Raw genomic sequence first — 218,125 nt, forward strand, 5'->3', positions numbered from 1 at the left:
ATGCGGTAATCATGGAAGTTGCTCTGCCGGATAGCCCCTTTTTCGATCGTTATTTCACCAAACAATGCGGCGGTAAGGCCGTAAATGATCCCGCCTTCCATCTGAGCCCTGACGCCGTCCGGGTTCACCGCCAGCCCGCACGCGATGGCGCACACCACACGATGAACTTTCAGATTTCCATTCGAATACGATATTTCGACGACCTGCGCCACCACGCTGCCCATGGCCTCGTGGACGGCCACGCCTTGGAAATGTCCGGACGGAAGCGCATTGCGCCAGCCAGCCTTTTCGGCAGCGGTTGTCAATGCGGCGAGGTGCCGTAGGTGGCGGCCAAGCAATTTTTTGCGGTATTCGACCGGATCGTTTCCCGCCGCGAAAGCCAACTCGTCGATAACCGTTTCCATTACGAATGCCGTATGCGTATTACCCACGGAGCGCCAGGCCAGAACGGGAATATTGTTGGTAGTTGTGTGCAGCATCACGGTATGGTCGGGACAATGCGCAATGTAGGGCGAGCCGTTCACGCCGTCGACCGTGCTGTAATCGAGTCCATTGGGAGCAATGTCTTTTTCAAGGACCGTATTGGCAAAAAGCGATTGGCCCACCACATCGTGCTTCCAGGCAACGGGCATTCCCGCCGCATCCGTACCTACTTTGACCTTATGCAAATACACGGGCCGGTAATAGCCCCCACGAATGTCATCCTCCCGCGTCCAGATGAGCTTGATCGCCTCGCCGCTGGCCTGCGCAATATGTACCGCTTCCATCACCCAGTCGTTCCCGAACGAACCCCGCCGTCCGAAACTGCCGCCCATGGAAGGGGTGTAGAGCATAACCTGTTCGTCGCGGAAGCCCAGAAAGCGGATGACCTCCTCGCGGTGCAGGGAATTCGATTGCGTGGCTGTCCATATTTCACATTGGTCGGCAGATAGTTTTACCGTACAATTGAGGGTTTCCATCGGTGCATGCGCAAGATTGGGGAAATGAAATTCCTGCTCATAAACGGCATTCGCACGCGGCCAGGCGCTTTCTGAATTTCCTTTGTTTTGCACAGAAATGCCCTGCTGGCCAACCACTTCCCTGTATTGTGTGAATAGTTGCGAAGTATCGGGGTTGCTGATGCCCCGGGCATCCCATTCCACACGCAATGCTTTTCGTCCCTGCAAAGCTGCCCAGGTGTGATCGGCCACTATGGCTACGCCCATGGGCACTTGCACCACTTTGCGGACGCCCGGAACGCGCAATGCTTCCGAAGCATCGAAGGATTTCACCGCCCCTCCGAACACCGGACAGCGTTCGAGCACAGCGACAAGCAGTCCGGGAAACTGAATATCGATGCCGTATTTCGCTTTTCCATTCACCTTATCCGGCACATCCAGCTTCCGGGGCGAGTGTTTGAGAAGCTTCCATTCGTCCCGTTCGCGCAGCTTTACCTGGGGGACAGGAAGCCGGGCGGCGTCGGCAGCCAGCGAGCCGTAGCTCAGGCGGGTCGAGCCCGCCTGTACGAAACCGCCTTTCGTAACGCATTGCCCGGGCGCGATGCCCAGGCGTTGCGCGGCCGCCTGCACGAGCATCGTACGCGCAATGGCGCCCGTCGTGCGGTAGCGGTCGAATTCGGATTTGATCGTATCGGAGCCGCCGGTAGAAAGTACCCACATGCTTTCCACCGTGCGCGGACCTCCGATCACCCGGTGCTCCACGCGGATGCGGGTCCAGTCGCAATCCAGTTCCTCGGCGATCAGCATGGCGAGGGTCGTCCATATTCCCTGGCCCATTTCTACTTTGTTGAGGATGATCCGGATGGTGTCGTCGGTACCGATCCGCAGCAATGCATTGGGCGAAAAGTCCTGCGCGGGTAATGCCACCGCCATGGATTTGGAGGGAACAAAGAAGGAAAGGAGAAGCCCACCGGTTGCCAGCGTGGCCGTTTGCATAAAATCACGACGGTTCATAGGGGTATGCCAAAGTTCGTGCTGTAAAAGAATGGGGTGGAAAGTCCACGGGAAAATCGGTTTGACAAGTGGTACGTGAAAACGGATCAAATGCAGCATATGCCTCCAATGCAGGAAATGGCGAACGCGGCTGGTTTGATTTTTGATGTAACCGGAATTTTCAAATTCATCACAAACACTGAAACGCTAAATCATGGCACATATCATTCTGGGCGCGTCGGGCCGGGTAGGCTCCGCGGTCGTGGAAAAGCTTCTGGAACTGGATGAACCGGTGAAAGGAATTGTAAGAAATGAAGAGAAGGCCGAAGCGCTGAAAACACGCGGGGCGGACGCGGCTATTGCCGATGCGCATAACTTGCCGGCGCTGAAAGTGGCCCTTCGCGACGGCGATACGCTTTTTGCGCTGACTCCCGAGACCGGCAAAGAAGAAAATGTCCTCGGCGATACCAACGATATCCTCACCAATTACCGCGCAGCACTGGCCGCAGGCGGTATTCAAAAAGTGGTAGGGTTGTCGTCGATGGGCGCGCAGCACCGCGAGGGGACGGGTAACCTGGTAATGTCCTACATGCTCGAACATGCATTCGACGGCATGGGTATATCGCGGGTGTTCATCCGGCCGGCGTACTATTTCAGCAACTGGCTTGGTTACGTCGAATCGGCGAAGGAAAGCGGCGTGTTGCCCACTTTCTTTCCGGTCGATCTTAAAATCCCGATGATATGCCCGACGGATGTGGGCCATTTCGCCGCAGAAGTGTTGACCAATGGCGACAGCGACAGGACGATCTACGAGCTCTACGGCCCGGGAGCATACAGCTCGGCCGACGTTGCAAAAGCATTCAGCGAAGTATTGGGCAAAGAAATCACAGCACAGCAAATTCCCCGAAAGGATTGGGAGAAAACGCTGGATTCGATCGGGTTCTCTTCCGATGGCGTCCGCAATTTTGTCGAAATGACGGAGGCGGTTGTCAGCGGAAAATCGGGCCCCGACGGTAAGGGAACGATCCGGGCGCAGGGGAAAACGACGTTGGAAGAATTTTTGGAAGCAGCGGTTGAGCAGCCCTGACCGTTTTCAGGTGGCACTGATATCCGACAATATGCGTATCCCGCTGCGCTTCATCAATTCGCTGGCGTTAAAATCGGTGCAAATGCCCGGTGTAAGGCGGTAGTCGAACGAAATCTGCCCGTCGCTGATGACGCTGTTGAAACTGAAATTTTCGATGGTAAGGTCCTTTGTCAGTTTAGCCAGGTCGAGGTCGTGGGTGGAGATCATGCCGAATGCATTGAGCTCGCCCAACTGGCGGATGAGCGATACGCCGCCCCGGAAACGGTCCTGCGAATTGGTACCTTTGAACATCTCGTCGAGCAGGAAGAAAATAGGCTCGCCTTCGCCCACCAACCTGAGCAGTTGCTCGATCCGTTGCAATTCCGCGTAAAACGACGAGACCGATTCTTCGAGGTTGTCCTGCGTGCGCATGCTCGTGAATACGCGCAGGGGCGATACGCGTGCGTGCGACGCGCAGCAGGGCGCACCCGTGAATGCGAGCACAAGGTTGATGCCCACCGTTCTCAGAAAAGTGCTTTTACCAGCCATATTGGAACCGGTGATCATCGTAGTTGCACCACGACCTTGCATGGTGAAGTTGTTGCTGACCCGTTTCTTCTGCTTTAACAAAGGGTGTCCAACTGTCCGGAAATCAATCAGATATTGCTCGGTAGATATTTCGGGAAAGGTGTAGCCGGGATTGGAATAGGCGAAACCGGCAATACTCGCGAGTGCTTCCATTTCGCTCACCGCCGAGATCCACGGCCGGATATGGTCGCGGTTGCGCGATTTCCAGTCCTCGGTTTTCAGGATCAGGTGAACGTCGAGCAGCCACAGGTTATTCATCATACCATAAAATGCATTCTTGCCGATGGTATTGCGTGTTCCTTTTTGTTGGAACATTTCCAATATCCTTTTCAATGCACTGATTTCCGACGCAGCCGAACTTCCCGCATGTTTCAGTACAGCATGCAAATCGCGCAGTTTCTTCGCTCCAAACGATTGTTTTTCAACTGTTTCAATCAATGACTGGTATGCTCCCAGGATGCCGATATTGCGCTGGGTACTCAGTATAATGTGCTCTGAGGCCTGACTGAATTTCCGCAGGTAAACGGAGTTGACGACCAGCATCAACACCAACGGCAGCAAATGAATGCCGGAGAGCTCACGGAGGTGGAACAGGAGATAATAGAGGAAATAGGCCAGCGCAACGGTTGATACAATGCCTAACAGTACGCTGGTCGTCAGCAACTTTTTGCGCGAAGACAAGAACTGAACCGGTTCTTCCACCCATTTCAAAAGCAGTTCGTAGTCGCTTTTGGTGGATTCGAACTGCATACCCGAAACCTGGAACTCCTGCCGCCAATCAACTTTTGCGGCCAGTTCGCGCACGGCCACCTGGCGGTCGGTAATGGTTTCGTGCAGGGCGGCCGGGGCGGAGAGCCAGTGTGCCAGAAGTCGCGCGCCGGATTCGGTGGTGGTTCTGTTGAGCAGTTGAAACAGCGAGTGATGCCCGAAAACATCGAGGTCAGCGGCATAGTCGTGGTCGCGTTGCAGCCATTCGCTGCCGGTCGGAAAGCCAGAAAGGTCATTATCCATCCGCCGGAGCTCGGCTTCATTGATTTGGATGAAAAACCCCGCCCGCTTTTTCTCAGCGGTAATGCGGTTGTAGCTGCGCAACGTCACGGCGAACCAAACGGTACCGGCAATGGCCGTAATGGCGACGGGAACGATCCAGCCGCTGGCGGCGAACAGCATGATCAAAATGCCGGTGATGAGGAAGGCGGCCAGCCTCGTGAAGGAAAGCCTGCCGAGCTCGGGTACAAAACTGGCCGCCGCGCTTTTATATCCCTGTACTTTGTCCTGATATATTTCTTTCATTAAAAATCAATGTCAATTGGCCGGTCACTTCCGCGGCGCCGACACAATGTACGCAATCGGTATCCCCACGGCTAGAATCACGATCGCAATGCCTGTCAACGCGGCGCCGGGATCGGGGAGGGGCATGCCTTTGAATACGATCGGCAGCACACCGAGGTTCATTACCAGCCAGATGAAAATGCCATAGAGAATGCCGCTGAGCAGCTTTCTCCGGCGCAGGATGGGTAGACCCGGGTAAATGAGGTAATAAAAAGTGGAAAAAATAAAAGCGATCAGGAAATGCAGCAGCAAGCCGGTAATGATCATCGGCGTGCCCCCGGAATAGGCCGCTTTGCCGAAAACGCCGCTGGCAATCGACATGAGTATGCGTGCCGGGCTGGTTTTCTCCAATATCACGGCATACACCAGAAATGCCGCCAGGATGTCCAGCGTGCCTGCTACCAAAGTGGCGGATAAGATGGTATTCCGGCCTGATCTTCCGATTTTTAAAACACGCATAAACGATTCCGATAAGGTTGAACAGTGCTCTTACTTTATAAAGACAGAGCCTGCCGGAATCTGCTCGGCTTTCGCGAATGCACGTTCATATTTTGCCCTGATACCCGCCAGTTGCTTCGTTTTTCGCTGTGCTTTAAGGCTTTGCGATAACCCTACCAGCGACCAGCCATTGGACGGGTTGTAGATCAGGTCGTCGCGGTAAACTTTTTCGGCCAATGCCGGTTTCCCCGATTTCAGCAGGTATGCGCCCAGAAATTGGCGGGAAGGAAGCGGCCAGTCTTTTGGTTCGGTATAAATGAGTTTGTCTTCCAGTTTCACGGCTTCTTCCAATGCCGCGATGCCTTTTGCCTGCTCGTTGCGCGAAATGGCGACCACCCCTTCCAGTATCTTTTCAGCAATGGCCGCTATTTCAACCGGTGCATTGAACGGGATTCTCCGTTTGGTCAAAACCGGGTCCTGTCCTTTGATTTTCAATGCTGCAAGCCGGGCGGCGGCCGAATCCGGGCGGCCGGTGTTGGCGAACGCGACGCCTTTCGCAAAATCCGAAAGCAGGCTCGCGTAGGTCCATTTCGGATCGGGCGTGATGGAATCGGCGAGGATCTGCTGCCATTTGCCCATCCTTACCTGCGCCATTACCGGTAGCATGTACAGGTATTGGTCATAAGTAGTTTCGGGTTTGGGCGTCACACTCCGACGGACGCGTTGGGCGTAACGCATCGCGTCCGTGTACATGCCCGCGGTGAGCGCGCAGTAGGTTTGTACGGCAAAGTAATGCGGGGAATGCTTGCTAAGGGACAGGTTTTTGGCCAGCATATCGTAGTTCAGCAACGCGTCGTCGGCGAGGTTGTTCACTTCCACGCCTTCCGCGTACAGGCCATTGCGCTCGTATTCGTGGCTGGCCATATGCACCATGTGCGCAACGCCCGGAAGCAGGTCGCGCAGCGCCTCCGCGCTCGCGAGGGCCACTTCGGGGTGTTTAGATGCCTCGGTAAGGTGAATATGGTAATGCAATGCGGCCGGATGTTTCGGGGCCACTTTCAGCGCTTTTTCGCACAATGCTACCAGCTCGGGTGTCCAGGGTTTGGCAGTACCATCCTTTTTCCAGAAATCCCAGGCATGCATGAGCATTTGCGAGTCGATATAAAGCAGTTTGAACTCGTTTTCGTCGGGATAATCGGCTACGAGCTTTTTCAATTTGTCGGAATAAGCCTGGTTGAGTTCCGACCGTTTCGCGTCGGCGGGGTCGTCGGAATACCGGACATTCATCGCGTCGATCAGCAATTTTTCCTTTCCCGTGGCGTGGGCTGTGAGGCTATTCATTTTGTCCAGCGCCTGAGCTACTTCGGCAGGTTTGGTGTACAAATGGGCTGCATTATAATACGGCCCCATAGCCAGCGCCTGGCCCCAGAATGCCATCGCATTGGTAGAGTCGATCCGGCCTGCTTCCCGGAACGAGGCCAGGGCTTCCTTGAAGTGATAACCATAATACATATTCAGCCCCTGGTCGAAGTAAAACTGCGAGCTGTCGGAGCTGGTCGATACCTTGTATGAAAAGTCGCCCCATCCCGGCAACGCCACCACATATTTGCCGTTGAGCAGCGGCGCCTGCATACCTGGGTACGACGGCCCGCACACGGCGATCTCGCCGGAAGCAGCCGGGTAAGGTATCGTCTCCGGCGATCGGCGTTCGAATGCGACAAGGCCCGCCAGCAGCGACAGGGCGGCAATAGGTAGAATCGTTTTCATGAGAATATTTAAGGCTTCAATCCCAATATAGTGATTAAATTGCCTCTTTTCGTTGAAAATATCTTTAAATTGTACGAATAATGAGGTTAAGGACCGTGGGGAATTTTATGTCGACGTTTATTAAATATCGTTAGGGAAACTGTGCATCAGGTCATTTGGCCGAGAAACGATATGATCAACCACTATCTGAGTCAGGTATTCAAGTATCTACCCGCGCCAAGTATGGTGGTGCTGCCCGACGCGCCCAAATTCACGATCACCGACGTCAACGACGCGTATCTCGATATGGTACGTTTGGGGCGTAATGAGCTCGTTGGCAAGGGGTTTTACGAGGCGTATCCGAATAATCCATATAACCTCGTATCCCCATGGAACAACCTGCTCGAAAAGCTGGTAAAGGATGGATTGCCCAACCAGTCGCCTGCGGCCAAGTACATTCTGCCGCCGGACGACCGTGGCTGGCAGGACGTCAAATACCTGCTGGCGACAAATACCCCGGTCCGGAATGAGGCCGGTGAAATTGTGTGTATCGTGCGTACCGTGACGGATGTGACCGAACTAACGCTCGCGCGGCAGACGCACAGCCCGTTCACTTCCGAAAAATTTCTGAACGAAACGCTCCGCATTGCTCGCGTGGGTAGTTGGGAGGCCGATCTGATCAACCAGGTGATCACCTGGTCGGATGTGGTGAAGGAAATTCACGAGGTACCCGCCGATTACCAGCCCGGTTACCTGACGGCGATCGAGTTCTATCGTGCGGGAGCGCACCGCGATGCTTTCATGGAAGCCGTGCAGAACACGATCGTGACGGGTAAACTGCTCGATCTCGAACTGATCATCACTACCTGGACCGGCCGGGAGAAATGGGTGCGGGTAACCGGTAAGGCGGATATTGTGGAAGGCGTATGTACACGCATTTACGGGGTCATTCACGATATTCATGAGCGTAAAATGGTTGAGCAGGAGCTCGTACAGTCGCACCGGCAGTTTGAATCGCTCGTACAGACGGTCGACGGGATCGTGTGGGAAGCCGATGCGGAAAATTTTCAATTCAATTTTATCAGCGACCAGGTACAGCATATTCTGGGTTATACCCCGGAAGAGTGGCTCGCCGACCCCGCCTTCTGGCAAAACCATATTCACCCCGAAGACCGCGAACAGGCCGTGCGTTACTGCCATCGCGAGACGCAGGGCTTGCGGAACCATATTTTCGACTACCGCATGATCAAGGCCGACGGAAGCCTCGTGTGGATCAAGGACGTGGTGTCGGTGATCCGGGAAGGCGGAAAGGCGGTCCTGCTGCGGGGCTTGATGGTCGACATTTCCGAAGCCAAACGACTCGAAACCCTCGAACACCTCGAAAAAGTCGTCTTGGAAATGAATTCGGTAAAAGGCACACCGCTGAGCAGCGTCCTGGATCGGTATGTGAGAGGGGTGGAAGCGATGTTCCCCCATTCCAGGTGCTCGTTGTTGGGTGTAAAAAATAAAAGATTGCACAGCCTGGCATCGCCTTCGCTGCCACTGGAATATGTAGAATCCATTAACGGCCTGTCCATAGGAGAACAGGCGGGCTCCTGCGGAACGGCGGCTTTCCTGAAACAGCAGGTAATCGTGAGCGATATCGCCACCGATCCGCGCTGGGAATGCTACCGGCATCTCGCATTGCCCCACGACCTGCTTGCCTGCTGGTCGTATCCGATCATACTCAACGACGAAGTGGTAGCGACCTTCGCAGTGTATTACGACCGCATCGCAGAGCCGGGAGAAGACGAGCTGAAAGTAATCGAGCGGATCGCCGCCATTTTGAAGGTGATTTTTGAAAACAGGCAGAATTCGGAACTCGTGCAGGACGTCAACGAGCGGTACGAGTATGTGAACATGGCCACCAACGACGCCATTTACGACTGGGACCTCATGCGCGACCATATCGAATGGGGCGACGGCTTTTTCCGGATTTTCGGCAACGAGCCGGACAAAAAGCATTACCCGCTGTCGCGCTGGGCGGAGCGGGTACATCCGGCCGACCGCGAGCTTATCGGGAAGAGCCTGGAAGTACAACTCGCCGACCCGCAGCAGTACAAATGGGCGGTCGAGTACCGTTTCAGGAAATCCGACGGACAGTACGCCTTCGTAGAGGAAATAGGTTATTTCCGGCGCAACCGGGCAGGAAAAGCCATTCGTATGATCGGGGTGCTGAGGGATGTTACCAAGGCCCGGGAGGAGGCGCACGAACTGAAATTGCTGGTGTCGGTGATTACCAACACCAACGACGCCGTGCTCATTGCGGAATCCGACCCGCATGATATTTCGGGGCTGAAAATCCTGTACGTCAATGCCGCTTTCACCCGCATTACGGGCTATTTGCCCGATGAAGTAGTAGGCAAAAGTCCCGCTTTGCTGAGAGGTTTCAGCCCTGCGCGGAACGATTTCGACCGCCTGCAAGACGCTATTTTCAACATCGAAGCGCTCAAAGGCGCCACGCTGCGTTACGCCCGCGACGGCGAGGAGTTCTTCATTAACCTCGCACTTCTGCCCGTGGCGAATGCCCGCGGCGTGCATACCCACTGGATCGCGATCGGCCACGACGTAACCGACCGCCTGCGGTATATCAGCGAAATCGAGGAACGGAACCACAAGTTACAGGAGATCGCCTGGATGCAGTCGCACGTGATACGCGCGCCGCTCGCGAGGCTGATGGGTCTGATCGACCTGATCCGCAACTACCAGCATTCGGATACCGAGCGAAACGAGTTGCTCGATCACGTCCTGACGTCGGCCTATTCCCTGGACGAAATCATCCGCGACATTTCCTCGAAAACTGAGCGCATTTAATCGAAACCATATTTGACGCCGATTGAAAGGCTTACGATGTCGTGCAGTTTCAGAAAACCTTTGTTTTGTATGTAGCTGATCATTAGCAAGTCGTAAGTACCCAGCTCGTAATAAAGTTCAAGCGACCGCCTGTGGTTGTTCAGCACCACATTTCGTCCTGCTTTGCCGCCGATGTACGCGCCCGGCCTGATCGACGTAGCCCACCAGTAATAGCCAGCCGGGTAGTAGGAAGGCCATTTGCTATCGAACTGCGGCCCGAAGGTGTAGCTCAGGTAAGCGCCGATCGAGAATGGCCGGATGTAATAATTATTCCGCAAACCGATGCGCCAGGGCGAATAAGTCGTTTTGAGGGTAGTCGTTACCAGCGCGTCGCCACCGAATTTTTGGGGCAAAAACCCAAAAAGGAGGTCCGTTTCCAGCGTCTGGTTGCGCGAGGCATAACCCGGCCCACCGGAAAGAAAGCCGATATTGCCGGCAAACTGTAATTTCAGGTGATCGGGCAGGAACCATTTGCGGCGGGCATTAAGACCCACTTCCTGCGCCTGCGAATGGAGGCTTACTAACAAAAATAGCGATAGGAAATACTTTTTCATGGCTTTCAAAATTCGACCCGTTCAACTTTATAACCGCCTTTCCAGGTCGTAATAACCATGTAACCACGCGCACCCATGGAGGTGGTGAGATGGTAATTCACGCCGTCGTCGTAAAACTGGCCCTCATAAAACCGGTGCTGGTGGCCGTAGAGCGTGAACTTCACGTTCGGGTCGCCGGCTAGCGCTTCGGTGTAGGGTTTTTCGAGGTTTTTGTCAAAATCCGCGTCGAATGGCGGTACATGACCTACCACAATGGTATTCAGCTTCGCGGGATTGTCGGCCAGCTGCGATTTCAGCCAGGCAATGTCCGGCACGGAGCCGTCGAACGCATATTCGCGGGAATTGGTATTGATAAAAATGAACCTGTCGTGCCCGAAACCGAAGGAATAGTTGAGCGGGCCGAACATTTTGCGGTAGGTGGCCGAGCCGTTGGCGACGATATCGTGGTTACCGATCACGGTTACGTACGGGTATTTCAGGCGGGTCATGATCTCGTTCACCCATTTGAATTCCTGGGTGAGCCCGAAATCGGAAATGTCGCCGGCGTGCAGTACGAACGAAATGTCCTTTTGCTGGTTGGCGCTTTTAACAAACTCCTCGCATTCATCGTACCAGCGCTGAGAGTCGCCCATGAGGATGAACCGCGTGGTATCGGAAACGGATAGCTGCGTGATCCTTTCAATGTTCTTGGCGGTGAGGTTCCTTTCCTTTTCGAGTAGCGTTTCCTCATTCGGATTGTATTGGAAAAGGTCGTCGCAGGAGGTGAGGAGGGAAGTCATTGCCAGGCAGAGACCGAGGCCGGTCCGGCGTAGAATGTATTTCAATTTTGTTGATGATTTAGTAAACAAGAGTGACACACGCCCCGGGGAGCGCATTTCAATAACCCCGAAAATCATTGTTTGATTCCGGGTAGAACATTATATTTAGCGGTACTCCCGGGCACAGTTTTTGCGTAGGGTAGGTTAGTATCGTTTTATTTAAATCAATACCATTATGAAAATCAAGGACATAATAGGCGTATTGGGACTATTGCTGATCACATGGTCGGCATCTGCCCAGGTGGTGTCCAAAGACTCTATCAACATGCTGAAAGACCAGAAACAGGTAATCGAACTCAGCAAACGGCTGAATGAACGAAAGCTTGAACTGGCCAAACTGGAAAATCAGGTTCCTCAAAAAACCGAAGAAGTGGCGAATACCGCCGAAAACGCGCAGAAATCTGCCGAGGAGAATAAAAAAGCCGCCGAGAAGCTGGGCGATGATCCGCAGGATAAAAAACATGCGCGCCGGGCAAGCAAAAGCGCCGGTTCAGCGCACCGCGATGCGAAGCGTGCGCGCCGGGCGCAGCAGAACCTCGAAAAGCTGAACAAGAATATCGAATCGCTGAAAAAGAAAATCGCCGACGACGAATCCAAGCTTGCCTCGCTGCAGGGTTCATGAAGCGGTAACTAAAGCATGTGACCGGGCTTGGAGAAATTTGTACTTTTTAACTAATAAACGGAGGTGCACCAAGTGCTATGAAGCTGTCGCCCTGATCCGGTCTGTCACGCTGAGCGCAGTCGAAGCGCGGTTCTGTACCGCGCTTCGACTGCGCTCAGCGTGACATTTTTTGCCCTTCCATTGATTTTAACGATTCGCTGAGTTACTTTTACCTCCGTGAGAAGGCTACTGCGAAATATCATTTTATTTATAGTTATCCTGGATACCACTTCGCTGTGCCAGGTGTACAAAGCGCCTTTGCTACTCAAACATTTCGCCGAGCACCAGTTGCTCAACAGCGAAATCACTTTCTCCGACTTCCTTTCCATGCATTACCTCGGAAAGGACCTCGACGACAATGACGACGACAAAGACATGCAGCTGCCTTTCAAGAAAGTGGAAGCGCATACGTCCAGCTTCATTTTCGTTCCTAATACCCCCGTATTTACATTTAAAAGGGTTTACCTCCCTATCAAAGCCGAGTATGGCCCTGCCACTTCGCAGGTCGATTACAGCACCGTGCTGGGCTCGCTCTTCCGTCCGCCACGGGCATAAATACACCAGATCACAGGGCTAACCATGCCCGAAATGTCCGTGCATGCCATTCGAATGGTCGTGCGCGCATCCGTGTATTTATTTTTCGACCAATATGCTGAACAGAATCATCAGGTTCTCCGTGGAGAACAAGCTGGTGATCGGGATATTCATGCTGCTGTGGGTTGCCTTCGGTAGTTATGAACTGACCCGTTTGCCCATCGATGCCGTTCCCGACATCACCAATAACCAGGTGCAGATCATCACCACCGCGCCGTCGCTCGGTACCGAGGACGTAGAACGGCTCATTACCTTCCCGATCGAACATGCCACGGCCAATATTCCCGGTCTGAAAGAAAGCCGGAGCATGTCGCGCTTCGGGCTTTCGCTCGTTTCCATCGTTTTCGACGACGATTCCGACATTTACTGGGCGCGCCAGCAGGTGACCGAACGTCTTTCACAGGTTGAAATGCCCGAGACCGCCGGTAAGCCCGAGCTGGCGCCCGTCACCACCGGCCTCGGGGAGATTTATCAATATGTGGTGAAGCCCAAAAAGGGTTTTGAGCAAAAATACTCCCTCTCCGACCTCCGTACCACGCAGGACTGGCTTATCCGCAGGCAATTGCTCGGCACCCCCGGGGTGGCCGACGTTTCCACATTCGGAGGCGAACTGAAACAATACGAAGTGGCCGTAGACCCGTCCGGCCTGAAAGCGATGGGGCTCACTATTACCGACGTGCTCACCGCATTGAGCCGCAACAACCAGAACACCGGCGGCGCCTACATCGAAAAAGGCCCGACGGTGCTGTACATCCGCAGCCTCGGCCTGGCCGGTTCGATCGACGACATCAATCAGATTGTGGTCGCCAACCGCGCGGGTGTTCCCGTGCTCGTGAGCCACGTGGCGCAGGTACGCTTCGCATCCGCGATCCGCTATGGCGCACTCACGATGGCCGGTTATGGCGAAGTGGCCGGTGGGATCGTGATGATGCTCAAAGGCGGAAACTCGTCGGAAGTGATCGGGAATGTGAAGGCGCGAATCGACGAGATCAGTAAGACCTTGCCCGAAGGCCTGGAAATAGAGCCTTTTCTCGATCGTACCAAAATGGTGAACAATGCGATTGGCACCGTGGAGCACAACCTGCTCGAAGGCGCGGTGATCGTCGTAATCGTGCTCGTGTTGTTTTTGGGTAACCTGAGGGCCGGGTTTATCGTGGCGTCGGTGATCCCGCTATCGATGCTTTTTGCGGTGGCGATGATGAACATTTTCGGGGTAAGCGGCAACCTGATGAGCCTCGGGGCGCTGGATTTCGGACTCATAGTCGATGGCGCGGTGATCATCGTCGAGGCGATCCTGCATCATTTGCATACCTCCCCGAAATACGCGGGCGTAAGCCGCCTCACGCAGCGGGAAATGAACGAAGAGGTGTCCGGCTCGGCCAGCCGGATGATGAATGCGGCTGTTTTCGGGCAGATTATCATCCTCATTGTATATTTGCCGATACTTTCGCTGTCGGGTATTGAAGGCAAGATGTTCAAACCCATGGCGCAGACGGTCGCATTCGCGATCCTCGGTGCATTCATATTGTCGCTTACTTATGTGCCGATGATCAGTTCGCTGCTGATCGGCAAGACGATCAGCCAGGAGGGGAACTGGTCCGACAGGATCATGGAAAAGATCGAGCGCGTGTACGAGCGGGTACTCGCACGTGCATTGCGCTTCAAGCGCGCGATGGTGGCCGGGGCGTTTGTGCTTTTTGGCGCGGCGGTGCTGCTGTTCAGCCAAATGGGTGGCGAATTTATCCCGCAGCTCGAAGAAGGCGATTTCGCCACGGAAACGCGCCTTTTGGTTGGTACCAATCTCAGTACGACGATCGAGGCGATCAACCGCATTTCCGACCGGCTCAAAAGGGATTATCCGGAGGTGATCAAAGTGGTATCCCGCATCGGCAGCGCCGAAATCCCAACCGATCCCATGCCGATCGAAGGCGGGGATATGATCATCGTTTTGAAAGACAAATCCGAATGGACGAATGCCAGAACCTTTCCCGAACTGGCCACCAAAATGGCCGCTACGGCGCAGGAAGTAGTTCCCGGCGTGACGACCGGCTTTCAATACCCCGTTCAAATGCGTTTCAACGAGCTCATGACCGGCGCCAAGCAGGATGTGGTTTGCAAGATATTCGGAGAAGACCTGAATAAACTCGCCGACTATGCGAACCAGCTCGGCCAGATCGCCCGGCGCGTGGACGGCACCGCCGACTGGTACGTCGAGGAGGTAACCGGCATGCCGCAGATCGTGATCGACTTCAACCGCGCCGAAATCGCGAAATACGGCCTGAATATCGACGACCTAAACAAAACCATCAACGCCGCTTTCGCAGGCGCCGCCGCCGGGCAGATTTACGAAGGCGAGAAACGCTTCGACCTCGTGGTGCGCGTAGGTGCAGAGGGCCGTAAAAGCATTGCGGATGTGCAAAACCTGCTGGTATCGACGCCCAATGGCCTGCAAATACCCCTTAGCCAGGTAGCCACGGTGCGCGAGATCGAGGGGCCGAACCAGATCCAGCGCGAGGACACGCGCCGTCGCATTATCGTCGGGTTCAACGTGCGCGGCCGCGATGTGCAGTCGATCGTGGAGGAGCTGCAAAAGAAGGTCGACGCGAAGATCAAATTCGAGAGCGGCTATTCTATTACTTACGGCGGGGCATTCGAAAACCTGCAACAGGCCAAATCGCGGTTGGGTATTGCAGTGCCGGTAGCGCTTTTGCTGATTTTCATGATGCTGTATTTCACATTCTCGTCGGTAAAGGACGGCGCGCTCATTTACACGGCGATCCCGCTGTCGGCCATTGGCGGGGTGTTCGCACTGGTGCTACGCGGCATGCCATTTAGCATTTCGGCTGGCGTGGGTTTCATCGCCTTGTTCGGTGTGGCAGTGTTGAATGGCATCGTACTGATCTCAGAATTCAACCGCATCAAAAAGGAAGGCCGGATCACCGATGCATTACAGCTGGTGATGACCGGCACGCGCAACCGCCTGCGCCCGGTACTCATGACCGCCGCCGTGGCATCGCTCGGTTTCCTGCCTATGGCCGTCAGCAATGGCGCCGGGGCGGAAGTACAGCGGCCGCTGGCTACGGTGGTGATCGGCGGGTTGGTGACGGCTACATTGCTGACGCTCTTTGTATTACCAGCTTTGTATTTGTTGTTTAATTCAAAAAATAAACCGGAAATGCAGCCACGCAGTGTCGCCACTGTAATAGGCGTATTGCTGGTATTTGCAACTTCGGTACAAGCGCAAAACGCGCCCGTTAAGCTCGACGAAGCGGTGCAAAAGGCATTGGTACATAACCGCCATGTGAAGGGAAGCCGGCTGGGTGAGCAGGCGGCCGAAAAGCTGAGGGGTAGCGCGTTTGATATGGCCAAAACGGGTATCAGCGCCGATTATGGCAAGTTCAACAGCCCTAACAACGACACCCGCATCGGCATTTCGCAGACGATCGCATTCCCGTCTGTGTACACCCACCAGCGTAAGTTCCGAGAAGCCGATTACCTCGCGGCGCGGGCGCGTACGAGGCTGAGCGAGCAGGAAGTTCGTACGGGTGTACGGCAACTTTTCTACGAATATGCCGTGCTGAAAGAGCGCGAAAAGCTGCTGATCTATGCCGACAGCATTTTCACTGGTTTTGAAAATAAATCCAACCTCCGTTTCGAACGCGGCGCTTCCAATATCCTCGAAAAAACGGCCGCCAGCTCGCAGAAACAGCAGATCGCCAACCAGCTTAACCTCGTGCGGAACGATATCGGCATTGTGCTCGAACGGTTCAATTTCTGGTTGCAGGATTCATTGGCATACACCCCGCAATGGACCGTACCGCGCATGGCAGCGCCGAATGCTACCGACACGGTTTCCACGGACTTGCCCCTGCTCGAAATCAGTGAACACCTTACGCAATCGGCCTATTTCCGTTACCGAACAGAGAAATCGAAAATGCTGCCGGAATTTACCGCTGCGTACAACAACCTCAGTTTCCGGGGAACACAGTTATTGAACGGCCAGGAAGTGAACCTTACCGGTAAAGATCGCTTCGGTTACTACGGTCTCGGTATCAACATCCCGATCTTTTTCAAGGCGCACACCGCGCAGATCGCCGCGGCGCGGATCGAATGGCTGCGCGCACAAAACGACGCCGAGCTGACCGGCCAGCGCTTGCGTTCGGATGCGCGGAATGCACGGGAGCAGGTCCGGAAATACGCCGAAAACCTGCGCTATTATGAACAGCAGGGCCTTCCCAATGCGGAAACGATCATGACCGTGGCCGACCGCCAGTTCGTCGCCGGGGAAATCGACTACCTGCAATGGGTGATCCTGGCGGGACAATCCATCGCCATCCGAAGCGAATATGTGAATGCATTGGGCAGCTACAACGAGGCGGTCATCCAGTTACTCCATTTGAACAATCAATAAGTCATTATGAAAACATCCATTTTAATATCCATTCTACTCTGGGTCTGCCTTTCGTGCAATACGGCCAGCCGCCATGAACATGCGGGTGAGCCGGTTGAAAAACAGCCGGATACCATTGCAGCTGCGGGTGCCGGAAGCGCAGCAACGATGAAACTTGTGTCATTCGATCCGCAACAGATCCGCAATGTGGGGATCGAGGTCGGCAACCCGGTTTTGAAAAACGTATCCGGAACGCTTACGCTGCAAGGCAAGATCGACGTACCGCCGCAAAGTACGATCAGTCTGAGCTTCCCGCTCGGCGGCTACCTTAAATCGACGAAAATGCTGCCGGGTATGCGCGTCAGGAAAGGCCAGGTGCTGGCGGAATTGGAGGATATGCAGTTTATCCAGCTCCAACAGGATTACCTCACGGCCCGCGCCAAATTCGAGCTGGCCGAAAGCGAATATGCCCGCCAGAAGGACCTGAACCAGAGCAAAGCAGCCAGCGATAAGGTTTTCCAGCAGGCCAAAGCGGAAATGGAAACACAACGGATACTGATGAATGCCCTCGCGCGGAAACTCGAAGTGATCGGGATAGCGCCCAAAAAGCTGACGCCTGATAATATTTCCAAAACTGTCCCTATTCTTTCCCCCATCGACGGTTTTGTTTCCAAAGTGAATGTAAACGTGGGTAAATACACCGCGCCTACCGACATGCTTTTCGAGCTCGTCGACCCGAAAGACATCCATCTGGCCCTGAATGTGTTTGAAAAGGATTTGAATGCATTGGTCGTCGGTCAGCGGGTTACGGCCTACGCCAATGCCGATCCTTCGAAACGATTCACCGCTGAAATCATCCTCATAGGAAAAAGCCTTACCGATGACAGGATGGCGGAAGTGCATTGCCATTTCGACCGGTACAGCGCCGCGCTCGTACCGGGCATGTTCATGAACGGGGAGGTCTCGGTTGAAACCCGAAGGGCATTGACGGTCCCGGAAAGTGCCGTGGTCCGCTGGGAGAATAAATCGTTTGTATTCGTCGAGCGCGATTCAGGTAACTTTGAAATGGTTGAAATCGTCCCTGGGACCATCAGCGAGGGCATTCAACAGATCGGCGGACCGGGCGTCGGTGCCGGATCAAGAGTGGTTATCCGCAATGCCTATTCGCTGTTGATGAAGATGAAGAACACCGAAGGCGAGGGTTAGGAGGCCGTTTGATAAGAAATTGTAGGAGATTTGGTGATGCAGGCATTATATTTTGATGTGCAATAAACGTACACGTTGTTGTACACGTTGAGTAAAGCTAAAACACCTCCCGGGGCTTCCTGGGGGGTGTTTTGTTATTGAAGCGCTACTTCATCCGGAAATGGCACCGGCTTGCCCGTAGCCTTGAATGCAGGCCATTGCGCGTCCCAGGCTTTGAGTTGCTTTGTCAGAAGCGCAGCCAGTTCTTTTACTTTTGCCGGATTCGTCGCTGCCAGATCATGCTCCTCACCGATGTCGTTGCGTAAATTATAGAGTTCCAGCTTCGCTTGCCGGTAATCGTAGACCAGTTTCCAGTCGCCCTGCCTGAACGCGCTCGCATAGTGGATATTGGGCCCTTCGGCGGCAATCCAGCGGTTGGGGTGGTGCCATACCAGTCCGCGCTTGCCGTCTTTATATGCCGGATTTTTCAGGATGGGCAAAAATGTCTTTCCATCCACTTTTTGAACGGTTTTGGCGGTTTTCACACCTGCAATATCCAGGATGGTGGGAAAAAAATCTTCGATAATCACATATTGATCGGCTACGGCGCCCGCTTTTACTACCCCCGGCCATTTCACCAGCATAGGTTCGCGGATACCGCCTTCATATACGGACCCTTTTCCGGCTTTCAAGGGCAGGTTGTGCGTCCAGGCTTTTCCGCCACGCGCGGGCGAAAGGCTCAGGCCGCCATTGTCCGACATGAAAAGTACCACGGTATTGTCGGCAATTTTCTTGTCGTCTAGGTATTTCAGTACATCGCCCAGGCTCTTGTCCATTCCTTCGATCAGCGCGGCGTATTTGGCTTCCGTACTGTCGAGCCCTGCCCCGAGATATTTATTCAAAAAACGCGGATCGGCCGTCAGCGGTACATGCACTGCATAATGCGCGAGATAGAGAAAGAACGGTTTTTTGTCGGTTACCGGCTTTTCGATGGCTTTCAGGGCCTCGATTGTAATGGCGTCGCTCAGAAACGTATCGGTGCCGTGGTAGGCTTCCAATCCCGGCACTGCATTGCGATTGGGCTTTCCGTTGGCCGGATTGTCGTAATTGGCCTTGCCGGAATAGCTTGCGGGATGCCCGATTGAGCTGCCGGCGATATTCACCTCAAACCCGACATTCAGCGGATCGGAGCCTGGCGTGCCCGTGGAACCAAAATGCGCCTTCCCGCTGTGTACGGTGTAGTAGCCGTTCTGGCGCAGCACCTCCGGCAACGCCGTTCCATGAAATGTATGCTCCACGCCGGCGACGGGGCTGAAACCGTTGATATTCCAGTCGACAGCATTGAGTGCCGCGTCGGCGAAATCGGTATTCTTGTCTTTGTCGGGCGAGGTCCAGTGTGTCACACGGGTGCGCGCCGCATTCACGCCCGTGATCAGGCTCACGCGGGTGGGCGTACACACGGGCATCGCGTACGCGTTCGTGAACTTCATGCCCTCGCGGGCGAGGCGTTCCATATTCGGCGTGTGGTAGCGGCGGTTGAAATCGGTAGGCTTGTTCCAGAAGGGCACCGACGTGTCCTGCCAGCCCATATCATCGACCAGAAAGACGATGATGTTGGGTTTGCTTTTGGACGCGGGCTGCGCCTGGACAGGGGAGTTCAGGAGCAGCACGACCAGCATTATCGCATACGACAGGCATGCTTTAAAATGGGTATTCATGTTCAGTGGGCGGTTCGGGTAAGGAAATGTGAATGTGCCAAGATCGTGAAAATTGGTATGGAAAACCAAATGTTTCACGGCTGAAAGTAACTTTTGCAGCCCAGGTTTTGAACATTGATATTTTTAACTTTACTTTGTCTATAAAATAAGTAGACTAATATATTCCGCATTAAACCACCTGGATGCTGGAATGGAATTTTTGAGGCGAGGAGCATCAACTCCTGTTAACTGGAAACCGTCATGATATTAGAAAAGACATTTCATCTGAGCGTGGGCCGGGAGGCCAAGATCGTGGTAAGAGGGCAGGTGGCCCGCAACCGCGGCGAAATCGTCATCGATTACGAATTTCTCATCCGCGAAAAACACGACACCGACTTCCGCGAACCCATCGGGCCAAACCATCCGCAATACTGGAAACTGAAAAAATCCACCGCGGAAAGAGCACAATTACTCCAACTCGAATACAGCGGTATCTCGCGTAAGCAAATCAAGGAAGCTACCCGCGAATTCAAGCGCGCCGTCGGCCCGGGCTACACATTCCGCTATCAAAACGAAATAGAGGAACGTACGAAATATTTGAAAGGCATCCGCGTGAGCGCGTTGAGCAGGCGGATGCTTTCGGTGGCGTAACCTTCTGCTCATTTCTCAATTATCCAGCGGATAACGCGCTAATTTAGGTTGCACGGGCTTTCCGGAATTGTTATTTTGGGGAAAAGCAATTCCAGAAAGCTATGCAACACACATTTCATTTAAAGGCCGGGAGTATGACACCCGGTTTTCTGCACATGATCAAAAATCTCTTTGGAGATAAAGAAATCAAGATCGTAGTAGAAGATGTCCAATCTTCCGACGTCTCCCGAGCCGAATTGTACCAATCAACATTGGAATTAATAGACCTCTTCAACGACGCGAAGATCGATCCGAACATTAATATTTCGGAGATAGCAAATGAAGTGAATCTATGACATACTTCGACACCGATGTATTGATTCATTTGCTTGTCCCGCAAGATGATGTAAAACATAAGCTTGCAAGAATGTATTTGATGATGCTTTGGATGCCAGGAAGGTGTTGATATCGTTTCTTACATTGCAGGAGGCGATCTTTGTCTTAGAGCGACTGGGTCAACCGGCTCAGAAAATAGAAAAAGCAGTATTTAAATTTCTGGAATACCATCCGGTAGGTTATGATGTGATCGAAATGCAAAGGGCTATTGTATTGGGAAAGCAACTGGGCTTCCAGCACATCAACTACTGCCTCCATACCGCCATCGCAGAACGGCATTGCGATAAGCTGTATACTTTTAATAAATCCGATTTCAAGAGGATTGCAAAACTTTCGAAATTGAAGGTGGTTGTTTTGGAATAATAAACGAGCCACAAAAAGCCGCACCACCATCGGCAGTGCGGCTTTCATTTTGTCCAATCACCATTTACTTTACAGGATGTTCAATTACGCTGGTGCCGAAGGACGGCGTGGCGGTTATGAGGCCTCTTGTGAAGACCGTGTATATTTTCCCGGCCTCCAATGGGAGGCTGGCGGAGCCTACTTTGGCGGAGTTTGCGGCGTTGATGTAATCGACGTTGAGCGTTCCCGCGTCGACGGTTTCGAAGGGGCCGAGCGACCAGGCGCTTAATGCTTCGCCGGATAATGCGGAGTTGGCGGCGCGGCCGTAGGCTACCTGATTGAAGAGCGTTTTGCCGTTTTGAACTACATTCAATGTGCCCGCGCCGGGCGATAGGTTGATGAACCGGAGCTTGGCTTTACCGGAGGCCGGGGCTTTGAGGTCGTCGTAGAACAGGATCAGCGAATCGGCTTTGTTGTTGGCGGTTCGCGCGGCCACTACGGTGTGGTAGAAGGTCGCGATGGGACCGTTGGGGCGGCCGGTGGCTGTAAATGTGGCCGAGTTGCCGAACTGGTAGGACGCCTTGTAGCTCGTGTTGGTGCCTTCCGTGAAGTTGATCTGCACGTTTCCGAAGACGGTCGGCAGGTATTCCGAGGCCTTGTTGATGGCCACGGGCGTGGGCGTCACTTTGTCGGTAAATGTCCAGAATGACAGCCCGGCGTCGATCGGGCGGGCATTTACGAAGCTGATGTATGCGCTCAGCGGAGGCCGGTCGGCGGCGTCGATATCGAGGTAGCCGGCGTCTTTGCAACCGGAAGCGAGGAAAATGGCCGGGATAATGCCCAGTTGCCGGACCAGTCGCTTGAATGTGTTCATGTTCATGTTTGGATTAGAGTTTTGCGGTAACACGGATGAATGGCTGGATACCGGCGCTGCCGTTCTGGATGCCGATCACCGATGGATTATTCAAAGCGCTCAGTTTGGGGTCTGAATAGTCGCCCAGCTCATTGAAGAGGTTATTTACGCCCAGTGCGGCCTGAATGGATTTGGTTAACGTATAAGCCACCGACACATCCGCCACCCAGATCGGTTTCAGCTTTTGGTAGAAGTAATCGGGTTTTGGAAACGTCGCATTCAAGGCCGATGCATTGGTAACCGATCCGAAATACACGGCGCGCGCGAGGTAGGTGAGCCGGTTTTTCTTGAAAATACCTTGCAATGTGATCTTCTGACCGGGGATCTGGGAGGTTACCCGCGCTTTTTCGCCATCGTTGAAGATAATGTAACGGTAGGCTTCCAGTCCTTTCGGGGTATTGACGCTTGTGACCCCGTTTTTAACAAAGTTGGCGCCCAAAAGCAGGCTCAATGTACCATTACGGAACGGCGTGCGGTAGCTTCCCGTAACTTCCAACCCCTTGGTGCGAGTGCTGAACGAATTATAGAAGAATTTGGCCTGGGTAGTGCCGGTTTGCACGAATAGCGTGCGGACCTCGGTCGGCAGATTGACATCGGTAGCCGAGAAGTTACCCGTATTCCCCACACGGTTGTCGACATCCACGAGGTAGGCATCGGCCGTGAGCTCGAAGTTGCGGAATGGCTGCGACGTAAAGCCGACCGTGTACCCTTTGGATTTCTCGGGTGTGAGCGTGGGTATGCCCAGTGCGCGGGTCGCGGCGCTCTGGTTGGAGGCGGTTACCTGATCGATGGCGCGGCCCTGCTGGAAGCTAGTAGAAGTTTCGGTATAGTAGTATTGGGCCAGGTCGGGCGCGCGGAAACCGGTATTGTGCGATGCACGGACGCCCAGCCAATCGGTAATGCTGTACCGGGTCGCGACTTTGTAGGTCGTTACGTTTTGTAGCTGTGAGAAGCTTTCGAGCCGCACGGCGCCGGACAGCAGCCATTTGTTGGTAATATTTGCCTCGATATCGGCATATCCCGCGAGGATCGAACGGTTTACGCTCACCTCGTTTTCGGGGCGGAAACCGGCGTGGATCTGCGAGCCCGGTGAAAGGCCGTTCAGGCCGATGCTACCGTCTTTGGTTTCGTAAATAATGCCGTTGGCGGTCGTATCAAGTCCGTAAATAGCCCTTAAATCGGCTTTGGAGTAAGATGCTTCCTCACCTGCAATGATCTGGTAAGTTTCCACGCGATATTGTGCTCCAAACGCCACGTTAATACCTTTCAGCACCTTTGGAAAGTAACGGCTGATATCGATGCTGCCGGTATTCTGGCTCGCATTGTAGCTGCCCGCGTCGAAGGTGGTCGGCGTTTTCAGGCCCAGACTCGCATTCAACGAGTTGGTAATCACATTCCCGAAATCGTTTTTACCATATACATTGGAAATATCGACGTCCCAGTCACGGATCTTGCCTTTGATACCGACGGCGAATGATTTATCGGTAATGATGTTCTCCATCGCGGGCAGGAAACCGTCGGGGTAGAGGAAAGCATTGTTGCGCTCGGTCCATCCCGGTAGCCGGTATACGGCGGTGAACTGCGAGTTACGGTGGCTGATGCCACCGAATGCGTACAGCTCGGCATTCTGACGGATGGGGACGGCGGCGTTGAAGAACAGCAACGCGTCCTTGGCCTTGTTGGAACCGCCGCCGCGACGGTCGAAATGGTGGCGGTCGATGCCCCGGGATGCGAGAATGGCCTCGTCGATTTCCTTCGTATAGATGGCATCGTAGTTGCGCGTGTTGGCGCCGCCGCCATAGATCGGGCCAAGATAGAGACCGGCGTTGTCGTTGCCTGGCAAGATGGAAATGGCTTGGGTTGCAAATTCAGCGGTGGTATTCAAATATCCGCCGGTTTTACCCAATGCAAAACCATAGTTGGCATTGGTGCGGGTGGTCGTGCCATCGCCCCGGCGTCGGGTGCTGGCCGTGGAGCTCAATGAAAGCTGGTCGACGCTCTTGTTGAGCACGATATTGATCACGCCCGCAATGGCGTCGGAACCATATTGCGCCGCCGCTCCGTCGCGCAGGATCTCTACACGCTCGATGGCGGCCGTCGGGATCGCATTGAGGTCGTAGCCCGTCGCGCCATTACCCAGCCCGCCCCAGTTGATGTTGGCGCTTTTGTGGCGGCGTTTGCCGTTGACGAGTACCAGCACTTGATCCACGCCTAACCCGCGCAATTGCGAAAGGTTCAGCGCGGAGCCCGCATCGCCCGCATTGGTACCGTTCACAGAGTGGAAAGAGGGCGAGACATATTGCAATAGCTGCGTAATGCTGACCTGCGGCGCCGATTCCAGCAACGGTTTCAAATCGATGACATCCACCGGCACCGGCGAATCGATCTTCGTGCGATTGGCATTCCGCGACCCTACCACCTGCACCTCTCCCAGCGTATGCGTGCTGGCGAGCAACGTTACATTGTATTCGTTAGAAGCGGTAATGGGCAATTCCTTTGCTGTAAAGCCGATAAACGAGAATACCAGGGTTTCTCCTTTGACAAGAGAAAGGGTGAAACGGCCGTCGGTGTCGGTAATCGTGCCCTGGCGCGTGTTTTTGATCGCCACGTTCACGCCCGGGAGGGGCGCGCCGTCTTCTGCGTGCACTACGCCTGTAAGCGTGCGCTGCTGGGCGAGCAGGGGAGTAGATATTAAAAGTATAAAAAGTAATAAATGTTTCATAAGTATTATTTAAAACGACGAACTTGAAACCGATGGAAAAACCTGATCCGGCGATGGCGGAAATGGGTTGCGCCCGGCGTGTACCGGACCAACGCCCGGCGTCCCAACGGAGAGCCTGCAGTCCCGTCGGTAGCCATTCCGCACACCGTCGGATCAAGTATTATTATATTTAATCTACGGATTTTATAGACTAAACATATTTTAAAAAAAGCAGTTAACTCCGCCAGGCATCGGCCGGACAACAACGGTAGTGCGTACAGGTACTTTTGAGCACGGAATGCTTTGAATGAACAGGTTTTGACATGACTCGTAAGTTTATGGTTTCCGAAAAAGACGGCGGCTGGTCGGCAGTTGGGAAGTAATTGTAAGACGGCACAAAGGTAATGGGGCAGGGGCCGGTTTATCAAAATTCTGAAAATACAAATCGGGCACGTTGCCACCAGATGTACGCTCCGCATTATAGGTACGTGCGTAGGAGTTTGGTGGTACGAAAAACGAGTTTATTCTACTTAGTCTACGAAAATTGTAGATAATTAAAACCGACGTTTTATATTTGCTCCATGATTCAACGGCCGGTCACAAACCACCACCGACCTGCCGAATGATCCGGGCCAATCCTGCAAAATGCCTCGGATCGAACAAGAAGCACTTTCAGCGTGCCGGCAAAATGCGGGCGATCCATGCAGCCAGCGGGCTGTACATCGCAATCGTCATCAGTCAGGCCCGCTCAGGCTTAATGCATTTCATTTTTTCAAAAACCTAAAAATTTCCAGTTGTATGAAAATCAGCAACCAGATGAAAGCCGTGGCATTGGCAGGGGCCACATTGTTCGGTAATGCAGCATTTGCGGACGGTCCGGATGCCAAAGCGCCCAGGCAGGGCGTATGGCGGGGCGAGTTCGTGATCAGCGAAACACACATTCCATTTAATTTCGAATACAATGCCAAAGACAAGGATCACCCGATCCTGACTTTGCTGAACGGCTCGCGTCGCGATGATTTCAAAGTGACCAGGCTAGGCGGGGATTCGATTTTTGTGAAAATGAATACTTACGACGCCGCGCTCGAGGCGAAAGTGGAGACCGACGGCAAGATTTCCGGCGAGTACCGCAGTCTGGTGCCAGGTTTCCGCGGCAACGCGCTGCCATTCTCCGCCGAATACGGTAAGGACTATCGTTTCGTGGAAAAAGGAAAAGAGCAGCCGACCAAACATAACCTTTCGGGCAAATGGGATTTGCAGGTTTTCAGTAAAGCCAAAATGCCTGATAATGTGGCGCTTTTGAAACAGGAAGGCAATAAGCTGACGGGCGTGGTGATGTCCACGGTAGGGGATAGCCGCGAGCTGGAAGGCGTGGTACAGGGCGACGAGTTCGTACTCTCGCACTTCTCGGGCCCGAACCCGCGCGTGTACAAGGGCAAAATCAATGAGGACGGCAGCATTACCGGCGTCATCAGCTCGGGTATTTACGATAACACCAAATTTGAAGGCAGCAGGAACGACAAAGCCGAACTGCCGGACCCTTATAAACTCACCTTCCTGAAAGAAGGCTACAAAAAGCTCGATTTTACGTTGCCCGACCTCGACGGTAAGCAGGTTTCGCTCAGCGACGACAAATACAAAGGTAAAGTGGTGATCGTGGAGATCATCGGTACCTGGTGCCCCAACTGTACCGATCAGACATCCTTCCTGGCGCCCTGGTACCGCGCCAACAAGGCCCGCGGCGTAGAAGCGATCGCGATTGGTTTCGAGCAGAAAGACGACCTCGAATATGCTAAATACACGCTCGGTACATTGAAAAAGAAATACGGCATTGAATACGACATCCTTTTCGGAGGTATCGCCGATAAAAAAGTGGCTTCCGACAAACTCCCGGCGCTGAACCGCATGATGGCGTTCCCGACGACAATCCTCATCGACCGCAAGGGGGAAGTACGTCAGATCCACACCGGCTACACCGGCGAGATTACCGGCAAATATTTCGAGGATTACGTGGCGAAGTGGAACAAAGACCTCAACGAGCTCATCTCGGAGCCGGTCCCTGCGGGCGTTAGTTCGGCCGCGGTTGGCACGACCAAGAGCTCGAAGTAAGAGGTTCGGCACGCAGAGGTTGTTGTTACATCCCTACGGGATTTGGGAATATCGCGGGAGGCCATTTTTCTACCTATGTTACGAGCCTGACGGCACTGGCCGGTAAGGCGCCAAATCGCGAGGGGATTTGGGAGTATCGCGAGAGCCCATATTTTCTCCAATGTTACGTGCCTGACGGCACTGGTCGGTAAGGCGCCAAATCGCGTTAGCGATGTAAGATTGGTAGCCAAATCAAACCGCTAACGTTCGGTAAATGCCGTCAGGCATGTAACAACAATGCTATTGAATGGCGCATCGCCGCGTTCACACACAAGACAAAAATACTTGGACTAAATCGTGAGTTCAACAAACTAGGTACGTGGTGATTTGAGACAACTGCAAGGCGCCGCCGATAAGGCGTAACATGCTTTGCAGTTGTTTAATGTATTTCAATTCAAAACAGTATTCCCATGATTTACAGAGTGATAATGCTCGTGCTATGCTGTGCGGGCAGTGTATTTGCGCAGGATTTGAAGGATATTTCCCGCTGGAAAGTGAGCTTTTCGAAAAGCGATGCCAAACCCGGCGAGCAGGTGGAAGTGGTATTTTCCGCTGATATTAATAAGCACTGGAAGCTCTATTCGTCCGATTTCAAAGGGGATATCGGCCCGCTTCCCACCGAATTTGCATTCAACCAGAATAATGCCTACCAGCTTGTGGGCGAGATACGGGCCGTGAAACCGCTCAAAGCCGTCGACCCGAGCTGGGACAAGGCTTACACCTATTTTACCGACAAGGCCGAGTTCCGGCAGACGATTAAAGTCGCCAAGGCCGGTGGAAAGGTTTCAGGGACGATCAAGGGACTTTTGTGTTCCAACGAGGATGGCCTTTGCGTGCCTTTCAAGGAGTCTTTTGAAGTGCATTGATTTAAATCCGTAGTGTCAAATGGGTATTACAAAATGGCTGGCGGCTGCGCTTTGCAGTGGTTCGCTGGCATTGGTGTCGCTGCAATCCAACGAAGCTTCGGTGGAGGTAAATACGAAAGAAGAGCTTGGCGAGAAGCTGTTTTCGGACCCGATCCTCTCGCGCGGACGCGCGATCAGTTGCGCGTCGTGCCACATTCCGCAATTTGCATTTGCGGATACTGCCGCTTTCAGCTTCGGCGATAAGGGTACGCGGCTCACGCGTAACAGTCCGGCTTTGACGAACCTTTCGGGGCGCACGGATTTCTTCTGGGACGGTCGCGCCGGCTCGCTGGAAGAGCAGGTATTGGGGCCGCTTTCGGCGCATGATGAAATGGATTTGCCGGTAGACCAGGCCGTGGAGCGCCTGAAAAAGGACGATTTTTACAGTGCGGCATTTCAGAAAGTATTTAAATCGGAAGTGAATAATAAGAACCTGCTCAGCGCCATTGCGGCATTCGAGCGTACGCTGGAAACCACCGATACGCCTTATGACCGCTACCTGGACGGGGATGAAAAAGCTCTTTCGGCAGCGGCCGTGCGCGGCAGAATGCTTTTCATAGGCAAGGCCAATTGCGCTACTTGCCATTCCGGCGAAGATTTCACTGCCGACCGTTTTAAAAGTATCGGCCTTTTTAATGGCAGGGAACTGAATGATCCCGGTCGCTTCAAAATCACCGAGGACAGCTCGCATATCGGCCTTTTCAAAGTACCCGGCTTGCGTAATGTCGCGGTTACTGCTCCCTACATGCATAATGCGATGTTCAAAACGCTGCGCGAGGTGGTTCAATACTACAACACACCAGACAAATTTGTCCAAAATCCCATCAACCGCGACCTGTCGCTCGGCAGCGCGCTGAACCTTTCCGATAGCGAGGTCGACGATATCGTGGCGTTCCTCGAAGCGCTTACCGACGACCGTTTCAAACAAAAATAGCTTTGCCTTCGCATTCTTCTCCCGCTCACAGGTAGAATTTCGCCATTCCTAACTTATTTTGGTAAACAATTTGCATTTACTAAACAGTGTTTATTATATTCACATTGTAATTACAAAAGCATGGCGATTAAGGAAAGAAAAGAGCGGGAAAAGCAGGAAATGAGGAACCTGATTATCGAATCGGCTACTCAGCTGTTTTTGAAGCAAGGCTACGATAAGACGTCGATTCGTAGCATTGCCGACGATATTGAATATAGTCCGGCTACTATCTATCTGTATTTCAAGGATAAGGATGAAATTTTTTATGTAATCCACGAAAATGCATTCGACTTGCTGGACAAGGAGCTTAGGAAACACGATGCGATAGCCGATCCGTTTGAAAGGCTGGGGGCGATCGGCAGGACTTACATCAGGTTCGGGCTGGAAAACCCGGATTACTATGACCTCATGTTCATCATGCGTGCGCCGATGGAGCAGATCAAGAATGAGGAGAAGTGGAAAGCGGGTGAATGTGCATTCGGCTATTTGCTTACCACACTCTCGGAATGCCTCGAACAAAAGAAAATCCGGCCGGCGGATTTGCACGTAACGGCGATTATGGTCTGGTCGTTTGTCCATGGACTAGTTTCGCTTTACGTACGCGAGCGCATGTGCATTCTCATGATGCCCGATGACGCAACGCGCGGAGTATTGTACAATTCATTCGATCTTTTTATGGCCAATCTGAAAACTTAAAAAATTTTGCCATTCACTAAACACTGTTTATAAACTAAACATTACTTAAAATGATGCGATTATTGAAACCCATGCCCCGGCATTGGCAGTACCTTCTTGTGCCTTTGCTGAGCCTTTTCGCACCCGTTCGAGGGCAGGATGCGCATTTGCAAGGTTACATCGACCACGGCTTACGGAACAATCAAGGCCTTAAACAACAGCGCTTTATCCTCGAAAGGAACCTGTTTGCGTTGAAAGAAGCGAGGACATTCTTTTATCCCGAAGTCAATTTCAGTACTTCTTATCTCGACTCGCGCGGCGGACGAAAGATCAGCATTCCGATCGGCGATTTGCTGAACCCGGTGTATAACTCGCTCAATGAACTGACCAACTCGTCGGCCTTTCCGAAAGTGGAAAATGTGAGCCAGACGTTCAATCCACGCAACTATTACGACGCCAAGTTCCGGACTTCGCTGCCGCTTTACAATGCGGAAATCGCTTACAATACGAAGATCCGCAAGGAACAAATCCATTTACAGCAAGCGGAGGTTGACGTTTACAGGCGAGAGTTAGTGAAGGAAATCAAGCTGGCCTACTACGCTTGCCAGCAATCCGACGAGGCGATCCGCATTCTGGAAAGCGCCGTTTCGCTGGCAAAAGATAACCTGCGGTTCAACCAGGCATTGGTGAAGAACGACAAGGCGATCCGTACCGTGGTGAGCCGCTCGGAAAACGAGCTGATAGGGCTGGAAGCGAGGCTGGTCGATGCACGGAACCAGTCGATCAATGCGAAGGCTTACTTTAACTTTTTGTTGAATAATCCGCTGGAAACGAGCCTGGAAGTCGGTGCGCCGACGGAATCGGAAGTGCTGACGGACACGGCCGCTGCGGGTAGGAGAGAGGAACTGGCGAAACTGGAATCGCTTTCGAAAATCAATACATTATCCGGTCAGCTGGCCCGCGCTGGCGCATTGCCGAAGCTTTCTACATTCATCGACCTCGGTTCGCAGGGTGATTTTGTGAATTTTAACAGGGATACCCGCTATTACCTTTTCGGTGTGACGCTCGACTGGCGTGTTTTCGCCAACAATCGTACGCAATACAAAGTGAAACAGGCCGAATTGGAACAGAAGGCGACGGGCGAGCAGATTAGTCAGGTAGAACAACAGCTTCAACTACAAAATAAAACCGCAGCCAACACCTTTCAATCGGCGGTGCTGACTTACCGGGCTACGAAAAGCCAGACTGCATTGTCGCAGCAATATTACCAGGACCAGCAGAAACTCTATCGCGAAGGCCAGTTGCTCTATATCGAACTGCTCGATGCCCAGAACCGGCTCATCAACGACCAGTTGCAACAAAGTATATCCTATTTGAATGTCCAGACCCGCGCCGCAGAACTGGAACGGGCCCGGGCGAGCTACCTATTCTCAAACTAAAAATGATATGAAAGCTACAACACATCCACTCATATACGCCTGCGTGTTCGCGACCGCGCTCCTGACCGCCGCGTGCAAGGAAGAAAAGAAACCGGAAAAGACCGACGACACGATCCCGGTAAAAGTCATCAGCTCCGCCGCATTGACGCAGGCCCAGGCTGTGGAAACATCGGGTTTGCTCGGTTCTGAAAATGAGGCAAGATTGTCATTCAAGATCGGCGGCATTGTCAGGGATATTCTCGTAAAAGAAGGCGACAAAGTACGCAAAGGCCAGCTTTTGGCGACGCTGAATACCACCGAAATAGCTGCACAAATGGCCCAGGCGGAGGAAAACTTCCTGAAAGCGCAACGCGATGCCCGTCGTGTCCAGAACCTGTACCGCGATAGCGTAGCCACGAAAGAGCAGTTGGAAAACACCCAGACAGCATTGATACTCGCTGAAAAACAGGTGGATATCGTCAGATTTAATTTATCTCAAACCAAAATATTCTCGACTGCCGACGGCGTCGTGATGCAGAAATTGCAGAATGCCGGCGAGCAAGTGCAGGGCGGAGCGCCCGTGCTCCACATCAGCAGCACCAGCAGCAGCGACTGGGTCGTAAAATGCGGCCTTACCGACAAGGACTGGGCAAGGCTGAAAGGCGGCGAGAAAGCGGAAATCAACTTCGACGCCTATCCACAGACGTTTACAGGCAATGTAAAAACCCTCGCACAGGTGAGCGACCCGGTTTCCGGACTTTACCAGGCCGAAATCACACTCGATAAACCCGCTACCAAGCTCGCCAGCGGCCTTTTTGCCAAAGTGCACATTTATCCGAAAGAAAAGACCAGCATGGTTTCGATCCCCGTCGACGCATTGATCGAAGGCGAGAACGACAGTGCATTCGTGTTCGTGGCGGATGGGAACAAGGCGCAAAAGAAGCGCGTGAAGATCGCGTTTCTCGATGGAGATAAGGCATTCATCCTCGCGGGGATAGACGCAGGCGCGCGTGTCATACGCGAGGGTTCGGCTTACCTGGCCGAAGGATCGGTGATTAAAGTCGTTCAGTAACCCATTTTAACCGAAAAGACCATGAAATTACCTGAATTCGCAGTCAAGAATTACCAGTTTACGCTGGTGATATTTCTGGGCGTGCTGGCGCTGGGGCTGTACTCGCTTTTCACCATGCCCCGCAGTGAGGACCCCGATATTCACCCGCCGCAGTTTACCGTGGTGGTGGTGTACCCAGGTGCCAATCCGAAAGATATGGAGCAGCTGGTGGTGGACCCCATGGAGAAGAAAATCAACGAACTCGACGATATGAAGCACGTGATCACCGATATCCGCGACGGTCTCGCGGTCATGCAGGTGATTTACAAATACAGCTCCAATCCGGACGATAAATACCAGGAAATAGTCCGGGAGATCAACGCATTGCGGTCGCAACTCCCGGCCGACATTGCCGACATCCGGATCAACAAGCAGATCCCATCTGACGTAAGCATTTACCAATACGCGCTCATCAGCGAAAACGCGACTTACACGCAGTTGAAGAAGTATTCGAAGGATTTTAAAGAGCGGCTGGAAAAGATCAAAACCCTTAAAAAAGTAGAATACTCGGGCATTCCCGAGCCTCAGGTGAAAGTGAGTCTGAATTTGCAAAAAATCGCGCAGCAGAAACTCACCCAGGACCAGATCGTGGGCGCATTGCAGAGCGAGGGCGTGAATATCCCCGGCGGGAGCATCAGCATGGCTACCAAAAAGCTGAATATTAAAACCAGCGGCAGCTACCGCACGCTCGATGAAGTGGCGAATACCGTCGTGTCACGGTCGAATGGCAAGATCGTATATCTCAAAGACGTGGCCGACGTCAAAATGGGTTACGAGGACGAAACGCACATTACCCGCCTGAACGGCTTCCGGTGCAGCTTTGTGAATGTGAGCCAAAAAGAAGGCGAAAACATTATTGCCGTCCGCGACCAGGTGGAACCGGTTGTCGCGGCGTTTCAAAAAGATTTGCCTTCGAATATCGAAATGATCAAAGTCTTCGATCAGGCGAGTAGCGTGGATACCCGCTTGTCGCATTTCGCCCGGGATTTTGGAATAGCCATATTGCTGGTACTGCTCACATTGCTGCCGCTGGGTACGCGGGCGTCGCTCGTGGTAATGATTTCCATCCCGCTTTCGCTGGCGATCGGGCTTACGATAATGAACTTGCTCGGGTACAATATCAACCAGCTCAGCATTGTTGGGATGATCGTGGCGCTGGGTATCCTGGTGGATGACAGTATCGTGGTCGTCGAGAATATCGAGCGGTACTTGCGGATGGGCTATGGCAAGATCGAGGCGGCCATTAAGGCATCGTCGCAGATCGGATTGGCGGTTGTGGGGTGTACGATCTTGCTGATCTTCGCATTCCTTCCGCTCGTATTCCTGCCCGAGGGTGCGGGCGACTTTATCCGCAGCTTGCCGATGTCGGTAATTACGACGGTATTTGCCTCCATGCTCGTTTCGCTCACCGTGGTGCCGTTCCTGTCGAGCGTGATATTGAAACCTCATGCTTCGGAAGACGGAAACTGGTTGTTACGCGGTATGAAAAAAGGTATTCACAAAACTTACGGCAGCGTGCTCGACCGCGCATTGCATTGGCCTAAGACCACATTGGCGATCGCCGGTATGATATTCGTCGGCTCGCTGGCATTGGTACCGCTCATCGGCAACAGCCTTTTTCCGAAATCGGAGAAGCCGATGTTCCTGATCGACATTGAAACACCGCAGGGTACCAACCTCAAAAAGACCAACGAGGTTGCGCGGTATGTGGAGGGTATTCTGAAACAGGAACCGCTCATTACTTCCTTTTCGACCAATGTAGGCAAGGGTAACCCGCGGGTCTATTATAATGTAGTGCAACGGAATGAGAGCGAAAATTTTGCCGAGATTTTCGTGCAGGTGGAAGGACTTGAAACAGAAGAAAAGGTGGAGGTGATCGAAAAGTTGCGCAAAAAACTGGAACGTTACCCGGGTGCTGAGATCAAAGTAAAGGATTTCGAACAGGGACCATTGATCGAAGCACCGCTGGCTTACCGCATTTATGGCGAAAACCTGGAAGATCTTCGCAAAACCGCTTTCGGGGTCGCCGATTTGCTTACCAAAACAGAAGGTACCATTTATGTGAACAACCCGTTGCTGGTACAGCCGACCGATTTACGCATCAACATCAATAAGCAGAAAGCCGGAACGCTGGGCATTTCCTCGGCCGACATCGACCGTACGGTGCGGCTGGGGGCTGCCGGGCTCAATGTGGCCACCTTCCGCGAGGATGTGGGCAAGGCCGATAGCTACAATATCAATGTATCGGTGCCGCGTCATGCAGCTATTCAGGATTACAGTGTTTTTGATAAACTGTATGTCACCTCCGCTACGGGTGCGAGCATTCCGTTGAAAAATATTGCGACCATTGAAATGGAGAGTTCGCCGAACCAGATCCGGCATTACGACAAGGACCGCTATGTGACCGTGTCCGCATTCACGAAGCCGGGCTATAATGTTCAGAAAATGAACGAGGACATTACCGCGAAGCTTAACCGGTTTAAATTCGAAAAAGATCAGCATTTCACGGTGGCCGGAGAAAAAGAAAGCCAGGAAGAAAGTTTCGGCGGACTGGGACTCATTATTTTGATCACCGTATTCGGTTTCCTCGGTGTATTGATACTGGAATTCAAAACCTTCAAAAGCATTCTCATTGTACTCTCGGTCATTCCGCTGGGTATCGTGGGGGGGCTCGCAATGCTTTTCCTCACAGGCGAAACGCTCTCATTCACGGCCACGATCGGTTTCATCGCATTGGTGGGTATTGAAGTGAAAAATTCGCTTTTGGTGGTTGATTTTACGAACCAGCTTCGCGAACAAGGGAAGGGCATCGAAGAAGCCATTATCGAAGCCGGCGAAATCCGTTTTGTACCGATATTGCTCACCTCGATGACGGCGATCGGCGGATTGCTGCCGCTGGTGATCGAATATAGCGCGCTGTATTCGCCGCTGGCACTGGTGCTGATCGGCGGGCTGATCAGCTCCACATTACTATCGCGCCTGGTGACGCCGGTGATGTACAAGCTGTTACCGCCGAAAGTGGAGCAACGGCAGGTGGTCGAAGAAGCCGAGCTGGAAGTAGTTTATTGATAATTTGCGGAAAACAGGCGTATTGTTACGCAGAAGCGGCCCGGCGGCCCGGCGACCGGCGACCCGGCGGCCGGCGACCCGGGCCGCTTCTGCGTGACAGCACTCACAAATTGACGAGCACCCGCTTGCCGGAATTGTTTCGGTTGACACCCGAGCGCGTTACCTTATTGAGTGCCCGGCCAATACCTTTTGTGAAGCCTTCCCCGATTTCCGCATAGGCCAGGTCCGTGTTTTCGACGATCAGTTTATGCGCGAATTCGTCGTAGCTCCATTTCATATTGACCATTTTCCCGTCGTTGGTGGAGGTTTTTGCCGTGGTGGCGTCGGCATTGGGATGGGTGGCCGCGCTTACGCCGGTGTGCAATTTCCAGAGGATGATGGCGGCCACGACGGCCGCGACGAAAATGGCTTGTCGTTGCCCCTTGTGATTTTGGAGCCGGGCGAATACCGCTGAGGTTGCGTTGGTGGTAGATTTTAAGAGCATGGCTAACGGATTTAAATGCAATTGAATGTTTGCACCCGCGCAGGGGCGGAAGCTATTTTGTCTGACAAATTTGTACCGTAAATCGTTGAAATGGGTACGGAAAATGTCTGACATGGACTTTTTATTATTTAAAGCGTGCATTTCAAAAGGTGAACCGTATCCGGTGGTTACCCCATTTTGGTGACAAACGCCTTGATATTGTCGCGGTAACCACGGGTCCATTTCACTTTTTCACCGGTGGATAAATGAATGATGTACTCGCCATTGAAATAGGTTTCGAGCTCGGAAATGAAATTCATGTTCACGATGTTCGAACGGCCCACGCGGATCATCACCGACGGGTCTAGACGGCTTTCGAGGCTGCTCAGGCTTTCGTACACCGTGTAAACCTTCTTTTGCGCGGTATAAACGGATATGTAGTTGCCGTCCGCCGAGAAATGCGTGATATCGTCCGTTTTGACCAGGTACATTTTCCCCGCTTCCTTCACCAGCAGTCGTTGTAAATAATTTTCCTCCTTTTCCTTCTGGTCGCGCAAGAGGCTGTTGACCAGCTCTTCGATCCGCGGCTGCGACTTCTGGCTAAGCCGTTCCTTCAATCGTCCGAGCGATTGGTGGAATCGGATCTCGTCGAATGGTTTGAGCAAATAATCGATCGCATTCACCTCGAATGCCCGCAATGCGTACTGATCGAATGCGGTCGTAAAGACGACGAATGGCTGGTGATGCGGCCACACTTCGCGCAGTACCTCGAAACCGTCGAGTTCCGGCATTTGGATGTCGAGAAAAATCACATCGGGCCGGTGCTGCAATATTTTTACCACCGCCTCGGAGCCATTGGCGGCTTCGTCGGTGATTTCAATAGAATGGTCATGCTGTACAAATGTCCTGATTACGTCCCTGGCCAGCACTTCATCATCGATGATCAGGCAGCGGTGTTTCATGGTTTTTCGGGGTTATTGGTGTTTGTTGGGTTGATGGTCCATCGTCCATTTCTTCTATCGCCCGTCAAAATGCAGCGTTACGGACGTACCGCCGGAACCCGGTTGCTCAAATTCGAGCCGGGCGTTGGTTCCGTACGCCTGTTGCAGCCGCAGCGACGTATTTTGCAATCCCAGCCCCATACCTTTCGAAGCTTTCCGTGACGCAGCGCCGAGGCCGTTGTCGAAAACCGTCACCTGCATGCCCGTCGCGCTCACGGTGCTCGTGATGCGTATGAGCGCGTTGGTGGTCATATCGGAAATGCCGTGGGTAATGGAGTTTTCGACGATCGGTTGCAGGATGAGCTGGGGAACCGGGTAAAGTTCCGAGGCCGGATCGATGTGGTATTCGACTTTCAAACGGTCCTGGAAACGGATTTGTTGGATGTCGAGGTATTGCCGGGTAAGTTTGAGCTCTTCTTGTAAGGGAATGAAATCGGCCGACTGGTTCACAAGCACCGCCCGCAACAGGTCGCTGAGGGTCGTAATCATCAGCGTCGCTTTCCGGATGTCGTTTTTGACCATCAGACTCACGACACTGTGCAGCGTATTGAAAAGAAAATGCGGGTTGAGTTGCATTTTGAGCGATTGCAGCTGTGCGTTTGCAAGTTGTCCGCGAAGTTGCTCGTTGTTCAGCTCGGTTTCGAAATGCTGCTGTTTGAGTTCCTGATAACGGTAAATGTAGGATACTTTATTAAAACCCACCACCAGCAGCAGATATTGACCAAAACTGGCAGTATAGGCAATGAAAAAGGAGAACAGGTAGTTTTCCAACGGCACGGATTTGCCTACTGCGCGGTACATCAGCGGATTGGTAATATAATAGTGTAATATATTAATGAAAATGTTCAGAAAAGTGACGATCGCCAGGTGCACGAGGATCGGTTTGAGAATCGAACTCTGCCGGACCTTGAACGCGATCGGGACCTTGATAGATGCGTACAATACCAGCGGACTGGTAGACCACCAGAAGAGGCCGTCGAGCAACCACACGAACATCTCGTGCGGCTGCATTACCACTCCTTCTTTCAAAAGCCACAGCATCATAAGCTGACCGAACGTTATTACCGCGAAAATGCTCCAATAGCAGAAGGAATACCACCAGAACTGCCTGACCGTGAGCGGCAGCCCGGATTGTTCCAGCATACGTTTGATAAATGTCATGACAGGATGGATGATCGGAAACCATAAGGAGGATTTCAGGCCAAATCTAACGTCCAAAAACGATGAAGTAACTCATTATTTACGCAAACCGGGCGAACCATTATTTGAAATACAGCCTGGCCCTTCAATGCGTTAAAACCACTCAAAAGATGATATGTGTTTATTTTTAGAAAAAATGTAAAAATATTTGCTTCTAAATTTTGTTGTTTAATCGATTAAATCTACATTTGGTCACAATATTTCCTTGCTGATTTCCTCCTCCGGCCCGATAAAGTCCCGGTAAGCCGTTTTTAAGTACCCGATACCATCACAGAGCAACCTGACTAAGACATTTCAATGCAACATTTAGCTTTGATAGAATGCTTAATCGTTTAAATTAAAAATAGATAATTAAACATAGCCGGTATTCGGTGCCGCCAGGACATTTACCGCTTCCGACGTTGACCGTTGGATAGCGGAGCAGGGTTTTTGTGGCTGCGTATATGTATAATCGTTCGGCCTCTGAGGCCGTGCACAGTGTTTTTTTGCCCTTATTATTCTTCGCCCTCGTGTCCGTAAGCGATTACGGTTATTGTGTACGTTTTGCATTGCCCTATTCACCCTGACCCAATTAAGAAGTGATGAAGAAATGTTTTACGATCATCGTGCTGCTCGCCATGCTTTGCGGTAGCGCGGTTTTTGCCCAGACCGGCCGAATCAGCGGCACCGTTACCGGCGAAAATAAGGAACCATTACCCGGCGTAAATATCCTGATCAGCGGCTCCTCGCAAGGTACCGTTACCGACTCGGAAGGTAAATATGCCCTCGACGCCCCGGCCAATGCGACGCTTGTTTTCTCTTTTATAGGTTATGTGAGCCAGACTATCGCGGCAGGCGCGCGGTCGGCGATCGATGTGCAGCTGACGCAAGAATCGAAGAACCTGACGGAGGTGGTGGTAACGGCCCTGGGTATCAAACGCGAGGCCAAAACACTGGGCTATGCCACGGCGACGGTCAATGCAGACCAGATTTCTACCAACCGTACGCCCAACGTTGTCAGCTCTTTACAGGGTAAAATGGCGGGTGTGAATATCTCGTCGTTATCGACAGGCCCCGGTGGAACGGCGAAGATCCGTATCCGCGGGCAGTCGTCGTTTGCAGGCCAGAACAACCCGCTCATTGTCGTGAACGGTGTACCGATCGATAATTCCAATTTCGCCGGTGGCGGCGATTATGCGCAACGTTCGGCCAACAATTCCGATGGCGGCGATGGTTTGTCGAGCATCAACCCGGACGATATCGAGTCGATGACCGTGCTCAAAGGCGCCACGGCCGCGGCACTTTACGGCTCGCGTGCGAAGGACGGCGTGGTGATGATCACCACCAAAACCCGCGGGACCGGCAAAGGCATCGGCCTGGATTACAATATCAACTTTACGACCGATACGCCGCTGGATTTCACTGATTTTCAATACGAATACGGCCAGGGCGAGGGTGGCAAACGGCCCACGTCAGCCAATCCGACATCGGGTGTGTGGAGCTTCGGGGAGAAGTTCGAGCCCGGCATGACGCAAACGCTTTTCGACAATGAAATCTGGCCCTACGAGCCTGTCCGCGGGCGCGTGAAGCAATTTTACCGCACCGGAACGAATATGACCAACACCATTACCGTATCCAATAATGGCCCGAATGGTGGTTTCAGCTTGTCGCTGGCCAACAGCGATAACCGCGGGATCGTCGAGAATAACAAATTCAACCGGAAAGTAGTGAACCTGGGTTTTACACAGAATATTTCGAAACGGCTGACGGCTTTTGGTAATGTCAATTATTCGAAAGAAAAGAATACCAATCCGCCGCAGATCGATGCCCAGGATTTTGCAACTTCTACGGTGATTTTTACGCTTGCCAATTCCATGCCTTTCGACGCATTGAAACAAAACCAGACCATGCCGAACGGCGACGAGTTTGTGTTCTCGCGGTTTTTGGTGAGAAATAATCCTTACTATTCGCTCAGTCACCATTTCGAGAACATTTCCCGCGACCGCCTTTTTGGGAATGTGGCATTGAAATACCAGTTTACCGACTGGCTCTATCTGCAAGTTCGCGCCGCGCAGGACTTCTACGTGCGCAACCAGGATTATAACATACCGAACGGCTACGCACCCATCGCCAAAGCGCCGACGGGTTACGTAAATGGCTCATTTACACAAGACATTCGCCGCAATACCGAGCGTAACCTGGACTTTATTCTGGGAGGTAATCACAATTTCGGCAACATCGGCCTGGACGTGACCCTCGGTGGCAACCAGCGCTACGCCCGGATGGATTACAACAGTGTGACTGTGCAGGACTTCATTCAGCCCGACCTTTACACGGTTATGAACGGACGTGTTAAAAACCCGCTTTACCAGCTTTCGGAGAAGAAAATCAACTCCCTTTACGGCGCGGCGACTATTTCGTGGAAAGAATTCCTTTACTTGAACGTAACCGCCCGAAACGACTGGTTCTCAACGCTCGCACCGCAGAACCGCAGCATCCTTTATCCATCGGTAACGGGTAGCTTCATCTTCTCGCAAGCCTTCCCGAACCTGCCGTCCTGGATCACCTTCGGCAAGTTGCGTGCGGCCTACGCGCAGGTCGGTTCCGACAATGTGAACCCGTATTCGAATGCATTGTATTACGCGGTGGATAACAACTCGTTCCCTAACCCGACGGGCCAGCTGGTGCCGGTGGGTGGTATCAATGCGTCGACGGTGCCTAACAAGAATTTACGCCCGTTGCGTATTAAGGAAGCCGAGGCCGGTCTGGAAATGAAGTTGTTCAACAATCTGCTCGGTTTTGATTTAACATACTATCACAAAACGACTGATGATCAGATCCTTGCGGCGCAGATTTCCGACGCGTCTTCCTACACCGCGCAGTTGATCAACGTCGGCCGCAGCATGAACCAGGGGATCGAGCTGTTGCTCACCGGCTCACCCGTGAAAACGAAAGATTTTACCTGGGATGTGAGTTTCAACGTGTCCTATAACACTTCGAAAGTGCTGAAACTCGGTCTGGCTGAGAAAGATACGGTGATTACCGTAGGCGGCGGCGGTGGCCGGACGCTCAATATGGTGGTCGGCAAGCCGTTGGGCCAGCTCTACACGTTCATGTACGCGCGGGATGCGCAGGGACGGCAGGTGTTCGATAAAAACAGTGGTATGCCTTTGAGAAACAATACTTTAAGGAACGTAGGCAATGCATTGCCCAGGTATTTTGGGGGTATTACCAATACTTTCAATTACAAAGGCATTATGCTCTCGGCGCTGGTGGATTTCAAACTCGGGCATAAGATGATTACCGGACGGAATATCAACTATTTGCGCCACGGATTGTCGAAACGCACATTACCCGGCCGGGCCGAAGGCTTTGTGATCGGAAATGGGGTGAACCCGGATGGCGAGGTGAATCAGACGAAGGCTGCGGTGCAGCCCTTCTACGAGTCGGTCAACCCACTGGGAGTCAATGAAGATTTTGTTCAGAATGCGGGTTTCTGGAAGTTGCGCCAGCTTACGTTGGGATACGACCTGGGCAAATTGCTGCCTGAAAAGTCGTTCGTGAAAGGCCTGCGCCTGAGCGCGGTCGCGAACAACGTGCTCGTGATCAAGAAATGGACGGAGAATATGGACCCGGAAGAGGTGCTCAACTCGTCGGATAATGCCACAGGCCTCGATTTCTGGCCCGGCCTGCCGCCGACCCGCAGCATTGGTTTCAACCTCAATGTTAAATTCTAAACGTCGATCCCATGAAAGCTACATTCAAATATATACTCGCGCTTTTCCTGTCGCTGACGTTCATCACGGCCTGTGACGAAGGATTCGACGAGATCAATACCAACAAAGTCGATCCGACTTCGCTGGCGCCTTCGCTGATCCTGAACAAGGCGATCATAGCAACTACCTACCTGGACGGCGTGTCGACGCTCGGTATGCTTTGCTACAACTTCGGCATTGTTCAACAGGTGATTACGCCTTACGGAAGTTCATTGTCGGGCGGTAACTACAACCAGCTGAACAACGCCAACTCGCCGCTGGTATGGGTTAATTTTTACAGGAATGTGATCAAACAGCTGGTGGCCGTTACCGAGCAAACGAAGGATGATCCTTTAAGTAAAAACATTTACCACGCGGCCCGCATCTGGAAAGCCTACGCATTCATGATATTGACCGATACGTACGGCGATGTACCTTATTTCGATGCTGGAAAAGGCTATATCAGCGAGGAAATCCGCCCGAAATACGACCCGCAGGAGGCTATTTACAAGGATATTCTCAAAGAACTGGAAGAGGCATCCGCGGCGTTGGACGCGGCCCAACCGGCTGTAACGACCGATATTCTCTACGGTGGCGACGTGGCCCGCTGGAAAAAGCTCGGCTATTCGCTCATGTTGCGTGCCGGGATGCGGCTTACCAAGGTGGATGCGACGACGGCCAAATCCTATGTCGCAAAAGCAGTAGCGGGAGGCGTTTTCGCAAGTAATGCGGATAATTCGGTCATTCGCCACACTTCGCTTTATAATAATTTCATTGCCAATCACTTAGCGGCTCGCGAGAAGACCAACTTCTACCTGGCAGCCCCATTTGTGAATTACCTCAAAGACAACAACGACCCCCGCTTACCTGTGTTCGCGGTTCGGTATGTGGGCGCGAAGGGTGGTCCGGAACAATCGGGCGATCGCGCCTCATCCGATCCGAAAGTGCAGATCGGGATGCCGATGGGTTATAATGACGTGACCATCAACAGTGTATTGGCCGAAAACGGGGTCGTGAGCCTCTGGGATTTTACGCAGATCAACCTGACGACGGTTTTGAAGCTCGACGCGCCGGAATTCCACATCACCTACGCGCAGGTGCAGCTCCTGCTCGCGGAGGCGGCCGTACGCGGCTGGGTGACGGGCGAAGCGGCCGATTATTATGCCAAAGGTATCCGGGCCAATCTCGAACAAATGTCGCTGTATGATCCGAAGGCGACCATAAAAGAGGATGCGATTCTCGCGTACCTGAAAGTGCACCCGCTCGAAACGGCCAAAGCATTGGAGCAGATCAATACCCAATACTGGGTAGCGACGTTCCTGGACGGCAACGAGTCCTGGGCCAATTTCCGCAGAAGCGGTTTCCCGGCATTGAAAAAGAACCCTTATCCCGGCTCGGAGATCAAGGAAGATTTCATCCGCCGCATGCCTTACCCGGATAGCGAGATCGTCGTGAACTTGCAGAATGTGAACGACGCCAATACGCGCCAGGGTCCTAACGACCTGAATACGAGGATTTGGTGGGATAAAAAGTAATATCAGCAATTCTTAAACCTTTAACCTGAAAGAAATGAAAGAGACCGGAATGAATCGTCGCGACACGATGAAAGCATTGGGACTGGGTGGTTCCGCGGGAATCCTGGGGCTGTTCGGAGGTATTCCCGCGGCCCGCGCGGCCCGTGCCGACTATGAAACGCCGCAGTATGCCAAAGCCATGAAGCCGCTGACGATCAAAAGCGTTCGCGCGATTGCCACGGCGCCGCAGGGCTCCAACCTGATTGTGGTGAAAGTGGAAACCTCCGAGCCGGGATTGTACGGCCTCGGTTGCGCGACATTCACGCAGCGGGCGGAAGTGGTGCTGGTGGCGATCAATACCTATCTCAACGAGTTTTGCGTCGGAAGGGACGTCGATAATATCGAGGATATGTGGCACGCCGCCTATGTGAGTTCCTACTGGCGCAACGGCCCGGTATTGAACAATGCATTGAGCGGGCTCGACCAGGCGCTTTGGGATATCAAAGGTAAGCGGGCAGGAATGCCGTTGTACCAGCTGTTGGGCGGCAAAGTGCGGTTCGCGGTGCCGTGTTACACGCACGCGAACGGGCGCACACCCGAGGAAACCGTGGAGAGCGTGAAGAAGATCCAGGAGCAGGGTTACCGCTACATCCGCATTCAGCAGGGCGGTTACGGGGCTGTTGGCAGCACTACCAAAAAGCCGGATTTCAAAGAAGCGGGCTTCGGCGGGGCTACGGACAACTATATGGACGAAAATGCCTACCTGAAAGCCATTCCGATCCTCTTCGAAACCGTGCGCAAGCAATGCGGCGAGGAGGTGGAACTGCTGCATGATATTCACGAACGCGTGCAGCCGATGAACGCGATCAATATGATTAAAAAGCTCGAAGAATTCCGTCCGTTCTTCATCGAAGACCCGTTTTCTCCCGAGAATATGAAGTGGTTCAAACTGTTACGCCAGAGTACGACAGTGCCGCTGGCGATGGGCGAGCTTTTTAATAATATCAATGAGTTTTTGGAACCGATGGCTAACCAGTGGTTCGACTACATCCGCATTCACGTGTCGCAGATCGGGGGCGTTACACCGGCCATGAAAGTGGCGCGGTTGGGGGAATGGTTCAATGTCAAAACAGCCTGGCACGGCCCCGGCGACGTGTCGCCCGTCGGCCATTCGGCACATGCGCACATCGACCTGGCCGTCTGGAACTTCGGTATCCAGGAGGCGGTGCAGTTCAACGACAAGACGTTGGAAGTATTCTCGGGGTGCCCGACGATGAAAAATGGCTATATGTCGGTGAACGAAGTGCCGGGTATAGGCGTGGACATTGACGAAAAAGCCGCCGCCAAATTCCCGATCAGCACAAAATCGAACTGGCAAGTAAGAAAATTCGACGGTACGCTTATACGTCCATGAAAAAAGCATCGCTCAAAGATATTGCACAGCAAGCGGGCGTCTCCACGGCCCTGGTTTCCTACGTCCTCAACGGCAAAGAAAAGGAAACCAGGGTGGGGGAGGCCATTGCGCAGAAAATCAGGCTGATAGCCAAGGAATTGAACTATCAGCCCAATCACCTGGCCAAGAGCCTCAGAAGCGGCAAGACGCATACGATAGGCCTGATCATCGCCGATATTTCCAACCCGTTTTTCGCCAACATCGCGCGTGTGGTGGAAGATGAAGCCAAAAAGAACGGCTACACGGTCATTATCGGCAGCTGCGACGAGCACGCCGAGAAATCGTGGGATTTGCTGAATGTGCTGATCAACCGCCAGGTCGACGGCTTCATCATCGTGTCCTGCGAAGGCTCCGAAAACCAGGTGCATTATCTCAAAGAGCGGAACATTCCATTCGTATTGCTCGACCGCCATTTTCCTGAAATCCAGACCGATTTTGTAGCGACCAACAATTACAAAGCCTCTTACGACGCCGGTATTCACCTCATCAAAAGCGGCTATTCGAAGATCGGTATCATGGCCTACAAATCGAATATGTACCACATGGAAGAACGTGTACGCGGGTACAAGCACGCCTTGCGCGATAACCACATCGAGTTCCACGATGCATGGCTGAAAGAAGTGCATTTCGAAACGATGGATAGCGAGGTAAGGACGGCCATCGACGAGATACTGGCCTCCGAACAGCGCTTGGACGCAATGATTTTCGCGACCTACGGTTTGGCTATCAATGCATTAAAATACATCAACGAGCTGCGTCTCAAAGTACCGTCCGACATGGCAATCGTCAGTTTCGGCCAGGCGGAGGTTTTCGACCTCTACTATTGCCCGATCACCTACGTGCGGCAACCTTTGGAAATGCTCGGCAAAACGTCCGTCGAATTTTTATTGAAAAAACTGAAAAACCCTGAGGAAGGCATGAAGCAAATACTGATGGAAGCCAAGCTCATCGCCCGCGAGTCGTCAAAGGCGAAAGCGGTGGCGGCGGGTTAGGTGTTGTCGGAAGTGGTCAGGTGTTGTCAGGTGTGGTCAGGTGTTGTCAGGTGTTGTCAAGTATTGTCAGGTGTGGTGGATGTGGTTAGGTATTGTCAAGTGTTGTCAAGTGTTGTCAGGTGTGGTCAAGTGTTGTCAGGTTTCGTGCTTTTTGGGTAATGGGTCGGATGTAATTGGCGAGGCGGACGATACCAAGGAGACTCCTCCGGAGTCGACGAAAATGGGATATTGTTTGTGTTTCTATAAACAGAATGCCCCGCTGGGGCAACGGGAACGGTGGTACCCAAGCGGGTAATTGACGTTACTAGGGCCCGCTCCGGAGGAGCACCCTGTTTATAGAAATGAATATCGAATACGTAATCCCGGCTCCGGAAGAGCACCCTGTTTATAGAAGGGAATATTGAATACATCATCCCGGCTCCGGAGGAGCACCCTGTTTATAGAAATGAGTATCGAATACATCATCCCGGCTCCGGAGGAGCACCCTGTTTATAGAAATGAATATCGAATACATGATCACGGCTCCGGAGGAGCACCTTGTTTATAGAAAGGAATGTCGAATACGTCATCCCGGCTCCGGAGGAGCACCCTGTTTATAGAAATGAGTATCGAATACATCATCCCGGCTCCGGAGGAGCACCCTGTTTATAGAAATGAATATCGAATACATCATCCCGGCTCCGGAGGAGCGCCCTGTTTATAGAAACGAATATCGAATACGTCATCCCGGCTCCGGAGGAGCACCCTGTTTTTAGAAATGAATATCGAATACGTCATCCCGGCTCCGGCGGAGCACCCTGTTCATAGAAACGAATATCGAATACGTCATCCCGGCTCCGGCGGAGCACCCTGTTTATAGAAATGAGTATCGAATACGTCATCCCGGCTCTGGAGGAGCCTCCTGTTTTTAGAAATGAATGTCGAATAAGTCATCCCGGCTCCGGAGGAGCATCCTGTTTATAGAAATGAATATCGAATACATCATCCCGGCTTCGGCGGAGCACCCTGTTTATAGAAATGAATATCGAATACGTAATCCCGGCTCGGGAAGAGCCTCCTTTTTATAAAATGTACAACACTAAACGCGCTTAAAAAACAATAACCTGTAATACATAACCACAAACCCCCAATAGCTGACCACACCTGACAACACTTAACCACACCCGACTACACTTGACCACACCTGACCACACCTGACTACACTTGACAATACCTGACCACACCCGACCACTGACAAAATCCGACTAACCCTTACCCATTACTATTACCATTACCATTATGCAAAGAAGAAACTTTATAAAAACAGCGTTCCTGGGCACCGCGGCCGTTGCGACCGGTTTTCCGTTTGTGCAAGCGCATGCGGCGTCCAAAATGAAGATTACGAAGATCCGGTACTACGCCGCGCCGGGGTATAACAAACCGCTTTTCAACCAGGCGCGCGGGATTGTAGAGATCGAGACCGACGGCGGCATTATCGGCATTGGCGAGGGCGGTTCGAGGGATATGATCGAGCAATGCGCGCAAATGATGATCGGCGAGGACCCGTTCCGCATCGAACACATCTGGCAGAACGTGTACCGCGGGATGTTCTACCCGCCGGGACGCGAGAAGCTGCACGCGTTGGGCGCTTTGGAAATGGCACTTTGGGATATCAAAGGCAAGGCGCTGAATGTGCCGGTGTACGAGCTGCTGGGCGGAGCGACGCGCGAGTACGTGGAATGCTACGCGACCGGTTTCCGTGCGTCGAAGGCCAAGACGGAAGAGGAGCGGGCCAGGGATTGCATCGAGGCAGGTTTGCGGTCCTACCGCATCGGGCCGACTGGCGGTAATGGCGACCAGCCGTTTGATTTTTATGAGAACGTGAAAAAGACGATCGATTTCTGCAAGCGGATCGACGAGGCCGTAGGCGGAGGCGGCAAGTGGGCCATCGACCTGCATACCCGCTTCGATATGACCGACGGCTTGAAGATCTGTACCGCGCTGGAATCGCTCGAACCGTACTTCGTGGAGGACATTATCCGTTCAGAGAATCCGTCGGTGTACAAAACTGTGCGTTCGATGACCAAGGTGCCTATTGCCGTGGGCGAGCAGTTCGGCGACCGCTGGGATTGTAACGAATTTATCGAAAACCGGTGGATCGATTACACCCGGTTCACACTGCCGAACACCGGCGGCATCAGCGAGTTCAAAAAGCTGGCTTCGATGTGCGAAACGCATTATGTGGGCATGATACCGCATTTCACGGGCCCGCTGGCGACGGCGACGCTGGTGCATGTGCTCGGTTCGAGCAGCCCGGCACGTGCGCTCATGGAGCTTGGCGGGGGCGAGCCGGAGCGGCCTCCGTATTTCAACGAGGATTTTATCAATTTCAAAAACGGTAAGCTGTATCTCAACGACGCGCCCGGGCTGGGGGTAAAATTTGATCCTAAAAAGGCGACTTTCATTATGGAGGTCAAAGAGAAAACCAAATTCCCGCACCCGATCCTGAAAAGTCCGGACGGCTCTATCCATAACTGGTAATGCTATGAAATCTAAACCTAAATCATTTTCCCGTCGTGCAGCCATTCAGTCGGTACTCGGCATCGCGGCAACGGGCACGATGCTACTGCCTAAAACATCGTATGCAACTAATCCAACGCCTTTTCAGGCGTATGGAAAGGTCAAGATCACGAAGTTGGAAACGTTCCTGGTAAAGCCGCGCTGGATTTTCCTCAAAATCCACACCGACGCCGGCGTCGTGGGCCTCGGTGAGCCACTGCTCGAAGGCCGCGCGCTGACCATTCAGACGGCCATCAAAGAAGTAGAGCCCTACCTGGTCGGCAAAGATCCGCGCGCAGTGGTACACCATTGGCAAGCCATTTACCGTCACGCATTTTATCGGGGCGGGCCGCTCCTCACGAGTGCTTTGAGTGGTATCGACCAGGCATTGTGGGACATTAAAGGCAAGCTCCTGGGCGTACCCGTGCACGAGCTCCTGGGCGGGCCCACCCGCGACCGCGTACGTATATATGGGCGCGCGTCCAACGCGGAGGACATGAAAAAGCGCAAAGCCGAAGGTTACACGATTATTAAAACCGGCGTGGCCAAAAAGAACCCGGCGAATATCGTCGAGAACATGGCCTTCATTAAATATGCGTCCGACAATTTTGCCTCGCTACGGGAAGCCGGCGGGCCGGAAATGGATATTGCTATTGACTTCCACGGAGCCGTTCCGCAGCAAACATCTAAGGTTTTGATCAAGGAATTGGAACAATACCAGCCGTTTTTCGTGGAAGAACCCTGCCAGGCGCAGAATGTGGACACACTTGTAGACATTGCGAGGGGGACCCACATTCCCATTGCGACCGGCGAGCGGATTTTTACCAAATGGGGCTTCCGCGAAATCCTCGAAAAAGGTGCTGCCAGCATTATCCAGCCGGATTTGTGCCACGCCGGCGGCATTACCGAAGGCAGGCTCATCGCCGGAATGGCCGAGGCCTATTACATTCCCATCGCCCCGCACAACCCGATGGGCCCTATCTCACTCGCTACCGGCCTGCAACTGGCTGCCAGCGTCCCGAATTTCCTCGTTCAGGAGCAGGTAACGCTGGGTGAAGGCTATCTCAAAGAACCATTCAAACTTCAAAAAGACGGAACCGTAATGGTACCTACCAAACCCGGCCTGGGCGTGGAACTTGACGAAGACGCGCTGAAAGACAAGATCGGGCACGACTGGAAGAATCCGGAGAGCTATAATGCGCTCGATGGGTCGGTCGTCGATTGGTAGGGTTCGACGGCTGACGGCCGATCGCATTAGGTAGCAGCACGACGCAATCGCGGTCGGCGGTCAGCCGTCGATCTGGGATCGTTGCATCCATACCTCAATAAAAACAGTATTTTAAAGCGTTTAACTATAAATTTTCCATGAAAAAAATTCTGAGTTTATGCATGGTCTTACTCGGCCTGGGCGGCGGCGGTTTGCTTGCCCAGAATGCCAGGGTGACCGGAAAAGTGACGGACCAGGACAATGCGGCGCTGCCCGGCGTGAGCATCCTGATCAGCGGGACCTCACAGGGTACCGTGACCGACGGTGAGGGCAATTACGCCATCCAGGCGCCGGGAAATGGCACGCTGGTGTTTTCGTTTATCGGCTATGAAAGTCAGACGGTGGAGATCGGCAACCGGTCGGTGGTCGACATTAAACTGGCGCAGGGCTCGCGGAGTTTGAACGAGGTCGTGGTAGTAGGTTATGGTACGCAAAGAAAAACCGACGTCACCGGCGCATTGTCGGTCGTATCGACGCGGGAATTTTCACAACAACCCATTACCCGCCTCGACCAGGTGTTGCAGGGGCGTGCGGCCGGCGTGCAGGTAACGCAATCCAACGGTGCGCCGGGCGGGGATTCGAAAGTACGGGTCCGTGGTGCGAATTCGGTGCTTGGTAACAACGACCCGTTGTATGTGATCGACGGTTTTGTGGGTGCCAATTACAATTTGCTGAACCCCAATGATATCGAATCGCTGCAAGTGCTGAAAGATGCTGCTTCGACCTCGATCTACGGTAGTCGCGGCGCGAACGGCGTGATTATCATTACCACTAAAAAGGGTACCAAAGGCATTAAGGTAAGTTATGAAGGCCAGGGAAGCGTTTCGAATGTGATCAAGCGGTTCGATATCCTGCCGGCGGGCGAGTTTGCGGAGATCGTGAATGCACGTGCCACCGCTACGGGTTCGAATGCACCGTTCACGCAGGCGCAGATCGACGATTTCAAAAAGAATGGCGGTACCGACTGGCAGGACCTCGTTTACCGTAAGGGAAGCGGCCAGCAGCATCAGGTAACGGTTTCGGGAGGAAATGAAAAGACTTCGTTCCTCATTTCGGGTAACTATGTGAACCAGAAAGGGATCGTGAACAATAGCGGGTTCAAGCGCTATGTTTTAAGAACTAATCTGAGTACTCAAATCAATAAAAACCTGGCATTGCGGCTCAATTTGTCGGGTGCGAAGACGGCCAACCACAATACGGACGGCGGCGGTGCGCTGATCGAGGCATTGCAATGGGCGCCTACCACGCCTGCGTACGGTACCGACGGCCAGCCGACTTTCGCAGATCCGATCGGCTCCGTTTCGAGAAGCCCGCTGGATAATTTGTACGACAAATCCATCGACACCGAACGGATGAATATCAATGCGATTGGCGGGCTCACGTACCAATTGCCGATCACCGGCCTTTCGCTCGATTTGCAATATGCGATCAACTACCTCGATGCGCAGAACAAGAACTTCAACGGCAAGCGCCTTTCGAACAACAACCCGAATGCGACCCGCTACTCGGCCGACCAGGTTACCTTGCAGAATACCAATGCATTGAACTACAACCGCACATTCGGCAACCATTCCATTACAGCGGTAGCCGTTTTGGAAACGCAGCAGTTTACCGACAAAAACTTCACCGCAACTGCCAACGGGCTCCGTTTCCCGCAATTGGGCTACGACAATATCGGCGGCAACTCGGCTGCGACGGTGAACTCGGGTTTCTCCAAATGGACGTTGCTTTCATTGCTGGGACGTGTGAACTATGCATTTAAGGACAAATACCTCATCACGGCCGCCATTCGCCGGGATGGTTCTTCGAAATTCAGTAAGGATAACCGGAACAGCGTTTTCCCGTCGGTGGCATTGGGCTGGCGGCTTTCTGAGGAGGAGTTTATCAAAAACCTGAATGTATTCTCGAACCTGAAATTGCGCGGAAGCTGGGGTAAAACCGGTAGCCAGGCGATTAGCCCGTATGCGACATTATCGCCCTACAACTCTACGCAGGTCGGTTTCAATAACACGGCTGTAACGGCGGGCGTGATCCAGGGCAACCAGGGCAACAAAAACCTGAAATGGGAAACGACCACTCAAACCGACGTCGGTATTGAAGTGGAAATCCTCAAAGGCCGTCTGCATTTCGAAGCCGATTATTTCAACAAAAGCACGACCGACCTGCTGCTGAATGTGCAGTTGCCCAACTACGCGGGCGGGGGTACGCAGCCGCGTAACGTGGGAGAGATCCGGAACCGTGGTTTTGAGTTCGCTATCGGTGGTACGCCGATCGAAAAAGGGAAATTCAGCTGGGAAACAAACCTGAACCTGTCGACGCTGAAAAACGAAGTGGTAAGCCTCGGCGGATTGCCACGGCTCGGGACCGGAACCGGCGCGGGCGGGGGTATGTCCATTACCAACGAGTTTATGCTCATGCCCGGCCAGCCGCTGGGCTCGTATTGGGGCCTCAAATACCTCGGTACTTTCAAACCCGATGAGGCCGATATCGCCGCCAAGCAGGGCCGCGTTCCCGGCGATCCGCATTATGAAGACGTGAATGGCGACAATGCGATCACCACCGATGACTTCCAGATTGTCGGCCACGCGTTCCCTAAACTGACCGGCGGTTGGAATAACACCTTTACGTATAGTGGTTTTACCCTCAATGTATTCTTCCAGGGCGCATTCGGGGTCGATAAACTAAACTATACCCGTGCGGGTGCCATGTCGGGATCGGGTGAAGCGCGGCAGTTCCTGCTGACCGAAATCCGTGACTACTACCGTCCAGGCAATGAAGATTCGGATATTCCGGCATTTACCAAAACCTATCAGCCATTCACGCAGTCGAGCCGGTTTGTCGAAAACGGAAGTTTTGTGCGATTGAAAAACGTGAGCCTGGCTTACAATGTGCCATCGTCGGTTTTCAAGGATAAAGCCAATATCCGCATTTTCGCCAGTGCTACCAACCTGTTTACTATCACCAAATACAGCGGTCCGGACCCGGAAACGAGCAACGTAGGTTCCAGCACGGACACGGCGATCGGTATCGACCGTGGTTCGTATCCGAATGCGAAGGTGTATACGGTAGGTCTCACACTTGGGTTTTAAACCATTTCAAAAAACAGACATGAAAAAAATAACCATACTTCTTTTAAGCGGCCTGCTTCTGACGGGAGCCGGTTGCAGCGATTACCTCGATGAGGATACGACCGGACTTTTGTACGGGCCTAATGTGCTTTCGACACAGGACGGGCTGGAATCGGCGCTGACCGGTGCTTACAAGGGCCTGGCGAACCAATGGACTTACGGGTTCTTGCACCCGTCGGCCAATGCGGCAGTACTTGGCGCGGACGATGTTACCACCCACCCGGCGAGTAACAAGGCCGACTGGCGGGAGTTTGATCAGTTCAATGTGTCGACGACCAACCAGCGTTCGAATGCGGTTTACAATGGTTGCTACAAAGCCATTCAGGGCGCGAACAATGTGATTAACAACTATGAAAAAACAGTGGGTACGAAAGCGACGATCGACATTATTGTCGGCGAGACATATTTCATCCGCGCGTTTTCCTACTACTGGCTGACCCGTTTCTGGGGCAATATTCCGTTGATCCTCGCCGGGGAATATTCCGATGAATTGCTGACCGTCAAAAAGTCGACGCCACAGGAAATTTATGACCTGATCGTGGCCGATCTGAAAGTGGCTGAAACGAATCTGCCGAATGCGAAACGTGATCCGGGCCGCCCGAACAAAGGCTCTGCGAAAGCATTCCTCGCGGACGTGTACCTCACCATGGCAGGCTGGCCGCTGAAACAAACCGATAAATACGACCTCGCCGCGGCAAAAGCCAAGGAAGTGATCGACAATGCGGCTACCTACGGCTTCGAGTTGCTGCCGACCTTCGCGGCTGTTTTTGAAAACGATCCCGCATCGCCGGGGACCAAGGAGGCAGTGTTCCAGATTAGCGGCTATCTCGGCGGCAGCGGTACCGCGAATGCGACTTACGGCAATACGACCATGCCTGGTGAAGAAGGTGGATGGGACGATATGTTTGCGGAGCTTAATTTCTTCCGCGATTTTCCCGCAGGACCCCGCAAGGACGCTACTTTCCGTACTGAATTCGGGTTAGGCGCTACTAAAATTCCCTGGCAAAGCAGTTTGACCAAACATCCTTACTACCAGAAATGGTATATCAAAGGCAACATCGTGACGTCCAGCATTTCGCTGCCTTCGGTGATGATGCGTTACCCGCACGTGCTGACGATCTACGCAGAAGCCAAAGCACGCGGCACCGGCGGTCCCGATCAGGCGGCTTACGATGCATTGAACAAAGTTCGCCTGCGTGGCCGCGCGACCGGTACCAAGGCATTGACGCCGGGTGACGGCCTTACCGCAGCACAGTTTGCCGACGAAGTCGTGCAGGAACGCGCGTGGGAGTTCGCCTGCGAGCGCACGCGCTGGTTCGACCTCGTGCGCCTGGAAAGGGTGGAAGAAGCTAACTCGAAAAGGAGTGCCGACGATTTGCAGCCGATCAAGCCGATCGTGAAAGCGAATTACTGGTTCCCGCTGCCTTACACGGATACGTCCATTAATCCAAATTTGAATCAATAGCGGTTCGCCTGTGCCTTTGACTTCGCTGGCTGACAAGAGCAGTGTCAGCCAGAGCGGAGTCGAAGGCGGGCGAAAACCCCGATTTATTTGTTAGATGCCCACATTTTAAATGATATGATGCTCCGCTTCCCGATCATATTCTCTTTATTGCTAGCCACATTTTGTGCATTGGCGGCAGCTGTTTACAACGACGGCGACAGCCACTTCCTGGACGACCGTGTCCCGGACGACCGTTTCACGGACGAGCGCGTCCCGGACGATCCCAAAAACGCCGACTGGCCGGTGTATGGCGGCAACAGTGCCGGCAACCGCTATTCTTCGTTGACCCAGATCAATAAGGATAATGTGAAAAACCTGCAACCGGCCTGGACGTACGACACGGGCGAAAACAACAAGCCCGGGGAGCGCGGCATGGATATGCAATGCCAGCCGATCGTGATCGACGGTATTATGTACGGCACGACGCCGCGGTTGAAAGTATTTGCCGTCGAAGCGGCGACGGGCAGGGAGCTATGGAAGTTTGACCCATTCGAAGGAAAACGACCGCGGTTCCATCCGATGCGGGGCGTGGTGTATTGGTCGGAGGGGAGCGATAAGCGCATTCTGTTCACGGCCGGGGCATCATTGTTTGCATTGAATGCGGAAACCGGAAAGCTGGTGGAAAGTTTTGGTAAAAGCGGCGAGGTTGATTTTCACGACGGCCTCGGCGATGAGGCGACTTACGGTTATGATCCATCCCAGTTTAATATTCGGAACACTACGCCGGGCGTGGTTTACAAAAACCTGCTCATTACCGGTTCGTCGGTTTCGGAAGGAGGTGATGCATTGCCGGGACACATCCGGGCATTCGACGTGCGTACGGGCAAGGTCGCCTGGGTGTTCCGCACGATTCCGCTGCCGGGAGAATACGGGTATGATACGTGGGCAAAAGATTCCTACAAAAAACTCGGCGGCGCCAATTGCTGGGCCGGAATGGTAATTGATGAAAAACGGGGGACGGTATTTCTGGGTACCGGCTCGCCATCTGTGGATTTTTATGGAGGGGCAAGAAAGGGAAGTAACCTCTTCGCGAATTGCGTGATCGCGCTCAACGCGCAGACAGGCAAGCGGATCTGGCATTTTCAGACCGTTCACCACGACCTTTGGGACAGGGACATTCCTTGCCCGCCGAATTTGATTCGGGTGAAGAGAAATGGCAAAATGGTGGATGCCGTAGCACAGGCGACCAAGGATGGCTACGTATTCCTGTTCGACCGGGATACGGGTAAACCGCTCTTTCCCGTAAAAGAAATACCGGTCCCCAAGGCGAAACCCTTGCCCGGTGACCAGCCCTGGCCGACGCAGCCGGTACCAGTCAAACCGGTCCCATTTGCCAACCAGACATTAACCGAAGCCGATATTACCACCCGCACCCCCGAGGCGCACGCCTACGTGCTCGACCGCTTCCGCAGCAGCAACAAAGGCCCGAAAAACCAGCCACCCGATTTGGACGGAGGTTTGTTATACGGCATCGGAGGAGGCGCCGAATGGGGCGGTACAGCGGCCGATCCGGAAGGTATTATCTATGTGAATGGTAATAATATGCTCTGGTGGCTCAAAATGCGGGACGCGAAGGAGACACAGAAGGGTGAGGTATTATCAAGAGGTCAGGTTTTGTTCAACACGAATTGTGCGGCTTGCCACGCTACCGATTCGAAGAATGTGACGGCTTCGGCTTCCGCACAGGCTTATCCGGTTTTGAAAGACATCGGCCAGCGCCTGAACCGCGAGCAGATCGGCGCATTGCTGGAAACCGGTAGGGGAAGGATGCCTTCGTTCCAGCATATTTCAAAAGACGACCGTGCGGCGATCATCGATTTCCTGCTAAAAACAGAACCTAAGCCCACTGCGAACGACATCCACGCACAAACAGCGACCACGTCGTCCAAAAGCAATGCCGTTTTCCCACACCAGCCGCCCTATGTGAACAACGGCAATGTCCAGTTCCGCGATCAGGACAATTACCCGGCCATAAAGCCACCCTGGGGTACGCTGAACGCTATTAACATGAACACCGGCGAATACCTCTGGAAAGTTACGCTCGGCGAATATCCCGAATTGACGAAACAAGGTATTCCGCCTACCGGTACCGAAAACCACGGCGGCCCGCTCGTGACGGCAGGCGGTCTGCTCTTTATCGCAGCGACCTATGACGAAAAGCTCCGTGCATTCGACACCAAAACCGGCAAAGTCGTTTGGGAATACAAATTACCGGCAGGCGGTTTTGCAACGCCTATTACCTATATGGTCGATGGAAAGCAATATATTGCAATCGCAGCCGGCGGCACGAGATACGGCCTGAAGCCCGGCGGCAATTACATCGCATTCGCGTTGCCGTAATGGCATTGGGGGCCGTCGATTAAAATCGACGGAAATGGAAATAGGCGAATTCGCATTTGTGGTGCCGTGGTGTATCGTTTGCCGTCGATTAAAATCGACGGGAATGGAAATAGGCGAATTCGCATTTGTGGTGTTGTCATGCATCGTTTGCCGTCGATTAAAATCGACGGGAATGGGAAATAAGCGAATTCGCATTTGGGTGCCGTGGCGTATCGTTTTCCGTCGATTAAAATCGACGGGAATGGAAATAGGCGAATCGCAATTATGGTACCGTGATGTATCGTTTCCCGTCGACTAAAGTCGACGGAAATGGAGAAATGCGAATTCGCATTTGTAGTGCCGTAACGCATCTTTTACCGTCGACTTAAGTCGACGGAGGAAAAGCTAAACAAGTGCCGTAGGCACAAACATTTACTAACCCGGGATTTCAATCCCGGTACCTAACAAAAAAGAAACCATGAGTAAACACCTGCTAAGTTGTGACTGGGGAACGTCCTCGTTCCGGTTGAGGCTGGTCAATGTGAAGGATCACGATGTGGTAGGAGAGGTGACGTCTGCCAACGGGATCGGGGCCGTTTACAACGCCTGGCGGGAAGCCCACAGTACCGGTAATGTCCCGCGTGGCGAATATTTCCGTTCGATTATCGCCACACAGATCACCGCATTGAACAAGCAAACCGGGATAAACCTCTCCGGTGTGCCGATTGTTCTGTCCGGCATGGCTTCTTCCTCGATCGGGATGGAGGAGCTGGCTTACGCGCGGTTGCCATTTGCATTGGATGGGGCGCACCTCGGTATGCGGCATTATGAAGAGCAACCGGATTTTCCGCACGAAATCACGTTGATCTCCGGTGTGCGGAGCGATCACGACGTGATGCGCGGCGAAGAGACCCAGCTCATTGGCCTCGGCGCCGCAATGGACCTTTCGGGCCGGGACGCGATATTCATTTTCCCGGGCACGCATTCGAAGCATATGTTCGTGCGCGACGGCCGGTTGATTGATTTCAAGACTTTTATGACGGGAGAAATCTTTCATTTAATGGCTAATCAAAGTATTCTCAAAGACTCCATCCACCATTATCACCAGCCGGATTTCGACGAAGAAGCGGTAGCCGCATTCCGTGCGGGCATACGCGAGTCGGGTACGGGAAATATTTTAAATGCATTATTTACAGTAAGAACCAACCAGCTTTTTGATTTATTAAATAAGCGGGAAAACGGAATGTTCCTGAGCGGGTTACTGATCGGCTACGAGATACGCGACCTGACGAAGGAAACCAGCGCACACCTCGTGCTTTGCGGCGGCAATAACCTGTACCAATTGTACAAAACCGCGATCGAGACATTGAGCCTGGCGGGTAGGGCGACCATTATCCCGTCCGAAATCGTCGACCGTGCAGCAACCACCGGGCATATCCGGATTTTTGAGAACCAACATTTAACATTGAATAAAACTAATTTATGAGTGAGCGTACATTTTCGTGGGAATTGTTCAACAAGGCGCCGTTGGTCGGCATTATCCGCAACGTATCGCCGGAGGACGTCAAGCGCATCCTGCCCATCTACCGCGAGGCGGGTTTGACGACCGTCGAAATCACGATGAACACGCCCGGTGCGACGGACATGATCCGTTATGCACTGGAAAACGAGCATTACGGCCTGAATATCGGTGCGGGAACGGTTTGTACCAAGGAGGATCTGGATTTGGCGCTGGACGCGGGAGCGCAGTTTATTGTGACACCGGTTTTAAGTAAAAAGGTGGTTAAATCCTGTGTCAAAAAGGGCGTTCCGGTATTTCCCGGCGCTTATACACCCACTGAAATCTTTAATGCCTGGTCGCTGGGCGCGTCGATGGTAAAGATATATCCTGCGACCGCATTGGGGCCGGGCTATATCAAAGACCTCAAAGCGCCGATGAACGAGCTGAAACTCCTGCCGACCGGCGGCGTGAGCCTCGAAAACATGGAGGCCTTCCTGAAAGCGGGCGCCAATGGGCTGGGTATAGGCGGGCAATTATTTGACAAAAAGCTGATCCAGGACAAAGACTGGGACGGACTGAAAGCACATTTCCTTCAATTCGCAAAAAAACTCGCTTAACCAATGGGTAAAATCAGGAATTACCGCTGGATCATTGTGGTCCTGCTCTTTCTCGCTACGACCATCAATTACCTCGACAGGCAGATCATCGGTCTCCTGAAACCCATTCTGGAAAAAGAATTCGTCTGGACCGAAACAGACTTTGCCCGCATTGTCATGGCCTTTACCGCCGCCTACGCCATCGGTTTGCTCGTTTTTGGCTGGCTGATCGATAAAATCGGCACCAAAGCCGGGTACTCGTTTACCATCATCTTTTGGAGTATCGCAGGTATGCTGCACGCGGTTGCACGCAGCGCATTCGGGTTCGGGGTTGCGCGTGTGGGCCTGGGCCTGGGAGAGGCTGGTAATTATCCAGCGGCAGTGAAAACCGTCGCAGAATGGTTCCCGAAAAAGGAAAGGGCTTTGGCCACGGGCCTTTTCAATGCCGGTACCAGTATTGGGGTGGTAGTAGCGCTGATACTCGTTCCCTGGATATTGAGCCATTATGGTTGGCAGGAAGTATTCTGGATCACGGGCGCACTGGGTTTTGTGTGGCTGATTTTCTGGTGGATATTTTACGATATTCCCGTAAAACAGAAGCGATTGAGCTCCGAGGAACTCCATTACATTCTCAGCGGGCAGGATCAGGACGAAAACGAAGCCGAAAAGCAGCCGGTGAAATGGATCAAACTATTCACTTTCCCGCAGACCTGGGCCTACATTACCGGCAAAGGGCTCATCGACCCCATTTACTGGTTCTTCCTGTTTTGGCTGCCTTCCTATTTTGCGTCGACATACCATCTCGACCTTAAAAGGCCGAGTCTGGAGTTGATGCTTATTTACACTGCGACGACCGTGGGCAGTATTGCAGGCGGTTACCTGTCGTCCTGGTTGATCAAACGGGGCTGGCCGACGCTCAAAGCACGTAAAACGGTTCTGCTGGGTCTGGCATTCTGTGAATTGTCCGTGATACTGATCCAGTTTTCGAGCGGCGTCTGGATGGCCGTCGGGCTGATCAGCGTGGCCGTGGCATTGCACCAGGCCTGGGCAACGAACGTATTCACATTACCATCGGACCTTTTCCCTAAACAAGCGGTAAGCTCAGTTGTAGGCATCGGTGGGATGGCCGGAGCGGTCGGTGGTATCCTTTTCCCGATGCTGATCGGCAGCTTACTCGACAGCTACAAGGCAGCCGGGAACATCCAGGCGGGATATAACATCATTTTTACAATCTGCGGTTTTACTTATCTTGTGGCGTGGCTGATTATCCATTGGCTCACCCGAACGCCCAAAGTGGTAGAACTCGAAGAATTGCAATGATCATTTTAAGAAGAACCGACTCCGACGATCCCGATTTCCAGGCATTGGTAAAACTGTTGGACGCCGACCTCGCTATCCGCGACGGTGCCGACCACAGTTTTTATTCTCAATTCAATAAAATCGACAAAATCCGCCACACCGTAGTCTGCTATGAATATGGGCAGCCCATCGGCTGCGGTGCCATCAAAGCATTCAGCGACGAGGCCATGGAAGTAAAGAGGATGTATGTCTCACCCGAAGGTCGCAACAAAGGTGTCGCCTCCCGCATCCTCGCGGACCTGGAAGCCTGGGCGTTCGAACTGGGCTACCTCCGATGCGTTCTCGAAACCGGCAAACGCCAGCCCGAAGCCATCGCGCTCTATGAAAAAAACGGCTACCGGCGGACGGAAAATTACGGGCAGTATGTGGGGGTGGAGAATAGTGTTTGTTTTGCGAAGGGGTTGGCAAGCTAGACTACCATGGAGGCATTAAATTAATTCAATTTGCAGTTTGACATTAGCTTGCAGGGCGCTGAAAACACGGAGCAGGGTGTCAAGCGTAACATTTCCGGCATTGTTTTCCAGCCTTGAAATTTGCGCTTTTTGAACGCCTATTAATTCGCCCAGTGCTTCCTGAGTGATCTTTCTTTTCTTGCGTGTTTGTTTAATGGCCGCTCCGACCAACTCCAATTGTAGCTCATATTCATAACGATCACGCTCTGGTGTCCCAGTTTTACCGATGATCTCGTCTTCAAGTTCATCAAGGGTGTATGTTTTCATAAGTTTGATTTTTTATCGAGAAAGTATTTAGTCCTAAGGTTTTGAGCCTTTAATATTTCATAATCTGACACCTTACTTTGCTTTTTAAGAAAGCCGTGAGTCGAAATGACCAGGGTATTCAAATTATCTGTTTTATCCCAGAAGGCCAACATTCGATACTGTATCCCATCGTAGTGTGTTCGGAATTCCCAAATATCCGCGTTCAGCTTTTTGAATAGGGCAGAATCCATGCGAGATTGGGATCTTCTGATGTTTGCCATTATTTTCGCGGCTGCTTTTTTATCCAACGATTTCAAAAAGCTGGTTGCTTGATCAAGGAAGACTACATTAAAAAACCTGTCGATCATCGAGATAAATAAAGATAGTAAAAGTTTCGTTATGAGGAAACTTTTGGGTTGCGACGATGAAAATAAATGCAACTATCCAGACTCATCAAGATTAAAGAGCAGGGAGTATTAACCAGTTACCAATCGGCTGGAATCGGATGGCGGTTACCCGAAGCCATCGCGCTGTATGAGAAAAGCGGCTACCGCCGGACGGAGAATTACGGGCAGTATGTGGGGGTGGAGAATAGTGTTTGTTTTGCGAAGGGGTTGGGGGACTAGTCTTTTTTGATCGCCGTAATTTCAATGGAAGGAAATACAATCATAGATGTCGGCCCGAAGAAGCATTCCTTTTTGAGATTTCCGCTGATGGTGTAGTCTGGAATGCCGTTGTTCTCGCTTTTCGCCCAGAGCGAATCTACATCGCATGCCCACGCCGAGGTCTTGCTAAGCGTGATTGGGTGGGTGAATGTAAATAATCCGGCACTTTCATGAACAGCGCGGGTGTTTTTAAGAACCAGCAAGGTGGGGCCTTCGCAACCACAATCGGGTTGTGGATCATCTTTCGAGCATGACAGGATAATGGAGGTTGCACAAACGGCGAAGAGAACGAATAATTTTTTCATGTCGACAGACGCGTTAGGTTGCTTTAAAATGGATTTTAAGCAAGATTAAATACCGGTTACTTTGGTTGGAATTTAAAAATTGTCTGAAAATCAATCTTTTACTTATTTGCTTCACACCACTCCACAATCGCCGGATACAAATCCGCCACAGTCTGCCCTTTTTTCCGCGCTTTGTAAATTTTAACCAAAAACTGGTCAAATTCCTTAAAGCGCCGGAAGCCCCTGAAATTGACCATCATATCCTCGTTGGAGGCGATGAGTTTTTCCTGCTCGGCGGGCGGCGCGTAGTCGATATAACGGAGGCTTACGAGGGCCCAATTCATGTATTCGTCGAAGGATGATTCAGGCGTGTTGTAGTAGCGGGCTGGCTTGCTGTTGTCGTTCCAGATGGAGAGGTCGGAGAATGCTTTTTGAATGCGGGCGTGGTAGGCGGTTTTTTGGCCTTCGGGGCCGATGAAACTGTGGTTGAATTCCGTAAAAACGATGTTACCGTCCATCACGAACCGGGCTTTTTCCGACCATTCGGAAGGTACTCCGGCTTTATGAAACGGAAAATTGACGTGTGCCTGCGCTTCGCGGAAACCATCGAGGTCGAAGAAGCTGGCCGATTGATTGGCGCTTACCAGTGGCGAGAAGATGATTTTGAACGCGTCGTAACGGGTCGAAGGGAAGTTCCGGGCAAGCCAGCGCTGCATTTCCGGCACGCCGATCGAGTCGCGGTAGGCCTGGATCAGGCGGTCGTAGTAGGAGCGGTGCGCATTGTAAAATTCCTCAAAACGGCTTGCCTTTCCGAAATTTTCCAGATCGGGAAGATAGTAGCGGAAATTATTGGTGTATGAATTGCCAATGCGGTCGTACACAGGGCCCTGGGTGATTTTACCGTCCGCCGCCAGTTCGAATGGGTAGGCATCCATTTTGATCGCATGAATACCCCCGTCGACGCCAAGTCCTGTGTTCACCTTTTTGACAACCTCATGACTGGTATATGGCTCAAACCACTCCATAACCTCACGATAGTAGTCCGTGTCACGGTTGACCAGCCCATTAATGTTCCGGCCACGGTCTGTTAATGCAAATACAATGTTGATCAGCTCGTATACCTTGGGGATCTCGACAATGGTTTTACCTCGGTGCGCAGCCTGGTACTCCTTCGAAAACTGTGCGCGGGGTACGAACTGAATGCCTTTAAATTCCGTAAATGCGCTGTCTTTTCCGTTGAGCAGAACCACGAACGGATAGCTTTTGCCGGGTTCGAGTTCGAAAACAACGGAGTCGCGGTTGGTGATAAAGGCGAAACGTTTGCTTTTTCCCTCGATGTATGCATCGTAAACATCCGGCCGGATTTGCGGCGAAATATTCCAGTTTCCTGTAACCAGCTGGTCGCCCTCGCGTATGTCCGCACGGACGCTATCCGCTTGTACGACAGGCATATGTTGCCCGCGCACGTGCGTGGCTGCGTATAAGGATATCAGTGTCAGTAAAATGCAGTTCGTAGCAATGTTCGTACAAATTCTCAAAGTCCGGCGGTTATGATGTTGTAACCGTGAATATAACGTTTGTATAATTTCCTGAAAAAGTTGTAACCGATAATTTCGTAACTATTTTTTCATCATGCCGTTCCTGAACTGAAAACTTGCTGCCTGATACCAGGAAATGGCTTCGTTAACCAGAGATCTGTTCTGTGAAGTTTGACGCGCGGACCCGTCTTTGAAGTCGGGGATGAATGTGGAGGCAATTCGTTGGGGTTTCAATATCACCAATGAGTCGTGTTTAATGTAACCCAGACTTTGATAAGTGCTGACAAATGCCCGCTCACGACCCGGTTCCAGCTGGAAAATATCGTAGCCGAAAAATTGGCTGCGGTAGGAAAAATTGAGAAGGCCCAGAACAGTCGGGCCGATGTCGATCTGGCTCATGAGCCTTGGCATAATACCGGGCGGTATGAAGCCCGGCGCGTAAATCAGTAAAGGTATCTTGTACCGGTTGACGGGCAAATCGGTCTTGCCCGCGCTGGATGCACAGTGGTCGGCCACAATGACGAACAACGTGTTTTTGAACCAGGGCTTGTTCCGGGCACTGCGGATAAACTGCCCGATGGCAAAGTCGGTATATTTTACCGCACCATCGCGGCCGGAATGCGAAGGAATATCGATCCTTCCTTCGGGATAGGTATAGGGCCGATGGTTGGATGTGGTCATGATATGAGCAAAAACGGGTTTGCCGTTTTTTGCATCCGAGTCGATCTCGCGGACTGCCAGTTCGAAAAGGTTTTCGTCCGCTACCCCCCAGATGTTCTCATAGTCGATATCCTTTTTCGAAAGGGCGGTCCGGTCGACGACCCCGTAGCCATTATGGCCGAAGAAATAACCCATATTGTCGAAATAGCCATAGCCGCCGTATATGAACCGGGCCTGGTATCCTTTGCTTCGCAGGACGCTGCCCATCGAGAAAAGGTCTTCGTTATGCGGTCGGCGGACAATGGACTGGCCCGGCGTTGGTGGGGCACATATGGATAATGCTTCCAAACCGCGGACCGTGCGTGTGCCGGTGGCGTACAGGTTTGTGAAAAGAAGGCTCCGGCTGGCGAGCGAGTCGAGGAAGGGCGTAATTCCCTGGGTATTGCCAAAGCTTCCGAGAAAGTCGGCGCTAAGGCTTTCGACGCTGATGAGGATAATATTTTTGTGCAGTTCGGTGCCGGTATTGACGATATCCCTTTCAATAGAGAACCGCTTGTCGTCGACAAAACGGCTTTCCGGTGTTTTCACAAGCGAACGTATCGTCGCCGATGCACGGCGTTCATCCATTTTGGCGTAGAACTGGTTGTAATCCAGTTCGTTGTTGCGATAGGCTGCAAACAGCTCATACATTCCGTTGCCGGCGAGCTCATTGACAAAGATATTATTGCTGAACTGCCTGAGTTTGTTATCGAATGTCAAGAAAACCGTCGCAAGTACCGCGAAATACGCAACGGCAACGAGCGATCGTCGGCCGAAACGCATTTCAATCCATGCAAACCGGGTGGAGAACCGGGATACCAGCACTGTCAACACGACTGCCAGCACGAGCAGTATGCACACGATCACTTCCACCGGGTAGGATTGGCGGATGTTGCCGACGACTTCCTGCGTGTAGACCAGGTAATCGACGGCAATGAAATTGAACCGCGAACCAAATTCGTCCCAGAATACCCATTCGGAAACGGCGTTGAGCAGGAGAAGAAAAATGAGGATGAAAGTCAGGACATTCGCTGCTATTTTAAATGTTTTTTTGCCAGCGTACCGGGACGGCATCACCCAGCCGAAGAGCATTATCGGAAGGATGAAATACAATGCATTGAGGATGTCGTAAAACAATCCTATGCCGAAGATACCGAGGAGGCTGGTCGGGCTATAATCCAGGTCGTTGCCGGCCTTCCACATCAATGCAATGCGGGTGAGCATGGAGATGCCGGTGAGCAGCAGGGCTATCAGCGTAGGCCGCGAAAGAAAATCGGATTTTAAACGTAACGGGCTTGTTCTTTCGATTCGCTGGACGGCGATTTCCATTTCTCGCAAAATTTGGTGGTGTCAGGCGGCATTGATATGCCATCAGGCGCTGAACCTACCATTGAATTCTGAATTCTTTTTGAATTTGCGAGACCGAGCCTGCACAGGTAACTGGAAGCGTTAGCTTGGTAATCTGTTTGATTGTTAATTCTCCTGAATGTACTTTTTATGCTCCTTGCCCCATTCGATCATCGCGAGAATGATGTTTCCGAACGTCTTGCAATAGGGCGTGGATTCATATTCGACCAGTACGGGCGAATCGGGGTAAACGGTCCGTTTGATCAGCTTATTCATTTCCATTTCCTTTAATTCACGGGAAAGCATCCGTGTGGTAATGCCCGGAATGCTCCTTTCAATTTCCCGGAAGCGCTTGTTGCCGTTGCATATCGAGTTGATAATGGGCAACTTCCATTTGCCGCCGATGACATAGATCGTGTCTTGAAGGGCCTTCACTTCTTCTGCCTGATTTCTCACTAATGTCGCTTGTTTCATGACCGTAGTTGGTATACTCTGTGATACTGATTACAAAGTTATACCAATGCGCGTTAGTTTTGTAGCATCAATTAAAAATTAATTCAAAATGAACGGTCAAAAAACCATTTTCATAACAGGGACCAGCAGCGGGCTGGGTAAATTAACCGCGAAATATTTCGCGGAAAACGGCTGGAATGTGGCCGCAACCATGCGTACGCCGGAAAAGGAAACCGAGCTGACAGCCTACGACAACATCCGGATTTTCAAACTGGACGTAACCGATACGACTCAGGTAAAAATAGCTGCCGAACAGGCCATCGAAGCATTCGGGAAGATCGACGTGGTAGTGAACAATGCGGGTATGGGCACGTATGGTGCGCTCGAACTGGCGAAGGAGGAGGATATCGACTGGCAGTTTGCCGTGAACACCAGGGGGCCGATCAATGTGATCCGTGGATTTCTGCCGCATTTCCGCGCGAATGGTGGCGGGATGTTCATCAATATCAGCTCATTTATGGGCATTACCACGGCGGTTCCGCTGGGCTCGCTTTACAATATGTCCAAATTCGCGCTGGAAGGTCTGATCGAAGGGCTGTATTACGAATTGAAGCCGCTGAATATCGAATTGCGACTGATCGAACAAGGCGGTTCGAAAGGGAACAGTTTCAGGGAAAGTATTGTCTGGAACGAACATCCGGAAATTACCGCTTACGACGAACTGACGAACAAGCTGCAATCCATTATGGCCGGCGCGGACGAAAGCCAGCTGGACGATCCGATGGAGATCGTAAACGTTATCCACGGCCTCGCGACCGGCGAAAACAAAAGCTTCCGTAATGTGATAGGTGCTACGGGAAACCAGCTGATGGAAATGCGTAAATCAATGCCCATTGAAGACTACATGTCGGCAATGCAAAGCTTTTTCTGAGAACACGAGGGCTTGATGAAGGGCGGCGAAACATGTTTTGCCGCCTTCTTTATTTACTGATCATTGGGTGTTGTAAATAAATGATAATCAGGTTCAGGAAAAGAAATGGAAGCTCGATGGCTACGCCTTTCAGGTCCTTTTCGAGAAGGTGAAAACAAATGATCATTAAAATGGTAGCGGCCATCAGGAAGTTGCCCCAAACAAATGTCTTCGGAAATAGAATGAGTAATGCGCTGATGATCGTGATGACCCCGTTAACCATTACGCCGGTCTTTGTAAAACCCCATTTGCCGAACATTTCAAGCATTTCAGGCTTGCCGCTGGTCATTGCCCAGCCCTGTTTAAGGCCCATGAATACGGCAATCAATATCAGTATTCCGTTGATTATTTTTATAACCATTTTATAAAATAGTTGGAGGTGAATCGGGTCAATTTAAGTCAATTTGCCGATTTTATTTGTTGGTAACCGCAGTTATATTATTTTGGTAAAAATATAACAACCGAAAGGAGGTAACTGCCTAAACTATGAGCACAGTTTTATCCGCAATCCTGTTATTTATGGGCCTCGGAGGCTTGGAAGTAATGTTTCTATTTATTCTATTGCCACTTGCTATCACCATTTGGGCATTAGTCGATGCTATCAAGAGCGATTTCAAGAAGGATATTAACAAACTCGTTTGGATCATTGTGATCATTTGCTTTCCTTTTTTTGGCGGGATACTCTATTTACTTTTGGGAAAGAATCAGAAGGTCGGTTTTTAAGAGGGGGTGTAGATATTATGTCGGTTATTACAATGCCCGGGTGTAACCGTCCGACTTCTGCTTTTCCAGCAGCACTTTCAGCTCCTTCACAATTTCAGGTTGCTTTCAAACAGATTGGTTGTTTCCTGCGGATCATTTTCTATGTCATAAAGCTGTCCGTCGGGATCGGAGGCTTCGCCTTTGGACGACCAGCCGCCACTTCCTTTGCCATCGATGAATTTCCATTTGCCGCGTCGGATCGCGAACATGCCGTCGATCGAATGATGGATAATGCTTGATCTCACGGGGGCTGGGCTGCCCGCCGCATGATCATTTGCATTTCGCAATAATGGCGCGAAGCTGAAACTATCCTGACCGGCATTCCGGTCGAGCTTCTGGCCGGTGATGGAAGCCAGCGTCGCCATAATGTCTGTCAGGCAGATGGTCTGACTCGTTTTCGCACCTTTCCTTACAACCGCAGGCCAGCGCAGAATGAACGGAACACGGTGGCCGCCTTCCCAGATGTCCGATTTTTCACCGCGGTAAATGTAGTTCGCGTGGTGTGCCGGGTAGATTTCCTTATCACCGGGTTTCCAATCGGCGCCATTGTCGGATGTGAAAATGACGAGCGTATTGTCGGTAATGCCCAGGCTGTCGAGCGTGTGCATCACCGCGCCCACCACGGCATCGGTATGATGCACAAAGTCACCATATATTCCGGCCTTTGAGCTGCCTTTGTGTGCTTCGGACGGCAGCCACGGCGTATGTGGACTGGATAATGGCAGGTACAAAAAGAAGGGCTTGGATTGGTTTCGGGTGGCGCCGACAATAAAATTCTTCGCTTCCTGACCAAAAACGTCCAGCGTTTTTTGCAAATCAAAATTTTGCGAACCCTTACCGTCGCGCCAGAACACGCCGCGCGGTGTTTTGTTGCCGGCAATATCCGTTATGCGCGGGTCGGCGGGCTTGCCATTTTGGAGGTAAATGTAAGGGGCAATGTCGAGCGAGGCCGGGATAATGTAGCTGTAATCGAAGCCCAGGTCGTTGGGGCCGGCGGTAATGCCTTTTTCGAGCGCGAGGTTTTCGCTTCTAGTCCAATCCACATCGAGTTCGGCCTGGTTCACGGCTTTGGCGGCATCGGCTTTCACCCAGTCCAGGCCAAGGTGCCATTTGCCGATCACGCCCGTACGGTAGCCGGCTTTTTTCATCAGATCCGCTACCGTAAAGCGGTCTTTTTCGATGAGCATCGGCGAATAGCCTCCCAAAACGCCCTTTTTGAGCCGCGAACGGAACGCGTAACGACCGGTGAGAATCCCGTAACGCGTAGGCGTACACACGGCCGAGCCCGAGTGCGCATCCGTGAACACGAGGCCGTTCGAAGCAAGTTTATCCAGGTTGGGTGTGTTGATCTGGGAATCGGGGTTAAGGCGGGAGAGGTCGCCCGAGCCAAGGTCGTCGGCCAGTATATAGATGACGTTCGGTTGACGTGCATTTCCTTCTGCAAGGCTTTTTTTGCGGAAAATCACCAGCGCAGACGACGCCAGCAGGAGCATCAGAATGGTGTAGTTCAGGTTAGGGTGTTTTCGGAACATATTCGATCGGCTTCCCTTGTTATTAGGGTGGTTCAGGGAGTATTCTACCAGATTGGTAGACAAATAAAGGCAATGGCGGAGAGATTTACAAAGGGTGCAGCACAAAAAAAGGCGGCTTGATTCAGCCGCCTGCAACCCACAACAAAGAGTGGCACAGTATTAATCTGCGATTACATATTTGTAGTCCGTGACTAATCTTGGGCTCTTGCAAGCCCGTATTTGTGGTCAGTTATCACATTAACTCATGGAAAACAGCAATTGAATTGCTTGCCGCTCGTTCGTTGATCCGATCGGCGCCGGAAATAGGGTTGCCCCCATGCCCTGTTCCTGTAATGTGATAAAAGAGGTTGCGACAGCGAAAGTAACACATTCATTTCTTCCCGCAAAACCTTATCGGATTGATAGGTCCACTCACTTTTTGATAGAGTCTGCCAGATCAGCCAAATGGGAGTATACGCCGCATTTGTTGCACCGAAAGAGGGATTTCGGCCTTCGCGGCATTTTTTGGCATGGCTTTTGAAGGCGTTTCAGCGTATTATGGAAAGTTTATCTCAGTCAGTCAACACGGGAAGGCTCATCATAGTCGCATACCGGTTACCGTTCAAGGTTGTCCGCGATGGTGATGTCTCCCGACTATTTCAAAATTCCGGCGGGCTCGTTTCAGCGGTGCTTTCGCTGGTAAAAGATCAACAAAACGAAGCTTTCGATGCCCACCAGAAAATCCAGTGGATCGGTTTTTCGGAGAACACACCCGAGGAGCTCGAAGGGCAATCGATGGAGAACGAGAACTTCCGGGCGCACCCGGTTTTCATCCCCGACGAGCTCAATGAAAATTACTATGAAGGCTTCTGTAACAACCTGATATGGCCGCTCTGCCATTACTTTCCGTCGTTGGCGCAGTTCCATGATGTGTATTTCAATGCCTATCGCGAAGCACATGAATTGTTCTTCCAAAAAGTAAAGGAAGTGATCCGTCCGGGCGATGTCGTGTGGGTGCAGGATTACCAGCTGATGCTGCTCCCGCAAATGATCCGGAATGCGTTCCCTGAAAACAAGATCGGCTTCTTTTTTCACATTCCTTTTCCGTCTTTCGAGATATTCAGGCTGCTGCCGGTAACCTGGCGAAAGGCTATTGTGGATGGCATTCTCGGTGCCGATGTGGTGGGTTTTCATACCAACGATTATGTGGAGTATTTCCTGAAAGCGGCGCGTCTTGTCTCCGAACTGGGGAATAAATTGCATTACATCAACCTTGGAAACCGTATTGTGAAGGTCGATTCATTCCCGATCAGTATCGACTTCGATAAGTTCAACGATGCCTACGACGACCCGGACGTGACCGCTGCTCGCGCCGACGCCCGGCAGTCGCTCAAAGAAAAGATCATATTCTCGGTCGACCGCCTCGATTATTCCAAAGGCATTATTCACCGCCTGCATGGTTACCAGCGCTTTCTCGAACTCAACCCCGGTTGGCACGAAAAGGTATCGTTGGTGATGGTGGTGGTGCCTTCTCGCGACACGATCGAGCAGTACCAGCAAATGAAATCGGATATCGACCAGACGGTAGGGAAGATTAACGCCGATTTTGGGACCATATCGTGGCAACCCATTATATATCAGTACCGTTCAATGCCTTACAGCGAAATGGTAGGCATGTACACCGCGAGCGACGTCGCGCTCATTACACCCGTGCGCGACGGAATGAACCTCGTTTGCAAAGAGTATGTGGCAAGCCGGCAGGATGGCCAGGGTGTATTGATTCTGAGTGAAATGGCAGGTGCCGCGGCCGAGTTGGGCGAGGCCCTGATCATCAACCCGCTCGACCGGCAGGATATTGCGGATGCGATCAAAACCGCATTCGAAATGCCCGAGGAAGAGCAGCATAAACGAATGGAGGCCATGCGCGAAAGGATACGCGATTACGATGTGTTCGCATGGACCAGTGATTTTTTTACCCAAATGACAATGCTTGAATTAGAACACGACCGGTTGCGCCAGGTTTTCCTGACCAATAAGGGCATAGACGCGATCCGGCACGCTTACCAGTTATCCAACAACCGAATCCTCTTCTTCGACTACGATGGTACCCTCGCGCCGATCGTGCCGGACCCGGCCAAAGCGATTATGAGCGAGGATGTTAAGAAGTTGCTGAATGATATTGCCAAACGCGATACGGTCGTGATCGTGAGTGGCCGCGACCGCTATTTCCTCGATAAACTTTTCAGCGACCTTCCCGTCCATATGATCGCCGAACACGGCGCGTTGATCAAAGCCAAAGACTCGGGAGAATGGCAGCTGAATGAAGGTTATGAAGAAAATTGGAAAGACGGAATTCGTCCGATGATGCAGATTTATGCCAAACGCTGTCCGGGCGCATTCGTGGAGGAAAAGGAAACCGCGTTGGCGTGGCATTACCGCACCGCCGATGACAAGGAATATGCTACCCGCCGCGCACAGGAGCTGCTCTGGCAACTCAAAAACTACATTCAACCCGAGCTGAATTTGCAGGTGATCGATGGCAATAAGGTGGTGGAAGTGAAGAAAACAGCATTTAATAAGGGAACCGCCACACGCACTTTTGTGGAAACGGGCGATTTCGATTTCATCCTGGCTATCGGAGATGATACCACCGATGAAGATATGTTCGAAGCATTGCCGGACACTTCATTCACAATCAAAATCGGCGATGATCTTTCGGCCGCGCGCAACCATATCCGCAGCCAGGACGAAGTTTTCCATTTCCTGCATTTTATGGTTTCGCCGGTAGGCGAGTAGGAGGGGCTTTTGTATTTTAGCGGTTCTATGGAGGAACCGCTAAAATTGCTTCATTCGGTCGTTCAGGCCATTCATCCGCTGGATAGCGCCGATTGGGAGGCGTTGTCGCGAATTTGGAAGCCGTTCAGTGCGCGCAGGAAGGAGATTATCACTTCCGCAGGTGAAACCGAGCGGTACCTCTATTTCGTGACCGACGGCGTGCAGCGCATTTACTATCTCGACGATCAGAGCCGCGAGGCGACCATTGCATTCACTTACCGGCCGTCGTTCGGCGGCATTATCGATTCGGTATTGATGGAAGTGCCCTCGCGGTACTACTACGAAACACTCACACCTTCGAGCTTTATCCGAACGCCTTACAGCGAGTTCAAGGCGGTCGCGTACGAGCGCCCGGCCGTGGAGCGCATGCTGCGGGCGGGGATGACGCAGACGCTTTCCGGCATTCTCGAACGGCTCGTGGAGGTGCAATGCTTTTCTTCGGAGGATAAATTCCGTAACCTGCTCAAACGCAGCCCGCATATCCTGCAATTGGTGCCACATAAATACCTCGCCAATTACCTTGGTATCGATCCGACGAATTTCAGCAAGCTTGTGAATAAGGTACGGATTTGAAAATGTTGGTTTTTACCAAATATTTCGAAATTCCTGGTGAGCAACTTTGCAATATCAAAGTACTGAAAGCCCATGGAAACCATTAACAAGAAAGAATTACTGCAAAAGCTCGACGACGTGGTCGAACAGCACATCGCAGATGCGGTGGCATTTTTTCAGAACAGGGACGACGAATTCCTGAACCGGCCGTCGGCAACCTGCGGTTGGAGCATCGCGCAATGCCTGGACCACCTGAACAGCTATGGCCATTACTACCTGCCCAGAATGATTAAAGAACTCCGGGCCGCGCCGCAAGCCGAAAAGGAAGGCTTCACGAGCACCTGGATGGGCGCGTATTTTACCAAAATGATGGACCCTGAAACAGGCAAACGCAAATTCAAAGCGTTCAAAGGCCATATTCCACCTTCGCAACTCGACTCGTCTGCGGTAGTGAGCGAATTCATCCGGCAACAGGAGGATTTACTGTACCTCTTGCGCGACGGAAAGCAAAAGGACCTCGACGCGATCCGCATACCCGTATCGATCCTCCCAATTATCCGCATGAAAATCGGGGACGTGTTGCAGTTCATCATCGCGCATAACGAGCGCCATATGCAACAGGCGAAGCGGAATTTGGTACCCCAAAGCATTTATTAGCCATCCCATAAAATAGTTAAGGCCGGCGCGGGAATCGTGCTCCGGCTTTTTGTGCATAAAAAAAACAGCCATCCAAAATGGATGACTGCCTGGAAAAGGGATAGCCGTTAAACGTCAGTATACTATGCAAGGGAAAGGCTGTTGGCGTCCAACCGGCCTTCGTTCATGTTTTCGAGTTTGATAAAGTGGCAGACATAACCCGCCGATCGCAGGGCGAGCTGGATACGTGAAAAATCGGATAGTTCGGAGGTCAGGGTCAGCAAGAACTCCTGAAAATCGTAGGCCCAGTGTTTTACATTCAGTTGTTTGAGGCAATCGTGCAGTTTTTGCAGCGATTTGTTCGCCTGAATATGTGTACGGAAGAAAATCTTATATGTATTGGCCATTGTTTGTTACGTGAAATTAGTGGTCGGGATGTTACCGTTCAATTCAGATTGTTGATTTGATGCTTCGAAATTACTTCTTATTTAAAATGATTCCAAATAAATACAAGCGTTTATTTTCGTGTAGAAATAAAAAAGCTTCGCAACCATGATACCAAGTTGCGAAGCTTTTTTGAAAACTCCTTTTAGTGCTATATTAAGAATTTATTAGATTTTATAAATTCTTCTAAAATGGTAGGCTAATGCCGTCAGGCCCAGTTCCTTTCCAGGAAACCGACCCAGTTGCGCCACATGATGTGCTCGATATCCGTCTCCGAATAACCGCGCGCGGCGAGTAGGGAAGGGATCGTTTGCAAGTCTGCGATGGAATCGAGGTCGCCGGGCGACTGTTCCTTACCATAGGCGCCATCGAGGTCGGAACCGATACCCACATGCAATGCATTACCGGCAATCTGGCAGATATGGTCGATATGCTGCACGACGTGCTCGATTTTCAGCCCCGTGTTTTCCGGCGTCGATTTACCGCGTACCCAGCCGGGAATCATCATCCAGGCATCAAACGCCATCCCGATGACGGCGCCGCGTTCGAGCAGTACTTTAATCATTTCATCGGAAAACTGGCGGTTATGCGGCGTAATGGCGCGAACGAGGTTGTGGCTTGCCCAAACCGGGCCTTTATACAAATCCATCGCTTCCCAGAATGCCGTGTCGCACAAATGCGTAGCGTCGAGGATCATATCGAGCTGGTCCATTTCGCGGAGGAGGTCTTTGCCTTTCTCGGTGAGCGGGGCATCGGAGTCCGTCCCGTACGCATACACGCCCGGGCCATAATGCGCCGGCCCGATCGCACGAAGGCCGTAGCCATACGCGGTTTCGAGGTTTTTGAGGCTTACGAATGAATCGGCGCCTTCGAGGCTGAGAATGTAGCCGATGGGCAAACCTTCCGTTGATTCGGCATTTTGCCACATTTCCAGATGGCTGCGCAAGCCGGCCAGTCCGGTGATCTGCACCATTTCACCAACTTCTTCCATGGCCTTGTACCAGGCTACCTGCGCCTGCGTGATGGCCCATGCCTGCGCCTGTGAATGCCAGCCGGGGATTTTGCTGTCGGGTTTAATATAGCGGCCGATCTGCGTAGCCACACAGAGCCCGATATTGCCTTTGCGCATTTCCGGGAAGCTCACGACACCTTTGCCGCGGTCGGGCTTGTCGGTGAGGCTCTTTTCACGGTCGCGGATCGCATACAGATCCTGGGTAAGGTCCCGGTTCCATTCCACAGCATTCATGGATAGGTCAAGGTGTGCGTCGAAGAGGAACATAGACGTAATGAGTGAATGAGTTAATGAGTGAATGAGTTAATGAGTGAATGAGTGAATGAATGCGAATAAATATTCACTCATTCACTCATTCGCTCATTCAAAATTAAATAGTAATGCGCCTGCTCCGTGCCATGATGCGCCATTCTCCGATCACATTGCCGTCTTCGACGACGGTCGCGAAATCATGGAGCGCCACGGTGGGGCAAATGTGGTAGGGTAGTGCGTAATAGACGTCGCCGATCTGGATCGATTCCCAGGCGTCGGTGCCTACTTGCAGCACGCCGTGCTCTTCGCTTTGTCCGACTAAGGTATACTCTGCCAGGTTGAGCAGACGGAGCCGGTTTTCAATCGGGTTTTCGGCGGCAATGGCTTTGTGGCCGAGGTCTATTGTTACAATGCCGGGAGCGGGTTTCGAGATTACCCGGGTGATGATCAGCGCAGCATGTTCGAATGGCTGACCGTCGAAACGGTCGCCGTAGCCCCAATCCCAGAGCACATTTGTGCCGGGACTGAGATAAACATCCGGCCGCAGCGTGTGAACGGTAAATGAGGGCGATCCTCCGACGATGATCATCGGTTCGTAGCCACATTCGGTTTCAATGCGGTCGAGCAATGGGAGTACTTTTTCGTAGGCTTCATCGGCAGCCGCCTTGCGTTCCGAGAATTCCGGGTTGCGGATGTGGCCGTCGTAAATGTGTACGCCGCCAAATGCAAGGCCATCCAGGCTGCTCACATAACGGTAGAGCGAAAGCAGGCTCTCGTCGGTGGCATGGCCGGTGCGGTTCATACCATTGTTCACATCCAGGAATACGGCTGATCGCAGTCCCTGCGAAATAGAAGCCTCGTTCAGCAACGACGCGGTTTGCTCATTATCGACGAGCGACGCGAAGGTCGTGCTCGGAAATTTAGCACCTAACGCGAAAAGCCGCTCGATGTTCGGTCCGACGAGCTGGTAGGCGATCAACACCCATGGCGCACCTGCCGTCGCCACCATTTCCGCCTCGGCAATGGTAGCGCATTTGAACTTGGAAATACCCGCAGATAACTGTATTTCAACAATTTCCTGGCATTTGTGGGTCTTAACATGCGGTACCAGCCTCTCGGCTGACCGCTGCCCGGCCGAGCCGGCAATGTTGACCATACTCCGGATATTGCTTTCGATCCGGTCTTTGTAGAATAGGAGCGACGGAGAAATTACTTCCCCGGGATTGCTTAGCTGGTACCAGGACATTGGATTAATGGTGAATGAGTGAATGATTGAATGATTGAATGACTGAATGATTGAATAAAATTTTTTATTCAATCATTCAAAATTACTTCTCTTCAAGTTCAAACATCGCCTCGATTTCCACCGGGATGTTGTCAGGCAATGTGCCCATCCCTACGGCGCTTCTTACACCGATACCGTTTTCTTCACCCCAAACTTTCGCGAAGAGCTCGCTGCATCCGTTGATGATGAATGGGTGTTTTTCAAAATCGGTGGTACAGTTTACCATACCAAGGACTTTAATTACTCTCTTGACGCGGTTAAGGCTGCCGAGATTGGCTTTGAGCGTGGATAAAATAGCCAGGCCTACCTGACGTGCAGCGAGTTTGCCCTGGTCAGGGTCCAGGTCCTTTCCGATGCGTCCTTTGATCAGAGTGCCGTCGTCCTGCACGGTACCATGACCGGACACGTAAACCCAGCGTTTATCGACGATCAATAGGGGTTTATATACACCCAACGGTTTTGGGGCAGGAGGAAGGTTAAGGCCAAGGGCGGCGAAATTCGATTCGGGTGTATTGTCCATTTTAATGAGTGAATGAGTGAATGAATTAAAAAGTATCTATTACCGTCCGTTTTAACGGACGGAGGAAGCTAACCCGGGAAGCCGCGGAAGGGACGGTTATACGAACAAATTTAGCACTAAAACGCCCAGTAAACCCATTATTGACACAATTGTTTCCATAACCGACCAGGTGAGGATTGTGTCTTTGATGCTTAGATTGAAGTATTCCTTGAAGAGCCAGAAGCCGCCGTCGTTGAGGTGGGAGAACATCAAACTGCCTGATCCAATGGCCAGTACCAGAAGCTCCGCGGGTACGCCGGTGTTCGCGAGCAGGGGCGCGAGAATGCCTACCGTTGTAAGCCCCGCAACGGTAGCGGAACCTACGCAAACCCGGATAACCGCCGCGATAGCCCAGCTCAACAGGAGCGGGGAGACGTCCAGTCCTTTCAAGCTTTCGGCAATGAAGGTGCTTACACCGCTGGCAGTCATTATTTCCTTGAATACACCTGCACCCGCGATGATCAGCAGAATGGTGGAAACGCCTTTGAAGGCCTCCTCCATCGATTTGCTCACCTTTTTCATGCTCATACCGCGCTTTATGCCTAATGCATACGCAGCGAAAAGCACCGAAACGAGCATCCCGAAATAAGGCTCGGCGAGTAGCCCGATCAGTTTATTGTCGGGATAAACGCGTTTGACACCCGACATGGCGGTCAGCAGAAATACAGGAAGCAACGCAGTAATGACACTAATTCCCAATCCCGGAAGTTCGGAAGCGGGGCGCGGCTTTACATCGAACAGATCTTCGTCGGGCTTGGGTTGGAAGCGTTTCAAGGTCTTTCCAAAAATAGGACCGGCCACGGCGATAGCAGGCAGCGAGACGATCATCCCGTAGAATAGGGTCTTGCCCAGGTCGGCATGCAGCTGGCTGGCGATCGCCGCCGGGGAAGGGTGGGGTGGGAGGTACCCGTGCGCCACCGATAATGCGGATAACATTGGAATACCTATATATAATAATGGTAACCGTGCGGTTGCACTGATCATGAAAATCAACGGGATCACAATTACAAACCCTGCATTATAAAACAAAGGAATCCCTATCACAAACCCGGCCAGCGCCATTCCCCACTGGATATATTTTTGTCCAAAAAGGCTGATGAGTGCGTCGGTAATTCGCTGTGCCGCCCCACTGTCCGCGACCATCTTCCCTAACATCGCCCCGAACCCGACAATGAGTACCAGGTCTCCCAGGGTCCCTCCCACACCTTTCTGAATGGCCTTGCTGACCGTGTCTACATCCAGCCCGCTCGCAAGTCCGAGCGCGATGGAAACCAGCAGGAAGGAAATGAAAGTATCAATTTTAAGCCAGGCAATAAGGAGAATGAGCGCGAGGATCGCGATAAAGGTTAATAGTAAAGGCATAGGTGAAATTGTCGAAAATTAAGCTCTTGCTAATAAGCGGGAAGAACGGGATTTTTAATGATAGATGCCAAATTAGTTTTCCCCCGGATATTTCTTTGAGGTAATGCGCGGAGAGTCACGCATATACGCGCCAGGGGCCGAAATAGCACAAAAGATAGTTTGTTAGAATGCTTAAAAATGGCGAAATTTGACTTTTTAGTACCAACAAGATTTTATTAATCCGCTGGGCAACTGAAACGATCGGTTCGCTCACTTTAAATTTTGATTCTTTTCTAATCGTTTATGGCAGAATCTTCTGGTGAAAACATTATCCCGATTAATATCGAGGATGAAATGCGTGGCGCCTACATCGACTACTCGATGTCCGTTATTATTTCCCGCGCTTTGCCCGACGTTCGCGATGGTCTGAAACCCGTTCACAGACGGGTCCTTTATGGAATGGACGATCTGGGTGTAAGCTACAACCGGGCCCATAAGAAATCAGCGCGTATTGTTGGAGAGGTTTTGGGTAAATATCACCCGCATGGCGACTCCTCCGTGTATAATACGATGGTGCGTATGGCCCAGCCGTGGTCATTGCGTTACCCGCTTGTGGATGGTCAGGGTAACTTTGGATCGGTCGACGGTGATAACCCGGCGGCAATGCGTTACACGGAAGCGAGGCTGAAAAGGATCGCCGACGAGCTGCTCGCCGACTTGAACAAGGACACGGTTGACTTTCAGCCCAACTTCGACGATTCGCTGAGTGAACCATCGGTTCTTCCTGCCAAATTCCCGAACCTGCTTGTGAACGGATCATCCGGTATCGCGGTAGGTATGGCCACTAATATGGCGCCGCACAACCTGAGTGAGGTAGTGGACGGCGTGCTTGCCTACATCGACAACAACGACATTACGATCCCGGAACTGATGGAGCACGTTAAAGCTCCCGACTTCCCGACGGGCGGTATCATTTACGGTTACAACGGCGTGCGTTCCGCAATGGAAACCGGCCGCGGAAGCATTATCATGCGTTCGAAGGCTCAGTTCGAGGTTTCTAAAACCGGTCGCGAGCAGATCATTGTTACCGAAATTCCTTATATGATCAACAAAGCGGCGATGATCGAACGGATCGCGTCGCTGATCAACGACAAAAAACTCGAAGGTATCTCCGACATCCGCGATGAGTCGGACCGCGACGGTATGCGCATCGTTTTCGACCTGAAAAAGGATGCGATACCTAATATTGTATTGAACCACCTGTTCAAATACACGCCGTTGCAAACTTCTTTCGGGGTAAACAACGTGGCGCTTGTTAAAGGCCGCCCGGTGTTGCTAAACCTGAAAGACCTGATCAAGCATTATGTAGACCACCGGGTTGTGGTTATTACCCGCCGGACGGAATACGAATTGCGCGAAGCTGAAAAACGTGCGCACATTCTCCAGGGTTTGCTGATCGCACTCGATAATCTGGATGCGGTAATCGCATTGATCCGCGCGGCACGTGACCCGGAAACTGCGAAAAATGGATTGATGGAGCAATTTGCCCTGTCGGAAATCCAGGCGCGCGCGATCCTCGATATGCGTTTGCAACGTTTGACCGGTCTGGAAAGAGAGAAGATCGTGAAGGAATATGAAGACATCATGCTTCTGATCGCCGACTTGAAAGACATTCTGGCTAACGAATACCGCAAGTTCGAGATCATCAAAACCGAGCTGGGCGACATTAAGGAACGCTATGGAGATGCCCGCAGAACCGTAATCGAGTTTTCGGCCGAAGAATTCAGCGACGAAGACATGATCGCCGACGAGGAAATGCTCATTACCATTTCCAAAGAAGGTTATATCAAACGTACGCCGCTTTCGGAGTACCGTACGCAAACCAGGGGAGGAGTTGGTTCCCGTGGTGTGAAAACCAAGGACACCGATTTCACCGAGCATTTGTTCTCCGCGACAATGCTTAACTATCTCCTGATCTTCACCGAATACGGCAAGTTGTTCTGGATGAAGGTTTACGAGGTGCCGGAAGGAAGCAAAACTTCGAAAGGCCGTCCGATCCAGAACCTGATCAGTCTTGAAGGCGGGGATTCGATCCGTTCGGTAATCAATGTGAAGACCTTGTCGGATGAGGATTATATCAACAATAATTACCTCATTATGTGTACTGAGCAGGGCACGATCAAGAAGACTTTGCTCGAAGCATACTCACGTCCGCGTACCAACGGTATCATCGCGATCTCTATCAATGAAGGCGACCGTCTGCTGAATGTTGCATTAACCAACGGTGACAACGACATCGTGATCGCATCCGCTGCCGGTCGTGCCGTTCGTTTCAACGAAAAAGGTGTGCGACCCATGGGCCGTACCGCTGCCGGTGTGCGTGGTATCAACCTGAATGATCCTGACAACAAGGTAATCGGTATGGTTTGTATCAGCCGTGAAGACGCGCAGTTGCTGGTGGTTTCGGAACATGGTTTTGGAAAACGCTCAGCGATAGATAGTTATCGTGTGACTAACCGTGGCGGAAAAGGGGTTTCAACCATGAATGCTACTGATAAGGTAGGGAAGCTGGTAGCCATCCGCGAAGTGACGGAAGAGGACGATCTGATGATCATTACCCGTAATGGTATTGCTATCAGAATGAGCGTATTGGATATCCGTCAGGCCGGACGTAACACGCAGGGCGTGAAACTGATCCGTCTGAACAGCACGGATGAAATCACGTCGGTAACCCGCATTCTGAAAGATCCGGACGAAAAAGCCGAGGAAGAACTGGATGAAGAAGGCAACGTAGTTCCAAAACCGGTAGCGCAGGTAGAAGGTGCTGCGGCGGAGGATATAATTGTTACGGATGATGAGTTGGACGAGGAAGAAGATGTCGCTGACGACGAGGAGGAGGACGATGAAGAGCCTTCCGACGACGCAGAGGCATGATTTTTGTAAAAATTATATTTATTGATTTATATTTAGAACTCGAACAATCAATCACAACCAAAGTTAATATTTATGAAAAAACTGTTTTTTGTTTCTGCACTTAGCCTGTTCGGCTGTGCTGCGTTCGCGCAGGACGCTGCTGTGAACAAGGCTCTGGTGGATGGATTTCGTAAGGATAAGGAGAAAAGCGATAAAGATGCCAGTGACCCGAAAGCAAGTGCAAAGGCTGCATTCTGGCTCGAACGCGCTAAACTTTATGAAAACATAGCCCTACAAGGTTCAGAAGTAGATTCTAGTGCGGCAAAAACGGCTTTGGAAGCCTACAAAAAGGTTGTTGAACTGGATGTTACGAAGAAAGGGGAGGCCGGAAAATCTTCGAAAGAGGCTGCCAACATCATCGCTGGCGGTGAAGGCACCCAGCTTTTCAATGCATTCGTAAAGCAAGGTGCTGAAAAATACCAGGCTAAAAACCTTGCCGGTGCTTTGGAAATGTTCCAGGCAGCGCAGGAGATCAACAAAAAGGATACCCTGGCGTCCCTTTACGGTGGTATTGCAGCACAACAGCTTGATAAAAAGGATGTTGCAAAAACTTCTTTTGAGAAATACGCTGCTAATGGCGGTAAAGATCCCAGCGTATTCTACGGTTTGGCTCAGCTGTACCGTTCAGAAAACAACTTCGATAAAGCGATCGAAACTTTGAATAATGGTTTGAAGCAATCGCCGAATAACAAAGATCTGAAAGCGGAAGTTGTCAACATTTTGCTGGCATCAGGTAAAGAAGACCAGGCTATCAAAGAGCTTGAAGCCTTGGCCGCGGCTGATCCTAAAAACACGCAGAATGTGGTAAACCTGGCGATTTTGTACGATAACATGTACAGAACATCGACCGACAAAGTGAAGCAACTGAGCGCGAAAGCAGGCGCAGGTGCAAGCGCTGCCGGTACTGCAGAGAAAAATCTTGCTGCTGAAAAAGACAAGATCGCGGTATACGACGGTGAGGTAAAACGTATCGGTGCGCTGATCAAAAAGCAGCCTAAGAATGCCGACCTGAAACGTCAGCTTGCTGATGTTACCGCAAAGAAAAAAGAAAGCACGGAAGCAATTGCGAAACTGGAAGCAGATTTGAAAACTGCACAGGAAGCTGCCAAAGGACAAGATGTAGCTGGTGCTGAAAAGGAACTTGCCGACGCGAAAGCAAAACAAAAAGAAGCAAGCGACAAAGCGATCCTTAACTACAAAAAAGCTTTGGAAATCGACGCGACCAACTACGACGCGTTGTATAACCTTGGCGTTTTCTACTTCAACGAAGCTGTACAGCTCAAAGGCGAAGTGGATAACATGAACATGACCGAATACCAGCAACGTGGTAAAGAAGTTGAAGGCCGTGTTTGCGGTAAATTCAAAAAAGCAAAACCATACTTCGAAAAAGCAATCCAGGCTAAGGACGAAGCTGAGGCTAAGGACAACCTGACCAACCTGAACGGAGTTCTCGAACAATTCGCTGCGAAAGGTGTTGCTTGTATTGAAGAGTAAAATGGCGTGAGGCGGTAGCTTCGCACTGAGATAGAAGGGAGCATCAGGAAACTGGTGCTCCCTTCGTTTAGGAATGTCTATTTAACATAATATAAATTATACAACAAATAGGCTTCGTTGTTTGCCATGAAATAAACGTATATGCCATTTGTTCATCCATTTGCCCGCTATGCAGTCATTGCCCTCATATTTGCTGAAACAAAATCGCAAAATATGAAACGAGAATTTTCCCATCATTTCAGAAACCTATGCGCATTGATCTTCTTATCATGCGTCGCCACAAGTCTGTGTGCACAAGTTTCGGAGAACAAAAATGCAAAAACATTAACGTGCCTGGCTGCCGGCTCCGAAGTTCAGGGAAGCACCAACGATCTTCCGCAGCTATGTCCCGGCGAGCCGGTAAATCTAAATTCGGTAATTCTGAATACGCCACCAGACGGGTGCATCTTACGATGGTACACAGATGATTCTAAGAAAACCGCGGATAAGCTGTACGCCACGCCGGAAAGCGCGCAGCCCGGTAGTTATTATCCCGTGTTCTATGATACACTGAATCAATGTTTTGGAATTACAAATCCATATCAACATTATGTAGCTGTGAAAGGCATAGGTCAGGTTTATCTTGACAGAGATACACTATACAATTTATACGGTGTTAACACCGGCGACCTACGCCGCACAATTCAGCAACCAGTCGACCCCAGAATTCGTTGGTATACCAATCCAAATCACCAGGGTCAGCCGGTGGCGGATCCCTCGGCGGTCGGTGAAGGTGAATACTGGGCTTTTATGGAATTCGACAATTGTGCCATTCCATTTAACACGGGTAATTCGACTTCCAAAGTTGTGATGATTTATAGACCGACAGGCGATTGTCGTGCGGAAAACAAGGGAATGATGCTGGATTATGAGCAGGACCACGAAATCCGGTTGATTTGCCCAACTGAAAAGGCAAATTTGAACGTAAAACTGGGGCAGCCGATTCCTGATGGTTGTGAAATGAGATGGTACACAACTGATGACCATAGCGGTACTCCCTACCCTTTTGATCAAGATGCAGCACCCGGCGAATACTTTCCTTTTTTTTATGATCCTTTAAATGATTGTTACAGTTCAGATTGGGAGTTATACCGAGTTACAGTTCGCAGGCCGAAACTTACTCCTTTCAATGATACGCTGTACACAGAGTTCCAGGAAACGACTGTTGATTTGGGCAAAGTGGACGGTGAATATTACGGTTATAATATTTTATGGTATGATAACCCGACTCATTCAGGAAACCCGGTCCAGGATTTTCACGCTGTGCCTGCGGGGAAGTATTATCCGTTTGTTCAAAGAAGCGGCTGCTTCAATACGGATTCGACAGATATATTCGTGACTGTTCTTTATGCGCCTGTGGATCCGGTCAAACTTAAAATCAAGGTGATGTTGCAGGGGGCGATGGCTGAGAACGAGCCGAAGATGCGGAATGATCTGCAAAATCTTCACCAACTGCCACACTACACGCCTTATGACTACGAGTTCTGGATTGGTTCGGCGGACGGGCACCGGTTTTACTGGGAAATTAATAACCCGGCCGGAAGTGCAGGAGAAGTCGTCGACTGGATTCGGGTCTATCTATTTAAAGTGGGTGAATTTAAGAACCCATTGGTAACCAGGGATTTATTGATTCGGCCAGATGGCTACCTGGTAGATTCTGCCGGAGTGACTCCATGGTTCTATCCGTCCGCTGAGCCGGTATACCTGGTGATCAATCATCGCAATCATATGGAGATCGTAAGTACGCCAATCAACAATTTCGCTTCCGGGGATTTTGAATATGACTTCACAACCTCGCTTGCTCAGGCATCTTCCGTGCCGGGCCAACCCGATCAAATGATTCTGCGAAACGGAGTCTGGTGTATGTGGACGGGTGATCAGTGGGTCGGTGATTTGCCGGAACATTCCCGTATAAATTCGCAAGACTATCAGCGGGTGCTGCAGCTGTTTAACGGTTCATTCCACGGATACGCAAATGAAGACCTGAACATGGACGGTTTTTTTGATATGACCGATGTCAACCTAAGCTATTACAGCTCACTCATAGGCCCTATTTCTTTTTTCACTCATCCTACATGGTAGCCAACATGACAACTAATATCAAACTTCGATTTTGGGTTATATTTCTTTTTACCTGTTCCCGCGCGGTGGCACAGCCCGCGGGCGGAATGGGTAATAACCCGCATGTTTTCTTCGAAATAAGAAATGCCAAAACAGTTAATGACCCCCAGCATCCTGCTATTACTTATGACTTGTATTTGTCTGTGAGTGAGGAATATGTTAATTATGTTTCATCTCATGGCGAAGGTTACGGCATACAGGGTGTGGACGTAGGCATGGATGTCGACTTTGGGCAGAACGGAACCGTCAGATCCGGACTTGACACCATCAAACTGGCCGGGCATATTGGTGAAATCGTAAGTTCGCAGATCAGTGAGCTGCGTTCAGTGAATACCATTCCTGAATTACCGGATGGAGACTTCGACGCTGGTTACAAAGTCGCGCTTATGCGGGCAGAAAACAGCTCGCCGCTTTCGACGACGCCCACGCATGTTGCTTCGTTGAAAGCAATTTTCCCAGCCGGCACTATCATCGGCAGTTATGATAATGGCGCCAAAATAAGATTGCGGTGCCACGCTACCGGGTTCGGTACAAAAGCGAATTCATCTAAATGGGGCGACTTTCGCGGTAACGTTCAAAAAGCGGTGAGCAGCGCCGACGCTTGGGCAAGCCTACCTGTAACGCTGGTTGCCTTCGATGCGGTTCTGAACGATGAGGGTAATGCATTATTAACATGGGAAACCACTGAGGAGAAAAACAGTGACCGGTTTGAGGTAGAAAAAAGCCTGGACGGCAAGCACTGGAAAATGATTGCCGTAGTAAAGGCGCAAGGCGAAAGTTCTGTTTCCCACAAATACACCGCCGTGGATAATGACCTGGCCAAAGGTGATCAATATTATCGATTGCATATGATCGACAAAGATGGCTCGAACATGTACAGCCGGATCAGACTGGTTCGAGCCCAAAGCGCGTCAACGTCGCTAGCTCCGAATCCGGCGTCTGACCATTTCAGCATAATCACACCAGACTGGAATAGCATCAGCCGAATCAGAATAACATCGTCGACAGGCATTAACATTTACGATTCCGGCAACGCCCCGCAGAGGCACATCGACACGAGTCGGCTGCCAGTCGGGATATATCTGGTAGAAGTCACTCGTCAAATCGGTGTTGCGACGATCCACAAATTATTTGTGGTTAAATAATACAGTTGACAGCCCGATTCTCAAAACCTGTAATGCACCAGCAGCAACACCTGCTTCACATTAGAGGTGAGAGAGAAAAAATTCGAATTGCCGTTGCTGTTTTCAAACCTCGCTTCGAAGCCCAGTTTCCCGACACCAGCGCCGATACCGAAGTTAAAGCCTTGGTCGTGCTTCCGGGTTTCGAGCGCTTTGTCTTCCTTAATGTGGACGTCTGTGTAAAATTGCGTTCTGGCCAGGTATCGGTTATTTTCTGAAATTAGAAAGCCATTGGAGATCCCGACGTTGGCATAAAAGAATGCATTGCCGCGTCTGATTCGGTAGCGTACCATGTTGTTGATTCTCAGATGGTTCAGTGCATAAGTGTAATCAGTTGTAGTATAATTCTCTGAATTCACGTCGGTTCGGAAATGATCAGAAATCTTGTAGGATGAATACACCAGTTCGTTCGCGATCAGCAGGTTCTTTTTCGTGCGCGGGATCACGATGTTTAAGGACAGACCAACGGTTGGCCGTGCCGATATGGCGTGTTTGCGTTGCGTGAGATATTCGAAGTTGTAGCCCTTAAAGGTTAATTTAGAAAACATAGCCCCGGCTAGTGCGCCGGCTTCAAATCCGAGGCCTTCGCGTTTTGTGACTGTTTTTGGCTTTGTTTCGGAGCATTTTTCGTAGTACAATTCGAACAGCCCTATGATCTCCTTGCTGGAATATCTGAGGTTTGCTACGCGGTTCGCCACATTTTCGCAATCCAGATACGCCTTAAGTTGTTGGCGAAAGCGATCAATGCTAATGGCTTGTGTCACGTTATCCTTTGTAATCCGATACTTATGATAAACCAGCAACTGATGTTCAGCCCCAATGTAGAACTGAACCTTATCCGCTTGGCCGCGTAGATAATAGAGACTTTTCGGGCCGTCTACCAGCCGTAGCAGGAACACCGTATCGCTTACCAGTTCAGGAAGGCTCCTTTCGGTAATATTATTATTATTGGATGGAGTGATATTAACGCTGACCTCTGCCCTTTCGTAATTTTCACCATGTACCTGGAATGCGGATAAGTCGTTTACACCTAGCGTTTTGTCGGCCTGGTTTTGCATATCCCTGAACCGGATTGTTCGGGGATTTTGAGACCAGTTGCGGTAATCGATCATTCCTCTGATCGTGTCGCCGCGTGATGGGACAATATATCCTGGTTCAAACTTGGCTTGGGCGTAAATATTGGTAATAGATAAGAATGTGATGAAGATTTTAATGGCTGATCTAAGCATAGGTTCGGGAAGCTTGTAACTGATAGCGATGAGGTTTTGATAGCTCGTCCCAGATATCGGGCCGGAGTTTTTGTTTAAATGTCAGGCGTTTAAATTTGCTGATTTTTAGGATTAATCCACTGAAATTGAGTCTGATTTGATGTGATTTTGGCTGCTTTAAAAGCAGCTTGTAAAATTCAAAATTGCCTGAAAAAGCCGAAATGAGCCCGTTTTTGGCGGTTCAAACAACTTTTTCAGGCAATTTACAAGAGAGAATTTCCAAATTAGGAGCTGTCGCTCAGACAATATCGCAAATCTTCACACATTCGGCCAGCGACGCCAACGGTTCGCGCTTGGGAATGAACTCCTGTGCGACGAACCCTTTGAAACCGGTTTCGACGATCGCTTTCATGATCGCCGGGTAATACAGTTCCTGGCCTTCGTCGATTTCGTTGCGGCCGGGAACGCCGCCGGTGTGGTAATGGCCGATGTATTTGTGGTATTGCTTGATGGTCGCGATCACGTCACCTTCCATGATAGACATGTGGTAAATATCGTACAGCAGTTTGAAGTTTTCCGAACCGACCATTTCACAAAGTCCGGCGCCCCAGGCAGTGTGGTCGCACATGTAGTCGCGGTGGTTGACTTTGCTGTTGAGCAACTCCATGATCATGGTAATGCCGTACTTTTCGGCGGATGGCATCAGCCGGCGCAGACCGATCGCACAGTTGCGCATTCCGTCGTAGTCGGACATGCCGCGGCGGTTACCCGAAAAGCAGATGACGGTTTTGTAACCGGCTTCTTTCAGTTTTGGAAAAATGTCCTCGTAACTTTTGACAAGTTCGTCGTGCAGTGCCGGATCGTTGAAGCCTTTTTCGATCCCCATACCTGCGCCATTAGGCAGCGCACATGTGAGGCCGTACTTTTTCAATGTCGGCCAGTCTTCTGGCCCGAGTAGTTCGACGGATGTGATGCCGATCTTCTTGCATTCTTGCGCGAAGGTGTCGAGCGGGATTTTACCGTAGCACCATTTGCAAACCGAGTGATTGATCTTACCATTCAGCTTAGCACCCAGGACAGATTCGTTTTTGGCGAACACTTCTGAAATGGACATCATTCCGGCGGCGGCGCCTGCGGCTGTTCCCGCCGCTATATTTTTTAATGCGTTTCTTCTGGTTGGCATATTGTAAATAATTGAATATCAGTAGCTAGGCAATATCGCAAATAGTAACTCCCTGTTTCAGCGAAGCCAGATCGTCACCCCGGCTTGGAACAAACTCCTGTCCTACAAATCCTTTGTAACCGGTTTCTACAATGGCTTTCATGATGGACGGATAATACAGCTCCTGCGTTTCATCGATCTCATGCCGCCCCGGTACGCCGCCTGTATGATAATGGGCAATGTATTTGTGATATTTTTTGATTGTTGCGATGACGTCACCTTCCTGGATTTGCATGTGGTAAATGTCGTAGAGCAGTTTAAACTTTTCAGAACCAATGGCTTCGCAAAGGGTTGCCCCCCACTCCGTCCGGTCGCACATATAATCTTTATGGTTCACCTTGCTGTTCAGCAGCTCCATTACCAGCGTCACATTGTGCTTTTCACAGGTTGGGATCAGCTTGCGGATGCCTTCGGCGCAGTTCCGGATTCCGTCGTAATCCGACATTCCCCGGCGGTTACCCGAAAAGCAAATGATCTTGTCGTAGCCTGCTGCCCGCACTTTCGGGATCACGTCTTCAAAACCTTTGATCAGTTCTTCGTGATTTTTCGGATCGTTGAAACCCTTATCGATGCTGCGCGTCAGTCCTTCACCCCAGGGCAATGCACAGGTCAATCCGTACTTTTTGATCACCGGCCATTCCTCCGGACCAAGCAATTCGATCGATGTAAGTCCGATCTTTTTGCATTCCTGCGCGAAAGTCTCCAGTGGAATTTTACTATAACACCATTTGCATACGGAGTGATTGATCCTGCCATTGAGTTGCGGACCAAGCGCTTTTTGCGACGCGGCAAAGGCATCCGCCAGAGAGCCTGAAAATGTACCCAGGCCCGCTGCCGCAGCCATATTTTTGAGCGCTTTTCTGCGATTTGAAAGTGACTTCATTTAATAGTTAACTATCTGAAATAATGTAAGTTAATGGTTATTCGGTCGGTAAGCCCCTACCCTTTTTCCGGAATTGAACGTACTTTTGTATACGTTTGGTCTAGCCGGATATTTGTTCTGCCATACCTGCAAAAAAAGTAGTGATGCTACCGGACCCGTTTTTGCTTTGAAAGCATCAGGATCAACACGCAGCACCACTATCTTAAGCCTAATTAATTATAATCTACTCAAAAAATCATGTGATCTATTTTCCGCTTTTCGGCGCACCGGATTCGGAATAGATCGGGTTATTTTTGTTACCGCCAGCCATCAAATAGGCTACCAGATCTCTCAGTTCATTAGGATTCAAACCGTTGATCAGGCCTGGAAGCATCATGGATACCGGGGAGATTTTGCTGGAAACCACTTGCTTCTTGGCCACTTTCCGAATCGTTTTAGGATCGAATGGGTTTTGAGATACATAATAGAAGTTGGCATCCTGGTTCACCTCGCGGCCCACGATTGACTGCCCGTCTTTCATCTGGAAGGAGATCGAAGCATATTGATCGGATACCGCTTTGTCAGGTATGATGATCGCCTCGAGCATATCCTTCACCGAGAAGCGGGTGCCCAATTGCGTCAGTTCTGGACCAACGTCCGCACCTTCGCCCTGGATGGTATGGCAGCGGCTGCAAAGTACCGCGGAGAAAATCTGCTTGCCACGTTCGAAGTCACGGTTGGAAAGGCTGTCCTGAACGAGTTCTACGGCTTGCTCAACCTTCCACCCACGGCCCGGGCCCTTTGGCGTATACAGCTTCACAAGGTCGTTACCTGTTCCTGTAAGTAATTCAGAGCCAGATAGTTTGTTGTAGTAAGCCACTTTATCGCCTGGTACATTCTTCAATGCGAGCTGACGTGCTTTGTCGATAAAGCCAATGTAGCTGCGTCCACCCTGGTAGCTGAATGCTTTGTGGAACCATTTGAAATATTCTTCATGCGTTGCGGGTGTCCAGCCGGTTTTGGCGCTGCTGAGCATGATAGCGTAGAATGTCTGCTGTTGCGGCGGCATTTTTTCCAGCAAACCGGCCAGGTCGAGACCGTATTGCGGGTTACGCAAGATCAGATCGGCGGAAGCGGTTACCATTTCATTATCCTTGTCATCGAACTTCTCGTTTTTCGCGATAAGTGCAAGCGTTTTGTCAACCGCTTTCGGTGCTTCAATGGTGATAAGGATTTTAGCTAGAAATCTGTTTTGCAATGCACTGACAGACGGATACTTGGGATTCAGATAAGCCACCAATGCAGCTTTCGTGGCAGCGTCGGGCTGGCCGGTGCGGTATAGGATCACTTCCACTGCCCGTAGAAGTGCTTGCTTGTTCAGGTCGTCGAGCTTCGCGTAGTCGATGGTGGTGAGCTTTTTCAAAAGGGGGCCTCCTACTTTCGTAGAATCACCCTGGCGGCCCAATGCGATGGCAGCGTAAATAATGCTCTGAGGATCTTTTTCAGCGTAAACTTTGCTTTCCCACTGGCTTACAGGCTGGTGTTCGATAGCCAGACGGCCGGCGTAGCGCAGGAAGCGATCCGGGCTTTTCAGCAACGGCCATGCTTGCTCGATCGCTTTCGGGTCCTTTTTAACATGGTATTCTTCAATCGCGGTACGTTGCTTGTGCTCGCTGGTGATAACCGGTGTCGCAACATTAGATCCAGGTGCAATGTTCTTATAATCACCATAATACACGCGGTAAAGATCCGATTCCAGGCGACGGCCGCCGGTCAGGAAGTACAATGCGCCGTCAGGGCCGATGGCACCGTCGGTCAATGGAAGCGGTGCGCCCGAAAGGAATTCTTCGTGGTCAGCGGTGTAGGTAGAGCCGTTTGGTTTCAGGTGCAAGCCGTGAACAATACCGAATGACCAGTCGAATGCGAGCAATGTGTTTTTGTATTTTGCAGGGAAACGCGCGTCTTTCAGGTAAATCAGGTTGGTAGGCGATCCCTGACCAATGTTCATCACCGGCGAAAGGAAATCGGCAAATGCGGGAGATGTGTTGGCAGAACCCGTTCTCCAACCAAACTCGCCACCGCTCACGGCATGGCAAACGCGTGTAGGACGATACCAAGGTGTTCCGAAATCCCATTCCATATCCGAGTCGTAAGCAAAAAGGTCACCCGCTTCGTTGAATGCAATATCGTACGGGTTACGGAAACCGGCTGTGTACAATTCCCATTGTTTTCCTTCCGGATCGGTGTGAGCAATCCAGCCGCCCGGTGCATTACGATCCGTCGCGTGGCCGCGCGGGTCTTTGATGAACGGGAAGAGGTTGTCGTTTTTCCAGTTCGGCATGAGACGGTAGATGTCCATTTTGGGCAGGTCGGTGAAGTTACCGGCCACGACAAAAAGCGACTTCTGGTCTGGAGCCATCACAATACTGTGCGGTCCGTGCTCTCCTTCGCCCGTCAATGGTTTGATAAGCGAGATCTTGTCGTACTGATCATTGTTGTCGGTATCCTGCAAGCGGTACAAGCCGCTTCCTTTCGGGAAACGCGCATTCGACCGGTTGTTGATCATCACGTAAAGGCTGTTGAACGCATAGAGCAAACCATGGGCATAACCCATCGCTACTTTCGCGGTATCTCCTTCAATTTTAAGTACTTCCACTTGAGGTTTATCGGTAGAGCCGATCGCCGGAAGCACCAGGCGATATAGTCCGCCGTACTGGTCGGAAGTGATCATCCTTCCCTTGTTGTCGAATGTCATGGACACCCACGAGCCGTTCTTTTCTTCCGAAACACTGTATAAATGGTCGGCTTTGAAGCCGTCGGGAAGTTTCAGCTTGTCGACCTTTGAGCCGGGAGGACGGTGTTGGGCAGTTCGGTTACTTAGCATCACTCCACTGCCGACCCCTACGGCGACCAGCACCGCGAGCGTCATCGGAAGTTTTAACCATTGTTTTTTTGTGTACATTTTACAGCTCAGAGTTTAAGTAAATATGATTGATAAAAAAGGATGAAGCGCTGGTGTCCGACCGGGGCATGCTAGCCGATAGCCGTGGCAAGCGTGCATTGCCCAGTGAATTGTTGTTCTTAAATAAAGCAAACTAAAACTTTAAATAATCTGATAAATGCAATATTAGATCGAAACATCCAAGGGACTATCCTGTTCTGTGGGGTATCGGGCGGATAAGTATGGTTATAATGAAAAAAGTGCAGCGAGCTTGCGGCTGCTGCACTTTTTTCATTCTTTTTCATCCATCAGAAATGCGGCGTCAATGCGGCTTCAACAGCTGGCAGCCCGTAATAGTCGTCCAGCACTGTGAATGCATTCGGCGGCGGTACAGCACCTTTCGGGAAATAGTAAGCTGCCGGATTCGCTTTCACTTTTGCACCGTATGCGCCGATGATCTCTTTCACACGGCCGGTGCGGGTGAGATCAAACCACCGCTTGTTTTCGAAAGCGAGTTCTACCCTTCTTTCTTTGAAAATCGCTTCACGCATATCTGCCTGCGAAGCTGCCTTGCTTGCGGCAAGGCCCGCACGCGTACGAACCTGATTGAGGTACGTAGCAGCATCGGCAGGCTTGCCTTGTTCGTTCAATGATTCGGCAAGGAACAGCAGCACTTCCGCATAACGATAAACAGGCCAGTTCTGACCGGTGTTCTGGTGTATCGCGTGTGGACGAGCATACTTTTTAATGTAAGGATAGACTTTGTTTTCAACCGCCGATCCGCTCAGAGTCACATATCCGATCGAAATGTCCTTTCTCTTATCACCGGTTTCATAAGCGGCAATAAGGTCTGGCGTCGGGATGTTGTTGCTTTCCTGAGAAGTCTGCTGCGGGTTGGACGTTCCTGTAATCGGCGCAATTTCAGCAGCAGTGATCGGCGACGGGATGAACCGGTAGATCTGGTTGCCATTGTAGCCCGAAGAGCCTTCCATGTATTGGATCTCAAACAACGACTCTTTGTTGTTTTTGTTCGCACTCGTGAAAGAGAATGCATCGTTGTAGTCCGGCATCAACGCGTATTTGCCGCTTGTGACGATTTCTTTCAGCAACGTTTCAGCCTGCGGCCATTTCTTTTGCGTAATGTAAAGGTTCGCCAGCAACATTTTGGCTGTACCCGAAGTCACGCGTCCTGCTTCCTGGGTTGACTTGTCCAAGAGCCCGGCGCTTGCGTCTTTGGCATCTTTCTCGATTTGAGCGTAGATTTCTTCCGTAGTCGATAATGGTAATGCGGCATCATCGCGACCTGTTACCGGGACAAGGTGCAGAGGAACTTTACCAAAAAGGCGTACGAGATCGAAATAGGCGAATGCACGGAGGAATTGCGCTTGCCCTTTGAGGTTGGCTTTGGAAGTGGCATCGAAATCAACGCCGTCGATCAAAGCCAGGATTTGGTTTGTTCTGGCGATGATGCGGTAGTTCAGCCGGTACTGGACCAATACGTTGTCATTGGCAGTTACGCCGCCGGCGGTTGGTACAGCGAAGTCAGCTACGTTTTCAGTCGGATCCACCGCACCGTACAATATGTTACGGGCATAGTAGGTGTTGTCGGAATGCATTTCTTCCAAAATCCACGCACGTTCATTGTACATCTGCCGGAACGGTTCGTAAGCCGCATTGACCGCCTGCTTGAAATCGCTTTCCGAGGTGAAGAAGTTATTCGAACTCAATGCGGTTTCCGGGTTCACTGTGAGGAACTTGTCCCCGCACCCTGCCATCAGACCTGCTGCCAGGATCCACGCCGCTATATATTTTGTTTTCATTTCTGTCGCAATTTTAATGAACTGTTTTACAAGTCAGGTTAGAAGTTCAGGTTCACACCCAGCGTCCAGGTACGTGGTACAGGGTAGTTTGAAAGGTCTACACCCTGGCTCAGGTTACCGCCATCACCCTGTCCGTCACCTTGTGCGCTGGTTTCAGGGTTAGGTCCGCCCCAGTATTTGGTGAACACATAAACTTGCTGCACGCTTGCATAAAGGCGCGCCGACTTGAAGAGCTTGTTAATACCACCCAGGTTGTAGCCCACAGTAATGTTCTTGATCGTGAAGTAAGAAGCATTGGCAAGGAAGTGCGAGCTGTTCCAGTCGCGTTCTACGCCTGTGAAATTACCGCCGTTGTTGGTAGCGCCGTACATTCCCTTACCCGGGTTGATCACCGTAGTAGCTTCTGCCACGCCGGTAACCGGGTTGATGGCATTTTTTACACGGAAACGGTCTTTGGCGCCTGCCACCATGTTGAACACACCGTCGAGGTTGGCCGTGCTGTAAAGGTGGCGAACCCAGAGCTGGTTACCCTGCGATCCCGATCCTACGATGGAGAGGTCCCAGTTGCCGTAGCTCAGGTTGTTGGTGATACCGTAAGTAAATTTCGGGAACGGGCTTCCGATAATTGTGCGGTCATCCGCGTCACCACCGTTGGTGATCACACCGTCGCCATTAACATCTTTGAATTTGATGGTACCAATAGCTGAACGTCCAGGGATGATCGGTGAAGAAGCCAGTTCTTCTTTGCTCATATAAAAACCTTCTTTCACCAACCCATAGAACTGACCGAACGGCTGACCTACCTGCGTAATGTGGAATGAACCATATACGCGGTCGATGCCCGGCGCCAATTCCATTACTTTGTTACGGTTAAATGAAATGTTGGCATTAGTAGTCCATTTCAGCTTGCCTACCAGGTTACGTGTGGTCAATGCCACTTCGTGTCCCCAGAATTTGATCTCCCCGATATTGTCATTGAAGTTACCAAAGCCTGATTCCTGTGGAATCTGAACCGCATAAAGCAGGTTAGTTGTCCTTTTCGTATAGAAATCGTAGATCAACTGAATGCGGTCGTTGAAAAGACCCACATCCAAGCCCGCATCGAATTGCTTGGTGGTTTCCCAGCCCAGGTTAGCATTCGAAAGGGAAGTTACCTGCGCACCGGTAGCCACTGTGCTTCCGAATACGGCGTTGGTGGTATTGTTTACCAGCGCGTATTGCGTATAGTTACCAATGTTGTTGTTACCAATTACCCCGTAGCTGGCGCGGAATTTCGCAAACGAAACTTTCGGCAGCGATTGCATAAAGTTCTCGTCAGACACTACCCAGCCGACCGATGCGGAAGGGAATGTACCCCATCTGTTTTCGGAACCGAAGCGGGAAGAACCATCAGCACGTACAGCAGCAGAGAACAGGTATTTGCCTTTGTAGTTATAGGTCAATCGTGAAATGTACGACATCAGCCCCCACTCGTTGGCACCATTAAATGTATTCGAACCCGAAATACCATTCACGTTGAATGCCCCGCCGCGGTCGATGTTAATCGCACCCTGGATTGTCGGAAGGCGGTCGTCGGTGTAGGTGTTCGCGGTGATACGGTCATATTCCTGGCGGAAACGTTGTTGGGTAAAACCAGCCAGCAACTCGAAATTGTGGTTTCCGTTAAAGCTGCGGTTATAGGTTGCAAGGTTTTCGTTCAGCCAGGAGAAGTTCTGAAAGTTCTGGCGGATCGATACCGCAGTGGTAGGCACCGGCGTATTGATGGCGCTGGTAGCGGTCGACGGGTTGAAGAAGAAGAATTTGTTAGACTCCTGCTCAACATTGATAGTCGATTTCAACGTCAGGCCTTTGATTGGGGTGTATTGCACATAAGCATTACCCAGCAACTTGTTGATCTTCGTCTCGTTGGTCAGCTCGTTTGCTGCCCGGACCCAGTTGGGGTAATCGAAAATGTTACCGGTTCCATTAGGGAAGTTGTTGTACTTCGTCAGCTGGCCGTTTGCATCATAAATAGGCATAACAGGCCAGGTATGCAACGCATTGAATAGCACCCCTGTTCCACGGTCGCCATCCGTTCTCGGCGTGTTGTCATACACAAATTGCGGCGCCACATTGAATCCGACTTTAATCTTGCTCGAAATGTCGTATTCGGTATTCATACGAAGCGAATAGCGCTTGTAGTTGTTGTTCAGCACGACCCCTTTCTGGTTGAAAACACCTGCTACGAGGGATGTGCGCATGTTTTCCTTGTTGGAACTGATGCTCAGGTTATAGCTCTGAATGGGAGCTGTGCGAAGCAGTGCGTCGTACCAGTCGTTGTCTTTACCCCTGTATTTTTCTGGATTTTGAAACGGTTCTGGCACCGGTTTTAGCTCATCCTCATACATTTCCTTCTTGAACTGCGCGAATTCTTCGGCGGTCAGCATTTTAACCCGACCTCGCACCGGAACTTTCTGGAAACCTGCGAATGCATTGAAGCTCACGCTCGTTTTGCCGGGAGCACCGCGTTTGGTAGTAATAAGCACTACCCCGTTCGCCGCACGCGAACCGTAGAGTGACGTCGAAGCGGCATCTTTCAGAATGGTAATGTCCTCGATTTCATCCGGGTTCATCTGGCCGATGGTACCCGTAATCGGGAAACCGTCGATCACGTAAAGCGGGTCGCTACCGGCTGTAACGGATACCTGGCCGCGGATACGTACCGACATCCCCTGCCCTGGCTTACCCGTGGTCTGGTTGATCTGTACACCCGCAAGGCGTCCTTGCAGTTTTTGGGTAACCTGCGACACCGGAATATCTTTCAATTCTTCACTCTTTACGGTCTGAACCGCGCCTGTGATTTCTTTTTTCAACTGGCTACCATAACCCACTACCACAACTTCCGTCAGCGCTTTGGCATCGGTAGCAAGTTTGATATCGATGGTAGAGCCCGTTCCTGCGGGAACTTCCTGGGTAAGGAAGCCTACGGAAGAGAAGATGAGGACTCCGCCTTTGTCAGGTATGTTAATGCTGTATATACCGTCGGCATCGGACACCGTTCCTATCGTGGTTCCTTTGAGTACCACGCTCACACCCGGCAGTTTCTCGCCGGTGTCGTCGGTTACCTTTCCCTTGATCGTCCGGTCGGCCGTGATGTTGGTGCTTACAACCAGCGGGTTAAGATGGAAACTATTGCCGGCTACTGCACTGAGCCCGCAAGCCGCCCCGATGAGCGCCTGGCCCACGGACAGTTTCAGGATCGAATTCAATCGGCCGTAATAAGGAGATTGTCGAAATTGATTCATAAGCTTCATTTTTAGATTTAGTAATTAGCAGAGGCCCCGGCACATTGTCTAAAATGCCCGGGTAGCGGGGTTAATCGGTTAAGCTTCTTATTCTCATAGTCATCGGTTTAAGTGAATAATTGTCGGGATTAAAAGCAGAGTTTGTTTTAAGGTATTTCAAATACAACGGTATCGTCTGATCGCATAACGGATATGGCTTCCCTGCCCAACAGGCCTGAAAACTTACAGATATATCGTTGATGAAGAGTTGGAATACTCTAAGAAATAAATGTCTTTGTGACGTATAAAAGACAATTATTCATACTTAAAGTAACATTTATGCAATACTAGAACGAATGCGAGAACAGACTGTCCTGCTCTGTCTGGTTTTGATTAATATTTAATTAACATGAGTTTTTTGGATATATCTTATATCGGGTATGGGAAACCCGTCCGTTCGCGGTGATGGCGACGGCTTACAATAAGGATATCATGCAGGTGAGGTAGTAAGGGATAAATGCCGCCGGAGAGGCTGGCTGTCGGCATTCTCTCCGGCGGATAAACAAGTTCGAAGCTATACGAGGAGCTCTTTCACGGCCAAGCCCTTTCCGTCAGGCGTCGTGTAGAATGGCCGTTTTTCGATCTCGTACTGGGTGTCCGGCGGGATGCCTAATGCATGGTAGATCGTCTGGTGGATACCGTCGACTTTCACCGGGTTTTCGATGGTCTTGCAAGGGCGCTCGTCGGCGGTTTTGCCGTAAACGAAGCCCCTTTTGATCCCACCACCGAACATGAGCATCGAGCAACCGTCGGTGAAATGGCGGTGCATTCCATAGAATTTGAGATCGGATAGAATGTCGGGCTGTGCTACCTGCTCCTTTACTTTCGCATCCGGGCGGCCTTCCACCATCATATCGCGGCTGAATTCGCTCGCCAGCACGACCATCGTGCGATCGAGCAGACCTTTTTCGTCAAGGTCCTTGATGAGCTGGGCAATCGGGCCGTCTATTTGCTTTTTCATATCCTGCAAACGCGTATGGCCGTTTTCGTGCGTATCCCAGCCTTTGAATGGCTCATACTCGGTCGTAACGCTAATGAAGCGAGCGCCCTGTTCGGTGAGCCGGCGGGCGAGCAGGCAACCGAGCCCGAAGCGGCCGGTATTATAAATGTCGTAGCTCTTTTTCGGTTCGGTACTGAGGTCGAATGCCTTCGATTCGGGCGAGTTGAGCAATGCGTATGCCTGCTCCATCGACCGTTTCAGCGATTCGCGCTGGTAATCGCTGCCGAACTCCCCTACCGGACTGTTGTTAATCAACTCGTTGTAGAGCTGGTTCCGGCGTTCGAATCGTTTCGCGTCCATACCCACGGGAGGGCGCACGCTGTCGAGCCCTTGGCTTGGGTCCGGGATAAAGAACGGACCGAACTCATTGCCGAGGAAACCGGCCGTATGGAATGCTTTCAGCTCTTCCGCCTCGCCTACGGTGAAGCGCTGACCGATGTCGATGAATGCCGGGATCACCGGATTTTTAGGCCCGAGTTCCTTCGCGATCCACGAACCGATATGCGGCGCGGCGACGGTCTGAGGCGGCTCATAGCAGGTATGCCAGTGGTACTGGTGACGCGAATGCAGGATGTGTCCCATGTCGGCCGCGACGTACGAACGAATGAGCGTGCCCTTGTCCATCACTTGTCCTATCGACTGCAAACCGTCCGAGAAATGGATGCCGTCGAGCTTGGTCGGTAACGATTTGAAGGTGCTCAAAACGCGGTTGCCTTCCATGTCTTTTTCGAACGGCGTATACGCTTTCGGGTCGAAAGTTTCGGTGTGCGCCATACCGCCGGCCATCCATAAAAGTATCACTGTGTCCGCCGATGAATTGGCTCCCGCCTTGCCCCGGCATGAGGTAAGCAGGTTTGATACGGGCGCTCCTGCGGCCAATGCGGCCAGGGTAGCGGCGCTGGCGCGTTGCAGAAACTCCCTCCTATTCCATTGGATATTCATTTCTCTATTTTCTTTTAGTGATTGTATTTTAATACTTTGTATTTGTTAACTTATTTTACTTTAAATACTTTTTATATTTATAATTAATATTAAATTTAATATTCTTACTATAAATTATAAAAGCTATGTCTGTATTTAAAGTAATATTCATTTGATATTTTAAATATGAATGATTTGTATCACACATTTAATAAATCAACTGAAACTCCGGCACCAGCGCAATAGCCCAAACCAGGTCTTGAATGCCTTCCTCGCTAGGTGTCGGACCGAGGATTTTTTTAGCCGCAGCAAGCTCTTTGGCCACCGGCGCGCGGCCCAATGCCTTCCGGTAAAGTGCCGTCACGAGCGAGTCGGACGTCGGGTATTGCGACTTCCATACCTTCGATCCCTCTTTCAATGTCTGCGTGAATTTCGAACCGTTGGTGAGCTCTAATGCTTGCAGCAGGTTTGCCTGGGAGGTACGACTGGTACTCACCGTCTCGCGGTTCGGGCGGCCGAGCGAAGTAAGGAACGGATCGTTCTTCACGAACGCCGCACGCGGGAACGGCAGGCGCGTCTTGATATCCTCCGGAAGCTTTTTCAGCGCAAGCGCGGTATCCGCATACATATGTGTGAAGCTCGAACTGATCGCGTCCGCGAATTGCTCGGCGGTCAGCCTCCTGCGCACCATACCGGTAAATTTGTAGTCGGTAGCCATCATATCGCCCGCCTCTTTCACCGAGGTGGATGGTAACTGATAGGTCTTTGAAGTGACGATTGTGTAGATCAGCTTTTTGACATCATACCCGTTTGTTACAAAATCCGACGCCAGCCAGTCGAGAAGGTCCTGGCTCCAAGGCAGGTTGTCCATGGCATCCACCGGTTCTACGATGCCGCGGCCCATCAGTTGCGCCCATACGCGGTTTACGAGCGTGCGGTACAATCTTCCGTCTTTCGGTTGTACCAGAAAATCGGCCAGTTGGCGGAGGCGTTTTTCGGTATTTGCATTCACTTCGATCTCTCCCAGTTCGGGGTACAGCATGCGGGTTCCGGCGATTTTGCCCGTGGGCTTGTCGCAGCGGTTGATTTCAAGCAGGGTGTCGGCAAAGATGTTGGCGAATGCATAAGCGTCGGCCAATTTCCAGTCGCTGATGAAACTGTCGTGGCAGGAAGCGCATTTCAAATTCAAACCCAAAAATACCTGGGCTACGTTTTGCGCGGCCTGCATTTCGGTGCGCTGACTGGAATTGATCGTTCCCCGCCATTTGATACCTTTAATAAAACCCTCGGATTCCTTGTTGGGGCTGATCAGCTCTTTTACAAACCAGTTGTAAGGCTTGTTGTCCAGCAAACTCGCATAAAGCCATTTGGAAATACCAAAGCGGCCACCGGTAATGTAGCCGGTACCATCGTAGTCGTTGCGGAGCGCGTCGTTCCAGAATGTCATCCAATGCTGCGCGTAGGCGTCGTTCTGGTTCAGCAGTTCTTTCGCGAGTGATTCGCGCTTGTCCGGACGGGTATCGGCCACGAATGCATCCACCTTTTCAGGAGGCGGCAGCAATCCGATAATGTCGAGGTAAACACGTCGAATGTAGGTACGGTCGTCGACGACGGGTTTCCAGCTGCCTTTGTTTTTTTGGAAATAAGCATTCACAAAAAGGTCAACCGGCTTGTCGAGCCCGGCCGTGGCGGCAGGCACCTGCGGGATGCGCGGAGCCAGTTCCGCAACGCGATAAATGCTCTTTTCCTTGCCATCCGGCCAGGGCGCTCCTTTTTCGATCCAGTATGCAAGTATTTTGATCTCTTTCTCCGTCAGGCGTTTACCTTTCGTCGGCATGGCCTCCTTGTCGCCTTTCGGCAATGAAATGCGGCGGATCAGCTCACTTTTATCAGGGTGATTGGGGATCACAACTACGCCGTCTTCGCCACCTTTCATAATGGCTTCCTTGCTATCGAGGCGCAGGTCGCCTTTCATTTTGGTTTCGCTGTGGCAGCTGTAACAGTTATGCGCCAGGATCGTTCTGACTTCCACATTCAGATTTTGTATTTGTTCAGGGGTTAATGCGCCGTTGTTGGTCAGCACGAAATCGGCCTCGGTCTCCCCTTTCGGTTCTACCGGTTTGTCTGCACCGGGCAAAACGCTCGAAAGGTAATCTTCACCGTGCGTAAGCATTGCGCCGTAATGGCCTGCGAACGAAACGCCGAACACGGTGGTAAGCAGCAATCCGCGAAAAAGGCTCCGGTTGCCCGAGCGCAGTATGAATGCGGTGAAAAGCGAAAGCACCATCGTAGCAATTCCCGCCCAGCGGTGGATTTCGAGGTTGGTACCGCTGGAATCTTCGGAGCTGGCCAGCAGCAGTCCGAACACCACAGCCAGCACGGCACTTCCCGCGCTGACCCACGTGATAATGCGGGTTCCATCGCGCAGGACAGTCGATTTACGCTTCCAGTCGATAAGTTCAAAAAGCAATGCAATGCAAAGTAGCCCGATGGGAAAATGGACCAGTAAAGGGTGCAATCGTCCTAAAAATTGCCAAAGCCAGAAAGTTTCGGTTGCTTGGAGTAACACAAGTTCAAGGGGTTAGTGGTTCAGGAATACCGGCGGAGGTATTCCGCAATCTTACAATACTAAAATGCAGCAAATGGAATAGTATCCTGTTCTGTCTTGCTATAAATGATAAATATTCATGATTTTCTAAAAAGGTTTATATAAACAGCTATTCTGGTACTGAATGGGCTATTAAGGTTATAACGATTATGTTCACGGATTAGTTATAAATTTTAACAGGAGAGACATATTGAATGCCTCTCCTGTATGCTTAATTGTTTGTACGGATCAGTAACCCGGATTCTGTGCAAGCTTGGGATTGATCAGTATCTGCGGCGCCGGAAGAGGCAGCAAGTACTCGTTCTCGGTGAAGACATAGTCCGTCGAGTTGAATGGTACATTACCTCTTGCTACCGTCGGGTTTGCGCGTTCCTGCGCACCGTGCGCATTCATGAATGCCGCCCATTCGGCCGGTGTTTTGGTCCTTTTGAGATCAAACCAGCGGTGGTTTTCAAACGCCAGTTCCAGTCTTCTTTCCTTCAAAACAGCCGTTCTGAATGCCACCTTATCCGAGATTGCCAGATCGGCGAGGCCGGCGCGTTTACGTACCTGGTTTACATACCCCAATGCTTCGGCAGTCGGCCCCGATTGTTCGTTGATCACTTCCGCGAGCATGAGCAGCACATCGGCATAGCGCAATACCGGCCAGTTGGTGTTCGTACGGTTCACGATGGTGTGCGGGTAGTTGTATTTGAATACGTAAGGTACCTTGTAAGTGGTGGTATCCAGCTTGAAATTAGGCTTGAGGGAAATGTCTTTCCGCAAGTCGCCTTTCTCATAGGCCGCCATAATGTCGTTGGTAGGAACATTCCGGCCGCCGTTCGAGCCAGCGGCATAGCCAGTCACCGCGCCCTTGGACACCCTCGGTGCGAATACATATTCGAAATTACTCCATTCGCCGTTGTCGTTGTCGCCCTGGTACTGGATTTCGAAGATAGACTCAATGCCGTTTTTCGTAGACGGATTGAAGTTGTTCGCGTAATTGGCATGCAGCGCGTAGCCCAGGGTTGTTACCTCTTTCAAAGTCGTTGCCGCATCGGCGTATTTCTTCTGCGTGAGATACGATTTCCCCAGCAAACTCAATGCAGCACCTTTGGTTGCACGGCCAAGATCGCCGCTAGAAGCATATTTCGCAGGCAATGACGCCGCAGCTTCTTTCAGGTCCTTTTCGATTTGCGCCCACACATCGGCCTGGGGCGATCTTACGAGATCGAATGCCGGGTCGGGAATATCCAGGGTGGATGTGACCATGATGACGTCGCCGAAGTACTGGACAAGGTTGAAGTACATGTACGCGCGCAGGAATTTGAGCTGCCCTTCCGCCTCTTTCCGTGCGTTTTCGGTCATGGTAGCTTCCACCATTTTCTCCAATGTGAGGTTACAGTTGTACATGGCCGCATAGTAACCGTTCCAGAGGTTGGCAATTTCACCATTACCCGAGTTGATCGTGCTGAATTCGAATGCTTCCCAGCCGCCCGCGCCACCCCGGTCTGACGGGTTCAGGTCGACAGTGGTATTGTCTGTTTGAAATTCACCAAACAAATATGCGGTGTTGGTGAGCGCCTGTACCTGGCTGTAAACGCCGCTGAGTGCCTGCTTAACCTGCTCTTCGTTTTTATAGTACAAATCGACTTCCACCTTGGTAGGGTCGGTTTGGTTGAGGAAATCTTCGCTGCATGACGACAAGCATAATGCCATTGCGATTCCGAGTATCGTTATTTTTTTCATCTTCGCCATTTTTAGAAGTTGACTTTAAGACCCATAGAGAATGTTCTTGGCACAGGGTAAGACTCGTCGTCATTATTAAGTTCGGTGCCGCCGCGTACACCTGCATCGGGGTTGTTGCCCGGATACTTGGTGATCAGCAGGAGGTTAGCCGCATTAACGAAAATACGCGCGTCGGACAGGATGCTGCCCATTTTAGGTAAGGTATAACCGATCGTCACGTTTTTGACCCACGTGTGGCTGCCGTCGTACACGTAGCGCTCGCTGCTCTCGCGCGACCATTTGAAGTAATCGGTACCGCCTTGCGAATTCTTGGCATTGGGGTTAGAACCGGGGTTTTCAGGTGAACGCCAGCGGTCTTTCGCTTTTTCCAATACGTTGAAAACGCCGTCCATGTTCATGGTCGAAGCCTCGATGTTCCTGTAAATGTCGAATTTGTGGGCACCCATCAGCAACACGCTCACGTCGAAGCGTTTGTAATCGACACCGACAGTCCATCCCCAGTTAAATTTCGGATTAGGGTTACCGATTTCGGTCATGTCCTTGGTATCGTAGGAAACGATCCCGTCAGGGCCGCCGTCCGGTGCGCCATGCAAATCGGCAAACTTCATAGCACCCGGTATGGCACCGTCCTGCTTTGGAGCAGCGTCGATTTCGGCCTGGGTGTTGAAAATACCGAGTTTTTTATACCCGAAAATCATACCGATCGGCCGACCTACCTGCTGGATATTGTATCCGCCATACTGGCTTCCTTGCAGGATAAAGTCGTTCTGTCCCCGGATCTCGAGGATTTTGCTGCGGTTGAAAGTGATATTCGCATTGGTCCTGAAATTGACCTGACCAATTTTCATCCGGTAGCTGGCCGCAAGTTCGACGCCCTGGTTCTGAACTTTTCCGAGGTTTTTCAATGTCGAAGTAAAACCGGATACCGCGGGGATGTTATAGCCCAGCAACATGTCATCCGTGATCTTTTTGTAATACTCCGCCGTAAAGACCAGCCGGTTGTTGAAAGTGGATAGATCAAGACCGATATTCAGCTGGTTTGATTTTTCCCAGGTAAGCTCCGGATTAGCAAAACGGTTGACCGTCTTACCGATCGACAATGAGTTGTTGAAAACATAGTTGTTCAAAGTGAGAAAGGCAAGGCTGGCGTAGTTGCCGTCGTCGCCCGCATTCTGACCTGTACCGAAGTTGTTGTTGGCACTCACCTGGTAAGTGTTGTTACCGGTCATACCCCAGCTACCCCGCAATTTCAGGTCGGTGAGCCATGCTGCTTTGGGAATAAATGATTCTTCCGAAAGCCTCCAACCTACCGACACCGCAGGGAAGTTGCCAAACTGGTGCCCTTCGCTGAAACGCGAGCTTCCTTCGCGACGGAACGTGGCAGAAAACAGGTATCGGTCTTTAAATGAGTAGTTTAAACGCGCCAGGTAAGCGAGCATCGTCCATTTGCGCTCCATGGAGAACGATGAGCGAATGGTCGCATTGCCGAGATACGGCGCCAGGTCGTCCGGGAAGGTGTTACCGGAACCGTACAATCCTTTTACAACCTCTTGCTGCGCAGTGTAACCCAGCATTGCGTCCAGGTGGTGATTTTCCCCAAAATTGACATTGTAGGTAAGCAGCTGATCGGCTGTGTAGTTTCTCAACTCTTCGGAGTCGTCACGCTCGGAAGCCAGACGTGGAGGAGCGCCGTTTGATCCGGTTGCAATGGCAAGCCCGATCGTCGAAGGCACATATTCCTTATACTGGTTATAGTTGATCTTCGCATTGACGGATGTTCTGAATTTCAGCCCCTTGGCAATGTTAAAGTCGATGTAGCCGTTTGCGAGCACATCGGCGATGTTGCGGTTACGATCGATGTTTTTCAGCAGGTACAAAGGATTTGGAAACCCGAAAATGTCCCCCACTCCATTGTAATATGGAATCAGGTCACCTTTTTGGTCATATGCCGGATAACGCGGGTCGCTGATCAACGTAAGGCCCACCAATGCGCTGCGGCCGTCAGTAGCTGCGAGGCTGGACCGGGAGTAGCTTCCGGCGATATTGACGCCCATTGAAATGTATTTGTTAATGTCGCCAGCCAGGTTCGTACGTACGGATGCACGGTCATAATCGGTGTATTTCAATGCACCTTCTTCCTTATAATAGCCGATTGAGACCATGGATTTGATAGGGCCTTTTCCGGACGACAGCGATACGTTTACATCCGTGTAAAGTGCATTGTTGTTCAGGATCAGGTCAAACCAGTTGGTAGAGTACTTGGTATCAGCCGGGTTGCGGAAGTCAAGGGGAATCTCCTCATTGGTCGGCTGGCGTTTTTTGTCGAGCACGAAGCGTCCAATGAACACCTCTTTCTTGAACTGCGCGAAATCGGGACCGTTCAGTACTTTGGTTTTCCGTGAATCCGGTACATTCTGTATACCTACATCAACGGAAACATTCAGGCTGGTTTTACCTTCCTTGGCGGATTTAGTGGTGATCAGGACCACCCCGTTCGAACCGCGGGCGCCGTAAATGGCTGTGGAAGCCGCGTCTTTCAATACGGTGATCGTTTCGATGTCGTTAGGGTTAAGGTTTTGGCCCACCGAAATACCGACCGGAAACCCGTCAATCACATATAATGGGTCACTACCTGCCCCGAGCGAGCTGATACCGCGGACTTTCACTTCGAATTGCTGGCCCGGCGTACCACTTTTTTGCTTGATGATCACCCCCGGCGCCTGGCCCTGGATCATCCGGGTCACGTTTGATTTAGGGACTTCACCAATGTCCTCCATGTTAATGTTGGATACGGCAGAAGTAATATCTCGCTTGCGCTGGGTACCGTAACCCACCACGACTACTTCTTCCAATGCTTTGTTATCCACGGCTAATTGAACGTCCAAAGTAGTCTGATTACCCACTGTAATCTCTTTTGGTACGTACCCGACGAAAGAGAAAACTAAAACAGTACCGCCTGTTTCAGGCACATTGATGGTGTAATGGCCTTCGGCATCGCTTACGGTTCCGGTGCTGGAACCCTTTACGATCACACTTACCCCCGGAAGGCCTGCGCCGTTTTCGTCGGTAACTTTCCCTCCCAGCGACCGGTCGGCGGTCACCAGAATCGGGTCCTTCGTCGGGGCGGCAGCGGCCGGGGCTTGATAGAAGCCAACGAGCGCCACACCGAATAATACCTGGCCGAGCATCAGCTTGCAAAGCGGACGCAGCCCGGTGTTGAATCTTAATTGTCGAGATTGATTCATACGTTCAGGATTGGAATAGTGAATGGTTTGATTTAATAAAATGGGCTTTGTGCTTAGGTTCTTTCCATAGGCGCTGTTTTGGGGTGGAACATGGTGGCCGGAGCGGCCGGAACGGAATAATAAAATTCAAACATATTGCCGGGAGACAAAATGATTGGGCTTGAAGTACATATCGACTTTAATGTTTGATATGTACAATTAATGATTTGAATTATATTATTTTCACAATAGTATTGGTATTTGAATTCCATACTATCCTGTGCTGTCCGGTATGCTACGAAAATTGTGAGCAGGACACAATTAAATTATCGTTGGCTTTCCCGCGCAAAATTTAATAGACCCTTAAACTGGTGACATACAGGTAAAATACGTATTTTAGGGCATCGGCCTCAATCCTAACACCCACTACATGTTGAAAGATCTACGGTTCCGATTACTCCTATTTGCATTTCTGGGATGGTTTACACCGTTAACCCACGCAAACCATATTGTCGGTGGTGAACTACAAATGAAACCCGTCGGCACTGCCAATCAGTACGAGATCACGTTGATACAATTCTGGGACCAGAATGAATTGATAGTTCCCACACCCAACAATCCCGGTAACCGCGACGTATTCGTAAACTTGTACATTTACCAGAAAAGCAATAAGCGCTACAAAGCAACCGTGCGGCTCGACTATATCAGTACCGAACTGATCACCTACCAAAACAGGGCTTGCGCCAGCAGCCGTTCGCTTAAAACTTCCATCGGTTATTATAAAGGAACGGTATACCTCAATCCGGCCAATTATTCCGATCCGGGCGGGTACTTTATGGCCTGGGAACGCTGCTGCCGGAATGGCGATATCAACAATATCGAGAAGCCGGGCGACAACGGAATGACCTTTTACCTGGAATTTCCGCCCCTTTCCATCCGCAACTCATCTCCCGAAATCGTAGCGCCCAATGGCCAGTACATTTGCATTAACAGGGCTTTTTCAATGCCCATGAGTGCTACCGATGCGGATGGCGACGAGCTGCGTTACTCGCTCGTGACACCCATGCGCGGTACTACGAGCCCGGGCGAGACCATTGGAGACAGTACTTCCAAAAGCAGCTATCCCCTGGTAACCTGGTCAAATGGCGTCAGCTTATCGAATGTTATCCCGGGGCCGAGGCCGCTGTCGATCGATGCTTCCGGGAAACTGACGGTCACTGCAAATGCGCTGGGCTTGTATGTGTTCACGGTTCAATGCGAGGAGTTTCGGAACGGCCAACGGATCGGCCTGGTACGCAGGGATTTTCAACTGCTTGTGATCGATTGCAGTAATGACCAGCCCGAACCTCCGGTGATCCAAATGGAGGGTAATGATGTCACCGAAGTGAGTTTTTGCCCCGAATCACCTGTGGAACTCACCACCACCGACGCCACGGATTGGTCGTATCAATGGCAGCTCAATGGGCTCAACATTCCGGGGGCCACGGGAGCGAGCATTACGGTAAAGGATTCCGGCAGCTATTCCGTGGTCAAGAGTTATACCAAGAAATGTTCGAGGGATACGGTTTCGTCCGTCGTCCATGCTACTTTCACCGAGCCGGTTCCGGCGGTGATTTCCGCGGATAAGCAAATGCTCTGTGGCAACGATTCTATCGTATTGCTGGCGAACGGCGGCGTTGCAAAACCGGATGAGAAACTGTCGTGGCATAATGGGACTACGGCGCTGGAAGCCAGGAACCCAAGCCTGACGGTGAAAGAGCCGGGTGTGTACATTTTAGAAATCGACGACGAGATACCCGGCTGCGGCGGAAAGGACACGATCGAGATTGGCCGGGAGGAGTTTTCTGTGGTATTGCCGGAAAAGCAAGGCATTCTCGAAGGTGGTAGCGGCACGGTCACACCACTGGTGAGCCCGGAAGCTTCTTCCAATATCTATGCATGGTCGCCTCCGGATGGGCTGGTGTCCGCGGCTGGCGAAAAGACTGCTACGATTACGCCGGTGCAGAATGAACAATTTTATCATTTACAGGCGACGTCGGCCAGCGGTTGTATTGCCGTGGACAGTGTGTTGGTGTACATGATAAAACGCATCTATATCCCGTCGTCCTTTTCGCCGAACAGTGACGGTCATAATGATACGTTTCAAATTTTCAATGCCGACCAGCAAATTGAGCGAATGCGCATATACAATCGCTGGGGTGAGCTTATCTTCCAGTCAACCGGCTATGACAAGCCTTGGGACGGCACCTACAAGAATGCACCGGTACCTGCCGGCAGCTATCCGTACATTATCAAGACAGCCGGGCAGGAAATCAATGGCACCGTGCTGCTTTTAAAGTAAACCAGAGATTTTTGAATTTCCTTTCTTCGTTTTGTCACCCCTGTTTGAATTCTTGAAAAGTGCCGTCAGAATAGAAAATAAGCACTTTTTCGATCTTTTTCTCAGGTAAAACGTTCGGTTTCTCCTTTACGACATTCGGTTGTGCGGGCTGTGCCGCGGGGATAGCCTTTTTACGCGATTCTAAGACGGGTTCACTAGCGGTCGCCGGGGCCGTTACAGGCAGTGGTTCGTCGTCGAGAATCCAGCCGATACCCAGATCGGGAAACCGCTTTACAATTTTCTGCACCATATCGAGACTCGGCTTATTTCTCCCCGCGAGTATATGCGACATGCTCGATCGTTGTATTCCTATTTCATCTGCGAAGAGCGATGGTGTGATATTTTTGTCAATTAGTATCTGTTTAATCTTGTCGGTGAGATCCATGTGGTAGTTTACAATAATTGGCACAAATGTAAACAATGATTGATAATCTACAAATGTATTTATGTAAATAAGGCGCATTCGTAGTTTAGTAAATTGAATTCGAATAATTGTAATATGTAAATAGCAATGAGAGGCAGGTGAGTTACATATGTGAACTCTGGTTTTGGGCAAAAAATAAGTGCGGCACAAAGATTCATGCCGCACTCAGAATACGTTATTTGAATGATTTCCCGGAGAACTATACCGCTACGCTATTGTCGCGAAGTGCGTCGTTCAGGGATGTTTTGAGGTCAGTGCTTGGTTTACGCTTACCGATGATCAATGCGCAAGGCACGTGGTAGGTACCTGCGGCAAACTCTTTGGGCAGTGTTCCAGGGATTACTACGGAATCCTCAGGCACGTATCCTTTATATTCGACTGGTTCGCTGCCCGTCACGTCGATGATTTTCGAGCTGCCGGTAATTGTTACTCCTGCGCCTAAAACCGCTCTTTTACCTACGCGGGCACCTTCCACAACGATACAGCGCGAGCCAATGAATGCGCCGTCTTCGATAATTACAGGGGCTGCCTGAACCGGTTCTAATACCCCTCCTATTCCTACGCCCCCGCTAAGGTGAACATTCTTTCCGATCTGCGCGCAGCTTCCGACAGTCGCCCAGGTATCGACCATCGTACCTTCATCAATATAGGCACCGATGTTCACATAAGACGGCATTAGCACTACTCCTTTTGAAATGTAGGCACCGTATCGAGCCACGGCCGGCGGTACTACCCTTACGCCAAGCTGGTCATAACCCGATTTTAGTTTCATTTTATCGTGGTACTCAAAAATGCCAACTTCGCTAACGTGCATTTGTTGGATCGGGAAGTAAAGAATGATTGCTTTTTTTAGCGCTTCGTTAACAATCCATCCGCCATTAGCATCGGGCTCCGCCACCCGTAGCCTTCCTTTGTCGACCTCTTCAATTATATCGCGGATAAAGTTCTTTGTTGATTCTTCCTTCAATAATTCCCGGTTAGCCCAGTAAGTCTCAATCTGTTCAGTGAAATCCATGTTAAAGTATGAAGTTAATAAAATGTATTTAAAGTGTTGATTATAAGTAAGTTAAGACTGAATGAAGAACGAAGTATTGTACTTATATCCGAACCGTATTTAAACCATAATCGGGAACGCACGTACAATAATATAAGTTATTACAATAGAAACAAAGCGTCGCAGATATGCTACTATATTTAGTAAATTAAAACAAAGAAATACTAACTAAAATTAGTTTCGCGCGGCGAATTTACTAATACTAATATCAATCGTGGCTTTTAATGCTTTCTTCTTTATATTTCCTTCAATACTTTTCATCCGCGGACATTTTTATTAATATTGCGGCTGAAATAACCAATCTACCTCGATATGTCAAAAGTAAAAGTCGCAATCAACGGATTTGGCCGCATTGGCCGCCTTGTTTACCGTCAAATCTATAACATGGAGGGCATCGATATCGTAGCCATCAATGATTTGACTAGTCCAAAAGTATTAGCACATCTCCTTAAATACGATACAGCCCAAGGACGTTTCGACGCAGATGTTAAAGCTACCGACAATTCCGTGGTCGTAAACGGCGAAAACATCGTTATCTACGCACAACGCGATCCTTCACAAATTCCCTGGGCGCAACACGATGTGGATGTAGTTCTCGAATGTACTGGTTTCTTCACCAGCGCAGAATCCGCAGGTGCACACATCAAAGCAGGTGCTAAAAAAGTGGTTATCTCCGCTCCCGCTACCGGCGACCTGAAAACAATCGTTTTCAACGTGAACCACGACATCCTTGACGGTTCAGAAACCATCATCAGCGGTGCTTCTTGTACTACAAACTGCCTTGCTCCAATGGCACAAGTACTCGAAAACAAATTTGGTATCGTTAACGGCTTGATGACAACCATCCACGCCTATACCAACGACCAAAACACCCAGGATGCACCCCACCCGAAAGGTGATTTGAGAAGAGCGAGAGCTGCTGCCCAGAACATCGTTCCTAACAGCACAGGTGCTGCAAAAGCGATCGGCCTTGTATTGCCTTCATTGAAAGGTAAACTCGACGGTTCTGCTCAGCGCGTTCCTACGCTCACCGGTTCATTGACTGAATTGACAGTTGTTCTTGGCCGCGAAACTACCGTGGAAGAGATCAATGCTGCGATGAAAGAAGCCGCTAACGAAAGCTACGGCTACACAGAAGATGAAATTGTGAGCAGCGATATCATCGGTATCAGCTACGGTTCATTGTTCGATGCTACGCAGACCCGCGTTCAGAAAGTAGGTGACGTTCAGCTTGTTAGAACTGTTTCATGGTACGATAACGAAATGTCGTACGTATCTCAGTTGGTAAGAACTGTTTACTACTTCGCCGGTTTGATCCAGAAGTAATAACATACTTTCATACAAAAGGCCCGTTCCAGCATTTGCCGGAACGGGCCTTTTTCTTTGCTGCCGATATTATACCAACTGCGCTTTAATGTACTTAATGGTATAACCTTTTGCGGTAAAAATTCCCTCGTAATGCGTGCGAACGCCGTGATGCTCATCCAGCAAATGCGACTGGTACAGATCGTACGTGTGCTCGATAATGCGGAAATTCGGTGCCTCGCCAAGCGTCTGCAGAGTGTATTCGTAAAGAAAATCACTGTCCGTTTTGAGAAAGAACATCCCTCCCTCCTTCAAAAACGTGGCATATTTGGCCAAAAAGCTGGGATTGGTGAGCCGGTATTTCTCATTACGGTCGCGTACCTGCGGATCGGGATGGATGAGCCAGATCTCGCTCAGTTCGCCATCTCCGAAAAACTCGTCTGAATATTGAATGCCTGCACGAAGAAAAGCCACATTAGAGAGATTCTGTTCTGTGGCCAACGCACTCCCGCGCGCAATCCGGTCACCTTTGATATCGACCCCGATAAAATTCTTTTCCGGGAATTTACTGCCCAATCCAACCGTATATTCTCCTTTACCACAAGCCAATTCCACTACAATCGGGCCTTCGTTGTTAAAGTATAGCTTATTCCAATTGCCTTTTACTTCCGAATAAAGCGGTTTCCCCGCCTGAACTACATTTTCTGCCTGCTCACTAAACTGGTAATGATGTAACTTTCTTCTTGCCATTATACTTGTATGCTCTATAAACTTTCAATATCTGCCACTACAAAGGTACTACCGCCGACGTAAATTGCGTCCATCGGCGCAGAATCCCCGATAGCTTCTTCCAGGGCTTCGTTCACATTTCCGAAGGTCTTCCCTATCAAACCATGCTCCAACGCCTTCAACCGCAGTTCTTCCGCCTTTAACGCCCGCATATTGGAAGGTTCGCAGAAGTAATATTCGGCGTCTTTCGGAAACAGCGACAACATGGTAGAAATATCCTTATCGCCGACAAAACCGACCACAAACCGCTTCGTTCCCTTGCAAACCGTATCAAATTGCGCCAGAGTGATGGTAAGACCGGCCGTATTATGTGCCGTATCACAGTAAACGTCAGGGTTTTGGCGCAACTGCTGCCAGCGCCCTTTCAGCCCGGTAATCGCGCTGACCGATTGCAACGCCCTTCTGACAGAATCATCGGTTATCTTCCAGCCTTTCGCAATAAGAACTTCCTTGGCCGCCCACACGCCGGTAATGTTTTTCAACTGATAAGCCCCCGTGAGGTCCGCTGCAAGTCCATTCGAGACGACCGTTCCGGAGATTTTATTCTTTACATCCACCAGCATCTTGCCTTCCGCCAATGTCATAAAACTGACCTCGTACACATCCGACGCGAACGTTAACGGAGCACCTGCGACTTGCGCGGCAGCGGTAATGACGTCGCCGATCTCGGCATTCTGGTATTCACTGACGACTACGGGCACATCGCTTTTAATAATACCGGCCTTTTCGCCTGCGATTTTCCCCAGCGTATCACCCAGAAACTGCATATGGTCGAAGCTGATATTCGTAATCACCGACAATTCCGGTGTGATGATATTGGTGGAATCCAGCCTACCGCCCATGCCTACTTCGATCACCGCAACATCCACACCGGCCTGTTCGAAATAGGAAAATGCCATCGCAACCGTCACCTCAAAGAAGGATGGAGACAATCTATCAATGTTAGATTTTTGATCATTAACAAAGTCGACAATGAATTCTTCGGACACGCACGCGCCATTTACACGTATGCGCTCGCGGAAATCCTTCAAATGCGGCGAAGTATAGAGCCCTACCCGGTATCCCGACTCTTGCAAGATCGCCGCCAGCATGTGCGAAGTACTTCCTTTACCGTTTGTGCCGGCCACATGGATGGTAGGATATTTGTCCTGCGGATCGCCCAGGGCTTTACACAACTCCCGGGTAGTATGAAGGCCCGGCTTGAAAGCACGGGCCCCGATATTCTGAAAAACCGGTAACCTGTCGTACAGATATCCGATCGTTTCCTGATATGTCATCTAAGTATTAACGTGAACGTATTTTAAAGGTGATGGTACCGATCGATTCGTCGGGTACGTTGGCCGATTTTGGTACGAAAGTAAGGTCTCTTACTGCGGCTTTGTACTTATTGACAACCGCATAGTCGGTAACGGTTGTCGCCTGGGTGATCACACTTTTCACGCGACCGTTTTTATCAACAGTGATTTTAAATGTAATATCGCCCGTAGCATCCGAATTATCGTCCACAACCGGTCTTCTCGACCAGCTCCAACCCGAGAGATTAAGGCCAACATTGGTGCCTCCACCGCCGCCTTCTCCCTTGTATGTTTTTGCAAAAAGGCTTCCGGTTTTGGACCCTTTGTCACCCACACCTTCCGCATCGTCGCCGTTGTTATTGCCGCCGATGCCGGTTTTGGTACCGTTCGTGCCGTTGCTTCCCGACTTGGCGCCGGATGATTTGCTGAATAATGCGTCTTTGTTGACGGCTTTCTCAGGCGCAGGTTTCGATACCGGTGCCGAAGCATTTTCGCTGCCTGTCGATTTTTTAACGTCAGTCTTTTCGGGAGCCTCCACCGGGCTCTCTACCTTCGAAGTGATCGCAGGCTTCTCTGCGACGGTTTTTGCGGGCTTAGGCGACTCTATTTTAGGCGGTGTCGGAGGCGTCGGCTTAGGTGTGGCTACCGACTTCACTTTTTTGACCTCCTCGGCATCCGCTTTCATGTTCTCCCTTACCTTGCTATCGTTAGGCTTATTGTAGGTCTGAACATCCCCTTTCCCCACTTTGCTGGTCCCGTAGTTTACTTCCACGAACAATTCCATGGGTTCGATTTTGGGAAGTGAGGAGCTGAGCCGGATGAAAAAGAATGTGCCTAATATGGCAGCGGTAATCCCAAAGGACCACGCCCAAGATATTGCGATTCGCTGCCGGTCTTCTGCCTGTAATGTGATCATTTATCAATCTGGGTTTTTCTTTCGGAAAACGTAAAAGTAGTAAAAAACGTATGTAACAAAAAAAGGAGGCCAAAGACCTCCTTTCTGTATTCCCAGGTTTAAAACCCTATTTTTTCTTGAAAACCCAACCCGCCTCGCCAATTACTTTTTTCAGTTCGTTCGAAGCGCGGTAGGCATCGGTTTCATTGTCAAACCCATCGACGGCTACTTTCACTTTCTTGCTGCGTTCGTCGCCCGGGATGATCAATGCTTTCGTAAATCCTTTTTTTGTCAGTTCTGCGAGTAAAACATTCGCCTGTTTCGTCCCTTTGAATGCGCCGGCGATTACGTAAAACTTTGCCGAAGCAATTTCCACGGGCTTTGCCTCGATAGCGGCGGGAGCCGGTGCCGGTGTGCTGGCAACTGTTTCGACAGGATTCACAGGGGCCGAGTCAACGGGCATTGAATCTACCTTTGCAACGATCTCCTCTCTTACCGGTGCGGGCTCGGGCGTTTTCACTTCTTCGCTCTTTACAACCGTCGTTTCAACGGCATCTTTCCGGCTGAACATTTCGGAAAAGGGGTTCAGCGTGCTTTTAATATATTCATTTTCCGTGTTGACCAGGAAAAAGCTCAATCCACAAAGCAGACCGGCGATCACCGCTGCCGCAGCCCAGCCTGTCCATCGACGTGGCCGTGCTTCTGTTTCCAGTTCAACCACTTCAACGTCGTCGCTGATGTATTGGGCTGAGTTTAATGCAGCAACCGGGCGGGCTTGAACTTCAACGGTTTTGATCTTTTCGAAGCCGTACCATTCATCTTTAAAGTACTTTCCGGTGTTAGGTTCAAACACCAGCTTGCCTTCCACGTTCTGTTTGAACTCCCCGATGCCGGTAATGCTGGCTTCTCCATGAATGTCCAGACCGGATCTCAGGCGGTCGGTGTAGCCTTTGACATACTCAACCGCATCCGCATGCGTCACCTTCTCATGGCGCGAAATGTAGTTCGCCAGCAGGCCGTCATCCAGTTTTAGGTACTCATTAAATGCAAGTCTTTTGACAGGCGGTGCGAAAATGCCAGAATTACCGTCATAAACCGCAGGTACCTGATGCGAAAGCAAGGCACCGAAGCCGGGAATGATCACGAATTCGTACTCTCCAATGAGTTTCCGGATGACTGTTTCGACTGCTATCATGAAGTTGAGATTGGTGTTAACTCAGCGAAGTTAAAAAGAAAAAGACAATCCCGCAATAAAGTTCAGCCCCTGCTGCGGGTAGTACTGATACCGCTGGTAACGTTTGCCCAATACGTTGTTCAGGTTCACAAATGCAGAGAAGTTCCTGGTTAACAGGTAGTCGATTTTAAGATTCAGATCCGCGATCACCGGTAGTTTGGTGACTTCTCCCGTCTGAAAATTTTTCGCTTTCAACCCTCTCAACATATAAAAATCCGCCGTCACAAAGAGCTTTTTGCTGATGGTAAGGGCATTGAACCAGTTCAAAGTAAGGTCCGGGCGGTGCCACGGTTCTTCCACCTTATCCACTGCATAATCGAAGAAGTTGGCTTTCAATGATGTTTTGAACAACTCGTTGAAATTGTAGCCAGCCTGCGCCGAAATCGTCAGCACCTTGGTTTTGCCCGGGTCATAAATGGCCGAGAAACGGGAGGTGTCCGACAGCGAGTTGTTATAGGAATAAAAGTTCTTGTAGGAAGTATAGGCCACTTTACCTTCATAATTGATGCCCGTACCTCTTTCGCCTTTCACCCCCGCACTGATATCCGAAGTCTTTTCGGTATTCATCACCAAAACATTCGGTCCCAGCCACTGGTTTTCGCTCAGCATGCTTCTCAGCGTGTTCCGAACGATATCGCCATTCCAGCCGGCAAAAATGTGCAGGCCGGAAAACGGTGTTACGTCGAGATTTACCGCTGGAAATGCTTTCGTACGGTTAATGTCGAGGTGGCTATCCGTCTCGTTAACAGCGTTAATACCCGCTGAAACCGAGAACATGTCGTTCACGTACTTGAATGTAGGTTTAACGCGGAACAGGTTGCGGTTGTAAGTAAAGTAGTCGACACGCTGCGAAACGTACGCATCGGCTTCGAGCATTGCGAAGAACGTTTCCGAAATCGGTACCGAGGCCGTCAGGTTGGTCCCCCAGTCGATTTCCGACGCATTATAGCGGTCCTTCAACGTGTTCAGCCCTGTTTTTACCGAGTAATCCACCAGCACGGAAGCATCGGTATTTTCAAAGCCGAGGTTAAAGCCAAACTGGTTAATCGTCTGACGGATCGTATCACGGTCCACCACGACACCTTCGGGCTGCGGTTGGTAGCCGTAGAAATAGTAGTTTTTGCGGTTAAAATTGAAGCCTGCGTCGACTTTGTACTTCGAACGGATGTACTTTCCGCCAATCTTGAACCCTGTGGTCGCATTCGCTGAATTTTTACCATCCACCGGGCCATTGGCAGCCGAAAGGTGTTTCAGCTGCAAGGTATAAGCGAGGTCCTCCTTCGGCCTTCCGCCGACGAACAGCTCGCCCAGGAACCGGCCATAGTTACCGCCGCCTGCTTTCACATAGTTGTTCAGCACATCGGGCTCGTCTTTGCGGCTCTGCTCGTCCGACGACGCGGCTACTGCCGGTGTCAGTTTCGGGGAAGCGAGATTGAGTTCCGGATCGACGATCTGGTACGACACTTTCTTTTTGCCGGTCTCGCCCTTCACAGGCTGTACTTTATCGAACACCCGGTCGGCCGGGGCAAATTCTATGCTTTTGTCTTTTAAAATCTCGTATGTCTGGCTTTCAATCTCTCCTTTCTGCGCAACCGCGAACTGGGAAGTGAATCCCAGCGCAAGCAAAAACAATGAGGAACGTAATATCTTGGAATGCGTCATGGTAACGGGTTTTTCTGTTTAATGAAACCGTAGTTCACGGGTTACTTTTCAATTTTGTTCAACTTCTCCTTGGCCAATTCAACCGCCTCCTTGTCATCGGAATTCTCGATAATTGAATTGAGCGTCGCCTTTGCCTGAACCTTCTCGTTCATGCCCACGTACACATCCGAGAGCAGGATGAACGAGCGTGCGCGCCAGAAGTCGTATCCTTCGAAATTTTTACCCAATTCGATGATGGCTGTTTCCGCTTCCTTGTATTTTTTCTCTTTGTAAAGGACCATAGCCGACCAGTAGGCCGCTTCCGCACCGAATTCATCCTTGGATGATGCCGATACTTTCCTGAATTCTTCGCCCGCCTTTTTCAGATCGCCTTTTTCGTAAGGCACCTTTCCGAGGTAAAGCTGCGCCTTCCCCAGGCTGGCCGGAACGATATTGCCCAAGTTGATAATCTCCTTCGCGTAATACAGCGTCGAGTCGTAGCTCTTTAAAGTGAAATAGGTGTCCATCAATCCGGTCCATGCCGTTGCCTGGTCCTTCTTGTTTTCAGCATTACGCGACAGAATGCGGAAGCTCGTTACCGCATTGTTAAAGTTGCCGCGGCCAATTTCCAATTCTGCCGAACGCTGCGCCGCCGCCCCCACAAATTGTGAACGGTTTTGCTGGACCACTTTACTGTAAAATTGAAGTGCTTCATTCACACGATTTGTTTTATCATACGAAGAAGCGATGAAGTAAGTAGCATCGTACTGATGCTTGCTCGCCGGATAGCTTTGCAGGAAAGCCTGCAAGGCCGAGATCGCATTTTCGTATTTCTCAGCATAATACAGGTTCCGCACGTTATCGAACTCTACGCCTTCGAGTTTCTCGTTACCCGGGTTGCTTTTGCGCACGACGCCCAGCACCTGGTTGAACTCTTCTGGGCGCCCGACAGCCGAATAGCTTTCCTGGATACCTTCCAATGCACTTTCCGCAGATGGTGAATCCGAATATTCTGTCAGGATCTTGCGGAAATCGACAATCGCCTGCTCGTACACCTGCAAGTTGTAATAGGATTGCGCGCGGCGAAGCAATGCGGCCGGTATTAAAGTGCTTTTCGGTTTTTCGTTGATCATACGCGTAAACCCTTTCACCGCCGCTGAATAGCTCTGGTTCTGAAAATCGATGTCGGCGAGCTGGAAGTACGCATTATCCAAATGCTTCGACTGCGGGTACTGGCTGATCAGCAACTCGAACTGACGTTTCGCTTCCGCCTCGCGGTTCATGTACACGTATGCGCGGGCCTTTTGGAAAATTGCGTAGTCCTTATCAACCTTACCTTTCGCAGCCACCTGCTCGTAGGTACGAATCGCCTCATTGTAATTTTTGGCAGCAAGGTAGCAGTCGGCCAGCCTCGCGTGGGCATCCTCGATCATGTCCGCCTCCATTCCTTCGATGTTATTGGTAAAATCGCGGAAGTAAGGCAGCGCCTGGCTATATTTTTTCTGGTTATAGTAAATGTATCCCAAAGCATAAAGGCTCTTTTTCGAGTAAATGCCCGCTTTCGGGTTCTTGGCAATCTGGTTGTACAACGTCGCCGCTTCGTCCACACGCTTCAAACCGTAAACCGATTCCGCTTTATAGAACGATGCCGAGTTGTACAGCTCCACATCGATCGGGAATTTCAGCGACTTCTCGAACATCTCTATCGCCTGGTCGTAACGTTGTGCATTGAAATCCGTCACGCCCTGGTTGTAAGTCAGCCTCTGATAGGTACTATTTATTTTAGCATTACGCGATTTCAGCCCCTCAATGTACTTTATAGCTTGTGAACTGTTGCTCGCGCTTGCATACCCTTCTGCCACCAATTCGGTCGCTTCCTCCGTATGCTTGCTTTCAGGGTACTTTGTCATGTAATTGTTCAGCTCTTTTACGGCATCGGTGTTATTACCGAGTTCCAGCTGCACTTTTGCATGGTTATAAGCGGCTTCTTCCTTTACAAGCTGATTGAAGTCCAATGCCGCTGCGTTACCGAACGACGTTAAAGCATTACTTAAATTAGTCGTCTTTAAGTTGCTGATTCCCAGTATGTATGAAGCGTACTGCGAAACAGAATCCTTGCCATTTCCAACAGGCTTTAACGTGGTAATTGCCCCTTCAAAGTTGTTATTACGGAACTGTGCGTGACCGTAATGCAATGCCACTGTCGGCGGAATCGCACCCGGTCGCATACGCTTGTAGCGCTCGTAAGCTTTCACTGCATTAGCATAGTCGCCTTTCTCGTAGTACACTTCTGCTACATACAAGGCCACATCGTCCAGCTTCGTATTGCCGCGTTGGGCACCGAGGATACGCTCGCCGTATGCCAGCAACTCATCGAACTTTTTAAGCTGGTAAAGCGAAGAAATGATCCAGTTGGGAGCTTCGTTCTTATAATAGGGATGTTCCTCAATCCGCTTGAAATCCTGGTAAGCCTCCTCGAAGTTATTTTTTTGGTAATTGATCACGCCGGCGTAGAAAGAAGCGTCGCCCGCATTCTCGAAACCGACCTCGTTTTTTACCTGATTGAACAGTGGGAGTGCCTGGTCCGGCTGCTTGGTATTATAATAGGCCATCGCAAGCCGGTAGGTGCTTTCCAGCCGCCCCGCTCCTGCCCCCGGCAGGTCTACCGCCTTTTCGAGGTACGTGATGGCTTTTTCATAATTGCCGCTTTCATAATAGTACTTCCCCAGATCACTGTAAATAAGCTGTGCTTTGGGGTGTTCTGCGTGGTTTTTGACAAACCTGTCAACCTGCACTTCGGCCTCTGGATAATTGAGGTACAGCCCTGTTACAGCCACATAATACTCGGCTGTAACCTTATTGTAGTCGCTCGTACTGAGCAACTTATCCTGCGTATTCAGGAACTCGCCGAATTCCTGTCTTGCAGCCACGTAATTGGACTTTGCATAATATTCGAGGCCGTTGCGAAAGTGTGCTTCCGGCTCCGTAATACTAAGCGTATTCTGGGCTACTACGGAAGACGCGCCTACACATACAAACATGCCGATGGTGGAGGCGCTGCGTTTAAAAACCATAGATACTGAGTTGGTGGAGTTTTGAATTAAGTTGTTGTGGTCTGCCATATCCTGACAAAAGAATATTTTGGTGCTCACTTACCGCTTAAAATTGTTTGCTATCTAACGAAAAGCATCTTAAAACCGTATACGTGCGCGCGTCGGAAATACCCTGTCTGGCTTAAAAAAGCACATTATGGCGGATCAGCGTGTCGTTAAAATCGGCATGCATCGCGTCGAAGCGGGAAGCAATCGCCTGGGTGAACGCTTCGTCCATACAGGCTTCGAGCTCGTCCGTCGACGTTACTTCGTAATCATCGATTTTGTAAGTTTGCTCGTACATTCCCGACTCAATCTTGATAATGTACTTGCTGTTCCATTGGTAAAGGCCGATTTTGTAGCGAGGGTTAGGGATGTCCTTGATGTACCTCATAACTGGTGTTGTTACTTTTACTAATTATATGTTATTCAAATTCAATACATTGATTCAGCTACTTTTTTTAGTACTAATATTACTAAACTGCACGAGCCAGAGCAGGAAGGATGCTGCCGATTTTTTTCTGAAAGGCAATCAGGCCCTTGGTCAAAAGAATTATGCCGAGGCATTACGACTGTACGACGAAGCAATTGCCAAAAATGCAGATTTTTCGGACGCCTATCTCAACAAGGGAATAACTTTGTTGAAATTGGGGCGTCATGAAGATGCCTACGAGATTTTAACAGAAGCGATCCGCGTCGATCCTACGTTGACACAGGCAAATCTCGTGCGGTCGGAAGCAGCACTCGATCTAGGCCGCTTAAAGGAAGCCCGGGAGGATCTGACCCAAATTGAAAAGCAATACCAGGACTCCACCCGCTTCCATCTCGTGAAAGGCAACCTGCTCGACGCGGAAGGCAACCCATCACTGGCTATTCCGGAATACGACGCGGCGCTTCGGCTGAGCAAAACAAATGTAGAGGCCTATGTGAACCGCGGCGCTGTGTATTACCGCCTGGGTTCTTACACCGAAGCCAGGCTGGATTTTGAAACCGCCGTCGCGCTCGACCCGGCACAACCGCAGGCACTGAACAATCTCGGACTTATCGCTTCAAAAAACAGGGAATGGCCGCAAGCCATCGCCTACTTCGACCAGGTACTCGGGCGCAACCCAGCCGAACCCTATTCTCTCAACAATAAAGCCTATGCCTTGCTGCAAACCGGGAAGGAAGAAGAAGCCCGCATATTGATTGAAAAATCGCTGGATAAGCTGCCAAAGAACGGCTATGCGCTGCGCAACCTGGGCATCTATTATCAGCGAAAGGGCGATGTTTTCCAAGCGTTGAATGCCTTCAATAAGGCCATCGAAATCGCCGAGCCTGTGGAATTGCTCTACGGATTGACCGGGCAGGCTTACTTCGCGCAAAAAAATACGGCAGAGGCGTGCAGAATATGGAAGCAGGGAGTCGTGCTGAAAGACTCCCTGGCTATCGCCGAAGCGGCAAAAAATTGCAGGTAGCGGCCGTATTGCATTCCGTTCCTGGTTAGTTATGCAATGCACGTTTGAGCACCTTCCAGGCCTTTGTATTTTCGACGGGATCGGTGAAGCCTTCCAGCAATGCGATCCCGTCGAAATTCAGAAATTCCTTCACTGTGCCTTCCGAGCCTTCCAACTCGGAAACACGGAAATATGCAATTCCCGAGTCCTCGCACGTACGTTGCGCGGAAAACGAATGTCTGGTCTCGAAAAAAGTCTCCAGCTCCGGCAAATTTCCCGGCCCGTCGATCATCCGGAATATGTTCCCACCCGCATTGTTGAGCACCACGATTTTAAGGTTCTGCGGCAGGTTGTCGATCAGCAGGCCATTCCGGTCATACAGGAATGCGACGTCGCCCACGATCAGTAATGTCGGTTTGCCATTCACCCGCGCCGCACCGACGGCGGTGCTCACACACCCGTCGATCCCGCTCGTTCCCCTGTTCGCGAACACGCCCGACCAGTCGTTGTCCGTCGCAAGGACATTGGCGTAGCGCACAGACATGCTATTGGCAATATGTAACTGATACTGATTTTTAGTATACTTAAATATTAAATCTAACAAAGTTAAATCATTGAACATTGATAGATTTCGAAGGATTTCATGCTTCTTTTGCCGGGCAGCGCGCTCGTGTTCTAACCATAACGAGTGAAAAGAAGTGTCATGACCCAGGTCTGAATTCTCAACAAATGATTGATAATCAAGCTTCTCGAATAGTATTTCGAAGAACGCAGCCGCTTTCCCCCGAATAACCCTCGTAACAGACTGGAACGGATCGGCCAGAAAAGCGTCGTCACTGATGTTCCAATGGTACTTTGGTGGGTTTTTACGAATGAACTGCTTGAATTCCTTCGAGAGAAACGACATTCCGAAAGTGACCAGCAAATCGGGCCCTAGTTTTTGGGCATTTTCTGCGCTTAAAAACAGGTCGTGGTGGTGGATGAATTCTTCGCCCGAGAGATTCGCGATGCAATCGCCCAGGATCGGGATCTGCCATTCCTCAGTAATGCGTCGTAATACCGCATTCAATGCGGCGTTTGGCTTGTTCTGGCCACCGGCTATCAGGATTTTCGGTGCATTCTCCCATTCATCCAGCAGCTCTTCCCACACCGATTGCGGCCACACGATTTCGCTTTCCTGCCGTTTGATAATCCTTACCTCGTCCGAAATCCTGAAATCCTCCCCTGCATCCGGATAAAACGGTTCGCGTATCGGTACATTGATATGCACAGGGCCGTTTGGGGCAACAGAAGCCAGGTTAATCGCCTCGTTGGTGATCCGGTTGATTGCCCACTGCACATCGGCATGCGCGTAATCCGGTGAAACTTCAAAGGAACGCTTCACGTGTGATCCAAAAATACCTGTCTGATAGATCGTTTGGCCATCATACTGGTGCTGCCATTCCTTAGGGCGGTCAGCCGTCAGCACGAGGAGCGGAATTTGCTGAAAAAATGCCTCAGAAACGGCCGGAGCGAAGTTGTAGGCTGCACTACCCGAGGTACATATCAAAACCACGGGAGAATCGATTTGCTGGGCCATTCCGAGGGCGATAAAGCCCGCCGAGCGTTCGTCTATGCATACGTGCGCCTGGAAGCCCCCGTGGCGCGCAAATGCGAGCGTGAGCGCGGCGCTGCGCGAGCCCGGAGAAATTACGACATGCCGGATGCCCTGCCGGTAGCAGATTTCGGCCATGTCGATCAAAGGTTGTAAAATAGCCATGGAAAACTTCCTTGTCTGAAAATGAAAATAGCCTCCCGAAAGAGGCTATTAAAGTAATTAGAAGGTTTGCATTTGAATATGCATTAACCCAAATAGGTTTTCAAAGCTTTGCTTCTCGAAACGTGGCGCAATCTGCGGATCGCTTTTTCTTTGATCTGGCGCACGCGCTCACGGGTGAGGTTGAACTTCTCCCCGATCTCTTCCAAAGTCATCGCATGCTCGCCATTCAGGCCGAAATACAGGGCGATCACGTCCGCCTCGCGCTGCGTAAGCGTACATAATGCGCGCTGTACCTCTTTGCGGAGCGATTCGTTCACCAGTCCTGAATCCGGTTTGTCTTCCAGATCGTTTTCGAGAACGTCCAAAAGGCTGTTTTCTTCGCCCTGTACGAATGGAGCATCCATAGAAACGTGGCGACCGGAGATCTTCATGGTATCAACTACCTCTGACGAAGAGATTTCCAGTACTTCCGCCAACTCCTCCGGCGATGGTTCGCGTTCGAAACGCTGTTCCAGCTCGGAGAAAGTTTTTGAAATTTTATTCAGCGAGCCTACACGGTTGAGGGGTAAACGTACGATACGTGATTGCTCCGCCAATGCTTGCAGGATCGACTGACGAATCCACCAAACTGCGTATGAAATGAATTTAAAACCCCTTGTTTCGTCAAAACGCTGTGCTGCCTTGATCAGACCGAGGTTGCCCTCGTTGATCAGGTCACCCAACGACAAGCCTTGATTTTGATATTGCTTTGCAACGGACACCACGAAACGAAGGTTCGCCTTGGTCAAACGTTCCAAAGCCAACTGGTCCCCGTCCCTGATTTTCTGAGCTAACGTCACCTCCTCATCCGGCGTTAGCAAATCCACCTTACCGATCTCCTGCAAATACTTATCTAATGATTGACTTTCACGGTTGGTAATTTGCTTACTGATCTTTAGCTGTCTCATCTATGTCTTTATTAAGTATGTTATATAACGACGTTTACCGTTCCTGCCTAGAAGAACACTGAATTAATCTTTTTTGTTCTCAGGCTTTGGTAACAATACTTTGCGTGAAAGGCGGTATTTGCCGGTTTTCTTGTCGATTTCGACGAGTTTCACCTGCACTTCTTCCCCTACTTCCAGAACGCCGTCCATTTTTTCGAGGCGTTCCCACTTGATCTCGGAAATGTGCAACAAACCGTCTTTGCCGGGAAGGAATTCCACGAACGCTCCGAAAGGCATAATCGACTTCACTTTACCAGAATAGATTTCACCGATTTCAGGTACCAGAATGATGCCCTTAACACGTGCAACTGCCTTGTCCATGGAAGTCTTATCGGCAGAGAATATACTTACGAAGCCTGCGCCATCTTTCTCTTCGATAGAGATCGTTGCGCCGGATTCTTTCTGAATATCCTGAACTACTTTTCCGCCTGGTCCGATCACCGCACCGATCATTTCGCGGTCGATCTTGATCACGATTGCGCGTGGCGTGTGAGGTTTCAGGTCAGGACGGCTTTCGGTAATGGTTTTGTTCATCTCACCGAGGATGTGCAGACGGCCCGCTTTGGCTTGCATCAAGGCTTCTGTCAGTACTTCAAATGAAAGGCCGTTCACCTTCATATCCATCTGGCAGGCAGTGATACCTTCTGCTGTTCCGGTTACTTTGAAGTCCATATCACCCAGGTGATCTTCATCACCAAGGATATCGGAAAGAACCGCGTATTTGCCTGTTGCTTCGTCGGAGATAAGACCCATTGCGATACCGGATACGGGTGCTTTGATTTTCAGACCTGAGTCCATCAATGCAAGTGATCCTGCGCATACAGTCGCCATCGACGACGAACCGTTGGATTCGAGGATATCGGATACGATACGGATGGTATAAGGGTTATCCTCCACGGGCGGCAACACTTTTTTGAGTGCACGCAATGCGAGGTTACCGTGACCAACCTCACGACGGCCAGGACCGCGGTTAGGCTTCACTTCTCCGGTTGAGAAACCCGGGAAGTTATAGTGCAAAAGGAATTTGCTGTAACCGTATTTCAATGGGGTGTCGATGATCTGCTCGTCCTGCTTGGTACCAAGCGTCACGGTAGTCAGCGATTGTGTCTCTCCACGCGTGAACAGCGCAGAACCGTGTGCGTTAGGAAGAAAATCAACTTCCGAAGCAATTTGCCTTACTTCGTCCAGACGACGGCCGTCAAGACGCGTTCTTTCATCCAGTACCAGGCGGCGTGATGCTTCCCAAACCAGGTCATTGAAATAGCGCTTCGCGAGTCCTTCGTTGAATTCCGGCTTCTCTTCTTCCGTAATAGTTGTTTTGAATTCTTCCCAAACAGCTTTGAAACCGTCTTTTCTTACGGTTTTGTTGGTAGAGCCCAATTGCGTTACCGCATATATCTTACCATAAGCAAACTCGCGCAGACGTGCTTCAAGCACCTCGTCAGCAGGATCGCCTACGTATTCTCTTTTTTCAGTTTTACCCACTGCCGCTTCGAATTCCTTCAATGCAGCACATTGGTCCTTGATAACTGCGTGTGCTATTTTAAGCGCCTCGATCACTTCCTCTTCCGATACTTCGCTCATTTCACCTTCCACCATGGCGATGTCATTATACGTCGCACCTACCATCAGGTCAAGTGTTGCATTTGCCAATGCAGTTGTTCCCGGGTTAATCACATATTCGCCATCGATTTTCGCAACGCGAACTTCTGAAACCGGTCCGCCGAAAGGAATATCCGATGCCGCCAATGCAGCCGATGCAGCCAATGCAGCGAGTGCATCCGGCAATGCTTCCGCGTCGGCAGAAATCAAAAGAATGTTTACTTGTACTTCCGCATGGTATTCCTCAGGGAAAAGTGGGCGCAGAACGCGGTCCACAAGGCGGCTCGTCAATACTTCGTGATCCGACAACTTGCCCTCGCGGCGCTGGAAGCTTCCCGGAATACGTCCCGCAGATGCGAATTTTTCCTGGTAATCAACCGACAATGGCAGGAAGTCGAGACCTTCCTTAATATCCTTGTTAGCAACAACCGTAGCGAGTAGCATCGTGTTACCCATTCTCACTACCACCGATCCATCGGCTTGCTTGGCTAATTTTCCTGTTTCAATTGTGATTTCCCTGCCGTCCGGTAAGGTTATAGTCTTCGTAACTATATTAAAGAGCATAGAATATTTGATTTTTGTAGCTGTGAAACGCCATTCTGACGTTCCGGTAAGTTCTTGTTTTTTCCGCAAAAAATCAGGGAACTTTCACATATGTAAAGTTCCCTGATTTAAAATTACTTACGTATGTTCAATTCGGCGATGATCGCACGGTAGCGATTGATGTCTTTTTTGTAAAGATAATCCAACAATCTTCTGCGCTTTCCTACCATTTTGAGGAGGCCCAGACGTGTATCATTATCTTTCTTGTGCGTTTTGAGGTGCTCGTTCAGATAATTGATACGGTACGTAAATAAAGCAATTTGTGATTCAGCAGAGCCGGTGTCACCGCTCTCCTTTTTAAAACCTTTCGATTCGAAGATCTCGCTCTTCTTTTCCGCGGTTAAATACATGATTGTAACAACAGATTAAAGTGATATGTAGTAATTACGGCACCTTGCCGCAAATAAAGTTGCAAAAGTAGGCTTTTTAAACCGGTTTTTAAAATAATTTAAATTAATTATGAGTCATAAGCTCCGTTTTCCCGAATCTACTTGCCCATTTCGACTTAATTCTTTTGTAAAACATTTGGTAAACGTCCTTGTCGAACAACCGCGAATCGCTGCGTGCACGATCGATAAAGTACATACCCGCCGCAAACAGAATGGTATTCGCCATCCACGCGCCCACGGGCACGGCTACCAGCCCTTCCTTCACCCATTTATCTCCTTGGTTGGTCAATACATACAACAGGATAAAGAAAAGGATCGAAACCAGGACCGGCACCCCGAAACCGCCTTTCTTGATGATGGCCCCCAGTGGCGCGCCTATCAGGAACATGATCAGGCAGGAAAGTGCCTGTGTGAATTTGTGGTGCCTTTCCAGCTCGTATTTACTCGCATCCTTCAATTTGCTTTGCAGATATTCCTGCTGCGATTTGATGTAGCTCAGCATGCCGTTCGATGCCGCCCTGGTATTCATCAGGATATCCTTTTTCAAACTATCGGAAACCGGCCTGGTCAGCAGCGAGTCGATCCATTTGCCGCTCTTGAGCGTTTTGTCCGTCCCTTCGCGGTAGTTATAGGAATAATATTGCTGACTGCCGGAAACAAGGTTTTTCTTCGTTTCCTGGTAAGAAGTGCGCAGCGAATCCGCGGTGGCCGTCAGATCGCTGATGTTCTTCATAAACTCGTGGTATTTGAACTGCCCCTCGTCGGTACGCTTCATACCAAACGACGAAAGACTTTCCGTAAGGCGGTAATGATTGAACGATTGGCGGTTGAAATTGGAATAGGGCGTCTGCGTACCGGTGGGGGATGAAATGTACACAGGCCGCGAGCTGCCCGAACCCTGCTCGTCGGTATACCGGGTACCGTTGTACAGCTCGATCACCAGGTAACGGTTGTCGTTAATAGCATACATCCTCCCCGAGTCGGCCAGGATGATTTCGGTATTTCCCAACTCGTACGAACGGCTGTTGTGCTTATAGATCACCATGCCGATCATCTTGCCGTTTTCGAGCTTTTCATCCACTTTAATACTGTATCCCGGCAGGTCATTGTAAAAAATCCCCTCTTTGATCTTCAATGTGGCCTTGGTAGTTTTAATATCGTACAGCAAACTATACCCTTTCAGGTTAGCCCAGGGCGACACGCGGTCGTTAAAATAAAAGGAGAAGATGCTGATCCCGACGGCGACGACAAACATCGGCAACATCGCGCGGACGACAGAAATACCGGCACTTTTGATCGCTGTGAGCTCAAAGAATTCGCCCAGGTTCCCGAATGCCATCAGCGAGGAAAGCAGCATCGCGAGCGGCAATGCCGTAGGTACCGTAATGAGGCTAAAAAAGAAGAATAGCTGTGCATAGTCCGTGACATTCAGGTCCTTCGACACGAAGTCATCTATGTAAAAGATCATAATCCGCATCAGGAAGACGAACACCACGACCGACATTGTAATTACAAAAGGTCCCCAAAAGGACGTCAAAATAAGCTTGTCCAGCTTTTTCATCAACTACCTACTATTTCTCTTAAATTATCAATAAATCCTTCCCACAATGAATGAAGCTCGTCCTTGTCTCGATTCGAAGAGTAGTCGATCACGCGCAAAAAGGTTGTCTGGGTTAACTCGCTAACTTCTAATTTTAGTTCCAGATGGTTGTTATCAAGGCCATCGTCACTGGTGTCCTCAAAATCGAAACGAACTGCTTTATTAATCCTCAGCCCCGTCTGCCGGGCAATATGGCTGTCGCCGTCCCATTGGAAATCGAAGCGGTGATCGGGCAGCACAGTGACCCTCTCGGCAAACCATTGTTGCAGTCCCGAGGGCGTGGAAATATATGGAAAGAGAACTTTAGGAGAGGAACGCAATTCAAATTCGGTAACAAATTTATATTTTTCCATATGTGCTGAAATTAAAGGACCGCCTCGTTAGTGCTTGCCTTATGTGCTGATTTAAAAGTTGTAATATAACATAAATCGACAATAAATGCGTGTAAATTTAAAATTGTTGTTTCAAAAATATGCGAAATTTACGCTAAAAATGGGCAAACGGGTTGCATCGTAATATTCTTTAACATACTTTTGCACCACAATACGACGGCGGGGTAGCTCAGATGGTTAGAGCGTAGGATTCATAACCCTAAGGTCGGCAGTTCGATCCTGCTCCCCGCTACATTGCTGAAGACATCCCTCCCGGATGTCTTTTTTTATTTCCGCCATTTTGTGCCTTCTCGAGAATTAAATTCCGTCTGTTTGGGTTTACAGTAATTGGTAACACCACCGATTCACATCACAACTGTATGAAATTACTAATCCAATACCTGAGCAGGTACAAGGCCCTTATACTCCTGGCCCTCGTTATGGCCGCTATCAATCAGGTATTTTCTCTGCTCAACCCTTACATCCTCGGTAACTTCCTGATCGACCCGTACGCCAACAAGGCCGCGGAGTTCCGCACAAAAGGGCTCGACAACGAATTTTTGAAAGGTATATCAATGGGCCTGCTGATGATTATCGGCGTAGCGATGGTTTCCCGCATTGCCAAGGCATTCCAGGACTACCTGGTGAACGTAGTGATCCAGAAATTTGGCGCTGCGCTCTATACGGACGGCCTCCGGCACGCATTGCGGCTCCCGTTCCAGGATTTTGAAGACCAGCGCTCGGGGGAAACACTCTCGGTCCTTCTGAAAGTCCGGGCCGATTGTGAGAAGTTCATTCTGAATTTCGTCAATGTACTGTTTTTCACTTCGGTAGGTATCGTATTTGTGGTGGTGGTCGCATTCAGGCTCAGTCCGTGGCTGCCGCTGATATACCTCGTCGGCTCGGTCATCCTGGCGTTTCTGACAAGCGTTTTGAGCCGGAAGATCAAGACGATCCAGAAGAATATCGTGAAAGAAACCACTGCATTGGCCGGTTCTACTACCGAGTCTTTACGTAATATCGAGCTGGTGAAGAGCCTTGGATTAACGCAACAGGAAATCGGTCGGCTCAATACGACTACCTACAAAATCCTGCAACTGGAACTGAAAAAGGTTAAAAGCATCCGTTCGGTAAGTTTCATTCAGGGAACGTTCGTCAATTTTCTACAACAATGCGTGATGTTCGCATTGCTGTTTTTCGTATTCCGGGATAAGATTACCGTGGGGCAAATGATGATGATGCAGTTCTACTCCTTCTTCATATTCGGACCATTGCAGGAACTGGGCAATGTCATCCTCTCCTACCGCGAAGCCGAGGCTTCTTTGAACAACTTGCAGACATTGCTCGCCCGCCCGGTAGAACACAAACCCGCTAATCCTGAAATCATTACCGATATTAAGGACTTACAGTTCGACCATGTGAAGTTTCAGCATCAGTCTGCAAAGCGCCCGGCTCTGGAAGACATTTCGTTTAATGTAAAACGAGGGGAAACGATTGCATTCGTCGGCCCGTCGGGTTCCGGCAAAACTACTTTGGTGAAGCTGCTCGTAGGGCTGTACCAGCCGATCGAGGGTTCCGTTTTTTACAATAATGTGAATGGCAAAGAAATCGATTTTGACGAGATCAGGCATAAAATAGGCTTTGTAACGCAGGATACGCAACTTTTTTCGGGTACTATTAAAGAAAACCTGCTATTCGTAAATCCGGAAGCGACCGACGAGATGATCAGCGACGTCCTCATGAAAGCGGCTTGCTATAACCTGCTCGCCCGCGCCGAGAACGGTATCGACACGGTGATCGGTGAAGGCGGTTTGAAATTATCAGGCGGCGAGCGCCAGCGCCTCTCCATTGCCCGCGCGCTCCTGCGTAACCCGCACCTGATCATTTTCGACGAAGCCACTTCCGCCCTGGACTCACTCACCGAAGAAGAAATATCGAACACCATCCGCGACATTACCGACCAGCGTCAGCACATTACCGTCATGATCGCCCACCGACTTTCGACCATCATGTACGCCGACCGCATTTATGTCCTCGAAAAAGGTAGTATTGTCGAAACCGGCAGTCACCAGGCATTGCTGGAAGAAAAAGGCCTCTACTACGCCATGTGGCGCCAGCAGATTGGCGAACGGAAGGATGAGACCGTGCTTTCGGCTTAGGTTTTGAATTTTGAATGAGTGAATGACTTAATTTTGAATGAGTGAATGACCGAATGATTGAATGAGTGAATGACCGAATGATTGAATGAGTGAATAAAATATTTGGTCATTCAATCATTCGGTCATTCGGTCATTCAGTCATTCAATCATTCGGTAATTCATTCACTCATTCACTCATTAACTCATTAACTACGCAAGAATCAGGTTTCAGCAAGCGTAGCCGCGGGGTAATTTTGGTTTAAACAAATCAAAATACCACTTGCTATGATCAACATCGAAAACCTCGACTGGCCGTCCATTCGTGAAAACCTTCACCAGCGGGGCTATGCGCAAATTAATCAGGTCCTGAATGCAGAAGAATGCGAGAGCCTGATCGCGGAATACAGTAATCCTGCGCATTACCGCAAGACGATTGTCATGGAACGCTACCGGTTTGGGCTGGGCGAGTACAAATATTTCGCTTACCCGTTGCCAACGATTATCCAACGGCTGCGAGAAAGCGTGTTTCCCAAATTGGTGCCGGTAGCCAATCAATGGATGCAAGTGCTGAACAAAGAACAGCCCTATCCGGCTGATTTCGAAGAATTTCAGGAACGCTGCCAGGCCCAGGGGCAAAGAAAACCGACGGTACTTATCCTCCAATACGGCCAGGGCGGCCATAATACACTCCATCAAGATCTCTACGGCGAGCTTTTCTTTCCCATTCAAATGGTTTTATTTCTGAACGAACCCGGTGAGGACTATACGGGCGGAGAGTTCGTCATGACCGAGCAAATCCCGCGCGCCCAATCGAAGGCCATCGTTTTGAAGCCCCGGCGAGGCGATGCACTGCTCTTTACGACCAATTTCAGGCCCGTAAAAGGCAGCAAAGGATATTATCGCGTCAATATGAAACACGGCGTGAGCGAGGTACATGACGGCCGGCGATACACGCTGGGCATTATTTTCCATGATGCATTAAGCTGAAAATCAATGCATTTGCATTTAATCATATTGGCATGATCAGGCACGAAGAAATAGGCCCGGATACCTTCGCGACAAGCCGGAAACTGAAAGAAATGATCGATACCGGCGAAATCGCCGTCGCCGGGAATCGTAAACTGAAAATCTACGGGCAATTATCCTGTGGCTCAGGAAAGCGAATGAAACGCAGCAACCGGGTATTCTTCACAAGCGAGCGGGACGCGCTCGTACACGGGTACCGCCCGTGCGGGCACTGCATGCGCGAGGCTTACGTTAAATGGAAGTCAGACTAGCGGCTTTACGGCCAGACTTCTCCACAAATAGAAAGTAACGTAGGTCTCCCAGCCTGCGTAATCACGAAAAAACGCTTCGATTGTGTCCTTTTCACCACGCTCGGCGATGATACCATGACCAACGAGCGCATTCAACAAGCCGACATCCCCGTGCGGAATACCCTCTGGCGCGCGAAACGACTTCATGAGCACATAATTAGCCGTCCATACGCCAATGCCCTTGTGGGCAATTAATGCCTTCTGCCGCGCCTCAAAATCCGGTAACGCATCAATTTTCGAACGGCTCAGCGTACCGTCCGCAAATGCGCGGGCAACCCCGATCACGTACTCGGCCTTTTTCTGAGAAAACTGCATTTCCCGCAACACTGCTATTTCCGCATTAGCCAGCACCGCCGGTTCGGGAAAAATATGGAATACCTGGTTTTCCCATTCGATATGCCGGCCGTAGCGCTCTACCATGCGCCGTTTCATTTTATAGGCAAATGTGAGGTTGATCTGCTGCCCGATAATCGACCAGCAAAGCGCTTCGAACATATCGGAAATACCCATCAGTCGCAATCCGGCGAAGTCTTCCACCATATACGCCAGCCGGCTGTCCCGCTTCAAATGTGTATAAAATGGCGTAAGGTCACGACCCATATCGAACCATTCGTTCACGTACGCCATCAGATAATCATTGCACGCTGGGCTCGAAACGCCATCCAGCACATCGATTTTAAGAAAATTGCCCTGCTCGCTTACCCGAAAAAGTACATCGCCATAAGGCGTAGCTATGGCCTTGAAAACAGCATTTTCAGTCACGAAATGCAGACAATCGTCATAATTGCGGTTCAAAAACCAAAGGCATTCCGGGAAACTGAAAAGCGGAGGCGTTGGAATTAGAATAGTTTGCTGATGCATGTTTCTTATAATTTTGAATGAGTGAATGATTGAATGACCGAATAGCGGACTATTCACTCATTCACTCATTCACTCATTCACTCATTCACTCATAGTCAATGTACAATCTTGAAAACCAGTTCCCGCAGCAGCTCCCCTTCGGAAGTACTCGTGCCGTCTAGCCCTTTCAAGCGCCCGTCGCATTCACGCAGGTAATGGATAATGTTGGCGACCTTGCCCATTGGATAATTACGGGCGGCCAGCAGATAATCTTTAACGAAATAGGGATTGACGCCCAGCTCCACGGCCAGTCCTTTCTCGGATTTGTCGCGCGCGGCGTGTGTGAGGAGGAGTTTGGAGAAAAATCCAAACAGGATGATCAGCACCGGCGCCAGCGGGTTGTCTTTGGAATTGGAAGCGAAAAAGGCGGCTATCTGGTTCGCTTTCAGCACATCGCGGTGCATTAGCGCTTTCTGAAACTCAAAAACATTATACTCCTTGCTGATCCCGACAAACTTCTCGATCGTAGCTGCATCGATCCCCTCGTCCACGCGAAGGTTCACCATGATTTTGCGGATCTCGTTTGATAGTCGTTTCAGGTCATTACCAATGTTGTCGACCAGCATTTGCACCGCTTTCGGGCTGATTTTCACGCCCTCATGCTGACAAAATGAGGCTACCCAATCGGGCAGCTTGTTGTCATACATTTTCTTGGATTGCACCACTACCCCATTTGCATTACAGGCTTTCAGGTACGATTTCCGTTCGTCGGCATTGGCGTGGTAGCAAAATACCAGCACCGTGCTTGGTACAGGGTTCAATGCATAATCTTCCAGGCGCTGTTGCTGTTCCTTTTGTTCGATGCCGTTCAACCGGTGCGCCTCTTTTACGAGCACGAGCTGCCGTTCGGCCATGAACGGGAAGCGGCGTGCGTAACTAAGCACTCCCGCCACATCGGTATCTTTTCCGTAGAGCACAAACTGGTTAAACCCCCGCTCCGATTCCGGAACTACTTTATTTTCAAGCTCTTCGGCAATGGAATCGATGTAATAGGGTTCATCGCCGTGCAGAAAATACAACGGACGAAACTTCTTGCTTCTGAGTTCTTTAAGGATAATATCGGGTGTTTGTGCCATGGATTTGCAGATTGGGACCTGAATGTGGTCGGACATCAAATTTACCGTTCCGCGGCGACTTATGCCGCGTTTTCAGCGATAAATTGACCAGCCTGCCGACGTAATTCCGGAAAAAAAGAAAGGAACTTGGTGTAATAAAACTCCTCGTTCGCCTGCAAATCGCTCACAGCCGTGGAGATAGGCGCCAGAAACTCGGCGCGCCGCGAAAGCCTTTTAAATGTGGTATCGATACCGTCGAGCGTCGCGTACGTCGTGAGCCAATCCTGGCGGATCATCGAGCGCACCATGGGCACCATTGTTTCAGGGATAAAATGGCTGTTCCGTTCGATAACCGAATACATCCGGTGGGCATATATAAAGAGCGGCTCTTTATGATAATTTTCGAAGTTTTTGGCAAGGAAGTAATCAAAGTAAATGTCCATCACAATTCCCGCCAGTTTTCCCTGTGTAAGGGCCGCAACATCTTTGGCGTCCGACACTTCGGGATGCGTGTCCGTAAAGGAATCGATAAAACGGTGCAGTTTCAGTCCGATCACGTAATCGCGGTTCCAGCCAGCCGTTTTTTCATCGCTTAAACGCCCCTTAATGAAGTCACCGACATAGTTGCCCATCATCACCCCTTCGTTCTCCCCAGACAGCAAAATATGCGCTAAAAAATTCATCTAAATGACATTTTGACAAAATTCCCGTACGTTTGTTCCAGGACTCTTCGATGGAACAATTCTTGTACAACAACCATTATTTTAATCAAACTAGCAAATGAAAGTCGAAAAAAATAGCGTCGTCGCACTCACATATAGCCTCAGCATTCCGGACTCCGAAGGCGAGACGGACGTAGTAGAAGTGGTCAGCGAAAACGACCCGATGTACTTTATCCACGGCATCAGCGGCTTGCCCGAAGGCTTCGAAAATCAGATCCAGGGCCTATCCGCGGGCGATACCTTTGATTTTACGGTCGCCCCAGAAGAAGGTTATGGAGAATATGATGAAGAAGCGGTCGTAGATCTGCCCAAATCGGTTTTCCAGAACAGCGAAGTGGATCAGAACGAACTGCTGCAAGTAGGTAACATCATCCCGATGACCAACGAAGACGGCGAAAGGCTCCACGGCCAGATCGTCGAAATACAGGACGAGGTCGTGATCATGAACTTCAACCACCCGCTCGCAGGCAAGGAAATGCATTTTTCAGGCAAAATCCTGAGCGTACGCGCCGCAACGCGTGAGGAGCTCGATCATGGGCATGTGCATGGGACGGGGGGCGTTCATCATCATTAATGAGTGAATTTTGAATGAGTGGATGAGTGAATAATCTCAAAATTCATTCACTCATTCACTCATTAATACCGCTACGGTATTGCTCCACCTCCACCCCAAACCGCCTCAAAAACTCCACCCCCTCTTCCACCGCGATTCCTTTATAGGCGGCATACGAATGCAGGAAAATCACTTTTTTAATCTTCATCGTGTAGATCACCCTCGCGCAGGCGATACAGGGTGCGAGCGTGACGAAAAGCGTCGATCCTTCAATATTTGAACCGTTTTTAACGGCGAAAAGAATGGCATTCTGCTCGGCGTGCAATGCGAGCGAACAGCTCCCTTTCGCATCCCTGGGGCAACCTACCCCCGGAAATTCTTCATCACAGTTGTGCGTGCCCGCGGGAGGGCCGTTGTATCCGATCGAAATAATCCGTGTATCCTTCGTTAGCACCGCTCCGACCTGCGCTTTTATACAATGCGAACGCTTGGCAAGATTTTTTGCCAGGTCCATGTAAATGTCATCAAATTCCGGCCGCAAATTCGTTGTAGGTATTGTCATTCTCTTTTCAATCCAAAATTCAGGGTACAAACTTAGGGAAATGACGGCTGGATTCAACGCAGTTTGAAAAGTATGACCAAAAGCATTGCGCTACTATTTTTCCTGACCATGTTCTTTAACCCGCTTTTCGCACAGCAGGACAGGTCGGTTGTTACCCTTTCGAAAGATCCCGCAGGCCTTTTTAAATCCTATAAATTCTTCATTCAAAACGTCGAAGACCAGCGTCCTCAGCCCGGTGCTTCCCTAGGCAAAGTGATCGCATTAGGGAAGGAAATCCCGGCGGTATTGCCCGGCAGGGCCGAAAGTGAACTGTTCAGCTATTGGTCCTACCTCGCGCCCAAGAAAGAGCAGGCGTATTTGCCGCTTTATATTACGATTAAAGAGCTGTCTGTCAACGAAAAACGCGTCGGGCCGAACAGGGTCACCGGTGAGGTAAGACTGAATCTCCGATTCAAATGGTACCGGGACATGCAGCCGGTGGAGCTTACCGGTTACCAAACGGCGGCTAACTATACGCGCCCCGAAACTGCATTTACGCATGACAAATTGATCAAACAGCTTGTCGATCAAGCATTAGGCCATTTCCAAAAATGGATGACTGCCAATGCGGGCAAAACGCCGGCACTCGCGCGCAATCTGGTGCTGACATTCAAGGAAATCAACAATACCGCTTCGGAGGACACTGTTTTTTACACTCCCAAACGACCACTGATCTGGGACGATTTCAAAGTAAGGAGCGGCAAACCCGGCAGCCGGTACGCGGCGGCGGTATTTACCAGTTTTGGCTACGAGGGGCGCTCCTACCCGAAGGACGAGGACCTGGTAGTCGAAATCGGTTTGAAAATATTCATGGTTAAAAGCATGTCATGGGGACGGCCGGAATCGCGTAATGCGGGCACATTGCGCCATGAACAGATTCATTTCGACATTACGAGGCTGGTGGTCGAAAAGTTTAAAGAACGGCTCAGAAAGGCCGAATTGACCATTGAAGATTATGACAGTGAAATTCAATATCAGTTTCTCGAAGCCTTCCGCGAAATGAATCGCGACCAGGAACAGTACGACGGCGAAACCGGCCACGGGCTGAATGCAGGCGCCCAGGCCGCCTGGGACAAGAAAATCGCCGGACAGATCGAAGCACTCTATTCGGTTCAATAATCCTAAGGTGCCGTTACGTGGATAATGTGCTGAATTTCATTATCTACCGCATAATTCTTTATATTAAAATCAAATGCGCGGGAATCGGCCGCAAACGCTTTATCGCTCAAAAGGTAAAGCGCATTCCCCGATTTGAAACCCAGTACCACGTGCTTCGGAACCTGAAAACGCACAGGCCCGGTGGTTGAATAGGAATTTAAAGTATTTGTAATTGAAACAGTTACAAAGAAAAGTATACAAACAGCCGCTAATTTCAAGTAACCCAGCGAGCGTGAATAAAGCGCATACCAGACAAGAAACATGGTGCCATAAAGCAAAACCACTTCCATTAAATTCAAATGCAGGTTTTCCAGTAAATACCCCGGCAATGCTCGCGGAATTGAAGCCGACCAGTCTGTAAGCCGCGCCGAAAATGTCACTATCTCGCCTGCCAGCCAGGCCAGCCATGAAATCCCCAAAAGACTGACGAGCAACAATACCAGTGCCGCCGGCAGGAGGATATTCGTAAACGCGACCACGAGCGGATTGACGAGCCAGAAATACGTCGGGAACTGATGGAAGTAGAAAAGACTAAGCGGAAATGTGGCAATCTGCGCCGCAAATGCCAACGCACTTACCTGCCAGACAAACCTCATAAAGCGATTGCCAGGTTTAAAAATGCCGTAAATCGATTCGTAGAACAGGAAAATGCCCGCCATTGCAAGGTAGGACAGTTGAAAACCGACATCATAAAGCGCGCAGGGGTCCACCAGCAGAATGATAAGTGCCGAGAACGCCAGTGTATTCATTGGATAATGCTTTCGTTCAGCCACTTCCGCAATTACCAGCACCATGCACATCAATGCGGCACGCTGTACAGAAGGCGGCAATCCGGTAACCAGCGCGTAAAAACCCAGCAACACGGCCATCAGCAGCAGGTAGATCCATTTCCCTGAACACCAACGTTTCAACCAGCCAAAAGCCGCTCCAATGGCCAGAAAAATAATGGCCACATGCATTCCGGAAACCGAAAGAATATGCACGGCGCCGGAAATCACATAGTCGCCTACCTGCTCCTGTGCGAGATCGTCGCGGCGCCCAAGCAACATCGCCTTCACGAGCGCGAACGCGTCCGGATCGCTAATGTGCGCGCGAAAACGGCCTTCCGCCCATTGTGACACACTTTCGGGCCAGTAAGAAGGTTTTGCTTTCGAATGAGTGGAAAGCAACTTGTAAGAACCCGTGTTCACAAATGCAGTCACGAGAATGCCCTTATTGCGCAAATACTGGGAATAGTCGAACTGTCCGGGGTTTTGTGGCGGAGCGGGCGGCTCTAACCGGCCATGGATGATGAGCACGTCGCCCGGTTGCGGGACGGCGGAAAGGCTATCCGGCAGATAGATCAAAGCTCTCGCCGGATAGTCAGTCCAGTGATTTCCGTTACCGAATTGTTCGGTATTAACTTCAAAACGAATGGAGTTGCTTCGTTTTTCAGGTATTGTCGTAACCCTGGCAGTATAAGAGGTGTATTTCAATGTATGCAGTAAGACGAGCTGCTTGTCTTTTTCCACCTCAACCCGCATTTTAATACCAGCTCCCAGCAGGAACATCCAGATCGCCAGCCCGATCGAAAAGCCCGTTTGATGACCAAACCGATACAGGAGCGCGCATCCGGCCGTCGCAAGCCCCCCTGCTATTAATACAAAAACAACCGGCATACCCACGGTCGTACGCAATGCGTCGCCCGCCAATATGCCGGTTGCAAGGAATAATACTACGCTGACAAACGGAGCGCGTGAAAGCATGTATGTTTATCGTACAACAAAACGTTTCGTGATTGTCTTGGCAGGGGTTGTTACCTTGTAATAGTACAAACCACTGGGAAAGTTTTTAACGTTGAGATAAGTACGGTTGACGGCATCTTCCGTCACTTTCTGGCCTTTCTGATTGTAAACGGAGACGGTATAATTCTCAAAATTCGGGGTAAACACATTGGTTGTCAAGGTTTCACGTACCGGATTAGGGTAAATTTCAACCACAAGTTCGCTGGTGGAAAGCCGGGAGTACTCTACCATTTTCGCGCGTCTCGGGCTTAGGGCCAGCACGGCATGCATCCGTTCCTTCTGGTCGTTCGTGAACACACTCATACAGACGTCCGGCGAATAATCCATGTAGTTTTCAATCATATTACGCGTCGTTACTGTCCCGCTGCATAGCGAGTATACCGGGGAGCACGTAATGTCGGTTGTCTCGTTCTTGGTATTGGCCCGCGGCGTATCCTCGCAGTAATCCGTGCCGCAGGTAGCGTCGCCCCAAATGTGGATAAGACCCAGCCAGTGGCCTACTTCGTGGGTGGTAGTGCGGCCCAGATTGTAAATACGGCTGGTAATCGCATCGGAATTACGGCCAAAATAGCGGAAATCGATAATCACACCGTCCGTCAATGCGTCGATTTCTCCGTTTTCGGCGGTAGCAAGGCCCGCGGTGCGGTCGTTGAGCTCGGTTACCACGGGAAATTGCGACGTTCCCAGGTACCGGTCGTTCAGCCGCGTGACCCAGATATTCAGGTAACGATTTGTAAACCAGGCTGGTGAAATATCGGCCAGGTCATCGGCATCGGTAATGGGACTGAATTGAGAGGTCGCATTGTAGGTCCGTACCACCGAAACCAGTTTGAAACGGATGCCTGTGTCGACACCCAGTGAATCGGTATAATAGCCTTTATAGCCGGATGTATTGCCGTAATCTTCGTTCAGCACATCGATCTGGCTCTGGACCTGCGCGTCGGAAATGTTGCCGTTGCCCGCTCCGCCGATTACATTGTCGGCACGGTTGTGCACCACGTGCACCACAACCGGTATTGTAACCGTCTCGCTCGCGCCCGTGCGTGCACCCCTGATCGACCGCACGTAGTTCTGGATTGCCTCTTCCGAGTGCATCCGCAGATTCCGTAGCGACGGGTTTTTCAGGAGCCGCACGGAATCCCGTTCCGTGCTCGCGCATCGCGTAACGGCTGAATCCTGCGCCCTTCCGAGCGCAGAAACCAGCAACAGGCCAGCCAGCAGCAGGCTATTTCTCCGATTTTTCATAGGCAGCAAGAATGTCCTTCACCAAACGGTGCCTTACAACGTCCGAACCATCCAGTTCCACGAAACTAATGCCCTTAATACCCTTCAAAACCGTTAACGAATCGATCAGACCCGATTTCAGGTTTTTCGGAAGGTCGATCTGCGACTTATCGCCGGTGATGATCGCTTTCGAGCTCGGGCCCATCCGGGTCAGGAACATCTTCATTTGCATCGGCGTGGTATTTTGTGCCTCGTCGAGCAGGATGAATGCGTTGTTCAGCGTACGCCCACGCATGTATGCGAGCGGCGCAATTTCGATTACCCGGCTTTCCAGGTACAGTTTCAGTTTTTCCGGCGCGATCATATCATCCAGCGCGTCATAAATCGGGCGCAGGTAGGGATCGATTTTTTCTTTCAGGTCGCCGGGCAAAAAGCCGAGGTTCTCGCCTGCTTCTACCGCCGGGCGGGTAATGATAATTTTCCGTACTTCCTTGTTTTTCAATGCCCTAACTGCAATGGCAACGGCGGTGTAGGTTTTACCCGTACCGGCCGGACCGATCGCAAACACCAGGTCGAATTTACCGGCTTGTTCTACCAGCAACTTCTGGTTCGTTGTTTTGGCTTTTACGACAAGGCCCTTGTTACCGTAGAGGATCACGTCATCGTCGTCCTCGCCCGTAGCTACGGGCATTTTCGAGATCCCGTTCAGGTACCCCTTGACGTTGTCGTTCGTTATTTTTCCATACTTCTGGTAATGGGCCAGAAGTGAGTCGATTACATCTGTGATTCGGATAATTTCGGGGGCAGTCCCCTGGATGCGGATCTCGTTTCCGCGTGAAATGATTTTACTTTCGGGGAAAGCTGCGGCGACTTCCTTGATATTCGAGTTGTGGATCCCGAGAAAATCGACCATGGATACGTCTTCGAGTGTGATGATTTTTTCCAGCAAATGAATCAGTGTTTAATGTTTGTCTATTGTTTGTAAAATTTAGTAATAATAACCAACATTTGTAAAACATAATCGTCGAAAAAACAATTAATCTGCCAAATACGAAGTCAAAAAATAAGTGTTTTCCGACCAAGTCTTTCATTATCAGACACGCACAAAAATGTCGTGTGGCAGAAAAAAATTTAATACGCCAAACTCCCCGCCGTCGCTTTCGTTGAAGGCCTCCAATGATTAACTTTGTCTTAACATGGAAAACGAAAAGGCATCAAATAACTACCCCAGGAGCGGCTCCAAAACCGGCAACGGTACCAAGCGGGCATTCGCTCCGAGAACGCCATCCAACGATCAGAATTTCAGCAAATTACCACCTCAGGCCATCGACCTGGAAGAGGCGGTTTTGGGTGCCCTGATGATCGAAAAAGATGCCCTCACGGCAGTGGCGGATATTCTCCGTCCGGATAGTTTTTACAAGGAGTCTCACGTCCGCATTTACAGCGCGATCGTCACCCTCTTCGCAGATTCGGAGCCGATCGATATGCTCACGGTTACCGCCAAGTTACGCAGTACCGGTGAGCTCGAACTCGTCGGCGGGGCGTCGTACATTATGGAGCTGACCAGCAAGGTCAACTCCGCGGCCAACATCGAATTCCATGCCCGCATTATTTCGCAGGCCTACATTAAAAGGGAGCTGATCAAAGTATCCTCCGAAATCCAGCGCGAGGCTTACGAAGATACGACCGACGTTTTCCGTCTTCTGGACAAAACAGAACAGTCGCTCTTCGCGATTTCGGAATCCAATATCAAGAAAAACTACGCCGATATGGGCGCGCTCATGCGCCAGGCCCTGGCCGAACTCGATCAGAAAAAAAATAACAAGGACGGTCTTACCGGCGTACCATCCGGTTTCAGCGCCCTCGACAGGCTGACTTCCGGCTGGCAGAAAACGGAATTGATGATCCTCGCGGCACGTCCCGGTATGGGTAAAACGGCATTCGTCGTTTCCTCGCTCCGGAATGCGGCGGTGGATTTCAATATTCCTGTGGCGATATTCTCTCTGGAGATGTCGTCGGTACAGCTCGTCAATCGTCTGATTTCCGCTGAGGCTGAGATCGATAGTGAAAAAATCCGTAAAGGAAGCCTAGCACCGCACGAATGGGAGCAGCTGCACCACCGCATTCACCGGCTGACCAATGCCCCCATTTATATTGACGACACCCCTGCCCTTTCGGTCCTCGAACTTCGGGCCAAATGCCGCCGTTTGAAAGCGCAGCACGACATTCAGATGATCGTAATCGACTACTTGCAGCTCATGACCGGCGATACGGGCGGCAAGAGCCCGGGTAACCGCGAACAGGAAATTGCGATGATCTCACGATCGTTAAAAAACCTGGCAAAAGAACTCGATGTACCGGTAATCGCCCTGTCGCAGCTCAGCCGCGCCGTGGAAACGCGTGGCGGTGAAAAACGCCCGCAGCTCTCCGATTTGAGGGAATCCGGGTCTATCGAGCAAGATGCCGATATGGTAATATTCCTGTACCGACCTGAATATTATGGTATTACCGAAGACGAAGCAGGTAACTCGGTAGCGGGTGTGGGTGAAGTAATTCTGGCTAAAAACCGTGCAGGTTCGCTTGATACCATCCAGCTCCGCTTTATTGGTAAATACACCAAATTTGCCGACCTCGATTCAGGCTTCACCCCTGCCCCATTCTCGATCGACCGCCCTATCCAGACCTCGAACCCGATATCTTCCTTCGAAAGCCAGGCCAAACCAACCGCGCCACCCATGGGCGGAACCCTCCGCAGCCGTGCCAACGACCTGAGCAACTTCGATTACAAAGGGCCCGACAGCGAGCCTCCTTTTTGATACGCTATTGATTTGAACAATATATGAAAGGCCGGAAATGATCGCTCATTCCGGCCTTTCTTTTGTCATTTATAGTGAGGTGTTGTCATTTTTGGTCAGATGTTGTGATTGGCGGGTTTACGTAAAAATTGGGAGATGTTGTGATCGTAGGATATACATAAAAGTTAGGAGATGTTGTGATCGTAGGATATACGTAAAAGTTAGGAGATGTTGTGATCGTAGGATATACGTAAAAGTTGGGCGTAGTCTATGACTGCGTCCGAGTGTGTGCCGGTCTCCGACCGGCTTTGCGTGATGGTGCGGTCAGAGACCGCGTGACGCTCGGACGTAGTCCCAGACTACGCCCAACTAGAAACTTGACCACACCTGACCAACCCTAACCATTTCCCAACTAGAAACTTGACCACACCTGACCAACCCTGACCATTTCCCAACTAGAAACTTGACCACCCCTGACCATTTCCCCTTAACCACGCCTCACCAGCAACGCGACGTTTTCAACATGATGCGTGTTCGGGAACATATCAACCGGCTGCACGCGCGTCACTTCATAATCTTCGGCCATTAATGCCAGGTCGCGCGCCTGCGTGGCTGTGTTGCAACTCACGTACACGACGCGGTCGGGGGCAGCTTTGAGGATCGTTTCAACTACGGGTACATCCATTCCGGCGCGTGGTGGGTCGGTAATGATCACGTCGGGGCGGCCGTGCGTGTGCAGGAAACTTTCGTTCATGATCGCGCGCATGTCGCCCGCGAAGAAAGATGTATTGGTAATGCCGTTCAATTCGGAGTTAATGCGGGCATCTTGTACGGCTGCTTCGACGTACTCCACACCTACCACTTTCTTCGCGCTGCGGGCTACGAAGTTCGCGATGGTACCGGTTCCCGTGTAAAGGTCATATACCGATTCCGAGCCAGTCAGCTGCGCGTAGTCGCGTGCCACGCTGAACAGCTTGTAAGCCTGCTCCGAGTTGGTCTGGTAGAACGATTTCGGCCCCACGAGGAATGTCAGGTCCTCCATCGTTTCGCGGATCACCTTCTCGCCTGCGTAATGGATCACGTCCTGGTCCTGGTAGGAATCGTTTCCTTTCAGGTTCACGATGTAATTCAATGAGGTAATTTCCGGATGATTTTTATCCAAAAATTCCATCACTTCCGCGATAATTTCGTCGTTTTGCGCTCCAAATTGCACGATCACCATCACGTCGCCAGAATTGGCTGTACGGATGATCACGTTGCGCATCACGCCTACATTAAAACGTACGTCGTAATAAGGATACCCTTTTTCCTCCGAAAAATGGTGCAACGAGTTCCGGATCGCATTCGAGGGGTCCGGTTGGAGGTGGCAGTGATCTACCGTGAATATCTTGTCGAAACGCTTCGGCACGTGAAAGCCCAGTGCTGTCTTGGTAAATGGCAGTCCTGAAACGAGCTGTTCCTTCGTGAGCCAGCGCCAGTTCGAGAAAGTGAATTCCAACTTATTACGGTAATATTCAGTCTTAGGGGCAGCGAGAATCTCGTTTATCTCAACAGTCCTGATCTTTCCTATCCTTTCGAAATGATCCACTACCTGCTGCCTTTTGAACCTGAGCTGATGTTCGTAGCTGATATGCTGCCATTTACAGCCCCCGCAAACCCCGAAATGCTCGCAATAGGGTTCCGTACGTAAAGCCGATTGTGAATGGATTTTGGTAACGATCGCCTCCTTCAATTTCTTCTTCGTACGAACGACCTGAAGATCGACGATGTCACCGGGAGCCACATTACCTTCTACAAAGATTACGCCATCTTCCGATTTAAATATACATTTGCCTTCTGCCGCAAAATCGGTAATTTCAACGTATTCGTACTTGTTACTCTTAGACATTATTTCCTGTTTTAATTACTAATCCCAATATCCTATCGGATCAATTTTACTGCCGCATCATTCCATGAAAAAACGGTTCATCTTATTTATTCTGATGCTGTTTGCCATTTGCGAAGCCAGTGCTACGCATATTGTCGGCGGGCAGCTCTTCATCACGCAAAACCAGGACAGTTACTACAACTATAACATGGGCCTCACGATGTATTTCGATGCCCTCAATGGTAATCCCGGCGCAGAAGATCCGTTTGTCACGATTTATGTATTCAGAAAGCGCGACAATGTGCTTATTGGCACCCTTGAAGCCCCAAAAATAGAACGAAAATCGGTCAACTACGCAAACCCGCTCTGCGGAATCTCTACATTGCAGACCTGGCAGATCACTTACGGCTCCGCCGTGCACCTCACGCCGACGGATTTTGCCGACGCACAGGGCTATTATATGGTATGGGACCGGTGCTGCCGTAACGGGACGATCACGAACATCCAGGCACCCGGCGACGCGGGCAGTCTCTTCTACCTCGAATTCCCGCCGCTTTTCAAGAATAACGCCAATTTCAAGAACTCCTCACCGGTTTTTCCGGAGATCAAGGGGGATTATGCCTGTGTAAATTCGCCGTTTTTGTTCAATTTCGGTGGTACCGATGCCGACGGCGACAGCCTCGTATATTCGCTCATCACGCCCATGCAAGGCTATGCCGACAAGGCCAACCCGAGCGCACCGGCCCGCGGCTCGTCCAACTACCCGCGCCTGACATGGATAGACGGTGTTTCGGTTAACAATATGATCCCCGGACCTGATCCGCTGAAAGTGAACAAATCGACCGGAATGCTGTCCGTCACAGCCGGCTCGGTGGGCTTGTACGTATTTGCCGTGCAAGTCGAGGAGTACCGGAATGGCGTGAAAATCGGGATGCTTACGCGTGATTTTCAACTCAAAGTGGTCGACTGTCCGAAAATGGATCCGCCGAAATTATTGTTCAAACCCAAAGGCAGGAATACCTATTACACTGAAAACGAGATCATAACAGTTAAAAAGGATGACCCGAACTGCTTCGAAGTACTGGTAACCGACCCGACGGTAAACCAGATAGTTGCGGTCGATGGCAAAGCAGTCAACAATTCGAAGGACTATTTCACTGTACTTCCCGCCCAATTCACGACACGGGTACCCAACGATACGCTCAAATTCCAGATTTGCCTCGAAGAATGTTTCGTGACATACGATAACCGACCGATCAAAATCCAGCTCGTCGCCCAAGATGGCAGCTGTCCATTCCCGCTCACCGACACGCTCAACATTTACATTCGCCGCGAAAACAGCGGCAATAATGCCCCTACCGTTACCACCTCGCTCCCGGGCGACTACGTACACGTGACCGCGGGCGTGCCTGTGACTTTCGATGTGTATGGGAAAGATCCCGACAAGGATAATCTGGCGCTGTCGGGCCGCGGCCAGGATTTCAATATGACCGACATGGGTATGGATTTCAAACCCGCCACGGGCCAGGCCAACGTGCAGCAAAAGTTTACCTGGATACCGCCATGCAATGCCAAAAAGGGCGACACGCTTGCCGTGGATTTCAAAGTGGAAGATATGCGCTGCGAAGGCAACCCGATGCCCGTTTCGAAACCGGTATATTTCATCGTCGACGAATCGCCCAACCGGCCACCGGCAGTGAAAACCTCATTGCCCGTTCAGGAGATCACGTACCAGATTGGTACTTCGCCGGGCATTACGTTCGATGTGCTGGCGTCCGACCCCGACACGAATATGATCGTTCTGACGGCCGCCGGACGCGGGTTTGACATGAAGGGGGCCGGAATGATTTTCGAGGCGAAAACGGGCATAAAATCGGTCACCTCACCTTACGCCTGGAACCCCGAATGCTCCGTACTCAACGGCCAGGCCGAACAAACCTTCATGGTCGACTTCGTGACCCAGGACAAAAGCTGCGCCGCCGCCACCGACACCACGACGGTGAAGGTTACGATCAAAGACAATGGCGCGACTCCCTTCCCCGAATTCCCGAATGTGATCACACCCAATGGCGACGGCAAGAACGACTGCCTGGTATTCGACGAACTACCTATCGACAACTGCAACGACTACTTCAAGGACATCACCGTGTTCAACCGGTGGGGTAAGCAAGTCTACTATTCCAGGGTTAGACCCGACAACTGGTGCCCCGACAAGATCTCCGGTGGCTACTACTACTTCGTCGTTCAATACACCAAACGCACCTACAAAGGCGGACTCACAGTTCTTAAATAGCTATTAATCAAACAAATATCCCTTGACATTTAATATGAATGTTAAGGGATATTTGTTTTAAATGAAGTTAGCTAATCATACGTGTAGTATGAATTATTAGTTTATAAAATATTATACTTTTAATACAAAATATTAATACTATATAATTATAAATTATAAAATGTAAAATACATCTTATATTAATAATAAGTATAATACTTTTAATATAAACTGTATTGTTTGTACTTAAATTAAGTACCTAACATTCCCTACTTCATAAGTATCCGCACCAGCATGCAACGCTTCTCGAATTGCCACGTCTTTTAAAAAGATAAAAAAATATCCCTATATTAATAAAAAATCTTATTAATTTATCCTGTACTTTAAGCCCAGTAATTCTATCAACTAATGCACCTTTTTCTACACAATTAAAATCACTGCTCGTACCTCAAAATCTAGTTTCTATGAAGAAAATGTACCTTCTGCACAGCGCGTACTTATTACACCTGCTGTGCCTGATCCTCGGAAGTAGTCTCTCGGTTCATGCCCAGAATGTCAGGGTGACCGGCGCCGTCACTTCCGCCTCCGACAACTCGGCGCTCGTCGGCATATCCGTCCTCGTAAAAGGCACCAATAACGGCACTACGTCCAATGCCACGGGCGAATATGCGATCAACGCCCCCTCCGGCGGAACGCTCGTATTCTCGTTCGTCGGCTTTGAAAAGCAGGAAGTACAGGTCAATAACCAAAGCGTGATCAATGTCGTCCTGAAAGAAGATAACCAGCAGCTTAATGAAGTAGTGGTGACTGCGTTGGGCGTTAAACGTGAGAAAAAACAACTCGGCTACACGGTTTCGGAGATTGCCGGTGCCAAAATGGCCGCTACCAACGAGCTGAGCCCTATCAGCGCATTGCAGGGCCGCATTCCCGGCGTGCAGATCGACCAGGGCGCGGGCGGGTTGATGGGTAATACCAAAATTCTGATCAGAGGCAACTCTACGCTCGGTGTCAACAACCAGCCCATTTTCGTCGTCGACGGCGTGATCCTCGACAACGATGTGTACGACGGCAGCAGCGGTCCGCGCGACTTCGGGAACTCGCTCAAAAACCTCAATATGGAGGATTTCGAGAGCGTTTCGGTGCTCAAAGGTTCTGCCGCGGCGGCATTGTACGGCACGCGGGCCATCAACGGGGTCATTCTGATCACCACCAAAAAAGGTGCCCAGCGCAAAGGCCTCGGCGTAAGCGTTTCGCAGACTTTCAATATGCAGAAACCCTACCGCGGCCCCGATTTTCAGAACGAGTACGGCGGCGGCACCGTGGGTGCTTTCTTCACCGACACCCGCGACCCGAATTATAAACCCGACGAAAGCTGGACCACCAAGGTATTCCCTACCAATGCGCAGGGCCAGCCGTACATCGACCGCCAGGTGAACCGCGAACTCGAAAACTGGGGCCCGCGCTTCGCTAATCAGCAAGTAGTGGATTATGACGGCAAAATGACGACCTACCAGGCCTATCCGAACAACTATCTCGACGCATTCCAGACCGGCAAAGGCAGCCTGACGAACGTGGCGATCGATGGCGGAAACGAACGCTCGACATTCAGGTTCTCCTACAACCGGGTCGATAGCCGGGGTATCAATTTTAAAAACAACCTCGACAAGAATGCATTCAACCTGCGCGCGACGCAAAACCTGAACAAATTCCTCGTAGCCGACGTAACCGCCGATTACACCACCACGGAAGGCACCAACCCGCCGTCGCTTTCGCTCAATAATTACATCTGGATTTTCCCGCGCAACTACAATACCAACTACTGGATGCAGCGTGCGAACTACCTGGGTTACAAGGGCGGCCTGCGCAATGTGAGCGACGTAAACGAGCCGAACTTCGTCCCCGGCGCCGATTACTGGTTCAATATGTTCGAAAACGATTACAGCCAGCGCGAGCAAATGGTACGCGGGCGCCTTGCCCTCACCGCTACCGTTACCGACTGGCTCAAATTGCAGATCGAAGGCAATTTCAACAACCTGTACACCAAAAGCGAAATCAAGGAACTCGGCCAGGGCATCAACTTCACGGGCGGGCGTTACGCGCTCGGGCATTCGACGAAGCAGACGAATTTCATGAAGTGGCTCGCGATTTTCAATAAAACCATTACCAAAGACCTCGATTTCAACGGTTACGTCGGCGGAGAATCGCAACAATACAGCCTGTCGTTCAACAATGCGGAAACGGTAGGCGGGCTTTCTTATCCCGGCAATTTCTTCCTGGCCAACTCCGTACAATCCCAAAAATCGGAAGGCGGTATCAAAACACGCCGGTCGTATAAGTCGCTGTACGCCAGCGCCGATTTCGCCTGGCGTGAGCAACTTTTCCTGCAAACTACCTGGCGCGGCGACTGGTCGTCGGCATTGACGTATTCGAACGGTTCGGGAAACAATTTTTACAATTATCCTTCGGCGAGCTTGTCCTGGATTTTTACCCAATCATTCCACTCGTCATTGCCCAACTGGCTAACTTATGGAAAGTTAAGGGGAAACCTGGCGGCATTGGGTGGGGATATCGAACCATTCCTGCTTAACCCGGGCTTCAAATTCGGCGGTTATACCAATGCCGGGGGCTTCGGCGACCAGGCGTTGTCGACATTCAGCGCGCAATCGACCCTGCAAACGAATATCAAGCCGCTGCGGAAGATCGCCAAGGAAATTGGTTTGGAAGTGAAGGTGCTGAACAACCGGTTGGGACTCGATCTTTCGGTGTACCGCGACAACTCGCGCAACCAGCCGATCCCTATTTCGGCAGCCATCGAGACTGGTGTGAACAGCATTCTGATCAATGCGGGCAACATCCAGAACACCGGTATCGAAATCGCGCTCGACGCGACGCCGATCAAAGTCGGCTCTTTCACCTGGAACAGCACGGTTACTTTCTCCCGTAACCGAAACAAGATCATCGAGTTATACGGCGACCGTGAATATTATGCATTGGCAGACGAATCCGGCGGCGGCAACGACCTGATCCCTTATGCCAAAGTAGGCGGTACTTACGGCGTGATCCGCACCAAAATTGCGGCGGCACGCTTCCAGGGCACCGATGCCAACGACCCGCGCAATGGGTTACCGATCCTCTCGTGGCGCGGCGATGCGCGCGCGGCATTTCCGGCTCGCAGCAACGAATGGAAGGATGTCGGGGATATCAATGCCAAATTCCGTGGCGGATGGGATAACACATTCACCTACAAAAGATTATCGCTCAATGTGTTGTTCGATGCCAAAATCGGCGGGGATATGATCATTACCTCGCTGCGCTACGGAACCCATACCGGCGTTTTCAAAAACACCCTGCAAGGCCGCGACGCGGACCATGGCGGGATCGCATTCACGAGCAAGTTTGACGGCAAATCCTATGACGACGGCATCCTGCCCGAAGGCGTTTTTGCAGCCGGACAAACCATCACACAGCCCGATGGCTCGAATGTCAACGTCGGCGGTATGACCTTCAAGGAAGCCTACGAAAACGGGCTCGTCGAACCAACGCATTTGCCACAATACAATTACCGCTACGGTTCCTTCTCGACCGCGGTGGGCGATTACTGGATTTCCGAAAACTCGTGGATTTCACTGCGCCAGGTTTCGCTCAGCTACCAGTTCCCGCAGTCGCTTTGCGAGAAAATCAAGCTCAATGCACTGTCGATCAACCTCGTAGGCCGCGATTTGCTTTACCTGTACAACACATTACCCCTGAACTTCAATCCGGCATCGAATTTCTCGAACAGCACCGCAGTACAGAAAGAAGTCGGTTTTATACCGCCGATGACCCGGGCGTTGGGCATTACGCTTCGCGCCGCATTCTGATGTAACCGGTTCCAGTTCAGACATTTTAAAATGAAACTTCCAATGAAAAATATATTAACCAAATGCGCCGCCGGTACCGTTCTTGCCATCGGCCTCCTGTGGGCGACTTCCTGCGAAAAGGATTTCGGCGACATCAATACCGACCCGGCCATTGTGCTCAACCCCGATCCCAAGTTCCTTTTTACCCATTCGCTCAACAGCCTCGAATCGTACCAGGGCACCGAATGGATCTGGGAAAACCTCGAACAGCTCCTGCGCTTTTCGCAGCACCTGACGACCGATCCATACGAGCTTTCGACGAATATCAACTCGCGCTATTCGGCTTACTATTCCAATATTCTGCCTAACCTGGTGGAAATCCGCAAGCAGATCGACATGAAATCGGATAAAGACCGCTTCCGGAACATGCGTGCGGCCACGTACATCGTGGGCGTACTGCACGGGCTGCGCGTGACGGACATGAACGGATCTATACCTTACACTCAGGCTATTAAGGCCCGCGACGAGCAGAATTACACGCCGGAATACGATACACAGAAGACGCTCTACGATACCTGGCTGACCGAATTGAACGAAGCGATCACCGCATTGAGCGCCAGTCCGGAGAACCAGGAAGGCTTCGGCAATGCGGATATCATTTACCATAGCGACTGGGCGAAATGGGTGAAAGCGGCCAATACCCTCAAATTGCGGATTGCGCTTCGCTACGAAGGTCAGGATAAGGCCAGAACGCAGCAGATCTACAAAGAAGTGGCCGACAATGCGATCGGGCCGATCGTCGAGGATGCCGACCAGTTCGCCTATCTCGATCCCGACTGGGGCCCGGTGGGTGGCGATGTCGATTACCGGAGCACGCGTTTCGCCACGAAGTCGATCATGACGTTCCTGAAACAGACCAAAGACCCGCGCCTGGCGATCTATTTCAGCCCGAATGATCTGACTGCCAATGCATTGGATTCACTCAAAAAATATAACCAGGCATTGCCCGCATTTATCGACCCGAAAGATCCGCAGATCCGGTTCCAGGGCGGCCCGGCGGACTGGACGACTAATCCGACCGTCGCGCAATACTACAAAAACCCGCTCAATGCGGGCAGCAACAAGTACGTGGTGATGTCGACGATCAACAAGGTATTCTTCGCACCCACCCGCAACGGCGGTAAAGGCACCTTCCACGATTACATGATCACCAGCGCAGAAGGCTGCTTCTACATTGCCGAACTGATCCAGAAAGGCTACGGAACCGGCACGAAAATCACCGGTACGGCAGAAGATTGGTACAAAAAGGGCATCGCGTCGTCTATGCGGACGATGAATTCCATTGCCCAGGCCGCCCTTTCCACAACCGGATTATCGGCCAATGCTGACGCCGAGATTGCCGCTTACCTCGCATTACCGCAGGTAAAACTGAACGGTACCAACAACCTCGAACGCATTTACATCCAGGAATACCTGAACTTCATGCGCCTGCCAACGGAAGCATTCACGTTCGTGCGCAGGACAGGTTATCCCAAAAACAACTCGGCCTATTACCCCCGGGACGTGTTTAACGAGGCCATTCCGCGCCGCTACTGGGTCGACGAGCCGCCACTCGGCACCAACAATGCCAACTGGCTGAAAGCGCAGACAGAGCAAGGATTTACGCCTAACGACCGTACCGCGGCTACTCTGAACAGCCAGCGGTTGTGGTTTGACAAGAATAACCCGGCGTTCGGCCAGGGAATTTAGAGGGAAGCAAAGAAGAGCGCATTGCAACGACAGGAGGCCCCGCTGGGGCCTTTTGTCGTATACATCGCCGGGTGTTGCAACAAACAGGGAATGCCTCCGGCATCTGCACAACGTCCCATTACCCCTGTCGATCAACATTAGCCGCGGAGCGGCATCCTGTTTATAGCAAGCATATACCGAAAGTCTTGTAAGACCCCGTCGGGGTCTCCTACGCCCGATCAAAAATGGCGCGATGGCATTCCTTCGTGACTTCCTAATCGAAAAAACTTGTATCTCACAAAAAAGTGTCGCACCTTTGTACTGTAATAATAAAAGTTACAGTATGAACAGCGGCCGTTTTGCCATTTCCGTACACATTCTCACGCTATTAACCTTCTCGGAGGACGAATGGAAGTCGTCCGAGTATCTGGCGGGTAGCATTAATATTAATCCCGTACTCGTCAGGAAAGAGCTGGGTAATCTCCGCGAACGCGGCCTGGTGCTTAGTAAGGAGGGAAAATCGGGCGGGAGCCGACTGGCGAAACCTGCGGATCAGATTTTCATGTCGGAAGTATATGAGGCTGTAAAACAGAAGGATTTGCTTGGAAAAGGTATCAACTCCCCTAACCCGGCCTGTCCGGTCGGACGGATGATCAACGACCACCTCGATAGCCTTTACGACGATGCGGAAAAGACTTTGCTCGCCAGTCTGGGAAAAGTATCGCTGTCGGAGTTTTGTAAAAAATTCGACTGATTTTTTTACTCAAAACTGTAACATTTATTATTTCAGATTTAAATATCCATCTCAAAAACAAATACTTATGAAAATTGCATTGATCGGCGCCACCGGATTTGTAGGCACCCATGTTTTGACAGAACTCGTTTCGCGCGGCCACCAGGTTACCGCCATTGCCCGCAATACCGACAAAATCGACACCAGCAACGACCTCGTCACCGCAAAAGCAGCCGATGTAGCGAATGCGGACGAAGTTGCCGCGGCCGTAGCCGGCCATGACGCTGTGATCAGCACGTTCAATGCGGGCTGGACCAACCCTAATATTTACAATGATTTCATCGCCGGCGCGAAAGCCATTCAGGCGGGTGTGAAGCAGGCAGGCGTGAAACGCTTCCTGACGGTCGGCGGCGCGGGCAGCCTGGAAATCAAACCGGGCCTTCAATTGGTGGACACGCCCAACTTCCCCGAAGCTTACAAACCCGGCGCCACAGCAGCACGCGATTACCTCAATATCCTGAAAACCGAAACAGAACTCGATTGGACTTTTCTAAGTCCGGCGATCGAGATGTCCCCTGCGCATCCGGGCGAGCGGACAGGCCAGTACCGCACCGCGCTAGACGCTCCAGTGTTCGATGAGCACCACCACAGCAGGTTGTCCGTAGAAGATACCGCCGTCGCGATCGTCGACGAAATCGAGCAAGGCAACTTCATCCGGAAGCGTTTTACAGCTGCTTATTAGTAAAATACTTATAAACAGGCAGTATCTTACTGTTTGTATTTACAGTATTAAACTTATAATACTATTTAAATATATTTTAAGTACTAAAAGTATAATTTCATATTATAAGTTGATAATCCGCTAATATTATCAAAAGGTATATACTTATCATACTAATGTAAAGTATCTACCTTTTTTTCCTTATCATATCTTATTATTTTCAACATAGTACACTCCTTTTTCAGCATATCATATTTAAAAAAAGTAAATGACTTTTATTACTTTCTATACTTTTAAGGTGTTATACTTATCAATCATTAAATACTTTCGATATTTATTTTAATATGAAATGTATTTAAAGTATAATACATTTACCAAAAATAACCACTGATTTACAGATACTTAAACCGTAAAATAAATAGTCCTGGCCGGTTGCCATCATCGGATCTACCACTACTCATTTTTCGCCCCTACCCGACCGTCAAGCCGTCGTCTCACGCAATAAGATCGATTTTTGAGTTATTTTGCATTCGTAAAATCTGTTGAAACCATGGCTGCAAACAATACATTATCATCATCGGATCAGCTTGCCAAGCTGTCGTCAAGTACATTAAAGGAGAAAACCGGACGCGATTGGGCGGAATGGATTGAATGGCTCGACAACCTCAAATCCGACGGAAGGACTCATAAGGACATCGTGACATTGCTGACAGATCATGTGGAGAGCACGTGGTACCGCCAGAAAATTGCCCTGGGGTACCGCGAAGCAACCGGTCAACGGCAGCTGGGGGAGCTCCTGTCCGGCTACGAGGTGGGTGTTTCCAGAACATTCCCAGTCTCGGCTAAGAAAGCCTGGGAACTGATCGCCTCAGAAGAAGGGCTGTCTACCTGGCTCGGCGCGCTCGCAGACGGCCGCATAGGCGCCGCCGAATCATTCTCAACCCGGGACGGTATTATCGGCACGATTACCGTCTTCGAGCCGGGCTCGCATTTCAGGATGGCCTGGAAGCCGGAATACTGGCGTTATAACTCAACCTTGCAAGTGCGCGTAACCGGTAGCAAGAGCAAAAGTGCCGGAAAAAGCGTGATTAGTTTTCACCATGAAAAGCTTCCCAGGGCAGCCGACCGCGACGCGATGAAACGGCATTGGGAAGAAAAACTATCCGATCTGGCTCAAATAATTAAGGGAAAATCAGGTTCTTTGTAGCCCGATTTACAGCCACCAATTATTTAACCTGATGAAGTTCCGTGTTGCCGGCCTATTATTACTTTTTATACTTTTAAGCCATTCAGACCTTTTTGCCCAGCGCTTCCTTATGGACCTTGTGGATACCACAAACCAGATGGGAAAAGGTATGCTTTCCATTTACGAGCGTTATAACCGCGTGAGAATCAGCGGCTACATTCAACCGCAATTCCAGATCATTTCCAAAGAAGGTGCCGAGACTTACGCAGGCGGCAATTTCTCCGGCCTTTCCAATAACCGTTTTATGCTCCGGCGCGGGCGCTTACGTGTGGACTACGCGCACCTGAACAAAAACGACGATCCGACTTCCTACTTCGTATTCCAGTTCGACGGTACCGAGCGAGGCGTGGCCATCCGCGACTTTTGGGGCCGGTTTTACGAAAACAAGTTCAAGATTTTCGCATTGACGACCGGGATGTTCGCGCGGCCGTTCGGGCATGAGGTAAACCTTTCATCGGCCAACCGCGAAACGCCCGAGCGCGGGCGCATGTCGCAGATCCTGATGAAAACCGAACGCGACATCGGTGTAATGCTTACCGTTACCAGCCGCAAAACACAGGAGTGGCACCAGAAACTTAAATTCGACGTGGGGGTTTTCAACGGCCAGGGAATGTCGGGGCCGATGGATTACGACAGCCATAAAGATGTGATCAGCAGGTTCAGCCTCAAACCCACCAAAATCCGCAGACTGGGCAATGCCACATTGGGCGCGGCCATATCAGGCTATGCGGGCGGCATTGTGAGTCAATCCGACATCCTTTATAAAACAGAACATCGCGGCGGAGAATACCAGGCTGTGCGTGACTCTTCGGCGGCGAACCTGCACAAAACAAGGCCACGCAACTACGCAGGCGCGGATTTCCAGCTGTCGTTTCCCAACCGCAAGGGCGAAACCGAGTTCCGGGCGGAATACATTAAAGGTCAGCAAACGGCCACTTTCGGCACGAGCGAAACGCCCGGCACTTACCCGGTTAACAATGGCGTCAAAGATCCGCTTTACAGCCGCAGTTTCGACGGTGCCTATTTCTATTTCCTGCAACACCTCGGCAGCCTCGATCACCAGTTTGTGATGAAATACGACTGGTACGACCCGAATACGAAAGTTTCCGGCAAGCAAATCTCGGCTGATAACGGGTTCGGCAAGGCCGACCTTCGTTACAACACCCTGGGTATGGGGTATGTTTATATGGCCAACGAGTCGCTAAAATTCGTATTCTATTATGAATTCGTGCGAAACGAGAACTCGGCGCTGGCGGGTTACGAAAGCGACGTGTCCGACGATGTTTTCACGGCCCGCGTCCAGTACAACTTCTAAGTCCCGAAACGTTCGCCAATAACTTTCCTGCGGTAGGCAAAAATCGAATTAACCTCCCGGTTCACGATCATCCGGTCTACCACATTCCCCAGAAAGCCAAACGGCACTTTATAATGCAGGATATCTTCCATCAGTACCCCGCCGTTTTGCTCGGCAAAGTGGTGCTGGTGGTGCCAGAATGCGTATGGACCGAAGCGCTGCTCATCTATAAAATATTGTCTGTCAACCACATGTGTAATTTCAGTACACCATTTCAGCGGTATACCGAATAGTGGTTCACAACATACCGGATAAGCTGCCCGGCGTACATCTTATCGCCGTGCCGGGACGACGTTACCACGAACCCCATGTGTTCGGGGGTGATTTCCTTCAAATTGGAAGGGTTGGAAAAGAAAGTCCAGGCTTCGTCCAGACTGATGGGTAACCATTGTTGGAAATATAGCTCTCGCATGTCAACTCATTTGGATTAATATACGTTCATCGTGTAACCTGCGATTAAAATCCGCTACACACACTCGTCGCCGGCCATTCCTGGCATAGTTTTCTCAGCATTTTTCATAGTACTAACTCCGAATAATATGAACAGAAAACAGCTTGCAACCACAACCATTTCTATCCATGCAAGCCCTTCTGCGGTTTGGAAGGCATTGGTAGAGCCTGAACTCGTCAAAAAGTATTTCCACGGCACCGAAATGCGCTCTGATTTCGAAATCGGAAGTCCGATTACCTTCGAAGGTGAATGGCAGGGCCAGCACTATGTCGATAAAGGTGAAATCCTGAGGATCACGCCAGAACGTGAACTTAGCTATTCCTTCTGGAGTCCGCTGTCGGGCACTGAGGATTTTGAGGATAATTATACGCATGTGACCTTCCATCTATCCGATTACCACGAACATACGACGCTCGTTGTTACGCAGGACAACCTCGAAGATGATGAAGCCGTCGTGAAAGCGGAGGGCAACTGGATGAACGTGCTGCACGATCTGAAAAGGGTTGTGGAGGAGGAAAGGCTGCACGTCCTTTAATGTATTCCAAATACAAAACCCGTTCCGCCGGACGGAACGGGTTTTGTACTTTTCATAGTTTCATCGATAATGCGATGCGCTTCCGGGAGAGGTCAACTTCCGTCACTTTCACGGTAACGTGTTGCTGTAACTTTACCACTTCGTTCGGGTCCTTCACAAATTTGTCGGCCATTTGCGAAACGTGGACGAGGCCGTCCTGCTTCACGCCGACGTCGACGAACGCCCCGAATGCGGTGATGTTCGTCACGATCCCCGGGAGTATCATACCGACTTTCAAATCTTCCGGCTTCCGTACCGAGCTATCGAACTCGAACTTTTTCATCTCCGCACGCGGGTCGCGCGAAGGTTTTTCAAGCTCGGCCAGAATGTCTTTCAAAGTCGGCAAGCCAACTGAGGCCGAAACGTACTTTTCAATTTTGATCTGCCTTCTCAAATCAGGTTTTTGCATCAGATCTTTGACCGTAGCGCCTGCATCCTTCGCCATTTGCTCCACCAAATCGTAACGCTCCGGGTGTACGGCACTGTTATCCAATGGGTTAACCCCGCTTTCAATGCGCAAAAAGCCGGCAGCCTGTTCGAATGCCTTCGCCCCAAGGCGCGGAACTTTCAATAATTGCTGCCTCGATTTGAAATTCCCGTTTTTAGCCCGAAAATCCACGATATTTTGCGCCAAAGCCGGTCCAAGGCCCGATACATACCGCAACAAATGCTTGCTCGACGTGTTGAGATTTACGCCTACGGAATTCACGCAGCTTTCCACGACTACGTCCAAAGCATTTCGCAATGAATTCTGGTCTACATCGTGCTGATATTGCCCCACGCCGATCGACTTCGGATCGATTTTCACAAGTTCGGCCAGCGGGTCCATCAGCCGGCGGCCGATCGATATTGAACCACGAACCGTAACGTCCTTATCCGGAAACTCCTCGCGCGCGACGTCGGAAGCCGAGTAAATGGACGCGCCTTGCTCGCTCACCATGAACAGTCCAATCTCCGCCGACTGCCCCCAGCCTTCCAGCAGCTTCTTTACAAAATCCTCCGTCTCCCGTCCCGCGGTGCCGTTCCCTACTGCAATCGCTTCTACCTTAAACTTCCGGATCAGCTCGCTCAACCGCGCGCCTGCATCCGATGGCTTATCGAACGGGTAAATGACGTGGTCCGCAACGAGGTTTCCCTGACCGTCGAGCACGACTACTTTACAGCCCGTGCGGTAACCGGGGTCAATGGCGAGCACCGTTTTCTGGCCCAGCGGAGAAGCCAGTAAAAGCTGGCGAAGGTTCTCGGTAAAAACCTGGATCGCGGCAACGTCCGCTTTGCCTTTGGATAAATTGGCAAATTCCGTTTCGATCGACGGCTTCAACAACCGCTTATAGCTGTCGGCAATAGCGATTTCGAGCTGGTCCTTGCACGCTTCCGTGCCAAACATGAACAACCTGTCCAGCTGTTCGAGCGCCGTGTCCTCGTCGGGCGAAATATCGACGCTCAGAATCCCCTCTTCCTCGCCCCTGCGCAATGCTAGCAGCCTGTGCGAAGGTATTTTAGCCAAAGGCTCCGAAAACTCGAAATAATCACGGTATTTGGCGCCTTCTTCCTCTTTTTTCTTCTTGACCTTCGAAGTGATAATGGCGCCCCGCTGGAATGTATACCTCACTTTCGTCCGCGCATCCTGGTTTTCGTTGATCCATTCGGCGATAATATCCCTTGCGCCCTGCAATGCGTCACCCGCATTCGCCACCTGGTCGTTCAGGAATGTCGCCGCCTTGCCTTCCGGATCACGCTCCTTACCCTCGAAAATCAGCTTGGCAAGGGGTTCCAGGCCTTTTTCGATGGCGATAGTCGCGCGGGTTTTTCTTTTTTGTTTATAGGGAAGATAAAGGTCTTCCAGTTCGGTCATGGAAAACACGCCCTCGATCTTCTTTTTAAGCTCGGGTGTGAGTTTGCCTTGCTCTTCGATACTCTTCAAAATAGCCTCCCGGCGCTTCTCGACTTCCTGTTGTTTCTGCCAGGCCTCTTTGACGCTCCCGATCTGGACCTCGTCGAGCCCGCCGGTCGCTTCTTTGCGGTACCGCGCGATAAACGGCACCGTAGCGCCTTCCTCGAATAACGCGATGGTGTTTCTCGCCTGCTTGTCGCTGACGCCCGCCTGTTGTGCAATAAGGGTGTAGTTCATATTTACTAATGGAATTGGAAACGGCAAATAAAGCGGATATTCACGGTTTTCAAAACTAAAATTAGCGGCGGAACGACGTACGCATTTTACCGTTTATATTTGGCACAATTTAATCCTCATACCTAACCCCTTATCAAATGATGTATGCATTCGGAAAGCCGATGGCTGTCCTCTCCGTCATGCTCGGCATGATGTTCTCCGTTTATCCCGCTTTCGCCCAGCAGAAAGCCAAATTCAAAGTAGTCGCCTTTTTTACCGGCAAAAACGACCGGGCGCACATCAGTTTTGTCGGTGAAGCGCACAAGCGATTGCCTGCATTGGGCGAAAAGAATGGTTTTACCTACGATTCGACCAGCAATTGGGACAACCTCAATGCCGAGTTCCTATCGAAATACCAGGTCGTGCTCTTCCTCGATACACGCCCGGAAACGCCGGATCAACGCGCCGCATTTCAGAAGTATATGGAAAACGGTGGCGGCTGGATAGGTTTCCATTTCGCCGCGTTTGCATTGACGCCCTCCGCCTACCCGCAAAACTGGGACTGGTACCACGACCAATTCCTGGGCTCAGGGCAATACAAAAGCAACACCTGGCGCCCTACTTCTGCCATTTTAAAAGTGGAAGATGCTAAAAGCCCTGCTACCAAAGGTTTGGGCAGCACTTTTAAAGCTTCTCCCAACGAATGGTACCGCTGGGAAAAAGATTTAACCCAAAATCCTGATATTCAGATCCTTTTATCGATCGACCCGTCGAGTTTCCCGCTGGGTACCGGGCCGAAGCAGCATGAAATCTGGCATAGCGGCTATTATCCCGTTGCCTGGACCAATAAAAAGTACAAAATGCTTTACATGAATATGGGCCATAACGATATCGATTACGAGAACAAAACCAACAAGGAATTATCGTTTACCTTTGACAACGACGCGCAAAATCAGTTCCTCGTGAACTCGATCCTCTGGCTCGCGAACCGTAAAAAATAATCAGCTATGGAGCAAAGGCAAACCCGCAGTTTCGACAAAGGCCGTATGACCGGCGTTACCTGGCAATGTGACGACATTTTGCTTGGCCATGCCGTGTCGCGCTTTACGGAATTGTCGGGTTTTCATTCCAAAAGCGCCAATACCGACGTGGTACGCATGCATTTCGGGCTGAAAGGCGATTATATGTTTACCTACAACCAGCTCGGAAAGACGTTCGACCTCGTCGGTGGGCATCACAACATCCTATATTCCAGGGAATTTGAGATGACGGTTCAGGCCAAAACGCTTGAAATCGAAACATTCGGCATCCAGTTCCCCAAAGATGTTTTCATCCGGTTCACCCAAAATGCGAGCGATACCCTGAAACGCTTTTCGGAAGCTATCGTTCTGGGCAAGAGCGCGATACTAACCGATAACTGGGGAACGATCGACTCGCCGATTCAACAGGTAATTCAGCAGATTATCCATTGTAAGTATTCCGAAAGCCTGAAAAAACTGTTTCTGCTTTCCAAAAGTATCGAGCTGCTCGTGCTATGCGCGGACGCGTGCGAGGCTTCGGAGCGCAAAACAGAGACATTCATCAAGACCAAAACCGACAAGGAGAAGATCATCGCCGTCCGCGACCTGATCAACGACCGCGTTCATTGCCCGCCCAACCTCTCCGAAATCGCCCATCATGTAGGTTTGAATGAATACAAGCTCAAAAAAGGCTTTAAAGAAACATTCAATAATACCATTTTCGGCTACCTCACCGACCAACGCCTTCAACTCGCAAAGCAATACCTGCTCGACACCCAGCAGACCGCCGCCGAAATATCGACGCAGCTAGGCTACGCCACGCCCCAGCATTTCAACAATGCATTCAAGAAGAAGTTTGGCGTCACTCCCTTTTCGGTTAGAAATAATCCGTAAAACGCAATCGGGGGTGGCGGCGTTGGCGTAATATTGTCGTCCGGGGCTGCTGCGGGACTATCGACTGCCGATCATTGACCATGGAGCCGACCATCGATTTTGTTCTTTCAATGGTCAATGGTCTATGGTCAGCGACAAAGTCGCCCTAAGCAATCGGCGGTCAAAAACAACATCAATCACCAAACAACAAAACAAATGCAAACTCCACTTATCATCCAAAACGAAATCACCATCGATGCGCCGGTGCCCCGCGTGTGGAACGCGCTTGTGAATCCCGAACAGACGAAACAGTATATGTTTGGCTGTGAGGCGCTTTCCGACTGGAATGTAGGCAGCGAGCTGCTCTGGCAAGGCCAGCACGAAGGGAAAGAGATTATCTGGGTCAAAGGCGAAATACTGGACATTCAGCCGGAGAAGTACCTGCGCTACACGACCATCGATCCGCATTCCAACATCGACGATGTTTCCGAAAACTACCTTCAAGTCACCTACGACCTCATTCCCCAAGGTGAAAAGACACTTTTGAAGGTTACCCAGGGAGATTACAGCACCGTCGCTGACGGCGAGCGCCGGTACCAGGATTCCTACAACAACGGCGAGGGCTGGAACCCGATCCTGGTCGAGATCAAGAAGTTGGTCGAAGCGTAATGTCCCGCTTCGTCGAAGCGAGGTACGATACCGCGCTTCGACCGCCCGGCGGCCCGGCGGACCGGTTCAGCGGGACAACTTAACCTCTCTATCACTCAGGGGTTTTGAGACTCTATCTCACCCACTTCGTCCTCATCGGTCGGTTCTGCCGGCTCGTCTTTGTCGATCCTGGAACCGGTATTGACCTCCGGTGCGTCGGTGCCCGGCACGTCGGGTGTGGGGTTCAGCGGGCCGGTTTCCCTCGGTTTTTCCGGGTAGCTTGGTGAGGGCGGCTGGTCGTCGGGCATCTCCGCGACGGGAAATACATATTGACTTTGAAAGTCCATGGTCTCGTTGGTTGATTTCCCGCAATCAGGAAAAAACCATGCCTTCCGGTGCAAAGGATCCGAATATCTTTGGTTCCGCATTCCGATGCAAGCCTTCCTGATTGCCTGGGTCTGGTATTTCGCCGTCCAGCCTGTTTTATAATATTATTTCCGTTCGAGCAGTGCCATGTAAAAGCCGTCGAAACCATCGCGCGCAGGTGATGTGCGGTGTTCTGAAACGAACTTCCAATCGGCTTTGTGGCGCTTTGCGAATGCGCGTACCTGTTCCTCGGACTCCGATGGCAGGACACTGCACGTGGCGTACACCATTTTGCCTCCTTTCTTGACCATTTTGGAATAGTTTTCGAGGATCTGCGCTTGCACTTTGCGGATCTTATCCAGGAACTCCGGTTTGAGCTTCCATTTGCTATCAGGGTTTCTTCTTAAAACCCCCAGTCCCGAGCACGGCACGTCGAGCAGCAAACGGTCGGTAGTTTCCGAAAGGCTTTCGATGATCTTCTCCGAGGTAATGTGCATGGTTGTCAGGTTAGTAACGCCGTTTCGTACCGCCCGGCGTTCGAGTTCCTGCAATTTAAAATGCTCGATATCCATGGAAAGGATCGAACCGGTATTACCCAGCAATGCGGCCAGGTGAAGGCTTTTTCCACCCGCCCCCGCACATGCATCGATCACAGACATGCCCGGGTGTACGTCGAGATAAGGCGCGATGAGCTGCGAACCTGCATCCTGTACTTCAAAAAAGCCATTTTTGAAACTTTCCAGACCCGATACATTCATGCGTTTTTTCAATGCCAGCGCCTCGGGTACGCCGGGGACGGCTTCGGTAATGTCGTATCCAAGCAGCTCGCGCACCGTTACAATATCCGTTTTCAGCGAGTTCACGCGCAAAACCACCGGGGCTGTCCTGTTAAGCGCCGCCAGTTCGGTCGGCCATTGTTCGCCAAGCTCCGATTCCCCGATTTGATCGATCCAATCGGGCACGGATTGTGCGATTTTACGGATTTGTATGCCCTCCTGGTATCGCTCCCGGACATTCTCCAAGTCGATATTTTCAAATTCAGGCCATTCAGGCAAGCTTTCCAGCGCTTCGTGCCCTTCGAGATGTAGCGGCTTGATCAGCTGCCACACACCCGCCAAACGCCAGAAATCCTCGCTATCCACGGCCTTTTCTACCTTTGCCGCGTATTTCACCAACCGCCACCAGCGCACGATCTCGTACACGTTTTCCGCAGTGAAAGCTCTGTCGCGCGCGCCCCATTTCTTATTGGATTTCAGCAGCTGCTCGACGACGCGGTCGGCCTGCCGGTTTTTGATGAAAATATCCTGCAATGCCTCGGCAGTAGCGGCAACAAGTCCTTTATAGAGTTTCAAAATTTAGATTTCCAGGTGAAACAAGAAGACAAAATTGGCGAGGGATCGGCTACAAAACAAAAAGCCCGGCCAATTAGTCAGTAAATGTTCTGTGGAAGATGGATCTCGAAATTGGTACCGATACCCGGCCCGGAGGTAATGCCGATTTTTCCGCCCAGGCTGTCCACAAGGTGTTTTACCAACGCCAGCCCGAAACCAAAGCCCTGTTCGCCCCCCGTACCGTCGGTGGAAGATGCATTGCCCGAGAGGATCGCCTGGATATTCTCCTCGCTGATGCCCACGCCCGTGTCCCTCACCGAAATTTGCAGTACCGGCTTCGCCTGGTCGATCAGCAGGTGCAGATCGACACTCACTTCGCCACCGGCGGGCGTAAACTTCATGGAGTTGGAAATGAGGTTGCCGGTAATTTGCAGCAATTTGCTCTTCGAAAAATGGATATGCTCGGTTAATGGGCTGGTCTGTACCCGAAAACGAATATTCTTGTGTTTGGCCTGCGGTCCGTACAATTTTTCCAGCTTGTCTTTGAAGATCATCAGCGTAAAACCCTGGCCATTGGAGGCGCGCGGACTATCGCCGGCTTTCGTTTTTTCCTTATGCGAGTCCAATATTTCTTCCGCCAGATCGAGGATAGAATTGCCGCTTTTGTGGATCAGGTTAATGAATTCGAGCACTTCGTCCATCCGGTTCTGCTCTCCCTGATCACGGATAATCTGTGCGAGCCCTACGATACCACCCAGGGGCCCGCGTATGTCGTGCGCAACCTTTTTCTGCGTTTGCCCGGCTTCCAGCAGCTTCAATTTCAGGTTTTCCAGCACCTTATGGGTTTTGAGGCGCGAGACAATTTCGTCCGCAATGATTTTCAGGAGCTCTATTTTCTCCGGTTCGAGTGTTTTGCGTTCCTGGTCGAGTACGCATAATGCACCTATCTGCAACCCTTCGCCGGTTTTGAGGGGTATACCGTAATAATATTTCACATTGGGCTCGCCCGTTACGTAGAATTTATCCCTAAACCGCTCGTCCTCAGTCAGATCACCCACCTCAAAGTGATCGGATTCCATAATGGTGTATTGGCAGACCGAATCCTCCCGAAGCATTTGTTCGATATCCAGACCATAGTTTGAAATAGTCCATTGCGTGAGCGAATCGATCAGGTTCACAAGGGAAATGCGCGTTCCCGTAACTTTCGCAGCCAGCTTTGCCAAATCCTGAAATGTGACCTGATGGTCTGAATAGTCCAGGTCCAGATCTGAAAGCGCAAGCAGACGTTCCATTTCGTTGGCAGGGACAGGCGCATTGGAAGTATTCATATACAAGTGCGGTTTATACCCAATTCTACAAACAATTCTGTTAAAAGAGAATTAATTCTATATAAAAACAATACCGAGAACGGCCTCTGCCGATCGGCGATAATCGAAAAATTTACCAACGGATACAAATTCAAATGCGGAATAACTTTTGCAGGAATGAATGCGGAACGAGCCCCGGTCACGAGCCAGGTCGTACCGGTAGTGTTGCAGCGGCGATGGCCATCTTGGAATAATTCTGTTTCGATATTGAAGGAAGTGTCGTATATTGTCACACCAACTATCGAATCGAATTGCATTTTATCAGGCAACGGTGTTGTGAACAAATCGGTTAACAGTGTTAATAGACAGATCTATCATCGTTAAATAAAAAACCATTGATAGGAATATTCATTTTTGATGAAATATAGCAATTCCGGATTTCGCAACACTTAACAGAGTAAAATTTCCGGAATTTTAAAGTTGCATATTTTTAAGACCCTCAAAACGAAACAGATCAACCCGACGGACGTCATCAGAATGTATAAAATACTTTTTACTATATTTCTTTTCGTGAGTTTCAACCCTGCCGGGTCACAAATTATCGTAGCAGACAAGGTAATCGGCGAGTGGATCAATGAAGAAAAAGATACCCGTATCGAGATTTACAAAAACGGGGAAGAATACTTCGGTCGCCTCCTATGGGCCGAAGACCTTTTCGAGGCCGATGGAAAAACTTCCCGGAAAGATGTCCGGAACTCCGATGAAAAGCTTCGCGGACGAAACCTGCTCCACGTAAACCTGCTAAACAACTTCGTCTTTAGCGAAGACGTTTGGGATGACGGGAAAATGTACGACCCCAGGAGCGGCAAGACCTACAACTGCCTCATTAAACTCCGCAAGGAAAAACTCGAAGTACGCAGTTACGTCGGCATCCCGCTGCTCGGCCGGAGCACCTATTGGGACCGCGTACCCTGACCTCCCCCACCCTGCCTGCGAACGTTACTATCCCCGCAGAAAGGACATTTCTACCCGGCTAGGCGAATAGAAACGGCCCGGGCCGTGTTATGCTTCAAATCACGCATCGAACGTATGAAGCATTTCAAACTGGGCATTCTCGACCAATCCGTTGTAAGGCACGGATCCAGCGTACGGGAAGCCATTCAGGAAACCATAGCCACCGCTAAGCTGGCCGAAGAACTCGGTTACAGCCGCTTTTGGATTTCAGAACACCATAATTCCACCTTTATAGCAGGCTCCGCGCCGGAAGTGCTGATGGTCAAACTGGCCGACGTAACGAGCCAGATCCGCGTCGGCTCCGGAGGCATTATGCTGCCCAACCACAGCGCGTTGAAAGTAGCGGAGAACTTCCGCATGCTCGAAACACTGTACCCCGGCCGAATCGACCTCGGCATGGGCCGCGCACCCGGCACCGACCGCATTACCTCTTCGCTCCTGAACCCTTCCAATGATTTCAGCGAAAGCAGCTACCTGCGCCAGCTCGAACATTTGCAGCATTTTTTCAGGGATACGGCCGGTACGGATCGCGGGTTTATCTACGCCTCGCCGCAATCGCCCACCATCCCGGAGCAATGGATACTGAGTTCAAGCGGCGGCAGCAGCAATATCGCCGCACGTTTTGGCATGGGCCTGGCGGTAGCCAAATTCATCAACGGCTTTGTAAAACCGGATGTAGTTGAGGAATACAAGCGCAATTTCCGCCCGTCCGACCAGCTCGAAAAACCCAAAGTGATCATTTCCGCCTTCACATTATGCGGCGAAACGGAAGAAAAAGCGGCAGAAATGCGCAAGATGATGGACTACGTGCTGGTGGAGTTCGAGCGTGGTAAATTCGGACCGTTCCCGGACCCCGAAGTTGTCCGGAAATACCAGTTCAATTTCGGCGAGCTCGACCGGATCAGGTACAACAGCGGCCGGATCGTATCGGGCACGCCCGAATCGGTGAAAGAGCAGCTGACGAAGCTGGCAACCGATTTCGAAGCGGACGAGATAATGGTATCGACCATGGCGGATACTTTTGAAAACCGTATCAAATCCTTTCAATTGATTTCGGAGGCATTTAATTTGAGAGAACCGGTTCTTTAAACTTACTTTGTGCCGGACATTCCTTCACCGACACCCATGAACCGTTTCGACCGCATTACAGCCATCCTGATACAGCTTCAATCCCGCAAAATTGTCAAAGCCCAGGACCTGGCCGAGCGCTTCGAGATCAGTCTGAGGACCGTGTACCGCGATATCAATTCGCTCGCGGAAGCGGGCGTACCCATTATAGGCGAGGCAGGTGTGGGCTATTCCATTATGGATGGTTACCGCCTGCCTCCCGTTATGTTTACGAAGGAAGAAGCACGTACATTCATTACCGCTGAGAAACTCATGGAGAAATTCACTGATTTTTCGACGCAGTCGCATTATCAGGCGGCGATGTACAAGATCAAAGCCGTGCTGAGAAGTACCGAAAAATCGATGGTGGAAAACCTGGAAAACCACATCGAAGTCCGCAGCCGTCCGCGGGCATTTCACCAGCCCAACAGCAACACGCTCGATATTCTCCTCAAAAGCATTTCCGAACGGAAAATTGCCAAAATCCTCTACGTCGCTTTAAGTGCCGCGGAGCCCGGCGAGCGTGTCGTAGAGCCCGTGGGCATTTACCATGAGAACAATTACTGGTATACGATCGCTTTCTGCCACCTGCGCAACGACTACCGCAATTTCCGCTCGGACCGCATTCTCCAATGTGACATCACGGACCGACCGTTCGAGCATCAGCATGCTCCGCTGAAAGATTTCATGCACGATAGCTGGGAAAACGAAAACATGCGCCTCGTGCGCATACGTGTGGAGAAGCGCGTGGCGCGCTACATACGCGAGGAACGGAACTCCTACGGATTTGCTTCGGAAGTGGTAAAAGACGATTATGTAGAAATGACCTACCTCAGCCCGTCGCTCGAAGGCTTCGCGCGCTGGTACATGATGGTCGCGCCGGAGGCGTGCATTCTCGAACCCGAAGCGCTGAAAACGATCGTCCGGCAGCTTTCCGAAAAAATTCTGGAAAATCTGAGCCACTGACAATCGCTACTGACACAGGGCTGTCACAAGCATCTGTTTTCTTTGTAATGCACTTAAACAAAGAAGCTATGTCAGCCACAATTGAAATTCCGACCGCAGAAAAAAGTTTGGCTTATGCGATGAAAAATTTCGCAGATTACAACCATTGGGCCAACTGCACATTGGTGAACTGGTTGCGAACAAAACCGGTTGAAATCCTCGAAACGGAGCTAAAATCGAGCTTTACCACGATCCGGCTGACGCTCATCCACATCCTCGAAACACAGCGTTACTGGCTCTCGGTTATTAACCCGGGAAGCAATTACAGCGGCCAGGATTTCGATGGAGACCTCGACTCGACATTTGATACGCTTATGGCGCAATCTCAGGAGCTTGCGGAATACGTTGAAAGCCTTTCGACCGAGCAGATTCAAAGCGAGACGCTCGTGGAAAGCCAGTGGTTCCAATGCAACTTCCCCAACTTCGAATACATCATGCACGTCGTGAACCATACCACCTACCACCGTGGGCAAGTCATTACGATGGGCCGGAACCTGGGCTTCACCGACGCGCCGATGACCGATTACAATTTTTATAATGTCATGGCTAAATAAATTGGGAGCAACGGAAACCCGCAAGCCCCGGTTTTTGTAATGCTGGTTATGAAACGCATTCACATTCTGGGAATCTCGGGCAGCCTGCGCGCCGATTCGACCAATACCATCATCCTAAAAACCTTGGGAAGCCTTTTGCCTTCCGACATCACTTTTGAAATTTTCGAAGGCCTGGACGAAATCCCGCATTTCGGTCCAGGCCTTTTAGATACAGAAACGGTGGCACGGCTTAAGACCGCCATCGCGCAAGCCGACGCCATTGTGATATGCACGCCCGAGTATGCATTCGGCGTCCCGGGCACACTCAAAAATGCCCTGGACTGGACCGTCGGTACCGGCGACCTGAACGACAAACCCGTGTCGGCTATCAGCGCTTCTCCGCTCAATTCCGGTGGTAACAATGCGCTGGCGTCGCTATTGCTTACATTGACTGCGCTGGGTACTAAAAAGAATGAAGCCTCTGCCCTCTCCATTCCCAATGTGAAAGGGAAGATCGCGGACGGACGTGTGGCCGACGCGCACACGCTCAATGAGCTCAGGCTGCAATGCGCCAACCTGCTCGGATTGATCGACGGCTAGTCTATCCTTATCAAAATCCAATTTATTATCCGGCAAGCAAAAGACTACAAATTTCGTAGAGTAATATCATTTAGTTTGATACATTTGGGCTTTATCCACCTTAAACGTTCTAACCAAATGAAATTTGAAACCTTGCAGCTTCATGCCGGACAACAGCCCGACCCTGTTACCAATTCACGGGCCGTGCCTTTGTACCAAACTACCTCCTACGTTTTCAACAACGCCGAGCATGCCGCTAACCTGTTCGCATTGAAGGAATTCGGCAATATATATTCCCGCATCATGAACCCTACCAACGACGTTTTCGAGAAACGCGTGGCGGCATTGGAAGGCGGTGTAGCTGCGTTGGCGACGGGTTCAGGACACTCGGCGCAGTTTCTGGCGATCAATAATATCACCACGGTCGGCGACAACTTCGTGACCACGTCGTTCCTGTACGGCGGCTCCTATAACCAGTTTAAAAATTCATTCAAAAACATCGGCGTGGAAGCGCGCTTTGCCGACGGCGACGATGTGAGCAGCTTCGAAAAGCTGATCGACGACAAAACCAAGTTCATTTACCTCGAAACGATCGGTAACCCGAGCTATTCCGTGCCCGATTTTGAGGCATTCTCGGCACTTGCGAAGAAATACGATCTGCCGTTGATCGTCGATAACACGTTCGGTGCGGCAGGTGCCATTTTCCAGCCTATCAAGCATGGGGCGCACGTAGTGGTACAGTCGGCCACGAAATGGATCGGCGGGCATGGTACTTCCATTGGCGGGGTGATTGTCGACGCAGGTACTTACAACTGGGGCAACGGCAAGTTCCCGCAGTTTACGGAGCCTTCGCCCAGCTACCACGGACTCGTTCTGAACGACGTTTTCGGCATTGGCGGGCCGTTCGGTAACATCCAGTTCATCATCCGCGCCCGTGTGGAAGGCCTGCGCGACTGGGGGCCGTCGCTCTCTCCATTCAACTCGTTCCTGTTCCTGCAAGGGCTCGAAACGCTGTCGCTACGCGTAGAACGCATTGCCGAAAACGCATTGAAACTCGCGCAATGGCTTGAAAAACACCCGAAAGTGGAGAGTGTGAACTACATCGGCCTGGAAGGAAACAAATACCACCAGCTGGCCAAAAAATACCTTACACGCGGTTTTGGAGGGGTATTGTCCTTCACGCTCAAAGGCGACAAGAAAACCGCCGAGCAATTTGTAGATAACCTGAAACTGATCAGCAACCTCGCCAACGTAGGCGACGCCAAAACGCTCATCATTCACCCGGCGTCCACCACGCACTCACAACTATCTGAGGAAGAGCAGATTTCAGCAGGCGTACTACCCACCCAGCTCCGCATTTCGACCGGTATCGAACATATCGACGATATCATCGCGGATGTTGAGCAGGCGATTGCGACGCTTTGATTTGGAATGCGTGAATGAGTGAATGAGTGAATGACTGAATGAGTGAATGACTGAATGATTGAATGACTGAATGATTGAATGACTGAATGACTGAATGACTGAATGACTGAATAAATCGCGTAGCGATGTAATATTGGTAGGAATCAAGATATTATGTGTTTTCGCAAAATCCCGTCAGGGATGTAACAACAATGCATCGTTATCACCAGCGCCGTATTTGTTGTTACATGCCCAAGGGCATTTCAATAAACCGCAAAACCACATTTTGCTACCAATGTCATATGCCTAACGGCATTCCCTGTACGTGGGCTACGCATTCACTCATTCACTCATTCAATCATTCAATCATTCAATCATTCAATCATTCACCCATTCACCCATTCACTCATTAATCCCCTCCAACGCGAACATAAACGCGAACTGCAACGCGATTTCTTTCAAATAATCAAACCGTCCCGAGGCGCCGCCGTGGCCGGCTTCCATATTCGTTTTCAATAGCAGCACGTTCTGGTCGGTTTTGTGCGTTCTCAGGCGCGCTACCCATTTGGCGGGTTCGAAATATTGCACCTGGCTGTCGTGCAAGCCGGTGGTAATCAGCATGTTCGGATATGCTTTCTTCTCCACGTTATCGTAAGGCGAATACGACTTCATGTAGTCGTAGGAATCCTTATTCATAGGGTTTCCCCATTCATCGAACTCGTTGGTTGTCAATGGAATGCTTTCGTCCAGCATGGTCGTTACCACATCTACGAACGGCACGTCGGCGATGATCCCGCGCCATAGCTCGGGACGCATATTGCTGATCGCACCCATGAGCAGGCCACCTGCGCTACCGCCTTCGGCGAACAAATGCTCCGGCGAGGTCAATTTTTCCTTGATCAAGAAGTCGGCGCAGTCGATGAAATCGTTGAATGTGTTCTTTTTCTTGAACATCTTACCGTCTTCGTACCATTGCCGGCCCATTTCCTGACCGCCTCGTATGTGTGCGAGCGCGTATATGAACCCGCGGTTGAGCAGGCTCAGGCGCGTGCTGCTGAATGCGGCGTCCATACTATTGCCGTATGAGCCGTATGCATAAAGTAAAAGCGGCGTTTCGGAGCTTTTGGGCGTTCCTTTTTTATAAACCACCGAGATCGGGACCTTCACGCCATCGCGTACGGTCGCGTACAAACGTTCTGTCACATATTCCTCGGGATTGTAGCCGCCCACCACTTCCTGGCGCTTTTTGAGCTCCTTGTCGCGGCTTTCCATATTGTAATCATACACCGAGCTCGGCGTGGTGAGCGAAGTGTAAATGTACCGCAGGTTCGAACTGTTATATTCCGGGTTAGAGCCGGCGTAGGCGGTGTACGCAGGCTCGCCGAAATCCACATAATGCTCGGCATTGGTATTGATATTGCGGATACGCAGTTGTAACAGGCCGTTCTTACGCTCCGTAATCACCAAATGGTCCTTAAACACATCGATGCCTTCGAGCAGTACATCGGCGCGGTTAGGGATCACCTCCTTCCAGTTTTCGACGCCAGTTGCATTGACCGGCGTTTCCATCAGTCTGAAATTCAATGCATCCTTGTTGGTCACAATCAGGAACTTATCACCCTGATGATCAACATCATACAACACGTCCTTCATCCGAGGCTGGAACACTTCGAACGTGCCTTCCGGCTTGTCCGCATCGAGGATCAGGTATTCCGACGACATCGTGGCCGACGACGCGATCACGATGTATTTATCCGATTTCGTCTTCCCTACCCCTATATAATTGCTCCTGTCCTTTTCATTGTAAACGACCACATCCTTTTTCGAATCGGTCCCGAGCGTGTGGCGTTTGATCTTCTCGCTCAGCAGCGTTTTCGGATTGGTAGCCGTGTAAAACAGCGTTTTGTTATCATTTCCCCATTCCGATCCGCCGCTTGCGGGGTAAATCTGGTCGGCGAAATGCTCGCCCGTTTCGAGGTTTTTGATGTAAAGGGTGTATTGCCGTCTTGAAACAGTATCCACGCCGTACGCCAGCAGCTTGTTATCCGGACTTACATTGAAACCCGCCGCAGAATAATACGGATGACCTTCCGCCATTTTATCGATGTCGAGCAGGATCTCTTCCGCTGCTTCGAGTGAACCCTTTTTGCGGCAATATTTAAAATACTGCTCCCCTTCCTCGCTCCGGGTGTAGTACCAGTACCCGTTGCTGAACACCGGCACCGACTCGTCCTTCTCTTTGATCCTCCCCTTCATTTCCGAGAACAGCGCCTCCTGGAACTTCGCTGTGCCGGCCATCATCGTATCGGTGTAGGCATTCTCGGCATTCAGGTATTCCACGACTTTGTCGCTGTCGGGGCCTTCCCGGAAGAAATCACCCATCCAGTAGTATTCATCATTGCGCTTGTCGCCATGCATTCCGGTTCCATGGTCTTTCCTTTCTGCTACGGGAGGTGTGGCTCCCGGCCATTCATATGCTTGTTTCACGGGTTTATTTTGGTTACACGAAAAAGAGACAACAGCTAAAAGTAAGCAAATAATTCTCATATACAGGATTGAGCTGTTCGTGACTGGTTATCAATGAATTAAGTCATTAGTCAAGAGGTCATCTATTGTTATTAGTATAATACTTTTAATATGATAATATTTATTATAAGTAGATAACTTTCAGTTATTTCTATACATATCTGTGTCATAAAAGTATTATATTAATAAAACTTTAAATAAATATTAAACTTATTAAAATTATAATACTTTTAATACATATATAAATAACTTAAATACTACACTATTAATACTTTTTATATTTTAAATAAATATTAATCATATTAACCTTTCAATACATCTGAATGATGCAAGCACGAGTAAATAGTATCATTCATTTAAATTGTATAAAACTTTTAATTAATATCAAGAGTAATATCCTTACTATACTTCTCTCGCAAATCCACAAAAAACCGCCGGCAAACCCTCTCCGTCCCCATAGTTGCATTATATTTGAGTTTCGATCATAAACTTACCTCATGGAAAAACCCGTTCACAAGCTGTTCCTTCTGGACGCTATGGCGTTGATTTACAGGGCGCATTTCGCGTTTATCAAGGCGCCACGCATCACTTCAAAAGGACTGAATACCAGTGCCGTTTTCGGCTTCACCAACACACTGCTCGAAGTACTGCAAAAGGAGAAACCAACCCATATCGGCGTTGCATTCGACACCGCCGCGCCTACCTTCCGACATGTACAGTTTGAGGCCTACAAGGCACAGCGCGAGGCGCAGCCCGAGGATATTACCGTGGCGATCCCCCTCGTGAAGCGGCTCCTGAAAGGCATGTGCATCCCCATTCTCGAACTGGATGGCTACGAGGCCGACGATATTATTGGTACCATTGCCAAGGAGGCGTCGCGGGAAGGTTTCGAGGTTTTCATGATGACGCCCGACAAGGATTACGGGCAATTGGTCGAACAATACATTCACATGTACAAGCCCGCATTCCTCGGCAAAGGCGCTGAAGTGCTGGGCGTGCAGGAAATACTCGACCGCTGGCAGATCCAGCGCATCGACCAGGTGATCGACATCCTCGGCCTCATGGGCGACGCCGTCGACAACATCCCGGGTATTCCCGGCGTGGGCGAAAAAACGGCCCAGAAACTCATCCAGGAGTACGATACGATCGAAAACCTCATTACCCATGCCGACGAAATCAAAGGCAAACTGGGTGAAAAAGTCCGCGAAAACTTCGATAAGGCCATTCTGAGCAAGCAACTTGCAACGATCGATTGCAAAGTGCCCGTGCCTTTCGATGCCGAAGACCTGACCGTCTGTGCGCCGAATGCGGAGCTTATCGCCGATCTTTTCGATGAACTCGAATTCAAAACACTTAAAACCCGCGTTCTCGGTGCAGGCTCGGGCGGAGCTTCCGCCGGATCGGCCGGAGCTGCTGCTTCCGGCGCACGCACAGGCGCTCCCGCACGCAAAGCCGCCGCCAAAGGCCAGCTGGATATTTTCGGCAATCCAACGGAAGAAATCGGGCAGCAACCGGCGGTCGTCAGCGGCGATCTCGCCGACGGCGAACTGACCGAAGACACGGGAGAAATCCGCATTCCCACGTCGAAAAAGACCATCGACAATACCTTCCACCGCTACCACACCGTGGATACGCCCGAGCTCATGACCAGCCTCGCGCATTACCTGGGCTTGCAAGAGGCTTTCTGCTTCGATACCGAAACCACCTCGCTCGATACTACCGACGCCGAACTGGTGGGACTTTCGTTTTCCTACCTGGCCGGTGAGGCATTCTACATTCCCGTGCCTGCCGGCCGCGAAAAAGCGCAGGAGATCGTCGAGCATTTCAGGGGTGTTTTTGAGAATGAAAACATTGAAAAAATAGGTCAGAACATCAAGTACGACCTGCTCGTATTAAAAAACTACGGCATCGAAGTCCATGGCAAGCTAAGCGACACCATGCTTGCGCATTACCTGCTTCAACCGGATAAACGCCATGGAATGGACATTCTGGCCGCTTCCTACCTGAACTACGAACCGGTGTCGATCACCGAACTGATAGGCAAAAAAGGGGGCAAACAGGGCAACATGCGTGACGTGGCGATACCGGAGATTACGCAATATGCGGGGGAAGACGCGGATATTACCTTCCAGCTCAACACGATTTTCAGCCGGGAACTGCCGAAAGTGAATGCGGCTAAGCTTTTCTATGAAGTCGAAATGCCACTAACAAAAGTGCTGGCTTCGATGGAAAATACCGGAGTAAGGCTGGATATCAATGCATTAAAGGAAATGTCGGGCGTGCTGGAATCCGACCTTCGGCAGACCGAATCGGAGATTTACGAGGCGGCCGGGCAATCGTTCAATATCAGCTCGCCAAAGCAGCTCGGGGAAGTCCTGTTTGAGAAAATGAAGCTGATCGAAAAGCCGAAAAAGACCAAAACCGGGCAGTATGCGACAGGTGAAGAAATCCTCTCCGATCTTGAAGCGAACCACCTCATTGCCCGTAAAATACTGGACTACCGCGAGTTGCAGAAACTGAAATCGACCTACGTGGATGCATTACCGACGATGGTAAATAGCCGCACGGGTCGCATTCATACCTCTTACAACCAGGCTGTTGCCGCAACAGGACGTTTGAGCTCCACGAACCCGAACCTGCAAAACATCCCGATCCGCACCCCACGCGGACGGGAAATCCGCAAAGCATTCGTGCCGGATACCGACGAATTCCAGATCCTTTCCGCGGATTACTCGCAGATCGAGCTCCGCATTATGGCGGCATTCAGCGGCGATGCGAGTATGACCGAGGCATTCAACCAGGGCCGCGACATCCACGCAACCACGGCCAGCAAGGTATTTTCGGTACCACTGGAAGAAGTGACTTCGGACATGCGCCGGAAGTCTAAAATGGTCAATTTTGGTATTATTTACGGCATTTCGGCATTCGGCCTCGCACAGCGCCTGGGCATTCCGCGCGGGGAAGCGAGCGAGATCATCCGCGCCTATTTCGAGGAATTCCCGGCCGTTAAAGGCTATATGGACAAAGTCGTAAACGACGCCCGTGAGCGCGAATATGTAGAAACCATCCTCGGCCGCCGCCGGTACCTGCCGGATATCAATTCCCGCAACCAGACCAACCGCGGTTACGCCGAACGAAATGCCATCAACGCCCCGATCCAGGGCTCTGCGGCCGATATGATCAAAGTAGCGATGATCAATATCCACGATTTCATGGCGCAGGAAAAACTCAAATCCCGCATGATCCTGCAAGTGCATGACGAATTGGTTTTCGATGCGCATTACAGCGAAATCGATTTACTGAAAGAAAAAGTGGATGAATTAATGCGCAATGCAATCCCGATGGCGGTACGGATGGAGACAGGGATCGGCGTGGGTGCGAACTGGTTGGAGGCGCATTAAAAGGGAGGATGAAAAAAATCTAATGCAATGGCGCGAAGGTCTACCTTCGCGACTAACTATTCGAAGGCCTCCGGCCGGTCTTTACTACAAAACGTTTTGCAGTACGGACCGGCCGGAGGCCTTCAAATATGATGTTCGAATCGGAGATTCGAACCAGCGCTGCCGCGCTTCCTTCTTCTACTTAGCTACCCAGGTCCGCGTATTCAAATCGTCCGTCCCCTGCCTTTTGACCGCTTCTTCGCGGTTGGCACCGTTCAGGGATTGTTCCGAAAGCGGGTAAATAAAGCGTACCGGCACGCGGTTCTGATTCAGGTTGTCGGGACCCGGTTTGATCTCCGGCATCCCCGTCCGGCGCCAGTCGAACCATGCTTCCAGGCCGTTGAAATAGAACGCTACCCATTTCTGCAAGGCAATCTTGGCGAGTTTTTCCGCGCTGGTACCCGTGTAAGCCACGCCCGGCTGCGTGAAGTAGGATGCGTCGGGCGTTACATTGATACCGTACGACGACGGCACCACGCTTTTCCAGTAGTCGAAATTGCTCTGGACGCCTTTGGTATAATACCCTTCGGCGGTTCCGGTGGTGATTAAGCCCTTTTCACGTGCTTCGGCGAGGATAAACTGTAATTCGGAATAGTTCATCAGGATGCCGCGTGGTGCGGACGGGTCCGGCGGTGCCTGGCCGGGATCGTTGCACACGAGGCACGCGAACGTGTAACCTACGCGCGAAACGCCCTGAGGACCACCATTGTAGTTCAATGCAGGCACATCGCCCAAACCGTTCGGAACCCCTTCGATGACGGGCTTGCCGGCTGTAACCGACGATTGCGAAGGCCGGCCAAATACCGCCAGGCGCGGGTCTTTCAATGCCGTCAGGCGATCACTCAGCGTCTTGCTCACACGGAATTCGTCGAACGAACCTACGCGTGAATCGTACATTCTCCATTGGTTCGGGGCGGACGCAAGGTATTTCAGCTCCGCATTGTCCTGGTTTCCTTCAAAAATCGGGTTCTTGGCAGGATCGGCCAGAATGGCCTGAATGTCCGCTTTCACGTCTTTCTGTTTTGAAATACGCATCAGGTAACGCAGTCGCAGCGAGTTCGCGAGCTTTCTCCATTTGATCAGCGAGCCGGAGCCGCCGCCGAAAAGGATGTCTCCCGAAACGGCTGTCGTGCTGTTTGCGAGGATATCGTTGGCAGATTTAAGGTCGGCCAGGATACCTGCGTAGACGCTCTCCTGCGTGTCGTATTTGGGCAGATAAACACCGTCTGTTTTGCCTTTTGTAGCCTCGGTATAGGGAATATCGCCGTAAGCATCGGTTGCGAGCGCGAACATCCATGATTTCAGGATCAGCGAAATGCCTTTGTATCCGTTGGCATCGTCGGTACCCACCTGATCGAGGATGTTTTTGATATTGCGCATATTGCTGTACACATTGTCCCAGATGCCGTTTTGCTGGCCCCAGAGATAGCGGTCTTCGTTCACGAACTGGATTTTGGCGTGGTGCTGCACCACGATGTTCCCGATGCCCCAGGCGTCACTCACCTGGCTGTTGATCATATTGCGGATCACACCGGCAAGCAACAGGTCCGGCGTGACGTCGTTCGGAACGTTGTTGTTCGTATTGATTTCTTCAAAATCGTTGGTACATGACCCCGCGGACAATGTCAGCGCAGCCATGATATATATCGGAAGTAGCTTTTTCATTGTTTTCCAATTGAAATTTTACAGTTTGAAACTTACATTGAAACCATAGCTGCGGCTCGAAGGGATCGACATGTATTCGATACCCGGCAATGCGGTTCCGCCATTGTAAGACATGGTTTCGGGGTCCACATGCGGCACGTCCGACCACAATGCAAGGTTACGTCCCACGAGCGAAACCGTGATGTTTCTGATCGGCGAGCGGCCCAGGATGCGGTTAGGGATCGAGTAGCTGATCTGAACCTCGCGCAGTTTCACGAATGAAGCATCGTACATCACGCCTTCCGCAATGTTACGGCCACCAGTGAATGCGGTATGCCACGCGCGGGCGGTCAGTTTCACATCGTTTTTGCTGAAACTACCGTCGGCATTCTGCACGACGCCGTCGCCGATCACACCGTTTCCGGGTTTACTCAAATCGTAGCCGTCTGCACGTCCTTCGAGTGTTTCCTTGATGATACCTCCCTCACGACCAACGACTTGTGTTTCCGAGAATATCTTCCCTCCATGACGAACGTCGAACAGGAAGCTCAGTTTCACATTCTTGTAGCTGAACTGGTTGGAAATACCCGCGAGCCAGTCGGGGTTGTAGTTACCCATTTTCTGCACGTTGGCAGTAGGCACCGGGCGGCCATCTTTGTACACGATCTGGCCTACGTTCTGGCCCGTTGCATCATAGTAAGGCAAGGAAGCGCTGGTGTTCTGTACGCGCGCGAACGCGATCCCGTACATATCCCCCATGCGCTCGTTCACGCGCGCCTCGATGCTCACGCCCTTGCTCGCCATCACGAAGTTCGTAATGCCGTCGGAAAGTTCGAGCACCTTACTGCGGTTGGCGGAGAAGTTAACACCGATATTCCATTTGAAATCGTTGATTTCGACCGGAGTTACATTCAGCATCGTTTCAAAACCCCAGTTTTTGATCTCTCCCGCATTGAAGAAACGGCCATTATAGCCGGTAGTCTGCGAAAGCGGGATTTGCAGGATCTGGTTTTTGGTTTTGCTTTGATAAAATGTAAAATCCAGGCCTACACGGTTCTTGAAAAAACGCAGGTCCGCACCCAGTTCATAAGCCGTACTGATTTCCGGTTTCAGGTTCAGGTTAGCCAGACGATCGGTTTCGCCGTAAATTTGCGAGCTACCGTAAGGCGTGCTCGGGTTATATGCCTGCGTGAAAGTAAACGGATCGGTATCATTACCCACCTGGGCGAAGCTGGCCCGGAGTTTGGCAAAGGAAATCACCTCCGGAAGCTTGGTCATATCGCTCACTACGGCACTCAATGCTACCGAAGGATAGAAATACGAGTTGTTTTCCGTACCGAACGCTTTCAAGGCTGTCGGGAGCGTCAATGCGCTACTCCAGTCGTTACGCGCCGTAACGTCGAGGAACAGGTAATTGCGGAACGAAACCGATGCCGAGCCGTACAAGCTGTTGATGCGCTTGCCTACCTTGCTTTGCGAAGCTACCAGTGCAATACGTGAGTTGGTGAGGTTGTAAATGCCCGGCAGGTTGAGCTGGCCCGCATTTTCTTCGTCGTAGATCGAGCTCTGGCGGTTCTGGTTACCACCGAATGTTGCCGAAACATTAATATCCTTGCTAATGTCCTTGTTAAACGAAAGCAGGAAATCGCTGTTACGTTCTTCCGTATTAACCTTCACCTCGCGGTACTGTCCGAACGGGAAGCGTTGCGTGCTGAATGCGCGACGGTATTCGCGGCGCTCGTTGCCCCAGTCGGTCGCGGTACGTACTTGCAGGCTCAGCCAGTCGGTAAAATCGTATTTCAGGATCACGTTACCGATAATGCGGTTCACATCCTGGCCGTTGGTATTCTCGTAAACCGTCAGGTACGGATTATCGTGGTAGTTATAGTTCCAGCCGAACTGGCGCTGGCCTTCCAGACCGTTCATCCATACACGTTCCATATCCGACACCTTCACCGAACGCGGCAACCAGCAGTTGAACAGGTACATGATGCTTTCCGTACCATAGCTGATCGACGGTCGGTTACCGCTCGCGCTTTTGATATAGCTCACAAACGTTTTGGCGGAGAATTTCTTCGTCAGGTTGTAACCCGCACTCAATGAGACCGTATGGCGTTTCAAATCGGTGTTGGGTACAATACCGGTCTGATCGAGGTTGGTATAAGACAAGCGGAAATTACCCTGGTCGTTGTTGCCGATCACCGCGAAATTGTTCGTCAGTGTCCGGCCTGTTTTCAGGAAGTTTTTCAAACCATCCACGTCCGGCAACCAGGGAGTTGGGGTAATAACGCTCCCTGAGGGCGCATTCAGGTCACCGCCGAGGAATGGGATCACCTGTCCGTTCAGCGTACGGGGCGAATTGTATTGCGGGTAGCTCTGGCCTTTAAATTCCGGGCCCCAGCCTTCGTCCGTACCGTCCGTCAGACCGCCCCCGGCACCATTCACGAATGCGAAATCGCCTCCGTTACCGTTTCCCTGCCCGTATTTATTCTGATATTCAGGCAATTTCAATGCACGCTCGAATGTGGTATTGCTGTTGACCTCCACGCCGATGCCCTTATTGCCTTTACCGGATTTGGTGGTGATAAGGATTACCCCGTTGGCCGCTCTCGAACCGTACAATGCCGCAGCGGCAGGTCCTTTCAGCACGCTCATCGTCTCCACGTCGTCGGGGTTAATGAAACTCGCGCCATTCCCGAAATCGACTTCCAGGTTACCCTGCCCCGAACCGCCCGTGATGGAGTTGCTGATAGGCACCCCGTCGATCACGTACAGCGGCTGGTTTTTGTTCAAATCCACCGAACGTTCCCCGCGGATCGTCACCCGGGCCGAGCCGCCGATACCCGACGGGCTCCCTACGACCGTCACACCGGCCACTTTACCGGCCAACTGGTTCACAATGTTCGTTTCGCGGGCTGTAACAATGCTCTCGCCTTTCAGCTCCTGCACGGCGTAACCCAGCTTACGGACGTCTTTTTTGATACCGAGGGCCGTTACGACCACTTCCGAAAGTTGTCTCGAATCGGCCATCAGTGTGACATCGGCGACCGCCCGGCCGCCGACCGTAATTTCATGCGAAACATAGCCCAGAAACGAGAATGTCAAAACCGAGCTCGCGCCCTTTACAGAGATCTGGTACTTTCCGTTCGAATCGGTTACGGTACCATTGTTAGTGCCTTTTTCAATGACGTTCACGCCTGCGAGAGGCGCTCTGTCATCGCCGGAGATCACCTGGCCCGTAACGACAGACTGCGCAACGCCCGCGTGGCAGTAGAGCAGCCCCGTGAGCATGAGCCCCGTGTACGCGCTTCTTCTGAAAATACTCAGCCGGAAGCATAAGTAAAATTTTTTGATCATGAGCACTTAGGTTGTTTTAGGTGAGAAAAGAATGGAACAGGCAAAATCCGCCTTAGAAAACGCAAAAATCCGGTTAAATACAGTCTATTATGTTAAGTATTTATTAACATAATATAAACAAATCCCGGCCGGGGGTTACATCCCGGAAGACCGGTGACAACTACTGATCAATGCTTGAAAATCTCACTAACTATCGCTCCTGCTGCGCACGGGCGCATGTACACGTGCACACATGACATTCCTTTAAATTTACTAAATCGGATTCATAAAAAATGCAACCGTGTATCACCTTAGCAAGCTGTTTCTTAATATTTTACAGAAAACCAGTCCGTAAAAGCTGCAATTCAGCCTATGGGTTTTGGAATAATACAGGAAAATCTTTGAAGAGGACTATTGGATATCAGTCTAAAACCGGGGATTATCAGTTCCTCCCCGCTCAGTCCTGTTTCTCCGAATCAACTCTTTCCGATATACGCCGACCGGAAATTATCCATCCCGGTTAAACATTTGCTTGTTCAATTGTGACGCTGGATCATTCTTCTGTTACGATGTGATGGAATTGTCGTATCAATGCCGTAACCAAAACCAATTGAGCATGCTTACCTCCCGAGAATGTGAAATTATTCGGTTGATCGCGCTGGGACTTCCGACTCGCGTTATAGCCGATCGTATGTGCATTAGCATTGAGACTGTCAAGTCACATCGTAAGAACATTATCCGCAAAATTCCGGACTTAACCGATAGCCCAAAGGCGCTGCTCGAATTTGCCATCGCCTTCGAAAAGGAACGTGAAAAATCACTCTAAAAGGGGGATTTACAAGAACACCTGATCGAATTAGCTTTGTAGTGAATTCTAAACACGGCTATACCATGAAAAAAACAATTGTATTAATCTCTGCCTTGGTGCTGGCCGCCGTGGCAATCTTTTTCGCTTGCGAACAGCAGAATGATCGACCCGAAACGGCCAATTATCTGGCAAAAGGTTCAGAACTGGCGCAACAGTTGGGCGGTTTTTATTTTAAAAATGGTCATGTAGCAGTCGTGAAAGACATCGACAATGGACAAGAAAGGCTTCAACTTACATTGACCAACGGCGGCATTAAACCGCACACTGTTAATATCTTTCTCGAAAAAAAGGAATGGAATGATTTGAAAATACAGTCCAGTGAATATGAAGTACTGTATCTTAAACAAATACTTATCTTAAATGAGCCTCGAACCGGCAACAGATACACTTTCAAAGTACAGTCTGAGGGATTAAAAGAATTGGAAGTCAAACTCCCCGAAAACTATCTGTCAAATCAGGCAATTGAAGCTATTGGTATTGCGTTTAGAGGCCCCTTGCCAAGTTTAAAGGGCAATCCTGAGTTTTTGACAGAGCAATGTCATAGCGCCGGCGGACCGGGGACGCTGTCTTGTTCAAATGCTTGTTGTACAGTTACCTGCAAAAATGGATATTACGCGTCATGCGGGCAATCTTGCAATTGTACCAAAGAGGATTGACAAAACTTCGACCCGCTGAATCGAAATACGCAAGGCTGCTTCTTCAAGGCAGCCTTTTTATATGTGAACACTCTTCAAAAAATTCATACTATTTCCGGATATAATGGTAAAAAAAATACCGAACTTCGCTTTTTAATTGTAAACAATACACTTAATCGATTCCAATGCATCAATTGTTTCAGAAAGTCTCCCTGCTGTTTCTGGCTTGCCCGGTGATGGTGATGGGCCAGACAGCGAAGGGAAACTATTCTCCGCTTCCCCTCAAAGACCTCAGCGCATTTGAAAGCGCCGCCCCCAACTGGTCGATTCAAGGTGGCATTTCCATTCATCCTTCCGGCGTAGTTAAGCCCAAAACACTCGCAGGAGACGGTATACTGATCGGAAATGCCGGCACCGTGCTGACCACCAAACTGAAAGCAAGCGACCTGCGCCTATACATCGAATTCAACGTCTCGCCCGGTGCAGAAGGAAATATCATCCTCCCCGGCGGGCAGAAAGTGAAGATTTCCGATAGCAGCAAACAAAAGGTTGCCGACGCTTCCACCTCCGGCTACATCGGCCAGTTTCCGAACCAGAATGCAGCCAAGTCGGCGGGTCTCTGGCAGACGCTCGAAATTTCCTACGATGCATCCGTACAACACATTCCTAACTCGGCCCGCCTGAATGCGCTCTCGCTCAACGGCGTCACCGTGCTTGAAACGGTTTACCTTCCCAATTCCAAAACCGCGGCGGATGGTCAGCCCATCGCATTCGAAGTTACCAAAGGCAGTATCGCATTCCGTAACGTAGGCTACCAGCTTCTTGCTAATCGTAAACCATTGTCGGTCAGCAACCTCCATTATAAAGTATATTCCGATAAATGGGATGCCAAAGAATATAGCAAGCTCGATCACGAAGGCCAGTCGCCCGTGCTAACGCAGGAAGTGACCAATGGGATGCGTGAATTTCACCTGGTTTATGAAGGGGATATCGACGCGACCGAGGCGGGCGATTATATTTTTACAACCATTTATTCAGGCCCTGTACTTTCGGTCGATATCGACGGCAAAAACGTGGTATCGTCGGGGGAAGCTACTTCGCAGGAAACGCATACCGGCTCGGTCAATCTGACCCAGGGTAAACACAAATTCAAAATCTACTACTCGCGCTTTCCGTGGCGCCAGCCTGCATTGGGGCTGCGCGTGGAAAAATCGGGTGTGCGTCCGTACGACCTGCATTCGCTGTCGTCGCTTCCCGAGCCGGAGCCGAAACCGTACATTGCTGTAACGCCCGATATGCGTCCTGAAATGGTACGTTCCTTTATTCAGCTGGATGGTGAAAAATCGAAACGCACGCATTGCATTTCGGTAGGAAGCCCCGACGGCTGGAATTACACGGTCGATCTGAACCGTGGCGCATTGGTACAAGCCTGGCGAGGACAGTTTGCCGACGTGACCGAAATGTGGTACGAGCGCGGCGAACCGCAGCTGCTCTTCCCTGCCGGCCTTAAAGTACACGTTTCCGGCCGCAGCAGCGTGGCGGTGCTGGATAATGCGACTGCGGCATGGCCCGATTCTTCCAATATCAATTTCCTGGGTTACAAGATCGATCAGAAAGGATACCCTGTATTCCGTTACGAGATCGGTTCTGCGACGGTGAGCGACGAACTCGTTTCCGGCGGTAACAGCCTCTCGCGTACATTCCGCGTGGACGGAACGCCTGCGGGCGCGCTCTACTCGCTGCTTGCGAGCGGAAAGCAGATCACCGAAGTAGAAAAAGGACTTTACCAGATCGACGACCGCTTTTACGTGCAGGTCGATAAAAAAGCCAAAGCGGTAGTGCGCCCGGCCGGCGAAATGAAGGAGCTGATCCTGCCCGTTTCCAATGCGACCAGCTATTCACTGTTTTGGTAAGAACCTCATTATCTGATTTGTATCGATGAAAAATATTCTTTTAACTACCCTGATTACCACCGGTTGCGCCAGTGCTTTTGCGCAGTCGAAGCCCAATAAAATCGACGATTACTACCGCATTATCACCATTCCCGTTCCTGAAAACATCAAAATGGAAATCGGCGGTATGCAGGTGCTGCCGGACGGCCGCCTCGCTACTTCTACTCGTCGCGGTGAAGTGTGGCTGATCGGTAACCCTTATCTGAAAGGTGACGGCAAGCCTTCGTTCCACCGTTTCGCATCGGGCCTGCACGAGCCGCTGGGCTTATATTACCGCGGTAAAGACTTCCTCGTGTCGCAACGCGGCGAAGTTACCCGGCTGGAAGACACGAATAACGACGGTGTAGCCGACGTGTACGACTCCTTTTCGCGCTGGCCGCTATCCGGTAACTATCACCAGTATTCCTACGGCCCCGTGCCGATGCCGAACGGCGAAATGCTCGTAACCCTCAACCTCGACTGGGTTGGCCGTGGTGCGAGCCAATCGAAATGGCGGGGATGGATGCTGAAACTCGGCCAGGACGGCAAACTCACGCCTTGGGCGACCGGGTTGCGCTCCCCTTCCGGTTTCGGATCGTATAAGGGAGATATTTTCTATACTGAAAACCAGGGCGACTGGGTGGGCTCCGGCCGGATGACGCACCTCGAAAAAGGCGATTTCGCAGGTAACCCTGCCGGCTTGCGTTGGAGCAAAGAAGAAGGCTCACCCGTAAAACTGACACCCGAAGATGTACCGAGCACCGGCGAACCGCTTTACGACGTAGCCAAGAAAGTACCCGGCCTGAAACCGCCGGCTGTATGGTTCCCGCACACATTGGTGGGTATCTCGACCTCCGATTTCAAAGAAGACGTAACCAACGGCGCATTCGGGCCGTTTACGGGGCAAATGTTCGTGGGTGACCAGGGGCACAGCATTATTACCCGCGTGGACCTCGAAAAAGTAAATGGAGTTTGGCAGGGAACCGTTTTCCCTTTCCGCGAAGGTTTTATGTCGGGTATCCTGCGCCTTGAATGGGGCCTGGACGGCTCGATGTTCGTAGGCCAGACAAGCCGCGGATGGTCGGCCACGGGTAAGGAGGAATTTGGTATCCAGAGACTCGTCTGGACCGGTAAAATGCCGTTCGAAATGAAGACTGTGCGCTCGACACCCGATGGTTTTGAAATAACCTTCACCAGCCCTGTCGACAAGGCGGCCGCTGCCCAGCAGGACGCGTACAAAATGAACAGCTTCACCTACCGTTACCACCGCACCTACGGCAGTCCGATCATCAATACCGAGGAAGTGCCGTTGAAAGGCATTATCGTTTCGGAAGACGGCCTTCGCGTGCGCCTGGTGGTTGATCCGGCGGCATTACGCAAGGGCTACATTCACGAAATCAAAGCCGAAGGTGTGAAATCGACCGACGGCAACAACCTGCTGCATACTACCGGCTATTACACGCTGAACGAAATCGCAGGCGGACAGGCCGCCAATGCCTCGCAGTTTACGACCACCGTGAAAGCAACCGCTGCGATGGATCACAGCGCGCACGCGGCGGCATCCGGTTCGGCTGCAACTGAAACCGCGGCTAACACCGCTACTTCGGCCAAACGCATCACCGAAATGCCCGCCAGCTGGACCAACGGCCCCGATCAGGTGGTGACCATCGGAACCGTGCCGGGTTTGAAGTTCGATATTTCGGAAATCCAGGTGAAGGCTGGCAGCAAGATCAAAGTGGTTTTCAACAACAACGACGATATGCTGCATAACCTCGTCATTACCAAACCCGGAGCGGCCAATGCCGTGGGCGAAGCGGGTTTGAACCTTGGTTTGAAAGGAACGGAACTGAATTATGTCCCTAAAACCAACGACGTGCTTTTCCATACGAACATCGTAGAGCCTGAGAAATCGGAAGCGATCTATTTCGTGGCGCCTAAACAGGCCGGCACCTACCAGTACGTTTGCACATTCCCCGGGCACTACTCGCTGATGCAGGGGAAACTGAAAGTAGTTAAGTAACCGCCACGGTGCGGCCTTCATGAGGGGCGGTGTTTCGCTGCCCCTCTTTTATTTCCCCTGACATTTAGAACGCTGAATAATTACCGCCATTTCACAAGGAGAATGCCACTATCGGCCGCTTTGATTGGTATAATTCATTGATTTAATACAACATTGCCGTTACATTAAAGATTTGAATCAGGACGAACACATATCGAATGCCAGCGAGCTGAATATCAGGCTCTGGCAGCGGTTCAAAGCCGGCGACGCGGAGGCGCTCGGGCAGCTTGCCCAAACGCATTACCGGGCGCTGTACAACTATGCCACCAAATTCTCGTCCGACCCCGATTTCATCCGCGATTCCATCCAGGAGCTTTACCTCGAACTCTGGGAACGCCGCAACTTTCTCTCCGAAACCGCATTCGTCAAATCCTACCTCCTCAAAGCACTCCGCCACAAGCTTATCAAGGAAAGCATCCGCCTCAAACGCTTCCACGAGCCACAAACAGCCATTTTCGACACCGAGCCTTCCGACCCGTCCATCGAAACGAACATCATCGAAGACGAGCATATCCGCTTCCGGAACGGCCACCTCAAACGCATCATTTCCCTGCTCTCCAAACGCCAGCAGGAGATCATCTACCTCCGCTTCTACCAGAACCTGGACAACGAAGATATCGCCAGCGTCATGGGCTTAGGCCGCCAAAGCGTCTCCAACCTGCTTTACCGGACGCTGAAAGAGATCAAAGACATCTGGGCTCCCGCGGAGTTTTTCTGGGTGTTGCTTTTCTTGCTTTCATAGATACTTTTTATATTTTAATACAAATTGAATATTTTACACTTTTAAAATATATAATACTTTTTATACATTAATAACATTTTATACTTTCCTAATTTTTCTCCTTCTTTCCTTTCTTCTTCACCTCGCTTTATAACTTTTTCAAATTTTTTTTGATTTTTTTGGTTATCCCGGCCGTCAAAACGGACATACTATTTTAAAGAGCCAGCAAATGCTCTGCATTGTATGTTTTTGTTTTGCCGATGAGCTTACACCGAATATTTACCGTGGAGGAACTGGCGACGGACGAATCGTTCCGACGCTGGGTGATGGCGCCTACACCGGAACTCGACCGTTACTGGCAGCAGTGGCTGCAACAAAACGCCGACCGTGCGGGCGTCGCGGTGCGGGCGCGGGAGCTCGTGCAGGCGGTGCATGAAATCTACAAAGATGACCTGTCCGACGATATGCTGCGGCACGAAATCGCGGAAATCACGCGCATTGCGGGTGAGCGGAAAGCGGAAGGACGCGTACCTTTTTACCACCGCGCGATCTGGCGGGCGGCCGCAGTATTGCTGCTCACCGGCGGCCTGAGCTGGCTCTATTACACTTCCCATAACACGGTAGCGCCGTCGGGAACGGGACAGAAAATTACCCTGGCGAGCGAAATGGTGATCAAAACCAATGCCACGGAAGTGGAAATGACCGTGCTCCTGAGCGACAACAGCGTGGCTACGTTGGCGAAAGGGAGTAGTATCCGCTATCCCAGGCAATTCTCCGCGAACGAGCGCCGCATTTACCTGACGGGAGAGGCGTTTTTTGACGTAACCAAAAATCCCGAACAGCCATTCCTGGTGTACACCAGCGAAACGGTAACCAAAGTGCTCGGCACGAGCTTCCGTATCAAGGCATTTGAGGGGGATAACACCGAAATGGTGGCTGTGAAAACCGGTCGGGTGTCGGTGTATGCCAAGAAGGAATATGAAACCTCGCAAGGCTCCATACCTGCCGGGGTGATATTGAACCCTAACCAACAGGTGGTTTTCAACCGGAAGGATAACAAGCTGGAAAAGAGTGGTATTGCCAACCCGGTGCTACTGGCCGAATCGGCGGTACAGAAAGAACAGGTGTTCGACGACAGGCCGGTGGCCGAAGCGTTCGATGCTTTGGCGAAAGCGTACGGGATCAGCATTGCGTACCAGCCCGAAACGCTTTCCAACTGCATGATCAGCGCGCAGTTTAACGAAGAAAATCTGAAACAACGATTGAATGCAATATGCCAGGCGATCGGTGCCGGCTATGATATGGAGGATGATCGCGTCGTGATCAGTTCCAAAGGTTGTAATTGATGTATCTAAACCCTTTTCAGGACTAAAATCACCTACCATCAATCCCAAATTTCGCCTATGACATATAAGTGACCCTGCTTTTCCTTTGAATGATAAAGAGCCAGTGATGATTGCGCCATCACCGGCCCTGCGCCTCCCCTCGCCAAGACTGGAATCTGCGGCGATACAGGAGCATTTTGTCCCATCATTTCAATCCTGAACAAAACTTTCAAAAGTATGAAAAAACACCGACATCTATCCCGGCTACTTTACAGGGCTATGAGAATATCACTTTACCAATTATTTATTGCCTTAATCTTCGCCACTGTGTCAGCAGCAGGCACAGTCGGGGCACAGGATATTCTGAACCAGAAGATCACCATCCAGGTCAGTAACCTGGAAATGAAGACGGTACTAACGAAACTTAACAAGCTGACACAGTTACGCTTCACATACAGTTCTTCATTGATCAAATCGCAACGGAAAGTCTCCATTAATGCGGTGGACAGGCCGCTGGGCGACATTCTGGACGATCTTTTCAAGCCGGCCAACATTACCTACAAGATTGACGGCAAGCAGGTTGTGCTCATCAAAAATACCGGCGAACCCGGCAGCGCATTGCCTGAACTGCTCCGCAACCAAAGCAACATCGACCGGAACATTACGGGGAAAGTAACCGATGAAAAGGGCGCTCCCCTGCCCGGCGTGAGCATTGTCGTAAAGGGTACCAAAGCAGGAACGGCAACGGACACCGAGGGGGCATTCCAGCTCAGCGTTCCCGACGCGGGCGGCCAGCTCGTGTTCTCGTACGTGGGCTACACGCCGCAGGAAATACCGCTCGGTAATCAATCGAACTATGATATTTCCATGACACCGGATGTCCGTAATCTGGAAATGGTGGTAGTAACTGCGCTGGGTATCAAGCGTGATGCGAAGAAACTGGGTTACTCGACAGCCACCGTAAACACCGAAGAACTGACTACCAACCGCACTACCAACCTCGGGAACAGCCTGCAAGGAAAAGTAGCCGGTTTGAATGTCACGCCGCCTGCGAGCGGTCCGGGTGGTTCCACCAAGATCCGAATCCGCGGCCAGTCGTCGTTCGGGGGCAACAACTCCCCGCTGATCATTGTAAACGGCATCCCGATCAACAACAGCAGCGTGTCGGCGGGCGGTTCGAACGGAAACGGCACGGGCAATCCAACGGGCGGTTCGTCCGATGCGGGCGATGGCTTGCAAAGCATTAACCAGGATGATATCGAGTCGATGACCGTACTGAAAGGCGCAGCGGCAGCCGCATTGTACGGCTTTCGGGCAAAAGACGGTGCGATCATTATTACCACTAAAAGCGGTAGCAAAACGACGGGTATCGGTGTGGAGCTGAACTCGAATTTCCAGGCACAGGAAGCATTGGATTACACTGATTTTCAATACGAATATGGCCAGGGAGAATTCGGAAAACGCCCTGCCAACGTAGGCGAAGCGCAAAGCTCCGGTGTATTTGCATTTGGAGAGAAATTCGACGGCGCGATGACGCCCCAGTTTGATGGCAGCATGCAGCCTTACGTGGCCCATAAGGACCGTATCAAGAAGTTTTACCGCACAGGAACCAGCTTTACCAATTCAGTTGCATTGTCGGGCGGCAATGAAAAAGGAAATTTCCGCCTCTCTTTTGCGAATACCGATGCCAATGCGATCATGCCGAATTCGGCTTATCATAAAAAAATCTTCAACCTCGGGTTGAACTACAAATTTACCAAAAAGCTTTCCGCGCAACTGAACGCGAACTATTCCAACGAATACAACAAGAACCCGCCCCAGATCGGTATCCAGGACATGAATGCGAATACCACCATTTATACCCTGGCCACCAGCATCGACACCGACTGGCTTAAAAACCGCAAGGATGCCAACGGCAACGAAATGCCCCTGGCGCGTTTTACCAATCGTAACAACCCGTACTGGGTAGCCTACGACCGTTTCGAAAACGTGCGCCGTGACCGCATTTTCGGTAATACCTCGGTACGTTACGATTTCACCGACTGGTTATTCGTGCAGGGCCGCATTGGTCAGGATTACTACACGCGTCCGTACAATTACAACCGCCCCACCGGAACCCGTTCGATCGGTGCTGTTGCAACCGGTTTCAACGGCTACTATTACCAGGATGTTGCTACTTTCCGCGAGCGTAATTTGGACATCCTCATCGGCGCCAATAAATCGTTCGGCGACTTTGGGATCGACATTACCTTGGGCGGCAACCAGATGTTGCAGGTAAGCGACAACATTTCGACGGCGGTCACCAACTTCTACGTGCGCGACCTCTACACCATTGCCAACGGCCAGATCAAGAACCCGAATTACAGTTACAGCAAAAAGAAGGTTAATTCGATTTACGGATCAGCGGAATTTTCCTACAAGAACTTCCTCTTCGTGAATGTAACCGGCCGCAACGACTGGTTCTCGACATTAAATCCGCTGTCGAACAGCTACTTATACCCTTCCGTAAGCGGCAGTTTCGTATTCAGTCAGGCATTTAATAATGCGCCGGGATGGCTCACTTATGGTAAACTGCGCGCGGCCTACGCGGAAGTAGGCGGCGACACCGATCCGTATTCCAACAACCTGTATTACGGCATCAATGCAAACCCGTTCAACGGAACTGCATTGGGTAACCTGCCTTCGACGGTCAGCCCGAATGCGAATTTGCGTCCGCTGAAAGTGAAAGAAACCGAGGTCGGCCTGGAAATGAAGACCTTCGACAGCCGTTTGAACCTCGACCTTTCCGTTTACCGCAAGAACACGGTGGACGAAATTTTGAATGTCGACATTTCAAATACTTCGGGTTTCAGCCAGACCAAGGTGAACGTGGGCAAGCTGCGTAACCAGGGTGTCGAGTTCCTGCTCACCATTGTGCCCGTACGCAACGACAATTTTACCTGGGAAACCAGTTTCAACGGCAGCTACAACATCAGCAAAGTAATCGAACTTGCCGAGGGCCAGGACCGGTTCGACGTCGGCCAGGGTGAATTCTTCGGAATTGTCTCCCATGAAAAGAACAAGCCGCTCGCCTCGCTGCGTGGCTTCGATTACAAACGCGATGCGCAGGGCCGCATTGTTACTTCGGGCGGTTTGCCACAGCAGGGCAACCTCACCACCTTCGGCAGCGCGATCCCGAAATGGGTGGGTGCATGGGTGAATACGATCAATGTCAAAGGCTTCCGTATCGGCACGCAAATCGATTTCAAGGCGGGTAACAAGATCCTCTCGAACTCGAACCTGAACTTCCTGCGTGAAGGGCTTTCGAAACCATCGCTTGTGGGCCGCGAGGGCGGCGTGTTGCTGGAAGGCGTAACCGCTACCGGCGAACCTAACGCACAACGTGTTGAAGCAGAGCAATTTTACACCGCATACCGCAGCACCAACCTTGCATCGCCTTTCGTATACAACGGCGCATTCGTACGTTGGAGAACGCTTTCGATAGGTTACGACCTCTCCCGCTTCGTACGTGACAAGACCTTCATCAAAGGCCTGACGCTCTCCGCGATGTGCAACAACGTGCTGATGATCAAGAAATACATCGATAACCTTGATCCCGAAGCAGCCGTATCCGCCTCCGACAACCTCCAAGGCATCGAAACGCACACATTGCCGACGACAAGGAGTTACGGAGTTAATTTGAACATTAAGTTGTGATGACGACCGACCGCCGACCATGGACCGCCGACCGCGGTAACGGGAGGAACGGAGGAAAGAAAAAGCATTCAGTCACTCAATCATTCAGTCATTCAATCATTCAAAATATGAAGCGAATACTCATTTACGCAGCAGCCATTGCCCTGTTGGCATCGGCCAGCTCCTGCGACAGCGGTTTTGAGGATGTAAACAAAAACCCGGTGCTTGCAACGAGCGTCGATCCTATATATCTGTTTTCCAATGCGGAATTCGGCTCGGCGATCGCCACGCAGAACTACCAGTTGCAGATCGTGCAGCAGATCAATACGCCGTACACCGGTGTGCTGGAAGGCGGTAACCATAATGCGGTCTCCGATCCGAATTCGAATGCCAATTTTAACTCGTTGTATTTGCAAAACGGCCCTGTCAACCTGCTGACGACGGTAATCGCGCAGACGAAGGATAATCCGGCACGCAGCAATTTGTACAACATGTCGCGGATATGGAAGGCTTATATATTTATGGTTTTGGTAGATACTTACGGCGATGTGCCGTATTTCGAAGCCGGAAAGGCATTTCTGGAAGGCATTAACCGGCCCAAATACGACGACCAGAAGCTGATCTATGAGGACATCCTGAAAGAATTACAGGAAGGTACCAAAGCGCTGGATGCGAGTAAGGCGATCGAAGCGGGCGACCTGTTTTTCAAAGGAAATATCGCGCAATGGAAGAAGCTGGGTAACTCGCTGCTGCTCCGCGCCGCCATGCGCTACTCCAAAATAGACGTCGCGAAGGCGAAGCAATATGTGACGGTAGCGGTTGACCCTGCCAATGGCGGCCTGCAAAGCTCCAATGCGGACAATGCATTGATCGCTTTCAACAGCACATTCAACCACCCGCTGGCCAATTATTTCCAGGGCACCGAGCGCGGCAATGTGTACCTCGGCAAAGCATTGGTCGATTTCCTGAAAGAAACCAACGACCCGCGCATCCGCGTGATCGCCGTGAAATACGAGACGCCCGGTAACCCGCTGGCAACGGCAGGTGCCGAGAATACCACGCCCGCCGATCAGGAAGGAATGCCGTATGGTTATAACGAGTCGACGATAGCAAATGCCCCCGGATTCCCCGGCAAGATCGGTTCCGCATTCAAATATTCGCAGATCAACCGCCGCACGCTGGGTAAAATCGACGCGCCGGAGTTTTTCATTACCTACTCGCAAACCAGCCTCCTGCTCGCGGAAGCGGTGCAACGCGGCTGGGCGACAGGCGACGTGAAAGCATTATACGAAGCCGGCGTGCGTGCCCACCTGAACCAGATGGCAACCTACGACGTGCTGGCGACCATTCCGGCTGCCAGCCAGGATGCGTTTATCACCGCAAATCCTTTTGTACCTGCCAAAGCATTGGAACAGATCAACAACCAGTACTGGATCTCGTCGTTCCTGAATGGCTCCGAAGCATGGGCGAACTTCCGCAGAAGTGGCTTCCCCGCGCTTCCTGTCAACAATTACCCGGGTAAAGATCCATCGGTGAAGGACTTTATCAAGAGATTGGTGTACCCCGTCCGCGAACGCTCGGTGAATGAAGCCAACTACAAGGAAGCTATTGCCAGAATGGGTCCCGACGAGCTGGGAACACCCGTTTTTTGGGATAAATAACAATTAATACCAACCCTTAATTTCTCTTTTATGCTTAAACAAACCTTGCTTGCGGGAGCGTTTGTGCTGGGAAGCGTCGCTTCCTACGCACAGGCGATCTCCCCCACTCCTGATCAGATCAAAGCCTACACCGCCGGCTGGAAGGGAGAACGCTCGCCCGATGGCCGTCCACGCGTTTCGGACGCGATCCTGGCCCGCCTGAAAAACATTTCGATGGAAGAAGCCTGGGGCGTGCTGCGCAACAAAGGCTACCACAACCAATTCGAAGGCGAATGGCAGCTGATCCACAACGACAGCACCATGACAGGACGCGTGGTAACGGCGCAATACATGCCCGCCCGCCCCGATTTGCAGGACCTCGTGAAGGAAACCGGTAAAAAAGAAGGCCGCGTGCAAACCGGCGGTACCAACTCCTGGCCCATCGACGTGCTCAAAGAAGGTGATGTGTACGTGGCCGACGGCTACGGCAAAATCGCCGACGGTACGCTCATCGGCGACAACCTGGGCAACTCCATTTATGCCAAATCCAAACGCGGAGTGATCTTTTACGGCTCGGTGCGCGATGTGGAGGGATTGAGCGAAATCAAAGGTTTCAATGCGTGGATCAAGGGACAAGACCCGTCGTACATCCAGCAAATGATGCTCACGAACATCAACACGCCTATCCGCATCGGCCGGGCGGTGGTGCTTCCGGGAGATGTTGTTTTAGCTAAAAAGTATGGTACGATCTTCATTCCGGCACATTTGGTGGAAGATCTGGTGATTACGTCGGAAGTAACGGCCCTGCGCGACGAGTTCGGCCACCTGCGCCTCCGCGAGGGCAAGTACACGCCCGGGGAAATCGATACCAAATGGTCGGATGTGATCCAGAAAGACTTTTTAAACTGGGTAAATAACTACCCCGGCAAGTTGCCGATGACGAAGAAGGAGCTGGATGATTATCTCAAAGAAAGAAACTATTAATAGCTAAACTCTTGCAGCAATGAAGAACATTTTAAAACAAATCATTGAATCCAATAAACAGGTTGAAAGCGCTGAAAAAGCAGCCGCAGCAGCTGAAATCGCGAACCCTTCCACCAAGGACAGCCGCCGGAACTTCCTGCGTAAAACCGCAGTGGGCGGGATTGCATTAGGGGGTTTCATGTCGATGTCGACCGAGGATACCATCGCGCAAGCTACTTCCAAAGTGAGCCGTGCTTCAAAGCCTTCGGAATTGAAAATCACCGACTTGCGGTATTGCATTGTGCAGAACGTGGGCCGTACGCCTATTATTCGCATCGATACCAACCAGGGCATTTACGGTCTCGGCGAGGTGCGCGACGGTGCCGACGAGCGTTATGCATTGTTCCTGAAAAGCCACTTGCTGGGACAAAATCCCTGCAATGTGGAGCAGCTGTTCAAATCGATCAAGCAGTTTGGTTACCACGGCCGTCAGGCAGGTGGTGTTTGCGGGGTGGAAATGGCGCTCTGGGACCTTTGCGGAAAGGCTTACGGCGTGCCTTGCTGGCAGTTGCTGGGCGGTCGCTACCGTGACAAGGTTCGCCTGTACGCGGATACGCCCGAGTCGAACGATATCAACGAGTTTAAGCAAAAAATCAAATTCCGCACGCAGGACCAGGGCTATACCTGGCTTAAAATGGATATTTCCATCGGTATGCTGCGCAACAATGAAGGCAGCGTCGTGAACAACAAGGTATGGGGCGGCGGTTTCTCGCAATGGGCGGGCGACTACCATTCCTATGCCAATACCAAACACCCTTTCACCGCGATCCAGATCACGCCGAAAGGATTGGAAGAAATGGCGAAAGTAGTGGAAGAAGTGCGCGGCGTGGTAGGCTACGAGATACCGCTTTCCTCCGACCATTACGGCCATTTTGACTTAAACAACGGCATTCGCCTCGGTAAGGCCCTCGACAAATACCGCCTCGCGTGGTTCGAGGATATGGTACCCTGGGAATATACCGACCAATGGAAAACTATTTCGGACGCACTGGAAACGCCTACATTGACCGGCGAGGACATTTACCTCAAAGAAGGCTTCAAGGCATTGATCGAGCAACGCGCGGTGGATATCGTGCACCCCGACCTGGCATCGTCGGGCGGGTTGCTGGAAACCAAGCGCATTGGAGATTTTGCTGAGGATCATGGCATTGCGATGGCCATGCACTTCGCGGGCACGCCGGTGAGCTTCATGGCCAACGTGCATTGCGCCGCCGCCACGCAGAACTTCCTCGCATTGGAACATCACTCCGTGGATGTGCCCTGGTGGGAAAGCCTCGTGAAAACCACCGACGGCCGCAAGCTCATCGACAAAGGCTATGCGCCGGTACCGCTGGAAGCGCCCGGCCTGGGTATCGAACTGGTGGATGAAGAGGTTAAAAAACACCTGCATCCGAAGGACAAGTCCTTCTTCGCCCCTACGCCCGACTGGAACGAAAAACGTTCGCACGACCGGTTGTGGAGCTAGGTTTTTGAAAAATGGTAGGGCACAATGTCCTACCATTTTTCGCCTTAATTCAGTATTTTGCGCGCTTCACTCTCAATTGTACTGATGAAGAATATTCGCAACGTACTGTTTTACGTCATTACCATCGGAATTTTCGCAGCCCTGCTTTACTTCTTTATCCGACAGGGCACATTTCTCGAAAAAGCCGGCCAGATTACCCAAAAAGCACCAACTACCTCTTCCTGGGAGCAATTTACAGACACCTTCGGGCACAACCTCACCCACCCGCTCGCTACGCTCCTCGCTCAAATCGTCACCATCATCATCGTCGCCCGCCTGTTTGGCTGGATTTGCAAAGCCATCGGTCAGCCGACCGTAATCGGTGAAATCGCTGCCGGGATTTTCCTCGGGCCGTCGGTCCTCGGAATGTTCTACCCGGAAGTTTCCGCTTTCATTTTCCCCAAAACCTCGTTGAGCAACTTGCAGTTTCTCAGCCAGGTAGGACTGATCCTTTTCATGTTCATCATCGGCATGGAGCTGGACCTGAAAGTGCTGAAAACCAAAGCGCAGGAAGCCATTGTGATCAGCCACGCCAGCATTATCCTGCCGTTTGCACTGGGCGTAGGGTTGGCATTATACCTTTACACCGACTTCGCGCCCGAAGGCATTAACTTCCTTTCATTCGCGCTTTTTACCGGCATTGCATTGAGTATCACCGCGTTTCCTGTCCTCGCACGCATTGTACAGGAGCGCGGGCTCTCACGTACGCGCCTGGGCATGATGGTGATCACCTGCGCCGCCACCGACGACATTACCGCCTGGTGTATCCTGGCCGCAGTGATCGCGATCGTCAAAGCCGGGGAGTTTATGAGCGCGATCTACACGATCATTCTCTCCGTCGGCTATGTTTTGGTGATGCTGCAACTGGTGAAACCGATGCTGAAACGCATCGGCGATCATTACGCTTACCGCGAGGGACTTACGAAGCCGGTAGTGGCGGTGTTCTTCCTGGTACTGCTCCTTTCTTCTTATTGCACCGAGGTAATCGGTATCCATGCGCTTTTCGGGGCATTTATGGCCGGGGTAATCATGCCTGCCAACCAGCGTTTCCGTAATATTTTTATTGAAAAGGTAGAAGACGTCGCACTGGTACTGCTATTACCGCTATTCTTTGTTTTTACAGGTTTAAGAACGCAAATAGGCCTGCTCAATGATCCGCATCTTTGGTATGTCACGGGATTGATCATCGCGGCGGCAGTCATCGGTAAGTTCGTGGGAAGTACCGTAGCGGCGCTGTTCGTTAAACAGTCGTGGCGTGACAGTCTTATTATCGGCTCGTTGATGAACACGCGCGGACTGGTAGAACTGGTGGTACTCAATATCGGGTACGACATCGGTGTGCTTTCGCCCGAGATCTTCACGATGATGGTGATCATGGCGCTCGCAACCACCTGTATGACAGGCCCCGCACTCGATCTGATCGACAGATTCCTGCCTGCCCCGAAAGACGATCTCCATCTGGTGCACGAACCGTCGCGTTTCTCGATCCTGATCGCTTTCGCAAGTCCGCAGGGTGGTCGCAAAATGCTCCGCCTGGCCGATAAGCTGGTTTCCAGGCAGACCGATGAGCACAACATCACCGCATTGCACCTCTCTCCGAGCAGTTATCTCAACCAGGTCAACACCGAAGAATACCAGTACGAAACCTTCCGCCCGATCAATGAGGAGGCCCACGACCTGAATACCACATTTACGTCGCTATTCAGACCCTCGCAAAGCATCGAGCACGATATCATCGAAATAGCCAACGACGGCGAATACGATATGCTCATGATCGGGATCGGCCGGTCGGTGTTCGAGGGGACGTTTTTGGGTAGAATATTGGGTTTCACCTCCAAATTCGTGAGCCGTGAGCGCCTTTTCGATACCATTACCGGCAAAGAAAAACTCTTCCATTCCGACGTTTTCGACGAGCGTACGACGCATATCATACGGTCTGCCAAAGTACCTGTCGGCATTCTGATCGAGAAAAACCTCGAACAGGTGAAAAACGTTTTCATGCCGCTCTTCACGCCGGAAGACCGGCGCCTGTTGCCATTCGCAGAGCGCCTTGCCGCCGTGGACGGGTTACAGCTCACCATTATGGACCCATCGCAAACCGTAAGCCAGCACCCCGAAACCGGTGAAGCGCTGAAAGCATTGCAGGAAAAATCACCCGAAAATGTGACGCTCCTTTACGAAAACGTACTTGAAAAGGATTTCCTGCAAGGTAACGACCTGATGGTGATCGGTCTCGACAGCTGGATCAAAGCGGTCGAATCACGCAGTGTGTGGCTCTCCAATTCCCCTTCCGTCCTGATCATACGGGACTGAGGATCAGACTTTCCGGCTTTTCACGGGCCGGAAAGTCTCCGTTTCGGGTTTTTAAAAGGAATAATAAGTGTTTACTTTACAGTAGCGACGCTAGCATTCCACTTCTATGATCCCATTTCTAAGCCAAAACCGCTTTACGAAGTCCTTCAATCCGCAAACAACCCTTTTTTTCTTTCATAACTTCTTCACGAATGTCGGTACCACGCTGGTGTATGTTTCTGCCAACGTGCTCCTGCTCGAAAACCATCCCGAGTACTCGCTGCCGCTGGCCTACATCGCCGCCGCACTGGCCGTGATGGCCTCCGGCAAGGTATACGAGTATTTCGAACACCATCTTTTGCTAAAAAAGCTGAGCCTGGGCACGATGCTCTCGTCGCTGTTCATGGTGGTTGTGGTAATGGGCTTGTTGCTGGTCGGGCACGGCGTGGCTACGGCCATTGCGGTTATGGTCGGTTACCGCATCATCTACTTACTCATTAACCTGGAATTCTGGGGATTATCGGCGTTGGTATTCGATGTACGCCAAAGTAAGAGGCTGTTTAGCGTGATCGGCTCGGGCGATATGCCTGCCAAAGCACTGGGTGCCGTGCTGGCGGTGCTGATACATTCGCCATCGGTGTTGGCCATTTTGCTGGCTATCTCGCTGGTTTTCTTCGCATTGGCATTCTACACGCAGATACTTACCTTCCGGCACACCGACATTCCGAACCCGCATCACGCCCGTACCCGCACAACGGAATCGGAATCGCGCATTATCCAGAAATACTTTGGCGGCAATAAGCTGCTTACCTCGCTTTGCATCGGCATGGTCGCCATTGCGGCCACGGCCACGTGGATCGAGTACCATTTCTTTGTGAATGTCAAATACAAATTCCACAGCCAGCACGACGTGATTTTCTTCGTCGGTTCGCTGCTGACGGCTACTTACGTGATTTCGACCTTCGTAAAAATGCTGTTTTCGAGCAAAACCGTGGAGCGCTTCGGCATCAAACTTACTTTGTACCTGCTGCCGCTCACCACGATCGCCATTTCGCTTGGCCTGCTGGTATCGTCCTATTTCCGCAAAGACGAACCTTCGCTGCTGGTATACTACTGCATTGCCTACCTGCTTTTCGAGCTGGTCAGGCGCACCATTTTCGACCCCGTTTTCCTCGTATTATTCCAGCCGCTTTCAACCAAGACCCGTTTGAAAGGCCACACGCTCGCGAAAGGGCTTTTTGAGCCGCTGGGAATGCTCATTGCAGGCGCGCTGCTCTGGGTCATTTACACGCAGCATTGGAGCGATATCAGCCTCACTTTCGATTTGTCGCTGCTGTTCGCCGTCGCTGCATTGCTGGTGTTCCGGAAAACGTACCGCCATTATATGCAGGAACTGAAATCGGCGATCAGCAAACGGTTTATCCGCAGCGGCGAAATGGCCTCCCCTGCCGAAGCATTGCCGATCATTACCGAAAACCTGCAAAGCGACCGCAAGGAAGAGGTTTTGAATGCGATCGACTGGCTGGCACGGAACAAGGTTTCGCTCTTCCGCAAGCATGCCGACGAGCTTTTGAAAAGTCCCTTTGTACAGGTTAGATTGAAAACATTACAAACGCTTTCAACACTAGAAAAACCCGAGCTTTCGGCGTCATTCATCCAATACATCGAAGACGAACCCGACGCGGCCTGCCAGGTACTCGCCGTGCGCCTCGCCTGCGCGAACGGGCGACTGAACGAAGAGCAAACCGCCCGCTTCCTTGCCCACAGCGACCTCGACATTGTAAAAGGCACCATTATCGGCTGCTGGGAAGCCGCCAAGGCATTGCCACTGATTCACGGAACGCTGCAACGACTGTTCGGCTCGGAGCAGGAAAGCCACCAACTCGCAGCCCTGGACTGCCTGAAAGTAACCGGCATTAATTCCTACGAAAACCTGCTTAAAAGCTGCATTCAAAACGGCTCGCAACGCGTACGCAACTACGCGATCGAGGTAGCCGCGACGGTGGGTTCTCCCTCCCTCCTACGCGACTTGCGCCTTGTGCTTACGGGCACATTGACGCCCGCGACGATCCACGCGATGATCAGTTCCGGCGACCTCGGCATCCGTATTATCGAGGAATGGCTGGCCAAGGACGTCACCGGCGACCGCATTCGTACCTTCATTAAAACGGCTGAAAAAGGTAGACACGAATTTATACTTCAAATACTTTTTAATCTTATTAAAAATATTTACCAGCACAAACTTTTAATTAATACTGAAAATATAAGTAATACTAAAAGGAAAGAAAGCGCTATCCATATCGAAAATATCGACAGTTTTACCCATATAGCTGCACTTAAAGCGCTTAGTCAATACACATTAATATCTGACTATAAAGAACTTATACCCGAGTTTGTGGAGAAAGAACTCATCCACGCCGGCCAGCTACTGAACGGAATGGACGCTTCCGAAAACGATATTATCTGGAACGATGCATTGGAGTACGAACTGGAACTGACTGCCCAACGGCTGTTCTACCTCTTCATGATGCAGTACGATAAGGAAGCTGTGCAGAGCGCCTGGAAGGGAATCAGGCATGCGAGCAAGGAGAAGCGAGCCAATTCGCTTGAACTCATCGAGAGCCTTTTGCCGCGAATGCTGTACCCGTCTCTGCATGCATTATTTGAAAATATCACTATCCAGAAAAAGCGCGACGCGCTGCGCCAATACATGGGTAACGTCGAGCCCGGACTCTCACTGATCACTACTATTCTCTCGCAGGAAGAGCGGTCATTCACGACCTGGACGATCGCGCTCGCCGTCGGCAAATGCGACATTGCAGAGACCGATCTGATCCATCTCGAAAAGCTCGCCAACCATTCATCGCGCCTCGTGCGCGAGGCCGTGCATGAACGGTATGCCGTCCTCGCGCAACGTCCCGAACTTAAATTCTCGCTTCGAATCCCTATGAAACACGCCGAACCTACCCAGCAGATTTCCGAAATGGAAAGGGTGATCGTACTTAAAAACACCCAGCTCTTCGCGCAGACTCCCGAGAACGTGCTCAGCTCCATCGCCCCGATCATGAAGGAAGTAACTTACAGCGACGGCCAGCAGATATTTGCCAAAGGCGACCTCGGCGATTCGATGTACATCATTTACACCGGTCAGGTAGGCATTTACGACGGTCCGAAACAGCTCGCATTGTTCGATAAAGGCGAGATTTTCGGGGAGCTGGCATTGCTGGATACCGAGCCGCGTTCAGCCACAACCGTGGCCGAAACCGACGCGCTGGTATTTCGCATCGACCAGGAAGATTTCTTTGAACTGATGGAAGAACGCGACGAAATCCTGCGCAATGTGCTGCGTATCCTGTGCCAGCGTATCCGCGTGCAGAACGAGAAAATGCGTCAGTTATAAGGCGCGTGCTGTATTTTTGAGGTGTTGGAGATGCCGTTGCTTGGCGGCATCCCTGCGCTTCCGCTCCGAAGCAGTCCAATAGGCATGCGCTTCCAGGAACCTGACCTGCACCGCGTCCCATGCAGGAATGTCCTCCACCATATCCCGGACTTTCAATTCTTCGAATAAAGTGGCCGCAATGGGCTCGAAATCGTCGCGGCCGAGGTAATCCAGGTCGGCGTCGCAAAGGACCATTTCCAACGCGTTTTCGGGGCTTTGCGGAATCTTTGTAGCCATGATCATCCCGCATATTGTTTCTATTTGCTGATCCGAGTATTCAAACCCGGGCAAAACCTCGCGTGCGAGCGCGCAACCAGCTTCTTCGTGGCCCTGATAGGTCGTCAAAAAGCCGCTGTCGTGATAGAATGCGGCAGTTCGCAGCAGTGAGAGCGATTCCGGATCGGTAATGCCTTCCAGCGCCGCGATTTCGGCCGAAACGCGTACGACGTCGAGCGTATGATGGATTCCGTGGTAAAAAAGCGTCCGGTCAAGCCGGTTTTCCAGCTGTCCGAGCACGTATAGTTCGGCCTTTTCGATTTGCATAGCTATTCGAGCACTTCGTAGATCAATACCGGATTCGACTTGTTTTTGAGGTTCACCTCTCCTACCAGGCTGCATTGAAATGCCTCTTTCAACTGCTCGTAGGCTGATTCCGCCACCACTACCTGCCCGGGTTTGGCAATGGATTGCAACCGCTGGGCCACATTCACGACGTCGCCGATGACGGTATAATCCAGTCGTTTCAATGCGGCCGAACCGATATTCCCGGATACCATTTCGCCGGAATTAATACCGATCGAAACCTTCGGAAAGTAACCCGACTGGTCCGACAATTCCTCTTTAAAACCATTGATATGGTTGCGGACCGCCAGCGAACACTCGACGGCGCGATCCAGATGATATTCACCCCGGAAAACAGCCATTACCGCGTCACCCATGAACTTGTCGACATGCCCTGCCTGGGCGATGATTTCCTTCACCATCACATCGAAATACTTGTTGATCAACTTCACGACGCGGTCGGGTTGCTCTTTCTCGGAAATGGCCGTAAAGCCGCACATATCCATGAAAACGACCGTTCCTTCAATATTTTCGCTCGTCATGAGTGATTTCTCGAACGTTTCCTGCGTCATGAATTGCAGTACCGACGCGTCCACATACATTCTCAGAATATCGTTTTCCCGCACCGCCTTCAAAGTATCTTTCAACTGCGCCACATATTGCAGCGTTTTCTCCATCGTGACCTCCAAGTCGCGAAAATCGATCGGTTTGGTGAGAAAATCGAATGCGCCGCGGTTCATGGCCGTGCGGATATTGTCCATATCGCCGTAGGCCGACACGATCACCGATTTCAGGAGCGGGCTCATTTCTCCTAGCCTTACGAGCAGCGTCAGCCCGTCCATTTCGGGCATATTGATGTCGCTCAATACCATATCGACGTCGGGATGCTCCACCAGCATTTCGAGGGCTTGCAGTCCGTTTTCGGCAAAAACAAATTCATATTGCTGTTCGCGGATCTGCCGCCTGAACTTCTGTTTGATGAGCAGTTGCAGATCGGCCTCGTCGTCCACTACGAGTATTTTGGCTTTCATAACAGGAGCAGTTTCTCTTTCAGTTCGTTAAAATTGACCGGCTTGGTCAGGAAATCGTCGGCACCCAGCTGCATCGCCTGGTCGTGATTGGCCGCATCGCCATACGCGGTGATCATCATCACCTGCGGCGGCGCCGACGGGTGATCGGTGCGGATGCGTTTGAGCAGTTCGATACCGCTCATGCCGGGCATATTGATGTCCGAAAGGATCATCACCACCTCTGACGGGTGGTTGTGCATATATTCCAGGGCCTCCTCGCCCGAAAATGCGAACGAAAACTCGAATTGCCCGCCGCGGATCTCCCGGCGGAATTTCTGCTCGAAAAGCGACTTAACGTCTTCCTCGTCGTCAACTACCAGTATTTTCATATTCGGTTAGGGTTAATCAGGCGATGGGAATGGTAATGCGGAACTCCGTTTTCTCTCCATCCACGGTATCCACTTCGAGTACGCCGCCGTGGCCGTTGGTGATGATGTCGTAGCTCATCGAAAGGCCGAGACCAGTGCCTTGTCCGGTCGGTTTGGTGGTAAAAAACGGCTGGAATATCTTCGCTTTTACGTGTTCGGGCATTCCCGTTCCATTATCTGAAACCCTGATATATAGTTTGTTATCAAATTTCTTGGTACTGATTTTTACCTCGGGTTTGTAATCGCCCAGCTGGCCGGCTTCGGTCAGCTTCCGCTTTTTCTCCGCCACGGCGTAGAATGCATTGGTAAACAGATTGAGAAAAACACGGCCCAAATCCTGCGGAAGCACATTTACGGTCCCGATGGTCGTGTCGAAATCAGTGGTCAATGCCGCATTGAATTCCTTGTCCTTCGCGCGCAGGCCGTGGTATGCGAGGCGCATGTACTCGTCCGCCAGCGCATTCACGTCCACAGGCTCCTTCTCGCCCGACGACGCCCGCGAGTGTTGCAGCATTCCCTTCACAATCGAATCGGCGCGTTTACCGTGGTGCGTGATCTTCTGCTGGTTCTGGCTCAGGTCGGCGATAATGCCCTTGATATAGTCCTTGTCGTTATCGTCAATTGCCGTCTTATCTACCTCCTCTTCCAGCTCCTGGCACAGCTCTACTGATACTTCCGAGAAGTTGTTGACAAAATTCAGCGGGTTCTGGATCTCATGTGCGATACCGGCGGTAAGCTCGCCGAGCGAAGCCATTTTTTCACTCTGTATCAGCTGGTTCTGCGTCGCTTTCAGTTCTTCGATGGCTTTTTGGAGCTCTTCTTTCTGTTGGGTCAGCTCGTGTGTACGCTCTGCTACCAGGTATTCCAATGATTGCTTCTGTTCTTTGGCGATTTCCTCGTCACGCAGACGGTCGCGGCGTTCCTGCGCGAGTACTTTCTGTTGTTTTCTGGCATAAAACCATATCACGAAGCAGAAAATCCATGCAAAAAGAATGACCATGCCGAAAATATCGTCATAGCTTTTATGGAATTTAGGAAAAACCAGCTCTAAAAAGTCGCTTAGCATGGATACGCCCACGAACGGGACGATCGACTGGGCCGTAGACCGGATCGGTTTGAAGTCCTCTTCCTTGTGAAAAAACCACAGCAGGCCCAGTAGCGAGAGGTTCCAGACCCAGTTAAACATGTCGGGCTGCCTTGCTATATAGTAGATCGCAATCAGCGCCAAAACGTAATAGCGGGCATATTTAAAGAAATTGTCCCACTTGGGCGCCTGGTCCGTATGCTTCATTGACGAGGCAACATACTGGATCAGAAAAAAGGCTACGATGAAATGCATGTAGAAATTTTGTAATAGTAGTTCGATTTTACTATTATTCTATGATAATTGGCAAAGTACTTATTTTCTCTCAAAAATTCAGTTCAGTGGCTGAATACCCCTTACCGTGCGCTCTAATTTATTTATAATGGAATTTTAATGGTTTTATAAAACAGTTTTAATACCATTTTTAGCACGACTGAGAACCTTTGCCCGCAGGTAATTCAAACTAAACGAACATGTGCTATCCAGTTTTAAAGCGGGTTCTCATCCTGACGATGATGGGAATGGCGTCGGCAAGGGCCCAGACAACCTACAGTTTGCAGCAGGCATTGCAAACGGCAAAATCCAATAACCCCATCCTGAAACGCGAGCAATTTAATGTCGACATCTCGCAGGCCGACATTACGACGGCGCAGCTTCGCCCGAATGTGATATTGAACAACCAGTCGTTGCAGCTCGTGCAATCTTCCAAGTTCCCCGAGAATACCGGCTGGTTCAACGGCGCCAACCGGCAGGTTTGGTGGCAGGTTACCAAGCCTTTTCAGTTGCCTGTACAGAGAGAGAACAAGATCAATTTCGCACAGCAAAACGTAAGGCTCACCCAAAAGCAATATGCCGACACGGAACGTCATCTGTTTCAGACAGTTGCGCAGAAATGGCTGGACGTTTGGGCTGCACGCAAGCAGCTTGATTTATTGGGCACCGCGAAGGCCAATATCGATTCGCTGGCCAACATCAACCGCCTGCGCCTGAAAAACCAGGTGATCACCAGCACCGACCTCGCACGCACGGAGCTGCTCGCGAACCAGTACGACATTCAACTGAAATCGGCATCGCAGGATTACCGCAACGAGCTTTCGAACCTCAAATTCCTCATGGGTGTGCAGGACTCGATCCGGATCGACACCACAGACCAGTTCGCATTCGCATTCCCCGATCAGATGGACGCCATCGTACAGCAGGCATTGCAGGACCGCACCGATATCCAGGCCATCAAATCGACGATGGATGTGGCCGACGCGAATATCAAGCTCCAAAGATCCAGCGCATTGCCGGTACCCGAACTGGGTTTGATCTACAACCCGCAGAACAAGGCGCATTACATGGGTGTGTACGGCACGATTGAAATACCCATTTTTTCGAGGAACCAGGGCGAGATCAAGAAATCGCAGGTACTGAAACAACAAGCCGAACAGGATCTCCGCGCCACCGAAACCCAGGTACAGACCGAAATCCTGACCGCTTACAAAAGCTACGTCACGCACAAACAGAACTTACAGAATTTCAATCAGTTACTAACTCAATCCCAAACAATCCTGAACAGTGTTAAATATTCTTACCTCCGTGGCGGGACGACGATCATCGACTTCCTGGAAGCCCAGCGCAGCTGGCTCGATACGCAGCAGCAGTATTACGACGTCCTCGGCCAGTACCGCCAGAGCTACATCGACCTCCTTTACGCATCCGGAATGATCAATCAAATCGCGCAATAATCATGAAGAAGATACTCGTTTGCACCTGCCTGGCCATGGCATTTATTGCAGGTTGCAAGAATAAAGCCGCTAACAAACCTGTCCAGGACAATTCCACGCCGGTCGTGAATGCGTCGGGCACCAAAATATCGTTTCCGCTGGCCGAGAGTGCCGATTTTTTCCAGACTGAAAAGATTTCGAGTTCCTCGCTGATGGCGAATGTGACTGCTCCGGCGAAGGTTTCGGCCACAGTTTTGCGCTCGAACGAAGGCGCCTCGGGCAATATCGTCCTGTTCGATAACCCTGAGCTGTCGGGTAATTATACCCAACTCTTGCAGCATTTGACGATGATCAACCAGATCCAGAATATTAATATCCGTCAGCGCAAAACCGAGCTGTCGCGGATCAGGGATTTGCAGGAACACGGCGCGGCCACCGGCAAGGATTTGCTCGAATCGCAGACGGCATTATCGATGGAAGAAACCAATCTGATCAACGAGCGCGCCGCCATTATCGAGCATGAAACCAAACTGAAAGCAGGCGGTTTCGAACCGAAACAACTTCGCAACGCGCCCGCAGGCACCGCGTACATCATATGCGACGTACCCGAGAGCGACATCAGCCAGGTGAAAAAAGGCAGCAAATGCACGATCCAGTTCACTGCTTTCCCGAACGAGGATTTCACCGGGACCATCGACGACATCGCCGACCTGGTGGACCAGACGACCCGGATGATCAAGCTGCGTGTAACCATTAACAATTCCAATGGTACACTGAAGGCAGGCATGTTCGGCACCGTCGCATTCGGTTTAAGTGAAGGTAAGAGGCTTAGTATCAATAAAGACGCATTGGTTACCGTGCAGGGCCGCAATTATGTTTTCCTCAAAACAGCCCCGAAGGTTTTCGAACGCCGGGAGGTCAATATCGGCGATCAGATCGGCGACCGGATCGTGGCATTCAGCGGCCTGAAAGACGGCGAAGATGTGGTGACGAAAGGCGTCATGCAACTCAAAGGTTTATCGTTCGGCTACTAACCCCCTCCGGATATGCTTCAAGCCCAGATCTTCATCAGTGCCGACCACTGGAAAGACGAAATACCGCTATTTGAATACATTATGCAGTTTTTGGTCAAACAAAAAGTGCAGGGAGCGACAGTATACCGCGGCCGACTCGGCTTCGACGGCAAACATCTGAGCCGCCCCAACGACCTGTTCAGTTTCGACGAAACGCCCATGGTCATTTCCTTCATAGACGAGGAAGAAAAAGTTAAATCCGCATTGACATTGCTTCGGAAAGAGGTGAAAAGCGGGTTTATAGTCACCAACCATGTAGACAAGTGGACTTAAAATGATCAAGAACCTGCTTTTTTTCAGCCTTCGCAACCGGTGGGTCGTGATCGCTGTGAGCGTAGTGCTGATGGGCGTCGGATACTGGTGCTTCACACAGCTCAAAATAGAGGCTTACCCCGATATTGCCGATACTAATGTGATTGTCGTGGCCCAATACCCCGGCCGCGCAGCCGAGGAAGTGGAGCAACAGGTTACCGTTCCCATCGAAAGGGCCCTGCAAAACACCCCGAATGTGCTCGACAGACGTAGCCGGACGATCTTTGGGCTATCCGTAGTCCAGCTGACGTTTAAAGACGGTACAGACGATTATTTCGCCCGTCAGCAAGTTACCGAACGGCTAGCCTCGGCTGAGCTGCCGGATGGCGTTGCACCCGAACTTGCGCCGTTATCAACTGCTGTCGGTGAAATCCTCCGTTACGTCGTGGAAGCACCGTCGAGTTACAGCCCTACCCAGCTCCGCGATTTGCAGGACTGGGTGATCAAACCTGCATTGCTGCAAGTGCCGGGCATTGCCGATGTGACCACTTTTGGCGGCCCATTGAAACAATTCCACATCATTACCTCGCCCGAGAAACTGGTGAAATACGGCCTGTCGATGCAGAATGTGATCGACGCCATCAATGCCAATAACCAGAATACCGGCGGGAACGTGATCGCGCGCGGCGGCCAGGGTTTCGCGATCCGTGGGCTCGGCGCCATTAAGAATGAGCAGGATATTCAGAATATTGTGTTGAAATCAGACAATGGGGTGCCTGTTTTTGTGCGGGATGTCGCCACTGTCGAGATCACTCCTCCTCCGCCAAGCGGGGTGATGGGCTACACCATTACCGCTGATAAAGTGGACGTTAGCAGTGGCGTGGAGGGTATTATCCTGCTCCGCCGCTACGAAAACCCGAGCGAGGTTTTGAAAGTGTTAAAAGAAAGGATCGCCGACCTCGAAGCCAGCGAACTACCCGAAGGCGTGCACCTGAAACCGCTCTACGACCGCAGCTTCCTGATCGACCACTCTTTGGAAACCGTGGCACACACGCTGTTTGAGGGGATTTCGATTGTGGTAATCCTGCTGATCTTCTTCCTGGGTAGCATCCGCAGCGCATTGGTGGTGGCGCTTACCATTCCGTTCTCGCTGCTGTTTGCGTTTATATTAATGCGTTTAACCGGCATTCCGGCGAACCTGCTTTCCCTTGGGGCGATCGACTTCGGTATCATCGTCGACGGCGCGTGCGTCATGGCCGAGCATTTGATCCGCAAATACCGTACAGCCAGCCCCGAGGAAAAACAGCAAGGCATTGTCAAAATCACGTTGCTGTCCGCACAGGAAGTAGGCCGTGAGATCTTCTTCTCGGTAACCATCATCATCCTCGCGTACATGCCCATCCTGCTCATGACGCGCGTAGAAGGCAAGCTCTTCTCCCCCATGGCGTTAACGCTCGCGTTCGCGGTGATCGGATCGATGCTGGCCGCATTGACGTTCATTCCCGTACTCATTTCATTTGCCTACAAAAAAGCATTGGCCGATCCCGACAAACCGATGAAGGAGCATAAGAATTTTGTACTGGATTTTCTTACAAAGTCTTATTCCAATGCATTGAAAGGCTTTTTGAAAAACTATAAGGCCACTGTGCTCGTAGGTTTCGCCGTCGTTACTGTCCTGGTTTTGTTTGGCATAAAACTCGGTACCGAATTTCTGCCGACTCTCGACGAGGGCTCCATTTTCTTGCGCGGCAACTTCCCCGCGGGCATTACGATCCAGGAAAACGCGAGTTATGCCCCCAAAATCCGGAAGATCATCGCCAAATACCCACAAATATCGTTCGTAATCACGCAAACCGGTCGTAACGACGACGGTACCGACCCATTCCCCGCCAACCGTAACGAAATCCTCGTTGGTTTGAAAGATTATGACCTGTGGAGCCATACCATTACCAAAAAGGAGCTGGTTGAAAAAATCAAAGCAGATTTGCAGGCACAGCTTCCGGCCGTGGCATTCTCGTCCGGCCAGCCTATTATCGACCAGGTAATGGAAATTGTGACCGGCAGCGCGGCAGATCTGGCAGTATCCGTGGTGGGCGACGATTTGAATATGATGCGCAAAAAAGCCGAAGCCATTGCCAAAATCGTGAAAGCCACGCCCGGCGCGGACAATGTCAATATCGAGCAGGAAGGTCCTCAGGAACAATTAGCTATCAATATCAATCGTCAGGCAGCCGCCCGCTTTGGTATCAATGTGGCCGACATTCAGAACATGATCGAAGCGGCTATCGGCGGCAAGACCATTTCGACGCTTTACGATGGTACCAAGCGTTACGACATCGTCATCCGTTTTCTGCCCAAATACCGCAACTCGATCGACGCGATCAAGAGTGTGCAGGTGCCGTCGCTCACAGGCGCGCTCATACCTATGAGCCAGCTGGCCGATATTCATTTTATTGAAGGTCAGACGAATATCTATCGTTATGGCAGCAAACGCATGGTGACCGTCCGCACCAACATCCGCGGCCGCGACCAGGGCGGCTTTGTGAAGGAATTGCAGAAAAAACTCAATGCACAGGTGCACGTGCCAAAAGGTTACAGCATCATTTACGGCGGGCAATACGAAAACCTCGAACGCGCCGGTAAACAGCTGGCATTCACCATTCCGCTTACCATTGTGATGGTCTTCCTGTTCCTCTTTATGTTGTTCAAAAACCTCCCGCACACGATGGTAACGATGAGCTGCATTCTTTTTGCGCTAGGGGGCGGTATTGTGGCGTTGCTCATGCGTGGGTACTACTTCAACGTCTCGGCCGGAGTGGGTTTCGTGAGCATATTCGGTATTTCCGTGATGGCAGGCGTGTTGCTCGTTTCCGCATTGAACCGGACGGTACAGGCCAATGAAAACGACCTTGAAACCCATGTACTCGAAGCATCTTCGGAACAGCTGCGGGCAATGTTGTCTATCCTGGTGGTGGCCATTATCGGTCTGGTACCAGCGGCTATTTCCTCGGGCATCGGCTCCGACGTGCAACGCCCGCTCGCAACGGTGATTATCGGTGGGTTAACAAGCACATTGCTCTTCGCACCGATCCTCATTCCGCCGCTGTATTTGTGGAGTGAAAAAAGGCGCAAACCGGAGAAGCCGAGGGAGGTCTTGGAATTGGAATAGGGGTTTGAAAGATGTATTTTTGTTTTATTCCAAACATAAAACACATCACTATGACAGACACAAACACTGTTCTCGAAGCCAGGCGCTATTTAGACAATGCCAGAAACATTTTAAAAGAAAAGGCCGTCAAGGAGAATGATCGTTATACCGATCGAAAGTATGTCAAACTGGCTGGTCACGCTGCATACACTGGCGTGCTGGTCGCGCTGGATGGCTTCTTTGGAATCACAACCAAGAAACGCAAGGATGTTAGCTGGTACAGAGAGCAACTCGCTTCAATTGACAAAAAAGTGTTGGGCAATTTTGTGGACGCATACGAACTGCTGCATTTGTACATGGGCTACGATGGTACACAGAACGCCATAGTCGCTCAGCAGGGCCTCAAACGCGCCGACGAAATCATCCACTGGGTAGAGCAGCGCACCGCCAATTGCTAACTTTCACATCGCCGATAAAAAAATGAAGCCGGGCCCAGCGATGGGTCCGGCTTCGTTGTTATCATGCATTGTATTTCAGCCTTATAATAATTATCCAGTGGAAAAAATGGCTGTTTTTAGCTAAATTTCCTAAGCTGTATGTCCTTAGCGGAACTCGGCGAACTCAACTATACACCTTAAACTATCCATCCATCCATGCAGCTGAAACTCTACGTCCTCTCTCTATTCATGATTTCCAGCCAAATAGCCGACGCGCAATCGTCGGATTCCATCCCCGGAGAATATCATCTGCAAGGCGTAATGGAAACCGCCTCCGCTATCCTGCTCAAACCCGACAGCACATTCGAACTTTACTTCTCCTACGGGGCCATGGACCGCAACGGGCACGGCAAATGGCAGTTTCAGAATGGAAAGATCGTGCTGAACAGCCGCCCGAAACCCGAGCGTGATTTCGCGCTCGTGGCGAGCAAAACTGCTTCCGATGATTTCACTACGGTTAAGATCGTCGACAGTAATGCACAGGTCCTGCCTTTTTTCGAGACGCTTATCAAAACCGCCGGAGGTGAAAAATATGGCAAAATGAACCAGGAAGGCGTATTTCAAATACCCAAAACCAAAACGACCGGTATCGACCTGTTCTTCACGCTGGCGCCGGAACGTTACACTTCATTTCCTGTGCAGTCCGACGATAACTACTTCGAATTCCGTATCGAGCCATGGATCATTGAAATTTTCGTCGAAAATGTCATCCTCAAACCCGGTGAAAACGGCGCTCTTACAGGCGAACACCCGCTCCTGAAAGGCGACGCATTCTCGTACGAGAAAATGAAGTGATCACACGTACTGCCTGTCTCCGACCAGGTTAATATCCTCTACTTCGAGGATATTTTTGTCGTACCCGTATTTCGTGACATGGATCATTGCCTTGCCCACTTGCGTGAGCGTCGACGCGCCGTTGGGGAAAATCGCTTTTACGACCGGGTACAGCCACCCGAGGAGCTTATACAGCGTAGGCAGGTTTTTCTGCCCTTTGGTCGCCTTCATCATACCCGGGCGAAATGCAAACACCTGATCAAAAGGCAGTTTACGCAAATCATTTTCCGTTTTACCCTTCACCCTTGCCCACATGAGGCTGCCCTTTTCGGTGCTGTCGGTACTGGCGCCTGAAACGTAGCAAAACGTCATATCCGGGTTCTGGCGGCTGAGCACTTCGGCCACGTGCATCGTCAGGTCGTAGGTAATGCGCCGGTACTCAGGCTCTTTCATCCCAACCGAAGATACCCCAAGGCAGAAATAGCACGCATTGTAGCCCTTCAACTGGTTTTCTATCGGTGAAACATCGTGAAAATCCTTGTGAACGATCTCTTTGAGCTTTGGATGGGTCATTCCGAGCGGGCGCCGGTTGATCATGAGCACCGACTCCACGTCCGGATTTTCCAGACATTCGAGCAGTACACCCTCTCCTACCATTCCTGTCGTTCCTGTAACGATTGCCTTTATTTTTCCTTCAACGGCCATAGTTTGTTTGGATTTGAAATGCTGTTAATGCCGCAAGATAAGGATATTTTAAAGTCGGCTAGGCGTCAAAATTCGTGGAAACGGACACTGATTTCCAGTTTTCCAGTTCCGCTGCGAAAGTGGCGATCTTGGATTGTGCCATACCGAACGCATCCTCGCCCAATACCAGGTGCAACGGCGGGTTGGCCTCGCCTGCAATGCGGATCATCGCATCGGCTGCTTTGGCCGGGTCCCCCGGTTGCTGGCCGTTGATCTGCTGCTGGTGCAATGCTTCCGAGTCGCGCACCTTCTGGTAATCGGCAATGCCGTTTTTCGGGGTTACAAATGAGCCTGCGGTAAGAAAGTCCGTGCGGAAATAGCCCGGTTCAACGATGGTAACTTTCACCCCGAAATCCGCGACTTCCGCGGCCAGTGACTCCGACAGGCCATTGACGGCAAATTTGGTGGCGCAATAGATCCCGAAGCCCGGAAACCCGCCCGTAATGCCGGCAATCGATGAAATGTTGAGGATATGCCCGGACTGTTGTGCACGAAAATGCGGCATGACCGCACGGATCACATTCAAGGTGCCAAACACATTGACATCGAAATTACCGCGCGACTCGGCATCCGAAAGCTCTTCAAGGCTTCCTGCAAGCCCGTAGCCCGCATTATTCACGACCACGTCTATACGGCCGAATGCGGCCAATGTCTCAGCGACTGCATTGCCCACGCTCTGCTCGTCGGTAAGTGACACGCTCAGCGGCAAAAAATGTTCCCCTGTACTCCCCACAGCAGTTTTCAGTTCATCGATCGAACGTGATGTGGCGGCCACGGCGAAGCCATTGGCCAATAATTTTTGCACGAGTGCCAGTCCCAGGCCTTTGGAGGCGCCGGTAACAAACCATACTTTTCTGTTTTCCATTGTTCTTTGTTGATTGTTTTGAACATGACAAAGGTAAAATGGTGGCCGCGCCCCGGCATTGCGCGGTTCAAACAGATACTTGCAAAATTCAAACAATACGGAATGCGGAGGGCGTCTGGGTGGTCTGCTTCTTGAAAAAGTTGTTGAAATGCGAGGGTTCTTCGAAGCCGAGGCAGTAGCTGATCTCCGAAATATTCCAGTTGGTATGCCGTAAAAGTGCCTTCGCTTCGGTCGTAATGCGTTCTGCAATGTGCGTCGTCGTCGTTTTGCCTGTTGTTTCGCGGATCGCGCGGTTCAAATGGTTCACGTGTACCGAAAGATGCTGCGCGAAATCGTTGGCGGAACGCAATACAAACCGCTGCGACGGCGCCTCGATCGGAAACTGCCGTTCGAGCAGGTCGGTGAACACGGCCGTGATCCGCGAGTTTGCATTGGGATGCTGGTACAATGTCTCGCTCGGTTGCATTTTCAGTGCGTAATGGGCCAGCTCGGTCACATAATTCCGCAGCAAATCATATTTAAACGGATAATCGGAAGCGATTTCATCCAGCATTTTCTCAAAAATCTGACTTACGTGGCTGTCCTGGGCGTCGTTCAGGATGTAGGACGGCTTTCCGCCCACCGCAAACATGGGCAGATCGGCCACATTACCTCGCAGTTTTTCGGAGAAAAACCCCTCTTTGAAAATGCAGAAATACCCGGTAACCGTGTCGCAGGCCGCTTCCCAGGTATAAGGCACCGTCGGGTTGAAGAACATCAGCGCTGTCCCGTCGAGTTCGAGGCTTTTATCGGCGTAATGATACAGGTTTTTGCCCCTTATCAGCGCGATCTTGTAAAAATCCCTGCGGCTATAAGTGGCTGTTGCACAACACTACTGCTTGATTTGAGCTTTGACTTGCCTTTCAAGATATCGATAGTAGAACCGCTCTTGCCAACCTAAAGTAGCATAGGTGGGAGTAAATGATCTCATCTATGCTTTTTTTCGTGGAATCGGTCGCGCTTGGCGACAGCCCGGCCTTGTATTTTAGCAATTTCTTCAAGTTGTAGGCGATGGCGGCCATAATCATACATTTATTTGCCTGCTCAATGCCTTTTGCATTTATTCTACCCATGCCAGTATAATTGATTAGTGAACCAATTACCGGCTCGACAGTGCTGGAACGAAGCTTTTTATAGGTCTTGGCTCTATCGCTGCTCATTCTTTGGTACATCTGATCGTACAATGGCTTATCAAGTGAGTGCTTGATCCTTCTCGTCCCCATATAGTTCAGACACGTACTTTTTATTGGGCAGTTCATACAGTCTGCTGGATTGGTTCGGTAAATCTTTCTCTGGAGCTTCCTGTTTTTAGCAAGTTTTTCATAGCATCTAAATGTGGCATGCACTCCCTTTTTGCAGGTATATCGGTCATTCCCAATATCATAAGTAAATCCCTCTTCTTGCCTGTCTTTTTTGTAACTGGCAGTATTGGGAATGTAACCTTCGATGTTATGCTCAGCCAGAGACCGCATAGCATCTCCACTGCTGTAACCAGTATCTGCTAGTATTTCGTTGACTTGAATATTATGCTCCTGCATATTCTCGACAATTTTTTCGAGTATTTTGGGAAGGCTGACATTGTCAGCAGCATTACCCGGAAAAGCACCGATATAGGTAATAAGATGGCTAGCTGTATCAACACTGACCTGGCTGCGATAATACAGGTTCATTGGCTTTCCCGGCTTCATTGTTATTCGCGCATCCGGATCCGAAGGGCTAACGTGGCTCTCATTTGATGCAGGAACCCTTTTAGTCCCAGTAGTTTTATCGTTGCAAATTGGCTTTTCCAGCGCTGCAACATCTTTATCAACGTTGTCAGCTAATTCCTGAACGTATACGTTGGCATCGGCCATGACCTGTTTTTCAACCATCTTACTGATAGAAGCATTTGCACGCACGAGTGCACTGTCAATAGCCTGACGTTTTCCGGAGATCAAACCATGGTCTACACATAGCTTCAACACCTGTTTAAACAATGTAATGAACTGGTCTTCTCCATAAAGTTTGCGCGTACGACTGAGCGTTGAGTGCCAGGGGAATTCTTCATCTAAGTCATATCCCAGGAAGAACAAAATATCCATCCGCATTCGCGACGTGCGTATTATCCGCCTATCACTGGTAAGATTTTCAAGATATCCCACTAGCATCAGTTTCATAAACACGACCGGATCGATACTCTTTTGGCCTTCACTTCCATAATAGTCAGCCGTGCTCTTGTATAAGAAACGAAGATCAAGTATTTGGCTTAACTGGCGGTAGAAATTATCAGCCGGGACATACTCTGAAAGCTGAAAGTTGATGAACAAACGTTCCTGTTGAATCTTTTTTCCTTGCATGTACTGAAGTTAACCAAAATCGAGGTTTTAGCCAACACCTCCCAACCCCTTAATCTGGGTTTTGCAACATAGAAATCCAAGTGGGTTTAATCCTCATGAGTTGTGCAACAGTCAC

159 protein-coding genes and 1 tRNA gene (1 of these 160 running past the window's edge) are annotated in these 218,125 nt (G+C 51.0%); 85 read left to right on the plus strand and 75 right to left on the minus strand.

Annotated features, from left to right (window positions below):
- Positions 1-1,952, minus strand: the 5' portion of a protein-coding gene (locus BMW93_RS27360) for a xanthine dehydrogenase family protein molybdopterin-binding subunit (RefSeq protein ID WP_090384346.1). 172 nt of this gene lie to the left of the window's left edge; the window shows 1,952 of its 2,124 coding nt (coding positions 1-1,952); its start codon is at positions 1,950-1,952; the stop codon falls past the left edge of the window.
- 193 nt (positions 1,953-2,145) lie between these two features.
- Between BMW93_RS27360 and BMW93_RS27365 the strand changes: the two genes are divergently transcribed.
- The gene (locus BMW93_RS27365; protein WP_090383983.1) at positions 2,146-3,018 is read left to right on the plus strand and encodes an NmrA family NAD(P)-binding protein; all 873 of its coding nucleotides are present in this window, start codon (positions 2,146-2,148) and stop codon (positions 3,016-3,018) included.
- Between the two features lie 6 nt (positions 3,019-3,024).
- Here BMW93_RS27365 and BMW93_RS27370 read toward each other — a convergent pair whose 3' ends face one another.
- The 3 genes from BMW93_RS27370 to BMW93_RS27380 are packed head-to-tail and all read right to left on the minus strand — an operon-like array spanning position 3,025 to position 7,122.
- Positions 3,025-4,878 carry a MutS-related protein gene (locus BMW93_RS27370; protein ID WP_090383986.1) on the minus strand — a complete coding sequence of 618 codons (1,854 nt, stop codon included), beginning with the start codon at positions 4,876-4,878 and terminating at the stop codon, positions 3,025-3,027.
- A 24-nt stretch (positions 4,879-4,902) separates the two neighbouring features.
- Positions 4,903-5,376 (minus strand): DUF1440 domain-containing protein, encoded by a 474-nt coding sequence (locus BMW93_RS27375; RefSeq protein ID WP_090383988.1) that lies wholly within the window; start codon positions 5,374-5,376, stop codon positions 4,903-4,905.
- Between the two features lie 30 nt (positions 5,377-5,406).
- Positions 5,407-7,122, minus strand: a complete 1,716-nt coding sequence (locus tag BMW93_RS27380; protein ID WP_090383991.1) for a hypothetical protein — start codon at positions 7,120-7,122, stop codon at positions 5,407-5,409.
- A gap of 171 nt (positions 7,123-7,293) precedes the next feature.
- Between BMW93_RS27380 and BMW93_RS27385 the strand changes: the two genes are divergently transcribed.
- Positions 7,294-9,954 (plus strand): PAS domain-containing protein, encoded by a 2,661-nt coding sequence (locus BMW93_RS27385; RefSeq protein WP_090383994.1) that lies wholly within the window; start codon positions 7,294-7,296, stop codon positions 9,952-9,954.
- Here BMW93_RS27385 and BMW93_RS27390 read toward each other — a convergent pair.
- On the minus strand, positions 9,951-10,547 hold the full coding sequence (locus tag BMW93_RS27390) for a hypothetical protein (RefSeq protein ID WP_090384348.1): 597 nt from the start codon (positions 10,545-10,547) through the stop codon (positions 9,951-9,953). The genes BMW93_RS27385 and BMW93_RS27390 overlap by 4 nt on opposite strands.
- Positions 10,548-10,552: 5 nt before the next feature.
- Entirely contained in the window at positions 10,553-11,371 is an 819-nt protein-coding gene (locus BMW93_RS27395; RefSeq protein WP_229240861.1) for a metallophosphoesterase, read from the minus strand.
- Between the two features lie 169 nt (positions 11,372-11,540).
- Here BMW93_RS27395 and BMW93_RS27400 point away from each other — a divergent pair, with 169 nt between their 5' ends.
- The 4 genes from BMW93_RS27400 to BMW93_RS27415 all read left to right on the plus strand — a co-directional run bounded on the left by BMW93_RS27400 (position 11,541) and on the right by BMW93_RS27415 (position 18,216).
- Positions 11,541-11,987, plus strand: coding sequence for a hypothetical protein (locus tag BMW93_RS27400; RefSeq protein WP_090383999.1), 447 nt, complete (start codon positions 11,541-11,543; stop codon positions 11,985-11,987).
- 216 nt (positions 11,988-12,203) lie between these two features.
- The gene (locus BMW93_RS27405; RefSeq protein WP_090384002.1) at positions 12,204-12,581 is read left to right on the plus strand and encodes a hypothetical protein; all 378 of its coding nucleotides are present in this window, start codon (positions 12,204-12,206) and stop codon (positions 12,579-12,581) included.
- 94 nt (positions 12,582-12,675) lie between these two features.
- Positions 12,676-17,031: a CusA/CzcA family heavy metal efflux RND transporter gene (locus BMW93_RS27410; protein WP_090384354.1), complete on the plus strand. Its 4,356-nt coding sequence runs from the start codon at positions 12,676-12,678 to the stop codon at positions 17,029-17,031.
- Positions 17,032-17,037: 6 nt separating this feature from the next.
- Positions 17,038-18,216, plus strand: a complete 1,179-nt coding sequence (locus tag BMW93_RS27415; protein WP_090384005.1) for an efflux RND transporter periplasmic adaptor subunit — start codon at positions 17,038-17,040, stop codon at positions 18,214-18,216.
- Between the two features lie 134 nt (positions 18,217-18,350).
- Here BMW93_RS27415 and BMW93_RS27420 read toward each other — a convergent pair whose 3' ends face one another.
- Positions 18,351-19,913 carry a sulfatase gene (locus BMW93_RS27420; RefSeq protein WP_409013120.1) on the minus strand — a complete coding sequence of 521 codons (1,563 nt, stop codon included), beginning with the start codon at positions 19,911-19,913 and terminating at the stop codon, positions 18,351-18,353.
- Positions 19,914-20,153: 240 nt separating this feature from the next.
- Between BMW93_RS27420 and BMW93_RS27425 the strand changes: the two genes are divergently transcribed.
- From BMW93_RS27425 to BMW93_RS27435, 3 genes are all read left to right on the plus strand, one after another.
- Positions 20,154-20,543, plus strand: coding sequence for a hypothetical protein (locus tag BMW93_RS27425; RefSeq protein WP_090384007.1), 390 nt, complete (start codon positions 20,154-20,156; stop codon positions 20,541-20,543).
- 101 nt (positions 20,544-20,644) lie between these two features.
- Complete coding sequence (locus BMW93_RS27430; protein ID WP_090384009.1) at positions 20,645-20,878, plus strand: hypothetical protein; 234 nt, start codon at positions 20,645-20,647, stop codon at positions 20,876-20,878.
- A gap of 88 nt (positions 20,879-20,966) precedes the next feature.
- Entirely contained in the window at positions 20,967-21,281 is a 315-nt protein-coding gene (locus BMW93_RS27435; protein WP_090384012.1) for a type II toxin-antitoxin system VapC family toxin, read from the plus strand.
- A gap of 64 nt (positions 21,282-21,345) precedes the next feature.
- Here BMW93_RS27435 and BMW93_RS27440 read toward each other — a convergent pair whose 3' ends face one another.
- Positions 21,346-22,134 carry a DUF4397 domain-containing protein gene (locus tag BMW93_RS27440; protein ID WP_177194222.1) on the minus strand — a complete coding sequence of 263 codons (789 nt, stop codon included), beginning with the start codon at positions 22,132-22,134 and terminating at the stop codon, positions 21,346-21,348.
- A 13-nt stretch (positions 22,135-22,147) separates the two neighbouring features.
- Positions 22,148-24,895 (minus strand): TonB-dependent receptor, encoded by a 2,748-nt coding sequence (locus tag BMW93_RS27445; protein WP_229240863.1) that lies wholly within the window; start codon positions 24,893-24,895, stop codon positions 22,148-22,150.
- Positions 24,896-25,672: 777 nt separating this feature from the next.
- On the opposite strand from BMW93_RS27445, the gene BMW93_RS27450 reads away from it, so the two are divergent.
- The 7 genes from BMW93_RS27450 (at position 25,673) to BMW93_RS27480 (ending at position 35,173) form a co-directional block, all read left to right on the plus strand.
- Positions 25,673-26,983 carry a peroxiredoxin gene (locus BMW93_RS27450; protein WP_090384019.1) on the plus strand — a complete coding sequence of 437 codons (1,311 nt, stop codon included), beginning with the start codon at positions 25,673-25,675 and terminating at the stop codon, positions 26,981-26,983.
- 449 nt (positions 26,984-27,432) lie between these two features.
- On the plus strand, positions 27,433-27,888 hold the full coding sequence (locus BMW93_RS27455; RefSeq protein WP_090384021.1) for a protein-disulfide reductase DsbD domain-containing protein: 456 nt from the start codon (positions 27,433-27,435) through the stop codon (positions 27,886-27,888).
- 19 nt (positions 27,889-27,907) lie between these two features.
- A complete protein-coding gene (locus tag BMW93_RS27460; RefSeq protein WP_090384023.1) occupies positions 27,908-28,861 on the plus strand; it encodes a cytochrome-c peroxidase in 954 nt (317 codons plus the stop codon).
- A 120-nt stretch (positions 28,862-28,981) separates the two neighbouring features.
- On the plus strand, positions 28,982-29,596 hold the full coding sequence (locus BMW93_RS27465; protein ID WP_090384026.1) for a TetR/AcrR family transcriptional regulator: 615 nt from the start codon (positions 28,982-28,984) through the stop codon (positions 29,594-29,596).
- A gap of 50 nt (positions 29,597-29,646) precedes the next feature.
- Positions 29,647-31,014: a TolC family protein gene (locus tag BMW93_RS27470; protein ID WP_229240865.1), complete on the plus strand. Its 1,368-nt coding sequence runs from the start codon at positions 29,647-29,649 to the stop codon at positions 31,012-31,014.
- Between the two features lie 7 nt (positions 31,015-31,021).
- On the plus strand, positions 31,022-32,065 hold the full coding sequence (locus BMW93_RS27475; protein WP_090384031.1) for an efflux RND transporter periplasmic adaptor subunit: 1,044 nt from the start codon (positions 31,022-31,024) through the stop codon (positions 32,063-32,065).
- 21 nt (positions 32,066-32,086) lie between these two features.
- Positions 32,087-35,173: an efflux RND transporter permease subunit gene (locus BMW93_RS27480; protein WP_090384035.1), complete on the plus strand. Its 3,087-nt coding sequence runs from the start codon at positions 32,087-32,089 to the stop codon at positions 35,171-35,173.
- A gap of 103 nt (positions 35,174-35,276) precedes the next feature.
- Here the strand turns inward: BMW93_RS27480 and BMW93_RS27485 are convergent, their stop codons facing one another.
- The 3 genes from BMW93_RS27485 to BMW93_RS27495 all read right to left on the minus strand — a co-directional run bounded on the left by BMW93_RS27485 (position 35,277) and on the right by BMW93_RS27495 (position 37,798).
- Complete coding sequence (locus BMW93_RS27485; protein ID WP_143061738.1) at positions 35,277-35,657, minus strand: hypothetical protein; 381 nt, start codon at positions 35,655-35,657, stop codon at positions 35,277-35,279.
- Between the two features lie 167 nt (positions 35,658-35,824).
- On the minus strand, positions 35,825-36,598 hold the full coding sequence (locus BMW93_RS27490) for a LytTR family DNA-binding domain-containing protein (protein WP_090384040.1): 774 nt from the start codon (positions 36,596-36,598) through the stop codon (positions 35,825-35,827).
- A gap of 54 nt (positions 36,599-36,652) precedes the next feature.
- Positions 36,653-37,798: a sensor histidine kinase gene (locus BMW93_RS27495; RefSeq protein WP_229240867.1), complete on the minus strand. Its 1,146-nt coding sequence runs from the start codon at positions 37,796-37,798 to the stop codon at positions 36,653-36,655.
- Positions 37,799-38,418: 620 nt separating this feature from the next.
- Between BMW93_RS27495 and BMW93_RS27500 the strand changes: the two genes are divergently transcribed.
- The 13 genes from BMW93_RS27500 (at position 38,419) to BMW93_RS27560 (ending at position 60,155) form a co-directional block, all read left to right on the plus strand.
- Positions 38,419-41,553, plus strand: a complete 3,135-nt coding sequence (locus tag BMW93_RS27500) for a SusC/RagA family TonB-linked outer membrane protein (RefSeq protein WP_090384042.1) — start codon at positions 38,419-38,421, stop codon at positions 41,551-41,553.
- 11 nt (positions 41,554-41,564) lie between these two features.
- The gene (locus tag BMW93_RS27505; protein WP_090384045.1) at positions 41,565-43,106 is read left to right on the plus strand and encodes a SusD/RagB family nutrient-binding outer membrane lipoprotein; all 1,542 of its coding nucleotides are present in this window, start codon (positions 41,565-41,567) and stop codon (positions 43,104-43,106) included.
- Between the two features lie 34 nt (positions 43,107-43,140).
- The gene (locus BMW93_RS27510) at positions 43,141-44,499 is read left to right on the plus strand and encodes an enolase C-terminal domain-like protein (RefSeq protein ID WP_090384047.1); all 1,359 of its coding nucleotides are present in this window, start codon (positions 43,141-43,143) and stop codon (positions 44,497-44,499) included.
- Entirely contained in the window at positions 44,496-45,530 is a 1,035-nt protein-coding gene (locus BMW93_RS27515; protein ID WP_090384050.1) for a LacI family DNA-binding transcriptional regulator, read from the plus strand. The genes BMW93_RS27510 and BMW93_RS27515 overlap by 4 nt, the downstream gene beginning before the upstream one ends.
- Positions 45,531-46,808: 1,278 nt before the next feature.
- Positions 46,809-48,050 carry a mandelate racemase/muconate lactonizing enzyme family protein gene (locus BMW93_RS27520; protein ID WP_090384052.1) on the plus strand — a complete coding sequence of 414 codons (1,242 nt, stop codon included), beginning with the start codon at positions 46,809-46,811 and terminating at the stop codon, positions 48,048-48,050.
- A 4-nt stretch (positions 48,051-48,054) separates the two neighbouring features.
- Positions 48,055-49,296: a galactonate dehydratase gene (gene dgoD / locus BMW93_RS27525; RefSeq protein ID WP_090384054.1), complete on the plus strand. Its 1,242-nt coding sequence runs from the start codon at positions 48,055-48,057 to the stop codon at positions 49,294-49,296.
- Positions 49,297-49,433: 137 nt separating this feature from the next.
- Positions 49,434-52,424 carry a TonB-dependent receptor gene (locus tag BMW93_RS27530; RefSeq protein ID WP_090384058.1) on the plus strand — a complete coding sequence of 997 codons (2,991 nt, stop codon included), beginning with the start codon at positions 49,434-49,436 and terminating at the stop codon, positions 52,422-52,424.
- Between the two features lie 19 nt (positions 52,425-52,443).
- Entirely contained in the window at positions 52,444-53,928 is a 1,485-nt protein-coding gene (locus BMW93_RS27535) for a RagB/SusD family nutrient uptake outer membrane protein (RefSeq protein ID WP_090384061.1), read from the plus strand.
- A gap of 114 nt (positions 53,929-54,042) precedes the next feature.
- Entirely contained in the window at positions 54,043-56,307 is a 2,265-nt protein-coding gene (locus tag BMW93_RS27540) for a PQQ-binding-like beta-propeller repeat protein (RefSeq protein WP_090384064.1), read from the plus strand.
- Between the two features lie 457 nt (positions 56,308-56,764).
- Positions 56,765-57,772, plus strand: a complete 1,008-nt coding sequence (locus BMW93_RS27545; protein ID WP_090384066.1) for a 2-dehydro-3-deoxygalactonokinase — start codon at positions 56,765-56,767, stop codon at positions 57,770-57,772.
- Positions 57,769-58,404, plus strand: coding sequence for a bifunctional 4-hydroxy-2-oxoglutarate aldolase/2-dehydro-3-deoxy-phosphogluconate aldolase (locus BMW93_RS27550; RefSeq protein ID WP_090384069.1), 636 nt, complete (start codon positions 57,769-57,771; stop codon positions 58,402-58,404). Before BMW93_RS27545 ends, BMW93_RS27550 begins: the two co-directional genes overlap by 4 nt.
- Positions 58,405-58,407: 3 nt before the next feature.
- The gene (locus BMW93_RS27555; protein WP_090384072.1) at positions 58,408-59,703 is read left to right on the plus strand and encodes an MFS transporter; all 1,296 of its coding nucleotides are present in this window, start codon (positions 58,408-58,410) and stop codon (positions 59,701-59,703) included.
- Positions 59,700-60,155, plus strand: coding sequence for a GNAT family N-acetyltransferase (locus tag BMW93_RS27560; protein ID WP_090384075.1), 456 nt, complete (start codon positions 59,700-59,702; stop codon positions 60,153-60,155). Before BMW93_RS27555 ends, BMW93_RS27560 begins: the two co-directional genes overlap by 4 nt.
- Before the next feature lie 15 nt (positions 60,156-60,170).
- On the opposite strand, the gene BMW93_RS27565 is transcribed toward BMW93_RS27560, so the two are convergent.
- Together BMW93_RS27565 and BMW93_RS27570 are read right to left on the minus strand one after the other, a co-directional pair.
- Positions 60,171-60,461, minus strand: a complete 291-nt coding sequence (locus tag BMW93_RS27565; protein WP_090384077.1) for a helix-turn-helix domain-containing protein — start codon at positions 60,459-60,461, stop codon at positions 60,171-60,173.
- The gene (locus tag BMW93_RS27570; RefSeq protein WP_090384080.1) at positions 60,458-60,808 is read right to left on the minus strand and encodes a type II toxin-antitoxin system RelE/ParE family toxin; all 351 of its coding nucleotides are present in this window, start codon (positions 60,806-60,808) and stop codon (positions 60,458-60,460) included. The genes BMW93_RS27565 and BMW93_RS27570 overlap by 4 nt, the downstream gene beginning before the upstream one ends.
- 66 nt (positions 60,809-60,874) lie before the next feature.
- On the opposite strand from BMW93_RS27570, the gene BMW93_RS35965 reads away from it, so the two are divergent.
- The gene (locus BMW93_RS35965) at positions 60,875-61,066 is read left to right on the plus strand and encodes a hypothetical protein (protein WP_229240869.1); all 192 of its coding nucleotides are present in this window, start codon (positions 60,875-60,877) and stop codon (positions 61,064-61,066) included.
- Here BMW93_RS35965 and BMW93_RS27580 read toward each other — a convergent pair.
- The 4 genes from BMW93_RS27580 to BMW93_RS27595 form a co-directional block, all read right to left on the minus strand.
- The gene (locus BMW93_RS27580; protein ID WP_090384082.1) at positions 61,063-61,410 is read right to left on the minus strand and encodes a hypothetical protein; all 348 of its coding nucleotides are present in this window, start codon (positions 61,408-61,410) and stop codon (positions 61,063-61,065) included. The genes BMW93_RS35965 and BMW93_RS27580 overlap by 4 nt on opposite strands.
- Before the next feature lie 98 nt (positions 61,411-61,508).
- Positions 61,509-62,927, minus strand: a complete 1,419-nt coding sequence (locus BMW93_RS27585; protein WP_143061739.1) for a DUF4932 domain-containing protein — start codon at positions 62,925-62,927, stop codon at positions 61,509-61,511.
- 81 nt (positions 62,928-63,008) lie between these two features.
- Complete coding sequence (locus tag BMW93_RS27590) at positions 63,009-64,955, minus strand: LTA synthase family protein (RefSeq protein ID WP_090384087.1); 1,947 nt, start codon at positions 64,953-64,955, stop codon at positions 63,009-63,011.
- A 144-nt stretch (positions 64,956-65,099) separates the two neighbouring features.
- Entirely contained in the window at positions 65,100-65,447 is a 348-nt protein-coding gene (locus BMW93_RS27595) for a helix-turn-helix domain-containing protein (RefSeq protein ID WP_090384089.1), read from the minus strand.
- A gap of 88 nt (positions 65,448-65,535) precedes the next feature.
- Here BMW93_RS27595 and BMW93_RS27600 point away from each other — a divergent pair, with 88 nt between their 5' ends.
- Positions 65,536-66,357 carry an SDR family oxidoreductase gene (locus BMW93_RS27600; RefSeq protein ID WP_090384091.1) on the plus strand — a complete coding sequence of 274 codons (822 nt, stop codon included), beginning with the start codon at positions 65,536-65,538 and terminating at the stop codon, positions 66,355-66,357.
- Between the two features lie 49 nt (positions 66,358-66,406).
- Here BMW93_RS27600 and BMW93_RS27605 read toward each other — a convergent pair whose 3' ends face one another.
- Positions 66,407-66,757: a DoxX family protein gene (locus BMW93_RS27605; protein WP_090384094.1), complete on the minus strand. Its 351-nt coding sequence runs from the start codon at positions 66,755-66,757 to the stop codon at positions 66,407-66,409.
- A 125-nt stretch (positions 66,758-66,882) separates the two neighbouring features.
- On the opposite strand from BMW93_RS27605, the gene BMW93_RS27610 reads away from it, so the two are divergent.
- Entirely contained in the window at positions 66,883-67,119 is a 237-nt protein-coding gene (locus BMW93_RS27610) for a PLDc N-terminal domain-containing protein (protein ID WP_090384097.1), read from the plus strand.
- A gap of 86 nt (positions 67,120-67,205) precedes the next feature.
- Here BMW93_RS27610 and BMW93_RS27615 read toward each other — a convergent pair whose 3' ends face one another.
- Complete coding sequence (locus tag BMW93_RS27615; RefSeq protein ID WP_090384100.1) at positions 67,206-68,690, minus strand: arylsulfatase; 1,485 nt, start codon at positions 68,688-68,690, stop codon at positions 67,206-67,208.
- 537 nt (positions 68,691-69,227) lie between these two features.
- On the opposite strand from BMW93_RS27615, the gene BMW93_RS27620 reads away from it, so the two are divergent.
- The 3 genes from BMW93_RS27620 (at position 69,228) to BMW93_RS27630 (ending at position 72,713) form a co-directional block, all read left to right on the plus strand.
- Positions 69,228-71,465: a bifunctional alpha,alpha-trehalose-phosphate synthase (UDP-forming)/trehalose-phosphatase gene (locus BMW93_RS27620; RefSeq protein ID WP_090384362.1), complete on the plus strand. Its 2,238-nt coding sequence runs from the start codon at positions 69,228-69,230 to the stop codon at positions 71,463-71,465.
- Positions 71,466-71,492: 27 nt separating this feature from the next.
- Entirely contained in the window at positions 71,493-72,077 is a 585-nt protein-coding gene (locus BMW93_RS27625; RefSeq protein ID WP_090384103.1) for a Crp/Fnr family transcriptional regulator, read from the plus strand.
- Between the two features lie 72 nt (positions 72,078-72,149).
- Positions 72,150-72,713 (plus strand): DinB family protein, encoded by a 564-nt coding sequence (locus tag BMW93_RS27630; protein WP_090384106.1) that lies wholly within the window; start codon positions 72,150-72,152, stop codon positions 72,711-72,713.
- Positions 72,714-72,835: 122 nt separating this feature from the next.
- On the opposite strand, the gene BMW93_RS27635 is transcribed toward BMW93_RS27630, so the two are convergent.
- The 5 genes from BMW93_RS27635 to BMW93_RS27655 all read right to left on the minus strand — a co-directional run bounded on the left by BMW93_RS27635 (position 72,836) and on the right by BMW93_RS27655 (position 77,606).
- On the minus strand, positions 72,836-73,099 hold the full coding sequence (locus BMW93_RS27635; protein ID WP_090384109.1) for a hypothetical protein: 264 nt from the start codon (positions 73,097-73,099) through the stop codon (positions 72,836-72,838).
- Positions 73,100-73,344: 245 nt separating this feature from the next.
- The gene (locus tag BMW93_RS27640) at positions 73,345-74,415 is read right to left on the minus strand and encodes a dipeptidase (protein ID WP_090384112.1); all 1,071 of its coding nucleotides are present in this window, start codon (positions 74,413-74,415) and stop codon (positions 73,345-73,347) included.
- A 103-nt stretch (positions 74,416-74,518) separates the two neighbouring features.
- Positions 74,519-75,646 (minus strand): D-TA family PLP-dependent enzyme, encoded by a 1,128-nt coding sequence (locus tag BMW93_RS27645; protein WP_090384115.1) that lies wholly within the window; start codon positions 75,644-75,646, stop codon positions 74,519-74,521.
- A gap of 82 nt (positions 75,647-75,728) precedes the next feature.
- On the minus strand, positions 75,729-76,205 hold the full coding sequence (locus BMW93_RS27650) for a RidA family protein (RefSeq protein WP_177194224.1): 477 nt from the start codon (positions 76,203-76,205) through the stop codon (positions 75,729-75,731).
- A gap of 96 nt (positions 76,206-76,301) precedes the next feature.
- On the minus strand, positions 76,302-77,606 hold the full coding sequence (locus BMW93_RS27655; protein WP_090384119.1) for a gluconate:H+ symporter: 1,305 nt from the start codon (positions 77,604-77,606) through the stop codon (positions 76,302-76,304).
- 282 nt (positions 77,607-77,888) lie between these two features.
- Between BMW93_RS27655 and gyrA the strand changes: the two genes are divergently transcribed.
- The 4 genes from gyrA (at position 77,889) to BMW93_RS27675 (ending at position 85,357) form a co-directional block, all read left to right on the plus strand.
- Complete coding sequence (gene gyrA / locus BMW93_RS27660) at positions 77,889-80,519, plus strand: DNA gyrase subunit A (RefSeq protein ID WP_090384122.1); 2,631 nt, start codon at positions 77,889-77,891, stop codon at positions 80,517-80,519.
- 72 nt (positions 80,520-80,591) lie between these two features.
- Positions 80,592-82,052, plus strand: a complete 1,461-nt coding sequence (locus tag BMW93_RS27665) for a lipopolysaccharide assembly protein LapB (RefSeq protein WP_090384124.1) — start codon at positions 80,592-80,594, stop codon at positions 82,050-82,052.
- 141 nt (positions 82,053-82,193) lie between these two features.
- On the plus strand, positions 82,194-84,173 hold the full coding sequence (locus BMW93_RS27670) for a hypothetical protein (protein WP_090384127.1): 1,980 nt from the start codon (positions 82,194-82,196) through the stop codon (positions 84,171-84,173).
- Between the two features lie 86 nt (positions 84,174-84,259).
- Positions 84,260-85,357, plus strand: coding sequence for a T9SS type A sorting domain-containing protein (locus BMW93_RS27675; protein ID WP_177194225.1), 1,098 nt, complete (start codon positions 84,260-84,262; stop codon positions 85,355-85,357).
- Between the two features lie 20 nt (positions 85,358-85,377).
- Here BMW93_RS27675 and BMW93_RS27680 read toward each other — a convergent pair whose 3' ends face one another.
- The 10 genes from BMW93_RS27680 to BMW93_RS27725 all read right to left on the minus strand — a co-directional run bounded on the left by BMW93_RS27680 (position 85,378) and on the right by BMW93_RS27725 (position 106,271).
- Complete coding sequence (locus BMW93_RS27680; RefSeq protein ID WP_090384133.1) at positions 85,378-86,622, minus strand: outer membrane beta-barrel protein; 1,245 nt, start codon at positions 86,620-86,622, stop codon at positions 85,378-85,380.
- 277 nt (positions 86,623-86,899) lie between these two features.
- Positions 86,900-87,784: a hydroxypyruvate isomerase family protein gene (locus tag BMW93_RS27685; protein ID WP_090384135.1), complete on the minus strand. Its 885-nt coding sequence runs from the start codon at positions 87,782-87,784 to the stop codon at positions 86,900-86,902.
- A gap of 25 nt (positions 87,785-87,809) precedes the next feature.
- A complete protein-coding gene (locus tag BMW93_RS27690; protein ID WP_090384138.1) occupies positions 87,810-88,706 on the minus strand; it encodes a hydroxypyruvate isomerase family protein in 897 nt (298 codons plus the stop codon).
- A gap of 244 nt (positions 88,707-88,950) precedes the next feature.
- A complete protein-coding gene (locus BMW93_RS27695) occupies positions 88,951-91,647 on the minus strand; it encodes a c-type cytochrome (protein WP_090384141.1) in 2,697 nt (898 codons plus the stop codon).
- A 287-nt stretch (positions 91,648-91,934) separates the two neighbouring features.
- Complete coding sequence (locus BMW93_RS27700; protein WP_090384144.1) at positions 91,935-93,446, minus strand: RagB/SusD family nutrient uptake outer membrane protein; 1,512 nt, start codon at positions 93,444-93,446, stop codon at positions 91,935-91,937.
- Between the two features lie 38 nt (positions 93,447-93,484).
- Positions 93,485-96,730: a TonB-dependent receptor gene (locus BMW93_RS27705; protein WP_090384364.1), complete on the minus strand. Its 3,246-nt coding sequence runs from the start codon at positions 96,728-96,730 to the stop codon at positions 93,485-93,487.
- Positions 96,731-97,283: 553 nt separating this feature from the next.
- A complete protein-coding gene (locus BMW93_RS27710) occupies positions 97,284-98,711 on the minus strand; it encodes a DUF1501 domain-containing protein (protein ID WP_090384146.1) in 1,428 nt (475 codons plus the stop codon).
- A gap of 187 nt (positions 98,712-98,898) precedes the next feature.
- Positions 98,899-101,208, minus strand: coding sequence for a DUF1549 domain-containing protein (locus tag BMW93_RS27715; RefSeq protein ID WP_090384147.1), 2,310 nt, complete (start codon positions 101,206-101,208; stop codon positions 98,899-98,901).
- A gap of 318 nt (positions 101,209-101,526) precedes the next feature.
- A complete protein-coding gene (locus BMW93_RS27720) occupies positions 101,527-103,026 on the minus strand; it encodes a RagB/SusD family nutrient uptake outer membrane protein (protein WP_090384367.1) in 1,500 nt (499 codons plus the stop codon).
- Between the two features lie 11 nt (positions 103,027-103,037).
- Entirely contained in the window at positions 103,038-106,271 is a 3,234-nt protein-coding gene (locus tag BMW93_RS27725; RefSeq protein WP_310590245.1) for a TonB-dependent receptor, read from the minus strand.
- Between the two features lie 409 nt (positions 106,272-106,680).
- Between BMW93_RS27725 and BMW93_RS27730 the strand changes: the two genes are divergently transcribed.
- The gene (locus BMW93_RS27730) at positions 106,681-108,591 is read left to right on the plus strand and encodes a gliding motility-associated C-terminal domain-containing protein (protein WP_090384153.1); all 1,911 of its coding nucleotides are present in this window, start codon (positions 106,681-106,683) and stop codon (positions 108,589-108,591) included.
- 34 nt (positions 108,592-108,625) lie between these two features.
- Here the strand turns inward: BMW93_RS27730 and BMW93_RS27735 are convergent, their stop codons facing one another.
- Positions 108,626-109,093, minus strand: a complete 468-nt coding sequence (locus tag BMW93_RS27735; RefSeq protein WP_310590246.1) for a helix-turn-helix transcriptional regulator — start codon at positions 109,091-109,093, stop codon at positions 108,626-108,628.
- A 160-nt stretch (positions 109,094-109,253) separates the two neighbouring features.
- Positions 109,254-110,069, minus strand: a complete 816-nt coding sequence (locus tag BMW93_RS27740; RefSeq protein WP_090384156.1) for a 2,3,4,5-tetrahydropyridine-2,6-dicarboxylate N-succinyltransferase — start codon at positions 110,067-110,069, stop codon at positions 109,254-109,256.
- A gap of 351 nt (positions 110,070-110,420) precedes the next feature.
- Here BMW93_RS27740 and gap point away from each other — a divergent pair, with 351 nt between their 5' ends.
- The gene (gene gap, locus BMW93_RS27745; protein WP_090384158.1) at positions 110,421-111,434 is read left to right on the plus strand and encodes a type I glyceraldehyde-3-phosphate dehydrogenase; all 1,014 of its coding nucleotides are present in this window, start codon (positions 110,421-110,423) and stop codon (positions 111,432-111,434) included.
- A 69-nt stretch (positions 111,435-111,503) separates the two neighbouring features.
- On the opposite strand, the gene trmB is transcribed toward gap, so the two are convergent.
- The 7 genes from trmB to BMW93_RS27780 form a co-directional block, all read right to left on the minus strand.
- Complete coding sequence (gene trmB, locus BMW93_RS27750; protein ID WP_090384161.1) at positions 111,504-112,163, minus strand: tRNA (guanosine(46)-N7)-methyltransferase TrmB; 660 nt, start codon at positions 112,161-112,163, stop codon at positions 111,504-111,506.
- A gap of 14 nt (positions 112,164-112,177) precedes the next feature.
- Positions 112,178-113,479, minus strand: coding sequence for a folylpolyglutamate synthase/dihydrofolate synthase family protein (locus tag BMW93_RS27755; protein WP_090384165.1), 1,302 nt, complete (start codon positions 113,477-113,479; stop codon positions 112,178-112,180).
- Between the two features lie 7 nt (positions 113,480-113,486).
- Positions 113,487-114,413 (minus strand): hypothetical protein, encoded by a 927-nt coding sequence (locus BMW93_RS27760; protein WP_090384167.1) that lies wholly within the window; start codon positions 114,411-114,413, stop codon positions 113,487-113,489.
- A 106-nt stretch (positions 114,414-114,519) separates the two neighbouring features.
- Positions 114,520-115,587, minus strand: a complete 1,068-nt coding sequence (locus BMW93_RS27765) for an SPOR domain-containing protein (RefSeq protein WP_090384169.1) — start codon at positions 115,585-115,587, stop codon at positions 114,520-114,522.
- Between the two features lie 30 nt (positions 115,588-115,617).
- The gene (locus BMW93_RS27770; protein WP_090384171.1) at positions 115,618-117,288 is read right to left on the minus strand and encodes a TonB-dependent receptor; all 1,671 of its coding nucleotides are present in this window, start codon (positions 117,286-117,288) and stop codon (positions 115,618-115,620) included.
- A 41-nt stretch (positions 117,289-117,329) separates the two neighbouring features.
- On the minus strand, positions 117,330-120,341 hold the full coding sequence (locus BMW93_RS27775; protein WP_229240872.1) for a tetratricopeptide repeat protein: 3,012 nt from the start codon (positions 120,339-120,341) through the stop codon (positions 117,330-117,332).
- A 160-nt stretch (positions 120,342-120,501) separates the two neighbouring features.
- Positions 120,502-120,753 (minus strand): hypothetical protein, encoded by a 252-nt coding sequence (locus BMW93_RS27780; protein WP_090384176.1) that lies wholly within the window; start codon positions 120,751-120,753, stop codon positions 120,502-120,504.
- Positions 120,754-120,802: 49 nt separating this feature from the next.
- Here BMW93_RS27780 and BMW93_RS27785 point away from each other — a divergent pair, with 49 nt between their 5' ends.
- The gene (locus BMW93_RS27785) at positions 120,803-121,816 is read left to right on the plus strand and encodes a lipopolysaccharide assembly protein LapB (RefSeq protein ID WP_229240874.1); all 1,014 of its coding nucleotides are present in this window, start codon (positions 120,803-120,805) and stop codon (positions 121,814-121,816) included.
- A gap of 25 nt (positions 121,817-121,841) precedes the next feature.
- Here BMW93_RS27785 and menD read toward each other — a convergent pair whose 3' ends face one another.
- The 6 genes from menD to BMW93_RS27815 form a co-directional block, all read right to left on the minus strand.
- The gene (menD, locus tag BMW93_RS27790; RefSeq protein WP_090384180.1) at positions 121,842-123,554 is read right to left on the minus strand and encodes a 2-succinyl-5-enolpyruvyl-6-hydroxy-3-cyclohexene-1-carboxylic-acid synthase; all 1,713 of its coding nucleotides are present in this window, start codon (positions 123,552-123,554) and stop codon (positions 121,842-121,844) included.
- Between the two features lie 83 nt (positions 123,555-123,637).
- Positions 123,638-124,501: an RNA polymerase sigma factor RpoD/SigA gene (locus tag BMW93_RS27795; RefSeq protein WP_015810559.1), complete on the minus strand. Its 864-nt coding sequence runs from the start codon at positions 124,499-124,501 to the stop codon at positions 123,638-123,640.
- A gap of 63 nt (positions 124,502-124,564) precedes the next feature.
- Positions 124,565-126,706, minus strand: a complete 2,142-nt coding sequence (gene pnp / locus BMW93_RS27800) for a polyribonucleotide nucleotidyltransferase (RefSeq protein ID WP_090384182.1) — start codon at positions 126,704-126,706, stop codon at positions 124,565-124,567.
- A gap of 113 nt (positions 126,707-126,819) precedes the next feature.
- The gene (rpsO, locus tag BMW93_RS27805; protein WP_031527901.1) at positions 126,820-127,095 is read right to left on the minus strand and encodes a 30S ribosomal protein S15; all 276 of its coding nucleotides are present in this window, start codon (positions 127,093-127,095) and stop codon (positions 126,820-126,822) included.
- 103 nt (positions 127,096-127,198) lie between these two features.
- Complete coding sequence (locus tag BMW93_RS27810; RefSeq protein WP_090384185.1) at positions 127,199-128,695, minus strand: LptF/LptG family permease; 1,497 nt, start codon at positions 128,693-128,695, stop codon at positions 127,199-127,201.
- Entirely contained in the window at positions 128,695-129,087 is a 393-nt protein-coding gene (locus tag BMW93_RS27815) for an START-like domain-containing protein (protein ID WP_090384188.1), read from the minus strand. Before BMW93_RS27815 ends, BMW93_RS27810 begins: the two co-directional genes overlap by 1 nt.
- A 197-nt stretch (positions 129,088-129,284) precedes the next feature.
- On the opposite strand from BMW93_RS27815, the gene BMW93_RS27820 reads away from it, so the two are divergent.
- From BMW93_RS27820 to BMW93_RS27835, 4 genes are all read left to right on the plus strand, one after another.
- Positions 129,285-129,358, plus strand: a tRNA-Met gene (locus BMW93_RS27820).
- A 127-nt stretch (positions 129,359-129,485) separates the two neighbouring features.
- The gene (locus BMW93_RS27825; protein ID WP_090384191.1) at positions 129,486-131,264 is read left to right on the plus strand and encodes an ABC transporter ATP-binding protein; all 1,779 of its coding nucleotides are present in this window, start codon (positions 129,486-129,488) and stop codon (positions 131,262-131,264) included.
- 264 nt (positions 131,265-131,528) lie between these two features.
- Positions 131,529-132,230 (plus strand): 2OG-Fe(II) oxygenase, encoded by a 702-nt coding sequence (locus BMW93_RS27830; RefSeq protein ID WP_090384193.1) that lies wholly within the window; start codon positions 131,529-131,531, stop codon positions 132,228-132,230.
- A gap of 32 nt (positions 132,231-132,262) precedes the next feature.
- Positions 132,263-132,520 (plus strand): Ada metal-binding domain-containing protein, encoded by a 258-nt coding sequence (locus tag BMW93_RS27835; RefSeq protein ID WP_090384196.1) that lies wholly within the window; start codon positions 132,263-132,265, stop codon positions 132,518-132,520.
- On the opposite strand, the gene BMW93_RS27840 is transcribed toward BMW93_RS27835, so the two are convergent.
- From BMW93_RS27840 to BMW93_RS27850, 3 genes are all read right to left on the minus strand, one after another.
- Positions 132,512-133,420 (minus strand): DNA-3-methyladenine glycosylase, encoded by a 909-nt coding sequence (locus tag BMW93_RS27840; RefSeq protein ID WP_090384198.1) that lies wholly within the window; start codon positions 133,418-133,420, stop codon positions 132,512-132,514. The genes BMW93_RS27835 and BMW93_RS27840 overlap by 9 nt on opposite strands.
- A 95-nt stretch (positions 133,421-133,515) precedes the next feature.
- Positions 133,516-134,535 carry a DNA polymerase III subunit delta gene (gene holA, locus BMW93_RS27845; protein WP_090384372.1) on the minus strand — a complete coding sequence of 340 codons (1,020 nt, stop codon included), beginning with the start codon at positions 134,533-134,535 and terminating at the stop codon, positions 133,516-133,518.
- Positions 134,536-134,594: 59 nt separating this feature from the next.
- A complete protein-coding gene (locus BMW93_RS27850) occupies positions 134,595-135,197 on the minus strand; it encodes an ACP phosphodiesterase (protein ID WP_090384201.1) in 603 nt (200 codons plus the stop codon).
- 97 nt (positions 135,198-135,294) lie between these two features.
- Here BMW93_RS27850 and BMW93_RS27855 point away from each other — a divergent pair, with 97 nt between their 5' ends.
- Positions 135,295-135,810: a peptidylprolyl isomerase gene (locus tag BMW93_RS27855; protein ID WP_090384203.1), complete on the plus strand. Its 516-nt coding sequence runs from the start codon at positions 135,295-135,297 to the stop codon at positions 135,808-135,810.
- A gap of 55 nt (positions 135,811-135,865) precedes the next feature.
- On the opposite strand, the gene BMW93_RS27860 is transcribed toward BMW93_RS27855, so the two are convergent.
- Complete coding sequence (locus BMW93_RS27860; protein ID WP_090384204.1) at positions 135,866-136,351, minus strand: dCMP deaminase family protein; 486 nt, start codon at positions 136,349-136,351, stop codon at positions 135,866-135,868.
- 72 nt (positions 136,352-136,423) lie between these two features.
- On the opposite strand from BMW93_RS27860, the gene BMW93_RS27865 reads away from it, so the two are divergent.
- Complete coding sequence (locus BMW93_RS27865) at positions 136,424-137,509, plus strand: hypothetical protein (RefSeq protein ID WP_090384207.1); 1,086 nt, start codon at positions 136,424-136,426, stop codon at positions 137,507-137,509.
- A 2-nt stretch (positions 137,510-137,511) separates the two neighbouring features.
- On the opposite strand, the gene BMW93_RS27870 is transcribed toward BMW93_RS27865, so the two are convergent.
- Genes BMW93_RS27870 through BMW93_RS27880 form a run of 3 tightly spaced genes read right to left on the minus strand, consistent with a single transcriptional unit; the run spans position 137,512 to position 141,505 of the window.
- On the minus strand, positions 137,512-139,293 hold the full coding sequence (locus BMW93_RS27870) for a ComEC/Rec2 family competence protein (protein ID WP_090384210.1): 1,782 nt from the start codon (positions 139,291-139,293) through the stop codon (positions 137,512-137,514).
- A 6-nt stretch (positions 139,294-139,299) separates the two neighbouring features.
- The gene (locus BMW93_RS27875; protein WP_090384213.1) at positions 139,300-140,577 is read right to left on the minus strand and encodes a T9SS type A sorting domain-containing protein; all 1,278 of its coding nucleotides are present in this window, start codon (positions 140,575-140,577) and stop codon (positions 139,300-139,302) included.
- On the minus strand, positions 140,558-141,505 hold the full coding sequence (locus BMW93_RS27880) for a PhoH family protein (protein ID WP_090384215.1): 948 nt from the start codon (positions 141,503-141,505) through the stop codon (positions 140,558-140,560). The genes BMW93_RS27875 and BMW93_RS27880 overlap by 20 nt, the downstream gene beginning before the upstream one ends.
- Positions 141,506-141,752: 247 nt before the next feature.
- Between BMW93_RS27880 and dnaB the strand changes: the two genes are divergently transcribed.
- A complete protein-coding gene (gene dnaB, locus BMW93_RS27885) occupies positions 141,753-143,372 on the plus strand; it encodes a replicative DNA helicase (protein ID WP_090384218.1) in 1,620 nt (539 codons plus the stop codon).
- Between the two features lie 466 nt (positions 143,373-143,838).
- Here the strand turns inward: dnaB and rlmD are convergent, their stop codons facing one another.
- The gene (gene rlmD / locus BMW93_RS27890) at positions 143,839-145,239 is read right to left on the minus strand and encodes a 23S rRNA (uracil(1939)-C(5))-methyltransferase RlmD (RefSeq protein ID WP_090384220.1); all 1,401 of its coding nucleotides are present in this window, start codon (positions 145,237-145,239) and stop codon (positions 143,839-143,841) included.
- A gap of 64 nt (positions 145,240-145,303) precedes the next feature.
- Here rlmD and BMW93_RS27895 point away from each other — a divergent pair, with 64 nt between their 5' ends.
- The 7 genes from BMW93_RS27895 to BMW93_RS27925 all read left to right on the plus strand — a co-directional run bounded on the left by BMW93_RS27895 (position 145,304) and on the right by BMW93_RS27925 (position 157,072).
- Entirely contained in the window at positions 145,304-147,511 is a 2,208-nt protein-coding gene (locus BMW93_RS27895) for a gliding motility-associated C-terminal domain-containing protein (protein WP_090384223.1), read from the plus strand.
- Between the two features lie 443 nt (positions 147,512-147,954).
- Positions 147,955-151,350, plus strand: a complete 3,396-nt coding sequence (locus BMW93_RS27900) for a SusC/RagA family TonB-linked outer membrane protein (RefSeq protein ID WP_090384225.1) — start codon at positions 147,955-147,957, stop codon at positions 151,348-151,350.
- 42 nt (positions 151,351-151,392) lie between these two features.
- Positions 151,393-153,078 carry a SusD/RagB family nutrient-binding outer membrane lipoprotein gene (locus BMW93_RS27905; RefSeq protein ID WP_090384227.1) on the plus strand — a complete coding sequence of 562 codons (1,686 nt, stop codon included), beginning with the start codon at positions 151,393-151,395 and terminating at the stop codon, positions 153,076-153,078.
- Between the two features lie 322 nt (positions 153,079-153,400).
- Entirely contained in the window at positions 153,401-153,811 is a 411-nt protein-coding gene (locus BMW93_RS27910) for an Rrf2 family transcriptional regulator (RefSeq protein WP_090384230.1), read from the plus strand.
- Between the two features lie 67 nt (positions 153,812-153,878).
- Entirely contained in the window at positions 153,879-154,532 is a 654-nt protein-coding gene (locus BMW93_RS27915; RefSeq protein ID WP_090384232.1) for an NAD(P)-dependent oxidoreductase, read from the plus strand.
- Positions 154,533-155,061: 529 nt separating this feature from the next.
- Entirely contained in the window at positions 155,062-155,718 is a 657-nt protein-coding gene (locus tag BMW93_RS27920; RefSeq protein WP_090384235.1) for a hypothetical protein, read from the plus strand.
- Between the two features lie 31 nt (positions 155,719-155,749).
- On the plus strand, positions 155,750-157,072 hold the full coding sequence (locus tag BMW93_RS27925; protein ID WP_229240882.1) for a porin: 1,323 nt from the start codon (positions 155,750-155,752) through the stop codon (positions 157,070-157,072).
- On the opposite strand, the gene BMW93_RS35970 is transcribed toward BMW93_RS27925, so the two are convergent.
- Entirely contained in the window at positions 157,069-157,302 is a 234-nt protein-coding gene (locus tag BMW93_RS35970) for a hypothetical protein (protein ID WP_229240883.1), read from the minus strand. The genes BMW93_RS27925 and BMW93_RS35970 overlap by 4 nt on opposite strands.
- A 23-nt stretch (positions 157,303-157,325) precedes the next feature.
- Positions 157,326-157,523, minus strand: a complete 198-nt coding sequence (locus tag BMW93_RS35975) for a hypothetical protein (protein ID WP_229240885.1) — start codon at positions 157,521-157,523, stop codon at positions 157,326-157,328.
- Positions 157,524-157,650: 127 nt separating this feature from the next.
- Here BMW93_RS35975 and BMW93_RS27935 point away from each other — a divergent pair, with 127 nt between their 5' ends.
- The gene (locus BMW93_RS27935; RefSeq protein WP_090384238.1) at positions 157,651-158,097 is read left to right on the plus strand and encodes an SRPBCC domain-containing protein; all 447 of its coding nucleotides are present in this window, start codon (positions 157,651-157,653) and stop codon (positions 158,095-158,097) included.
- A 52-nt stretch (positions 158,098-158,149) separates the two neighbouring features.
- On the opposite strand, the gene BMW93_RS27940 is transcribed toward BMW93_RS27935, so the two are convergent.
- Complete coding sequence (locus BMW93_RS27940; protein ID WP_090384240.1) at positions 158,150-160,267, minus strand: Tex family protein; 2,118 nt, start codon at positions 160,265-160,267, stop codon at positions 158,150-158,152.
- 179 nt (positions 160,268-160,446) lie between these two features.
- Here BMW93_RS27940 and BMW93_RS27945 point away from each other — a divergent pair, with 179 nt between their 5' ends.
- The 3 genes from BMW93_RS27945 to BMW93_RS27955 all read left to right on the plus strand — a co-directional run bounded on the left by BMW93_RS27945 (position 160,447) and on the right by BMW93_RS27955 (position 162,807).
- Entirely contained in the window at positions 160,447-161,247 is an 801-nt protein-coding gene (locus BMW93_RS27945; protein WP_409013123.1) for a ThuA domain-containing protein, read from the plus strand.
- A 6-nt stretch (positions 161,248-161,253) separates the two neighbouring features.
- Complete coding sequence (locus BMW93_RS27950) at positions 161,254-162,159, plus strand: AraC family transcriptional regulator (protein WP_090384246.1); 906 nt, start codon at positions 161,254-161,256, stop codon at positions 162,157-162,159.
- Between the two features lie 195 nt (positions 162,160-162,354).
- Positions 162,355-162,807 (plus strand): SRPBCC domain-containing protein, encoded by a 453-nt coding sequence (locus BMW93_RS27955; protein ID WP_090384248.1) that lies wholly within the window; start codon positions 162,355-162,357, stop codon positions 162,805-162,807.
- A 95-nt stretch (positions 162,808-162,902) separates the two neighbouring features.
- Here the strand turns inward: BMW93_RS27955 and BMW93_RS27960 are convergent, their stop codons facing one another.
- The 3 genes from BMW93_RS27960 to BMW93_RS27970 form a co-directional block, all read right to left on the minus strand.
- Positions 162,903-163,133 (minus strand): hypothetical protein, encoded by a 231-nt coding sequence (locus tag BMW93_RS27960; RefSeq protein ID WP_090384251.1) that lies wholly within the window; start codon positions 163,131-163,133, stop codon positions 162,903-162,905.
- 144 nt (positions 163,134-163,277) lie between these two features.
- Positions 163,278-164,504, minus strand: a complete 1,227-nt coding sequence (locus tag BMW93_RS27965; RefSeq protein WP_090384253.1) for an RsmB/NOP family class I SAM-dependent RNA methyltransferase — start codon at positions 164,502-164,504, stop codon at positions 163,278-163,280.
- A gap of 77 nt (positions 164,505-164,581) precedes the next feature.
- Entirely contained in the window at positions 164,582-165,811 is a 1,230-nt protein-coding gene (locus BMW93_RS27970; RefSeq protein WP_090384256.1) for a GAF domain-containing sensor histidine kinase, read from the minus strand.
- Between the two features lie 459 nt (positions 165,812-166,270).
- Between BMW93_RS27970 and BMW93_RS27980 the strand changes: the two genes are divergently transcribed.
- The 6 genes from BMW93_RS27980 to BMW93_RS28005 all read left to right on the plus strand — a co-directional run bounded on the left by BMW93_RS27980 (position 166,271) and on the right by BMW93_RS28005 (position 171,453).
- The gene (locus BMW93_RS27980) at positions 166,271-166,765 is read left to right on the plus strand and encodes a DUF2147 domain-containing protein (RefSeq protein WP_229240887.1); all 495 of its coding nucleotides are present in this window, start codon (positions 166,271-166,273) and stop codon (positions 166,763-166,765) included.
- A gap of 114 nt (positions 166,766-166,879) precedes the next feature.
- Complete coding sequence (locus BMW93_RS27985; protein WP_090384261.1) at positions 166,880-167,893, plus strand: LLM class flavin-dependent oxidoreductase; 1,014 nt, start codon at positions 166,880-166,882, stop codon at positions 167,891-167,893.
- Between the two features lie 36 nt (positions 167,894-167,929).
- Positions 167,930-168,877 carry a YafY family protein gene (locus BMW93_RS27990; protein ID WP_090384266.1) on the plus strand — a complete coding sequence of 316 codons (948 nt, stop codon included), beginning with the start codon at positions 167,930-167,932 and terminating at the stop codon, positions 168,875-168,877.
- Positions 168,878-168,945: 68 nt separating this feature from the next.
- The gene (locus BMW93_RS27995) at positions 168,946-169,470 is read left to right on the plus strand and encodes a DinB family protein (RefSeq protein ID WP_177194226.1); all 525 of its coding nucleotides are present in this window, start codon (positions 168,946-168,948) and stop codon (positions 169,468-169,470) included.
- Between the two features lie 48 nt (positions 169,471-169,518).
- Positions 169,519-170,049: an NADPH-dependent FMN reductase gene (locus BMW93_RS28000; protein ID WP_177194227.1), complete on the plus strand. Its 531-nt coding sequence runs from the start codon at positions 169,519-169,521 to the stop codon at positions 170,047-170,049.
- A gap of 117 nt (positions 170,050-170,166) precedes the next feature.
- A complete protein-coding gene (locus tag BMW93_RS28005) occupies positions 170,167-171,453 on the plus strand; it encodes an O-acetylhomoserine aminocarboxypropyltransferase/cysteine synthase family protein (RefSeq protein WP_090384274.1) in 1,287 nt (428 codons plus the stop codon).
- Positions 171,454-171,834: 381 nt separating this feature from the next.
- Here the strand turns inward: BMW93_RS28005 and BMW93_RS28010 are convergent, their stop codons facing one another.
- Positions 171,835-173,979, minus strand: a complete 2,145-nt coding sequence (locus BMW93_RS28010; RefSeq protein WP_090384276.1) for a S9 family peptidase — start codon at positions 173,977-173,979, stop codon at positions 171,835-171,837.
- A 476-nt stretch (positions 173,980-174,455) separates the two neighbouring features.
- Between BMW93_RS28010 and polA the strand changes: the two genes are divergently transcribed.
- Positions 174,456-177,359: a DNA polymerase I gene (gene polA, locus BMW93_RS28015; protein ID WP_090384278.1), complete on the plus strand. Its 2,904-nt coding sequence runs from the start codon at positions 174,456-174,458 to the stop codon at positions 177,357-177,359.
- Between the two features lie 177 nt (positions 177,360-177,536).
- Here polA and BMW93_RS28020 read toward each other — a convergent pair whose 3' ends face one another.
- The gene (locus BMW93_RS28020) at positions 177,537-179,063 is read right to left on the minus strand and encodes a SusD/RagB family nutrient-binding outer membrane lipoprotein (RefSeq protein ID WP_090384281.1); all 1,527 of its coding nucleotides are present in this window, start codon (positions 179,061-179,063) and stop codon (positions 177,537-177,539) included.
- Positions 179,064-179,081: 18 nt separating this feature from the next.
- Positions 179,082-182,399 carry a SusC/RagA family TonB-linked outer membrane protein gene (locus BMW93_RS28025; protein ID WP_090384283.1) on the minus strand — a complete coding sequence of 1,106 codons (3,318 nt, stop codon included), beginning with the start codon at positions 182,397-182,399 and terminating at the stop codon, positions 179,082-179,084.
- Positions 182,400-182,994: 595 nt separating this feature from the next.
- Here BMW93_RS28025 and BMW93_RS28030 point away from each other — a divergent pair.
- The 12 genes from BMW93_RS28030 to BMW93_RS28085 all read left to right on the plus strand — a co-directional run bounded on the left by BMW93_RS28030 (position 182,995) and on the right by BMW93_RS28085 (position 203,451).
- A complete protein-coding gene (locus tag BMW93_RS28030; protein ID WP_177194228.1) occupies positions 182,995-183,204 on the plus strand; it encodes a response regulator transcription factor in 210 nt (69 codons plus the stop codon).
- Between the two features lie 65 nt (positions 183,205-183,269).
- Complete coding sequence (locus tag BMW93_RS28035; protein WP_090384289.1) at positions 183,270-183,902, plus strand: hypothetical protein; 633 nt, start codon at positions 183,270-183,272, stop codon at positions 183,900-183,902.
- Positions 183,903-184,066: 164 nt separating this feature from the next.
- Entirely contained in the window at positions 184,067-185,794 is a 1,728-nt protein-coding gene (locus BMW93_RS28040; RefSeq protein WP_090384291.1) for a family 16 glycoside hydrolase, read from the plus strand.
- 25 nt (positions 185,795-185,819) lie between these two features.
- Positions 185,820-187,832 carry a plastocyanin/azurin family copper-binding protein gene (locus BMW93_RS28045; protein WP_090384294.1) on the plus strand — a complete coding sequence of 671 codons (2,013 nt, stop codon included), beginning with the start codon at positions 185,820-185,822 and terminating at the stop codon, positions 187,830-187,832.
- 172 nt (positions 187,833-188,004) lie between these two features.
- Positions 188,005-188,613, plus strand: coding sequence for an RNA polymerase sigma factor (locus BMW93_RS28050; protein WP_090384296.1), 609 nt, complete (start codon positions 188,005-188,007; stop codon positions 188,611-188,613).
- 239 nt (positions 188,614-188,852) lie between these two features.
- Entirely contained in the window at positions 188,853-189,938 is a 1,086-nt protein-coding gene (locus BMW93_RS28055; protein WP_090384298.1) for a FecR family protein, read from the plus strand.
- 306 nt (positions 189,939-190,244) lie between these two features.
- Positions 190,245-193,613, plus strand: a complete 3,369-nt coding sequence (locus BMW93_RS28060) for a SusC/RagA family TonB-linked outer membrane protein (RefSeq protein ID WP_229240894.1) — start codon at positions 190,245-190,247, stop codon at positions 193,611-193,613.
- Positions 193,614-193,720: 107 nt separating this feature from the next.
- Positions 193,721-195,253 (plus strand): SusD/RagB family nutrient-binding outer membrane lipoprotein, encoded by a 1,533-nt coding sequence (locus BMW93_RS28065; protein ID WP_090384380.1) that lies wholly within the window; start codon positions 193,721-193,723, stop codon positions 195,251-195,253.
- A 30-nt stretch (positions 195,254-195,283) separates the two neighbouring features.
- On the plus strand, positions 195,284-196,216 hold the full coding sequence (locus BMW93_RS28070; protein WP_090384303.1) for an RraA family protein: 933 nt from the start codon (positions 195,284-195,286) through the stop codon (positions 196,214-196,216).
- Between the two features lie 19 nt (positions 196,217-196,235).
- On the plus strand, positions 196,236-197,720 hold the full coding sequence (locus BMW93_RS28075) for a mandelate racemase/muconate lactonizing enzyme family protein (protein WP_090384306.1): 1,485 nt from the start codon (positions 196,236-196,238) through the stop codon (positions 197,718-197,720).
- Between the two features lie 84 nt (positions 197,721-197,804).
- A complete protein-coding gene (locus BMW93_RS28080; RefSeq protein WP_090384308.1) occupies positions 197,805-200,072 on the plus strand; it encodes a cation:proton antiporter in 2,268 nt (755 codons plus the stop codon).
- 106 nt (positions 200,073-200,178) lie between these two features.
- Positions 200,179-203,451 carry a cyclic nucleotide-binding domain-containing protein gene (locus BMW93_RS28085; protein ID WP_090384311.1) on the plus strand — a complete coding sequence of 1,091 codons (3,273 nt, stop codon included), beginning with the start codon at positions 200,179-200,181 and terminating at the stop codon, positions 203,449-203,451.
- Here the strand turns inward: BMW93_RS28085 and BMW93_RS28090 are convergent.
- The 4 genes from BMW93_RS28090 to BMW93_RS28105 are packed head-to-tail and all read right to left on the minus strand — an operon-like array spanning position 203,446 to position 206,828.
- Positions 203,446-204,033 carry an HD domain-containing protein gene (locus BMW93_RS28090; RefSeq protein WP_090384313.1) on the minus strand — a complete coding sequence of 196 codons (588 nt, stop codon included), beginning with the start codon at positions 204,031-204,033 and terminating at the stop codon, positions 203,446-203,448. The two genes, BMW93_RS28085 and BMW93_RS28090, sit on opposite strands and share 6 nt — an antisense overlap.
- A gap of 2 nt (positions 204,034-204,035) precedes the next feature.
- A complete protein-coding gene (locus BMW93_RS28095; RefSeq protein WP_090384315.1) occupies positions 204,036-205,082 on the minus strand; it encodes an adenylate/guanylate cyclase domain-containing response regulator in 1,047 nt (348 codons plus the stop codon).
- Positions 205,079-205,450 (minus strand): response regulator, encoded by a 372-nt coding sequence (locus BMW93_RS28100; RefSeq protein WP_090384318.1) that lies wholly within the window; start codon positions 205,448-205,450, stop codon positions 205,079-205,081. The genes BMW93_RS28095 and BMW93_RS28100 overlap by 4 nt, the downstream gene beginning before the upstream one ends.
- 16 nt (positions 205,451-205,466) lie before the next feature.
- A complete protein-coding gene (locus BMW93_RS28105) occupies positions 205,467-206,828 on the minus strand; it encodes a sensor histidine kinase (RefSeq protein WP_090384320.1) in 1,362 nt (453 codons plus the stop codon).
- A 218-nt stretch (positions 206,829-207,046) separates the two neighbouring features.
- On the opposite strand from BMW93_RS28105, the gene BMW93_RS28110 reads away from it, so the two are divergent.
- The 6 genes from BMW93_RS28110 (at position 207,047) to BMW93_RS28135 (ending at position 214,047) form a co-directional block, all read left to right on the plus strand.
- Positions 207,047-208,303, plus strand: coding sequence for a TolC family protein (locus BMW93_RS28110; protein WP_090384323.1), 1,257 nt, complete (start codon positions 207,047-207,049; stop codon positions 208,301-208,303).
- 2 nt (positions 208,304-208,305) lie between these two features.
- Positions 208,306-209,316, plus strand: coding sequence for an efflux RND transporter periplasmic adaptor subunit (locus BMW93_RS28115; protein WP_229240897.1), 1,011 nt, complete (start codon positions 208,306-208,308; stop codon positions 209,314-209,316).
- Between the two features lie 12 nt (positions 209,317-209,328).
- Positions 209,329-209,628 carry a DUF190 domain-containing protein gene (locus BMW93_RS28120; RefSeq protein WP_090384326.1) on the plus strand — a complete coding sequence of 100 codons (300 nt, stop codon included), beginning with the start codon at positions 209,329-209,331 and terminating at the stop codon, positions 209,626-209,628.
- 1 nt (position 209,629) lies between these two features.
- The gene (locus BMW93_RS28125) at positions 209,630-212,776 is read left to right on the plus strand and encodes an efflux RND transporter permease subunit (RefSeq protein ID WP_090384328.1); all 3,147 of its coding nucleotides are present in this window, start codon (positions 209,630-209,632) and stop codon (positions 212,774-212,776) included.
- A 50-nt stretch (positions 212,777-212,826) separates the two neighbouring features.
- Positions 212,827-213,213 carry a DUF5618 family protein gene (locus tag BMW93_RS28130; RefSeq protein WP_090384331.1) on the plus strand — a complete coding sequence of 129 codons (387 nt, stop codon included), beginning with the start codon at positions 212,827-212,829 and terminating at the stop codon, positions 213,211-213,213.
- A gap of 195 nt (positions 213,214-213,408) precedes the next feature.
- A complete protein-coding gene (locus BMW93_RS28135) occupies positions 213,409-214,047 on the plus strand; it encodes a hypothetical protein (protein ID WP_090384333.1) in 639 nt (212 codons plus the stop codon).
- Here BMW93_RS28135 and BMW93_RS28140 read toward each other — a convergent pair whose 3' ends face one another.
- From BMW93_RS28140 to BMW93_RS28155, 4 genes are all read right to left on the minus strand, one after another.
- The gene (locus BMW93_RS28140) at positions 214,048-214,731 is read right to left on the minus strand and encodes an NAD-dependent epimerase/dehydratase family protein (RefSeq protein WP_090384336.1); all 684 of its coding nucleotides are present in this window, start codon (positions 214,729-214,731) and stop codon (positions 214,048-214,050) included.
- Between the two features lie 58 nt (positions 214,732-214,789).
- The gene (locus tag BMW93_RS28145; RefSeq protein ID WP_090384338.1) at positions 214,790-215,635 is read right to left on the minus strand and encodes an oxidoreductase; all 846 of its coding nucleotides are present in this window, start codon (positions 215,633-215,635) and stop codon (positions 214,790-214,792) included.
- An 88-nt stretch (positions 215,636-215,723) separates the two neighbouring features.
- Positions 215,724-216,392 carry an AraC family transcriptional regulator gene (locus tag BMW93_RS28150; protein WP_229240899.1) on the minus strand — a complete coding sequence of 223 codons (669 nt, stop codon included), beginning with the start codon at positions 216,390-216,392 and terminating at the stop codon, positions 215,724-215,726.
- Between the two features lie 145 nt (positions 216,393-216,537).
- Entirely contained in the window at positions 216,538-218,010 is a 1,473-nt protein-coding gene (locus BMW93_RS28155; RefSeq protein WP_090376304.1) for an IS1182 family transposase, read from the minus strand.
- Between the last annotated feature and the right edge of the window lie 115 nt (positions 218,011-218,125).

The organism is Dyadobacter sp. SG02 (genome assembly GCF_900109045.1).
Lineage (GTDB): Bacteria > Bacteroidota > Bacteroidia > Cytophagales > Spirosomataceae > Dyadobacter.

Coding starts and splice junctions, on each gene's coding strand:
- BMW93_RS27910 (WP_090384230.1), top strand. CDS start 153,401: ATGAACAGCGGCCGTTTTGCCATTTCCGTACACATTCTCACGCTATTA.
- BMW93_RS27505 (WP_090384045.1), top strand. CDS start 41,565: ATGAAAGCTACATTCAAATATATACTCGCGCTTTTCCTGTCGCTGACG.
- BMW93_RS27610 (WP_090384097.1), top strand. CDS start 66,883: ATGAGCACAGTTTTATCCGCAATCCTGTTATTTATGGGCCTCGGAGGC.
- trmB (WP_090384161.1), bottom strand. CDS start 112,163: ATGGCAAGAAGAAAGTTACATCATTACCAGTTTAGTGAGCAGGCAGAA.
- BMW93_RS27390 (WP_090384348.1), bottom strand. CDS start 10,547: ATGAAAAAGTATTTCCTATCGCTATTTTTGTTAGTAAGCCTCCATTCG.
- BMW93_RS27545 (WP_090384066.1), top strand. CDS start 56,765: ATGAGTAAACACCTGCTAAGTTGTGACTGGGGAACGTCCTCGTTCCGG.
- BMW93_RS27550 (WP_090384069.1), top strand. CDS start 57,769: ATGAGTGAGCGTACATTTTCGTGGGAATTGTTCAACAAGGCGCCGTTG.
- BMW93_RS27625 (WP_090384103.1), top strand. CDS start 71,493: ATGGAGGAACCGCTAAAATTGCTTCATTCGGTCGTTCAGGCCATTCAT.
- BMW93_RS28045 (WP_090384294.1), top strand. CDS start 185,820: ATGAAAAATATTCTTTTAACTACCCTGATTACCACCGGTTGCGCCAGT.
- gyrA (WP_090384122.1), top strand. CDS start 77,889: ATGGCAGAATCTTCTGGTGAAAACATTATCCCGATTAATATCGAGGAT.
- BMW93_RS28115 (WP_229240897.1), top strand. CDS start 208,306: ATGAAGAAGATACTCGTTTGCACCTGCCTGGCCATGGCATTTATTGCA.
- BMW93_RS27560 (WP_090384075.1), top strand. CDS start 59,700: ATGATCATTTTAAGAAGAACCGACTCCGACGATCCCGATTTCCAGGCA.
- BMW93_RS28105 (WP_090384320.1), bottom strand. CDS start 206,828: ATGCATTTCATCGTAGCCTTTTTTCTGATCCAGTATGTTGCCTCGTCA.
- BMW93_RS28000 (WP_177194227.1), top strand. CDS start 169,519: ATGAAACGCATTCACATTCTGGGAATCTCGGGCAGCCTGCGCGCCGAT.
- BMW93_RS27955 (WP_090384248.1), top strand. CDS start 162,355: ATGCAAACTCCACTTATCATCCAAAACGAAATCACCATCGATGCGCCG.
- BMW93_RS28095 (WP_090384315.1), bottom strand. CDS start 205,082: ATGAAAGCCAAAATACTCGTAGTGGACGACGAGGCCGATCTGCAACTG.
- BMW93_RS27945 (WP_409013123.1), top strand. CDS start 160,447: ATGCTCGGCATGATGTTCTCCGTTTATCCCGCTTTCGCCCAGCAGAAA.
- BMW93_RS27425 (WP_090384007.1), top strand. CDS start 20,154: ATGATATTAGAAAAGACATTTCATCTGAGCGTGGGCCGGGAGGCCAAG.
- BMW93_RS27860 (WP_090384204.1), bottom strand. CDS start 136,351: ATGACAATACCTACAACGAATTTGCGGCCGGAATTTGATGACATTTAC.
- BMW93_RS28130 (WP_090384331.1), top strand. CDS start 212,827: ATGACAGACACAAACACTGTTCTCGAAGCCAGGCGCTATTTAGACAAT.
- BMW93_RS27970 (WP_090384256.1), bottom strand. CDS start 165,811: ATGAATACTTCCAATGCGCCTGTCCCTGCCAACGAAATGGAACGTCTG.
- BMW93_RS27645 (WP_090384115.1), bottom strand. CDS start 75,646: ATGTCCTGGTACCAGCTAAGCAATCCCGGGGAAGTAATTTCTCCGTCG.
- BMW93_RS27900 (WP_090384225.1), top strand. CDS start 147,955: ATGAAGAAAATGTACCTTCTGCACAGCGCGTACTTATTACACCTGCTG.
- BMW93_RS28055 (WP_090384298.1), top strand. CDS start 188,853: ATGAGCTTACACCGAATATTTACCGTGGAGGAACTGGCGACGGACGAA.
- BMW93_RS27720 (WP_090384367.1), bottom strand. CDS start 103,026: ATGAAAAAAATAACGATACTCGGAATCGCAATGGCATTATGCTTGTCG.
- BMW93_RS27795 (WP_015810559.1), bottom strand. CDS start 124,501: ATGAGACAGCTAAAGATCAGTAAGCAAATTACCAACCGTGAAAGTCAA.
- BMW93_RS27825 (WP_090384191.1), top strand. CDS start 129,486: ATGAAATTACTAATCCAATACCTGAGCAGGTACAAGGCCCTTATACTC.
- BMW93_RS27705 (WP_090384364.1), bottom strand. CDS start 96,730: ATGAATCAATTTCGACAATCTCCTTATTACGGCCGATTGAATTCGATC.
- rpsO (WP_031527901.1), bottom strand. CDS start 127,095: ATGTATTTAACCGCGGAAAAGAAGAGCGAGATCTTCGAATCGAAAGGT.
- BMW93_RS27905 (WP_090384227.1), top strand. CDS start 151,393: ATGAAAAATATATTAACCAAATGCGCCGCCGGTACCGTTCTTGCCATC.
- BMW93_RS27700 (WP_090384144.1), bottom strand. CDS start 93,446: ATGAAAACAAAATATATAGCGGCGTGGATCCTGGCAGCAGGTCTGATG.
- BMW93_RS27595 (WP_090384089.1), bottom strand. CDS start 65,447: ATGAAACAAGCGACATTAGTGAGAAATCAGGCAGAAGAAGTGAAGGCC.
- BMW93_RS27520 (WP_090384052.1), top strand. CDS start 46,809: ATGCAAAGAAGAAACTTTATAAAAACAGCGTTCCTGGGCACCGCGGCC.
- BMW93_RS27620 (WP_090384362.1), top strand. CDS start 69,228: ATGGAAAGTTTATCTCAGTCAGTCAACACGGGAAGGCTCATCATAGTC.
- BMW93_RS27865 (WP_090384207.1), top strand. CDS start 136,424: ATGACCAAAAGCATTGCGCTACTATTTTTCCTGACCATGTTCTTTAAC.
- BMW93_RS27515 (WP_090384050.1), top strand. CDS start 44,496: ATGAAAAAAGCATCGCTCAAAGATATTGCACAGCAAGCGGGCGTCTCC.
- BMW93_RS27565 (WP_090384077.1), bottom strand. CDS start 60,461: ATGAAAACATACACCCTTGATGAACTTGAAGACGAGATCATCGGTAAA.
- BMW93_RS27740 (WP_090384156.1), bottom strand. CDS start 110,069: ATGGATTTCACTGAACAGATTGAGACTTACTGGGCTAACCGGGAATTA.
- BMW93_RS27815 (WP_090384188.1), bottom strand. CDS start 129,087: ATGGAAAAATATAAATTTGTTACCGAATTTGAATTGCGTTCCTCTCCT.
- BMW93_RS27600 (WP_090384091.1), top strand. CDS start 65,536: ATGAACGGTCAAAAAACCATTTTCATAACAGGGACCAGCAGCGGGCTG.
- BMW93_RS35965 (WP_229240869.1), top strand. CDS start 60,875: ATGCAACTATCCAGACTCATCAAGATTAAAGAGCAGGGAGTATTAACC.
- BMW93_RS28075 (WP_090384306.1), top strand. CDS start 196,236: ATGAAGAACATTTTAAAACAAATCATTGAATCCAATAAACAGGTTGAA.
- BMW93_RS27960 (WP_090384251.1), bottom strand. CDS start 163,133: ATGGACTTTCAAAGTCAATATGTATTTCCCGTCGCGGAGATGCCCGAC.
- BMW93_RS27940 (WP_090384240.1), bottom strand. CDS start 160,267: ATGAACTACACCCTTATTGCACAACAGGCGGGCGTCAGCGACAAGCAG.
- BMW93_RS27465 (WP_090384026.1), top strand. CDS start 28,982: ATGGCGATTAAGGAAAGAAAAGAGCGGGAAAAGCAGGAAATGAGGAAC.
- BMW93_RS28025 (WP_090384283.1), bottom strand. CDS start 182,399: ATGATCAAAAAATTTTACTTATGCTTCCGGCTGAGTATTTTCAGAAGA.
- BMW93_RS27990 (WP_090384266.1), top strand. CDS start 167,930: ATGAACCGTTTCGACCGCATTACAGCCATCCTGATACAGCTTCAATCC.
- BMW93_RS27420 (WP_409013120.1), bottom strand. CDS start 19,913: ATGAATACCCATTTTAAAGCATGCCTGTCGTATGCGATAATGCTGGTC.
- BMW93_RS27580 (WP_090384082.1), bottom strand. CDS start 61,410: ATGAAAAAATTATTCGTTCTCTTCGCCGTTTGTGCAACCTCCATTATC.
- BMW93_RS27680 (WP_090384133.1), bottom strand. CDS start 86,622: ATGCTTAGATCAGCCATTAAAATCTTCATCACATTCTTATCTATTACC.
- BMW93_RS28140 (WP_090384336.1), bottom strand. CDS start 214,731: ATGGCCGTTGAAGGAAAAATAAAGGCAATCGTTACAGGAACGACAGGA.
- BMW93_RS28035 (WP_090384289.1), top strand. CDS start 183,270: ATGAAAAAAACAATTGTATTAATCTCTGCCTTGGTGCTGGCCGCCGTG.
- BMW93_RS27380 (WP_090383991.1), bottom strand. CDS start 7,122: ATGAAAACGATTCTACCTATTGCCGCCCTGTCGCTGCTGGCGGGCCTT.
- BMW93_RS27650 (WP_177194224.1), bottom strand. CDS start 76,205: ATGGACAATACACCCGAATCGAATTTCGCCGCCCTTGGCCTTAACCTT.
- BMW93_RS27630 (WP_090384106.1), top strand. CDS start 72,150: ATGGAAACCATTAACAAGAAAGAATTACTGCAAAAGCTCGACGACGTG.
- BMW93_RS27485 (WP_143061738.1), bottom strand. CDS start 35,657: ATGCTCTTAAAATCTACCACCAACGCAACCTCAGCGGTATTCGCCCGG.
- BMW93_RS27455 (WP_090384021.1), top strand. CDS start 27,433: ATGATTTACAGAGTGATAATGCTCGTGCTATGCTGTGCGGGCAGTGTA.
- BMW93_RS28120 (WP_090384326.1), top strand. CDS start 209,329: ATGCTTCAAGCCCAGATCTTCATCAGTGCCGACCACTGGAAAGACGAA.
- BMW93_RS27400 (WP_090383999.1), top strand. CDS start 11,541: ATGAAAATCAAGGACATAATAGGCGTATTGGGACTATTGCTGATCACA.
- BMW93_RS27530 (WP_090384058.1), top strand. CDS start 49,434: ATGAAAAAAATTCTGAGTTTATGCATGGTCTTACTCGGCCTGGGCGGC.
- BMW93_RS27725 (WP_310590245.1), bottom strand. CDS start 106,271: ATGAATCAATCTCGACAATTAAGATTCAACACCGGGCTGCGTCCGCTT.
- BMW93_RS27445 (WP_229240863.1), bottom strand. CDS start 24,895: ATGAAACATTTATTACTTTTTATACTTTTAATATCTACTCCCCTGCTC.
- BMW93_RS28125 (WP_090384328.1), top strand. CDS start 209,630: ATGATCAAGAACCTGCTTTTTTTCAGCCTTCGCAACCGGTGGGTCGTG.
- holA (WP_090384372.1), bottom strand. CDS start 134,535: ATGGCACAAACACCCGATATTATCCTTAAAGAACTCAGAAGCAAGAAG.
- BMW93_RS28005 (WP_090384274.1), top strand. CDS start 170,167: ATGAAATTTGAAACCTTGCAGCTTCATGCCGGACAACAGCCCGACCCT.
- BMW93_RS27685 (WP_090384135.1), bottom strand. CDS start 87,784: ATGCCAACCAGAAGAAACGCATTAAAAAATATAGCGGCGGGAACAGCC.
- BMW93_RS27590 (WP_090384087.1), bottom strand. CDS start 64,955: ATGGAAATCGCCGTCCAGCGAATCGAAAGAACAAGCCCGTTACGTTTA.
- BMW93_RS28010 (WP_090384276.1), bottom strand. CDS start 173,979: ATGAGAATTATTTGCTTACTTTTAGCTGTTGTCTCTTTTTCGTGTAAC.
- BMW93_RS35975 (WP_229240885.1), bottom strand. CDS start 157,523: ATGCGAGAGCTATATTTCCAACAATGGTTACCCATCAGTCTGGACGAA.
- BMW93_RS27985 (WP_090384261.1), top strand. CDS start 166,880: ATGAAGCATTTCAAACTGGGCATTCTCGACCAATCCGTTGTAAGGCAC.
- BMW93_RS27410 (WP_090384354.1), top strand. CDS start 12,676: ATGCTGAACAGAATCATCAGGTTCTCCGTGGAGAACAAGCTGGTGATC.
- BMW93_RS27570 (WP_090384080.1), bottom strand. CDS start 60,808: ATGATCGACAGGTTTTTTAATGTAGTCTTCCTTGATCAAGCAACCAGC.
- BMW93_RS27835 (WP_090384196.1), top strand. CDS start 132,263: ATGATCAGGCACGAAGAAATAGGCCCGGATACCTTCGCGACAAGCCGG.
- BMW93_RS28135 (WP_090384333.1), top strand. CDS start 213,409: ATGCAGCTGAAACTCTACGTCCTCTCTCTATTCATGATTTCCAGCCAA.
- gap (WP_090384158.1), top strand. CDS start 110,421: ATGTCAAAAGTAAAAGTCGCAATCAACGGATTTGGCCGCATTGGCCGC.
- BMW93_RS28030 (WP_177194228.1), top strand. CDS start 182,995: ATGCTTACCTCCCGAGAATGTGAAATTATTCGGTTGATCGCGCTGGGA.
- BMW93_RS27370 (WP_090383986.1), bottom strand. CDS start 4,878: ATGAAAGAAATATATCAGGACAAAGTACAGGGATATAAAAGCGCGGCG.
- BMW93_RS27810 (WP_090384185.1), bottom strand. CDS start 128,695: ATGAAAAAGCTGGACAAGCTTATTTTGACGTCCTTTTGGGGACCTTTT.
- BMW93_RS27855 (WP_090384203.1), top strand. CDS start 135,295: ATGAAAGTCGAAAAAAATAGCGTCGTCGCACTCACATATAGCCTCAGC.
- menD (WP_090384180.1), bottom strand. CDS start 123,554: ATGGCTATTTTACAACCTTTGATCGACATGGCCGAAATCTGCTACCGG.
- dgoD (WP_090384054.1), top strand. CDS start 48,055: ATGAAATCTAAACCTAAATCATTTTCCCGTCGTGCAGCCATTCAGTCG.
- dnaB (WP_090384218.1), top strand. CDS start 141,753: ATGGAAAACGAAAAGGCATCAAATAACTACCCCAGGAGCGGCTCCAAA.
- BMW93_RS27415 (WP_090384005.1), top strand. CDS start 17,038: ATGAAAACATCCATTTTAATATCCATTCTACTCTGGGTCTGCCTTTCG.
- BMW93_RS27695 (WP_090384141.1), bottom strand. CDS start 91,647: ATGTACACAAAAAAACAATGGTTAAAACTTCCGATGACGCTCGCGGTG.
- BMW93_RS27460 (WP_090384023.1), top strand. CDS start 27,908: ATGGGTATTACAAAATGGCTGGCGGCTGCGCTTTGCAGTGGTTCGCTG.
- BMW93_RS27440 (WP_177194222.1), bottom strand. CDS start 22,134: ATGAACACATTCAAGCGACTGGTCCGGCAACTGGGCATTATCCCGGCC.
- BMW93_RS27850 (WP_090384201.1), bottom strand. CDS start 135,197: ATGAATTTTTTAGCGCATATTTTGCTGTCTGGGGAGAACGAAGGGGTG.
- BMW93_RS27735 (WP_310590246.1), bottom strand. CDS start 109,093: ATGCGCCTTATTTACATAAATACATTTGTAGATTATCAATCATTGTTT.
- BMW93_RS27915 (WP_090384232.1), top strand. CDS start 153,879: ATGAAAATTGCATTGATCGGCGCCACCGGATTTGTAGGCACCCATGTT.
- BMW93_RS28110 (WP_090384323.1), top strand. CDS start 207,047: ATGTGCTATCCAGTTTTAAAGCGGGTTCTCATCCTGACGATGATGGGA.
- BMW93_RS27710 (WP_090384146.1), bottom strand. CDS start 98,711: ATGAATATCCAATGGAATAGGAGGGAGTTTCTGCAACGCGCCAGCGCC.
- BMW93_RS28145 (WP_090384338.1), bottom strand. CDS start 215,635: ATGGAAAACAGAAAAGTATGGTTTGTTACCGGCGCCTCCAAAGGCCTG.
- BMW93_RS27635 (WP_090384109.1), bottom strand. CDS start 73,099: ATGGCCAATACATATAAGATTTTCTTCCGTACACATATTCAGGCGAAC.
- BMW93_RS27760 (WP_090384167.1), bottom strand. CDS start 114,413: ATGATCACATTACAGGCAGAAGACCGGCAGCGAATCGCAATATCTTGG.
- BMW93_RS27655 (WP_090384119.1), bottom strand. CDS start 77,606: ATGCCTTTACTATTAACCTTTATCGCGATCCTCGCGCTCATTCTCCTT.
- BMW93_RS27840 (WP_090384198.1), bottom strand. CDS start 133,420: ATGCATCAGCAAACTATTCTAATTCCAACGCCTCCGCTTTTCAGTTTC.
- BMW93_RS27430 (WP_090384009.1), top strand. CDS start 20,645: ATGCAACACACATTTCATTTAAAGGCCGGGAGTATGACACCCGGTTTT.
- BMW93_RS27770 (WP_090384171.1), bottom strand. CDS start 117,288: ATGACGCATTCCAAGATATTACGTTCCTCATTGTTTTTGCTTGCGCTG.
- BMW93_RS27670 (WP_090384127.1), top strand. CDS start 82,194: ATGCCATTTGTTCATCCATTTGCCCGCTATGCAGTCATTGCCCTCATA.
- BMW93_RS27775 (WP_229240872.1), bottom strand. CDS start 120,341: ATGGTTTTTAAACGCAGCGCCTCCACCATCGGCATGTTTGTATGTGTA.
- BMW93_RS27385 (WP_090383994.1), top strand. CDS start 7,294: ATGATCAACCACTATCTGAGTCAGGTATTCAAGTATCTACCCGCGCCA.
- BMW93_RS27450 (WP_090384019.1), top strand. CDS start 25,673: ATGAAAATCAGCAACCAGATGAAAGCCGTGGCATTGGCAGGGGCCACA.
- BMW93_RS28070 (WP_090384303.1), top strand. CDS start 195,284: ATGCTTAAACAAACCTTGCTTGCGGGAGCGTTTGTGCTGGGAAGCGTC.
- BMW93_RS27730 (WP_090384153.1), top strand. CDS start 106,681: ATGTTGAAAGATCTACGGTTCCGATTACTCCTATTTGCATTTCTGGGA.
- BMW93_RS27535 (WP_090384061.1), top strand. CDS start 52,444: ATGAAAAAAATAACCATACTTCTTTTAAGCGGCCTGCTTCTGACGGGA.
- rlmD (WP_090384220.1), bottom strand. CDS start 145,239: ATGTCTAAGAGTAACAAGTACGAATACGTTGAAATTACCGATTTTGCG.
- BMW93_RS28150 (WP_229240899.1), bottom strand. CDS start 216,392: ATGTTCTTCAACCCGACGGTGCCTTATACCTGGGAAGCGGCCTGCGAC.
- BMW93_RS28100 (WP_090384318.1), bottom strand. CDS start 205,450: ATGAAAATACTGGTAGTTGACGACGAGGAAGACGTTAAGTCGCTTTTC.
- BMW93_RS27870 (WP_090384210.1), bottom strand. CDS start 139,293: ATGCTTTCACGCGCTCCGTTTGTCAGCGTAGTATTATTCCTTGCAACC.
- BMW93_RS27675 (WP_177194225.1), top strand. CDS start 84,260: ATGGGTAATAACCCGCATGTTTTCTTCGAAATAAGAAATGCCAAAACA.
- BMW93_RS28085 (WP_090384311.1), top strand. CDS start 200,179: ATGATCCCATTTCTAAGCCAAAACCGCTTTACGAAGTCCTTCAATCCG.
- BMW93_RS28090 (WP_090384313.1), bottom strand. CDS start 204,033: ATGCAAATCGAAAAGGCCGAACTATACGTGCTCGGACAGCTGGAAAAC.
- BMW93_RS27830 (WP_090384193.1), top strand. CDS start 131,529: ATGATCAACATCGAAAACCTCGACTGGCCGTCCATTCGTGAAAACCTT.
- BMW93_RS27490 (WP_090384040.1), bottom strand. CDS start 36,598: ATGAAACACCGCTGCCTGATCATCGATGATGAAGTGCTGGCCAGGGAC.
- BMW93_RS27665 (WP_090384124.1), top strand. CDS start 80,592: ATGAAAAAACTGTTTTTTGTTTCTGCACTTAGCCTGTTCGGCTGTGCT.
- BMW93_RS27555 (WP_090384072.1), top strand. CDS start 58,408: ATGGGTAAAATCAGGAATTACCGCTGGATCATTGTGGTCCTGCTCTTT.
- BMW93_RS28080 (WP_090384308.1), top strand. CDS start 197,805: ATGAAGAATATTCGCAACGTACTGTTTTACGTCATTACCATCGGAATT.
- pnp (WP_090384182.1), bottom strand. CDS start 126,706: ATGCTCTTTAATATAGTTACGAAGACTATAACCTTACCGGACGGCAGG.
- BMW93_RS27615 (WP_090384100.1), bottom strand. CDS start 68,690: ATGTTCCGAAAACACCCTAACCTGAACTACACCATTCTGATGCTCCTG.
- BMW93_RS27540 (WP_090384064.1), top strand. CDS start 54,043: ATGATGCTCCGCTTCCCGATCATATTCTCTTTATTGCTAGCCACATTT.
- BMW93_RS27995 (WP_177194226.1), top strand. CDS start 168,946: ATGTCAGCCACAATTGAAATTCCGACCGCAGAAAAAAGTTTGGCTTAT.
- BMW93_RS27755 (WP_090384165.1), bottom strand. CDS start 113,479: ATGACATATCAGGAAACGATCGGATATCTGTACGACAGGTTACCGGTT.
- BMW93_RS27765 (WP_090384169.1), bottom strand. CDS start 115,587: ATGATAGCAGTCGAAACAGTCATCCGGAAACTCATTGGAGAGTACGAA.
- BMW93_RS27895 (WP_090384223.1), top strand. CDS start 145,304: ATGAAAAAACGGTTCATCTTATTTATTCTGATGCTGTTTGCCATTTGC.
- BMW93_RS27500 (WP_090384042.1), top strand. CDS start 38,419: ATGAAGAAATGTTTTACGATCATCGTGCTGCTCGCCATGCTTTGCGGT.
- BMW93_RS27780 (WP_090384176.1), bottom strand. CDS start 120,753: ATGAGGTACATCAAGGACATCCCTAACCCTCGCTACAAAATCGGCCTT.
- BMW93_RS28040 (WP_090384291.1), top strand. CDS start 184,067: ATGCATCAATTGTTTCAGAAAGTCTCCCTGCTGTTTCTGGCTTGCCCG.
- BMW93_RS27605 (WP_090384094.1), bottom strand. CDS start 66,757: ATGGTTATAAAAATAATCAACGGAATACTGATATTGATTGCCGTATTC.
- BMW93_RS27925 (WP_229240882.1), top strand. CDS start 155,750: ATGAAGTTCCGTGTTGCCGGCCTATTATTACTTTTTATACTTTTAAGC.
- BMW93_RS27935 (WP_090384238.1), top strand. CDS start 157,651: ATGAACAGAAAACAGCTTGCAACCACAACCATTTCTATCCATGCAAGC.
- BMW93_RS28155 (WP_090376304.1), bottom strand. CDS start 218,010: ATGCAAGGAAAAAAGATTCAACAGGAACGTTTGTTCATCAACTTTCAG.
- BMW93_RS27510 (WP_090384047.1), top strand. CDS start 43,141: ATGAAAGAGACCGGAATGAATCGTCGCGACACGATGAAAGCATTGGGA.
- BMW93_RS27690 (WP_090384138.1), bottom strand. CDS start 88,706: ATGAAGTCACTTTCAAATCGCAGAAAAGCGCTCAAAAATATGGCTGCG.
- BMW93_RS27950 (WP_090384246.1), top strand. CDS start 161,254: ATGGAGCAAAGGCAAACCCGCAGTTTCGACAAAGGCCGTATGACCGGC.
- BMW93_RS27365 (WP_090383983.1), top strand. CDS start 2,146: ATGGCACATATCATTCTGGGCGCGTCGGGCCGGGTAGGCTCCGCGGTC.
- BMW93_RS28065 (WP_090384380.1), top strand. CDS start 193,721: ATGAAGCGAATACTCATTTACGCAGCAGCCATTGCCCTGTTGGCATCG.
- BMW93_RS27640 (WP_090384112.1), bottom strand. CDS start 74,415: ATGTTCCTCTTCGACGCACACCTTGACCTATCCATGAATGCTGTGGAA.
- BMW93_RS27470 (WP_229240865.1), top strand. CDS start 29,647: ATGATGCGATTATTGAAACCCATGCCCCGGCATTGGCAGTACCTTCTT.
- polA (WP_090384278.1), top strand. CDS start 174,456: ATGGAAAAACCCGTTCACAAGCTGTTCCTTCTGGACGCTATGGCGTTG.
- BMW93_RS27475 (WP_090384031.1), top strand. CDS start 31,022: ATGAAAGCTACAACACATCCACTCATATACGCCTGCGTGTTCGCGACC.
- BMW93_RS28020 (WP_090384281.1), bottom strand. CDS start 179,063: ATGAAAAAGCTACTTCCGATATATATCATGGCTGCGCTGACATTGTCC.
- BMW93_RS27375 (WP_090383988.1), bottom strand. CDS start 5,376: ATGCGTGTTTTAAAAATCGGAAGATCAGGCCGGAATACCATCTTATCC.
- BMW93_RS27495 (WP_229240867.1), bottom strand. CDS start 37,798: ATGACATTTATCAAACGTATGCTGGAACAATCCGGGCTGCCGCTCACG.
- BMW93_RS27480 (WP_090384035.1), top strand. CDS start 32,087: ATGAAATTACCTGAATTCGCAGTCAAGAATTACCAGTTTACGCTGGTG.
- BMW93_RS27920 (WP_090384235.1), top strand. CDS start 155,062: ATGGCTGCAAACAATACATTATCATCATCGGATCAGCTTGCCAAGCTG.
- BMW93_RS27875 (WP_090384213.1), bottom strand. CDS start 140,577: ATGAAAAATCGGAGAAATAGCCTGCTGCTGGCTGGCCTGTTGCTGGTT.